This window comes from Reyranella sp. GW821-FHT14A01, assembly GCF_058803965.1.
Window position 1 is genome coordinate 1 of the sequence record NZ_JBXAPM010000002.1, and the last position, 218,539, is coordinate 218,539.

Sequence of the window (218,539 nt, forward strand, 5' to 3'; positions counted from 1 at the left end):
GCCTGCCGATCGCCGGCGCCGAGGGGATCAAGTGGGCCAAGGCGCTGGCGCAGAAGGAAGGCATCTTCACCGGCCTCCAGTGGCGCTCATGATCATAATTGCGCCACTGGAGTGGCGCGCTCCAATGAGCCTAGACGACCTCGACACCGATCTCTGATGCGATCCGGCGCAGCGCGGCGACGGAGCGGGCCGTGGCGTTGCGGCCGTCCTGTGGGCAGTGCGTCTCGATGCTGGCGTGAATTTCCCTGACCGGGTTGGGGGCCTTGGTCGCCTCGGTCAGCAGGCGCGTGAGTTCCTTGGCCCACGGAACGTCGCCGTCGCCCAGCGGGACGGTGCGCTTGGCCGACAGGTCGCGGTCCTTGAGATGGATGAGGTCCACGAGAGGGGCCAGCACGGCGATCTCGGCATTGGTCGGCGGTGCGCCCATCGACCAGGCATTGCCGATATCGACCAGCGGGCGCAGATGGGCCGGCATCGCGTTGGGCGCCATCGCCTCTTCCATCGTGGTGAAGAAATCGGCGAGTTCGGCCAGGGAGCCGATGTTGCAGACCGACTCGTTCTCGATCTCGACGTTGATGGAATAGGTGAGCGCGAGATCGGCCAGCCGCTCGAACCGTCCGAAAAGATCGTCCGGCTTGTAACCGGGATAGCGCAGGTGGCTGAAGACGCGGATCTTCTCGGCGCCGAACACGGTGGCCATGTCGAAGGCATGCACCAGCGGATCGTCGGCAGGGCAGTCGGCCGGATCGAAGGCGAAGTCGACCTTGCGACCCTCGGTGCCCTTGCCGGGTGCCGCCCACTTCAGGAGAGGCGATACGAAGGTCGGGACGGTGAGGCCGGCCTGCTCGATCCGGCGCGCGATGGCGCCACCTTCCTCGAGCGACATGCCCAGCAGGTTCCTTCCCTCCACCGTGCGCATATCGAGGCGGCGCACCTCGTTTTCGCTGCAGAAGGAGATCATTTCATCGAGGGACGGGCCGATTTCATCGCCGATCACGGCGAGGGCGAGACGGGGCAGGGACATGCGGCTAACCTACTATGGACCGGCCGCTTTGGCTAAAGTCTGGCCAGGTGCAAGGGAGACGGCATGAGCGACGACGCGATCTTCGTGGGAGCAAGCGAAGCCGACCAGTATCTCCTGCTGAAGTATGCCAACCGCCACGGCCTGATCGCCGGCGCGACCGGCACGGGCAAGACGGTGACCCTGCAGACCATCGCCGAGGGCTTCTCCGCCTACGGCGTGCCGGTCTTCATGGCAGACGTGAAGGGCGATCTCTCCGGTGTGAGTCAGCCCGGCGGCAACAATCCGCGGGCGCTCGAGCGGGCGAAGCAGCTCGGCATCGACGGCTATGCCGGCCGCGCCTTCCCGACGATCTTCTGGGACCTGTTCGGCGAGAAGGGCCATCCCATCCGCACGACGGTGAGCGAAGTCGGGCCGGTGCTGATGGCCCGCCTGCTGCAGCTCAACGAGACGCAGGAAGGCGTGCTCAACATCGTCTTCAAGCTGGCCGACCAGCAGGGCCTGCTGCTGCTCGATTTCAAGGACCTGCAGGCGCTGCTGCAATGGGTGGCCGAGAATGCCGGCACGCTCACCACGGAATTCGGCAATGTCAGCAAGCAGTCGGTCGGCACCATCCAGCGCCAGCTCCTGACGCTCAGCCAGCAGGGCGGCGAAGGCTTCTTCGGCGAGCCGGCGCTGGCGTTGACCGACATGATGTGCTGCGATCCCGCGGGCCTCGGGGCGATCAACATTCTGGCCGCCGACCGGCTGATGCAGAGCCCGCGCCTCTACGCGACCTTCCTGCTGTGGCTGTTGTCGGAGCTGTTCGAATCGCTGCCCGAGGTGGGAGACCTCGACAAGCCGAAGTTCGTGTTCTTCTTCGACGAGGCGCATCTGCTGTTCGACGATGCGCCCAAGGCGCTGCTGTCGCGCATCGAGCAGGTCGTGCGGCTGATCCGCTCCAAGGGTGTCGGCATCTACTTCATCACGCAGAATCCGCTCGACGTGCCGGAGTCGGTGCTGGGCCAGCTCGGCAACCGGGTGCAGCATGCGTTGCGCGCCTTCACGCCGCGTGACCAGAAGGCGGTGAAGGTGGCGGCCGAGACGTTCCGTCCCAACAAGGCCTTCAATGCCGCGCAGGCCATCACCGAACTCGGTGTGGGCGAAGCGCTGCTGTCGTTCCTCGACGCCAAGGGTGTGCCGTTCCCGGTCGAGCGCTGCTTCATCGCGCCGCCGCAGGGCCGTATCGGGCCGGCGACGGCCGAGGAATGCGCCGCCGTGATGGCCGCGAGTCCGCTGGCCGGCAAGTACGACAAGGTCGTCGATCGCGAATCGGCCTATGAAGTTCTGACCGGCCGCGTCGCCGCAGCGGCCGAGCCCGAACCGGCTCCGTCACCGCGCCGCCGCGGCCAGTATGGATCGGTGCCGCCCACCGTGCCGGCAACGACCGGGCCATGGGGACCGCGCAACGATCCACCGCCGGCCGAAGTCGAACAGCCGATCCCGCCGGCGCCCCGGCCCGAGCCGCGCCTCAAGAAGGCACAGCCGCAGCCCCAACCGCCCACGCCGGAACCGCGGAGGGCGCCGGCCGGCCGTCAGCGCGACTCGGTGGGCATTACCGTCGTCAAGGCCGCGGGCCGCAGCGCCGCCACCATCGCCGCGCGCGAGGCGGCGAAGGCGGTGTTCGGCAAGGGCAAGGCCGGCAGCATCGGCGCCACAATCGGCGGTGCCGTCCTGCGCGGCGTGCTGGGGTCGATCCTGCGATAGAGCGAGCGCAGAAGCAGAAACACCCTCGCCCCTCGAGAACGTCGCCCAGGGCTATCGCACTTAAGCCAAAGGTCCCTCACTGCGTTCGGGATGACAGCTTTTTCGCGCTGACGCACTGCGACAACTCCAACAATATTGTCATCCCGAACGCAGTGAGGGACCTTTCCCTTCTCTTCAAGACGCGACCTGCTCACGCCTCGACGATCAGCGTGCCGTCCATGTCTTCATGGCCGTCGCCGCAGAAGACGTCACAGAAGAAGGTGAAGCTGCCGGCCTTCTGCGGCGTCAGTGCCACGCGCGTTTCTTGGCCCGGCACGATGTCGGTGCGGATGCCGAGTTCGGGAATCTTGAAGCCGTGGATGCGGTCTTCCGAGGTGAGCACGAGGAGCACGGGCTGGCCGAGCTTCACGGTCACCTTGTTGGGATGGAACTCGAACTTCTTCGCACTGATCCGCACCTCGGGCGGCGTCTCGGCCGCCAGGCGTGCCGCCGCGAAGATGAGCGGCACACCCAGCATCACTAGAAACCTGCGCTTCATGCTCAGCTCCGGGTGACCGGCAGTTCGACGAAGCTCACCTTCGTGCCCACGGTGACGTCGCGGGTGCCGAGATCGGGCTGGGCGGGATCGTAGGGCCTGGGTGCACGCCTGGGCTGCGAGCCCGGCGCCACCAGCGGGAAGATCAGCGACTTGGCCGCGTGATGGGCGATGTGGCCCGTCATGTGATGGTGCTCCTGGTGGATGTGCCCGTAGAACACCACGACGTTGCTGTACGGCATCAGCAGCTCGATCGCCTGGGCGCCGTCGGCGGTGGTCCAGTCCCAGTCGGGCTTCAGGTCGAACAGCGGGCGATGGGTCAGCACGACGATGCGATCGTCGGCCTTGCGCTGCTTGAGGTCGGCGGCCAGCCAGGCGAGTTGCTCGTCGCCCAGCTTCGCGGCGGGATCGCTGACATTGTCGAGGGCGATGAAATGCACGCCCTTGTGGTCGAACGTATAGTTCAGCGCGCCGAAGAATTCCTTGTAGGCCTCGCCCTTGTCGAGCGAGGCATCGTGTTCGCCCGGCATGAAGCGGACGTCCTTCACGCGCAGTGCCGAGACGATCTCGCGGAAGCGCTGCATGCGGGTGCGCCGCTCCTTGGCGTCGTCGGTCGTGTGGGTGAGATCGCCGGTGAAGACGATGAAATCCGGCGGGTTGGCGAGGCCGTTCACCGTCGCCACCGCCTTCGCGAGCGTGTTCTCGGCATCGGGATTGGCGGCGCCCTTGAAGCCCCAATGCGTGTCCGAGAATTGCACGAAGTGGAAATCGTTGGCCGCCTGGGCCGAGGCCGGCCCGTGCGGGAACAGTCCGGCCGTGAAGGTGACGCCTGCCATCCCGGCGAGCTTGAGGAAATCGCGACGATCCCGTTGCAGCATGATGTGCTCCTTGGTTCCGGAGTCGGAACTGCGGGGGACTACCGGCGCGGGGCCGCGTCTATTCCGGGAATTTCCGGGTTGGAATAAAATCGACCCTCGACCGGTATTGCTGTCCTATGGGGTGCATGTCCGACGCGCCGAAGCCCGATCGCCAGACGCTCGAACGGTTCCGCGTCACCGTGCTGCCGCATCTCGACTCGGCCTATGGCTTCGCCCGCTGGCTGACGCGCGATCCGGTGGCGGCGCAGGACCTCGCGCAGGAATCGATGCTGCGGGCGCTGCGCTACTTCCATGCGTTCCGCGGCGAGGAGGCGCGGCCGTGGCTGCTGCGCATCGTGCGCAACACATGGACTGATTCGGTAAGCGGCAAGGGCGCCGACGCGCTGCCGCTGGAGGCCGCCGCCGAACGCGCTGGCGACGGTCCCGATCCGGAGGAGAGCGCGCTGGCCGGCGACCGGCGACGCCATGTGGCGGCCGCGCTGGCGGCCCTGCCGGTGGACGTTCGCGAGGTCCTCGTGCTGCGCGAGGTCGAGGACCTCTCCTACAAGCAGATCGCGGCGGTGCTCGATCTGCCGATCGGCACGGTCATGTCCCGCCTGGCGCGGGCGCGCGAGAAACTGGCGGCCGAGTTGCGCGGCCGCCTCGGAAGGAGCGAGCATGGACTGCCGGACCTGTGAGGCATCGGTCGACGCCTATGTCGACGGCGAGCTGTCGGCACGGGAAAGCGCGGCCTTCGAAGAGGCGCTGACGAGCTGCCCGGACTGCCGTCGGCGGCTGGAAGCGGCGCGCGCGGTCAGTGGCCTGCTGCGCGCCCTGCCGATGGAACGGACACCGGATCTTCTGCGCGCGCGGATCGAGCGCGAGCTGCGTGCGACCGTAAGCGAGCCCCAGCCCAAGCAGCGTCCCTGGATGCGATGGTCGGCGATGGCGGCCAGCCTGGCCGTTGCGGTGGGCATCGGCTGGCTGGGCGGCACGCTCACGAGCGAAAGCGGGCGCGAGTCGAATGAGGCGATCGCGAGCTATCTGCGCGTGGCGATGGCCGAGGCGCCGGTCGAGGTCGCCTCTTCGGATCGCCACACGGTGAAGCCGTGGTTCGCTGGTCGCATCGACTATGCCCCGCCGGTGCATGACCTGACGGCAGAAGGTTTTCCGCTGATCGGCGGCCGGCTCGACGTGGTCGACGGCCGCAAGATCGCGGTGCTGGTCTATCGCCGCAACCAGCATCGCGTCGTGCTGAGCCTGTGGCCGGCCAAGGCCGGCGGCAATCTCGCGCCGACGGTCACGCAGCGCGATGGGTTCGGTCTCGCCGAATGGCGCCATGCCGGCTTCGACATGCGCGCCGTGTCCGATCTCTCGCCGGCGGATATGACCGCCTTCGCGACGGCCGTGGATCGCGCCGTCGATGTCGATCGCTAAGGCTGAGCGAAGCTCAGCCCGTTGAGCGACAGGACATTGCTTTGCAATGTCCGAGAGCGCCGAAGGACGAACGACCGCTATGACCCCTCCGTCGTCGTAAGACGACGACACCTCCCCATCTGAATGGGGAGGGTGAAAGACTACGCCAGGCGGTCGAGTTCCTTGACGATGGCGTCGCCCATTTCCTGGGTGCCGACCTTCTTCACGCCGTCGGTCTTGCCCACCAGGAGATCGCCGGTGCGGTAGCCCGCCTTCAGCACGTTCTCGACGGCCAGCTCGACCATGTCGGCGTCCTTGCCGAGGTCGAAGGAGTAGCGGAGCATCATCGCGTAGCTGAGCGTCTGGGCGATCGGATTGGCCAGGCCCTTGCCCGCGATGTCGGGCGCACTGCCGTGGATCGGCTCGTACAGCGCCTTGCGGCGGCCGGTGGCGTCGGGCGCACCGAGCGAGGCCGACGGCAGGAGGCCCAGCGAGCCGGTCAGCATCGAGGCTTCGTCGGACAGGATGTCGCCGAACAGGTTGTCGGTGACGATCACGTCGAATTCCTTCGGCGCGCGCAGCAGCTGCATGGCGAGCGCGTCGGCATACATGTGATCGAGCTTCACGTCGGAGTACTTCTCCTTGTGCAGCTTCGTCGCCTCCTCGCGCCACAGCACGCCGGTGTGCATGACGTTGGCCTTCTCCGAGGAAAGCACCTTGTTCTTGCGCTTGCGCGCCAGTTCGAAGGCGACGGCGCAGACGCGGCGGATCTCGGGGGCCGTGTAGCGTTGCGTGTCGTAGGCCTCGACCTCGCCGTTGGCGTTGGTGTGGCGGCCGCGCGGCTCGCCGAAATAGACGCCGCTGGTCAGCTCGCGGATGATCATGATGTCGAGACCCTTGACGATCTCGGGCTTCAACGAGGAAGCATCGACCAGCGCGTCGAACACCTTGGCCGGGCGCAGGTTGGCGAAGAGGTCCATCTCCTTGCGCAGGCGCAGCAGACCGCGCTCCGGCTTCTTGCTGAAGTCGGCGGTGTCCCACTTCGGGCCGCCGACCGAGCCGAACAGCACGGCATCGGCCTCCAGCGCGGTCTTCATGGCGTCGTCGCTGAGCGGCACGCCGTGCTTGTCGAGGGCGGCGCCGCCGACGAGGTCTTCCTGGATGTCGAAGCCGATCGCGCGCTTCTTGCCCATCCAGGCAATGATCTTGCGGACTTCGTTCATCACCTCGGGGCCGATGCCGTCGCCGGGCAGCACGAGCAGATTGCGATTGGACGCCATGATGGTCAGGTCTTCCGTTGATTGGTGGCTTGCAGTTCAAGAACCCGGTGTCATCCCGAGCGGAGCGAGGGACCCTTACTCAGTCCGTGGAAGGGTCCCTCGCTATGCTCGGGATGACAGCGTGCGGGTGTTACGGTGTGGAGCTCAGGACGCGCCGTGCAGCCAGGGCTGGGCCTCGCTCTGGCGGCGCTCGAAAGCGTCGATGTCCGAGCCCTTCTCCATGGTCAGGCCGATATCGTCGAGGCCTTCCAGCAGGCACTTCTTGCGGAACGGGTCGATCTCGAAATGGACGGTGCCGCCGTCCGGACCCTTGATCTCCTGCTTCTCGAGGTCGACCTCGATGATCGCGTTCGAGCCGCGGCTGGCATCGTCCATCAGCTTGGCGATGATCTCCTTCGGCATCCGGATCGGCAGAATGCCGTTCTTGAAGCAGTTGTTGTAGAAGATGTCCGCGAAGTCCTCGGAGATGATGCAGCGGATGCCGAAGTCGAGCAGCGCCCAGGGCGCGTGCTCGCGGCTCGAGCCGCAGCCGAAGTTGGGACCTGCCACGATGATCTTGGCATTCTGGTAGGCCGGCTGGTCGAGGACGAAGTCCTTCTTCTGGCCGTCCGCCGTCCAGCGCATCTCGTAGAACAGGCCTTCCTTGAGGCCCGTGCGCTTGATGGTCTTCAGGAACTGCTTCGGAATGATCATGTCGGTGTCGACATTGACCATGGGCAGCGGCGCAGCGACGCCGCTCAGCGTCGTGAATTTCTCCATGAGACCTCCCGGAAAGGCCGGAATAAACGGGCTTTCCGGGCCGCGGTCAAGCCGTCCGGACCGCATTCGGCGAGGGAAGGGCAAGCTCCCGTCCGCTCGTCCCGATACGACCGGTGCCTATCCCCGCACGACCAGTGCGCGGGCCATCATGTCGTGGATACCCCGCTTTCGGCTTGAAAAAGCGACGGTGACGCACGCAATCAAGGCAGCGAGGCCGACCAGTGACGCCATCCCGAAGCCCAGCAGCCAGGCGGCATTGGGCAGGAACATGGGCCAGGCCCTGAGCGAGGCCTTGGTGAAATCCAGCCGGGCGCCGTCGGGCGTTGTCACGCGAATGCCGAGCGCGCGCTTGCCCAGCGTTGCCTGTGCGGGCGAACTCTCCTGAAGGGAGAAGTAAGCCCAGACGATCACGGAGTAGAGAATGATCTGCTGCAGCGGCATCGCGGCATTGGCGTAGGCCAACACAGCTTCGAAACTCTTGAATTCCGTAGGAGGAGCGACCGGGGCAACGAGGAAGAAGCTAAGCACCCGATTGGCGACGATGAGAATGATGCTGTCGATCACGGCCGCGAGTGTGCGCAGCCAGAATCCGGCGTAGTGCAACTGCGCTTCAGGTGGTCGAGCGTCCCAGACGGGCGGTGGGGGCGGGACGGCGGAACCCGAATTTGGAACGCTGGCCATGTATCTCTCCCACGAGGATCGCGAAACCGCCCTGTTACATTGGCTATGAGCGTATCTGACTGCAAATGGAAACGGGCGGCCCTTCGGGGTCGCCCGTTTTTCGTCTTTCACAGAGAAGACGGCGTCTACTGGAAGTCGCGAACGTCCGCGAGCGTGCCCCGGATGGCGGCAGCGGCGGCCATGGCCGGGCTCACCAGATGGGTGCGCCCGCCGCGGCCCTGACGGCCCTCGAAGTTGCGGTTCGACGTCGAGGCGCAGCGCTGACCGGGCTCGATGCGGTCGGCGTTCATCGCCAGGCACATCGAGCAACCCTGCAGGCGCCATTCGAAGCCGGCCTCGATGAAGATCTTGTCCAGACCTTCCCGCTCGGCCTCGGCCTTCACCAGGCCGGAGCCCGGAACGACCATCGCCGACACGTTCGCGGCGACCTTGCGGCCCTTGGCGATCTCGGCGGCGGCGCGTAGATCCTCGATGCGACCGTTGGTGCAGGAGCCGATGAACACGCGATCGATCGGCACGTCGACGAGGCGCGTGCCCGGCGTCAGGCCCATATAGGCGAGCGACCGGGTCCAGGCCTCGCGGCGATTCTCGTCCGGCGCATTGGCCGGGTCGGGAATCACGTCGGTGATCGGCAGCGCGTCCTGCGGGCTCGTGCCCCAGGTCACCATCGGCGGAATGTCCGAGGCGTTGAGGTCAAGCTGCACGTCGAAGTGCGCGCCCTTGTCGGACGGCAGGCGACGCCACTGGCTGAGCGCCAGATCCCAGGCTCCGCCCTTCGGCGCGAACGGCCGGCCGGCGAGATACTGGAACGTCGTGTCGTCGGGCGCGATCAGGCCAGCGCGGGCGCCCGCCTCGATCGACATGTTGCAGACCGTCATGCGGCCTTCCATCGTGAGCTCGCGGATGGCGCGGCCGGCATACTCGATCACGTAGCCGGTGCCGCCGGCCGTGCCGAGCTTGCCGATGATGGCCAGGATGACGTCCTTGGCGGTGACGCCGAGCGGCAGGCTGCCCTCGACCGCGACGCGCATGTTCTTGGCCGGCTTCTGGATCAGCGTCTGCGTGGCGAGCACATGCTCGACCTCGGAGGTGCCGATGCCGAAGGCCAGCGCGCCGAACGCGCCGTGCGTCGAGGTGTGGCTGTCGCCGCACACGATCGTCATGCCGGGCAGGGTGAGGCCCTGCTCGGGGCCGATCACGTGCACGATGCCGCGGCGCGGATCGTTCAGGTCGAAGTAGGGCACGTGGAAGTCGGCGACGTTCTTCTCGAGCGTCTCGACCTGGACGCGCGACTCCTCGTCCTCGATGCCCTGGCTGAAGTCCGTCGTCGGCGTGTTGTGGTCGGCGACCGCAATCGTGGCGTCGGGGCGGCGCACCGGCCGTCCCGCCATGCGCAGGCCCTCGAAGGCCTGCGGGCTGGTCACTTCGTGAACGAGGTGACGATCGATGTAGATGACACAGGTGCCGTCGTCCTGGCGATGGACGACGTGGCTGTCCCAGATCTTCTCGAACAGGGTCCGCGGAGGCGGCGGCGGCGCCGGCGGGGTAGCCGACTTCTTGCGGAACGCCATGGGGTGCCTGCTACTTCTTTCCGCCGCCCTTGGCGGCGCGGACGTTCTTCTCTTCCTTGGGCTTTTCCTTCTTGAGCTTCTCGCGGCGCGGACGCTTGAGAGCCTCCTCGGCCTGCGTGGCGAGCAGCTCGCGCTGGGCCTCGGTGTCCTCGGCGATGCGGCTCGCCTTGCCGCGCAGATCGCGCAGGTAGTAGAGCTTGGCGCGGCGCACGACGCCCTTACGGACGACCTCGATTTCCCAGATGCTCGGGCTGTAGAGCGGGAACACACGCTCCACGCCTTCGCCGAAGCTGATCTTGCGCACCGTGAACGAGGAGTTCACGCCGGCATTCTTGCGGCCGATGCAGAGGCCTTCGTAGACCTGAAGGCGCTCGCGGTTACCTTCCTGCACCTTCACGTGCACCTTCAGCGTATCGCCCGATTCGAAATACGGAACGGGCCGCTCTTCCTGCACCTTGTCGATCGTCGTCTGGCCGATCGCGTCGAGAATGTTCATCGCATCCATCCTTTCGTCACTTCTCATCATTTCCAGTTGCGGTCCGACGGACGGCCCAAAGGTCGGGCCGCCGCCTCCGCGTGATCTCTTCCCGCTGCTTCATCCGCCATTCGGCGACCTTGCCGTGGTGACCCGAGAGCAGAACCTCCGGCACGCGCCGTTCGATTCCGTCGGGCCCTGCCCAGGTCGCGGGCCGGGTGTAGTGCGGGTACTCCAACAATCCGTCCTCGAAACTCTCCTCGTTCGCCGAGTCCGCCGCGCCCATCACCCCGGGCAGCAACCGTACACAGCAATCCATCATCGCCATGGCCGCGATCTCGCCGCCCGAAAGCACGAAATCGCCGACCGATATCTCCTCCAGCGCCTGGGCCTCGATGACCCTCTCGTCGACGCCCTCGAACCGACCACACACCAACAACACGCCCGGCCCCGCCGCCAGCTCCCGCCCGCGCGCCTGACTGAACGGCGCGCCCCTTGGCGAAAGCAGCACCTTCGGCACCCCCGGCTGCGCGACCGCCTCGATCGCCGCCGACAGCACGTCGGGCTTCATCACCATCCCGGCGCCGCCCCCGAAGGGTGCGTCGTCGACCGTGCGATGGCGGTCTCCGGCGAACCGCCTGATGTCGACGGCCTCCAGCGACCACACGCCTTCCTTCAGCGCCCGGCCGGCCAGGCTCTCGCCCAGCGGGCCCGGAAACATCTCCGGGAAGAGCGTCAGCGCGGTCGCGCGCCACACGTTAGCCCTCCGCCTCCTTCGCCGGCCCACCCGTCAGCAACCCTGCCGGCGGATCGACCGTGACCTTGCCGCCCTCGACGTCGATCTCGGGCACCGCCGCGTCGGTGAAGGGCAGCATCACCGAATGCCTCGATGCGCTGCCACCCGACACTTCCATCGTCCGCCCGGCGCCGAAATCGTGGAAGGCCATGACCTTCCCCCAATCCCGGCCCTCCCGGTCGAACGCGGCGAGCCCGATCAGGTCCGCCTCGTACCATTCCCGCTCGCCCGTCTCCGGCAAGAGCTCGCGCTCCACATAGAGCCGCAAACCCCTTACTGCCTCGGCCGCCGTGCGATCGGCTACGCCCTCGATCCGGGCCAGGACCGCGCCCTTTACGGAGCTCAGCGCCTCGACCCGGTACTCTTTCGTTCCCTTCTCGTCCGACAGCGCGCCGTAGGAGGCGATCGCCATCGGGTCCTCGGTGAAGCTCCTGATGCGCACTAGGCCGCGGACCCCGTGGGGTGCCGCAACGACGCCCAGCAGGACGAGGCCTTTGCTCATCGAAGCCGCCACTCGATCAGGTGGCCGCAGCTTCCTCGGCGGCCGGCGCGGCGGCAGCGGCCGCAGCAGCCTCGGCCTTCATGCGCTCCTGCGCCTTGGCGCGCGGCACGGGCTTCTTGGTCTGCTCGCGGCGCTCGCGCGGCTTCATCAGCTCGGCCTGCGACAGGAACTTGGCGACGCGGTCGGACGGCTGCGCGCCGACTTTCAGCCAGTGCGCGATGCGCTCCTTGTCGAGCGTCAGGCGCTGGGCATGGTCACGCGGCAGCAGCGGGTTGTACGTGCCGAGCTTCTCGATGAAGCGGCCGTCGCGCGGGCTGCGCGAGTCGGCCACGACGATGTGGAAGAACGGACGCTTCTTGGCGCCGTGCCGGGTCATGCGGATTGCGATCATTCTCTCAAGTCCTCTCTTCTATCTTTCGATTTCGATACGTCTGATGTGTCTGACTTCGTCGAACCTTCAGCGCGGAAAACCGGGCGGGCCGCCCATGCCGCCGAGGCTGCGCATGAATCCCTTGTCGCCGAGCTTGTTCACCCGCTTCATCATCTTGAGCATGTCGGCATGCTGCTTGAGCAGCTTGTTGACGTCCTGCACCTGCACGCCCGAGCCCTTGGCGATGCGCTTCTTGCGCGAGGCGTGGATCAGGTCGGGGTTGCGCCGTTCCTTCGGCGTCATCGACAGGATGACGGCCTCCTGGCGCTTCAGCTGGCCCTCGTCGATCTTGGCCTTGGACATCGCGGCCTTGGCCTGCATCGCGCCCGGCAGCATGCCCATCAGCCCCTGCAAACCGCCCATCTTGCGCAGCTGGCGCAGCTGGCTGAGCAGGTCGTCCATGTCGAACTGGCCCTTGCGGACCTTGGCCGCCAGCTTCTCGGCGTCTTCCTTGTCGATCGTCTCGGCGGCGCGCTCGACCAGCGAGACGATGTCGCCCATGCCGAGGATGCGCGACGCGATACGATCGGGATGGAACGGCTCCAGCGCATCGAACTTCTCGCCGACGCCGATCAGCTTGACCGGGCGGCCGGTGACGGCGCGCATCGAGAGCGCCGCGCCGCCGCGCGCGTCGCCGTCGACGCGGGTCAGCACGATGCCGGTGACGGCCAGCCGGTCGTTGAAGGCCTTGGCCACATTCACGGCGTCCTGGCCGGTCATGGCGTCGGCGACGAGCAGCGTTTCCTTCGGCTTGGCGAGGTCGCTGATGTCGGCGACCTCCTTCATCAGCTCTTCGTCGATCGACAGGCGGCCGGCCGTATCGAGGATGAGGACGTCGAAGCCCTCGCGCTTGGCCGTCTCGAGCGCGCGCCGGGTGATGGCGAGCGGCATTTCGAGCGGGACGATCGGCAAGGTCGGCACGCCGGTCTGCTCGCCCAGCACCTTGAGCTGGTGCTGCGCGGCCGGGCGACGCGTGTCGAGCGAGGCCATCAGGACCTTGCGCCGCGTCGAGAAGGTGCCGGTGAACATCTCGGCCGCCATGCCCTGCGGGCCCTGGCTGAGGCGATAGGCGATCTTGGCCGAGGAGGTGGTCTTGCCCGAGCCCTGCAGACCGACCATCAGGATGACGACCGGCGGGATGGCGCCGAGGTCGAGGTCGGCAACGGTGCCGCCCAGCATCTCGACCAGGTGGTCATTGACGATCTTGATGACCATCTGGCCCGGCGTGACCGAGCGGATGACATCGGCGCCGATCGCCTTGGGACGGACCTCTTCGACGAACTGGCGGACCACGGGCAGGGCGACGTCGGCCTCGAGCAGGGCCGTCCGGACCTCGCGCAGGGCCGCGTCGACATCGGCCTCGGAAAGCGCACCGCGCCCCCGCAGCTTGTCGAATACGTCACCAAGACGCTTGCTAAGACCCTCGAACATAACGCTCCCGTTTGCTCAAAGACGTATCGCGCCGATGCGCGAACCTTCGCGGATCAGCGGAGCTCCCCGAAGGGGGAACCTTGTAAATCGGCACGACCGATTGAGCCGGCGGGGTATAAAGCCTGCCGCGTCAGGAGTCAAAACGCTTGGACGTCCCACCTAACCCATTGATTGATAACGCTTCCCAGCGCCTTCCGGGCTGGTCTGTGCTGGTCTTCCTGGTCGCCGCGCCGCTGATCGGGCTGGTCGCTGTCTGGGCTTTGCCCGAGAAAACCAACCTCTCGGTGCTGGCCGCCTTCTTCACGGCAGGCTTGGCAGGCATCGGGGTCGCCGTCCTGCCGCTGGGCCGCGACGCGCCGGCCGCCCTGGGTTTGCGACCCGTCGGCTGGCGCCCGGTCGTCTTCGCGGTGCTGGGTACCACGATCCTGTCCTTTGTCGTCAGCCAGCTCGGGCCGCAGCCCGAGGGGGTGCGGCAGGTCGTGGAAGGCATCGAGGGCACGCGGGCGCTCCAGACCCTGGCGGTCCTGGGCCTGCTGGCCCCGCTCGCGGAAGAACTGGTCTTCCGCGGCCTGCTCTACGGCTGGCTGGCCGGTCGCTGGAGCAATCTCGTGGCCTTCGTTCTCAGCTCGCTGGCCTTCGCGGCCGCCCATGCAGAACCCCTGCATATTCTGCTGGTCCTGCCGCTGGGCTTCTGGTTCGGCTGGCTGCGCTGGCGCACCGGCTCGCTGGTCCCGACGATCGTGGCGCACATGATCAACAACTCGATCGCCGTGGCGGCCGCGACGTTTCTGAGCCCCTGAGAAACAAGGTCCGAGCTTGCCTAGAGTATGTTACATATCCTGGGTGCAGATCATGTTTGAACCCAGGATATGTAACAAGCCATGCATCCGCCGTCACAACGTGATCGCCTCGCGGTTCTCCTCCAGACTCGCCCGATCGTGCGCGCCTATGAACTGCGGCAGGCAGGCATATCGCCGCCCGCCATTTCGCGGGCTATGGCGGATGGGGAGCTCATCAGGATTGCGCGAGGGCTCTATCAACGGACCGATGGCGAACTGTCTGCCGACCAGTCGCTGGCAGAGGCATCCAAGCTGGTGCCGAAGGGGGTGATCGCCCTGACATCGGCGCTCGCCTTCCATGGACTGACCGACCAGATGCCGAGAAAGGTCTGGGTGGCGATCAGTCCGCGCGACTGGGCGCCTGTCACCTCCTATCCCCCCATCCGCATCACGGAGTTCCCCGAGAAATACATGACGCAGGGCGTCGAGAAGCATCGGATTTCCGGGATCGATGTCCCGATATTTTCGGTGGCGAAGACGCTGGCCGACGTATTTCGCAGCAGGGCGGTCGATCGATCGATTGCCATCGAGGCGCTGCGCGCCGCGCTGCGAGACCGCAAGGCGGCGCCTGCGGAAATCGCCCAGTCAGCTCAAGATGGCGGGGCGTGGAAGATCATGCGGCCCTACCTGGAAGCGCTGGTGTCCGATGGCTGACGGGCGGCGGACCTCCGCAGCGTCGATCAGGCAGCGGCTGCTCGACATCGCTCGCGCCGAAGGTCGGGTCCACGAAGTCGTGCTGGTGCGATACGCGCTCGAGCGGCTGCTCTACCGGCTGTCCATCTCCCCTCATCGGGACCGCTTTGCGCTGAAAGGCGGAATGCTCGTGACCCGGTGGATCTCCGGAGGCCATCGGGAGACGCGGGACGCCGACTTTCTCGGTTTCGGAGAATCCGCACCCGACGAGCTGAGGGCAACCTTTGCGGAGATCATGGCTACGGGCGTCGACGATGCTCTCGCCTTCGACATTGACGCACTGCGCGCAGATCAGATCCGCGAAGGGATGCAGTATGAGGGAGTCCGCCTTCGAACCACGGCGTACCTCGACAGAACGCGGATTCCAGTGACCGTGGACATCGGCTTCGGTGACGCCGTCGCGCCAAAGCTCGAGCAGATGAACTATCCTTCCCTTCTGGGAATGGAGAAGCCTTCCATTCAGGCCTATCCACCGGCAGCCGTCGTCTCCGAGAAGTTTCAGGCGATCGTCGCCCTTGGCCTGATCAACGGGCGCATGAAGGACTACCACGATCTCTGGGCCATTCCGAAGGCGCTCGACATCCGTGCAGCCGATCTTGACGCTGCGATCGGCGCGACGTTCGAGCGCAGGAAGACCGCAATACCATCGGATCGGCCGGCCGGCCTTTCGCAGGCTTTCGTCGATGATGCGGCGAGGCAGCGCCAGTGGCGAAACTATGCGCACTCCATCGGCCTCGACACTGTCTTGCTTGTCGAGGTCGTGGATGCGGCCTGGGCGCTCGTCGGCCCATCATGCGAACGCCTGACTTCCGCAGCCGGCGGTCGGTGACGGATCGCCTGTCTGGAAATGGCGCCCTGATCAGGAGGCGAGCTTGCGTTCGACGAACTCCAGCCGGTCCTGACCCCAGAAGATCTCGCCGTCGATGACGAACGAGGGGGCGCCGAAAACGCCCTGTTCGATGGCGTGCTTGGTGTAGGCGTCGCGCTTCTCGGCAATGCCCGGGGCATCGCTCGCCTTCAGGACGGCGGCGCCGTCGAGGCCGCTTCCGTCGATGATGGCCTTCAAGGTAGCCGGATCGGCGCTGTTCTTCTCTTCGGCCCACAGGCCGGTCAGCACCGCGTGTGCCACCTTGATGGCATCAGCCATGCGGCCCTCTTCGCGCAGCGCGATCACGCATTTCGCGGCCGGGACTTCGTTGGCGGGGAAGAACTTGGGCTCGAGCGTGGTCTTCACGCCGAGCACATCGCGCCAGCGCTTCAGCTCCATCATGCGATAGGCCTGGCGTTGCGGCGAACGCTTGGGCAGCGGCAGGCCGCCGGACACGGCGAAGACCGAACCAAAATCGACCGGCCAGATCGTGACGGTGGCGCCGTGCTTCTTGACCATGGCGTCGAAGCGCGCGGACCCGAGATAGGTCCACGGCGAGTTCAGCGAAACGTAGTAGTCGACGTGCTTGCCCATGCTTTTCCTCCGTTGCGGGCGGACTGTGGCGCAAAGCCTGGCGATACGCCATCTTCGGGGCGTGACTGCCACTGAACGAGCTATCGCCATCACCGGCGGCGACGCCCCTTACTTCGACCTGATGCGCGACTGCATCGCCTCCCTGCTGGCGACCGAGGAAGGGCGGCAACTGACGCTGGGCGTGCTCGATTGCGGCCTGACCGAGGAGCAGCGCGCCTGGTGCCGCGAGCGTGGCGCCGTCCTGGTGGAGCCGGGCTGGGATTTCGACTTCCCAGGCCGCGACGCCCTGCCGGACGGTTACAAGGCGATGACGGCGCGGCCGTTCTTGCGGCGCTATTTCCCGGGCTTCGACCTCTATCTCTGGATCGACGGCGATTGCTGGGTGCAGCAGGGCGACGCGGTCGCGTTGTTCCTGGCCGCCGCGCGCACCGGTGCGCTGGCCGTGGCGCCCGAGATCCATCGCTCGATGCGGCACTACCGGCATGCCTGGAAGGAATTCTCCACGATCAACGGCGCGGCGTTCGAGGCCTGCTTCGGCAAGGAGATCGCGGACCGGCTGATCCGCTACCCGCTGATCAATGCTGGCGTTTTCGCCCTGTCGGCCGACGCCCCCCATTGGGACGGCTGGGCCGAGCTGCATGGCCAGGCGCTGCAGCGCTCCACCGAGTTGACCGACCAGGTGGCGCTGAACGTGCTGGTCTACGATCGCGGCTTCGCCTGCGAGCCGTTGCCCAGCCGCTGCAACTGGCCGGTCCACCACGCCACGCCGGCCTGGGACGCCGGGCGCGGCCTGTTCGTCGAGCCGGCCATGCCCTACGAGGCGCTCGGCATCCTGCATCTCACGATCTACACCAAGCGGATGGCGACCCTGGACGTGCGCGAGATCGGCGGGCCGCAGGCCGGGCAGGTGCGGGCGCGCTCGTTGCGCTGGCCGGGCCGAACCGCCATATAGCGCCGCATGGCCGGAACGCCTTTTCTCAAGATGCACGGGCTGGGCAACGATTTCGTCGTGCTCGATGCGCGAAGCAGCAAGCTCGATCTGACGCCGCCGCGCCGGCGCGCCATCGCCGATCGCCGCCTGGGCGTGGGCTGCGACCAGCTCATCGTGCTGGAACCGCCGACCGAGGGCGAGGCCGACATCTTCATGCGCATCTACAATCCCGACGGCACGGAAGCCGGGGCCTGCGGCAACGCCACGCGCTGCGTCGCCTCGGTGGTGATGGACGAGCTGAAGGCAGAGGAAGCGACCATCCAGACCATCTCGGGCCTGCTCGAATCCCAGAAGGTCGGAAGCGGCGCCAACGGCCTGCCGGTGATCTCCGTCGACATGGGGCTGGTGCGCATGGACTGGCGCGAGATTCCGGTCGCGACGGCCTGCGACACCAAGCACATGCCGGTCGGCATCGGCCCGCTGCAGGATCCGGTCGGCACAAATGTCGGCAATCCGCACGCGACCTTCTTCGTCGACGATCTCGCCGCGATCCCGATCACGGAACTGGGGCCGAAGCTGGAGCACGATCCGTTCTTCCCAGAGAGGGTGAATGTCGGCGTGGCGCAGATCATCGGCAAGAACAAGATGAAGCTCAGCGTCTGGGAACGCGGCGCGGGCCTGACCCTGGCCTGCGGCTCGGGCGCCTGCGCGGCCGGTGTCGCCGCGGCACGGCGCGGCCTGACGGATCGCAAGGTCGATGTCGTCGTCGAGCACGGCACGCTCACGATCGAGTGGCTGCGCGACGATCATGTTTCGATGACCGGCGGCATCGCGCTCGCCTACAGGGGCGAACTCGACCGTTCGCTGCTCGCATGAGCGATACCGGCGAGCCGCAGAAGAAGGGCTGGTTTGCGCGCTTTCGCCGGGGGACCCCCGCCGCCGAGACGCCCAAGCCGGCCGAGCCCGAGGTCGAGAAGCTCGAACCGGTAGAGCCCGTCGTCGCGGCCGAGCCTGAGCCCCGGCCCGAGACAGAAATACAGATCGCTCCGCCCCCGAGTGAGCCGGTGCCGACGGCGCCGGAGCCCGAGATGGCCCCGGTCGAAACGGTGACCGAGGCCGAAGCGGTGGCCGCGAAGGAACCCGAGGTCGAGAAAAAGGGCTGGCTGTCGCGCCTGCGCGAGGGCCTGTCCAAGTCGACCAAGAAGGTCGCCGAGAGCATCACCGGCCTCTTCACCAAGAAGAAGCTCGACCAGCAGACGCTCGACGATCTTGAGGACGTGCTGATCCAGGCCGACCTCGGCGTTACCGTCGCCAGCCGGCTCATCGCCAAGCTCGGCAAGGAGCGTTTCGGCAAGGAAGTCACCGACGAGGAAGTGCGCGCGGCCTTCGCCGACGACATCGCCGAAATCCTGCAGCCGGTCGCCGTGCCGCTGACCATCGATCCCGCACGCAAGCCGCATGTCGTCCTGGTGATCGGCGTGAACGGCAGCGGCAAGACGACGACCATCGCCAAGCTCGCTGGACTTTATAAAGGCGAGGGCCGTTCGGTGATGCTGGCCGCGGGCGACACGTTCCGCGCCGCCGCCGTCGAGCAGCTCAAGGTGTGGGGCGACCGCGCCGGCGTGCCGGTCGTGTCGAAGCAGACCGGCGCCGACGCGGCAGGCCTCGCCTACGAGGCGCTGGAGCGGGCGCGCACCGAGAAGACCGACGTGCTGCTGATCGACACGGCGGGCCGCCTGCACAACAAGACCAACCTGATGGAAGAGCTCGCCAAGATCGTGCGCGTCATACGCAAGCTCGATCCCGAGGCGCCGCATTCCTGCCTGCTGGTGCTCGACGCCACCACCGGCCAGAACGCCCACGCCCAGGTCGAGACCTTCAAGACCATGTCGCCGGTCGACGCGCTGGTGCTCACCAAGCTCGACGGCAGCGCCAAGGGCGGCGTGCTCGTCGCATTGGCGGAGAAGTTCAAGCTGCCTGTCGTCGCCATCGGCGTCGGCGAAGGCATCGACGACCTGCGGCCGTTCGAGGCCCGGGCCTTCGCGCGCGGATTGATGGGATTGCCGGCATGAGCGAGAAGAGCAGCGACGACAAGGGCATGCGCAAGCTCTACGCCACCGGGCTCGAACTCGCGCCGTTGATCCTGTTCTTCGTGGCCAATGGCCGCTGGGGCATCTACTGGGGCACCGGCATCTTCATCGTCGCGACAGCAATCGCGCTGCCCTGCTATCGCTGGCTGGAGAAGCGCTGGCCGGTCATGCCGCTGGTCGGCGGCTTCTTCGTGCTGGTGTTCGGCGGCCTGACCATCTGGCTGCAGGACGACACCTTCATCAAGCTCAAGCCGACCATCGTGAACACCCTGTTCGCGGTCATCCTGGGCGGCGGGCTCGTGCTGTTCAAGAAGCCGCTGCTGAAGCCATTGTTCGGTGCGGCTTTCAAGCTCACCGACGAAGGCTGGTACCAGCTCACGATGCGCTGGACGGTGTTCTTCTTCGTGCTGGCGATCGTCAACGAGGTGATGTGGCGGAACTTCCCCACGGAGACGTGGATCGCCAGCAAGATGTTCCTGAGCTTCCCGCTGACGATGGTCTTCGCCTTCCTGCAGATCCCGCTGCTCAAGAAGTATTGGGACGGCGACGACAATCCCTTCGCGCGCGGTAGCTGACCGCTAGACGCCCTCGGGCTTGCGCGGCGGCCACATGCGGGCGAGGTCGCCGGTGGGATTGGAGTAGGTCGAGAAGTCGGCCTTGTCGCGCGATTCGTGGAAGTGAGCGAGCGCCCAGACGACGGTCGGGAAGGCGAGCTGGTCCCACGGGATGTCGGCCCAGTCGACCAGCGCCACTTCCTCGCTCTCGATTCCACAGGCGATGTCGGCCGTGACCAGGCGAGCGCGATACATGATCTGCACCTGGCCGATGCGCGCCACGCTGTACATGGCGAGCAGCCGGTCGATCTTGATGGTGGCGCAGGCCTCCTCCAGCGCCTCGCGCTGCGCGGCCTGCTCGGTCGTCTCGCCCAGCTCCATATAGCCGGCGGGCAGGGTCCAGAAGCCCTTGCGCGGCTCGATGGCGCGCTTGGCCAACAGGATTTTATCCTCCCAGGTACACACGGCGCCGGCGACGACCTTGGGGTTCTGGTAGTGGATGAACTCGCAGCGCCCGCAGACCAGCCGCTCGCGATTGTCGCCCTCGGGAATCCGCTTCTCGAAATGTTCGGGCGGATCCCACGGCAGGCGCGGGCGGTCGGGTTGTGTCGGCGGGGCGCTCATGGCGCCGACGCTACGCCGCCCGTATCAGGGCTGCAACGCCGGGCAGGGTCTTGCCTTCCATCCATTCGAGAAAGGCACCGCCCGCCGTCGAGACGTAGGAGAACTTCTCCTCGACGCCGGCCGCGGCAAGCGCCGCCACCGTGTCGCCGCCGCCGGCCACCGACAGGAGCTTGCCCATGCTGGTGAGCCGCGCCACGTCCTGCGCCAATGCAACGGTGCCGGTGTCGAACGGCTTGATCTCGAAGGCGCCGAGCGGGCCGTTCCACACGACCGTCGAACAGTCGGCGATTTCCTTCTGGTAGAGCGCGATCGACTTCGGGCCGACATCGAGGATCATCTGGTCGTCGGGGCAGGCATCCGCGTCGACGACGAGATGGGCTGCGTTGGCCTTGAATTCGCCCGCCACCATGACGTCGACCGGCAGCAGCACCGTGCACTTGGCGGCCTTGGCCTTCTCCAGGATCTCGAGCGCGGTGGGTGCCAGGTCCTTCTCGCACAGCGACTTGCCGACCTTGATCCCCTGCGCATGCATGAAGGTGTTGGCCATGCCGCCGCCGATGATCAGCTTGTCGACCTTGCCGACGAGATTGCCCAGCAGGTCGAGCTTGGTCGAGACCTTGGCGCCGCCCACAATGGCGCAGACGGGTCGCTTCGGATTGCCCAGCGCCTTGTCGAGTGCCTCGAGCTCCTCCTGCATCAGGCGACCCGCGACGGCCGGCAGGCGGTTGGCGAGGCCCTCGGTCGAGGCGTGCGCGCGATGCGCGGTCGAGAAGGCGTCGTTCACGTAGACGTCGCCCAGCCGCGAGAGCTTGTCGATGAAGCCCGCGTCATTCTTCTCTTCCTCCTTGTGGAACCGCAGGTTCTCCAGGAGGAGCACGTCGCCCGCCTTCATGTTGCGCACGGCGTCCTCGGCCAACGGGCCGACAGAGTCTTCGGCGAAGGCGACGGGCTTGCCGAGCGCCTTCTCCAGCGGCTCGACCAGCGGACGCAGGGTCATTTCCGGCACGCGCATGCCGTCGGGACGGCCGAAATGGCTGAGTACGATCACCTTCGCACCCTTCGATGCCAGCTCCTTGATCGTGGGCGCCGCGCGCTCGATGCGCATCGCATCGGTCACCTTGCCGTTCTTCATCGGCACGTTGAGGTCGACGCGCACCAGCACGCGCTTGCCCGACATGTCCGTGGAATCGATCGTCTTGAAGGTCGTCTGCGGCATGAACTCTCTCTTGTCTGTCGAACGGCCTCTAGCGTTTCCGGATCACGAACACCAGCACCTCGCCCTCGCGGGTCGAGGAGACCAGCTCGTGTCCGGTCTGCCGGCAGAAGGCGGGGAAGTCGGCCTCGGCGGCGGGGTCGGTCGCGCGCACCGTGAGCAGGCCGCCCACGGAAAGTTCGCGCAGCTTGCGGTTGGCGCGCAGCACGGGGAGGGGGCAGAGCAGCCCGGTGGCGTCGTATTCCAGCGTCTCGGTCATCGCGGCTTGTAATACTGCATGGCTTCGGGGAGCCAGCGTCTTATGTCGGCAATGCGCGTCGTGTCGGCAGGGTGCGTGCTGAGCCATTCCGCCTGCTTCTTGCCGGAACTGGCGGCGCGCATGCGCTCCCACAGGCCGATCGCCTCGCGCGGGTCGTAGCCCGCCATCGCCATCAGCACGAGGCCGATCCGGTCGGCCTCCGACTCCTGCGCACGCGACATCGGCAGGATATAGCCCACCGTCGCGCCGGCGCCGACCGCGGCCATCATCGCCGGCAGATAGGTGCGGCTGCGGCCGCTCACCGTCGCCGACAGGGCCACGGCCGCCGCGGCGGTACCGACCGACGCCACCATCTGGTCGCTCATGCGCTCCGCGCCGTGACGGGCCAGCGCGTGCGCGACCTCGTGGGCGAGCACGACGGCCATGCCGGCCTCGGTCTTGGTGATCGGCAGCAGGCCCGTATAGACGACGACCTTGCCGCCGGGCAGGCAGAAGGCGTTCGGCTCGTTCTTGTCGACGGTCTTGAATTCCCAGCGGAAGCGCGGCGCGCGCCACAGTTCCTGCGGCGGGTGCTCGGCGGCGGTGGCGATGCGGCGGCCGACCTTCTCGACCAGGGCGTTGGTCTGCGCATCGCGCGATAGCGGTTCCTTGTTCAGCACCTCGCGATAGGCCTGCAGGCCCATCTCGCGCTCCTCGTTCTCGCTCACCAGCATCATCTGCGAGCGGCCGGACACCGGCGCCGATTCGCACGCAGCGAGCACGGAGGCGACGCCACACAGGATCAGCAGGGGGTGGAGCATGGTGCGCATCGGCTGAAGTCTAGGGGCCGGTTCGGGTGAGGTCGAGCGCGTCGCGACGGGCGTGCTATAGGGTGTCGTCCATCGAACGAAGACCGAGTTTGACCTCCCATCGTTTCTCCACGATCGGCGACGAGCATTTCGCCGCCGGCCGCTTCGACGAAGCCATGTCGGCCTATCGCCAGGCGCTCGGCGTCTCGCCGCGCGACGTCCAGGCGCGCATGGGCCTCGACGCCATCCTCGAACGCGCCCGCACGGCTCAGCCCAACGCGGATCTTCGGGCTCTGTTGCTCGAAGCCTATGCCGACGACGGTGCGAACTGGGACGCGGTGGGCTGGGGCGCCGCCAACCAGCTGGTCGTGGGCTGGCCTGTCGATGGCGCCCTGAAGACTCTCGCCGACGATCGCCTGCTGCACGAGTTCCTGCGCAAATCGCTGAACCGCGATGCCGCGCTCGAGCGCAAGCTGCTCGCGCTGCGCAAGGCCGTGGCGGCCGCCGAACCGTCGCCGAAGGTGGACGAGCTCGTCGCCTCGCTCGCCGAACAGGCCTGGCTCAACGAGTATGTCTGGCCCGACGATACATCGGTCGGCGACGGTCCCGCCGCCGCGATGTTCCGGCCAGCCGCGACGCCGCGCGCCGAGGTGGTCGAGGAACGGCGGCTGCAGGCGGAGATCCCCGAGATCGCGCCCATCACCGACGCGGTCTCGCTGTCGGTGCAGGCGATGTACGAGGCCAATCCCTATCCGCGCTGGACGCATCTCGCGCGCCGGCCGCAGATCGACGTGCGCGCCGCGCTGAGGCGCGACTTCCCGCATGCGACTGAAGTCGACCTCGGCGACGGCCCGCTCGAGGTGCTGATGCCGGGCGCCGGCACCGGCCAGCATCCGCTGACGGTCGCCTCGTCCTATGCGAACGCGCGCGTAACCGGCGTCGATCTCTCGCGGGCCAGTCTCGCCTACGGCAAGCGCATGGCGGCGCAATACGGCGTCGGCAACATAGAATTCCTGCGCGGCGACATCCTCGACCTGCCGAAGCTCGGCCGCACCTTCGACCATGCCGAATGCGTGGGCGTGCTGCATCACATGGCCGATCCCAAAGCGGGCTTGATGGCGATCTCCTCCGTGCTGCGGCCCGGGGCCTTCTTCCGCGTCGGCCTCTACGGCGAGAGCGCCCGCACCTTGGTGGTGAAGGCACGCCGCGACATCGAGATCGCACGCCTGCCGGCGACGCTCGACGGGTTGCGCGAGTTCCGTCGCAAGGTGATGAGCGGCGAATGGCGCCGGCTGCGGGCGCTCACGGAGTGGGAGGATTTCTGGAGCGCGAGCCTCTTGCGCGACCTCTGCTTCCACGTGCAGGAGCATCGCTTCACCATCTCGCGGCTGCGCACCTTCCTCGAAGGCAGCGGCCTGCGCTTCCTTGGCTTCGAGTTCAGCGTCGGCGCGTCGCAGAGCGCGGCGGTGAATGCCGGTCCGCTCGAACTCTACCGCTTGCGCTATCCGACTGAGCGGACCCTGTCCGATCTCGCGCGCTGGGAGCAGCTGGAGCGCGAGAAGTCGAACCTGTTCCCCGGCTACGCGTTCGTCTGTCAGAAAGAATAGTTGGCCGAGCGAAGCTCGGCCTTCAGTCCGCGAAGAAGTCCGGTCCGCCGCGGCGCTTCAGCTCCTCGCCGGCGTCGCGGCCCATGGACTCGGCGTCGGCGGCCGGGCCGCGGCGCTCGGTCTCGATCATTTCCGATCCGTCGGGACGGGCGATCAGCCCGTGCAAATGCAGCTCGCGGCCTGTCACGATTGCGTGACCTGCAATCGGTGTGCGGCATGATCCATCGAGCACGACCAGCATCGCATGCTCGGCGCGCACGCAGACGGCCGTGGGGTCATGATCGATCGCGGCCAGCCATCCACGTGTCCGCGCATCGTCGGCACGCGCTTCGATGCACACCGCGCCCTGGCCGACGGCGGGCAGCATCTCGGCTTCGGGAATCGGCGTGCCAACATTCGTCTTGCCCAGGCGCTTCAGCCCGGCGAGCGCCAGGATCGTTGCCTGCACGGTGCCGGCAGCGCGCTTGGCCAGTCGCGTGTCGACATTGCCGCGCAATGTGACGATCTGAAGATCCGGCCGGCGATGGAGGAGAAGCGCCTTGCGACGCAGCGCCGAAGTGCCGACGATGGCGCCCTGCGGCAATTCGTCGATGCGCGTGATGTCGCCGGCGATCAGCACATCGCGCGCATCTTCGCGGGGCAGGAATGCTGAAATGACGAGGCCGGGCGGCTGTGCCGTCGGCATGTCCTTCATGCTGTGCACGGCGGCGTCGATGCGACCTTGCAGCAGCGCTTCCTCGATTTCCTTGACGAACAGGCCCTTGCCACCGGCTTCGGAGAGCGGCCGGTCCTGAATCACATCGCCTGTGGTCTTGATCGCCACGATCTCGATGGCGCCGGGAGCGGCGAGCGCCGGCACGGATTTGGCCAGGGCGTCGCGAACCAATCCGGTCTGGGTGAGGGCGAGAGGGCTGCCGCGTGTGCCGAGCCGAAGGAGGGGGGCCGTCATGGCGGTGCCCTAGCTTAGATCGCGCTGCCACGCTAGTACGAGGGGCTACTGGCGGATCGAGTACCGCCGCCCGATATGTCAAATCAGTTACCTCGTTTGGCCGCCCCTTCCATGAGTTTCGAGATCATCCCGCTGTTCGCGACACCCTTGCTGGTTGTCGAAGTTCCGAATGCGGAAACCCTGAATGCCGAGCTGCGCCAGAAGATCGAGGAGCGTGAGAAGTCGCATCCCAGCGAGCAGCACTCCAATCAGGGCGGCTGGCAGTCGAGCTGGGACATGGATCGATGGGGCGGTGCACCCGCGCTGAAGTTGCTGGCAATCGGCCGAAACGCGGCCAACAAGGCGACGACCGATCGCAAGGGCACGGCCGGCACCGGCCCCCACCCCGGTTACTTTGCCGTAACATGGGCGGCGAACATGTGGGCGAACATCAACCGCAGCGGCGCCGGCAACGAGGTCCATTCGCATCCCGGTGCCTACTGGTCCGGCGTCTACTATGTCGACGATGGCGGCATCGCCGAGGATGCTTCGTTGGGCGGCGAGCTGGAGTTCCTCGATCCCCGGGGTCCGGGACCGATCATGTATGCGCCGCATCTCGGGTTTGCGATGCAGGGCGGCCTCTCGGGCGGCGTCAACGAGATGGTCCGGCCCAAAGCCGGCGTGCTCCTGATGTTTCCGTCGTGGCTGCTCCATCAGGTGCGGCCCTATCGTGGCACGGCCGAACGCATCTCCATCGCGTTCAACCTCAGCCTCTAGGCGTCGCGTATGCGCGTGCTGGGTATCGAGACGAGCTGCGACGAGACGGCCGTCGCCGTGATCGAGGCGCCGGCGGGAACGCAGCCGGTCGGCCGCATCCTGTCGAACACCGTCTACAGCCAGCTCACCGAGCATCGCCGCTTCGGCGGCGTGGTCCCCGAGATCGCCGCACGTGCGCATCTCGAGCGCATCGACGGATTGGTGGCGCAGGCGCTTGATGAAGCAAGCCTTGGCCTGGCCGATCTCGACGGCATCGCCGCGACTGGCGGACCCGGCCTGATCGGTGGCGTGATGGTGGGCGTGATGACGGCAAAGGCGCTGGCCTTCGCGCACGACAAGCCCTTCATCGCGGTCAATCATCTCGAAGGTCACGCGCTGTCCGTGCGGCTGACCGAGCCCGTCGCGTTCCCCTACCTGCTGCTGCTCGTGTCGGGCGGCCATTGCCAGCTGCTCACCGTGCGCGGTCCGGGCGACTTCACGCGGTTGGGGACCACCATCGACGACGCCGCGGGCGAATGCTTCGACAAGACCGCCAAGCTGCTGGGCCTCGGCTTTCCCGGCGGGCCCGCGGTCGAGAGGGCGGCCCATGGCGGCGACCCGCGCCGCTTCGCGCTGCCGCGGCCGATGTGGCGCAAGCCCGGCTGCGACTTCTCCTTCTCCGGCCTCAAGACCGCCGTGCGCCAGACGGTCGAGAAGTTGCCGCCCGGCGATGCGCAGGCCATCGCCGATCTCTGCGCCTCCTTCCAGCGCACGGTGGGCGATGTCTTTGCCGACCGTTGCGCCAATGCGTTGGCGCTCGCGCCCTCGTCGACACTCGTCGTCGCGGGCGGCGTCGCGGCCAACGTCTATCTGCGCGGACGGCTGGAAGAAGTCGCGGCGTCGCACGGCGCCAAGCTGGTCGCGCCGCCGGTCAGGCTCTGCACCGACAACGGTGCGATGATCGCCTGGGCCGGCGCCGAGCGGCTGCGCCTCGGCCAGGTCGATGCGCTCGATTTTCGTCCCCGGCCGCGCTGGCCGCTCGATCCCGCCGCCGCCAATCGCGTGTAGAGTGTCGCCATGAGCAACGCCCCGCTCGCCTTCGAGACCGTCGCGGCCTTCCCGACACCGATCCTCGTCGTGGATCTTCCCGACGGGGCGCAGCTCAATGCCGGGCTGATGCCGGCGCTGCTGAAGCGCGAGACCGAACAGCCCAGCAAGTCGCACAGCACCCTGGGCGGCTGGCAGTCGACCTGGGATGTCGACAAATGGGCGGGGGTCCCGGCGATCAAGCTGCTGGCGATCGCCCGCAACATCGCCAACCGCAGCACGACCGACCGCGCCGGCAATCCGGTCTCGATCGCGTGGCAGGCCAATATGTGGGCCAACATCAACCGCAGCGGCCACGGCAACGAATTCCATTCCCATCCCGGCAGCTACTGGTCGGGCGTCTACTATGTCGACGACGGCGGCATCTCGGCCGATCCGTCGCTGGGCGGCGAGCTCGAGTTCATGGATCCACGCGGACCGGCGCCGGCGATGTATGCGCCTCATCTCGCCTTCGCCCTGCCCGGTGGCCTGTCGGTCGGCACCAACCAGACGATCGTGCCGAAGGCGGGACGGCTGGTGATGTTTCCGGCCTGGGTGCTGCACCAGGTGCGGCCCTATCGCGGCACGGCGCAGCGCATCTCCATCGCCTTCAATCTCAGCCTGTGACGGCGATCGCGCATATCGGCGTCGTCGGCGGCGGCGCCTTCGGGACGGCGCTCGCTTGTCTCGGCCGGCGCGCGGGCCGCAGGGTCACCCTGTGGTCGCGCGACCGCAGCGTGTCGGCCGCCATTGCGCGGGATCGTCGCAACGAGATCTATCTGCCGGGGCAATCGCTCGATGCCGGCATCGAGGCCGCGACGGACCTCGCCGAGCTCGCCACCTGCGACGTGATCCTGCTCGTTTGTCCCGCCCAGGCCGTGCGCACCCTGGCACGCGACCTGCCGGGAACCGCCCCCATCGTGATCTGCGCCAAGGGCATCGAGGCGACGACCGGCCTGCTGATGCCCGAGGTGCTGGCCGAAGTGCTGCCGGGCCGGGCCGTCGCCATGCTGTCGGGCCCGAGCTTCGCGGAGGAGGCGGTGCAGGGCCTGCCCACCGCGGTCAGCATCGCCACCGGCGATGCAGCGCTTGGCCGCGATCTCGCCGCCGCGCTCGCCGCCGGCATGTTCCGGCCCTACTGGACCGACGATGTGGTGGGTGTCTCGCTGGGCGGCGCGGTGAAGAACGTGCTGGCCATCGCGGCCGGCATCGTCGAGGGACGCGGACTCGGCCACAACGCCGCCGCCGCGCTCATCACCCGCGGCTTCGCCGAGATGGCGCGGCTCGGCCTCGCCATGGGCGCCAATCTCGAAACGCTGACGGGCCTGAGCGGGCTCGGCGATCTTGTGCTCACCTGCCACGGGCCGTTGTCGCGCAACCGTTCGCTCGGCGCCGCGCTCGGCAAGGGTACGTCGCTCGAGGCCTACATGCGGGGACGGCGGCAGGTGGTCGAGGGCGCGGCGACGGCGCCGGCCGTTCTCGAGCGCGCCGCGAAGCTTGGCATCGAAATGCCGATTTGCACCGCCGTCGATGCTATCCTGCATCACGGCGCGGGCCTCGACGAGGCGATCCGTGCGTTGCTGGCGCGACCGTTGCGGCGCGAAGGCGAATAAAAGGGTGGGGGAGTGAAATGGCTTATTGGCTCATCAAGTCCGAGCCGTCGGCATATTCGTGGGAGCAGTTCGTCAAGGACAAGAAGACGTCCTGGACCGGCGTGCGCAATGCCCAGGCCGCGATCAATCTCAAGGCGATGAAGCCCGGCGACCACTGCTTCTTCTACCATTCCAACGAGGGCAAGGAGATCGTCGGCATCGCCGAGGTCGTGAAGGCGGCCTACCCCGATCCCACCGACAAGGACGGCAAGGCCGTCACCGTCGATGTGAAGGCGCTGGGCCCCGTGAACACGCCGGTGACCCTGGCGGCGATCAAGGCCGATCCGAAACTCAAGGATTTCGGGCTGGTGCGCCAGTCGCGCCTCTCGGTCGTGCCGGTCTCCGCCGAGCAGTGGAAGCTCATCGAAAAGATGGCCAGGTAAGAAACAGCTCCATCATGGTCGACAATACCCGCGGCATCGTGGCGATGCTGGCGTCGGTCGTCGTCTTCATCTTCAACGATGCGCTGATCAAGCTGGCGGCCGAGACCGTGCCGTCGGTCCAGGCGATCGGCGTGCGCGGCCTCTTCGCGACCCTCTGGTGCGGGCTGGCGCTGCTGGCGACGGGCGCCTGGCGCAAGATCTCCTACGCGGTCCATCCCAAGGTGCTGCTGCGCGGCGGGCTGGAAGCAGCGGCGGCCATCATCTACCTGGTCGCGCTGTTCCAGATTCCCTTCGCCATCGCCACCGCCGTCAACCTCTCGACGCCGCTCATCCTGACTGTGCTCGCGGTCCTGATCCTGAAGGAGAATGTGCGCTGGCGGCGCTGGACGGCGGTCGGCGTGGGTTTCGTGGGCGTGCTCCTGGTCATCCAGCCACGACCAGGCGACATCAACGGCTGGACCTGGGTGGCGCTCACCGGAACCTTCCTCGGCGCCTTTCGCGATGTCATTGCCCGCCATCTGCCGCCGGCCGTGCCGACGCTCGTCGTGTCCTTCACCACGGCGATCACCGTCGCCGTCGTCGGTTGCGCCTGGGCCCTCGTCGAGGGCTGGCAGCCGATCGATGCGCGGGGATTGGGCTACATCGTCGCCTCGTCGCTGCTGCTGGCGATCGGCTACCAGTTCCTCGTGATCGCACTGCGCTCGGGCGGCGAGATCTCGGTCATGGGATCGTTCCGCTATTCCTCGATCCTGTGGGCGCTCGCCATCGGCTATGGGGTGTGGGGCGAGGTCCCCAACACCCTGGCGCTCTTCGGCATCGCCGTGATCGTGGGATCAGGCCTCTACATCCTGCATCGCGAGCGGGTGCCGCGTTAGCGAGCCACCCCTATCTTGCTACCCAAGCCTCGTAGTCGCGCGCCACGTCCTCGACCGCCTGGTCGTAGAAGCGCTTGCCGTGCTCGGGTGTCGCCTGGCTCGGGTCGGAGCCGATGCGGCCATCCGGGAAGGCGCGGCGATAGTCCTCGGAGTCGGCGAAGGAGCCGTTCGGCGCGATGCGCGGCTCGAGCACGCGGCGGTCCATCGTCTCGGGATATTTGTACCAGGTCAGTGCCACTTCCGACGCCGTGGCGTGGCTGCCTTCACCGGTCGGATAGAGTTCGGAACTGAGCCGCTTGATGCCCGGGCTGTCCCACCAGTTGCGAAGGGCGCACTTGATCGAGGGCTGGTTGCTCATGCGCTCCATCGAGCGCTCGGCATAGATTTCGGAGAAGGCCGCGGTCACCGTGGCGATGTTGCCGCCGTGGCCGTTCACGAAGAAGAAGCGCGTGAAGCCGTGCTTGGCCAGCGACAGCACGTTGTCGCGCACGACGGCGATCAGGGTCGTGGGCTTGAGCGTGATCGAGCCCGCGAAGTCGAGGTGATGCTGGGCCATGCCGACGGAGATGGTCGGCGCCACCAGCGCCCCCACCTTCTCGCCGACGCCGCGGCCCACCATCTCGGCGGTCAGCGCATCGGTGCCGATCAGGCCGGTCGGGCCGTGCTGCTCGGTCGAGCCGATCGGGATGATGATGCCGGTCTTGGTCTTGAGATAGTCCTCGACGAACTGCCAGGTCTTGAGTTGAAGCTGCACGAACGAACTCCTGCGGGGGGATTACCTTGCTCCCCGCAGGATGCGTCGCTTCGTGCAGCGAGACAAGGACGCCGCGGTCAGCCGCGCGAGTAGTGAATCTGCTCCTCGCGCAGGTGGCGCCACTGCGTGTCCTGGTCGGTCTCTTCCAGGTAGTGCGCGGTCATGCTGACGGTGCGCGGCATGATGATGAACAGGCGGGCCGCCCGCCACGGAATGCCCATGTCGAGGATCAGGGCCGCAGCGACCCCGTCAAGGTTGAGCGGCACCGACGCACCCTTGTTCGTGCGGATCCTGCCTTCGAGCATCGTCGCGAGTTTGCAGTAGGTGCTGAAGACGCCTTCCTTTCGCGCGATATCGAGCAGCATCGGCGAACGCGGATCGCGGGCATGGAGCGGAATGCCGAAGCCGGGGAGGCGGGCGCCGCGCGCCTTCGTCTCCGCGATCATGTCGTCGGCGATTTTTTCCAGCAGCGCGTCGTCGATGGTTTTCGACTTGGCGGCCTCGGTGACGCGCTCGAACATGTGCTGGGCCAGCCACTCGCCGGCACCGCCCATCTTGTCGCCGAAGCTGATGACGCCGCCACCAATGGCAGCCTGCAGGGACGTTCCGTAGGACGCGAAGCAGCGCGCGATCATCGAGGGTGGCGACAGGCCATGCTCCATCGAGGCGACGAGCAGCGCATCGAGCACCTTGCCCTGACCGGGCTCGGGCAGGCGACCCATCAGCAGCAGGTAGGTCATCTCGGCGAAGCTGGCGCGGCCGACCAGTTCGGACAGCGAGCGGCCCCGGACTTCGATCTCCTCCTCGCGCTCGTTGCTGCGGATCTCCGAGATCTGCGTTTCCCATTGCGACATGTCGCGAGCCGCCATTCGCCACCTTCCCTTGTTGCTGAACGCTCGTTCAGGTATACGCATGATCGTTCATATATGTAAACTTCGGGAAGTTCATTGGCCGTCAAGAGCGCACAGCGCGTGCTCGACATCCTGCAGATGTTCGCTGCCGATCCGACGCCCGCTCCGCTGGGCGAGATCGCGCGCATCCTGAAGCTGCCCAAGTCGAGCTGTCTCGCCTTGCTGCAGACGCTGGAAGGCAGCGGCTATCTCTACCAGCTGCGCGGCGGCCACTATTACCCGACGACGCGCTGGCTCGCCGACGCCACGCAGATCAGCAACCGCGACCAGGTGCTGAAGCGCGTCCGGCCGGTCCTGGAGGCGCTGCGCGACGAGACCGGCGAGACATTGCTCTTCGCAAAGCGCGTCGGCGTTCAGGCACTCTATCTCGACATCGTCGAGTCGCGGCAGATCACGCGCTACACCGCCGAGGTCGGCCAGACCAAGCCGTTGCATTGCAGCGCGTCGGGACATGCCCTGCTGGGCGGCATGGAGGTCGCCGAGCGCGAGACGTTGATCCGCCGTCTTCCGATGCAGAAGCTGACCGATCACACCGTCGTCGACCGCAAGGCTCTTAGTGCGCGCATCGCGGCCTCGGCCGAGCGCGGCTGGTTCCATTCTCTGCGCGAATACCATCCGGAGACCGCGGCCGTCGGCGTGCCGGTGCGAATCGACGGCGATGTCTATGCGGTGCTGGTCGCAGCACCCCATCAGCGGCTCGGCAAGTCGATGGCCAAGGCGGGGGCGAAGCTCATTGCCGCGACCCGGCCGCTCGACGATGCCGCGGCCACCAACAATGGAAAACGGAGGAAGTAGAATGAAGACGATCCTGGGGCGCCGCGCCTTCACTGCCGGCATGGCAGCTGCATTGCCCGTCGCGGCCCTGCCGGCCGCGGCGCAGAGCTATCCCAACCAGCTCGTCAAGCTCGTGGTCCCCTTCGGCGCCGGCAGCGCCTCCGACAATATCGCGCGCATCATGGCCGACGAGATGCGGCTGGTGCTGAACCAGACCGTGCTGATCGACAACCGTCCCGGCGCCTCGGGCTTCATCGGCACGACGATCGTCACCAAGGCGCCGGCCGACGGCTACACCCTGCTGGTTGATGCCAGCGCCACGCACTCGGCCAATCCGTGGCTGTTCAAGAACGTGCCCTACGATCCGATCAAGGACTTCACCCACATCTCGCGCTGGGTCGAGCTGCCGCAGGTCGTCATCGCTTCGCCGGGCGTGCCGGCGAAGACGTTGGGCGAGCTGGTCGACCATGGCCGCGCCAATCCCGGCAAGCTCACCTTCGGCTATGGAACGCCGACCGCCTTGGTCGGCGCCTCCACGCTCGTCACCCTGGGCAAGTTCGAGGCGCTGGCGGTGCCCTACAAGACACCGGCGGCGGCGCTGCAGGCCGTGATGAGCGACGAGGTGTTGTTCATGGTCGCCGATCTCTCGACCGCGCTGCCGCAGATCCGCGCTGGCAAGGTCAAGGGCCTGGCGATCTCGACGACGAAGCGCATGGACGCGCTGGCCGAGGTGCCGACCCTGGCGGAGGCGGGCTACAGCGGCTTCGACACGGTGCTGTGGATCGGCCTGTCCGGTCCGGCCGACCTCCCGAAGGAGGTCGTCGACCGCCTGTCCGCCGCCATGACCGCAATCTTTGCCAAGCCCGAGGTGCAGGCCCGCATCGTCGCGATCGGCATGCAGCCTGCCCCGTCGACACCGGCGGACTTCACTGCCTTCGTCACCGCCCAGCTCGACGTCTGGGGCAAGCGGATCAAGGCCGCCGGCATCCAGCCCGAGTGACCTGTCTCAGGACGGCAGCGGCTCGCCGAGATTGCCTTCGCTGTTGATCAGCAGGACGCGCGAGGTCGGGCCGAGGCCCAGCGCCTTGAAGGCGGCGGCGTCGGTGCAGACGCGCATCAGGCCCGCCAGGCCGGCACAGCCCGAGGGGCCGGAGATGATTGCGGGATCGTGGCCGAGCGGATCGGCGTAGAGGCGGCGGGCCGGCAGGACGCCGCCCTCCTCGATGGTCATGAACCAGTCGGCCGCTTCGCCGATGACCGGCCAGGTCACGGGCGAGATCTCGCGGCAGGCAAGGCCGCCCATCACCGTGTCGGCATCGCCGCTCGCGAGCGTCGGCTTGCCGGCGAGGTTGCTCTGGAACCAGCAGTCCGCGCTTTCGGGCTCGACCACGATCGAGATCGGGCGCTCCTCGCACACCGCCCAGAGATAGCCGATCACCGCGGCGGCCAGTCCACCGACGCCCGCCTGCACGAAGACATGGGTGGGCGCCGCGCCCCATTGCTGGACGGCGGCCTCGTGCACCAGCACGCAATAGCCGCGCATGACGCTGCGCGGCACCTGGTCGTAGCCCTCCCAAGAGGTGTCGGAGATGATCGTCCAGCCGTTGGTTTCGGCCTGGCGCCGGCACTCGGCGACGGCGGTGTCGTAGTCGCCGTCGACCCGGATCACTTGGGCGCCGCGGGCGCGGATCGCGGCTTCCTTCTCGGCGCTGGTGAACTTCGGCAGGAAGATCACGCAGCGATTGCCGAACAGTTTTGCGCCAGCGGCGACCGAGCGGCCGTGATTGCCCGAGCTGGCGGCGGTGAAAACGAAACCGCCGGTGATTTCCTTGTGCTCGCCCTTCATCACGCTCTCGAAGGAAGGCGTCGAGTGGTAGGCCTCGCCCACGGCGCTGCTCAGCACATTGGCCACGGCGATCACGCCGCCCAGCGCCTTGAAGGCGCCGAAGCCGAAGCGCTGGCTCTCGTCCTTGACCCGGATTTCGCCGACACCCAGCCGCGCGGCCAGGGCCGGCAGTTCGTAGAGGGGCGTCGGCTTGTGCGCCGGGCAGGCCTTCAGCTCCTCGCACAGCTCGGGAATCCCGTTGGGATTGATCACGAACTGCTGCTCGCGACCGAATTCGAGGGGGCGCGTGGCGCGCGGATTCTTGGCCAGCCAGGGGGTCGTCATGCGGGGGTCATAGCATGCTAAGCTTGCCAAAACGGAGTGACCCATGAAGGTGAACGTCGAAGTGAACTGCACGCCCGAAGAAGCCCGCGCTTTCATGGGCCTGCCGGACATCAAGCCCATGCAGGATCGGATCATGGGCGAAATCGAGGAGCGCCTGCGCTCCAGCCTCGGCGCCATGAACCCCGAGACCATCTTCAAGACCTGGCTGCCGGCCTCCATGCAGGGCATGGACCAGATGCAGCAGATGCAACAGGTCTTCTGGTCCCAGCTTGCCAACATCGCCACCGGCGGTTCGACCAAGAAGGAATAGGCGAAGATCCATGAGCCAGCGTGACAAGCCAGCCGATCCGAAGCCCTACTACGAAGCCCACGTTTTCTGCTGCACCAACCGGCGTCCGGCCGGCCATCCCCGCGGCTGCTGCGCCGAGCGCGGCGGCGAAGCACTACGCGATCACATGAAGAGCCGCGCCAAGGCGCTCGGTCTCAAGAACGTGCGAATCAATAATGCCGGCTGCCTCGACCGCTGCGAGCTGGGGCCGACCATCGTCATCTACCCCGAGGGAATCTGGTACAAAGTGCCGACCAAGGAAGACGTCGACGAGGTGCTGGACACGCACCTGGTCAAGGGCGGCCGGGTCGAGCGGCTGATGCTGAAGCCGGAAGACAAATAGTCGGTAAGACGGCGTCAGACGCCGCGCGTGTTGCGGTGTCCGAGCCAGTGCGATCCGGCGAAGATGATCAGAACGACGATGACACCGAGCATGGCACTGCCTCCTGAAGGGGCTAACGCCATGCCGGGGCGGGCTGTTGCCTCAAGAGTACGTGACTTTTTGGCGACTCCGGCCGGCTAGCGGCCAAGCAGCTCGGTCGCCAGCGCCGTCCACTCGGCGTCGAGGGACTGCTGCGACACCGGCCGGCCCGCTCGCCGATACCAGTAGCCCGCATTGGGCAGGTCGCCCTCCTGCCGGTGGAGATGGGCATGGACGCTGTCGCAGTCGGCCTCGCCTTCATGGGCCTGGACGCATTCGTGGGCGCGGGCCCAGTCGCCGCGCCGGGCCCACCACAGGGCCTGCAGCGCCGGGCTCGACCCGGCGGGCGGCTGGTCGGTCGCGATGCTGGCAGCGAAGGCGTCGAGGGTGGTCATGTCGGCTCCTAGCGGCGCCTCAGGCGGAAACGCAGCAGATGCAGGCGGTGCGAAAAGAAACCCCAGGCCGCGAACTTGAGATAGCGTTCGTAGCGCCTTGTCTGGTCCTTGCCGACCATGTCGAGCGCCTCGGCCCGCTTTGCCTTGAGGTTGGCGGCCCAGATCTCGCAGGTCCTGCCATAGTCGTTGCGGTCGTTGCGGAAGCGTTCGACCTCGAACAGGCCGTTGGCGGCGGCCAGGATCTCCGGCAGGCGCGGCAGCTCGGAATCGGGGAAGATGTCCTCGACCAGCGGACCCATCGGCACTTTGTCGTCGGGATCGCCGTAGGCGATGGTCTGCAGGGTCATGCGCGCGCCGGGCGCCAGCATGTCGTGGCAGCGCGCGAAGAAGTGACGATAGATCGCGGTCTTGGTGCCTGAATCGTCGCGCGGCTTGGTGAAATGCTCGAAGGCGCCGACCGAGATGATGGCGCCATAGGGCTCGGCCGGCTGGTGATCGGCCCAGCTTTCGACCCGGATTTCGACGGGCGGTGAACCGGCCTCGCGCAGCGCCGCGCGGGCGAGTTCGGCCTGCGCATCGCTCAAGGTCAGGCCGACCCCGCGCGACAGCGGCGGCGCGCCGGGGGCGCGGTTCGCGACGGCGGCGCGCAGCATGCCGCCCCAGCCGCAGCCGATATCCAGCAGGCTTGCCGAGCGGTCGGCGCCGGCATTGCGCAGGTGCCAGTCGATCTTGCGCCGCTGCGCATCGGCCAGGGACGTCGTGTCGTCCTCGTCGCGCCACATCGCCGACGAGTAGGTCATCGTCTCGTCGAGCCACAGCCGGTAGAAGTCGTTGCCGACGTCGTAGTGGGCGCGAATGGCCTCCGGCGAGGCGCCGGTGGCTGTCATCTGTTCACTCATCGATGGGTTCCGATCATCATGGGCACACCATAGTCCATTTGTGGTGCGGCGCCGAAGGCGGGATCGCCCGGCCTTTTCGTCGCCTTGCATCGAGATGACGTTTGTCTCAAAAATGACGGGGCCGCGCGCTTCGCCAAGGTGCTATAAAGCCGCGCGCTTCGTGCAAAAAAGGGTTCAGGCAGGATTGTTCCCGACATGACGACGATGGATCAGCCCCAGGGCGTTGGACAAAAGGGTCGTTTCTATCTCACCAAGAACATCTGGGTCCCCCAGGAGCCGCTTGAGAATCTGAACCTCAAGCTCTCGGACTGGATCCTGCGCAACATGCCCAAGCTGCCGCTGGCCGGCGACGATGCGCTGAAGGTGTTCCCGGTCCTCGCCGAGCTCAGGAAGAGCCACGACAAGATCAAGGCCGACCTCGCCTATCTGCTCAGCCACCACGAGGAAATCCCGGCCCTGCACGAGGTCCATCCGCGCGACCTCTATGTGCCCGGCCGCGCTTGGCGCACCTTCCTGCTGAAGATCTACGGCCACGAGATCACGGCGAACACGACGGCCGTTCCGGACACGATGGCGGCCATCAACCGGCTGCCGGGGGTGCACACCGCGCTGTTCAGCATCCTCGCGGGCCGCGCCGAGATCGAGCCGCACCGGGGATCCGCCGCCGGCGTCATCCGCTTCCACTATCCGCTGATCGTGCCCAGCGAGCCGGAGAAGTGCTGGATCGAGATCGGCGGTCATCATTTCTTCTGGGAAGAAGGCGTGCCGCTGGTGTTCGACGACACGCGCGAGCACTGGGTTAAGAACCAGACCGACGAGACGCGCGTCGTGCTGATCATCGACTTCAACGCCAACATGCCGTTTCCGGTGAACGTCTACACGACGCTGCGCTACGAGATCGGCCGTCGCAGCGCCGAGGTGAGGGCAGTCTACGAGCGCGCCGCCATCGGCGTGCCGCCGCGGGCGACCGTAAACGGCGCGGACTGACGTCCGCTCGCGCGTCGGCTATTCGACCAGTTCGGCGAGCCGCTTGATGATGCGGGTCGGCTTCGCGGTGGCGTGGGCCGGCACACCCGCGTCGAACGGATCGTACCAGATGCCGCACATGCCCAGCGCCTGCGGCGCCACGACTTCCCATTCGTAATTGTCGCCGACCATCCAGGCGTCTTCCGGACCGACGCCCAGCCGCTCCAGCGCGTGGCGGTAGACCGCGAGCTCGGGCTTGCCCTGGCCGAACTCGCCCTCGATCTGGATGTGATGGAAGCGATGGGCGAGTTCGAACCGCTCGATCTTGGCGCGCTGCGTCTCGGACGCGCCGTTGGTCACGAGGGCCAGGCGGACGCCGGCATCGCGCAGCGCATCGACCGTGGCATGGGCATCGGGATAGAGCCGGTATTCCTTGCGCCTGAGCTCGGTGAAGGAGTCGGCGATGCGGTCGGCCAGCGCATCGTCGGGCCGGCCGAGCTTCGCGAGCCCGCGGCGCACCGACAGGCGACGGGCACCGGGAATGTCGAGCCGCCACTTCGCGGCCTCGGCTTTGTCGTTCCAGAAGGCGCGCGCCTCTTCCATCACGGCCGTACGCACCCGCGCGATGGCGGCCTCGTCATGGGCGTCGAGATGGGCTGAAAAGACATGGAGCAGGCGGGTCCATGCTTCCTCGGGCTGTGCGTAGGCACGGATCAGCGTGTCATCCATGTCGAACAGGATCGCGCGAGGGAGGCCCGCTCGGAGAAGATCAGGCATGTCAGTTCGTCGGCTGGCCGGCGAAGGTCGTGGGCGCGGGGCTGACGACCACGCCGCGGTCGCCCTGGATCTCGATCACGGCAAGCGCCCGCTCGGAGCGGCCATCGGGCAGGAAGCGGAAGATACCGTCGACGCCGGACCAGCCATTGGGATTGGTGATCGCCTCGGCGGAGAAGTCGCCGCCCGGCTTCAGCCGCGCGAGATGGCCGGCGAGGCCCACGCCGTCATAGGCGAGCGTCGCCAGCCGGTGCGGCGGCCGGCCGTAGGTCGTGGTGAAGCGCCGTTCGAAGTCGGCGCGTCTTGCCGGATCGGGCGCGGCGTACCAGGCGCCGCGCAGCATGGTCTCGGAGCCGACGCCCGGGAAATCCCAAACGCCCGTGCCGATCAGCTGGATCGCGCGGCCGTCGAGGCCGTTGGTGGCCAGCGAGGCCAGCGCGGTCGAGAGCAGGGGCGGTGCCACCGGCACCAGGACGGCGACCTTGCCGCCATCGCCCTTGGTCGAGGTCGCAAGTTCCCGCGCCTGGGCGGCAATGTTCGAGCCGTTGGGATCGAAGAATTCGCGGCCGACGACGGTACCGCCGCGGGTCGTGACATAGGTCTCGAGCGTGCGGCCCATCTGCTCGCCATAGGTCGTCTGCGGCGCGAAGGTCGCGAACCGGCGGATGCCGGACTCGATCGCATGGTCGACGACGCGTCGGACCTGCGGCGGGGCGGCGATGCCCATGATCCAGACGCCGCGCTGCGCGACCTGTTCGTCGTTGGAGAAGGCCACCACGTTCAGGCCGCCCTGGCTCACCAGGGGGCCCAGGGCCGTGGCCGACGTGCCGTAGAGCGGTCCCAGCACGAGGGCTGCACCGTCAAGGCGGGCCTTGCGATAGGCCTCGACGGCGGTGTCGGCACTCTCGCCGCTGTCGTAGGCCGACAGGGCGATGTCCTTGGCGCCGGTGTCGAACAGCGCCATTTCGGCGGCCTGCTGCATGGCCTGCCCGATCGGGGCGGCCCGGCCGCTGAGCGGCAGCAGGAGGGCGATGCGCACCTTGCCCGACGCCGTGAGCGGCGAGCCGGCCTGCGGAGTCACGGTCACCGACTGCCGCGCCGGCGTGCTAGTCTTGGGCGGCTCGCCGCAGGCGCCCAACAGGAGGGCGGCAGTGGCAAGCGCAATGAATGACCTACGCATCGGCGCGAAACTCCGGCGATCGGAAGCAGATGGACTTGGACGAACGACCCCAAGCTACCGAGGGGCAGCCCCCGCGTAAACCGCCGCTCGCCCCGGGGCTGCATATTGTTGCCACACCGATCGGCAACATGCGCGACATCACGCTGCGTGCACTGGACGTGCTGCAGGCAGCCGACCTGATTGCCTGCGAGGACACACGCGTGTTCGCCAAACTCGCGACCCACTATGGCATCGCCGCCCCGACGGTGTCGTACAGCGACGCCACCCAGGAGAAATCCGAGCCGCGCCTCGTGCGGGCGCTGGCCGCCGGCAAGAGTGTCGCCCTCGTCTCGGACGCCGGCATGCCGCTGATCTCCGATCCCGGCTACCGGCTGGTCCGTGCGGCGGTCGAGGCCGGCCATGCGGTCACCTCGGCGCCCGGCGCGTCGGCCGTTCCCATGGCGCTCGCTTTGTCGGGACTGCCGACCGACCGTTTCTTCTTCGCGGGCTTCCTGCCGGCCAAGCCGACGGACCGGCGGCGCGCCATCGGCGAGGTGGCGGCCATTCCCTCGACCCTCGTCTTCTTCGAGGCGCCGCACCGGCTGCCGGAGTCGCTGGCCGATCTCGTGGAGCTGCTGGGCGATCGTCCGGCGGCCGTGGCGCGCGAACTGACCAAGCTCTTCGAGGAGGTCCGCCGCGATTCGCTGGAGAAGCTCGCGGCGCACTACGCCAAACATCCCGACGTGAAGGGCGAGATCGTGATCGTGATCGGTGCGCCCTCGGCCGACACCGAACGCAGCGCCGATACGATCGACGAGGCGTTGCGCGAGGCGATGACAGGTGCGTCGGTGAAGGATGCCGCCGCCGAAGTGGCGGCGCGCTACGGGCTGAAGCGGCGCGACGTCTATGCCCGCGCCCTCGAACTGAAGCGCGGCGCGTCATGACCCTCCAGGCCCGCCAGAAAGCCTACCGCATGGGCCACACGGCCGAATGGCGGGCGGTGTGGCGGTTGCGGCTCGGCGGCTACACGATCCTGATGCGACGCTACAAGACACGGCTGGGCGAGATCGACATCGTGGCGCGCCGCGGCAACGTGCTGGCCTTCGTCGAGGTCAAGGCGCGCGGCGATTTCATCAAGGCGGCCGATGCGCTGGGAGACCGGCAGTTCGGCCGCGTGTCGCGCGCCGCCAGCCTGTTCATCGCCCATCATCCGCGCTATGCCGCCTGCTCGGTGCGCTTCGATGCGGTGCTGGTCGGTGGCGTGTGGCCACGCCACCTGCCCGACGTCTGGCAAGCGCCGGAGTGATGCGTGGCGGACGATAGTGCAGCCGATCTCGGCCGACTGAAGGATCTTTGTGCCGGCGACGGCGAACGGATCGACCTGCTCGAGGCTGGGTTCCTGCTGAGCGTGCTGGGCCGCGGCGAGGCGATCGACCTCGCGCCCTTTCGCCAGCAGGTGACGGTGATGACCGACGATCTGGCGGATCTCGTGCACCGGCGCGGGGCTTCGCCGGAAGCCCTGTCCGAGGTGATTGCGCGGTCATACGCCTATCGCGGCGACAGCGAGACCTACGACGACCTGCAGAATGCCGACCTCGTGCGCGTCATCGAGCGCCGCAAGGGCCTGCCGGTGGCGCTGTCGATCCTCTATCTGCACGTCGCCCGCGCGCAGGGCTGGCAGGCCGAGGGCCTGGCCTTTCCCGGACATTTCCTGATCCGGATCGGCATCGAGGGCGCGCGCCATGTCGTCGATCCCTTCCACGAAGGGGCGGTGCGCGACGCGGCCGAGCTGCGCAAGCTCCTGCGGCAGGTCCTGGGTCCCGACGCCGAGCTGGTGCCGGCGCATTTCGATCCCGTTTCCGACCGCGACGTGCTGCTGCGGCTGGAGAACAATGTGCGGCTGCGCCTGGCCAAGCGCGAGGACTGGTCCGCTACCGCACGCTCCCTCGACCGCATGCTGGCGATCGCGCCGGACCGGATCGAACTGCTGTTCGAGGCCGGCCAGCTCAATGCACGCCTCGACAAGCGGCGCGCGGCCATCACCGCCTATCAACGCATCGTCGAAATCGACGGCGATGCCGAGCTGGGCCGGCGCGCACAGGCCCTGTTGCAGGAACTGCGCCGCGGCCTTAACTGAAATCCATCACCTCAGCCCCGAGCCCGCCAGGATCCCGCCATGAAGCTCAACGTCGCCATCCAGATGGACCATGTCTCGACGATCGACATCGACGGCGATTCGACCTTCGTGCTGGGGCTGGAAGCCGAGAAGCGCGGCTACACGGTCTGGCACTACACGCCGCCCGACCTGATCTTCCGCGACCGCAAGGTGATGGCCCGTGCACAGCCGATGAAGCTGCGCCGCGAGAAGGGCAACCACTTCACCCTGGGGACGCCCGAGATGGTCGACCTCACGGCCTTCGACGTCGTGCTGCTGCGCCAGGATCCGCCGTTCGACATGTCCTACATCACGACGACGCACCTGCTGGAGCACGTCCATCCCAAGACGCTGGTGGTCAACGATCCGGCCAGCGTGCGCAACGCGCCGGAGAAGCTGTTCGTCACGCATTTCGACAATGTGATGCCGCCGACCCTGATCACGGCCGATGCACGCGCGCTGCGCGAGTTCCGTGACGAACACAAGGACATCATCCTGAAGCCATTGTTCGGCAATGGCGGCGCCGGCGTCTTCCGCGTGCGCCCCGACGACGAGAACTTCGCGTCGCTGCTGGAGATGTTCTCGCAGCGCAGCCGCGAGCCGGTGATCGCCCAGCGTTACCTTCCCGAGGTGCGCAAGGGCGACAAGCGCATCATCCTGATCGACGGCAAGGCGGTCGGCGCCATCGACCGCGTGCCGGCGGAGGGCGAGGCGCGCTCCAACATGCATGTCGGCGGCAAGGCGGTGAAGGCGTCCTTGACCAAGCGCGACATCGAACTCTGCGAGACGATCGGGCCGGAGCTGGCCAGGCGCGGCCTGATCTTCGTCGGCATCGACGTGATCGGCGACTATCTCACCGAGATCAACGTCACCTCGCCGACCGGCCTGCAGCAGATCAACCGTTTCGACGGCGTCTCGCTGGAGGCGCAGATCTGGGACCGCATCGAGGTCCGTTACCAGGAAACCCGCGGGAGTAAGTAATGATCCGACGCACGTTTCTGTCGTTGTCGCTGGTCCTGTCGGCCGGCGCCGCTTTCGCCCAGTCGGGAGGGTCGGACATCTTCGGCCAGAAGCCGATCGTCAAGGCCGTGATCGACGGCGACGAGGAGAAGGTGCGGCAGGCCCTGTTGAAGCACGAGAATCCGAACCAGACGGGCAGCAACGGAACGCCGCTGATCATCCTGGCGGTGCAGTCCGGAAACATCGCGATGGTGGAGACCCTCCTCAAGGGCGGGGCGATCGTCGATACGGTCGACCGCGACGGTTACACGGCCTTGCTGCGCGCAACGGAGAAGGGCGACGTCGACATCGTCGACATCCTGCTGAAGCGCAACGCCAAGCCGAACGCGCAGACCCGCCAGGGGCTGACCGCGCTGATGATCGCCGCGCGCTCGGGGCATGGTGAGATCGTCCAGCTGCTGCTCGACAAGAAAGCCAATCCGAACACGCCCGATTTCACCGGCCGCACGGCGCTCGCCTATGCCAAGCAGGGCGGTCGCACGACGATCGAGTCGATGCTGCGCCGGGCCGGCGGCAAGGAATGACCTCCGACCGGGCGGCGCCGATCCGGATTACCGGCTCGCTGGCGATCGACCCGGACGAGATCGAGGAAAGCTTCGTGCGCGCCGCCGGCCCGGGCGGCCAGCACGTCAACACCACCTCGACGGCGGTGCAGCTCCGCTTCGACGTTCGCCGTTCGCCCTCGCTGCCCGACGATGTGCGGCAGCGGCTCGAACGACTCGCGGGACGGCGGCTGACGAGCGAGGGCGTGCTGGTGCTGGTGGCGCAGGGCCATCGCAGCCAGCTGCGCAATCGCGAGGAGGCGCTGGCCCGTCTGGTCGAGCTGATCCGCGAGGCGACGCACAAGCCCAAGCCGCGGGTGAAGACCAAGGTGAGCCGGGCGGCGAAGCGCCGGCGGGTCGACGACAAGAAGCGTCACGGCGCTGTCAAAACCCTGCGGCGGGCCCGGTCATCCGACGACTGACGGCGCATATGTTCTCGGGCTAAGGTCGCCGCCTCGATCAGCAAAGAGGTGCGTCTTGACGGATGTTCGCAAGGAGACCGACAGCCTCGGTGAGGTGAGTGTTCCCGCCGACAAGCTCTGGGGCGCGCAGACGCAGCGGTCGCTGGAGCATTTCAGCATCGGCAAGGACCTGATGCCGCGCGAGATGATCACCGCCTACGCGACCCTGAAGAAGGCCTGCGCCAATGCCAACCACGCCGGCAAGCGGCTCGACGACGAGGCGCACAGGCTGATCCTCGAGACCTGCGACGAAATCCTCGCCGGCCAGCATCACGACATGTTCCCCCTGCACGTCTGGATGACCGGCAGCGGTACGCAGTTCAACATGAACGTGAACGAGGTGGTCTCGAACCGCTGCTGCCAGCTCGCGGGCACGCCGCTCGGTTCGAAGAAGCCGGTGCATCCCAACGACCACGTGAACATGTCGCAATCGTCGAACGATTCGTTCCCGTCGGTCATGTACATCGCGGCCGCGGTCAACACCAAGGAGCGGCTGCTGCCGTCGCTGAAGGCGCTGCACGACGCGATCGACGCCAAGGCGACGGAGTGGAAGGACATCGTCAAGATCGGCCGCACCCACATGCAGGATGCGACGCCGATCACGCTCGGCCAGGAATGGTCGGGCTATGCCGGCATGCTGGCCGACAATATCGACCGCATCGAGGATGCGCTGAAGGACGTCTATCGCCTGGCGCTGGGCGGCACGGCGGTCGGCACCGGCATCAATGCGGCGCCGGGCTTCGCCGAGGCGGCGGCCGCGGAGATCGCCAAGCTCACCGGGCTTCCGTTCATCACGGCGCCCAACAAGTTCACGGTGCAGGGCGCGCACGATGCGCTGGTCCAGCTCTCCGGTTCGTTCCGCACGCTCGCGGTCTCGCTCTACAAGATCGCCAACGACATCCGCCTGATGTCCTGCGGCCCGCGCGCTGGCTTCGCCGAGCTCGACATCCCGGAGAACGAGCCGGGCTCCTCGATCATGCCGGGCAAGGTCAACCCGACCCAGGCCGAGGCGCTGACCATGATCGCGGTCCAGGTGATGGCCAACGACGTCGCGGTCGGCTTCGGCGGCGCCAGCGGCTATCTCGAGATGAACGTCTACAAGCCGTTGATGATCTACAACATCACGCACTCGATCACGCTGATGACGGACGGCTGCGCCAACTTCCGCAAGTTCCTGGTCGAGGGCACCAAGCCCAATCTCAAGAAGATCAAGGAATATGTCGACCGCTCGCTGATGCTGGTGACGGCGCTGGCACCGGTGATCGGCTACGACAAGGCCTCGAAGATCGCCCACTACGCGATCGACCACGATCTCACCCTGAAGCAGGCCGCGCTGAAGCTCGAATACGTGACCGAGGCCGAGTTCGACCGCGTCGTCGACCCGTCGAAGATGGTGCATCCGTACGTCGCGACGGAGTAGGGAAAGCCACCGCCTCATTGGAGCGCGCAACTCCAGTTGCGCTCAGATTTCTTCGATAAGGAAGGCATGAGCGCAACTGGAGTTGCGCGCTCCAATGATCGTCTTCATCGCTCGACGATCCAGCGCCGCTCGCTCATGAAGCGGGCGGTGGCGAGGCCGAGCGCCATGCCGCCGACGATGAAGCAGCAGCCGGCGCCGGCCTCGACGGCGGCCAGCACGTCCCCCTCGTTCAGCAGCACGATGGTGCGGAAGGCGAAGATGCCGGGCGTCATGATGATGATGGCGGGCACGGTGAAGCAGATGCGCGGCTGGTGGAGCCAGTGCCTGCCGAGCGAGGCCAGCAGGCCGACGGCCAGCGCGCCGACGAAGGTCGCGGCCGGCAGGATCAGCCCGATATCATGCAGCGCGAGCCTGAGTTCGTTGCCGGCCAGCGAGAGCAGGCCGACCGTCAGGACCGTGCGCAGCGGGCTGTTGTAGAGCAGGGCAAAGCCGCAGCCGCCGGCGAAGCTCGCGAGCGCACGCCACAACAGGGTGACGGGCTCGTAGCCCAGGCTCACGTCCGGGGCCGACACGTCGGTCAGGCCGGCCATCGCCGTGACCGCCGACAGGCCGAAGGCGGCGGCCAGCAGGATCATGGTCGCATAGAAGAGCCGCGCGACGCCGGCCACGGTCTGGTGCTGCAGCAGGTCGAGCAGCGCGGCGACCAGGGGGAAGCCCGGCACCAGGAACAGGACCGAGGAGATGAACCCGACGGCCAGCTCGGCCGAGAAGTCGCGGCCGGCCAGGCCGAACACGATCAGGCAGTAGAGGCCCGAGGCTGCGACCGCGCAGACCGCGGTAACGGCATATTGATTGAGCTGCCGCCGGAACGAGAGCGCGCGTGCGGCCTGGCCGATAGTGCCGGCCAGCGCCGCAGCGCCGGTCGCCAGCATGTCGCCGCCGTTCAGGTAGGAGAAGGCCGCCGAGGCGAGGCCGATGGCGATCGCCACCGTCGGCAGGGCATGGAGTCCGGGCGCCTTCTCGATCGCATCGAGATCGCTTGCGAGCGCCTGCACCGTGAGGCCGGGCTGGCTGGCTTCCGTCAGGTTCTCGAGCCGTCCGATGCGATCGGCATTGATGCCGGGTGCGCCGACATCGCAGGTCAGCGTCGCGACCTCGCCGCCGCGTCGCACCGTGGCGGACAGGGCGTCGAGCGTGACCTGCACCGACAGGCTCTCGATCCCCATGTTGCCCGCAAGCCGGCCCATCGCCGCGCGCACGCGAAAGGCGGTGTCGCCGGCGCGCAGCATCAGCGCGCCGAAGCGCAGCAGGACGTCGAGGGTCTCGGTGAGGGGGGTGGTGAGAGGGGCCCGGGGGTCGGTCATCAGACCGTTTGCAGGCCCAACACTTCGGCGGTGTCCTTGCGCACGCGCTCGACCAGCGCGGCGTCCGTCTTCAGGTCCTGGCCGTAGGAGGGGATCATCTCCTTGAGCTTGGGCACCCAGTGGCCGGTGAGCTGCTCGTGGAAGCAGTTCTCCAGCATGTGGACCATGATCCACACGGCGGTCGAGGCCCCGGGCGAGGCGCCGAGCAGGGCCACGATCGAGGAATCGGCCGAGGAAACGATCTCGGTGCCGAACTCCAGCTTGCCGGTGCGTGCCACGTCCCGCTTGATGATCTGGACGCGCTGGCCCGCGACGTCGAACTCCCAGTCCTTCTCGTCGAGGTTGGGATAGAATTCGCGCAGCGCATCGAAGCGATGGGCCTTGGTCTGCAGCACCTGGCCGACCAGGTATTCCTCCAGCGGGAGATTGTCCCGCGCCACGGCGAGCAGCTGCAGGAGATTGTCCGGCCGCAGCGACAGCGGCAGGTCGAACATCGAGCCATGCTTCAGGAACTTGGTCGAGAAGCCGGCATAGGGTCCGAACAGGAGCCAGCGCTTGCCGTCGACATAGCGCGTGTCGAGATGGGGCACCGACATCGGCGGCGAGCCGCTGGCCGCCATGCCATAGACCTTGGCCATGTGGCGCGTGGCGATCTCCTGCTTTCCCGAGCGCAGCCAGATGCCGCTCACCGGGAAGCCGGCGAAGCCGTCGGCCTCGGGGATGCCGGATTTCTGCAGCAGGGTCAGCGCCGCGCCGCCGGCGCCGAGGAAGACGTACTTCGCACCCAGCGTCTTCTTGCCATGGCTCTTCTCGTCCTTGACGTCGAGCGTCCAGCCGCCGTCCGGGCGGCGGTGAAGGCCGGTCACGGCTTGCGAGAATTCGATCGAGAAGCCGTCCTGACGACGCAGGTAGGTCAGCAGGTTGGTGGTGAGCATGCCGTAGTTCACGTCGGCGCCCGTCACCATGCGCGTCGCGGCGACGGGCTGCGCGGGATCGCGGCCCTCCATGATCAGCGGCGCCCACTCGGCGATCTGCTTGTGGTCCTCGGAATATTCCATGCCGCGGTAGCAGTGATGGGCGCTCATCGCGGCATGGCGCTTCTTCAGGAAGGCCTGGCGGTCGGCGCCGATCACGAAGCTCATGTGCGGCACGGGATGGATGAACGTATGCGCCGCCTCGATCGCGCCCTTCTTGATCAGGTACGACCAGAACTGGCGCGACATGTCGAACTCGACATTGACCTCGAGCGCCTTGGAGATGTTGACGCTGCCATCGGGCATCTGCGGCGTATAGTTCAGCTCGCAATTGGCGGCATGGCCGGTGCCGGCATTGTTCCAGGGGCCGGAGCTTTCCTGCGCCTCGCCCTCGAGCCGCTCCACGATATGGATCCTGAGATGAGGCTGCAGCTCCTTCAGGAACGTGGCCAGCGTCATGCTCATGATGCCCGCGCCGACCAGGACGACGTCGAAGTCGCCGGCGTGATTGTCTGTCATCGAACTCTCCTAACGGCGATCAACTTGTGTCGCGGGCTTGAACGGCACCGGCGCATCCTTGCCCAGCACCACGTAGAGGCGCCGCCAGGGCTGGTCGTCGACCAGCCGCCAGGTGTGGCCGCCGCCGGTCGTGTCCTCGGCCAGCAGGATGTCGCCGGGCGCCAGCACGAAATGCTGGCCGCCGCGGGTGCTGAATTCCAGGGTACCGGCCAGGGTGACGACGAGCTGGCGGACCGGTGCGGTGTGCCAGGCATAGGTGCCGCCGGGCTCGGTCTCCTGCAGCGACGCGCTGGCGACCTCGATCTTGCTGCTGAGCAGGTCGCCGTGGGGGCCCGGTGCGAGGTCGATCCAGCCATCCTCGATGTGGGAATTCTGGTCTTCGCCCGTCCAAATCCGCACGCACCGAATCATGCCGCCGCCTTGCCTTTGTCGTGTCCGCACAACGGTAGTACGCGCCTCTGCGGCTGGCAACAAAGGGCTCCTCGAGCGCGGTTATGACACGCGCTCGAGGGTCATCAGATTGACATCGATCGCGGCCGCCCGCACGCGCAAGCGGCTTCTGAAGAGGATGTGATCATGCGCGCCGCCAGTCTGGATAGACGAAGCTCCTCCAGCCCGAGCGATCGAACTTCTGCCACTGGCCCTCGGGTTGGGCGAGACGATCAGCCACCGCGAACACGGCAGCGGGATGATGGCCGAGGCCGCAATGGCTGCCGATCACTTCGATGTTCTCTGCTTCGGGCGTTTCCTCGTTCAGGCAGTTTTGCCACGCACAGACCCCGTCGGTGCGACTGAACAGCGAGGTGGTGGGCACCGGCGGCGCATCGGCGAGTGCGCCGCTGCTCAGTTCGAGATTGTCCTCGACCTTGGTGCCCGAGGCCCATTCGTAGACCTGCCAGGCGTTGGTGCTGAGCGGGGATCCGGCGAAGGGACTGCCGAGGCTGATCATGCAGCGGATCTTGTCGGGCCTGATCTTGGCGATGTGACGCGCATAGAGACCGCCCAGGCTCCAGCCGACGAGGCTGAGCTTGCGCCGTCCATGACGCTCGTAGAGTTCGTCGACCCTCGCAATCATTTCGGACTCGACGTTGGCGCGCAGTCCGCAATTGCGGCCCTGCTTCCAGCCATGCGCGCGGTAGCCATGGTCCTTGAGGAAGGCGCGCAGTGGGCGCGTGCTGGCATCGTCGGCAAGCAGCCCGGGGAGCACGAGGACGGGATGTCCGTCGCCGCGTGGTGCCAGCGACAACCAGGGGCGCATCACGCAGAAAGCGGTGAATTCCGGCAGGGCCCGGCTCTCGAGGAAGAACAGCGCCTTGGAAGGAGGCGCCAGTGATTCGCAAACAGACATCCAAAAAACCTCATACGGAGAAAAGCGGCTGTTCGTGAACGGTTTCAGAGCCGCAAAGGTCCGCAACCCGAGTGCGGCCAAGTAACCGTGCGCTGCTGCACGCAGCGGGAGGGCGCCCTCCACCCGCAATGCCCGGCGTGCGTGTTCCAGCGCACGCAGCAACGTCGGGGGAAAGGAGCCGTTGGTAGGGCTCTTCCCACACATTTGATCGGAAGCGCTTCCGCGCCGGACGACTCAAAAAAGGATCTGATATGCCCACGACACAGGATGCCATCGCCCTGCTGAAAGCCGATCACCGCAAGGTCGAGGAGCTGTTCGAAAAATACGAGAAGACACGCGACGATACCAAGAAGGTCGCGCTCGTGCGCGAGATCTGCACCGAACTCACCGTGCATGCCGCTATCGAGGAGAAGATTTTCTACCCGGCCTGCAACAGCAAGGTCGAGGAAGACATGCTGGACGAGGCCTATGTCGAGCATGACGGCGCCAAGGTGCTGATCGCCGAGCTCTCGCAGGGTTCGCCCAAGGACGAATTCTACGACGCCAAGGTCAAGGTCCTGTCCGAGCTGATCAAGCATCACGTCAAGGAAGAGGAGCAGCCGAAGGAAGGCATCTTCGCCCAGGCACGTGAGGCCGGCCTCGATCTCGCGGCCCTCGGCACCAAGCTGAAGATGCTGAAGGACGAGCTGCTGGCCGATCTTACCAAGCGTAGCGCGCTGCCGCCTCCGGAAACGCGCTCCTTCGCCGGGCACAAGATGATTCAGGGCCGCCCGGTCAAAGAAGCGAAGGCAGCCTAGGCATGCCGGACCGCTCCACTGCGCTGGTGCTCTCGGGCGGCGTCGCCCTGGGCTCCTATCAGGCGGGTCTCTACGAGGCTTTGGCTAAGGAGCCAAAGCTTTCGCCCGCATGGATCGCCGGCAGTTCGGCCGGAACGCTCAACGGCGCGCTGATCGCGGGTACGTCCGCCGAGCGGCGGTGCGAGGTTCTGCGCAGCTACTGGCTGCGCGGGCCAGAGAGCCTGAACGCGCTGTCCTTCGGGATCACGCGCCATGCGCTCAACTGGGCCAGTGCCGTGCAGTCGCGGCTGTTCGGTGCCGCCGGCCACATCCAGACGCTGGGGCCGCGCCTTTCCTTCTCCAGCTTCTACGATCTCGCCCCGACGGTCGCTTTCTTCAAGAAGACGGTCGACTTCGGCCGTCTCAACTCCGGCGATATCCGCTTCACCGTCGCGACGACCGACATCGAGACCGGCGATGCGGTGCTCTTCGACACGGGCAAGGGCGACCGGATCGAGATCGACCACATCCTGGCGAGCTGCGGCTTCCTGCCGGAATTCGCACCCGTCGAGATCGCGGGACGCCTGCTGGGCGATGGCGGCCTGTCGATCAATGCGCCGGTCGAACCCGTTCTCGACGAATTCACCGGTACGGACAGTACCGTGATCGTCGCCGATCTCTTTGCGCGTGACGGCGCGCGGCCCGTTGGCCTCCAAGCCGCGCTCGCCCGCAAGAACGCCCTCATGTACGGCAATCAGACCTGGTATCGCCTCGAAGCCTGGCGCCGCCTGTGGCAGCGCGACCTCGCGGAAGACCGAGCCGCTCCGTCGGTCCTTTACCTCAGCTACCATCCGGTCAGTGGCGAGGCCGGTCCGGAGTTGATCTACGACTTCTCCCTCGCTTCGGCACGGGATCGGTGGGCCGAAGGCTTTCTGGATGGCCGCCACGCCGTGGCAAGGGTTGCTCAGGGCGAGGTCCCCCGGGGTGTCACCACCGTCGTGCGCCGGCCGAAGATCGAAGCTGCGGGTGCCGATCGTCTTCTTACGACATTGGCGGCCTGAGATGGCCGGCCAGCCCACTGGAGTCGGATGTGCCATCATATTCGATGTCGACGGCACGCTGATCGATTCCGTGGACTTCCACGCCCGCGCCTGGGTGGATGCCTTCGCGGCGTTCGGTCATTCCGTGGCCTTCAACAAGGTACGGCGACAGATCGGCAAGGGCGGCGACCAGCTCATGCCGGTGTTCCTGAGCCGCGAGGAAATCGAACAGACGGGCAAGGCGCTGGAGACCTATCGCGGCAACCTGTTGAAGGAGCGCTATCTCCCGCGGTTCCGAGCCTTTCCCAAGGTGCGGGAACTCGTCCAGCGCGTGCTGGCCGACGGTACCCAGGTCGCGCTGGGATCGTCGGCGAAGGAAGACGAGTTGGCAGAATACAAGAAAATCGCCGGCATCGACGACCTGGTCGAGACCGAGACCTCGTCCGACGACGCCAGACGCAGCAAGCCCTGTCCGGACATTTTTGAGGCGGCGGTTGCCAAGCTCGGTATTACCGACTTGAGCAAAATCCTCGTCGTGGGAGATACGCCCTATGACGCCGAAGCCGCCCTGAAGGCCGGGCTGCTTACGATCGGCCTGCGCTGCGGCGGCTGGTCGGAGGAAGAGCTGCGCGCCGCGGGCTGCATCGCGGTGTTTCAGGACCCGGCCGATCTTCTCGCTCGCTACGACGCTTCGCCCCTGGCTCATCTGTCGCGCGTTCTCGCGCATGCCTGAAAGGTATCCCGATGACACAAGAATCCAGTTCCTCACCGAAATCCGACCTCCCGCCCGAGCGTGAGTATGAGCGCCTCAATCCTGGCGGGGGTGGTTCACCTTCGCAGCAACAGGAGCGCGTCAAGGCCAATCCGAATGCGACGCGTGACGATGGCGGTGCAGCCATCCCGGGTAGCCAGAACGAGGATGTGAAGGGCCGCAAGCCCCGCGGTCCGCGCGGCGCCAGCACCTGAAGCCCTCTTGGGAAGGACATACCCGATGAAAGCACTGACCTGGCACGGCAAGCACGATATGCGCTGCGAAAGCGTCCCTGACCCAAAGATCCAGCACCCACGCGATGCCATCATCAAGGTGACGGCCTGCGCCATCTGTGGCTCCGACCTTCACATCTTCGACGGCATCATGCCCGGCATGGAGAGTGGCGACGTGCTCGGCCATGAGACGATGGGCGAGGTCGTCGAAGTGGGCGCGGAGAACAAGGCGCTTAAAGTCGGCGACCGGATCGTCGTGCCCTTCACCATCGCCTGCGGCGAATGCTTCTTCTGCAAGAAGGGGCATTTCTCCGGGTGCGAGCGAAGCAATCCCGACAAGGCAAAGGCCGAGAAGATGTGGGGACACTCACCGGCAGGCCTGTTCGGCTACACTCATCTACTGGGCGGCTATGCCGGTGGCCAGGCCGAATATCTGCGCGTGCCCTATGCCGATGTGGGACCGATCAAGGTCCCCAACGGGCTGAGCGACGAGCAGGTGCTGTTTCTGTCGGATATCTTTCCGACGGGCTACATGGCGGCGGATTTCTGCAACATCCAGCCTGAAGACACGATCGCCATCTGGGGCTGCGGTCCGGTGGGTCAGTTCGCGATCAAGAGCGCGTTCCTGCTTGGCGCGGCCCGCGTCATCGCCATCGACACGGTACCGGAACGGCTCGCGCTTGCCGCCGCCTCGGGCGCGATCACCATCGATTTCATGAATGAGGATGTCTACGACCGCATCCAGGAGCTGACCCACGGTCGCGGCGCCGATGCCTGCATCGATGCCGTCGGCACCGAACCGGAGACGCGGGCGAGCTTCGATTCGCTGATCGACCGCGTGAAGGTCGCGACCTTCATGGGCACCGATCGGCCGCACGTGCTGCGCCAGGCCATCCAGAGCTGCCGCAACTTCGGCATCGTCTCGATCGTCGGCGTCTATGGCGGCTTCCTCGACAACATCCCGATGGGCTCGGCGATCAACCGCGGCCTGACGTTCCGCATGGCTCAGACGCCCGTGCAGCACTATCTGCCGAAGCTGCTGGAACGCATCGAACGCGGTGAGATCGATCCGTCCTTCGTGATCACGCACACCGCGACCCTCGAAGAGGGACCGGAACTCTACAAGACGTTCCGCGACAAGAAGGATGGCTGCATCAAGGTGGTTCTGAAGCCATGAACACCACGAACACGAGCGAAAAGACACTCGATACGAGCCTTTCCGCCAAGGACCGGAACCGCGCGGCGCGCCCGCTTGCCATCGTCACCGGCGCGTCCTCCGGTATCGGCTTCGAACTCGCCAAGAGATGTGCCGCCGAGGGTTTCGACCTGATGGTCGCGGCCGACGATCCGCGGATCGAGGAGTCTGCCCTCACTTTGGGCCAGGCCGGCGGCAGTGTTGAGGCGCTGCACGTCGATCTCTCCACGACCGAGGGCGTCGACAAGCTCCTGGCGGCTGTGAAGGATCGGCCTGTCGATGCCCTGCTGGCCAACGCTGGCCATGGGTTGGGCAAGGCCTTCCTCGACCAGGAGTGGGACGAGATCCGGCACGTCATCGACACCAACGTGACAGGCACTGTCTATCTGCTGCACAAGGTTGGCCGCGAGATGGCCAATCGGGGCAACGGCCGCATCCTGATCACCGGCTCGATCGCGGGCTTCATGCCCGGCACCTATCAGGCCGTCTACAATGGCACGAAGGCGTTCATCGACATGTTCGCCTACGCGTTGAGGGCGGAAGTGCAAGCTCGCGGCGTCACGGTGACCTGCCTGATGCCCGGCGCCACCGAGACCGACTTCTTCGAACGCGCCGACATGATGGATACCAAGGTGGGGCAGGCGGAGAAGGACGATCCGGCCGACGTAGCGGAGAACGGCTTCAAGGCGATGATGGCGGGCGACAGCGGCGTGGTCAGCGGCTGGCAGAACAAGCTGCAGGTGGCCTTGGCGAAGGTGTTGCCGGAGACGATGATGGCCGGCCAGCACGCCAAGCAGGCAGAGCCCGGCTCGGCCGCGAAGAAGTAGCTTCTCTCGAATATGAGAGAGCCCCGACCGGCTGCGGTCGGGGCTCTGTTCGTTTTACTTCTTGAGGTCTTCCGCCATCTTCAGATGCATCTGCAGGTGGGGCAGGGTTTTGGCGGCGAAGGCCTTGAGGTCGGCGTTCTCGCCGCTCTTGGAATAGCGCTCGAACAGGGAGACGGCATCCTTGTGCGCCGCGACCTGCATGTCGTCGTATTCCTTGGTGAAGCTGGCCCCGCTCAGGCCTTTCAGCTTGTCGAGCTTGGATTGATGCGCGGTGTCCATCGCTCCGGGCAGGTTCGCCCTCACCTTGCCGCCCCTCACCAGACCCTTGAGTTCGGTCGAGGTCTCGGTGTGATCCTTTATCATCTTCTCGGCGAAGGCCTTGGTCTTGCCGTCGGTCTTGGTCACGGCGAGCTTGCTGGACTCGATCTCGGCCATGTCGCTGATCGCGGCCTGGGTCACGAAATCCTGCGTCGAGGGCGCGACGCCCAGGGTCGAATTGACGCCGGTACGCTCGGGCACCGACGGAATTTGTGCCGCCGCAATCGTCGCCGCGCCGGACACCAGAAGAGCGGCTGCGAGGCCACCCAGAATCATTCTTGCCATCAGGCTCTCCCGAATTGTTGGATTGAGCGAACCGAACGGAACCCCGGGTGAGCGGTTGCGAATCCAACCATTTTCCGCAACCCGCATCCAAAGGTCCAACCACCCGTTGCCGGACATGGCAGGACCTCGCGACTATCTCATCCATCTCCTCACGGAAGCGGCTGAGATCGAACACAATCTTCTCTGTTCTTACCTCTACGCGGCCTTCAGCCTGAAGGCGCATGACTGTGAAAGTCTGCGCGAGGCCGAACGGGAGCTCGTCGGTGCCTGGCGCAAATCGATCGTGGGCGTTGCCATCGAGGAAATGGGGCATCTCGCGCTGGTCAACAATCTGCTGGTCGCGGTGGGCGGCGCGCCGCATTTCAACCGTCCGAACCTGCCAGTGCCCGCCGGCTATCATCCCTCGGGCTTCGTCATCCGTCTCGCGCCGTTTACCCGTGAGACCCTGGAGCACTTCGTCTTCCTGGAACGTCCTGCGCAGGCGAAGGTGCAGGATGCGGACGACGATTATCGCCACGAGGGTACGATACGCATTCAGACGCCCGGCCATTTGACGCCTTCGACGCCCGACTATGAGACGATCGGCGAATTCTACGACGAGATACGCCGGGCGTTACTGGCCTTCGCGACGGCCTGTGGCGAGAAGGCCTTTCTCGCGTCGTCGCAGGGGCGCCAACTCTCCCCCGACGATATTCAAATATCCGGACTTCGCGTCATCCGTGGCTTGGATGATGCGCTGGAAGCCTTGGAAGCTATCGTCGAACAAGGCGAAGGATCGTCGAGCGAGAAGGAGGATTGTCATTTCATGCGCTTCGTCGAAATCCGACGCGAATGGGATGATGCGTTGCTTGCCAATCCCCGATTTCAGCCGTCCCACAACGCCGCGCAGGACCCCGTGATGCGCAAGCCGGCGGAAGGCCTGGAGCGGGTCTGGGTGACCGAGCCGTCCGCCGCAAGGCTGCTCGATCTCGGCAACGCGCTTTATGGCGTGACCCTCACTCTCCTTGAGCATACCTACACGCCGGATATGACGAATCGCCGGCATCTCGTGGCGGGCGCGATGGGCCTCATGCATGTTCTGGCCAAGATCGGCTCCGCCCTGGCACGGATGCCGGCCACGGCCGCAGGCGACGTCAATGCGGGTCTCACATTCGCAGTCCCGCGTAATCTGCATTCCCTGCCGCCTGCACGGGCCGATCAGCTTCTGCAGGAGAGGCTGCTTCATCTCTACGAGGCCTCTACCGGTTTCGATCCCGACGCAGCGGCGGAGATCCGGAAGGTACTCGAAGCTTTTGTCCCAAAGGGCAACGCCGCGCTCGACGGGACCGTTCAACGGCATCAGCCAAGCAGCAGGAGTGCGCCATGAGCGGATTGTTCGATTTCGTGAAGACCATCGGAAAGAAGATCTTCGGCGAAGGCGATCCCGATCCTGGCGCCAAGATCAAGGCGGAGATCGAGAAGGACAATCCGGGCCTGAAGGACCTTGCCGTCAAGTTCGAGAATGGCATCGTCGAATTGACGGGCAGCGGTCCCGTCGAGGCTCTGCAGAAGGCCATCCTGATGGCCGGCAATATGATGGGTGTCGGGGAAGTCAAGGTCGCGGGAGTGGCGCCTACTTCAATCGACGACGGGACGCAGTACTATCTGATCGAGTCCGGCGACACGCTGTCGGCCGTCGCCAAGCAGTTCTACGGCGATGCAAACAAGTATCCGAAGATCTTCGAAGCCAATCGCGAGGTGATCAAGGATCCGAACCTGATCTTCCCCGGCCAGAAGATCCGCATTCCCAAGGCATGATGTGAAGCGCAGGCGGGATTTGCCTGCGCTTCCTCTCATACCTACATCGCCCGGCGGGCGGCGATGCGATTCCAGATGAACAGAACGACGATCGCGCCGACGGTGGCGGCAATGAAGCCTGCGCCCTGGTCGGGGCGGTACCAGCCGACGGCCTGGCCGATGAACGTCGCGACGAACGCGCCTGCAATGCCCAACACCGTCGTCAGGATGAATCCCGACGGCTTGTTCGGGCCGGGCGCCAGCAGGCGCGCAATGATGCCGGCGACGAAGCCGATGACGACGATCCACAAAATACCCATCGCTGCGCTCCCTCAGGACGTCTTGGTCGCGGGACGATCGAACTCGTCGGGACTGGGCAGACGACCCTGCGGCGTCAGCTCGTCGATCGCGCCGGGTAGCTGTGCCGCCAGGCCTGCGAGAAGTTGCTCGCGGGTAAGGCCGGTGCGCTGGCTAAGGAATTCGATCTGCTCGGGCGTGAGGACGCGGCTGAGATCGCCGGCCCCGATCGGCTTGTTCTCGTTCCGGCTCACCCAGGAGTCGGCGATGTCGGATTTGCCGGCGCCCTGGAACTGTTTCAGCAGGTCACCGAGACCGCCACTCAGAATGGAGCCGAGCCCGCCCTGACCCGCATTGCCGAAGCCGTTCTTGAGTATATCGTCCAAGCCGCCCCCGCTTGCCGGGGCCATGCCCGGGCCGGCGGGCTTGGCGGTGCTGAACCCCTTGACCGCCTTGTAGGCCAGCAGACCGAGCAAGGCCATGGTGATGGGCGACATGCCGCCTCCTCCTCCACCACCAAGGCCGCCGCGCGGACCATTGCGCATTCCGGTCAGGACATCGAGCAAACCCATGGACATATTCCTTGTGTGTGCCACGCCAACGCAATCGTCAGGGCGGCGTTGCCGGTCAGATCGCAGCGATCTTTTCGCGGCGCCTTAGCGACCAGTTGTTCCGGATGCGGATCTCGGGATTGGGAACGCGACTGGCGACAAAACGCTCGATGAGCTAAGGAGCCAAGAGCCGGCGAGATGGTCGGGACCAGTCGGGAAGGCGGCATCGGTCGGGAAGATGGCGACACTTTTGGTGAAAAATGCGCTCGTCGTCACGATGGACGAGCAGCGCCGCGAGATCGCCGAGGGCGGGATATTCGCGGTCGATGGCGTCATCACGGCCGTCGGCTCCTCGGCTTCGCTGCCGGCGACCGCCGACACGGTGATGGACCTCAAGGGCCACATCGTCCTGCCGGGCCTGATCAACGGCCATCACCATCTCGACCAGACTCTGACCCGCGCCCTGCCGGTGGCGCAGAACAACAATCTCTTCCGTTGGCTACAGGCTCATTACCTTCTGTGGGCGGCGCGCACGCCGGAGGCCAGCCGCACGGCCACGCTGGTGGGATGCGCCGAGCTCGCTCTGTCGGGCTGCACGACGGTGTTCGATCACGCCTATGTCTTCCGCAACGGCTGCGCGGTCGACGACCAGATCGCGGCGGCGCAGGAGATCGGCATCCGCTTCGCCGTCTCGCGCGGCTCCATGTCGCTCGGCCAGTCGAAGGGTGGCCTGCCGCCGGACTCCTGCGTCGAGGACGAGGACGATATCCTGAAGGATTGCGAGCGGGTCATCGCGCGGTACCACGACGCGAAGCCCGGCTCGATGACGCAGATCGTGCTGGCGCCGTGCTCGCCCTTCTCGGTGACGCCCGAGCTGCTGCGCCAGTCGGCGGCGCTCGGCCGCCGGAGCGGCATCCGCCTGCACACCCATCTCTGCGAGACGCTCGACGAGGAACGCTACACCTTGCAGCGCTGGGGCATGCGGCCCGTCGAGTACATGCGCTCCGTCGAGTGGGCCGGCGACGATGTGTGGTATGCGCACGCCATCCATGTGAACGATGCCGAGATCCGGGAGTTCGCCCGCGCCGGCATCGGCGCCTGCCACTGCCCCTGCTCGAACATGCGGCTGGCCTCGGGCATCGCGCCGGTGATGAAGTACCGCCGCGCCGGCGTGAAGGTCGGCATCGGCGTCGACGGCTCGGCCAGCAACGACGGCAACCACATGCTGGGCGAGGTGAGGCAGGCGATGCTGCTGGCCCGTCTGCAGATCGGCCTGCGCCCGCCGGAGGGCCCCGACACGACCCTCTCGACCTCCGACCCGAGCCGCGACGCCGAATGGATGACCGCGCGCCAGGCCCTCGAACTCGCCACCCTGGGCGGCGCCGCGCTGCTGGGCCGCGACGACATCGGTGCGCTGGCCATCGGCAAGCAATGCGATTTCTTCGCCCTCGATCTCAACAGCCTCGGCTATGCCGGCGCCCTCGCCGACCCCGTGGCCGCCACGCTCTTCTGCGCCCCGCAGGCGGCCCGCCACACCGTCGTCGCCGGCCGCCCGATCGTGCGCGACGGCAAGATCGTGACCATCGACCTCGAACGCACGGTGGCTGAGCACAACCGGCACGCGGCGCGGCTGGCCGCGATGGCGTGAAGATCCAAACGGGATTCCCAAACCGCCTGCGGATGAGCCGGAAAACCCTCACGTCCCCGTAGGAGACGACACTTCAGGGGAGACAATGCGCCGGGTTGCGACGGCAGTTCCCGGCCTGTAGAGCGCAGGCTTTCTTGCAGGAGCCGAAGCGAAAATGGCCGACAACGACGACGACTATGTCTACGACGAGGCCAGCGGCGAGTGGATACCTGCGGCCGAAGCCGCCGCGAAGAAGGCTGCAGCCGAAGCTCCTGCGGGAGCCGTCGAGGTGCGCGATTCGGCCGGCAACCTGCTGGCCGACGGTGACAGCGTCCTCCTGATCAAGGATTTGAAGGTCAAGGGCTCCAACCAGACCCTGCAGCGCGGCACGGTGATCAAGACCATCCGCCTGACCGGCGATGCCCAGGAGATCGACTGCCGCCACGACACCATCAAGGGTCTGGTCCTGCGTGCCGAGTTCGTCCGCAAGCGTTGAGGCGACCGAAGCGTCGGGAACGGGACGCGAGCGAAGTCCCAAACAAGAGTCCCAAACAGCCAACAGATGCGCTAAAAAAACCTTAAGTCCCCGTAGCTCAGCCGGATAGAGCAGCGGTTTCCTAAACCGGAGGTCGGAGGTTCGAATCCTCTCGGGGACGCCACTTCTCCAAGCGCGGCCTTGCAGCCGGGCAGGACCGTCTGGTTATCGTGATGGATGCTTTGACCCCGGCCGATATCGCCGCCGATCCGTTCGTGCAGACTGGCGTCCTGGCCGTGATCGGCGCGATCAGCACGCGGATCCTGCTGCGCAAATATCCCGCCCGGCGCCTGGTCTTCCAGCTCCTGTTCTTCGTCGCGCTGACCGCGCTTCTGCATCACCACTCGATCGTTCCCTACGAAGTCGCACCCGATACGACGCCGATCTTCCAGCGCGTCTTCGTGGCGCTGGCGAAGATCATCTGGTGGGTCAACGGCGCCTGGGTCCTGACCGGTTGTGCCCGCGTGTTCCTGATTTTCGAGCGGCGGCCGCGCGAGGGTCGGCTGATCCAGGATCTGGTCGTCGGCGCCATCTATCTCAGCGCCGCGCTGTCGATCGTGGCCTATGTATTCAGCGCGCCGGTCGGCACGCTGATCGCGACCTCGGGCGTGTTCGCGATCATCCTGGGCCTTGCGCTGCAGAGCACGTTGGCGGACGTCTTCTCGGGCATCGCGCTCAATCTCAGCAAGCCCTACGAAGTCGGCGACTGGGTCGTGCTGGGCAACGGCATCGAAGGCCGCGTCGTCGAGACCAACTGGCGCGCCACCCATCTGCTCAATGGCTCGAACGACCTGGTGGTGCTGCCCAACAGCGGCCTGGCGAAGGCACAGCTCACCAATCTCAGCAGCCCCAACCGCACGCATGGCGTGAAGCTCGCGATTCGCCTGTCGCCGACGATGGCGCCCTCGACGATTTCCGAGATCATGCGAACGGTGCTGCTCAGCAGCACGTCGATCATGGCCGTGCCGGCGCCGACGGTGGAGATCAAGTCGCTGGATGCCCAGGCGATCGAGTTCGAGCTGTCGTTCCGCGTCAGGGATTTCGCCAGCGCCTCGACGGCCAAGCACGAGATCTACGACCTGATCTATCGCCACACCAAGGCGACGGGCCTGGCGCTTGCGCCGCCGAAGGGCTCGTCCGATCTGCCGCCGTCGCTCGCCGCGGCGACGAGCCGGCCGACCAGCCTCAGGATGCTCGATTCCGTGCCGTTGTTCGGTTCGCTGACGGAGGAGGAGAAGGCCCTGCTGGCGCCCACGATGGTGCGCAAGATCTACCGGAAGGGCGATGTTCTGGTCGAGCAGGGGGCCACTCTCAACACGCTCATGGTGATCCGCAGCGGCGTCGTCGCGGTCTCGCGCCGTGTCGGGGAAAGCGAGATCGAGCTCGGCCGCCTGTCGCCCGGCGACTATTTCGGCGAAGGCGGCCTGTTCACCGCGACCGGCGAAATGGGAACGGTGCGGGCCCTGACGGCGACCGTCGTCTATGAAGTCGGGCAAGCGGCGATGGCCACCCTGATGAAGGACCGGCCGAGCATTGCCGACGAGATCAGCGTGACCCTGTCGCGCCGCGCCAACAAGGCGACGGCCGGCAGCACCGTCCCATCGGAGGTAACGGAGGGATCGGTCTCCTGGCTGGTCGGCCGCATCCGGCAGGTCTTCGAACTCCCGCACGGCTAGCGGCGCCTCGCCCTCTTCAGAACTTCACAGAGAACCCGATCAACGGACCGTGCATGATGATGTCCATGCCGCGCGTGCTGAGCCCCCAGCCGGCGCTGTAGTTTGCCGCGAGCGCGCGGTAGCCGATCATGCCGGCGAGGAGGTAGTTGTCGACCTTCCAGCCGTAGCTGTAGACGCCGACGGCCTGCCAGGAGAGCTGGCTGCCGAGGCCGAAGCCACCGATGTCGCCGCGCAGGGAGGCCGACTGGGTGGGCGTGAACTGGTGGCGCAGCCGGAAGCCTATGACTGGGTCGATCCATTCGAGGCTGTTTTCGCGCGCGATGGTGAGGCCCATCGAGCGCTCCAGCCCGAGATTGTAGACGTTGGCGGTGGCAGTCGTGTCGATCTTGGCCTCGACGGCATTGTTCCAGTAGCGGATGCCGAGCAACCCATCGAGCGCGGTGAACGAGGTCGGGCTGTGCGACCAGCGGGCGAACTCGTAGATGCCGCCCACCTCGACGATGGTCGTCTGCAGGTTGAGTTGCGCGTTGGCAACGCCGCTGACCGTGAGGCCGGGCACGGGATTGCGGTAGCGCGCGGCCGACTTGGAGAAGCCGAGGTTGGACCAGACCAGGTCGCCGTAGAGGCCCACCTTGCCCTTGTTGGCCTCGACATAGCCGTCGAAGGCGGCGATCGAGCTGCTGTTGCTCAGGATGTCGAAGAAGCCCGCATTGACGTCGAAGGTCTGGCCCTTGGCGGTCGTGCTGCCGCTGATGCTGGTGAGCCAGCCATAGGCGGTGGCGTTGAACCGCCAGGGCTCGAGTTCCGCTTCCTGGGCACGCGTCGGCGAAAGGGTGGCGCTGAGCATCGTCGCGAAGCCGGCCGCGAAGGCCATGACGGCAGGAAACCTGGTCATCTCGCGCCGCTCCCCTTCAATCGATGTTGCGTCCTTTTTACAGGGAGCAGGGGGGCGCCGTCCTTACGGCTCGCGACAAAATCGGATCCAGCAGGCCGTTGAATGAGGCGGCGTCCCGGCGAACAAACGAAATAAACGAAATAAACGAATCCAACGAATCGGGGGCGGCGGCCCCCGAATCATGTGTCAAAAACCTATTTCAACAGCCTGCTAGTCGGGCTTGGCACCCGACATCCTAACCACCTTGGCCCACTTGTCGGTCTCCTCGACCAGCAGCTTCCCGAAATCGGCGGCCGAGCCGGGGAGCGGCGTGGCGCCGAGATCGGCCAGGCGGGTCCTGATCGCGGGATCGGCGAGGGCCTTGTTGACCTCGTCGTTGAGCTTCGTGATCACGTCGGCCGGCGTCGCCTTCGGGGCGGCGAGCCCGTACCAGGGGCTCGCCTCGTAGCCCGGCAGGAACTCGGCCATGGTCGGGACGTCCGGCAGCAGCTCCGAGCGCGTGGCGGTGGTCACGGCCAGCGGGCGCAGCTTGTCGGCCTTGATGTACTGGATCGCCGAGGCGACGCTCGAGAAATAGACCTGCACCTGTCCGGCCAGCAGGTCGGTGAGCGCCGGCGCCCCGCCGCGATAGGGGATGTGCACCATGTCGACGCCGGCCATCATCTTGAACAGCTCGCCCGCGACGTGCTGCGGGCTTCCGTTGCCGGCCGAGGCCATGCTGACCTTGCCGGGATTGGCCTTCAGGTAGGCGATAAGTTCGGGAACGGTCTTCGCCGGCACCGACGGGTTGACCAGCATGACGTTAGGCACGCGGCAGATGCCGGCCACCGGCGCGATGTCGCGGGCGAAGTCGAAGCCGAGCTTGTCGTAGAGGGTCGCGTTGATGGCATTGGCGGTCGAGGCCAGGAGAAGCGTGTAGCCGTCGGGCGCGGCGCGGACCACGGTTTCGGTCGCGATGTTGCTGCCGGCGCCGGGGCGGTTCTCGACCACGAAGGACTGGCCGAGGCGCTCGCCGAGATACTGGCCCATCAGTCGCGCCAATACATCGTTCACGCCTCCCGCGGCATAGCCGACGATCAGGCGAACGGGACGCGTGGGATAGGATTGCGCCCAAGCCGAGCTGGGCAAGAGAACTGCCGACGCCGCAAGACCGAGATACTGACGACGCCGCATCGATTTCGCTCCGCGCATTTCCTTGTTTCAGGCAGCGCGGAGACTGCCTCCCCGGCGGAGGCTTGGCAAACGCCTAGCGCCAGAACAGCGCCAGCAGAATGATGATCGGAATCGGAATGCCGAGCATCCAGAGCAGAATCGAACGGCCCATTGCCATCTCCTTTATGTCAAGTCGATTGCAAACGAGTTCGTGGCCTTGAAGGTTGCGCAGGCGCGTGCAACTTGGATGATGTCATGGCGTTCACGCGAGGCTGACTGGAGTTGCGTTCCTTGGCTCTTCTCGACGGGCGGACGATCCTCATCGTGGAAAACGATCCAGCCATCGGACTGGATCTCAGGGCGACTCTGTTCGAGGCGGGGGCTCATCCGGTTGGGCCCGCCAACAGTGTCGAGGGCGCTTTTGCGTTGATCGCTGATCACGCGATCGATGCCGCCATCCTCGACATCCGCCTCCACAAGGACGAGCTGGTGTTTCCCGTCGCCGACACGCTGCAGGCGTTGCGCGTGCCCTATGTCTTCGCCAGCGGCCGCTCGACGGCGCTGATGCCGCTGCGCCACGGCGACAGGCCGTTCTTCGACAAGCCCTTCCACACTGCGGAGATCGTCGAGGCGCTCGCGAAGATCCTGAACGGCGAGAGCGTCGCCTAGAATTTCCGGCGGAACGAGAAGAGATCGGCGTCGGGATCGTCGCGGCCGGCAATCGCCGCCGACAGGAGCTGCGCCGACAGCATCGAGAAGGTGATGCCGTTGCCGCCATAGCCCAGCGCCGCGAAGCAGTTCCTCATGCCGGGCACGGCGCCGATCGACGGCGATCCGGTCGGCGAGGCGCCGAAGCTACCGGCCCAGGCATAGTCGGCCTCGGGGCGCACATGCGGCAGCAGGCGTGAGAGCTTTTCCTCGATGGCAGCGATCTTCTCGGGAATCAGCGTATCGCGCGTGGCCTGGTCGATCGAGGCTTCGTCCTCGCCGCCGCAGATGATGCGGCCCTCCGGTCCGACGCGCATGTAGAGATAGGGATCGGAGGCTTCGCTGATCAGCACTTCGTCGGGCCAGGCGGCGCGCGGCTGCGGGCGCGTCGCCAGCGCCCAGGTCGACGTCACCGTGTGGCCTTTGTGCGGGACTCCCTTGGGCATCTCGTAGCCTGTGGCGAACACGACGGCCTTTGCCCGCAGTGACGGACCGCCTGCCGTGCGAACGACGGCGCCAGACAGCAACGGCTGGATCTCCATCGCCTCGACGGGGGCATACAGGCGTGCCTTGCGAGAGAGGGCGGTCCGCAGGAAGCCGGCGGCCAGCCGTCGCGGATCGGCGGCGAGGCTGCCATGGCCGAGGAGTGCCGCGCGACCGAAGATCCCGTAGGTGCGCTTCACGTCGCCGCGGTCGAGAAAAGAGACTTCGAAGCCGGCCCGCCGCCGCGCCTTGCCCTCTTCGCGCAGGCCCTCCGCGTCGAGTTCATCGCCTTGAAGATAGAGCGAGCTGCGGCGGGCGACGTCCTTGCCCAGTCCCAGCCGGTGCAAACGTTCGTCGAGTGCGCTGAGCGCGAGCTTGGAGCGCCGCCATAGCCGCTCGGCTCGGCCCAGGCCGATACGCTTGCTGAGCTGGCTCAGCGGCGTGTCGAGTTCGTATTGCAGCAGGGCCGTGGAGGCCGTGGTCGATCCCGCCAGGGGGCCGCGGCGGTCGATCATGACGACGTCGAGCCCATCGTCCGTCAGGCGCTCCGCGATCAGCGCGCCGCTGATGCCGGCGCCGATCACGACGACGTCGCAGGCGAGATCGCGGCTCAGGGATCGGGTGGGAATGCGGGAGACGGGAAGGCTTTGCCAGACACTGCGGCCCGTCTTCAGCTTTCGATGCTGGGTCGCGCTCACCGGTCTGTCTCGGGCAAATCCACGCAAGCCAACGCCGATGGCGGCTCGACGTTGCAACGGGCCTCCCGGACGCGCGTTGGCCCGCCAGTCCAACCCCCCTCAGACAGGAGCCGGCGATGCCCACCCCGAAGGAAATCGAAGAGAAATTCTGGTCGGCCCTGAAGTCCGACATGACCGTGATGCTGGGCCTCGACGGCGTCGAGGACGGCCATGCGCGTCCGATGACGGCGCAGCTTGATGGCGATCGCGGTCCGATCTGGTTCTTCACCAGCCGAGACAATACCCTCGTCGAGAAGCTCGGCACCGGGCAGGGCAATCGCGCCATCGCGACCTTCACCTCGAAGGGCCATGACCTGTTCGCCACGGTCCATGGCGGGCTCTCGCTCGACAACAATCCGGCCACGATCGACCGGCTGTGGAACCGCTACATCGCGGCCTGGTTCGAGGGCGGCAAGACCGATCCGAAGCTCGCGCTGCTGCGGCTCGATGCCGAGCGGGCGGAGATCTGGCTGGATGCGTCGAGCCTGGTGGCAGGCATGAAGATGCTGCTCGGCGTCGATCCGAAGTCCGACTACAAGGACAAGGTCGCCGAGGTGAACCTGCGGGGCTGAATCATTCCGACGACCACAATCGCCCGCGTCTGACGGCGCGGGCGATTGCGAGTGCCTCAATCGCCGGCGGCGGGGACGCCTTCCGGCGGTGGGGCGGTCGGCGTGTGCTTCGGCTTCTTCTTGGCCTTGCGGCGTTCCTCGAAGCGCTGCAGCACCGTGAAGAAGGACGGCACGAACAGCACGGCGAGGCAGGTCGAGGCGATCATGCCGCTCATCACGCAAAGGCCCAGCGAGATGCGCGAGTTCGCCCCGGCGCCCGTTGCCGTCACCAGCGGCACGACGCCCAGGATGAAGGCGAACGAGGTCATCAGGATCGGCCGGAAGCGTGTGCGGGCCGCCTCAATGGCGGATTCCATGATCTCCATGCCTTCGGCGCGACGCTCGCGCGCCACCTCGACGATCAGGATGGCGTTCTTGGCGCCCAGCGCGATCAGCAGCATCAGGCCGATCTGCGTGTAGATGTTGTTGGCCAATCCGACGGATGTGAGCGCGATGGCGGGGCCGCTGAGCGCCAGCGGCACCGCCAGGATGACGCCGAGCGGCGCGATCCAGCTCTCGTATTGGCCGGCGAGGCAGAGATAGACCAGCAGGATGGCCAGCGCGAAGACGTACATCAGCTGGTTGCCGACGATGTTCTCCTGGTAGGCCATGGCCGTCCATTCGTAGCCGGTGCCGGGCGGCAGGATCGCGTTGGCGATCTGGTCCATCAGCTCGATGCCCTCGCCCGAGCTGAAGCCGGTGGCGGGCGAGCCGACGATCGCGGCCGAGGGGTAGAGGTTGTAGAGGCTGATCAGGGGCGGCCCGAGCGCGGGCTTCAGCTCGGCGATGGCGCCGATCGGCACCATCTGGCCGTCGAGGTTCTTCACCTGCAGCTTCAGGATGTCCTCGGGCCGCGTGCGGTACTTCGATTCGGCCTGGATGTAGACCTGGAGGCTGAGGCCGAACTTGTTGAAGCGGTTGACGAAGGTCGAGCCCATGTAGCTCGACAGGGTCGTGAAGACGTCGCCGACCGGGACGCGCAGCGCCTCCGCCTTGACCCGGTCGACCTCGATGCGGACATGCGGCGCGCCGGCACGGAACGAGGTGACGAGGTTGGTGAGGGCCGACTGCGTGCTGGCATTCTTGACCATCGCGTCGGTCACGGCCTGCAGCTTCGTATAGTCGAAACTGCCGTCCTTCTGCTCGATCTGCATCTGGAAGCCGCCGGCATTGCCGATGCCCTGGATGGCGGGCGGCACGATGACGAAGGCGCGGCCGTCCTCGAGGGACTTCAGCTTCTCCATCAGGCCCAGCACGATCGAGCGCAGGTCCTGGCCGGGCTGCTTCAGGCGCACGTTCCAGTCCTTCAGGATGACGTACGACACGGCGGCATTGGCCAGCGGCGAATTGCTGTCGAGCACCGACATGCCGCCCAGGGCCACGACGTTCTCGACGCCGGGCGCGGCCATGGCGATCTCGGCGGCCTTCTGCAGCGTGGCCCCGGTACGCTCGAGCGAGGCGCCGTCGGGCAGCTGCACGCCGATGATCAGGTAACCCTGGTCCTCATTGGGAATGAACGCGGTCGGCAGGCGGGCGACGCCCCAGCCGCCGATTCCGGCCGCGACGAGCGAGATGACCACCATGATGCCGGCGCGATGGACCATGTGGCCGACGATCCAGGCGTAGCCGTCCTCGAGCTTGTTGTAGACCTTGTTGAAGCTGCGGAAGAAGATATTGCGCTTCTCCGGCGGCGTTGCCGGCCGCAGCCACATGGCGCACTGGGTCGGCTTCAGGGTGGCGGCGTTGATGGCGCTGATCAGCGCCGTGGCGGCGATGACCAGGGCGAACTGGGCGAACATCTGACCGGTGAGGCCCGGCAGGAAGGCGGCCGGCAGGAACACCGACATCAGCACCAGGGTGATGCCGATCACGGGCCCGAACAGCTCGTCCATCGCCTTGATCGACGCGTCGTGCGGGGTCATCCCGCGCTCGATATGGTGGGCGACGCCCTCGACGATCACGATCGCGTCGTCGACCACGATGCCGATGGCCAGCACGATGCCGAACATGGTCGTGGTGTTGATGGTGAATCCCAGCGCGGCCATGGCGGCGAAGGCGCCGATGATTGTCACCGGGATGGTCGTCGCCGGGACCAGCATCGCGCGCCAGTCCTGCAGGAAGATCACGATCACGATCAGGACCAGGATGCCGGCTTCGATCAGGGTCATGAAGACCTCATGGATCGACGCCGTCACGAAGCGCGTGGTGTCGAACGGCACTTCGTAGGTGAGGCCCTCCGGAAAGGTCTTGGACAGCTCGGCCATCTTGGCCTTGACGCGCTTGGCCACGTCGAGCGCGTTGGCATCGGGGAGCTGGTAGATGGCGATGCCGGAATTGGGCTTGCCGTTGATGTGCGAGGTCTGGGAGTAGGTCTGGGCGCCCAGCTCGACCCGGCCGATGTCGCGGACCCGCACGATCCGGCCGCCATTGCCCTGGTCGGCCTTGACGATGATGTTGCTGAACTCCTCGGGCGTGCTGAGACGGCCGACCACGTCGATCGTGTACTGGAAATCGAGCCCCTTGGGCGCCGGCGGCTGGCCGACCTGGCCCGCGGTCACGTCCTGGCTCTGCTGCTGGATCACCTTGCTCACGTCCGAAGGGGTGAGTCCGAAGGTGTAGAGCTTCTCGGGATCGAGCCAGACCCGCATCGAGTACTGGCCGACGCCCAGCACGTTGACGTTGCCGACGCCGGGCAGGCGCGCCAGCTCGTTGACCAGGTTGATGGTCGCGTAGTTGCTGAGATAGAGGCTGTCGTAGCGCTGGTCGGGCGACGTCAGCGAGATGATCTGCAGGATCGACGTCGACTTCTTCTGGACGACGAGGCCCTGCGCCTGAACCGGCGCCGGCAGCGACGCGAGCGCGGCACTGACTTGATTCTGCACCAGCACCTGCGCGAAATCGAGATCGGTGCCGATCTCGAACGTCACCGTGAGCGTGTAGGTGCCGGCGTCCGTGCTGTAGGACTGCATGTAGATCATCTTCTCGACGCCGTTGACCTGCAGCTCGACAGGCAGGGCAACGTCGTTGACGACGACCGCGGCGCTGGCGCCCGGGTAGGTCGTGGTGACCTGGACCGTGGGCGGCACGACATTGGGATACTGCGCGACCGGCAGGGTCGCCAGCGCCACGCCACCGATCAGCACGATGATGATGGCGAGGACGTTGGCCAGGACCGGCCGATTGATAAAGAACGCTGAAATCATGGCTGCGTCTCCCCGCCGATCACTTCGGTGCGGCGGGTGCGCCGTCGGTCGTCACGGGGATCGTCGTGAGCTTGGGAACGACCTTGGCGCCGGGGATCGCGGCGCCGTTCATGTTGAGCACCACCTGGTCCTCGGCCTTCAGGCCGGTCGAAATGACCCGCAGCCCGTTGGGAAGGAGCTGCCCGGTGGTGATCCGGGTCTGGAGGACGACATTGTCCTTGTTGACCGTCAGGACATATTTGCCGGCCTGGTCCTCGGCGATCACGCGGTTGGGCACCAGCAGCGCTTCCGCGGCGCCCAGCCCCTGCGGGACCTTCACCCTCACGAAGAAGCCGGGAATGAGCGCCCGCGTCGGGTTGTTGAAGAGGGCGCGCACCAGGATCGTGCCGGTGTTGGCGTCGAGCTCGGGCGAGACGTAGTTCAGGAAGCCCTTGTGGGGGAAGCCCTGCTCGTTCATCAGGCCGATCTCGACCGGAACCTTGCTCAGCTCCTCGACGTCGATGCGGCGGTTCTTCAGGTTCTGGCGGATCGTCAGCACGTCCTGTTCGCTCATGTTGAACGTGACGTACATCGGGTCGAGCTGGACGATCGTCGCCAGCTTGGTGGCGTTCGTGGCGCCGACCAGTTCGCCGACCGAGACCAGATGCTTGCTGACGATGCCGTCGAACGGCGCGGCGACCGTGGTGTAGCCGAGGTTTGTCTGGGCGATCGTGAGGTTGCCTTCGGCATTCTCGACATTGGCCCGCGCATTGTCGCGCTTGGCCTTGGCGGTGTCGTAGGTAGCCTGGGCGGAGACGTTCTGGCGGAGCAGGGTCTCCTGGCGGACGAACTCGGCCTCGGCCTGGGCCAGCGAGGCCTTGGCGCCGTCGAGCTGGGCTTCGCCTTCCTTGACCTTGGCCTGGTACATCGTCTGCTCGATGCCGAAGAGCTGGTCGCCCTTCTTCATCTCCGAGCCGTCGACGTAATTCTGCGAGGTCAGGAAGCCCTCGACGCGGGCGACGAGGTCGACGGTCGCGAAGGCCACCGTATTGCCGGTCAGCACCTCGAACGGCGCCACCTCCTGCTTCACCGGCACGCCGACCGGCACCTCGCCGGGAGGCGGCGGCTGGAACTTGTTCTCGGGCTTGCAGCCCGCGAGCAGCGCGGCCAGCGCGACGGCTCCCAGGAAGGGAGCCAGTGCCCGAAACGGTCTCGTGACTGCAAATACTACGGCTTCATCGCTACGATTCGACATGTTCCGGACGATGCTCCCCGCGAGGCCGGCCCAAGCGTTAGCGCATCCCCTGCACGATTGCCACCGCCCAGCGGCTTCACAGCCGCTTGAAGAGCAGCGACAGATTGTTCGCCGGCATCTCGACGATTTCCGGCTCCGAAAAGCCCTGGCCTTGGGCAAGTTCTGTGACGGTCTCCAGGTCGCGCACGCCCCATGCGGGATTGCGCCGCTTGAGGTCGGCGTCGAAGGCTTCGTTGCTGGGCGCCGTATGCCGGCCGCCGCGCCGATAGGGGCCGTAGGTGAAGAGCAGGCCGCCGGGCGGCAGCAGCCGGGCTGCGCCCGTCACCAGCCCGATCGCCGCCTCCCAGGGGGCGATGTGGATCATGTTGCAGCAGAGGACCGCGTCCGCCTGCTCGACCGGCCAAGACTCCTTGGTGACATCGATTTCCAGTGCCGGCCGCACATTGCCGAGGCCCAGGGCCCGCGCCCAGTCGTCGACGCTGGCGCGGGCGCCGGCATCGGGGTCGCTGGGCTGGAAGGTAAGGTCGGGCCGGTTGGCGGCGTAGTGCACGACGTGCTCGCCGGTGCCGCTGGCGATCTCCAGCACCAGCCCTTTTGCCGGCAGGCGCGGCTGCAGCACCTCGAGGATCGGTTGCCGGTTACGGGCCGCCGCCGGTGCTTCGCGTCTCATCGTGCCTCCTGGATGGCTTGCCAGATCCGCGAGGGGCTCGCCGGACCGTGGAAGCCTTTCACGCCGAGCGGCGCCAGCGCGTCAAGGATGGCGTTGGCGATTGCCGGAAACGCCGCGATTGCACCGGCCTCGCCGCAGCCCTTCACGCCCAGCGGATTGGTCGTGCAGCGCGTGGGATTGAAGCCGAGGTCGAACGACGGCAGGTCGTCGGCGCGCGGCAGGGCATAGTCCATGAAGGAGCCGGCCACCATCTGGCCCGAGGCGGGATCGTAGGTCGCGTGCTCCAGCAGCGCCTGGCCCGAACCCTGCGCCATGGCGCCATGCGCCTGGCCGGTCGCGATCATCGGATTGACCAGCACGCCGTAATCGTCGACCGCTGTGTAACGGGCCAGGTCGACGCGGCCGGTGTCGCGGTCGATCTCGACCTCGACGACATGCGCGCCGTTGGGAAAGGTCATGTGCTCGCGCTTCCAGGCATGGAACGTGTCGAGCGGCGTGCCCTTGTCGCGGCCGATTGCGGCGACCTCGATCAGGCCGATGGCACGGTCGGTGCCGGAGACCACGAAGCGCCCGTCCTCGAAGCGGATATCGGCTTCGGATGCTTCGAGCGCATCGGCCGCCAGCGCGGTGCCCTTGGCGACGATCTCGTCGGAGGCCCTCCAGATCGCCGTGCCGCCCATGTAGGTGGCGCGCGAGCTGCCATGGCCACCGCCGAACGGGATCGCGTCGGTGTCGCCCTGCACGAGGCGGATGCGGGCGTTTGGCACGCCCAGCCGGTGGGCGAGGATCTGCGGGAAGGTCGTCTCGTGGCCCTGGCCGATATGCTGCGTGCCGGTGATCAGCGAGACCGTGCCGTCGGCCTCGAAGCGCACATCGACATTCTCGTCGGGCGGCCCGCCGGTCGCCTTGATGTGATAGGCGAAGCCCAGGCCGCGCAGCCGGCCGCGTCCCTCGCTCTCGCGCCGCCGCGCCTCGAAGCCCGCGCAATCGGCGCGTGTCAGCGCATGGTCGAGCGATTCGGCGAAGTGGCCGCTGTCGACCTCGAAGCCGAAGGCATTGGTCATGGGCATCGCAGCGGCTGGCACCATGTTCCGGCGTCTGAGGTCGGCGCGGTCGAAGCCGGTCTGCTGGGCCGCCGCATCGATCAGCCGTTCGACGATATTGATCGCCTCGGCGAAGCCCGGCCCCCGGGTCACGCCGATCGGCGCGGTGTTTGTGACAACCGCCACGACATGCAGCGCGATCGATTGGATGCGGTACACCGAGCCCTGCAGGTGGATGTACTGGTAGGTCTGCACGCCGCCGCCGGCACCCGCCATGTAAGCGCCGAGATTGGCGAGGCTCGCGATCTTGAGGGCGAGGAACTTGCCTTCGGCGTCGAGCGCCAGCGACGCCTCGGCCTGCATGTCGCGCGCCGCATGGTCCGACAGGAAGACCTCGCTGCGACTCGCGATCCATTTCACCGGCCGGGCGACCCTGAGGGCAGCCCACAGGATCAACGCGTGCTCGACATAGGCGAAGTTCTTGGCGCCGAAGCCGCCGCCGACATCGTGCGCCACGAAGCGAACGTCCTTCGCCTCGGCGCCCAGCGAGCGCGCCACGAAGTTGCGATTGATGTGGATGTTCTGGCTGGAGACGTGGAGCGTGTAGCGGCCGGTCGCCGGATCGAAGGTGCCGACGCCGCCGCGCGGCTCCATCGGGTTCATCACGATGCGATGATTGTCGAGATTGAGCGACACGACATGGGCCGCCGTCGCGAACGCCGCTTCGGCGCCCGCCGTATCTCCGGTGTGCCAGTCGATGCAGGTGTTGTTCGGGATCTCGTCGGCGAGCTGAGGCGCGCCTTGTCCGCGTGCGGCCTCGGGTGACGTCACGGCCGGCAGCGGCTCGTAATCGACCATGACCAGCTCTGCAGCATCGAGCGCCTGCGCGTGCGTCTCCGCCACGATCAAGGCGACGGGCTCGCCGGCGAAGCGGACCTTGTCCGAGGCCAGCAGCGGCTGCGGCGTGAAGGCGAAGGGCTCGCCCGTCTGTACGTTCGCCTCGGCGTAGGGACGCAGCGGCTTCAGCCCGTCGGCAGCCGCGTCGGCTGCGATGAGGACGGCAAGGACGCCAGGCGCAGAGCGTGCGGCCGTCGTGTCGATCGACCTGATGAGCGCATGCGCATGCGGCGAGCGCAGCACGACGGCCTGTGCCACGCCGTCGAACTTCAGGTCGTCGAGATAGGCGCCGTGGCCGGTGACGAAGCGTGCATCCTCGCGCCGTAGGGCTGAGTCGCCCATCCGTTCGATCGTCATGTCCGCACCGTCTCCGCGTTCTGCGCCTGGCGCTTCTCGTCCCACCAGTCACGCATCTGGAGGCCCCAGTAGGCAAGCTGCGTCGCAGTCCGCCCGACGGAACCGCCCGCCCAGCCGGTGCCGAACGGCGCGAACAGGCGCGCGCGAAACGGATCGCCCAGGATGCCCGAGACGACCGCATCGGCGCCCGCCGCCGTCTGCGCGACGCCATGGCCGCCGAAGGCCGAGCAGACCCAGAGGCCGGGCTCGATCTCGCCGACCTGGGGCATCTTGTGCGGCGCATAGCCCATGATGCCGGGCCAGGCATAAGCGATGCCGATCTCGCCGAGCTGCGGATAGACCGAGATTATGTCGCCCCGCATCATCTCGCGCAGCCGCGGCGGCTCGCTCGTGTCGGTGGTGATGCGGCCGCCCCACAGCAGCCGGTCGCCGTCGACGACGCGGTAATAGTCGCCGGCACGGCGTGTGTCGGAGATCGCGCAGGTCCATCGGATGGCCTCGCCGAGACGGGGTCCGAGCTTGTCGGTGACGGCGACATAGGTTGCAACCGGTAGCACCGCCCGCGCGATGCGTGGCTGCACGACGCCGAGATCGGCGTTGCCGGCCAGCACGACATGCCGTGTCCTGACGGCGCCGCGCGCGGTGCGCAGCCGCCAGAAGTTGCCCTCGCGCATCAGCTCGATGGCCTCGGTGTTCTCGTGGATCGCACCGTCGTGGCGTTCGATGTCCTCCGCCAGCGCCAGCACGAAGTTCAGCGGATGGATATGAAACGAGGTCGGGTCGTGGATCGCCTGATGGTAACGCGCCGTGTCCAGCACGCTGCGTGTGCGCTCGGTCGGCCAGGGTTCGAACGCAGCGCCGAGTTGCTCCGCCAGTCTGTGTGTGCGGTCGGCGAAGCCCGCACCCTGGTCGGTGCGCGCGACGCTGAGCTTGCCGGTGCCCATCAGGATGTCACGCCGGCCGAACTCCGCGATTGCCTCGCGCACGATCGCGACGCCGCGTTGCGACTGCGCATAGAGCCGGCGCGTGTGATAGAGCCCCAGCCGGTCGATCAGTGCGCCGGACCGCTGGGCAAAGCCCGGCCCGACGAAACCGCCGTTGCGGCCGGAGGCACCCCAGCCGATCCGCCGCCGCTCCAGCAGCACCACGCGCTTGTCGTGCCGGGCCAGCAGCCGCGCCGTGTGCAGGCCGGCAAAGCCGCCGCCCACGACCGCGACGTCGGCCTCTTCCTGCGTGGCGAGCGGCGCACGCACCCTGTCCGCGTCTCGCGTGGCGGCATACCAGCTCGCCGGATAGTCGTTCTCGGCCATTCCATTCTTCTCCGCGAGAAGAGGTGCCATGGGAAGGCTTGCGCGGTCACCTCCTCTCCCGCACTAATTTTATCAGGGACTTTCTACCGACTTCCGCAATTCTGGAGGACGCATGTCGATCGATTTCGATGCGGTGATCATCGGTGCCGGCTTCGGCGGCATGTATATGCTGCACCGGCTGCGCCAGAAAGGCTTTACGGCGCGCGTGTTCGAGGCCGGCAAGGGTGTCGGCGGCACCTGGTACTGGAACCGCTATCCCGGCGCGCGCTGCGACGTGGAAAGCGTCCAGTATTCCTACCAGTTCTCGCCCGAACTCGAGCAGGAATGGGAGTGGTCCGAGCGCTACGCCACCCAGCCCGAGTTGCTGCGCTATGCCAACCACGTCGCCGACCGCTACGACCTGCGCCGCGATATGCGCTTCGAAACACGCGTCACCAAGGCCGTCTTCGACGAGACCGCCAATCTCTGGACGGTCGAGACCGAGAAGGGCGACATCGTCACGGCGCGCTTCGTGATCACCGCGATGGGCTGTCTGTCCTCTCCCAACACGCCGAAGATTCCCGGCCTCGAGGATTTCAAGGGCCCGACCTATCACACCGGCAACTGGCCACATGAAGGCGTCGACTTCACCGGCAAGACGGTGGGCGTGATCGGCACCGGCTCCTCGGCCATCCAATCGATCCCGGTGATGGCCGAGCAGGCGAAACACCTCACCGTCTTCCAGCGCACCGCCAACTACACGGTGCCGGCGCACAACAAGCCGCTCGACCCGGACTATGTGCGCCAGGTGAAGGCGAGCTATCCGGAGATGCGCAAGCGGGCCAAGACCAAGCCGGCCGGCATCGACTTCACGATCAATCCGGCCTCGGCCGCCGAGACGCCGGAGGAGGAGCGCACCCGTGCATTCCAGGCCCGCTGGGATTACGGCGGGCTGGGCTTCATGGCCTCCTTCTCGGACCTGCTGCTGAGCGACGACAGCAACAAGCACGCGGCCGACTTCGTGCGCGCCAAGATCGGCGAGGTCGTGAAGGATCCGAAGACGGCGGCGGCGCTGGTGCCGAAGAACATCATCGGCTGCAAGCGGCTCTGCGTCGACACCGGCTACTGGGCGACCTTCAACCGGCCGAACGTGACCCTGGTCGACATCAGCGACGAGCCGATCGAGCGCATCACCGCCAGCGGGCTACGGGCCAAGGGCGAGGACTACACGTTCGACTGTCTCGTACTGGCGACCGGCTTCGACGCGATGACCGGCGCATTGCTCAAGGTCGATTTCCGCGGCCGCGGCGGCGTCAGCTTGAAGGAGCGCTGGAACGAGGGTCCCAAGACCTATCTCGGCCTGACCGTCGTGGACTTCCCCAACCTGTTCATGATCACCGGCCCGGGCAGCCCCTCGGTGCTGACCAACATGCTTCCCTCGATCGAGCAGCATGTCGACTTCATCGCTGACTGCCTCGAAGCGTTGCGCGCCAAGGGCAAGACGGTGATCGAGGCCGAGCCGCAAGCGCAGGAATCCTGGGTCGGCCATGTCGGCGACGTGTCCAACATCACCCTGCGCTCGACCTGCAGCTCCTGGTATGTCGGCGCCAACATCCCTGGCAAGCCGCGGGTGTTCATGCCCTATATCGGCGGCCTGCCGGCCTACATCCAGGCCTGCGAGCGGGTCGTCGCCAACGGCTACGAGGGCTTTGCCCTGGCCTGACTCAAAGGCCCCTCCTCGCGTTCAGGATGATAATTTTGCTGGGGGCGCGCCACTCCAGTGGCGCGATCTTCTCCTGCTGCAAACGAAGACGCGCCACTGGAGTGGCGCGCCCCCAGCGCGGCGCAGTTCGAGTTTCGCCCGCCCGACCCCGCAAGGAACCATGGCCATAGTTCATTGACGACAGCCATCGTATCGTCCTAAGTGTTAACTTGTCGGTTAACTAAAGGCGACGCGAGGCCTCGCATGTGGAAGATCCTGGGCATCGTCGGCGCAATCGTCGTCGTGGCGATTGCGGCGATCCTGATCTACGCCTCGACCAAGCCCGATTCGTTTCGCGTCGAGCGTTCGACGGCGATGAATGCGCCGCCCGAGAAGATCTTCCCCTATATCGACGGCCTGAAGCGCTGGACCGAATGGTCGCCCTACGAAGGGCGTGATCCGGAGATGAAGCGCACCTACAGCGGCGCCGAGAGCGGCAGGGGCGCCGCCTACGAATGGGACGGCAACAACAATGTCGGCAAGGGCCGCATGGAGATCCTCGACTCCAAGCCGCCGCACAAGGTCGTGATCAAGCTCGATTTCCTGAAACCCTTCGAAGGTCACAATACGGCGGAGCTGACGGTGGAACCGAAGGGCGGTCAGACGATTGTCACCTGGTCGATGTACGGTCCCAGCACTTTCATGACCAAGCTGATCGGCACGTTCATGGACATGGACGATATGATCGGCCGGGATTTCGCGGCCGGATTGGCGAAGCTGAAGACCGTCGTCGAGAAGTGAACACACACTGATCGAGGAGGATCATATGACCCGCGGATTGCGCACGCTTGCCGTCGTTCTGGCAATGGGCCCGATGGCCGCGCTGGCACAGGCGCCGGCACCGATGGCCCTGCCGCCCGGCGTCTTCGCGGCTGAGCGCGACATCGCGCTGGCGACGGCCGGTGCCTACACGCTCGACGAAATGCATACGGCGGTGATCGTCCGTGTCTCCCATATCGGCTATTCGCAGAGCGTGTTCCGCTTCGATCGGGTGAAGGGCTCGCTCACCTGGGACCCGGCGGCGATCGAGAAGTCGCAGCTTTCCGCCTCGGTCGATACAGCGTCGATCACGACCAACGTTAAAGGCTTCGCCGAGGAACTCACGAGCGACAATTTCCTGAAGGCGAAGGCCTTTCCCGAGGCCACCTTCGTCTCGACTTCTTTTAAGCCGGTCGACAAGACGCGCGGCAAGGTCGAGGGCCAGTTCACGCTGATGGGCAAGACGCGGCCCGTGACTTTCGACGTCGAGCTGGGCGGCGCCGGCAAGGGCTTCGAGGGCAAGCCGCGCATCGGCGTTCACGCCTTCGCCACCATCAATCCGCAGGATTACGGACTGCCGTCGCTCTTCGCCGACCCCATCCAGATCCAGATCGACACCGAGTTCGAGAAGAACCCGTGAAGTCGGGACTTTCCAAGACGCGCCTCGCACGGCTGGGTGGCGCGCTCGCCCACAGCGTCGAGAAGGGCGAGGTGCCGGGCGTGGTCGCGCTGATCCATCGCCACGGCGAGACCCATGTCGAGGTGCACGGCACCCTGGCGCGCGGCGGGAAGGATAAGATGCGGCGCGACACGATCTTCCGCATCGCCTCGATCACCAAGCCGATCGTTGCGGCGGCGGCGATGATGATGGTCGAGGAAGGGCTTCTAAGACTCGACGATCCGGTGGACGAGCTTCTGCCCGAGCTGGCGAACCGCCGGGTTTTGAGAAAGCTCGACAGCGAGCTCGACGACACGGTGCCGGCGAACCGCTCGATCACCCTGCGCGACCTGCTGACGTTCCGTCTCGGCATCGGCGCGGTGATGGTGTTCCCGTCGAAGCATCCGATCCAGAAGGCGATGGACGAGGCCGGCGTCGCACCCAATCCGTATCTCGCCACCGTCTCGGCCGACGAATTCATGAAGCGCCTGGGGGCCTTGCCGCTGGTCCATCAGCCGGGCGAGCGCTGGATGTACCATACCGGCGCCGAGGTGCTGGGCGTGCTGCTGGCGCGCGCCGCCGGGGCGTCGCTGGAGAAGGTCCTGAGCGAGCGGCTGTTCGAGCCGCTGGGCATGAAGGACACGGGCTTCCATGTGCCGCGGGGGAAGCTGAAGCGGCTGGCCAGCGCCTATATGCGCGATCACGGCTCGGGCGAGCCGGTCTTCTTCGACGATGCGAAGGAAAGCCGCTGGGCCGAGCCGCCCGCCTTCGAATCGGGCGGCGGCGGCCTCGTCTCCACGGTCGACGATTATCTCGCCTTCAGCCGCATGATGCTGGCGAAGGGACGGCACGGCCGCAAGCGTCTCCTGTCGCGCCCAGCCGTCGAGCTGATGACGACGGACCAGCTCCTGCCGTCGCAGAAGGAAGGCGCCGACCTCTTTTTCGGCGAGGCCAAGAGCTGGGGCCTCGGCCTCTCCGTCACCGTGCGGCGCACCGATCTCTGGGAGACGCCGGGCCGCTTCGGCTGGGACGGCGGCTACGGCACTTCGGCCTACACCGATCCGCAGGAGGACATGGTGGGCCTCCTGTTCTCGCAGCAGATGATGGATTCACCCCAGGCGCCGCGCTTCTACACCGGCTTCTGGAACGGCGCGTACCAGGCCATCGACGATTGATCAGAGGAGGAAGGCAAATGGCAATCCAACCGTATCTGTTCTTCAACGGCCGCTGCGAGGAAGCGCTCGACTTCTACAAGGAGAAGCTGGGCGCCAAGGTCGACATGCTGATGCGCTTCAAGGAGAACCCCGACAAGGGCGCGGCCGATCATATGAAGGTCAATCCCGAAGCCGTCATGCATGCCAGTATGCATATCGGCGACGCGATGATCATGTGCTCGGACGGCATGGGAAGCGACGGCAAGACCAACTTCCAGGGCTTCTCGCTGGCGCTCAACGTCGCCAACGAGGCCGAGGCGGACAAGGCCTTCGAGGCGCTGGCCAAGGAAGGCGAGATCCAGATGCCGATCGGCAAGACGTTCTTCTCGCCGCGCTTCGGCTGCGTCGCCGACAAGTTCGGCGTCTCGTGGATGGTGATCGTTCCGCAGGAGATGTGAGACTGGTCGAGGTCTCTTGATGGAGCGCGCAACTCCAGTTGCGCTCAAAGCTTCGTCGATTAGCAAGGGATGAGCGCAACTGGAGTTGCGCGCTCCATTGATCGGCTTCGACAAAATAGAAAGGCCCGGCGGAGTGATCCGCCGGGCCTTTCCTTTCAAAGGAGGAATCTAATTCTTCTCCACGTTGGCCGAGCGGAGCGGCACGCCGAACTCGCGGCGGCAGACGTCGGCCAGCACCTCGACGCCCTTGCGGATGGTCTCGGGCTCGGGGTTGGCGAAGCAGAGCCGCAGGCGCGAGCGGGCATAGTCCTTGTTGGTCGACCATTCCGGACCGGGATTGAGCGACACGCCGGCGGCCAGCGCTGCCTGCGCGAGCTTGGTCGTGTCCACCTGGTCAGGCAGCTTGATCCAGAGATAGATGCCGCCCTCGGGATCGCCGAATTCGGCATCGGTGCCGAACTGCTCGGCCAGCGCCTCGCGCAAGGTCTGCAGCTTGGCTGACAGGGTCTTGTTGAGCTTCGGCACGTGGCTCGTGAAGTGCTGCGTGCAGAACTCCGCCAGCACCATCTGCTCCAGCGCACCGGAGCCCGCATCCTGCTTCAGGCCGAGGATGCGGGCCAGGATGTCCCACTTGGCCACGATGTAGCCGACCCGGAGCGCCGGCGCGATCGACTTGGAGAAGGAGCCGACGAAGATGACGCCTTCGCCCTTGGCCATGGCGTAGAGCGACGTCGGGCGTTTGCCGCTCCAGACCAGGTCGGAATAGCACTCGTCCTCGAAGATCATGACGCCGTATTCGGCCGCGATCTTCAGCAGCTCGGCGCGGCGCGCCTCGCCCATGATGGCGCCGGTCGGGTTCTGCACCGTCGGGATGGTGTAGATATACTTGGGCTTGATGCCCTTCTGCTTCAGCTCCTCGAGCTTCTGCTTCAGCAGGTCGAGGCGCAGCCCCTCATGGTCGAGCGGGATGCCGACGATGTTGACGCCGAGCTTGTTCAGCCGGGTCAGCGCGCCGCCATAGGTTTCCTGCTCGATGATGACGGTGTCGCCCTTGGCCAGCAGCAGGCTGTTGACCAGGTCGAGGCCCTGCAGCGAGCCCGAGGTGATCAGGATCTCGTCCGACGCGCAGTCGATGCCGGCATGGTCCTTGAGCTTGGCCGAGAGGAAATCGCGCAGCGGCTTGTAGCCCAGCGGGCCGCTGTTCAGGCTGTAGGTCGCCAAGGTCGTGCCCTCGCGCTTCAGCACCGCCGTGGCGGCGTCGATCAGGGCCTGGACGGGCACGCTGCCGGCGTCGTTGTGACCGCCGACGAAATTGTACTTCGGGAATCCGGTCCACTTGACGGCGGGCGCGGGCGTGCCGGGCGCCAGCAAAGGCGCGAAATCGAACGGTGCGGTCATGGTCGTTTCCTCTTTGGTTGCCCAATTGCTGGGCCAACCAAAGGGGATTCGCAACAGATTTGCGGCGATCAGGCCGTCGCGCGGAACGAATCGGTGTGAGCCATGTCCCAGGCCCGCCGCCAACGCTTGTCGCTGGTGCCCGACACCAGTTCACCTTCTGCCAGCGCCGGATAGAGGTCTGCATAAGTCGCCACGATGCTTGGCGAGACGCGGCGGGTAATATGGATGGGCTTGAAATCGGTCGGATGGTCGAGGCCCGCGGCGGCGGTCAGCTCGGCCAGCTCGCTCAGGGTGGCGCGATGGAAGTTCGCCACCCGCTCCATCTTGTCCGGCACGACCAGGGCCCGTTGGCGCGTCGGATCCTGGGTGGCGACACCGGTGGGGCAGCGGTCGGTGTGGCAGGACTGCGACTGGATGCAACCCACGGCGAACATGAAGCCGCGCGCCGAGTTGCACCAGTCGGCGCCCAGCGCCATCGCCCGGATGATGTCGAAGGCGGTGACGATCTTGCCGGCGGCGCCGATCTTGATCCGGTGGCGGGCGCCGATGCCCACCAGGGCGTTGTGAACGATGTGCAGGCCCTGCCGCATCGGCTTGCCGACATGGTCGAGGAACTCCAGTGGCGCCGCGCCGGTGCCGCCCTCCTTGCCGTCGACGACGATGAAGTCGGGATAGATGCCGGTTTCCAGCATCGCCTTGCAGATCGCCAGGAACTCCCATTCATGGCCGACGCAGAGCTTGAAGCCGGCCGGCTTGCCGCCCGAGAGGCGACGCATCTCGCCGATGAACTGCATCATCTCGATCGGCGTCGAGAAGGCGGTGTGATGCGAGGGCGAGATGCAGTCCACGCCGACCGGCACGCCGCGGGTCAGCGCGATCTCCTCGCTGACCTTGGGACCCGGCAGCACGCCGCCATGGCCTGGCTTGGCGCCCTGGCTGAGCTTCAGCTCGACCATCTTGACCTGCGGATTGGCGGCGCCTGCGGCGAACTTCTCGGCCGAGAAGGTGCCGTCGGCATTGCGGGCGCCGAAATAGCCCGACCCGATCTCCCAGATGATGTCGCCGCCGCCCTCGCGATGATAGGGGCTGTAGCCGCCCTCGCCGGTATCGTGGGCGAAGCCGCCCAGCTTGGCGCCGCGGTTCAGGGCGCGGATGGCGTTGGCGCTGAGCGCGCCGAAGCTCATGGCCGAGATGTTGAAGATCGAGGCTGAGTAGGGCTGCGTGCAGTCGGGCCCGCCGATATTGATGCGGAACGGCTCCTTGCTGACCGGCGTCGGCGAGATCGAGTGCGTCATCCACTCATAGCCTTCGGCATAGACGTCGTGGGTGGTGCCGAACGGTCGGACGTCGAGGGACGACTTGGCGCGCTGGTAGACGATGGCGCGCCGGTCGCGCGGGAAGGGCATGCCGTCCTTCTCGCCCTCGAAGAAGTACTGGCGCATCTCGGGCCGGATCGCCTCGAAGATGAAGCGCATGTGCGCCGCGATCGGATAGTTGCGCAGCACGGCGTGCTTGGTCTGCGTGTAGTCGTGGAGGCCGACGCAGGCCAGGAAGAGGGCGACGAGGAACCCGGCGCCGACCCACCAGGAGGGGTCGACGGCCCAGGCCGCTCCCAGCAGGACGGCCATGAGCGTCGCCAGCGTCCAGGTTATGAATCGCGGCGAGAGCGGCAGCGGCATCGATTTCATGGCTTCCTCGGGTTCATTGGCGGGCCGGACGGCCCACCCTCAGTCTAGCGCAGTTAACTGCGTTCGAATGACACGCTCTTGACGACGGCATAGACCGGCCGCCCGGGCGCCAGAGCGAGGCGCTCGACCGATTTGGCGGTCAGACGGGCCATCAGGACGGCGCCGTTGCAGTCCAGCCGCACATCGGCCTGGGCATTGGCGGTCGGGATGATGGACGCGATCTTCCCGGCCAGCACGTTGAGCGCGCTGATCTCGTGGGGCGGCTGCAGGCTCAGCATCACGTCGCGCGAGCGGATATAGGCGCGGACATGGGCCCCGACCGGCGCATTGAGCCGCGGCACCTGCAGTTCGCCGGCGGCGCTGTGCAGCACCGAGAGCTGGAAGGCCTCGTCGTGGCGGTCGACCGTGGCCTCGATGACGGAACCGCCGTCGGTGGCCTCGGCCAGCGGCAGGATGTCGAGGACCGGTCCCACGGCCGTCACCCTGCCCTCGGTCATGATCACGACCGTCGTGGCGAGCCGCGCGACCTCGGCCACCGAATGGCTGACATAGAGGATCGGAACGCCGGCTTCGTCGCGCAGCCGCTCGATGTAGGGCAGAATTTCCGAGCGCCGCGATTCGTCGAGCGAGGCCAGCGGCTCGTCCATCAGAACGAGGCGCGGCCGTGCGAGCAGGGCGCGGCCGATGGCGACGCGCTGCTTCTCGCCGCCCGACAGGGATTCGGGATTGCGCTCCAGCAGATGGCCGATGCCCAAAAGGTCGACGACGGCGCCGAGATCGGCCGTCGCGCCGCCATTGCCGCGCGCGAACCAGCGGCCGTAGAGCAGGTTGCGGCGCACGCTGAGATGCGGGAACAGGCGGCTGTCCTGGAAGACGTAGCCGATGCGCCGTCGGTGCGCCGGCACGAAGAGGCCGCGTTCGGTATCGACGAGGGTCTGCCCGTCGATGGTGATGCGTCCGCGATCCGGGCGGATCAGGCCGCCCACGATGCTGACCAGGCTGGTCTTGCCGGAACCCGACCGGCCGAACAGCGCCGTCAGTCCCGGCGCGGCCGTGAAGCGGGCCTGGAGATGGAAGCTGCCGCGCTTGTGGTCGACGTCGACGTCGAGGCTCATGCCGGCTGCCGCCGTGCGCCGATGCGCTTGGCTAAAAGCTCGGAGCCGAGCAGGGCCAGCATGGAAATGGCGATCGACACCAGGGTGAGGCGCATTGCGGCGGCGTCGCCACCCGGCACCTGGGTCAGCGTGTAGATCAGGGCCGGCAGGGTCTGCGTCTCGCCGGGAATGTTGGAGACGAAGGTGATGGTGGCGCCGAACTCGCCCATCGACTTGGCGAAGGCCAGGATCGCGCCGGCAATGATGCCGGGCAGGCAGAGCGGCAGGGTGACGGTGGCGAAGACCCAGAGCGGATTGGCGCCCAGCGTGCCCGCCGCGGCCTCGAGGCGCTGGTCGACCGCCTCGATGGACAGGCGGATGGCGCGCACCAGCAGGGGAAAGCCCATGACGGCGCAGGCGAGGGCGGCGCCGGTCCAGCGGAAGGAGAAGACGATGCCGAACTCCTCGGCCAGGAACGCGCCGACCGGTCCGCGCCGGCCGAACGACAGCAGCAGCAGGTAGCCGGTGACGACCGGCGGCATGATCAGCGGCAGGTGGACCAGCGTGTCGAGCAGGCTCTTGCCCCAGAAGCGCCCGCGCGCCAGCAGCCAGGCGATGGCGATGCCGAACGGCAGGCTGGCGACCGTCGCCGTCGTGGCGATCAAAAGGCTCAGCCGGACGGCCGTCCATTCTTCCGGAGTCATGTCCTCTTCCGATTCAGGAAGTCGGTATAGTCCGCCGGATATAGCGCTGCGTCCAGAGCCGGCTCGCCGCGGCGAGCCCGCGCCGCAAGGCGACCAGCACGATCGCCAGCAGCGAAACCGCCAGCACCTTCTGCGCCGGCCGCGGCACCAGCTCGGGATCGAGATTGGCGGCCAGCACGCGCATCGGGTCGATCTTGTTCACCAGCCCGTACCACGAAGCCTCCAGGACCACAGTGAGTAGCGTGGCGCCGAGGCTGAGCAGAAACAGGCCGGCGAAGCTGGTGCGCAGCCGCACCGGCAGGACGCGCCACAGCATCAGCCACGCGAAAAGCCCGGCGGCGAAGGCAGCTTCGCCGATCTTGACCTTGGACTGGATGAAGAAATGCACCAGCGCCACCGCGACCGCGGGGTAGACCAGCCAGTGCAGTCGCTTCCAGTTGCGCTTCAGCCGTTTCTGCCAGCCGTTGGTCGAGGTGATGGCGAGCGCCACGAAGGCCAGGAGGGCCACGAAGCCGATGGTGAGATAGAAACGCTTCACGATCTCGGAGGCGACGACGGCGAGGTCCCACTTCTGGTCGAGCACGTAGATCAGCAGGTGGGCGACGGCATAGAGCGCGGCCGCAACGCCGACGCGACGCCTGATGTGGATGAGCGGCGACCAGTCGAAGACCGCGCGGGCCGGCGTCAGCGCCAGCGAGACCAGCAGGAACACGACCGCCCAGTCGCCGGTGACGTGCGTCGCGAGCGTGACGGCGCGCGGCTCGAGATCGCCGCTGTACCAGCGCCAGGCAAGATCGACGGCGGGCAGGCAGAGGGCGACCAGGGTGGCGAGCCTCAGCCAGAAGATGATGCGTTGGTTGGACACGTCCCGACCCTAGTCGATTGAGCGATCAACGATGGGTCAAAGAAACGTCATCGCTGGTTGCCGAACAGGAAGCGGTAGGTGCCGATCGTGGGCGCCGCCTCGACGCCGAAGGTCCTGAGGCGCGCCGGCGTGAAGAGGGAACGCGCCGCGGCGCTGACGGCGGCGAACTCCGAACCCTCGATCAGCGCGACCCATTCGGACTCGTCGGCCCGGGGATGATCCATGCTCTTGTCCTGCAGCGGCGCATGGACCACTTCGAGGTCGTTCTCGCCGACCGCGGCGCCCATCACGCCGGGACGCGCGATCAGCTTCGGCAGGGCCTGCGTCGAGAGCCATTCGACCAGCGCCTTGCGCCGGTGCGGGTCCGGCACGAAACGCACCGTCGCCAGCGCCGCGCCGACGCCATGCGTCTGGTCGATATGGATGCGCAAGGTCAGCCGGTGGAAGTGCGTGAAGCGCGCCATCACCCGCTGGCTCCACGGCGTCTGGTGGTCCAGCGTGCGCAGATAGTTCTGCGTGCCGAGGATGGCGACCGTGTCGCACTCGTAGACCGCGAGATACTTGGGCTTGCCCTGCACGGCGGCATAGCGGCGGCCGCGATGGAACCCCGGCAGGTTTACGCGATCGTCGATATGCTCGCGATTGTACCATTCATTGTAGTCGCGTTCGTCCCGCGCCGACACGTCGGTCAGCGTAAGCAGCATTCCCTTGCCGAGGAGGGGCATCATAACTCCTGTGATGGATGCTCCGAATGGCCGGGCAATTTAGCATTTTGCGGGGACGCAGTTACATCTTTCATGGGCATCCCAAACGGACGACGTTTCATCGACAGTGATCGAGGCTGAGTGTAAACAGGGTTACCGTCGCCCACGTACCCTTTGGCTTGCGATGGCTGAGAGATGCATGTGCTCCCGCCCTCACCGGAGGAGCGCATATGAATCACTGGTACGATCCGCCTTTCCTGTTGCCGGTCATGCTCGCAGTCCTGATCGTCTCGTACGCTCTGTTGCGGACACCGGCGGTCGCTCCATGACAGTGGGGCGGGGCGTCGCTGGCGGCTTTTTCTCGCCGCCGCCGCAGCCGGCATGAGCGGCTTCCGTTGGAAGCCATGTAACAGCTCTCGTGTGATCGCCTGACTATCCCACGAGATGAACCAACATGAGGTTCGCCATGATGATTTCCGGCACGCAGCCCTCTTCCGTCCTTCCGCCTGGGCTCGACACCCTCCCGGCTCAGGTACGCGAAATCGTGGGAGCCATCCTCGGTATCTCGCCCGATAGGGCGTGCGGCGACGCCGCCTTCGTGGCCGACCTCGGCGCGACCAGCCTCGATTTCGTCGAACTGGTGATGGCGGTCGAGGATGTGTTCGGTGTCGAGATCTCGGACACCGAAGCCGACAGGCTGGTCACCGTCGACGATCTCGTCGCTCTCGTCGCTCGTCAGGTGCCCGTTCCGATGTAGTTCAGTGCGACGAGGGCAAGCACGAGACCCACGGCTGCCCAGAACCGCCACGTCAGGAAAATCCAGGAACCCACGGTGGCCGGTGCGCGGCGGCTCAGCTGTGGCAGCGTGTCGACGATGCGTTGCGCGGTGCCTGCGGCGTCGCCGAGGGTCCAGCGCGTGTCCGGCAGGTTGAGGAAGGTCGCGGCCAGGGACTCTGCCGCCTCGACGCGCGGCAGGATCGCCAGGCGCGCCGCCTCCTGCCAGGGATCGACACCGATGCGCGACAGCGCCGTGAGGACGGTGATGTCCTCCCCGCTGTTTAGGGCGTCACGCCTTTCGGTGCCGACGACAGTGAAGAGGAAGGGCGTGTAGCGGGCACGGCTCAGGGAATAGTCGGGACGTACGGTCATGTGGCTCCTGATGGGTTTGGAGCGCAACCGCAGTCGTGCGCTTGCCTCCACATGGGGACGACCAGCCATCCGGGCCAGCCCTTTATACCCCTTGTCAGGCGCATCGGGGACATCCATATACCATCCGTATGGATGGTGTACGGATGGTAAAATGAGCGATGCAAAGGCCAGGCCTCCCGAAACCGAGAAGATCACCCTGAACCTCGGTCTGGTGGACCTGGGTCACATCGATCTGCTGGTACGGGAAGGCTTCTACTCCAACCGGACGGATTTCATCCGGACCGCCATTCGGGGCCAGCTCGACCGTCATGGCGATGCGGTGAAGCAACTCGTCAGCCGGCGAAAGCTGGAACTGGGATTGCGCACCTACAGCCGGCAGGAGCTGGAGACCGTGCGCGATGCCGGCGAACGACTCGACATCCAGGTGCTGGGACTGGCCGTCATCGCTCCCGACGTATCGGGCGAGCTGGCGAGGGCAACCATTGCCTCGCTCCAGATCCTGGGTGCCCTCCATGCAAGCGACGAGGTGAAGGAAGCCTTGAGAGACCGGATGAGCTAGCGACACGACGTTCTTCAAAGAGTCCCTTTTACAAGCGTACAGAGAGTACCCCCTATGTTGTTACATCGTGCCGATATGTTCGAGGCGCTGCGACTGACTCGTGAAGGCAAGCTCACCGAAGCGATGACCGTCCTGAGGGGAGGTTCTTCCGAGGCGCCACCCCGCGGAGACGTCAAGGGTGAAGGAGAACGCCAATCCGGGAGCGCGGCACGCGCTTCCTTCATCGACCTCGTCCCGCCGTCCGATCCTGCGGGCGCCTGGAGCGAAGGCGTTGCCGCCAGGAGCGACGCGCGCAAAGCAAAGATCACCGGCACGTCGTCCTTCGAGTATCACACCGTGCAGAACGCGGCCGGCAGCCGCCGCTTCAAGCTCTACGTCCCCGCCGGTCATCACGGGCAGCCCGTGCCGTTGATCGTCATGCTGCACGGCTGCACGCAGTCCCCGGACGACTTCGCGGCGGGCACCCGCATGAACGAGCTTGCCGAGGCGCAGACGTTCCTCGTGGCGTACCCGGAGCAGCCCAACTCCGCGAATCCCAACAAGTGCTGGAACTGGTTCAATGAGGGCGACCAGGGCCGGGACTATGGCGAGCCGCTTCTGATCGCGGAGCTTACCCGGCAGATCGTGCGCGACTACGCCGTCGATCGGGAGCGCATCTACGTGGCGGGCATGTCCGCCGGCGGCGCCGCGGCGGCGATCATGGGCGCCACCTATCCCGACCTCTATGCCGCCGTCGGCATCCATTCGGGCCTGGCATGCGGCGCGGCGCGCGACATTCCCAGCGCTTTCTCGGCCATGCGCCAGGGCGCTCCCGCAGCGCATCGTCTCGTCCGCAATGAACGGGTCGTTCCGACCATCGTGTTCCATGGCGATCGCGACACGACGGTCAGTCCGGTCAATGGTGATCAGGTCAGCGAGCAGGCCTCGGGTGGACCGGGCGGACGGACGCAGGTCTCACGCGGAACAACGCCAACCGGCATCGCCTTCACCCGCACCACCCGATACGACGGGAAGGATCGCTCCATCGGCGAGCAATGGGTCCTGCAGGGGATCGGCCACGCCTGGTCCGGGGGAAGCGCAAAGGGATCCTTCACCGACTCGAGGGGTCCCGACGCCAGCGCCGAGTTCGTGCGCTTCTTCCTTGAGCATCGCCTGTCGGCCTGAGACGTCCTTCACGAACGCTGCAGCACCGTCTCTCGCTCGGAGGATTCGAGGTCGCGGTCGGGTGTGAGCTGCACGATCAGGAAATAGAACGCCAGGGCGAGCGCTCCCCACATCAACCAGGTTGTGAGACCCGCTTTCGGTTTCCGGATGGCAGTTGGCGTTGCGGTCACGGTCGCGTCCTTCTTCGCCTTCCGGCCCGCCCGCCCGGACTTGATTGCGGCTTCCAGCGAGGCGACGCGGGCCTCTTCGGTCTGCGGGATCGCGGCGACGGCGCCCTTTGGCAGGAGCGAGACAAGGCGCGCGGCCGTCGTCACCGCTTCGACGGCCGACCCTGTCCGGTCGGGCAGCCGCAGGATGGCGGCGGCCAGCGCCTCGGCAGCCGCCTCGCGCGGCAGCGAAGCGAGACGGGCCGCCTCCTGCCAGGGGTCGATGCCGAGCCGTGACAGGGCGGAGAGCACGGTGACCTCCGTGCCCGCCGCGTCCTGGCCCAGCGAGCCGAACAGGAAGTCGTTGTAGGCCGAGTGGCCGAGGGAATATTCCGGACGCAGGGTCATCGGACCTCCGGGGCGAGAGTTGCTTGCCATCGCGACCGCCGGGCCGGGCTAGAAGCCCATGCCTCCCATGCCGCCACCGCCCATGCCCCCCATTCCGCCGGGCATGCCGCCGCCAGCATCGTCGGGAATCTCGGCCACCATGGCTTCGGTGGTCACGAGAAGGCCCGCCACGGAGGCCGCACCCAGCAACGCGGTGCGCACGATCTTCACCGGATCGATGATGCCGGCCTTGATCATGTCGCCGTATTCGCCCTTCTGGGCGTCGAAGCCGAAATTGGCGTCCTTCTGCTCGAGCATGTGGCCGGCCACCACCGCGCCGTCATGGCCGGCATTCTGGGCGATCTGGCGCACCGGCGCCTGCAGCGCGCGACGCACGATGTCGACGCCGACCTGCTGGTCGGGATTGGCGCCGCGGCACTCCTTCAGCACGCGAGTCGCATAGAGCAACGCGGCACCGCCGCCGGCGACCACGCCCTCCTCGACCGCCGCCTTGGTGGCGTGCATGGCATCCTCGACGCGATCCTTCTTCTCCTTGACCGCGAATTCCGAGCCGCCGCCCACCTTGATGATGGCGACGCCGCCCGCGAGCTTGGCCAGCCGCTCCTGCAGCTTCTCGCGGTCGTAGTCGGATTCGACCTTGTCGACCTGGGCACGGATCTGCTTCACGCGCGCCTCGATGTCCTTCTTCTTGCCCGCACCGTCGATGATGGTGGTGTTGTCCTTGTCGATGTGGACGCGCTTGGCGGTGCCCAGCATCTCGAGAGTCACGGCCTCCAGCTTGGTGCCGAGGTCTTCGCTGATCTCCTGCGCCGCCGTGAGGATCGCGATGTCGCCCAGCATGTCCTTGCGGCGATCGCCGAAGCCCGGCGCCTTGACGGCCGCGACCTTGAGCCCGCCGCGCAGCTTGTTGACCACCAGTGTGGCCAGCACCTCGGCGTCGAGATCCTCGGCGATGATGAGCAGCGGCTTGCCCGACTGGGCGACCAGCTCGAGCAGCGGCAGCACGGTCGAGAGGCCGGAGAGCTTCTTGTCGTGGATCAGGATGTAGGGGTTCTCGAGTTCGCAGCTCATCTTCGCGGCGTTGGTCACGAAATAGGGCGAGAGGAAGCCGCGGTCGAACTGCATGCCCTCGACGACTTCCAGCTCGGAGTCGAGCGTGGTCGCCTCCTCGATGGTGATGACGCCCTCGTTGCCGACCTTCTTCATGGCCTCGGCGATCATCTTGCCGATGCTCTTGTCGCCGTTGGCCGAGACGGTGCCGACCTGGGCGATCTCCTCGCTGGTCGAGACCTTGCGGGCGCGGCGCTTCAGCTCCTCGATCACCCATTCGGTCGCGAGGTCGATGCCGCGCTTGAGGTCCATCGGGTTCATGCCGGCGGCGACCGACTTCAGGCCTTCGCGGGCGATCGCCTGGGCGAGCACGGTGGCGGTGGTGGTGCCGTCGCCGGCGGTGTCGGAGGTACGGGTCGCGACCTCGCGGACGAGCTGCGCTCCCATGTTCTCGAAGCGGTCGGAGAGGTCGATCTCCTTGGCGACGGTGACGCCGTCCTTGGTGATGCGCGGCGCGCCGTAGGATTTGGCCAGCACGACGTTGCGGCCCTTGGGTCCCAGCGTCACCTTCACGGAATCGGCCAGCATGTCGACCCCGCGCATCATGCGCGCACGCGCGTCGCCGCCGAAGCGGACTTCCTTAGCGGCCATGGCGTTTCGTCCCCGATCGATGTTCTGAATTGGTCGGTCTGAAAGTCCAGACCTGGTCGGGCCGCGAAGCGGCGCGTCTCTCCAAGATGGGGATGCTGCCCTGCAATAACCAGCGATATATCGGACAGGATTTGTCCGGAAGCGTACATTCCTCCCTCGGGGGTCACCGCCGAAGGAGACTCCATGGCCAAGAAAGTCCCAGCCCGCTTCGATCCAAGGGCCTTCCTGGCCACGGTGAGCCGCGGCCGCACGGTAACGGAGCATGGCAAGAACGCCGTGATCTTCCGTCAATCGATGCCGGCGGACGCCGTGTTCTACGTGATGCGGGGCCGGGTGAAGATGGTCGTCACCTCCAAGCAGGGCAAGGAGGCGGTGGTCGGGATCATGGGCTCCGGCGAGTTCTTCGGCGAGGGCTGCCTGATCGGCCAGCCGCTGAGACTCGCGACGGCCAAGGCGCTGGTCGAGTGCGAGGTCATGCGGGTCGACAAAACCGAGATGATCCGCGTGCTCCACGATGAACCCGCTTTCGGCGAGCTGTTCATGAAGCATTTGCTGACGCGCAACAGCCGGGTCGAGGAAGACCTGGTCGACCAGCTCTTCAATTCGAGCGAGAAGCGGCTGGCGCGGACGCTGCTGCTGCTGGCGAATTTCGGCAAGGAAGGCGGGCCGCAGCCGATCACCACGAAGATCAGCCAGGAGACGCTGGCCGAGATCATCGGCACGACGCGCCCGCGGGTCAGCCATTTCATGAACAAGTTCAGGAAGCTGGGCTTCATCGAGTATAATGGCCATCTGCAGGTGCACAGCTCGCTGCTCAGCGTGCTGTTGCAGGAGTAGCGGCCAGGATGCGCGGGTGCGGTTTTTGGCCCACTGTCCCGTATTGGACAGACTCCCGCCGCAGCGCAGCATAGGGTGCCGGTGTATCGCGGCAGGGGGCTTTTCCCGCGATGCTCGCCGGGGGGCGCATTTCATGCTGCATCTCGTCCCACCCACACCAGGCTCAACGTCGCACGATCAGTCTACGATCCCTGTGCTCCGCCCGGAGATCGAAGCCGCCCGCCTCGCCGCGGTCGAGGCCTATGGTATCCTCGACACGGTGGCGGAACCCGCCTTCGACCGGATCACCGCGATGGCGGCCGATCTTTTCGATGCGCCGATCGCCCTTCTGGGCTTCACCGGCCATTCCAACGTCTTCTTTAAATCACACCATGGGCTGGCGGTAACGCATGCCCCGCGCGATCCGGACCCGTCCCAGCCAGCGCTCGGACACTGGATCCGCAGCGACTTCAAGTACGGCTTCCATACCGTCGTGCCCCTGCACAGTGCCGAGGGATACGAGATCGGCATGCTGTGCGTGCTCGATCGCCGGCCGCGCCGCATCGAGGAGCAGCAGATCCGCCGGCTGCGGGCGTTGGCCGGCATCGCCACCGATCTGCTGGCGATGCGGCTTATGGCGCGCCGCGTGCTCGCCCAGGCCGAGATCACCACCAGCGAGGTCGACCACCGCGCGATGAACAGCCTGCAGTTCGTGGCCAGCCTGCTGCAGCTGCAGAGCCGCGCCTCGGACTCGCCCGAGGTCACGCAGCAGCTTCGCGCCGCGTCCAACCGCGTGCTGGCGGTGGCGCGCGTGCACCGGACCTTCTCGACCCAGGAAACCGCCGGCCGCGTGCCGATTGTGGCCCATCTCCGCCGGCTCTGCGAGGAGCTGTCGCGCAGTGTCGGCAGCGAGATCCGCCTCGAGGGCGCCGACGAGGTCGACGTGCCGAAGGCGCAGGTGCTGCCGATCGGCCTGATCGTCAACGAGCTCGCCACCAATGCGCGCAAGCATGCCGGCGATCCGATCACGATCACCTTCCACCGGCTGGGAGACGGCGAGTACGAGCTCTGCGTCCTCGACGAGGGCCCGGGCCTGCCCAAGGGCTTCGACGCCACCGCGCCGTCCGGTCTGGGGCTCGGTATGAAGGTGGTGAACGCGCTGGTGGCGCAGCTGCAGGGCCAGCTCTGGGCGCATGCCAATCCGGTTGGACGCGGCTCGTGTTTCAAGGTCACTTTCCCCGTCGGCTGACGAAGGCCACGTATCGGGCATCGCCATGGTGTGCGTGCGTCGAAAAGGCAACACGAAGAATGATGTTTCAATTCACAGGCAACGTCGACCCTCGGCGCGCCTTGATGAGCCATGACCGGTGTCGATCGCGAACTCGAGCGTCTCCAAAAAGCCGAGCGCGAGGCCCATGGCCGGTATCTGCGCCTCGAGAGCTTTCACGACACAAAGGTCGTGGAGGCTGCGCACGCGCTTTGGAAATCTGCACTTGCCGCTCTTGCCAACTATCGCGCGGGTACACAGTCGAAGGACCACTTTCCGCGTCGTTCCTGAATTCTCCTGCGGGCGAGACTGGACGGTGGTGCCGGTCAGGTCGAACGTGCCACAGTGATCGCAGCCCACTGGCGTCTGGCCGGGAACAGCGAAGGGACTTGTCATGGCACGTATCCCCAGGCCACCAAACGAGGCGCCGCGCGAACCGCCGCCCGGCTCGAGGCCAAAGCCCCCGCCCCCAATGCCGCCCCTTCGTGAGCCGCCGCCTGGTCCTCCACCCGGATGACCTGCAAGACTCCGATGGGCAGCGCGGATGCGTATTGCACGGGCTGAGCGACTCTTCGAGTGTAGGACTACGAACGATTGCGGCGCCGGTCGCGTAACGAAGGTCGCCTTGCTCACGCTCAGGATCCGCCACCGCACGACCTACCTCTACCATGCGCCCGTCCGCCTGGGGCCGCACCGGCTGATGCTACGTCCGCGCGAGAGCCGCGAGCTGCGACTGGTGTCGCACGAGGTCACGGTGACGCCGGCGGCCAGCGTCACCTGGGCGCACGACGTGTTCGGCAATGCCGTGGCAACGGCGGGATTCACGGGGCTCACCGACCGGCTGGTGGTCGACAGCGAGGCGGTGCTCACGCTGGGCGTCGATCCCTGGCCGGTGTTCGATATCGCCGCCGTCGCGACGCGCTATCCCTTCGCCTATACCGATGCCGATTGGCTCGACCTCGGGGCGCTGGTGGTGCCGCAATATCTCGATCCCGATCGCAAACTGCTGGCCTGGGCGAAGGGGTTCGTCCGCAGCGACCCGACCGACACGCTGTCTCTGTTGAAGGATCTCAGTTCCGGCGTCGCCCAGCAGGTCCGTTACCAGAGTCGCGAGAGCGAAGGGACGCAGGCGCCGCTCGAGACCCTGGCGCGCGGGCTGGGCTCGTGCCGCGACCTCGCGGTGCTGTTCGTCGAGGCGGCGCGCTGCCTGCGCTTCGGCGCGCGGCTCTGCTCCGGGTATCTCTTCAGGCCCGATCGCGCGACCGGAAACCACGAAGCCGACTCAACGCATGCCTGGGCGGAGGTCTATGTGCCGGGCGCCGGCTGGATCACCTTCGATCCGACCAATCGCAGCGTCGGCGGGCGCGACCTCATCCCGGTCGCGGTGGCGCGCGAGATCTGGCAGGTGACGCCGGTGTCGGGCGACTTCATCGGCGCCAGCGACGCCTATCGCGGCCTCTGGGTCGACCTCAGCGTGACGCCCCTCTGAAAGCGGCGTCGGGCGCGTTCGGGATCAGGGCGCCTTGCGCGCCTTTTCTCCAACGACGATGCGGATGGCCGCGTCGGTCGGGCTGGGCGTCTGCGGGCCGTTGAGCGTGCCGCGGAAGCGGCCCCAGTTGGCCGGCCAGTCGCCCTTGCTCGCGTTGAAGCCGGCGGTGCCCAGGGCCGCGACCAGGGCGGCCGCGGCCTCGTGCACGGAGGGCTCGCTGCCATCCCGGACGAGCACGACGACGCCGAAAATGCCGGCCACGCCGCCCCAGGTCCATGTTTGCGGCAGCCAGCCGGCCTGGCCGAGGTCGGCGGAGAGCGTCGCGCCGATGGCGGGCGCGTCCGTGATCTGGCCCAGCACGAAGATCGCGGCCTGGGTCCCGGAAAATCTTTGCAGGCTCGTCGCGAACGGCGACAGCGGTACGGCCGGCTGCGCGGCAATCGGCGGGGTCGCTTCCGGCGACTTTTCCGCCACCGGCTCCTTTACCGGCGGCTCCTTTACCGGCGGCTCCTTTACCGGCTCCGGCGCGCGCGTGGTTGCATCCTTGACCAGCTTGCCCAAGTCGGCGAGGCGCCGGCGGATTTCAGCCGCATCGAACAGTGGCGCCCGCGCCGTCTCGGCAGGGGCCGCGCTCGCACGTGGCGCCTGGGTCGCGCGCTCGGTCGCTTCGCGGGCGGCCTGCTCCAGCGCCATGGCCCGCTCGCGTGCTTTCTCCGCTTCCTGCGCCAGCGCCGTCGCCTGGTCCCGCGCGAGGGACACCTCCCGCTCGAGCTTTGCCGTGCGATCCCGCTCGGTGGCGATGGCCCGCTCGAGCGCAGCGGCTTGCTCGCGCGCCGCCGAGGCTTCTTGCTCGCGCTGCGCAGCCTGGCTTTCCAGCCCCTTGTACTGATCGAGCGCCGCCTGCTCATGAGCGCGAATGGCGCCGCTGTAGCGGAACGACAGGAACGTCGTCGTGCCCAGCGCCGCCACGGCCAGGATGGTGGCGACCAGGCTCGCGATCATGGCCTTGTCCATGATCGAGGCCCATCCCCGAAGCTGATCGATGTCCATGTTCACCGGCTTGTTGGAGCGCATGCCAAGGCCGTGCACTCCTCGCACTCGATTCTCAATCGGCAAATCGCCGCCGGCCGGTGAATCGTCGTGACAAATGGGAGGCGTGGCCCGCCCCTGTGCAGTCCGCGCTCCCGGTCCTTCAGGAGAAAAAGCATGCGGTAGTTCTTTGTAGGGACAACGAGTTTCCAAATCCGCTCTAACCGCCTGTGTAAGAATTTCAGGCTACGCTCCGTTCGTCACAAGCGGAGGTCGTGATCGCGGAGGAGGGAGATATGACCAGCGAGGCGAAAGGCGCAGTTCTAACAGCGCTTGTCGAAGACCTGAGCAACGAACTACGTTTTCGAGGCGAAGCTCAGTTTGTTTATTCAGCAGCGACTGTCGCCGGATTTGGCGGGACCACCTGGGGCGCGGCCGCACTCAACCCAAATCACCCCACGCCGATATGGGCGTCCGTCGTCGGCATAGCACTGCTAGCTGCGGTTGTTATCTGGAAGATTTTCCGCGACCACGATTTGTACAAGACCGCCAAGCTGGCACGAGCCGAGGTTGCGGAAAAGTTACGCGACATCTATCCGAACGTCATTCCCACTTTTCTACTTAACGAGAAGGCAGGGTACGGCTACCTCTGGTCGATTGGCATCGTTGTAGCTGCCGCAGCTGGGTCAATGAGCTTCTGCTTGGCAAAAATAGCCGCGGGGACGTGCTGAAACCGTTGTGCGACAACCAAAGAGTCAGCGCTCGGGCGTTATACGGTTACTGACGGAAGAATTCCGAAACGTTTGCGACAACTACGGATAGTCTCGCGGATATGCATGGCGCGATGCCATGCTGCTACAGAACTGTCTCGACAAGAAGCAGATCGCTGCTGTTGCTGCAGACTTTGATTTCGACGGCGGCATCACCCTCAAGCGCGATACTGTCGCGCCGAGCAAGCATTACGTCCGAGATTTCTGCTTCGCCGTTGAGTAAAAACGCGTAGACGCCATTGCCCTTTGACACTTGATAGCTGTGCGTGCGGCCTGCATCGCTCAGTAGGCGAGATACTTTGAAGGTCTGGTCGATCGGCAAAGCGCCTGGCGCGTCACCGACAAGACAGGTGATGCGGTCAGCCGCGGCCGCCCGGTCGAATCTACCCCGCTCATATGATGGTGGTCCGAGAAGTTGCCTTGGCAAAATCCAAACATAAATCACATTGAGATCTCGCTCTCCGATATTGAGTTCGCTGTGTTTGCCACCCGACCCTGCCGAGAAGGCGTAGTAGTCGTCAGCCCTTAGTTCGTCCACCTTGCCGATCGTGTTGATGTGGGTCAGCGACCCATCGAGCACGAAGGCCATGATGATGAAATTGTGGTGAGGATGCATGTTGTAGCCAGTACCACCGGGCGTGAATGTCTCATCGCCGAATACTTTCATGACGCCGAAGCCCGGAATACCCGCTTGATACTCGTGGAAGTTGAAGCTGGAATGACGCGTGATTACGCCGTCGGGATGCCCAGCCACGTAAGTGGCATTGGGGCCAGTTGAAGGAAGGTACGAATAGCCCCGTTCGCCCGCCCTCAAGACGAATCGCACGCTCATGAAGGCCTCGTTTCAGACCAATAGGGAATCTCGACCATCTCGAACCCCGATTTGGGTGTGCCACAGTCAGGGCAAACCCAGTCGTCAGGGATGTCGCCCCAGCGCGTACCAGGAGCGATACCATGTTCGGGGAGTCCGCGCGCCTCATCGTATGAGAAGCCGCATCCAAGACAGAGATATTTTTTCATTGCTTCGCTCCGACCCCGCCGTCGTTCTCCCGAAGCCAATCCCAGAAGGTACGCGATCTTACCCTGAGATCCGCCATTCTCTCGCGTCCATTTAGATAGCGCGCACTTGCTGGAAGCGAAATTCCAGTGCCGCTGCGCGTGTCGCACAGGGCGGGAAACTGCGCCGACAACAAGCATTGTTTCCCGCTGTAGGCGCCGCCTGGTCTATGCTCCCGGCTCTTCGGGAGGAAAAAGCATGAAAATTGCCAAGATCGAGGATCTCCACTGCGACGCCGGCTGGCGCGACTTTTCGTTTCTCAAGGTCACGACCGATGACGGGCTGGTCGGCTGGTCCGAATACAACGAAGGCTATGGCAGCGCCGGCCTCACCGCCGTCATCCGGCGCATGGCGCAGAACCTGATCGGCCAGGATCCGCGCCCCATCGAGCGCATCATGTCGACGATCTATGCGATCACGCGCCAGGCGCCGGGCGGCATGAACCAGCAGGCGATGGCCGCCATCGAGAACGCCCTGATCGATGTGAAGGCCAAGGCGCTGGGCATCCCCGTCTGCGAGATGTTCGGCGGGCCGGTGCGCGATCGCCTGCCGCTCTACTGGTCGCATTGCGGCAGCTACCGGTTCCGCAACGCCGAGGTGATGGGCGTCGAGCCGGTGCGCTCGCTCGACGACCTGGTGAAGCTTGCTGCGCACGTGAAGGAGCGCGGCTTCAAGGCGCTGAAGACCAACATCTTCCGCTTCGATCTCGATCCGCCCAACATGTACCAGCCGGGCTTCGGCCGCAGCCCCGGCGGGCCCGAGCTGAACGCCGACGGCGCCGTGCTGGGCGCGATCTCCGACGGGCTGGCGGCCTTCCGCCAGGGCGCCGGCCACGACATGGGCATCCTTCTCGACACCAACTTCAACTTCAAGACCGAGGGCTACATCAAGGTCGCGCGGGCCTGCGAGCCCTACAATCTCTTCTGGATGGAGATCGATTCCTACGATCCCGAGGGGCTGCGCCTGATCCGCGACCGCGCCTCGATGCCCATCGCCTCCTGCGAATCGCTGTTCGGCCGCCGACAGTTCCGGCCCTTCTTCGAGAACCGCTCGATCGACGTGTCGATCATCGACGTGCCGTGGAACGGGCTCGCGGAGTCGCTGAAGATCGCGTCCATGGCCGAGGCCTACGAGATCAACTGCGCGCCGCACAATTTTTACGGTCATATGTCGACGCTGATGAGCGCCCATCTCTGTGCCGCCATGCCCAACTTCCGCATCATGGAAATCGATATCGACGACGTGCCGTGGAAGGACGATCTGGTGACTCACCCGCCGGTGATCCAGAATGGCGAACTGATCGTGCCCACCCGGCCCGGCTGGGGTGCCGACATCAACGAGGAGGCGGTGAAGGCGCATCCGCCGAAGAATCCGCATCCCTGAGAGGAAGAGAGATCCCATGGTCTACGAGTTTCGCACCTACACGCTCGCGCCCGGCAAGATGCCGGAATACCTCAAGGCCGCCGAGACGATCGGCCGTCCGGCGCGCGGCAACAATTACGGCGTCAACCACGGCTACTGGACGTCGGAGTTCGGCGCCCTGAACCAGATCTGGCACCTGTGGAAGTACGACAGCTACGAGGAGCGCACGCGCCTGCGCACCGAGCTGCAGAAGAACAAGGACTGGACCGAGAAGTACATCCCGATCGTGCGGACCTGCGTCGTCCGCCAGGACCTGCGCCTGATGAACACCGTGGTCGACATCAAGCCGGACGACGGCACCACCGGCAACATCTACGAACTGCGTATCTACCGCTGCGGCCTGGGCGGAGCCACGCAGTACGGCAAGGACTTCAAGGAAGTCCAGGAAGCGCGCGAGAAGTACTCGCCGATCTGGGGCGCCTGGACCGGCGAATTCCCGCAGCCCAACGAGTGGATCCATCTCTGGCGCTATAAGAACCTGCAGGAGCGCTTCGAGGCCCGCGCCGCGGCCATGAAGGATCCGGCGTGGCAGGCCTATCTCGCCAAGGGTCCGGCCAAGCTGCAGGAGATGCACTCCACCCTGCTGCTGCCGACCAACTACTCGCCGCTGAAGTAGCAACCTCTTTGTTGTCATCCTGAGCCGCAGGCGAAGGATCCTTCGCTTCGCTCAGGATGACACTTGTTCTGCATTTGAGAGCCCGCGCATGGACACGTTCGACGACAGTCTTGCCTTCGTGAAGTTCGGCGTGGGCCAGCCCGTGACGCGCAAGGAAGATCCGACGCTGCTGCGCGGCCAGGGTCGCTACACCGACGACATCAACCTGCCGGGCCAGGCCTATGCGGTGATGGTGCGCAGCCGCAACGCGCATGGAGTGCTGAAGGGCGTCGACGCGTCCGAGGCGAAGGACATGCCGGGTGTGCTGATGATCCTGACGGCCGCCGATCTCGACGAGGCGGGCTTCGGTCCGCTGATGTGCCCGCTCAACATCCCGCAGCGGGACGGCACGCCGATGAAAACGCCGCCGCGCTGGTCGCTGGCCAAGGACAAGGTGCGCTTCGTCGGCGAAGTCGTCGCCGTGGTGGTAGCCGAGACGTCACTGCAGGCCAAGGATGCCGCGGAAGCCGTGGTGCTCGACATCGAGGAACTGCCGGCCGTAACCGATCCCGAGGCGGCGCTGGCCGAAGGCGCGCCGCAGCTCCACGAAGGAGCACCCGGCAACCTCGTGCTCGATTTCCATTTCGGCAATGCCGAGGCGGTGACCAAGGCGTTCGCCGAAGCCGCGCACGTCACCAAGCTGAACATCGATTCGCAGCGCATCGTGGTCAATGCCATGGAGCCGCGCTCGGCCATCGGCTCCTACGACACCGAGAAGGACCGCTGGGTGCTGAACGTCGGCTGCCAAGGCGTGTTCGGCCTGCGCGGCGGCCTGGCCAAGGATGTGCTCAAGGTCACGCCCGACAAGCTGCATGTGCTGACCGGCAATGTCGGCGGCTCGTTCGGCATGAAGGCGCCGCCCTATCCGGAATATGCGCCGCTGATGCTGGCGGCGAAGAAGCTCGGCCGGCCGGTGAAGTGGACCGACGAACGGTCAGAGAGCTTCCTGTCGGATCATCACGGCCGCGACCACAAGCGCGTCGCCGAGCTGGCGCTCGACAAGGACGGCAGGTTCCTCGCGGTGCGGCTCACCGGCTACGGCAATGCCGGCGCCTACATCTATCCGCCGATGCCGGCCACGACCAACGCGGTGAAGAACCTGATCGATGTCTACAGGACGCCGGCCATGGAAGTGAATTCCAAGATCGTCTTCACCAATTGCACGCCGATCGCGGCCTATCGCGGCGCGGGGCGGCCCGAAGGCAATTACTTCATGGAGCGCCTGATCGACACGGCGGCGCGCGAGATGGGCATCGACGGCATCGAGCTGCGGCGGCGCAATCACATCGCGCCGGAGGCGATGCCGTACAAGTCGCCGGCCAACAACCTCTACGACTCGGGTGAATTCCGCGCCATCCTCGACGAGACGCTGGAGATCTCCGACTGGGACGGCTTCGCGGCGCGCAAGGCCGAGAGTGCCAAGCGCGGCAAGCTGCGCGGCCGCGGCGTCGGCAGCTACCTCGAAGTGACGGCGCCGGCCGGCAAGGAGCATGGTGGCATTCGCTTCGAGCCCGACGGCGACGTCACGATGCTGAGCGGCACGCTCGACTACGGCCAGGGCCACGCCTCGACCTTCGCGCAGGTGCTGACGGGACTGCTGGGCATTCCGTTCGAGCGCTTCAAGCTGATGCAGGGCGACAGCGACCAGCTCAAGGCCGGCGGCGGCACCGGCGGGTCGCGCTCGGCGCTGGTCGGTGCCGAGGCGTTCCTCGAAGCCAGCCGCAAGGTGATCGACCAGGGCAAGCAGATCGCCGCGCATGTGCTCGAAGCGTCGGTCGCCGACATGGAATTCGACAAGGGGCGCTTCAAGATCGCCGGCACCGACCGCAGCATCGGCATCCTCGAGCTGGCGCAGAGACTGCGCGACGGCCTCGCGCTGCCGGAGGACGTGCCGCAGACACTCGACGTCGCGCATGTCTCGGACACGCCGCCCTCGTCGTTCCCCAATGGCTGCCATGTCTGCGAGGTCGAGATCGATCCCGATACCGGCACGATCGAGCTGGTGCGCTACTTCATGGTCAACGACTTCGGCACGGTCATCAATCCGATGCTGGTCGAGGGGCAGGCCCATGGCGGCGTCGTGCAGGGTCTCGGCCAGGCGATCATGGAGCGCACCGTCTACGACGAGCAGGGCCAGCTCCTGACCGGCACCTTCACCGACTACGCCATGCCGCGCGCGCAGGATGCGCCGAGCTTCACCATCCAGAGCCACCCCGTGCCGGCCAAGACCAACACCTTGGGCGTCAAGGGCTGCGGCGAAGCGGGCTGCGCCGGCGCGCTGCCCTCGATCATGAACGCCATCGTCGACGCGCTGGGCGGCAAGCACATCGACATGCCGGCCACGCCGGAGAAGGTCTGGCGGGCGATCAACGGTTAACGACGAAGCCGATCAATGGAGCGCGCAACTCCAGTTGCGCTCAAGCTTCGTCGGTAACGGAGGATGAGCGCCACTGGAGTGGCGCGCTCCAATGAGGGCTCAACCCTTCGCTTCGATCTCGAGCGTCTTCTTTACGGCCGGCCGTTCCATCATGCCGGCGTAGTGCGCCTCGAGCGCGGGGAAGTCGCCCGGCTGGCGCTCGAGCTGGTCGCGGAAGCGCCAGTAGACGCGGAACAGGTGGATGTCGGCGATCGAGTAACGGTCGCCCAGGATCCACTTGCGATCGCCCAGGCGCTTGTCGGCCACGGCGTAGAGTTCGCGTGCCTCCGGAAGACCCTGCCGGAGTGCCGGGTGGATCGTCGAGGCGACATAGGACATCCACGAAATGGCCTGCGCCTCGGCTTCGATGTCGCCGGCCGGCAGCAGGTTCGCCTCGGGATAGGTGCGGGCGAGATAGAACAGGATGCCGGCCACTTCGGTGAGCGGCCTCCCGTCCACCAGCAGGACCGGCACCTTGCCCACCGGATTGACGGCGAGGAATTCCGGCAGGCGTGTTTCCTTGCGCGGTACTGAAACCGCGCGCGTTTCGAAGATGGCGCCGACCTCGTGGAGGGCGATATGGGCGGCCAGGGAGCTGGTGCCGGGCGAGAAATAGAGGGTCAACATGGCAAGAGCCTACCACATATGGGAATTCTGCGACTTTCTGTAGAGCCGATTGCATGGCTCGAAAGTGGCGCAACTCCCGCGCGACGCGGCGCGTTTGATAGGTGACCGAAGCTCATTCTGGCTGGAGTCCTTTCGCAGGAGTTCGCCCGCCATGACGTCGCTGCGCGTTTTTACGGTCTTGCTCCTTCTGTCGGCCGTGTGGCCGGCCACCGCCCGTGATTTACGGTCTTCGGATGCCTTTCCCTCCGATCATCCGACGGTCCGGGCCGTGGAATTCATGGGCGAGGCGGTGAGTGAACGCACGGAGGGCCGGCTGACCATCGTGCGGCGCGGCGAGAACGAGCAGGATTCCGACAGTTTCATCATCGGGCAGGTTCGCAACGGTTCGCTCGACATGGCCCGGGTCAACTTGAATGCGCTGAACGTGTCCGTGCCTGGATCGGTGCTGCCGACCCTGCCGTTCCTCTTCAAGTCGACGGAGCACATGCAACGCACGCTCGACGGATCGGTCGGCGAAGAAATCCTCGCGGCGCTGGAGCGCCAGGGCCTGATTGGCCTCTGCTTCTATGACGGGGGCGTGCGGTCGTTCTACAGCCGCTCCAAACCCATCCGCAGTGCGGCCGACCTCAAGGGGTTGAAGGTCCGTGTTCAGAGAGGCGACAGCTCGGCCACCATCCTGCGGGCGCTCGGCGCGGTGCCGGTCACGATGCCCATGGCGCAGGTGAAGATGGCGCTGCAGACGGGGCTGATCGACGCCGCCGATGGCGACTGGGCGGGCTACATGGCTGGAGGCCACCATACCGTCGCGCCCTTCTACAGTTTGACTCGGCATTCCCAGCCGCCGTCGATCCTCGTCTTCTCGCAGCGCACGTGGCGGACCTTGTCGGCAGCGGATCAGAAGATTTTACGCGAGGCAGCCCGTGAATCGGTGGGCCATATGAGAAGCCTGATCGATGACTACGAGGCCGCCGCCCGCCAGCGCGCCGAGAGGGCCGGCGTCCACATCGAAGAAGATGTCGATCGCAAATCCTTCATCGATGCGCTGGTGCCGCTTTATCCCACGGTGGTGGAGGAAGCGCGTCTGCAGGATACGCTCATGCGCATCCAGGCCGGCCAGTAGCAATCTTCCTCGCGATCGGGCAAGCGGTCCGTTAATCTGGATCGATGATCACTCTTCTGCTGTCGTCCCACGCGCAGCGTATCTGGGGCGAGCGCATCGCGGCCGCCGTACCTCCGGGCACGCTTTCCCTCCTGACCGCCGAGGCGGCGCTGGCCGCCGAGGGTCCCAGCCCCGCCGACATCGCCTTCATGACCCGCGAGGTCACGGGCAAATCCAGTCCGAGCAATCCGACGCCCGAACTGCAGGGCTTCGACGCGGTGGTGCGAAAATCACCGAACCTCAAATGGCTGCAGATCCATCCGGCCGGTGCGGAGCGTCCGATCTATCGCGAGCTGCGGGCGCGCGGCGTCAAGGTGACGACCGCGTCGGGTGCCACGGCGATCACCGTGGCGCACAGCACCTTGGGCGCCGTGATCGCAATCAACCGGCGTTTCCCGCTGCTGGCCGATGCGCAGCGCCGTCATGCCTGGGAGCCCCGCCTGGCCGAACGCTCGCCGCGCGATCTCGGCGGCCAGTGCGCCGTGATCGTGGGCATGGGGCCGATCGGTCAGAACATCGCCTCCTTGCTCAAGATGCTGGGCATGCGTCCGATCGGCGTGCGCCGCACGGCCGAACCCGTGGAACCCTGCGAGAAGGTCGTCGCCTACGAGCAGTTGCACGAGGTGCTGCCCCAGGCCGACTGGCTGATCCTGTGCTGCCCGGCCTCGCCGGTGACGCGCGGCATCGCCAACGCCGCGGCTTTCGCGGCGATGCCCGACGGCGCGCACTTCGTGAACGTCGCGCGCGGCGAGGTGGCGGTGGAGAAGGATGTCATCGCGGCGCTGCAGAGCGGCAAGCTGGCCGGCGCCTATCTCGACGTGTTCGAGCGCGAGCCGCTCGATCCGGCCTCGCCGCTCTGGGACCTGCCCAACGTGCTGGTCTCGCCGCACACCGCCAGCCATACGCTGGGCCAGAACGAGGCGATCTTCGGCATCTTCCTCGAAAACCTGGCGCGCTTCCGCGCCGGTCAGGCGCTGCGCAACGACGTCGACAAGCTCGGCTGAAGCGCCTGCTCCACGGCGCGGCGGTCGAGACGTGCCCGCAGGCCGATGACGACCAGCTTGCCCGGCTTTGCACCGGCCGGCGCAGCATCGATCTCGAAGCGCTGGCCGACGACGTGCAGTGCGACCCCATTCAGGATGCCCTTTGCGCGCAGGACGCCCATGCCAGGTGCGCTCAGGCGTCGGCCGAGTTCGGCGGCGTCGATGTCTTCAGGGACGTCCAGCTCCAGCGAATCGTAAAGCGAAGCCGCGTCGGGTGCGCCGAGCGTGGTGAGTGTTGCCGACAGACGAGGCAGCGCGCCGTCGCGCAAACCCAGCAGCAGGTCGGGCGCGATCTCGGCCCGTGTCGCCGGCAGGATCCGCGCCGCAGGACTTTGCGTGGCCAGCCACGTGAGGGTCTGCTGAAGCGAGGCGTCGTCGACGAGATCGCAGCGATTGGCGACGACGAGGTCCGCGGCCGCGAGCTGGCGTGTGATCGTGTCGCCGAGATAGGCATCGTCGGCCATCGTCCGTACCATCTCGACATCAACCATCACCACGATGCCGTCGATGCGGTAGGCCGGGAGCAGGGTGACGGCGCTGGCCACCATGCCGGGCAGGGCGACGCCGCTGGTTTCAATGACGACGCGTTCGATGTCCGGCTGCTGCTCGGGCAGGGCCATCAGCGTATCCATGAGATCCGAGCCGTAGCTGCAGCAGATGCAGCCGCCGGAAATCTCCAGCGTGTCGCCGTTCGACGATACGATGAGGTCACGGTCGATCGGCGTGGTGCCGAAATCGTTGACCAGCAGGGCGAGCCGCTCTCCGTCGGCGGCGCGCAGCAGGCGATTGACCAGGGTCGTCTTGCCGGTGCCGAGATAGCCGCCGATCACGGTGACCGGCAGCCGTCCGCCAGGTCGTGCCTCGGTCACGCTCCGTTGGCGGGGAAGAGCCGGCCGCCCTGCACCGTGCCCCAGATGCGCACGTCCTTGAGCTTGTCCGGCGCGATCTCCAGTGGATCGTCCTCCAGCACCGCGAAGTCGGCGCGCTTGCCGCATTCGATCGAGCCGACCTCGCCGTCGAGCTTCAGCGTCCAAGCTGCGCCCAGGGTGATCGTGCGCAGCGCGTCGGCCACCGAGATGGCCTCGCTGGTGCCGAGCGTGCGACCGCTGGCAGTGCGGCGGTTGACGGCACCCCACGCCGTGAAGAGCGGGCCGAGCGGCGTCACCGGGGCATCGGAGTGGATGGCGAGCGGCACGCCGCTGGCCAGCGCCGTCGCACAGGCGTTCATGCGCATGGCGCGCTCCGGGCCGACCGTCGTCTCGTAGTGCTGGTCGCCCCAGTAGAAGTGATGGTTGGGGAACAGGTTGGCACACATGCCGAGCCGCGCCATGCGCCGGAACTGCGCCGCGTCGGCCAGCTGGCAATGCTGCAGCGTGAAGCGATGGTCGCGCGCCGGCTGGTCGAGCAGGGCGCCTTCCAGGCAATCCAGCGCCATCTCGGTCGCCTGGTCGCCGTTGGTGTGGCTATGCACCAGCACGCCCTTCTGCAGGGCCAGTTTGTAGAGACCGGCAATCGCTTCGGGCGGCGTGTACCACAGGCCGTTCGGCGCGCCGTTGTAGTAGCCGGGAAAGCGCAGGCGGGCGGAAAAGCCCTGGATCGAGCCGTCGACGAAGAGCTTGATGGCGCCCAGCCGCAGCCGGTCGGTCGACTTGGCCTTGAGCTTCACGGCGATGTCGACGACCTGCTCGGGCGTCAGCGCCTGGAAGCGGCGGAACGACACGATGCGCACGGGAAAGCTGGCTTCACCCGTGACCCTCGCCATCATCGACACGGCTTCGTCGGGCAGCAGGTTGGCGAGATCGGTCGCGGTCGTGACGCCCTGGCGGACGCAGAGCTTGGCGAAGCGCTTCAGGCCGTCCTCGTCATTGGCCAGCGCCTCACGGTCGAAGCCGACGTGGTTGCCGACGATCGTCATCGCGTCGGGGCCCTTCAACTCGCCGGTGGGCAGACCGTCGGCGCCGAGCGGAATGCCGGGATGGTTGACGCCCTGCCGCAGCAGGCCGGCCAGTTCCAGCGCGCGCGTGTTCACGTTCAGGATGTGGCCGCTGGCATGCATCACGCCGATCGCCCGCGTCGTGGACACGCGGTCGAAGTCGGCGCGCGCGACGCGGCGGTCGCCGTAATAGATCGGATCGAGGCCCCAGCCGGCCAGCGCTTCCGTCGGCGAGGCGAGCTTGCGCTCGGCTTCCTGCAGGCGGCTCACGACATCTTCGATGGAGGCGGCGCCGGACCAGACCTTGCCTTCGGGATCCATGCGGTCGAAGCGGCCGAGATAGGTGTAGCGCCAGAACGTGCCCTCGGCGGCGTGGCTGTGGCCTTCGACGAAACCCGGCATCAGCACCTTGTCGGCGAATGTGTCGTCGAGCGTGTAGGTGCCCCAGCCCGCCAGTTCCTCCAGCGGCCCGGCGCCCAGGATGCGACCATCACGCACGGCCACATGCGTGGCCTCGGGACGGGCGGGGTTCATGGTGAGGATGCGGCGGGCGCGGAAGATCGTGATCGGGCTGGATGTCATGAGCCCGACACTAGCGGGTGGGCTATCGCGCCGCCAAGCGCGTTCAGAGACGCGGCTACTCGCCTCACGTTCGGCTGGCACTCCAAGGCTGGATGTCGAAAGTCACTTGGGAGAAGTCGATGTCAGCGGTGGATTTGTCGCCGTAGGTATAGCCCTCGATCATGGAGATGCGACCGTCCTCCAGGAACACGAGGAAGCCCATGTCATAATCGATCCCGAGCACATTTCCGTGGGCCCCGTCTAGCGGCGACTTTTCGGTCAGCAGAGGGGTATTGATTGCCACTTGCAGGTGGGAGAAGAAGCCGGAGCCCGTGTTCTCAAAAGAGATGACCTGTGCAGTCTCGATCTGTTGGCGAAGTGCCTCGGCACAGGCCGGATAGTCCGTCGCCGTAGTCACGAGAACTTTTCGCTCAATAGGCCAAAGCGCACGCATTTGAGACGTGTAGCTCATTGAGCAAGCAGCCGGAACCGGCATCGGCATGGCGAAGCCGAGACCCCGCACGGATGAGGCCGACAGCCTCAAAAGGCTGTGGTGGTTGGGGTTCTGAAGAGAGAGAGAGAGAGAGAGAGAGAGAGAAAGGTCCCTCACTCCGTTCGGGATGACATCGTTTGTTGGATCGGCGCACTGCGCAAATCCCAACAAAATTGTCATCCCGAACGGAGTGAGGGACCTTTGATCTACGGGCGACAGCCTCCCCAGGTGACTGGGGAGGTGCGCGATCTACTCCCTTTCGGGAGACCTATCGAACCGTGTTGCGCGGCACGTCGCGGAAGGGCTTGGTCGTGTCGATGCTCGGCTCCTTGGGCATCTTGAGGACGCGCTCGGAGATGATGTTGCGCTGGATCTCGTCGGTGCCGCCGGCGATCGAGGTCGCCGGCACCGAGACCAGGATTTCCGCGATCGTGCCGTTCATCGGGCTGTCGGCACCGGTCAGCAGGGCGTCGGCGCCGGAGAGCTGGGTGTGGATGCGGGCGGCGGCGCGGGCGACGTGGCTCGACACCAGCTTGCCCAGCGAGCCTTCGGGACCCTGCGGCTTGCCCTGCTGGGCAGCGGCCCGCGCACGGCGCGCCGTCCATTCGGCGGCCTTGGACATGGTCAGCAGCTTGGCGATCTCCTGCCGCACCACGGGATCGTCGAGATGGCCCGTCTCCTTGGCGCGCGACAGGATCAGGTCGACCCGGCCGGCGCGCTGCGGATACCACTTGTAGGGCTCCATCGTGGTCGCGATCTCGGCCCGCTCCTCGTCGTAGGCGCGGCCCTTGCGGTCCGATCCCATCGCCCAGGTGCGCAGCCCGTCGGCGCCGCGGCGCTCGTGCATCAGCGTCGTCGTCGTCACGGCCCAGCCGTCACCCACGTTGGCGACCAGGAACTCCGGCTCGACCACGGCGTCGGTCATGAACACCTGGTTGAACGAGGCGTGTCCGTTCATCTGCTTCAGCGGCTGCACGTTCACGCCGGGCTGGTGCATGTCGAGGATGAAGTAGGAGAGACCCTTGTGCTTGGTCTGGTCCCAATCCGTGCGGGCCAGCAGCAAGCCCCAATGGGCGTGATGGGCCGAGGTCGTCCAGACCTTCTGGCCGTTCACGACCCACTTGTTGCCGCTCATCTCGGCGCGCGTGACGGCGCCGGCCACGTCGGAGCCGGAGCCCGGCTCGCTGAACAGCTGGCACCACGTATCCTCGCCGGTGAGGATGCGGCGCAGGAACTTCTCCTTATGCAGGTCGGTGCCGTGCGCCAGGATGGTCGCCGCCGCGAGCGTGCGGATGCCGGCCTTGGCGACGCCGATCGCGCCGACCTTCTGGAATTCCTCGTCGACCACGGCCTGGAAGGCCTGCGGCAGGTCGCGGCCGTACCATTCCTTGGGCCAGGTCGGCACGCCCCAGCCCGAATCGGCCAGCTTGTTGCGCCATTCGACGAGGCCGAGCTCGGGGTTCCAGTTGGCTTCGAGCCAGGCGCGCACGTCGGCGCGGACGGAGTCTTCGGTGAGTTCGCTCATCTTCCTGCTCCTCAGGCGGCCCAGTGCTGCATCATCTGCTCGCGGTGGTGATGGGCATCGCCCAGCAGCACCTCCGAGCTCTTGGCGCGCTTGAACCAGAGATGGGTGTCGTTGTCCCAGGTGAAGCCGATGCCGCCATGGATCTGGATGGCGTGGACGGCTGTCTGAAGTGCGGCCTCGCTGGCCGCGGCCTTGGCAAGCGACGCCACCGCGACGATGTCGTCATCGCCTTCGTCAAGCGCGGCGGCGGCGTAGTAGGCGGCGGACTTGGCCAGCTCGACGTCGACCAGCATGTCGGCATGCTTGTGCTTCATCGACTGGAAGGATGCGATGGCGCGGCCGAACTGCATGCGCATCTTGGCGTATTCCAGCGCATCCTCGCGCAGCCGGTCGGAGACGCCGGCCATTTCGTTGGCGAGGCAGATCGCGGCTTCGACCATGGTGCGGGCGAAGGGAGCGGCGGCAGCGCCGGCCGTGCCGAGCAGGGTCGCTTCGACGCCCTTGAAGTCGAGGCGGGCGAGCTTGCGCGTCTCGTCCATCGTCTTGAGCAACTTGCGGGACAGGCCCCCGACATTGCCTTGGGCATCGCCCTTCACGGTGAAGAGGGAGAGACCCTCCTCGCCCTTGCTGCCGGGCGCCCGCGCGAGCACGACGATGAGATCGGCCGTATGGCCGTCGAGGACATAGCTCTTGAAGCCGTCGAGGAGGTAGCCCGCGCCCGACGGCTTGGCCGTCAAGGTCGTGGCAGCGGCATCCCAGTGCGCCGGATCCTCGACCCAGGCGAGGGTGGCGACCGTGTCGCCGGCGGCAATGCCGGGCAGCAGCGCCTGCTTCTCGGCCTCGGTGCCGGCATTCAGGATGGCACCCGTGGCAAGAACGGCGGTCGAGAAGAAAGGCGCGCAGAGCAGCGCCCGGCCCATCTCTTCCAGCACGATGCCGAGCTCGCCGAAGCCGAAGCCCTGGCCGCCATAGGCCTCGGGAATGCGCACGGCGGTCAGGCCCAGCTCGGCATTGAGCTTGCGCCAGCCATCGGGCTCGAACCCGGTCTCGGTCGCCATCAGGCGGCGCACTTCCTTGGTGGGCGAGCGCTCGGCCAGGAAGCGACGCAGGCTGGTCCTGAACTCTTCCTGCTCGCTGGAGAAGCTGAACTTCATAAACAATCCTCCCAGCGCCGATTTTAGGCACTGGGAGCGGTGACCGGAAGCGTCCCCGAAGTGTCGTGGACTGCAGGGCGAGACGCGCCCTCAGACGTGCAGCAAATCGATATGCACGGTCGCCGGATTCTGTGCGCCCGAGGCCACGAAACCGAAGCTGGTGTCGCCGTCATGGGCGATCGTTCCGTTGTACGAGGCGTTGCCGACGACATAGCCGCTCGCATCGTGCGACACGATGACGGCGTTCCAGATGTCGGTGATCTGGTTGGTCGTCTCGATCCTGACCTGCCAGCCGTTGACCGCGCTCGCACCGTCGTTCTCGAGCGTCACGCTGCCGTTGAAGCCGCCCGACCAGGAATTGACGATCGCGAACATGGCTTCGAGGTCGCCGGAGCTCGACGGCGGCGGATCGGTGGGCTCCGTCGGCGTCGTCGGTGCCGTGTCGTCGTCGACGATGGTGCCGGTGCCGGTGGCGCGCGAGATCGTGGCGCCCACCGCGTTGCTTAGCACGACGCCGAAATGCTCGTTGCCCTCGACAAGCTTGTCCGGCGAGATCTCGATCGTGATCGTCTTGCTCTGCTCGCCGGCCGCGAAGGTGACGTGGCCGTTGCTGGCGATGAAGTCCGCCGCACCGGCCTCGCCGTAGACGGTCTGGTAATCGACCGTGACTTCGTGCGTCGCCGCCTCCGAAAGGGTGAGCACGAAGCTGGCCGTCGGGCCGCTCGGCGTGCCGCCATCGCCCGGAGCGTCCTCGTGGAACTCATATTGGATGGGCGTCAGGTAGCCCATCTTGTCCTGGTTCACCGTCCGCCAGTCGTTGGCCAGGATGCCGCCGGTATCGCTGGAGTTGGGGTTCCACGACCAGAAGGTCCAGCTCACGCCCTTCTGCCCGGCCGGCAGGTCGTGCGTGCCGTTATTGTCGAGATCGCCCGACAGGTAGGACGTGATCGCCTCCAGCCACGGCGCGTCCTTGGGATCCTGGAGCCTGGTGCCGAACTCGCCGATGTAAACCGGGGCGATGTTTTCCTTGTAGATATAGCCCCACATCTGATCGAACTTCTCGGGCAGGTTCTCCGCGAAGTTGGCGCCCTGGAACCACGGTTGGGCATAGACCGAGTTGGGATAGTCGTGCGCCGAGTAGACGAGCTTGTTGTCGATATCGAGCTCGATCGGCCGGTCGCGCACGCCCATCAGGTTGCCGCCCCACCAGTAGCTCTGGCCCTGGTAGTTGGCGACACCCTCGACGAAGATCAGCATGTTGGGATTGACCTCGCCGATCGCATTGCCCGCGCGCTCGGCTGCAGCCGCCCAGTCGTTCGGTCCGCCGCCGCCCCAGGTGCCGTTGTACGGCTCGTTGTGCAGGTCCGCGCCGATCACCGCCGGATTGTCGGCGTAGCGCTCCGCCAGCATCTTCCAGTCGTTGATCCAGTCGGTTTCGCTGTGCTGGCTGTCGTACCAGAGGCCGTTCTCGGATGCGCCGGCGCCCGAGTTGTTGCGATGGTGGTCGAGGATGATCTTCAGCCCGATCTCTTCGGCATAGGCCACAATCTTGTCCATGACCTGCATCGCCGAGAGATCGCGCAGGTCCGGGTTCGCCGCGTAGTTGATGTTGGGCGTGCCCGTGCTGTGGAGCGTGTCGTTCGAGAAGGGCAGGCGGATGGTGTTGAAGCCCAGATCCGCCATCTGGTCCATCATCTCCTTGTAGTTGCGCGTCCACAGGCCGTGCGGCGCCAGGTCGTTGTTCTCGAAGCCGAACCAGTTGACGCCGGCGATCTGCACCGAGTGGCCCGCCGAGTCGACGATCTGGTTGCCCGAGGTGCTGAGCCAGCCGGGCACCGCGCCGCCGCCGGGGTTGCCCTCGGTCACCGAAGCATCGGAAATGGCGAGCGACGGCAGGGCCGTCGCTCCGTCGTCATTGACGATCGTGCCGATGCCGGTCGCGTCGGCGATGGTGGCGCCGGTCGCGCTCGACAGCACGAGGCTGAAGCCTTCGTTGGCCTCGGCAGCCGCGTCGCCGATCGTGGCGATCTGGATCGTCTTCTGCGTCTCGCCGGCGGCGAAGGTGAGCGTGCCGGACTGGGCGACATAGTCGCTGCCGGCGATGGCCGTGCCGTCGGCTGTCGCGAAATGCACGGTCACCGGGCCGGTGGCCGCGGACGACAGGCTCACCGTGAACGTGGTGTGCCCGGGCGCCGCGGCGCTCCCCTCGGCCGACGAAGCGTCATTGACCGACAGCGCGGGCAGCGGGGTGCTGTCGTCGTTGACGATGGTGCCGAGGGCCGCGCCGTCGTTGATCGTCGCACCGGCCGGCGACGACAGAATGAACTTCACCGTCTCGTTGGCTTCGACCGTCATGTCGCCGTTCACCTGGACATGGACGACCTTGGACGTCTCGCCGGCGGCAAAGGTCAGCACGCCGCTCTGGGCGATGTAGTCCTGCCCCGCCTTGGCGCTGCCGTTGGCCGTGTTGTAGGCGACCGTGACGGGGCCCGACGTCGCCGCCGACAGCGTAACGGTGAAGGCGAGAGCGCTGGTGCCGCTGTCGCCCTCGACCACCGAGGCATCCGAGACCGAAATGCGGGCATCGTCGTTCACGATCGTGCCGATGGCCTGCTTGTCGGCGATCTTGCCGCCCGTCGCCGCCGACAGGTTGACCTTGAAGGTCTGGTCGGCCTCGACCGCGGTGTCGCCGTTCACCTTGATGTTGATGACCTTCGAGGTCTCGCCGGCAGCGAAGGTGATGGTGCCGGTCTGGGCAACATAGTCCTCGCCAGCCTTGGCCGAGCCGTTCGCCGTGGCATAGGTCACCGTGACCGGGCCGCTGGTGGCTTCCGAGAGCGTGACGGTGAAGGCGAGATCGCGCGTGCCGCTGTCGCCCTCCTTCACCGAAGCATCGGCGATCGTGATGGTCGGGACGATGATGTCGTCGGTGGTGATCGTGCCGGTCGCCGCGCCGTCGGCAATGGTGGCGCCGGTCGGCGCCGAGAGGTTCAGCGACAGCGTCTCGTTCAGCTCGGCGACCTTGTCGCCGTTGACCGTGACGCTGATCGTCTTCTGCGTCTCGCCGGCGGCAAAGGTGATCGTGCCGGACTTGGCAATGTAATCCTGGCCGGCCGTCGCGGTGCCGTTGGCGGTCGCATAGTTGACGGTGACCGGTCCGGTCGCGGCCTGCGAGAGGCTGACGGTGAAGACCATCTGCTTGGTGCCGCTGTTGCCCTCGACGACCGACGCGTCGGCGACCGAGATCGTCGGCAGGACCGGCGCCGGCTCCCCGCCTTCGCCGTTCAGCGCCAGGCCTGTCGCCGTCGTGCCGCCCGTCGCGCCGGTCGCGGCCTGGAAGCCGAAGGTGATATTGCCGCCGGCCGCGATGTCGCCGTTGTAGGAGGCGTTGCGGAGGACATAGTGGGTGCCGACACGGCTCACGATCTCGGCGCCCCAGATGTTGGTGATGGCGAACCCGGCATCGAACTCGATCGTCCAGCCGTGGACAGCGGCCGCACCGGCGTCGACCACCATGTTGCCGATGAAGCCCGCGCCCCAGTTGTCCCCGACCGTGTACTTGACCGTTGCCATCGCTTCTCTCCGCTCAGTTGCGTGCGTGACCAGATGCCATCGGCATTGGGGCGCTACATCGGCAGTTCCCGGCCTACTCGATGAACGCGGCAGGAAACTCGACGAACAGGGCAGGGTTGGCCGGACAAGCGACGCTTGCCTGACCTCGCCAAATGCCCAATCTTCCGTGGGAATTCAGACGTCCCGCCCGGAGCTTCCCGACCTTGTCCGCACTGCTGCTTGCCCGGTGGAAGAGTCTGTCTTTGTTCTGGCGGATCCAGATCGCGGGCTGGGGGCTCTTCGCGATCGCCGACGTGGTGGCCCAACTCGTCGCCTTTCACAGCTTCACCGTCGCCTTTGCGCGCACGGGGCTCTTCCTGGTCTGCCTGGTGGCGATCTCGACTTCCATGCGCGGCATCTATCTCTCGCGGCCCTTCGCCAATTGGGTATCGGTCGGCGGCGTGGCCTTGATCGGCCTGCTCTCTCTGCTGGGCGCCTTGGTCATCGCAAGCACGATCGTCCTGGTCCATGAGGCTCTGCCCTGGATCGTGCCGCCCGGCCGCCGCGGCGTCGAAGAGTTTTTCCTCCCATTCGTGCATTACTTCTTTGCCCTCGTGGGATGGAGCCTCGCCTATTTCTGGCTGCGCGCGGAGATGGCGAAGCAGACGCAGCGTCGCCGGACCATGCGCGCCCAGGCCGATGCCTTGCGGGCGGAACTCGAGCAGCTGCGCCTGCAGCTCGATCCGCATTTCCTGTTCAACGCCCTGAACGGGGTTGCCGAGGAAATCCCCGAACATCCCGCGGCGGCGCTGGATATGCTGCGCAATCTCACGGCCTATCTTCGGCATTCACTCGACGGCATCAATCACACCGTGGTTACAGTCGAGGGTGAGGTGGCGGGACTCGCGGCCTATCTCGCGGTCCAGAAGGCGCGGTTCGGCGATCGCTTGCAGACCCAACTCGACGTGGCGGCCGAAGCGAAACGGCATCGCATCGCGAGCTTCCTCCTCCAGCCGCTGGTGGAGAATGCCGTCAAGCATGGAAGACGCGAGCATGGCCTCGATCTGCGCATCGACATCCAGGCGGCGGGCGATGCACTCCATATCGACGTCTCGAACGCCGGCACGCTCGCCCCGTCCGGCGCCGCCACACGTCACCAACGCCCCGGCATCGGGGTGGAGAATGTGCGGCGACGGCTCGCGCTGCATTATCCCGGGCGTCACGTTTTCGAGCTATGCGAGGTGGGCGAGCGCTCCGAGGACAGACGGGTGATCGCGACCCTCGAACTGCGGGGCGAGCCGTGCGGGTCCTGATCGTCGACGACGAGCCGCTGGCCCGCAGCGCGCTGCGGCGGTTGCTCGCCGCCCATGACGTCGAGATCGTCGGCGAGGCCGACAGCGCCGAGACCGCCCGCGCCGAGGTGGCGCGCCTGCAGCCCGACCTTCTCCTCCTCGACATTGAGCTGGGCGGCGGCGGTGACGGGTTCGACCTGATCGACCGGCTGGAACGGCAGCCCATCGTGGTCTTTGTCACGGCCTTTGCCGAACATGCGGTCGAGGCCTTCGCGGTGAATGCCGTGGATTACCTCCTGAAGCCGGTCGAGCCGGCGCGGCTCGAGGCGGCGCTGAAGCGGGCCGCTCGACAGCTCGCGCTTTCGGCACTGCCGCCCGGTCCGGGTGTGATCGAACTCAGGACGCCGCGGCGGACCCTGTTCGTCGCGCCGGCGGAGATCGTGGCGATCTCCGCCGATGGCGACTTCACGCGTGTCTTCGTGGCGGGGCAGCCGGCGGTGATGATCCTGCGCACCCTGGCGCATTTCGAAGCGCTGCTGCCGGCACCGCCTTTCATGCGGCTGGGCCGATCGGTGATGATCAATCGCGACCGGCTGCGCAGCCTCGAGGCGCCGACGCGCTCGACCGGCCGTCTCGTGCTCGACGGCATGGAGCATCCGCTGGCGATCGGCCGTGCGGCGATGGCGCGCCTGCGCGAGATATTGGGGTCCGACAAAGGCTGAGCGGTCTGGCACCGAAGCTGCAAGGCTCCCGCTGCAAACGTCACGGGAGGATTCGATGAAGGCCGTCGTCATTCACGCCACCGGTGGGCCTGAGCAGCTCGTCCTCGCCGACCTGCCCGATCCGGTGCCGGGCGCGGGCGAGGTGCTGATCGACGTCGCCTATGCCGGCTGCAACTGGGCCGACACGCAGGTCCGCATGGGCATCTATCCGCATCCCATGACCTATCCGATGGTACTGGGCTTCGAGGTCTCCGGAACGGTCGTCGCGCTGGGAGAGGGTGTGACGGGCGTCGCGGTAGGCGATCGTGTCGCGACCTTTCCGGAGAAGGGCGGCGCCTATGCCGAGAAATGCGTCGCCTCGGCCAAGGGCCTCATCAAGCTGCCCGATGCGGTCGGTCTCGATGTCGGTGCGGCCTTTCCCATCCAGGCGCTGACCGCCTGGCACATGATGTGGACGATCTACGGCGGCGTCGGGCCCGGCGATACCGTGCTGGTGAACGCGATCGGCGGCGGCGTCGGCCTCATGTGCACCCAGCTCGCCGTCCATGCCGGCGCCCGCGTCATCGGAACGACCGGCACGCCGGGCAAGGAGGCGAAGGCGCTGGCCTACGGTGCATCACGGGTCGTGGTGACCTCGCAGGAGGATTTCGAGCGGGCGGTGCTCGACTTCACCGACGGCAAAGGCGTCGATCTCGCCATCGATTCCTACGGTGCCACGATGCTCGACCGTACCTTCGGCGTCGTGAGGATGCTGGGCCACATCGTCAGCATCGGCGAAGCCGAGGGGCAGCCCTTCAAGAACATCCGCGAGCGCATCCTGCCGCGCTCGCAGACTTTCACGCGCCTGCATCTCGGCCATATCGACCAGACGTCGGCCGAATGGCAGCAGGGCGTCGCCGAAGTAATGGCGGGCCTCGCCGAGGGCTGGCTCAAGGTGCCGATCGAGGGCGTGTTCCCGCTTGCGGAAGCGGCGGACATGCACCGCCGCCTCGAAGGCCGCGGAGTCGCCGGCAAGTTGTTGTTGAAAGCTGGAGGTTGACGAAAGACAAAGGTCCTTCGCTGCGCTCAGGATGACAATTTTGTTTGGATTGGCGCAGTGCGTCGATGCAGAAAAAGATGTCATCCTGAGCGCAGCGAAGGACCTTTAAATCATGGGCCGATGGATGAAGGTCGAGCGCCGGGCAGCGCTCGACCTGAACTCATCCCGCTCTACCGATCGATCCACGCGTCCTCGAAACGCCAGCCATTGTAGATGCTGTTGAGCTGCATGATGACGCCCCTGACGTGCGGCTGCCAGCAGCCTGCCGCGCGGTTGTGGCGTATGATCGGGCGGGCGATGTCCTCCTGCAGCCGCCGGTCGATCTCCCAGACGAGTTCCTGCCGCTTCTTGCGGTCGGTCTCGCGCGACTGCTCCTCGAACAGCCTGGTCATCTCCGGATTGCAGTAGTTGTCGTAGTTCCGGAGGCTGCCGCAGGCATAGCCCTCGAAGAAGGTGACGTCGGGATCGTCGACGGCGCTGCCGCTGAGGTTCAGCGCCACCACGTAGTCCTTCTTGAAGACCCTGTTGTAGTAGATCGTCGTGTCGATGATCTCGAGTTCGCTGTCGATCCAGATGTGCTTGAGCTGGTCGATCAGGATCACCGCCGGATCCTTGAAGGTGGCGATGTTGCGCGTGCTGACCTTGATCTTCAGCCGTTTGTCCGGCCCGTAGCCCGCCTGCTTCATCAGCTCACGGCCCTCCGCGCGGGCCTTCTCGACATCGCCGTAGCCGATGATCCCCTCGAGCTTGTCGGCCGGCAGGCCCCAGACTCCGTCGGTCGGCGGCAGCATGGCGCCGCCCATCTGGCCTTCGCCTTCGTCGAGGATCTTGACGAACGACTTGCGATCCAGGGTCAGCGCCATGGCGCGGCGTATCCGTGCATCGTCGAAGGGCTGGACCTCGCGATTGACCATCAGGTTGGTGCTGACGCCGGTCTCGCGCATCGTGCACTTCGCGTGAGGGGCCTCGCGCCTGATGTTCTTGAGCAGCGGCACCGACACGTCGCTCGGGAAGGTCATGTCGAACCTGCCGGCGATGAAGGACAGCATGCGGGTCGAGCGATCGGCGATGATCGTGTACTCGATGCCGTCGAGATAGGGACGTCCCTTCTTCCAGTAGTCGGGGTTCTTCACCAGCTTGATGCCCTCGTTCATCTTGAACTCGGCCAGCTTGAAGGGCCCCGTTCCCACGGGCTTGCGTCGCATGTCGGCGGCGGACACGTGACAGGGATAGATCGGCGAGTAGCCCGAGGCGAGCAGGGCCAGAAGCGACGGTTGCGGCTGCTTCAGGTGGAGCGTGACCTCGAGCGGGCCGTCGACGGTGACCTTCTCGACGTTGCCGTACCAGGCCTGGCGCGGGTTGCGCCGGAGCTTGTCGGGGCTGAGCAGCAGATCGAAGGTGCAGCTCACGTCCTCGGCGGTGAACGGCTTGCCGTCGTGCCATTTGACGCCGTCGCGGAGCTTGAAGGTGAGGGCGCGGCCGTCGTTCTTCAGCGTCCAGCCGGTCGCGAGTTCCGGCACGACGGAATCGAGGCTGTTCTTCGCCACGTGCTGGTCGAAGATCACCAGGTTGTTGTAGAGCGCCATGAAAGGCACGGCGACCGAGACGGTCGCTTCCTCGTGGATCGAGGCACTGGGCGGCGTATCCATGTGCTGGATCTTCAGCACGCCGCCGTATTTTTGCGCCCATCCGGCGCCTGTCGGTGCAATCACTCCGGCCACTACGCAAATCAACGCGAGACACCCGTTCGGGATCTTCATGTTGTCCTCCCAGTGACGTCGTGTGTTCGTTCTTGGTCTCTCCAGTTCGATTGCAGTGCGAGAGAACCTAGACCCGATGCCGTCGCCGTGTCGACTGCGCCGGCATCTCTGCTATCGTCCGGCCCGCCAAATCACCCGGAGGAGACCTGAAGTGACCACTGCCCCCCAACGTCTGCGCGCCCTGCTGGCCGAACCCGGCCTCGTCGTCATGCCGGCGGTGTGGGACGGGCTCACTGCGAAGCTCACCTACGGCGAGGGCTTCAAGACGGCCTTCCTCTCGGGCTCGTGCGTCGCGGCGAGCCGCCTGGGCGGGCCCGATCTGGATCTCGTTTCGTTCGGCGAGATGTTCGACTCCTTCAACATGGTGCACAGCGCCGCGCCCGACCTGCTGGTGCTGGCCGATGGCGATCACGGTTACGGCAATGCGATGAACGTGCAGCGTACCGTGCGCGCCTATGGCCGCGCCGGCGCCGCCGCGGTGCTGATCGAGGACAAGATCACGCCGCGCGCGCTCACCGCGGCCGGCAAGCCCTGCCTGCCGCGCGAGGAAGCGCGCATGAAGGTCCGCGCCGCCGTCCAGGCGGCCAAGGAGTCGGGCATCCTGGTGCTGGCGCGCACCGACTGCCGCCCGACCCAGGGCATCGACGAGGCCGTCGCGCGCATCGAGATGTATGTCGAGGAAGGTGCCGACATCCTGTTCCTCGACTCGCCCGCCGACGACGAGGAGATCAAGCGCGGCGTAGCCGCCGCCAAGGGCCGGCCGTCCTTCGCGGTGCTGTCGCCGGGCGCGCCGCGCGCCACGCCCTCGCAGACGGAAGCCCTCAAGCTCGGCTTCAAGATCGGCACCTATCCGACCGGCATGCTGTCGCCGGCCGCCGCCGGCATGAAGGCGGGACTGGCCGCGCTCAAGGCCGGCGAGGCGGAGAGCAAGAGTGCCCTGTCGCCCGCCGACCTGCGCACGACCCTGGGCTATGCCGACTACGATACCACGGCCAAGCCCTTCATCGTGAAAGCCTGACGGCTTTCGCGACGTAATAGATCAAGGGGTGGTGTCGGCTTTCTCCCACCCCTTGTCGGGATTGAAGACAGTCATCAGCCCGGCGCGGGTTGCCGTGTCGGGGCCGAGGTCCTGCTCCCAGACGATGTTGTCGTGGCCCATGATGAAGGTCATGACGCCCGTCTCGCCGTAGCGCGCGGGCCAGGCAATGGCGGCGAAGCCGCCCATCATGCGGCCCTGCAGTAAATAATCGCGGGCGCCGCCGGGAGCCGCCGGTCCCTGCGCATAGAGCAGGCGATAGTTGTAGCCGTAGTGGAGTCCGGGCGAGGCGCCGTCGGGCTGGGAAACCGCGACCTGCTGGCCGAGCGGACTTGGCGGTTCGCCGGCCCTGGTCGGCCAGTAGAGGCCATCCTTGCGGCCGGCCGAGCTCATCAGCCGGCGCGAATAGGTCGGCGCCTTGTCCTTCATGGGATCGAGATCGATGTACTCGCGTTCGGCATCGCCGATCGCCAGCAGGGTCTGGATGGCGCCCAGCTCGTTGGTGCCGATGGTGCGCGCGGTCATCTCCTCCCAACCGGCCTCGACGTCGAAGCGCCATTCCGTCCCGTCCTTCACGAGCGGGATGGGCAGGGTCCAGCCCTCCGTGCCGACCTCGATGGTGGCCTTGTCGCCGTCGACGAGCGCCTTGTTGCCGGCCTTCCAGGCGTCGAGATAGTTCGTGCGATCGATGTCGAAATCACGATCGTTGGTGGGCGCGAAGAAGGTCCATCCTTCGCCCAGCATTGCAGCCATCGCCTTGCCGTCGCGCGTACGGACCGCTTCGGTAAGAGAGGCCGCCGCCGCCTCGGGGGTCGGAAAGCCCTGCAGCTTGCCGGCCTGCTGGGCTGCAGCCCGCTGCCCGGCGGCGACCGCCGCCGTGGCGATCAGGAAGGCGGGCGCCAGAAGCCTGCGCCGCTGAAGCGTGTCGCTCATCTCCGGCCTCCATGCCCGCCACCACCATGATGTCCGCCACCATGATGTCCCCCGCCACCATGATGGGCGCCACCGTGATTGGCGGCCTTGCGCGCGGCATGACGTGCGGCGTGCTGCCCGGAGGCGTGGCCGCGCGCCGCCGCTCGCCTCGCCTGTCTGGCATGATTGACGTTGTGCATGGCGTTGTGGTGCCCCGCGCCCGCGCGCGCTCCCGCCTCGGCGCCTCGGCCTTCACCGGCGCGGGCGGCAGCGCCCCGCCCTTCACCGTCGCGGCCGCCCCGGAACGCGGCGCGTTCGGCGGCCCCCGGGTGATTCTGACCGAACCGGTCGCGGTCCACCGCGTTGCGATAGGGTACGCCGCGGCGATGCGCCGGATCGTGGGCCCAGCGGCCGCCGCGAAAGGTCGTCCAGCTATGGCGGCCGCCCCACGCGTCCCAACCTCGCCAACCCCAGCCGCCGCCCCAACCGCCGCCCCAGCCCCAGCCGCCGAAGAAGGCGCCGCCGACGGCCATGCCAACGCCGAACGCCAGCCCGCCGATCAGGGCCGGGCCGGCGCCGTAGCCCCAGCCGGACGGTGGCGGGAAGTAGGTCGGCGGATAGTCCGGATAGGGCCAGGGCCCGTAGGCCGTCGCAGAGTCGTAGCTTGGCACATAGATCGTCTCGGGATTGGCCGGCTGGATCACGATGGCCGGCGGCGTATCGGGCGGTGCGCCGGCGCTTGCCGGCTGCAGCACGACCGTCTGTTGAGGCGTGGTCTTCAGCGTGCCGGCCGTCTTGGCCTGGGCGCGCAGGCGCTGGACCGACGCGGCCACGTCGGACTGCTGCGACAGCATCGCGTCGCCGACATTCTGAACCCAGTCGAGCTTGCTTGCCATCATCTGCAGGACCTGCGGAAAGGCGACCAGCGAGGCGACGCTGACGTCCCAGCCCTTGTCCTTTACGGCTGCAAGGGCCGTCTCGCCCTTGAGTGCCGGATTGTCCTTCGACCAGCGCGCCGCCTCGACCACTTCGACCGGATAGGTCGCGGCCATCAGGATCTGCGCCAGCAGATCGTCCGGATAGAGCGCGATCGGCGCCAGCATCTGGTCGAGCTGCGCCGGTGAGAAAGACCTGGCGGTTGCCGGTGTGGCGTTTGTCGAGGTCGTGGTCGCAGATGTTGGCGGGGTCTGGGTGGGCCCCGTGGACGATGGCGGCATCTGCGCCGATACCCGTGCGGCCATCCCGCTTGTCGCGATCACCGCGCCCATCACGACAACTTCACGTCGCTTCATCAAGGTCTCCGAGCCGTCCCATGTCGCGTCGCATTCTGTGGCGACGCGGTGATATAGTATCTGCAGCGTCGCTGCTTAGTCCATGCTTTGCCAGTGCATTGCGTCAGGCGCATTGCAATGTCGTGCGGGCAGGGAGTATTCACGCGAGCCCCTCCGAACCGAGAATAGTTTGAGCCCATGAAGCGCAAAGCCAGCAAGGCGTTCGTCCATCTCGGCGCCTCTTCCATCCACGGCCTGGGCTGCTTCGCCGACATCGACATCAAGAAGGATGAACTGGTCCGGGTGTGGGACGGCAAGGACAGCCGCTTCATCCCCCTCGCCAGGGCGCATGCCTCGCCGCAGATCCAGCTCATCAAGCGCTTCGGCATTCGCACAAAGGGCGGCTACTGGGCGCCGCTCGACTTCCTGCGGATTTCCACCGGCTGGTACATGAACCACGATGCCGATCCCAATATCGGGTCCGACGATGGCGACGTGACCTATTACGCCTTGCGCGACATCAAGGCGGGCGAGGAGCTCGTCATGGACTACCGTCTCATGGACGAGCAGCACAGTAATCTGAGCCGCGACGAGGAGGTCCCGGCAACGTCGCGGGCGAAGAAGTCGCGCCGCCGCCGCTGAGCAACCCGCCGCGTCTCCTGCCGTTCGCTCCTCAATCAGAGAACGAGGAGCGCGCCATGACCAACGATCCAGATCCGAAGCCCCGCGAGCGCAACAACGTCGATATCGAGCGCGATTCCGCCATCGACGAACGCGCGCCGCGGCGGGACAACGACACCGCCCGCACCGTCGAACCCGAGGATGAGGATCGTCGCGTGCGCCCGGGAGAGAAGCGGCCGCACGGCACGATGCCGTGAGTTACGACGCACTGAGGCGCAGCGGAGCGCGCAACTCCAGTTGCGCTCATGTCTTGCTGGTTGATGATGCTTGAGCGCAACTGGAGTTGCGCGCTCCAATGAGCAGCTCAGCCCTAGAGATGGTCCTTCTCGAAGTCCTCGCAGGACAGGCCGAAGGCCGAGAGCCCGTCGGCCAGGTGGTCGGCGAGCAGGGGCTGGCCGAGCAGGTAGGCTGACGTGCGCTCGTTGCGGGCGTCCCGCGCCTGGGTCTGCAGATCTTCCCAGTCTTCGATGTCGCCGTCGCCGCGGCCCAGCCACAGCAGCGCCACCAGATCGACCTGCTCATCCTCGTCGAGGGCTTCGATGAAGGCCACGAGTTCGGCCTGGGTGGGATCGTCGCCATGGGCTTCCAGGATCGAGACCCCGCCATCATCGGCGGCATTCGAGCCCGAATCCGGATCGGTCTCGACGTCCTGCCCGTCGAATTCGCGCGCCTTGACGATGATGTGGCAGACCATGTCGGTGGCGATGGCAAGGGTGGGCGGATTTGTCGTGGTGTCGGACATCGCGGATCTCCACAAAGGCGGGTCAGGCCGTCCAACGGCGCGGCCCCCCACTTCGTTGCCCCGGCTGCGTTCCTAGAGGGGCTGCTTCAGGATCCAATCCCGCGCCGGGCCGGGTTCGTGGAAGATGCGCATCGGCCGGCTGGCCGCGGCCAGCATGCCGAGGACGCGCGAAACCATGGCGACCTTGTCCTGAGCCACGACCACGGCCAGCGGCCCGACCGCGTGCATCCGGTGCGACGCGCGCATGCGCACGCCCATTTCCAGTATGGTCTCGGGATCCATGCTGGTCTCGGCGTGGAGGCCGTCGAACAGCTTGCGATAGGCATGCAGGCCCGCCCGGTCGAGCATATCGAGATAGGCCTCGAATTCGGCCCGCGTGACATCGTCCGACGCCACGGCGGCCAGCAGCTTCGCCTTGGAGTCGATGGTCCAGTGTAGCGGCATAGCGGGCCGGACTGTGGCACCCACCGGAATCTTGCGCCAGACCTGCGAAAGGAGGGGGTGACGCGCAAGCCTTGCAGCGCTAGTGCTATTACTTCCTTGTGGGAGGCTTGAACCGTGTCGTCGCATGAGACCGACCTGGCCGAGACCGCAAATGTCCGTCCCGACGGAAGGCGCCTGCGCAGCGAACGGACACGCAACCTCATCATCGAGGCCTATCTCGCGCTGTTGCAGGAGCATCGGCGCATGCCGAGTTCGGCGGAGATCGCCGCCCGGGCCGGCTATTCCGTCCGTTCGATCTTCGAGCGCTTCGCCGACCTCGATGCGCTGAGCCTCGCCACCGCGGACCATGCGATCGCGCTGGGCCAGGCGGAAGCCACGGCACGGGACACGGAGGGCGATCGCGCGACCCGCATCCGCTCGCACGTGACCACGCGCGCACAGGCCTGCGAGAAATGGCTGCCGCTGTGGCGGATCCTGACGGCCAAGCCGGTGCAGGAGCAGCTCGCGGAGCTGCGGGCCCGCGTGCGGGCCGTCCGCCGCGCCAACGTCGAGCGGCTGGAGCTGATGTACCGGCCGGAGCTCGCGACCCTCGATCCGCCGGCCCGCGAGGCGATGGTCCTGGCGCTGGCGACGCTCACCAGCTTCGAGAGCTGGGAGGCATTGCGCGAGGATTTCGGCTTGGGCTGGGAGGCGGCCCTCGACGTCTGGGCCTCCGCCATCGACCGGATGCTGCCGTAATTCCTCTTCTTGTTGCGGCCTTCAGTTGGCCAGCGCCGCCAGATAGGCCTCGGCGAGCGCGGCGTCCTTGGGCGCGCCGGCAAAGCCTACATAGCCATCGGGCCGGATCAGCCGCAGCGCCGTCGCGTGCGCGGGATCCGGTGCGGGTGCGGCGACCGCCAATTTCGGAAACTTCGCGGCGAGGTCGGCCACGAGGTCGGCCGGCCCCATGGCTGTGAACCTGTTTCCGCCCGCGCCGTCGGGCAGCCGGTGCGGCCAGCGTTCGCCCGACTTCGGTCCCTGGGCGAGGTGGCCGTTCCGTGCGGTGAGAGGGCTGTCGGGATAGCCGATGTCCATCTCGGCAAGCTGGTCGGCCACCTTGTGCTGGACCTGCGGGAAGCTCGCCGCAAAGCGCAGGATCGTGTTGCGGATGTCCTGCAGCAAGGGATTGGTGAGCGTCGCGGCTTCGGTGAGGCGGCCGGCATTCTTCAGCACCCGGTCGCCGACGGCCGTGCGCTCCACCGAGTAGCTGTCGAGCAAGGCGGGCTTCGCGGCGCCTTCGATGACGAGCGCCAGTTTCCAGGCAAGATTGAAGGCGTCCTGCATGCCGGTGTTCATGCCCTGGCCGCCCGCCGGGCTGTGGATGTGCGCGGCATCGCCGGCCAGGAACACGCGGCCCTTGGAATAGTCCCTGACCTTGCGCTCGTTGATGCGGAAGGCCGCCAGCCACACCGGGTTGGACATCACGATGCCCGGCGAGCCGCGATGCGCCATCAGGGCGTTGATCTCCTCGAGGGTCGGATCGGGATGAACCTCACCGTCCTTGGCCGGGCCGAGATTGGCGATCACCCGCCAGCGGTCGCCGACGATCGGGAAGAAGGCCAGGATGCCGTCGCGGTGCCAGAAGATGTGCAGATGATCTTTGGGGTCGAGGCCCGCGATGTGGCCGTCGGCGAGGGCCCAGTGGGACTGGAGCGTCGAGCCCTCGAAGGCGAAGCCCAGCCCGTGCCGCACCGCCGAGTGGGCGCCGTCGCATCCGACCAGCCAGTCGGCCTCGAGTGTCTCCCGCTCGCCGTCGGCCCTGGTGAGCACGGCTTCGACGGAAGAGCCCTTGTCGGTAAAGCTTGTCAGCTCGACCCTGCGCTCGACCGTCACGCCCGCGGCCGCCAGTCTTTCCTCGAGCACCCTCTCGGTCTCGCTTTGCGCGATCATCAGCGCATAGGCGAAGCGGCTGTCGATATGGTCGAGCGAGACCCGGGCGACCACCTGCTTGCCGGTCGAGATCTGCGCGCCGTGCGCCTGCATGCCGGACGACATGAAGTCATTCGCATAGCCGGCATCGTCGAGCAGTTCGAGCGTGCGGCTCCACAGGACGAGCGCCTTGGACTTGTCGGTGCGCTCCGCTGACTTGTCGACGATGCGCACGGAAATACCGTGCCGCACCAGCTCGTTGGCGAGGGTGAGTCCCACCGGGCCCGCACCTGAGATGAGCACTTTCGGATTGCCGGCCATGTGAACTCCCCCGCTGCTCGCCGCGGCGGAGCTTAGCCGCCCCCGGAGTTGCGGCCAATCGGTCCTTGCCAAACCTCCGGCAAAAGCCCATATGCAGCCGGTCGATAGACGGACAGACGATTTGGTCCGCGTTTCCGGCCTCGCCGGTAAGCCCGATCCCGAACTTTGATCCCGAAAACCAGTGCGAATTCGACGGCCGGCTGCGCGTTTCCTTTGTTTTCATCGGGGCGCCGCGCGGTTCAGCATATCTAAAGTAGTGAAAGGGTTACCCATGGCGACGGGAACCGTGAAGTGGTTCAATATTCAGAAGGGCTTCGGCTTCATCCAGCCGGACAACGGCGGTGCCGATGCCTTCGTGCACATCAGCGCCGTCGAGCGCGCTGGCATGGGCACGCTCAACGAAGGTCAGAAGGTCGAGTATGAACTCGTCTCCGACCGTCGCAGCGGCAAGATGTCGGCCGACAACCTGAAGTCGGTCGGCTGATTACGGCGGCTGCCGGTAACGGCAGCCTCGTAGCAGCGAGATTAGCCCCGCACCCTCTGGGTGCGGGGCTTTTCGTTGGACTTATTACTGACGCGGCTGCGCCGGGGCAGCGGGCGTAGCAGGTGCGGCCGGCGCGGGTTGCTCGATCGTCACGTCGATCTTGCGGTCGGGCGCGCGGGCTTCATTCGGCGCCTTCAGGCCAGGCATGCCCATCGCGAAATAGCCGACGGCCAGGACGGCCACCAGCAGGGCTCCGACGATGAAGGACAGGCTGCCATTGCCGCCGGCTGTGGCGGGCGGCACGACGGGCGTGACGTTCACGTTGGTCGGTCGGCGATCGTAGTCGGACATGACGTTGCCTCCCTGGCGTGTGTGGGTACTCCAGACAACGCACGCTCCCTGCAGGCGTTCCCGACGGGGAATACGCACGAACTTTCCAGGTCGACGGGCCTGAACCGATATGGAGGCCCCGATGGGCAAAAAATCCAGCAAGCGCGCCGAATACGTGCTGTTCAACGTCACCTACGAAGACGGCAGCCAGCGCTCTAACCGCCGCGTGCCCCTCGATGCCCTCGAAGGGCTCGAAAAAGACCTGCCGGCCCGCGCGATCATCGAGGAGCAGGATCGCGAGGTCGCCGAGAAGTCGGGCAAGCCGGCTCTCGCCATCAAGACACTCGTGCGCGCCTGATCCTTCAGGCGAGGATCAATCGCGAGGCTTCGGCGACATCCTTCACCTCGGTGAAGGGCAGCCATTGCGGATCCGCCGTTTCGGCCCGCCGGTTCACCCAATAGGCGCGGATGCCGAGCGCCTTGCACACCGCCATGTCGAGCGGCTGGCTCGCCGCGACGTGCACCGTCTGATCCGGCGTCACGCCCAACACCTTGTGGGCGTGATGGAACAGCCGCAGGTCGGGCTTGTAGGCACGGGCCTGCTGCGCGGTGACCACCGCGTCGAGCGCGAGGCCGAGGCTCGGCAGGCTGCCGGCGATCAGGTGGTCGTCGGTGTTGGAGATGGCCGCAAGGCGCCAGCCGCCGGCCCGCATCGCGGCGAGGGCGGCCGGCACGTCGGCATGCGCCGGCAGCCGTGACAATCCTGCGATCAATCCATCGACATCGGCTTCCGCCATCGCAAGCCTGACGCCCGTCAGCGCGAACCGCAGGCTCTCGCGCAGCACATCGCGATAGGGCCGCCAGGGCGGCGTGTCGCGCAGCCTTCGTCCCTCGGCATGGAAGGCGTGAATGAGCGGCACGAGATCCATCGCCGGCTGGCCGTGGCGCGTGACGATGGCGCGGAAAGCCGCTTCGACGCCTTCGTGCCATTGCACCAGCGTGCCGTAGAAATCGAAGGTGATGGTGCGTGTGCCGCTCATCCCGCGCCCCCTATCCTGTAAAGGAGCCGATCTTGGCAGTGGTGAAGGCCGGGCGCGACTGGATCGCGGTCCACCAGGCGGCGACCCTCGGATGCTTCGCCGGCGTGATCTCTTCCGGCGCGATCTCCTCGTCGATCCGCTTGATGAAGGGCATCGCGCCGATGTCGGCCAGCGAATAGCTGTCGCCGGCCAGCCACCGGCTCTGGCGCAGCGTCTCCTCCATGCGGTCGACCAGCCCGACCTTCAGCTTGTTCCGTGCTTCCTGGCGCTCTTCCTCGGTATAGGGTTTGCGCGCCGTGCGCAGCCACGCCTCGCGCCGCTCCTTGCTCGGCACGTTGGCGAGCTTCTCGGCCAGCTCCGCATCGGACCATTGCGAGGCGACCTTGGCCATCGAGTGCGCCCAGTTGAAGATGATCAGGTTGCCGATCAGCCCGTCGACATGGCGGATCCAGTTGCGCATCACGGCGCGGCCGTAGGCATCGGCCGGCCGCAGCGACGGCTCGGGCCAGGTCTCGTCGATATATTCGCAGATCGTGCCGCTCTCGTAGAGCGAGCGCCCGTCCTCGAGGATCAGCAGCGGGATGACGCCGTTGGGGTTGAGTTTCAGGAAGGAAGGCGCGTGATGCTCCATCTTCGTGAGGTCGATCACCTTGCTCTCGAAAGTGAGACCCTTTTCGGCGAGGCACAGCCGCACCCGCCGCGACGCCGACGACTTCCAACCATGATAGAGCGTTAGCACTGTGCTTAATCCCCCGATGACGACAACGGGCCTCGTGGCCCTCATCGTTCTTAACCGAACAAAGCCGGGGGTGCCCTTGCCCCTGTGGATGGGCGGGGCGCTTCCGTACGTTGTCGCAGAATGGTCGCGGATCGGTGCATCGGAGGTGAAGGACCGGCGATCCGTCCTGCGGATCGCCGGCCGTCTTGCAGAGCTAGTGACGCCTGCCGCCGCCATTGCCGCCATTGAACGCGGCCCGCGGTTGCGCCGGTGCGGAGACCGGCATCGGACGCGCCATCTGCGGCTGGGTCTGCGGCTGGCCGTGTGATCCACCCTGCCAGCCTGTGTTGCCGTTCCAGCCATTCCCTTGAGTGCCGTTATGCGACCACCCGCCGGGCTGGCCGCCGCTGGTCGGTGTCGTCGGCGTCGAGGGTGTGCCCGGCGCGTGGCCGTTCCATCCGCCCTGATTCCAACCGCCCTGGTTCGAACCACTGTTCCAGCCACCCGGAGCATGTGCGCCGTTCTGCCAGCCGCCGCGCCCGTCGGCCGAGTTCCAGCCATGCGACGGGCCGCCACGGTCCCAGCCATTATGCTCACCACGATCCCAGCCATAGTGGTTGCCGCGATCCCAGCCGCCTCGATTCCATCCGTTGCCGTTCCACCCGCCGCCGTTCCATCCGCCGGCGCGCTGGCCGTCGGCGCGCTGCTGGTGAATCTCCCGGCTCTCGCGATCGAGCATGCCGTCGAGGCGCTGGCGCTCGTAGCCCGACACATGCCCGTCGGCGCGGGCACGCGCTTCGTAGTTGTCGATGCGTCTCTCGCCTTGCTCCAGCCGATAGGTCTCGCCGCGTGTCAGCGAGCCGTCCTGAATCCCGTTGACGATGCGTTGCTGTTGCTGGGCTTCGCGCCCATCGATGCTCCCCATCGATTGAGCGGACGCGCTGCCGGCGGCGAGCACGCTTAACGTAAGCACGGCGTAAGGAAGACTGCGGAGTTTGGTCATGGTTTCCTCGGTGCGTGAGACGGTGAAGGATTCACCGCCTTCTCGCGGCTACGGCCACGATCCGCTCGCCATCCCTCGATTCCGAAGAAAAAAGCTGTTCGACCGATGGTCGAGTTCATATCAAATGCACAACCACAGGAAAATCACACCGTTGCGCGATGGTTGTGACCAAGCGGTGGCCGAGATCGCATTCGGCGATGTCGTCGCGCCTCGTCGCGTAACGCCGATGTTGGGATGCCTCAACATTGGAGACGACGATGACTGGCCTCAAGCTACGCATGTTTCTGTCAGCCGCGATTGCAGGTTCCATGATTCTCGCCGGCGCCTCGGCCGCGTCGGCGCATGACGATCGTCACGACGAGAGATGGGAGCACGAGCACCATGGCGATTGGGATCATCACCTGCATCGCGGACCGGATCACTGGCGCCCGGTCGTACAGCATGTGCGCGAGATCTATGTCGAGCCGCCGCCGCGCATCGTCTACCAGCGCCCGCCGGTGATGATGATGCCGGCGCCCGTCTACCAGGCGCCCGCCTATCAGCCGCCCCCTTATCAGTCACCCGGCCCGTCGAGCATGAACTTGAACTTCACGATCCCGCTGCGTTGACCGCCCTGGCGGCAGGCCGCCGTCGTCCGCTCAGGGCGTCGGCGGCAACAGCCGGTCGATGGCGCGGATCCACACGTCGCGCGCCTCCTCGGCGCTGAGGCCATGGCGCTCGCGCATGCGGCCCCAGCTCTCGAAATCGGTCAGCGCCTCGAGCGTGATCAGCAGCGGCGTGCGCTCGGCCTGCGGCAGGGTCGACAATTCGGGCCCGTACATCAGCATCAGCCTTGCCCATACCGCGTCGCGCATGCGGTCGATCCGCACCGTCAGCAGCGCCGATTCGCGTTGGTTGTGCAGCAGCGCCCGCCACAGCGGCAGCCATTGCTCGCAGATGCCGGCGCGCGTCTCGACCTGGGAGCGGATGCGCGCCGCGCGATCGCCGTCGACGTCGCGGACGGTGGCCTGGGCCAGCCCGGCGGAAAATGCATAGTCCGCGGCAATGAGGCTGAGCGCCAGCAGGTCGTCGAAGCGCTCGAAGATCGAGCGCACGGAATAGCCGGCGCGCTTGGCGATTTCGGCAGCCGTCGGCACCTCGGGGCTCTCGCGCAGCAACGCGAGATAGGCCTCGATGATCAACTGCTTGGTGCGTTCACTGCGCAGCCGCCTTCCGTCCATGCGGCCATCCTTTGCCGTCGCCCTTTTGCCGAGCAGCACAGTTTCCTGACCGTCTTCCAATTTTCTTCGTGTCCCGTTCTGCTGCCAGTCATTTATTTTGCCGCCTTTCCGGGATCTGGGCCAGCACGCTTCGTGCAAACTGATGCAACGGCAAGTCCCGCCCGGCGTTGAGCCGGCATGACCCAATCCCCCACCTCTCCCACGCAGAAGTCCAACATCTCGACCAAGCAGATCGCCAAGGACGCGGTTCGCGGCGGCCCGAAGTCCGTGAAGAAGGACAAGCGTCCGACCGGCCAAGGCCAGAAGGGCTAGGAGAGGCGGGACCGGCACCTCCGGCCGCGCGCCATGCGTGTCGCGGTCTTCAGCACCAAGCCCTACGACCGGCACTTCCTGGACGCCGCCAACGTGTCGGCGCGCCACGAGCTGGCCTATCTCGAACCCCGCCTCACCTGCGACACGGCCCCACTGGCCCAGGGCGCGACCGCCGTTTGTGCCTTCGACTTCGCGCTGGAGGGATTGCTGGGTTTAGACATGAAGGGGCGCACCGTCGGTGTCGTCGGTACCGGGCGCATCGGCGCTACCTTTGCTCGCATCCTGGCGGGCTTCGGCTGCACCATCCTTGCCGTCGATCCTGCACCCGATGCCGCCTGCATCGCGGCAGGTGTGCGCTATGTCGACTTGCCCGAGCTGCTGGCCGCGGCCGACATCGTCTCGCTCCATTGCCCGTTGACGCCCAGGACGCGTCACCTGATCGACGCCGCGGCGCTGGCCCGGATGCGCCGGGGCGCGATGCTGATCAACACCAGTCGCGGCGCGGTGATCGACACGCCGGCGGTGATCGCGGCGCTGAAGAGCGGTCGCCTCGGCTATCTCGGCCTCGACGTCTACGAGGAGGAGGCCGACCTCTTCTTCGAGGATCTGTCCGACAAGGTCATCCAGGACGACGTCTTCGCCCGGCTCCTGTCCTTCCCTAACGTTCTCGTCACCGGGCACCAGGCCTTCTTCACCGCCGACGCCCTGCACGGCATCGCCGGCACCACGATCGCCAACATCACGGCCTTCGAACGCGATGGCCGGGCCGTCCACGAGATTTCGGTCGAGAAGCTCGCCTGACGCCCCGCAGGGCGCAGGGGAGCGGGCTCTAAGCCCGCCGCCCGCGCACCAGTCCGACGATCAGCAGCAGGATGATCGCACCCAGCGCCGCGAACAGGATCTGGGAGAGGAGCCCGCCCCCCAGGTTGAGCCCCAGACGGGGAAACAGCAGCCCCGCGAACAGGGCGCCGGCGATGCCGACCAGAAGGTCGCCGACCAGCCCGAACCCGGTGCCGCGGACGACCTTGCCGGCCAGCCAGCCGGCAGCGATTCCCACGACGAGAATGACGAGAATGCTTTCGGCCGACATGTTCATGGTGAATTCCCCTGGCCGTCCCGCGGACGTGCAGCACATCGGCTCAAGGTGAACGCGCCGGCCCTCCTCGTGTTGCACGCGGTCGGTCTGTTGCTGCAGCGGTCAAGCGGCAGGCGGCACGGGCGGCTTCCTCCGCAACGCCCACACCATCGCCCCCGTCAGTACCAGCCCCACCGCCGCCATCGCGATCACCGCACCGCGCGGGCCGAGAGGGCCGGAGAGCGCGCCCGCCGCGAGCTGGCCGAGCGGGCCGGTGCCGATGCAGACGGTGACGACGCCCATCAGCCTCGAGCGCATCTCGGGCGGGGCCTCGGTGAGCATCAGGGTCGACTGCATGTTGCCGAAGCCCGCCGTGCCGAAGCCGCCCAGCAGGAGCAGCGCGAAGGCCAGCCAATAGGACGGCGACAGCGCCATCAGGATGAGCGCGACCATGAACAGCGAGGCGCCGCCGGCGAAGGCGAGGCGGCGGTCCATGCGCACGATGCCGGCCGCGATCAGCGAACCGCCCATCAGCGCGCCCAGCGGCTCGCCGGCCGCGAGCAGGCCGACCAGCGCCGGCGAGACGTGGAACTCGCCCTGGCCGAGCGGGGCCACGAGGCCCGAATAGGCAAAGGCGAAGGCGTTGGTGACGACGGTGACGCCGAACACCAGCAGGATGGTGGGCCGCGTCCAGGCGAAGCGCAGCCCGTCGGCGATCTCGTGCGGGATGCGCAGCAGGTCGAGCCGCCGAGTCAGTTGGGCGTGCGTGAGGCCCGCGATGGCGAAGGCGCCGAACAACTGCACGAGGGCGGTGACGGTATAGGCGCCCTTCATGCCGAGCCATTCGAAGGCCATGCCGCCCAGCAGCGGGCCGACCGCGCGCGTCGCCGCCGAGGTGACGCTGTCGAGGGCGATGGCGTTCACGATGCGGTGCGGCCCCGCGACCTCGCCGACCATGCGCCGGCGGGTCGACATTTCGGTCGACCACATGATGCCGGAGACGAGATTGCCCAGCGCCACGTGCCAGACTTCGAGATGGCCGGTGACGGCGAGCGTCGCGAGCAGGGTCGAGATCAGCGCCGGGATGACCAGCGCCAGCATGAAGATCAGCTTGCGGTCCACCGCCTCGGAGATGGCGCCCGCGAAGGCGCCGAACAGGAGCTGCGGGATCTGCCGCAGCGCCACCACGACGGTGACGGCGAAGGCGGAGTGGGTGACCTCCCAGGCGAACAGGCCCGACGCCAGCAGTTCCAGCCAGCGCATGGCGTTGGCGAAGGCCCCCACCAGCCACAGCCTGAGAAAATCAGGCGAGCGCAACAACTCCCGAATCGGCGATTCCATTGCGCACAGGGTACTCGCCGTCTCGCGCCAAGCGAAGCCCGGCGTGGGGTTTTTACTTCCCGATCTCCTCGAGATTGACGCCAGCCGTCTCGATGCGGAACCACCAGGTGATGATGGCGCCGAGGAGGGACGTGAAGACGAGGACGGTCAGCAGGAAGTCGGTGCCGGCCTCGGCCAGCACCACCGGGAAGGTGAAGGCCGTCAGCACCGCGCCGATCTTGGCGAAGGCGGCGGCAAAGCCCGCGCCCTTGCCGCGGATGTTGGTCGGGAAGACCTCGCCGGCCAGCAGGTAGGTCTGCGCGTTGGGCCCAAGGTTGGTCATGAAGTTGAAGACCATGAAGCCGCCGAACAGCAGCAGCGTGCGCAGCGGCTCGTCGACATGCGACTGCAGCGCCGCCATGGCGAGCCCGACCGCGCAGCCGAGGAAGCCCAGGACCTGCAGCCGGATGCGGCCGACCCTGTCGGCCAGGAAAACGGCGGCGATGATGCCGACGATCAGCAGCGTGTCCACCAGGGCCGCGCCCTTCGCGCCCTCGAGATCGCGGGCGATGATGGCCGTCACGTTGTGGGCGTTGCTGATTTCCTTGCCGATCGTGTGCGAGAGGATCGTCGGCGTGAAGATGCCGATGCCGTAGGTTCCGAGATCCTGCAGGAACCACGGCACCGAGGCGAGGATGGTGGCGCGGCGGTTCTTCCTGTTGAAGAGGTCGATCCAGCGGCCGTGCCGGTGATGGCTGCGATGGAGGCCGTCGGCAAGTTCGGCCAGCCGCACCTGCTTGGGATATTGCGGCTTGCGCTTCAGCAGGCGCCGCAGCTCGCGCTCGGCATCGGCACGGCGGCCGCGGCTCATCAGCCATTGGCCGCTGTCGCTCACGAACAGGCGGGCGAACACGACGAACGCGGCCGGTATGATTACCACGGCGTACATCCAGCGCCAGGCGCCGAGCGAGGGATCGATGGTCAGGATCGCGAAGCCCAGCGCCGTGCCGACGAGCGCGCCGATCGCCTGGAAGGCGAAGGCGGCCAGCACCAGCTTGCCACGGTCGCGGCTGGGAATGCTCTCGGAGATCACGAGGTGCGCGGTCGGATAGTCGCAGCCCAGCGCCACGCCGACGCCGAACAGGCAGAGGACCAGCAAGGTGAAATTCGGCGCCACGGTCAGGCCGGCCAGGAAGAAGACGAAGACCAGCATTTCGATGACGAACATGCGGCGGCGTCCGTAGGTGTCGGCCAGTCCGCCCAGCGCCACGGCGCCGATCATGATGCCGGCCAGGGTGGCGGCGCTCACGATGCCCTTGCCGGTGGCCGAGAGGCCGAATTCCTCGACGATCAGCGGCAGGGCAACGCCGGTCATGAACACGACCAGGCCTTCGAAGAACTTGCCGGCGGTGGCCAGGGTCCAGATGCGCCATTGCATCTGGGTCATCGGCACGTTGGGGGTGGGGGTCCCGTCGGGCCATGACGGGGTCTGGTCGATATAGCCCTGGACGCTCTGAGGCTCAGTCATCTGGACAGATTACCCAGCGACGTTACGCTGGGGTGTCTGAAAAGCAAAAAAACGAAAATCGAGGAAACGCCATGAAGAGACGTAGCCTGCTCGTCGCGGCTCTCGCCGCGCCGTCGATCGTTCCCGCCGTCGCACTGGGCCAGGCGGCCTGGCCGAACAAGACGGTGAAGTTCATCTGTCCCTTCGCACCGGGCGGCGGCACCGACACGGTGAGCCGCCTGATGTGCGACGCGCTTTCCAGGAGCTTCGGCCAGACCTTCGTGGTCGACAACAAGGGCGGGGCGGGCGGCAATATCGGCACGGTCGAACTCGCGCGCGCGGCGCCCGACGGCTACACGCTGGGACTCATCTCGGTGGCCAGCCACACGCTGAACCCGATGCTCTACACAAGGCTGCCCTACAATCCGGACAAGGACATCGTGGCGATCTCGAGGGTCGCGATCCTCGCCAACCTGCTGGGCGTGACGCCGTCGCTGCCGGCCAACACCGTCGCGGAGCTGATCGCGCTCTGCAAGAAGGAGCCGGGCAAGTATTCCTTCGCCTCGTCGGGCCCCGGCACGTCGCTGCACCTGAGCGGCGAGCTGTTCAAGAAGCTGGCCGGCGTCGACATCATCCATGTCCCCTACAAGGGCGCCGGCCCGGTCTATTCCGACCTGATGGCGGGTGTCGTGAACATGATGTTCGCCAACATGCCCTCGATGCTGCCGCAGGTCCGTGGCGGCAAGCTGAAGGGGCTGGGCGTGACCTCGGCGCAGCGCTCCAAGGCGGCGCCCGATATTCCGGCCATCGCCGAGACCGTGCCGGGCTATGTCGCTACCTCGTGGTACGGCATCGGCGCGCCGGCCGGCACGCCCGAGCCGATCCTCGCCCGGATCGAGACCGCGATCGCCGAAGCGCTGAAGTCGGCCGACATCCAGAAGCGCTGGAACGACGATCTCGGCCTCGACCTGCCGCCGCCCGGCCGCGCCGGCTTCGACCAGTTCCTGGCCGAGGACCGCAAGCTCTGGGAGCCCGCGGTCAAGGCCTCGGGCGTGAAGCTCGACTGACCCTCATCCGGAGTAGCGTCGATGTCTGTTCAATTTGCCGAAGCCCCGGACGAAGTGGGCGAGATCGCGGCGCGCTGGCTCGATGAGTTCGGGGCAGCGCTTCAGGCCCAGGATGCGGCTTCTGTCGCGACGACCTTCATGCCCGACGGGCACTGGCGCGACGTGCTGGCCTTCACCTGGGACGTCGTCACCCATTCCGGGAGGACGGCGATCGAGGCGGCGCTGGGGCCGGTGCTGGCGCGCACCGCCGCGAAGGATGTGGCTGTCCCCGATACGCGCACGCCCCCGCGTCGCGTGAAGCGGGCCGGGATCGACTGTATCGAAACGATCTTCGAGTTCGAGACGGCCTTCGGCCATGCCAATGCCGTCGTGCGCCTCGTCGAGGCCGACGGCAGGTGGCGGGCCTGGTCGCTGCTCACCACGCTCGAGGAGCTGCACGGCTGGCCCGATGGACGGCCGCGCGAGCTGAGCGATGCCGAGCGCTACAGCCGCGACTTCGGCGGCGACAACTGGCTCGACCAGCGGCGGAAGGCGCAAGCTTATGTGGATCGCGATCCCGCCGTGCTCGTCGTCGGTGGCGGCCAGGCGGGCCTCGCCACCGCCGCGCGCCTGCGGTCGCTCGGTGTCGACACGCTGATCGTCGATCGCCACCAGCGCATCGGCGACAACTGGCGGCGGCGCTATCACTCGCTCACGCTGCACAACGAGGTGCACGTCAATCACCTGCCGCTGATGCCGTTCCCGCCGACCTTCCCGGTGTTCATCCCCAAGGACAAGCTGGCGAACTGGTTCGAGGCCTATGTCGAGAATCTCGACCTCAACTACTGGACCGACACGCAGCTCACCTCCGGCAGCTACGACGAGGCGACGCACCGCTGGACGGTGACCTTGAAGCGCGGCGACGGCACCGAGAGGATGCTGCATCCGCGCCACATCGTCTTCGCCACGGGCGTGAGCGCCATTCCGATCAAGCCGTCGCTGCCCGGGCTCGATTCCTTCACCGGCACGGTGATGCATTCCGGCGCCTACACCAACGGCGCGGAGTGGAAGGGGCGCAAGGCGATCGTGGTCGGCACCGGCAACAGCGGTCACGACGTGGCGCAGGATCTCTGCGCCAGCGGCGCCGACGTGACCCTGGTGCAGCGCAGCCCGACCTATGTCGTGTCGATCCGCGAGGCGCAGAAGGTCTATGCGATCTATACCGAGGGCCTGCCCTTCGAGGATTGCGACCTGCTGGCTGCGGCCTCTCCCTACGCGGTGATGCAGCGCGCCTACCAGCTCTCGACCGCCGAGATGCGCCGGGTCGACCGCGATCTCCTGTCGGGACTCGAGAAGCGCGGTTTCCGCCTGACCTTCGGCGAGGACGATACCGGCTTCCAGATGATGTATCTGCGCCGCGGTGGCGGTTACTACTTCAACGTCGGCTGCTCCGACATGATCGTCGACGGGCGCATCAAGCTGCTGCAGTTCGGCGACATCGACCGGTTCGAGGCGAATGGCGTGCGCCTGAAGGACGGCGCGGTGCGCGAGGCCGAACTGGTGGTGGTCGCCACCGGCTACAAGAACCAGCAGGAAACGGCGCGCGCCTTCCTGGGCGACGCGGTGGCCGACCGGATCGGTCCGGTCTGGGGCTTCGATGCCGGCGGCGAACTCGCCAACATGTTCAAGCCGACGCCGCAGCCCGGCCTGTGGTTCATCGCCGGCAGCCTGGCCCAGTGCCGCATCTACTCGCGCTACCTCGGCCTGCAGATCAAGGCGCGCGAGGAGGGGCTGATCGCTTAAGTTCGAAGCGTCTCATTGGAGCGCGCCACTCCAGTGGCGCTCAAGCCTTAAGGAAAAAGACATGAGCGCAACTGGAGTTGCGCGCTCCACTGAACCTAAATGAACTGCCGGATCGTCGCGATCACCACGAGCGCGCCGATCGCCATGACGGCGCTGCCGAGCGAGATGACGTAAAGCGCACGGCCGGGCGACAGGCGGCCCATGTGGGCGGCGATCCAGAAGAAGGGGTCGTTGACGTGGCAGATCGCCATCGAGCCGGCGCCGACGGCGGCGGCGGCGATGGCGCGGCCCGAGGCGCTGTCGAGGCCGAGGGCCGGCAGCATCGGTTCGACCATGCCCGAGGCGGTGAGCACGGCGGTGAGCGAGTTGCCCTGCATCGTCTTCACGATGGCGGCCGCCAGGAACGGCGTCAGCACGCCGTAGCGCGGATGCAGCGCGTATTCGGCCAGCAGCTCCGACATGCCGGTCTCGTCGAAGACGCGGGCCAGGCCACCCGAGGCGCCGACCGCCAGCAGCAAGGGCGCCCACGACCGGCCGGCCAGCACCGACGGCTCCCAGCGGCGGGCGAACACGACCGCCAGGGTGATGGCGATGGCGGTCAGCATCAGCGGCTTGGAGATGCCGATGTAGAACTCGCGCGAGCCGCCCTTGCCGAGCGGTTCGCTCGGCATCTGCGCCACCGCCTGCAGGACCAGCAGCACGAGGGGGATGCCGACGCAGAGCCACGCCCAGGAGAGCTGGCCCTCCGTCGGCTGCGACGGGACCTGCCGCGCGACATGCCACCAGCCCAGCGCCACGGCGACGGCCGCGACCGGCAAGGCGATCATGAACGCGGTGCTGATGTTCGCCTTCATGACCGAGGCGGCTGCAACGGCCAGCGGCGAGGGTGTCATGAGGGCGGCGACGGCGAGCAGGGTGAGGGCGAGACCCAGCGCGCGCCGCGGCGCGTCCTGTCCGGCCGGCTGCAGCAGCGCCAGCCCGCCCGAGGCCGAGGCGCCCAGTCCCGCCAGCAGTCCCGCGGCAGCGGAGGTGCCGGTGCCCAGCGGGGTGCGCAGCACCAGGCCGGAGACCAGCGCGCCGGCGATGACCAGCAGGCCGGTCTGCTCCAGCGCGGCGGTGAAGCCCAGCCCGAAGGCCTTGCCGACCGACTGGAAGGTCATGTCGGCGGCGATGCCGTAGACGACGACGGTCGCCATGATCGCGAGGAAGGCCGGCAGGCGGACGCGCTGGACCAGGAAGACGATGGCGACGACAGCGATCGGCAGAAGGAGCGAGGCAAGAAACATGACGGGACGAACCTTAGTGGCCTGCTACAGTCCCGTCATGCGCCTCCTCGTCGCTCTCCTGATGTTGCTCGGTCTCGCCGCCCCCGTTCACGCTGAGGCGCTGGTGCGCATCGAGGGCAAGAACTTCGTCGAACCCGATGGCCGCATCCTGCGCCTCAAGGGGATCAGCCTCGGCAACTGGCTGATGCCCGAAGGCTACATGTTCAAGTTCGAGGTCGCGAAGTCGCCGCGCCAGATCTACGGCGCCTTCGACCGCCTGCTGGGACCGGAACGCGCCGCGCAATTCTGGCGCCAGTATCGCGACAGCTACGTCACCGAGGACGACATCCGCTTCATCAAGTCGGTCGGCTTCAACATGGTCCGGGTGCCGCTGCACTGGCGGCTGTTCATGGGCGCCGACGGCGAGATCGGCGGCGAGGGCTGGTCGTTGCTCGACCGGGTCGTCGGCTGGGCCGCGGCGGCCGGACTCTACGTGATTCCCGACCTCCATGCAGCGCCGGGCGGCCAGACCGGCATCAACCACGATGACGGGCCGGGCTATCCGCTGATGTTCTATGTGCCGCGCGACCGCGACCTCACCGTGAAGCTGTGGCGGGCCGTGGCGCAGCGCTATCGCGGCAATCCCGCGATCCTGGGCTACGACATCCTGAACGAGCCGATCGCGCCCTATCACGACGTGGCGACGCTGAACGCGCGGCTGGAGCCCTTCTACAAGCGCGCGACGGCGGCGATCCGCGAGGTCGATCCCGAGCGCATCGTGATCCTGGCGGGCGGCCAGTGGAGCTCGAGCTTCGCGATGTTCGGCCCGCCCTTCGCCAGGAACCTCGCCTACACCTATCATTCGTTCTGGGCCTCGACGAAGCGCGACTCGATCCAGCGGCACCTGAACTTCGCCAACCTCCACGACGTGCCGCTGTTCCTCGGCGAGACCGGCGAGCTGACCGACGAGTGGAACGAAGGGTTCCGCCGCCTGCACGAGATGCACGGGATCGGCTGGTCGTTCTGGACCTACAAGAACCTCGACACGCCTTCGACCATCGTGTCGATCCCGCGCCCCGAGGGCTGGAAGGAGATCGTGGCCTATGCCGATGGCGCCACGAAGGAGAAGCCCTCATCGGCGCTGATCGACCGCGCCGTCGCGCAGTATCTCGAAGGCATCCGCTTCAGGAACGGCACGGTGCGCTGGACCTACCTGGCGTCGCTCGGGCTAAAGCGCGAGCCCTAACAGGCGCTGCAGGGCATCGGCCGTGCCTTGGCGGGGCCGCGCGCGAGCAGCCTCGGCCGTGGCCTCGAGAATGCCGGCCAGCGGGTCCTTCGTCGTGGCGGAGATCGCCGATGCCTGTGCCTTCAGCGTATCCAGCCGGCCGAGTGCGTCGACTGTCGCATCGGCGAGCCCATCGGAACTGTAGGTCGACATGGCAACGCCGTAGCCATCGTCGAAGGCCGGCCAGGCGAAGGCGCAGTCGGCAGGCGCCACGATGGGAATGCCGAGCTGTCGCGCCTGGCGGGAGATTGCCGAGCCTCGGACACGATAGGCTTCGGGATCGTAGGGCAGCAGCAGCAGGTCGGTGCGCGCCAGCAGGTCGAGATAGTCTGCGTCGGACAGCACGCCGCGGCGTATGGAAACGCGTGGCCCCAGCCGTTCGAGACTGTCGAAGATCCAGGCATCGTCCTCCGCATCCGATCCGGCGACGATGCCATGAACGGTAAAGCGCGATGTGGCGTGACGCTGCAGCAACTGGGGGATCGCCCCCGGCAACAGACGATACCCTTTCGAGCGATTTGCGAAGCCGGCGATCGTCAGCTGGGGATGGTCGTTCGCGTCGGAGGGAGACCCGTCGACGGCGGGCAGTGCGATACCGGCACCCGGAGCGACGCCTACGTCGAAGGGCAGCAGCTTGCGATAGAAGGCGGCTGTCGCTTCGGTCTCGCAGTAGGCTGCAAGGTTCTGACGGCCGCCAACGGCTTTGAGGAGCGCGGTAAAAGCGCGACGGGATTCGCCGTGGAAAGGAATGGAGGCGGGATTGTCGGGCGCGAGCTGGTGATGGGGACCATAGAGCAGCCAGGCCAGCACCTGCGGCGGGGGCTTCAGCGGATGGCGCCGCAATACACGCGCCACCGAGGCCGCCAGGACCTGGTCGCAGCAGGGGAGGATCAGGATATCGGGCCACGTCCCCAGGCGCTGCAGCGCCCGCGACAGCTCGCGGCTCGTGCGGGCGACACGGTACTCGAACTCCTTCGGACTGGAATAGTCCCGGCCATAGACCGGGCTGGCGAAAGTTGGCGTACAGGCGAGGTCACGCGCGATGTCGGGCGTCGCGGCGGCCGAACCGAGGCAGGCTGCTTCGATGCCCAGCTGTGAGAGTTCGACCTGGAGCCGATCGATCGCGGTGTAGTGATGGCCGCCGCGTGAATGTATGGCCGGGTCGACGATGAGCGTCTTCATGTTCGGGTGAGCAACGTGCGCCAGGCTGGACGGTAACGCTCGACAGTTTCGCGCAGCCGCATGGTCGTGCGCCACCGGAAACCGAACTCGGCGGAATTGTAGAGGTGCTGCTGCGGCGCCTGTACCCGCAGCTCGGGAAAAACGTGGAGGCGGCCACCGGCGCGTCCGATCGCTTCGTTGAACGCGACATGTTCGGATACTTCGCGGCCCTGCGCATCGAGACCGGCGTAGGCCGCACCGAGCGCATGGGACATGCGGTAGAGGCCGAGGCCGCCGAAGGCCGAGCGGACCTCGATCGGCGGCATCTGTCGCGGCAGCGCGATCTGGCGGGCGAAGACCTCGCGGAACTTGGCCGCTTCGAACGATTGGGAGGCGGGACGTTCCCAAATCCGGTGCCAGCAATCGTGCGGGCACCATGTCTCGTGCCGTAGCGCCCAGATATCGTAATAACGCGGTGCGGCACTGGCGAATACGGCGGCATGGTCTGGCGCAGCGTCAAGCCAGCCGGCCGCCCTTGTGTAGGCGTCGATGTCGAGGGGCACGGCGAGAACATCGTCCATGTCTGCGACGATCAGATGACAATGGTCCGTCCAGGCCGAGCCGCGAATTTCGTCGAGACAGGCATTGCGCGCATGGGCAATCCGCTCCGTCCGCTGCTTCAGCCGTCCGGCGAGGTCGCCAAGGTCGATGACCTTTCCCGCGCGACCCCGGTCCATCCAGTTCCGCAGCAGGGAAGCGGTCGAGTCGGTTGTATCGCTGACGGCGAAGACGAAGGCGGCTCGGTCGTAGAGTCGCGCCAGCCGCTCGATATTGCCCAGGAACGCCGGCAGCCAGGGGGCGCAGTTGCGCGCCGTGCCGACGAAGACGGCGCTGGTACGGATCGTCGATGTCACGCTGCTTTCAGCGCCCGCGATGCAATAGTCCCGCCAGACCCGAACGGCCGCTGCCGAGCAAGGTATGGGCTCTCGTCGACAGGGTGTCGACGAACCGGATCCACGCGCCCCTGGTGCTGTTCGAGCGGGCATCCAGGGCACGCTTCACCAACGCCTTCGAATTGGCGTGACGCCATTCCCCGAACGCGGCGCGAATGGCGGGCGCCTCCTCTTCGAGGACGCGCTGGACGAGCTGCAGGATGTGATTGCTGATCGGCTCCCAGTCCTTGGTCGAGGAATTGTAGGTGCCGCCCATGACCGAGGCGTTCGAATGCTTGTTGGCGCCATGCATGCGGTAGGCGTAGAGCGCGTCGTGAATGGCGACGGACCCTGTCAGCAGGCCCGCGAAGGTCGACAGGTAATAGTCGAGATAGAGCCTGAGGTCGTTGTCCGGAAGGACGAGCACGAGGTCCACGAAGCTGCGACGGAACATCATGCTCGCCATGCTGTTCGTGGCGCTGAGCGCCGTCCAGTGCGGGTGGAAGGTCAGCCGGCCATTCGAGGGAAAGGAGAATTCGCCGGTAGCAGCATCGATCTTCGGCACGACGGCGTTTTCGAAAACCTTGTTCGCGGGATGTCCGTGTTCGAACCACCAGGCGGTGCCGGCCAGCAGATGATCGTCGGCGTCGATGATATGCGAATCGCAATAGGTGAGCGCGACGGGAAAGTCGGCGTTCATGTGAACGCACAGATGCCGCTCGATGAAATTCTCGTACCACGCGTCGTCGGAATCGAGGAAGCCGACGAACGGCGTGTCCAGCTGCGCGAGGCCGCGCTTGATGGCGCCGGTTTGCCCGACATTGGTGTCGAGCCGGATATAGTCGAACCGCGAATCGTTCAGGCGCGACAGGCAGTTGCGGATTTCTTCATCCGAATTGTCGGTCGAGGCGTCGTCGACCACGATGGTGCGCAGGTTCTCGGCGGACTGCCGGCTGACCGATTCGATAGCCCGTCCCACGAAGGAGCCATTGTTATAGTTGGCAATCACCACACCGACCGGGGGTGCTGAAGGCATATTGACCGTTTCCGTCTACTGAATTGGTAACTCTTGAGGGCGATCGCACGGAATATGCGGCGGCCCGAAGATGGGTGAGGTTGGGGTGCACCGCAACCTCAACCCGGCGACTCTTAAGTAGAGGCTGCCATTCGCAATGTGTAGAGACTGTGAAATCTCTGTCAAAGCGGCTTTTTGCAGTCGGAAAAGAAGAGACAGCCGCAGTTTGCCGATGCTAGGTGGGCCTGCCGGCCCGCCGTCGGGGGACGACAGGGCGGCCGACGAAGGAAGTCACAATCAGCATGACCCGGGCCCCAACTCCTGCCGCAGGATCGCCGCGTACCGAACTGGCGGAAGCGCTTCGCTCCTGCCGCTCGTCCTATCTGGGCGTGGCGGTATTCACTGCCATCCTGAATGTTCTCTACCTCACCGGCTCTTTCTTCATGCTCCAGGTCTACGACCGGGTGCTGCCGAGCCGCAGCGTCCCGACCCTCGTCGCCCTCTGCATCCTGGCGCTCGGCCTCTACGGCTTCCAGGCGATCCTGGACATCGTCCGCAACCGGGTCCTGATCCGGATCGCCGGCGGCTTTGCCGAGACGCTGGACCGGCGAATCTACCAGCTGCTGGTCAAGTTGCCGCTGCGGGCCCCCCAGATGAACGGCTTCGAGCCGGTCCGCGACCTCGACCAGATCCGGAGCTTCATGGCCGGTAGTGCGCCGGCGGCCCTGTTCGACCTCCCCTGGATGCCGCTCTATCTCGGCATCTGCTACCTGTTCCATCCGCTGCTCGGCCTGACGGCCACCGTCGGCGCCCTCATCCTGGTCGTCATCACCTTCATCACCGAGCTCAAGGTCCGCAAGCCGTCGCTCGAAGTGTCGTCCCTCTCGAGCCGGCGTAACGGCCTCGCCGAGGCCAGCCGGCGCAATTCCGAGGTCCTGCATGCCATGGGCATGGTCGGGCGGTTCGCCCATCAGTGGGCGGACTACGGCCGCCGTTATGTCGCCGCCCACCAGCGGGCGGGCGACATCACCGGCGGCATGGGCAGCTTCTCGAAGTCGCTGCGCATGGCCCTGCAGTCCGCGGTGCTGGCGGTCGGCGCCTATCTCGTGATCAAGCAGCAGGCGACCGCCGGCATCATCATCGCCGGCTCCATCCTGTCGGCCCGGGCGCTGGCGCCGATCGAGCAGGTGATCGCCCAGTGGCGGGTCTTCGTGTCGGCCCGCCAGAGCTGGCACCGGCTCAACAATCTGCTCACCCGGATCCCCGAGGACCGGGAGGTCATGGCGCTGCCCAAGCCGAAGGCGACGCTGGCGGTCGAAACCGTGAGTGTGGCGCCCCCGGGGGTCAACATGATGGTGGCCCGCGACATTGCCTTCAACCTGAAGGCGGGCCAGGCGCTGGGCATCATCGGCCCCAGCGCCTCGGGCAAGTCGTCGCTCGCGCGTACCCTCGTCGGCGTCTGGAAACCGGTCACCGGCAAGGTGCGGATCGACGGTGCCACGCTCGACCAATGGTCCTCGGAAGCGCTGGGCGAGCATCTCGGCTACCTGCCCCAGGACATGGAGCTGTTCGCCGGTACGGTCGCCCAGAACATTGCCCGCCTGGACCCGCAGCCCGATCCCGCAAAGGTGATCGCGGCGGCGCAGGCGGCCGGCGTGCATGAGCTGATCCTCGGCCTGCCCAACGGCTACGAGACCGAGATGGGCGAGGGCGGCACGGCGCTGTCGGCCGGTCAGCGCCAGCGGGTCGGACTCGCGCGGGCGCTCTATGGCGATCCCTTCCTCGTGGTGCTCGACGAGCCCAATTCGAGCCTCGACCACGATGGCGAAGAGGCCCTGACCAAGGCCATCGTATCGGTGCGCCAACGCGGTGGTATCGCCATCGTGATCGCCCATCGGCCGAGCGCCCTGGCCGCCGTCGACCAGCTCCTGGTGATGCGTGGCGGCCGGCAGCAGGCGTTCGGTCCCAAGGATGCCGTCTTGCGCGAGACGCTGAAGGCCGCGTCGCCGCCGGCCGCGGGACCGCAACAAGGACCGCCGGGACCGCAGCCGGGAGCCCCGCCGGTTGCCGTCGCCCAGCCCATGTCCCTTCGTGCACCGGCGGTGCGCGCGAGAGAGCCGTCATGACCCAGGACAAGCCCGTATCCATTCCAGCCATGACCCGGAAGCCACTCATGATCGGCCTGGTGTCGTGCTTCGTCCTCGTCTTCGGGGTCGGCGGATGGGCCGCCACCACGCAGCTCTCCGGTGCGGTGATCGCACCCGGCAAGCTGGTCGTCGACACCAACGTGAAGAAGATCCAGCACCCGACCGGCGGTGTCGTCGGCGAGCTGCTCGTCAAGGAAGGCGACCGGGTGAAGCAGGGTGACGTCGTCGTCCGGCTGGACGGCACGCAGGCCAGGGCGAATCTCGGCATCGTGACCAAGTCGCTCGACGAAATGGCGGCCCGCCAGGCCCGCTTCGAAGCGGAGCGCGACAATTCGAAGACCGTCGATTTCCCGACCGACCTGACGTCGCGGTCGAGCGACCCCGAGATCGCGCGCCTGATGAACGGCGAGCAGAGGCTGTTCGAGATGCGCCGCACGGCGCGCGACGGCCAGAAGGCCCAGCTCAAGGAGCAGATCCAGCAGCTCAACCTCCAGATCGAAGGCACCCAGGCGCAGGAAGTCGCCAAGGGCAAGGAGATCAAGCTGGTGGGGCAGGAGCTGGAGGGCGTGCGCACGCTGTGGAAGCAGAACCTCGTGCCGATCAGCCGTGTTACCACGCTCGAGCGCGACTGGGCCCGCATGGAGGGCGAGCGCTCCGCTCTTGTTGCGTCGCTGGCGCAGAGCCGCGGCCGTATCGCCGAACTGGAGCTCAAGATCCACCAGATCGACCAGGATCTTGCGTCAGAGGTCGGCAAGGAACTGGCCGAGATCCGGGCCAAGAAATCGGAGATGACCGAGCGGCGCGTCTCTGCCGAGGACCAGCTGAAGCGCATCGATCTCGTGTCGCCGCAGGACGGCAGGGTGTTCCAGCGGAACGTCCATACGGTCGGTGGCGTCGTCCAGGCGGGCGAGCCTCTCATGCTGATCGTGCCGGATTCGGACTCGCTGATCGTCGATTCCAAGGTGCCGCCGCAGGACATCGACCAGATCCATATCGGCCAGCATGCCGTCCTGCGTTTCGCGGCGTTCAACCAGCGCACGACGCCCGAGGTCGATGGCGAGGTGATCCATATCGGCGCCGACGTCACGCAGGACGACAAGGCGACCGAGCCCTACTACTCGGTGCGCATCCGCGTTTCCGAAGGCGAGCTCGCCCGCCTCGAGGGCCTGCAACTGCTGGCCGGCATGCCGGTCGAGGCGTTCATCCAGACCACGCCGCGCACCGTGGCGTCGTTCCTGGTAAAGCCCCTGAGCGATCAGCTCGCACGAGCCTTCCGCGGGCGCTGAGCTGAGCTACGCTCAGCCCTCCAATACCATGTCCGCCGCCTTCTCGCCGATCATGATCGAGGGCGCGTTGGTGTTGCCCGAGGTGAGCGTCGGCATGATCGAGGCGTCGGCGATGCGCAGCCCCTCGATGCCGTGGACGCGTAACCGTGCGTCGACCACGGCCATGGCGTCTGGCCCCATCTTGCACGTGCCGACCGGGTGATAGGTCGTCTCGGCGGCCCTGCGCACCCAGTCGAGGATCTCGTCGTCGGTATTGCTGCCCGTTCCAGGTGCGACTTCCGCCACCTGCAGCGGCGCCATGGCCGGCGCCGTCATGATGGCGCGGGCGATGCGCACGGCGCGCACCGTGAGTTCGCCGTCGACCGGCGCGGAGAGGAAGTTGAAGCGGATCTCCGGCGCCTGGCGCGGGTCGGCGGAGACGATATGGATATGGCCCTTGCTCTCCGGCCGCATCGGATGGGCGTAGCAGGAGACGCCCGACTGCCGGGCGATCCGGGGGCCGCGCGGTCCGGCTTCGGTGAACATCGGCACCCAGCCCAGCAGCAGGTCGGGTGCGGCGAGCCCGTCGCGCGAGCGGACGAAGGCGCGCAGCGGGGCGCCCACCATGGAGAGAAGGCTGTCGCGATTGACCGCCCAGCGCAGCGCCTGGTGCACGAGGCCGAGGCCACGGCCGCGATCGTTGAAGGTGACGCCGCGTCTGCCGATGGTCCACCTCGTGCGCGGCGCATAGTGATCGCGCAGGTTCTCGCCGACGCCCGGCAGGGCATGGCGGACCTCGATGCCGAGCCCGCGCAGCCGGTCCGGCTGGCCGATACCCGACAGTTCGAGGAGCTGCGGCGAGTTGATGGAACCGCCGCTCACCACGACCGCGCGCGCGGCGCGAGCCTCGTGCGATGCCTCGCCGACCCGATAGCGCACGCCGGTGCAGCGCTTGCCGTCGAGCATCAGTGACGAGGCCAGTGCGCCGGTCACGATGTTGAGGTTCGGTCGCCGCCTTGCCGGATCGAGGTAGCAGCGGGCCGTGCTCATGCGCCAGCCCGAGGCGATCGTGGCCTGGCTCATGGCGATGCCGTCCTGCTGCGCCCCGTTGTAATCGGGGTTGTGCGCGATGCCGACTTCGCCGGCCGCCTTGATCACGGTCGCGTAGAGCGGATTGAGCGGTTCGGGATTGGTGACGCGCAGCGGGCCTGCTCGGCCGCGAAAGCGCTCGTCGCCTTCCGGATAACTTTCCATGCGCTTGAAGAAGGGCAGGACGTCTTCGTACGCCCAGCCCTGGTTGCCCATCTGCGCCCAGGTGTCGAAGTCCTGCGCCTGGCCGCGCACGAAGGCGAGGCCGTTGATGGCGCTGGAGCCGCCGAGCAGTTTTCCGCGCGGCACCGGGATGCGGCGGCCGTTGGTGCTGGCCTCGGGCTCGGAACTGTAGAGCCAGTTGACGCTGGGATTGGTGATCAGCCGGGAATAGCCGACCGGGATGCGGGTCCAGGGATGGTCGGCGGGCCCGGCTTCCAGCAGCAGCACCTTGTGACGCGGATCGGCCGACAGCCTGTTTGCGACGACGGCGCCCGCCGAACCGGCGCCGACGACAATAAAGTCGTATTCCATTCCTGCCAGTATTGCGCGCGTCGACTCCGCCTGTCGACTGCCGCGACGATAGCCCGGCTTTACGCGGGCCGATGTTTGGGCATGATGGCGCCCCCGGCAACCCCCAAGGAAAACAACCATGCGCGGTGTCTCCCTGCTGCTCCCCCTCGGCCTTTCGCTCGCCTGTGCCGCGGGCCTCGCGCACGCGCAGCCGGCCGGCCCGGATCTGACGGGCACCTGGACGGGGACCAACAAGAGCATCGTGAGCGGCCTGCCGGCCCACTTTCCGGTGACCGCGCCGGCGACGATCGTCGACGGCAATCGCCTGGTCGAATTGAAGATCACGGTGAAGATCGACGGCCAGGACGAGGGCCGCTTCTGGGGAACGCTCTCCTCGGAAGCGAAGGCCGAGCCGATCATCGGCGTCATCGGGTCGGACGGAAAGCGCGTGCGCATGATCGGGCAGGGCGGATCCGCCATCGAAGGCACGCTGCTCGACGACGGTACGCTCGAACTCTTCTATACCGAGAACCGCGCCGGCGTTTCCGTCGCCGCCACGAACGTGCTGACGAAGGCCAAATAGGAACTCCCCTCGATGATCTCACGTAGAAGCATGCTGGCAGGCGGCCTTGCCCTGCCGGCACTGGCCGGCTGCGGTGGCCAGCCGACGTCCCAGTCCTCGGCCTATGCCCCGGGCTCGGGCCGGCCCGGCATCGATGCCGTGATCGACATCAGCCACAACGTGACGGTCACCAGCTTCGCCGCGGTCCGCCGCAGCAATATCCTCGCCGTCATCCACAAGGTGACCGAAGGCGGCGACTGGTTCGATCCATCCTACACGTCGCGGCGGCGCCAGGCCGAGGCGGCCGGTCTTCTCTGGGGCGGCTATCATTTCGGCACGCGCCAGTATTCGGGCGAGCAGCAGGCGGCTTCCTTCCTGTCGGCCTGTCAGCCGGGCCCGCAGACCGTGATGGCGCTCGATCTTGAGCCCAACGACGCCAACCCGCGCAACACGATGCGCCTCGACCAGGCCGAGGCCTTCGTGCTGGCCGTGCAGAAGGCCACCGGTCGGTTGCCGATGCTCTACGCCCATCCCGCCTGGGCCAACGGCGAAGTGTACGGCCGCCGGCGTCTCACGCTCGGCGCGAGCGTCAGGCCGGGCTCCCTCCTGTCGCGCTGTGCTCTGTGGCTCGCCGACTATCGCGAGGAGCCCCGGCTGCCCAACGCCTGGTCGAGCTGGACGATCTGGCAGTACGTCGCCGACGAGACCGCCCAGAACTTCGCCTATGGCAGCGAGCCGCGCCACGTCGAGGGCGTCGGCCATTGCGACCGCAACATGTTCAACGGCGACGCGGCCGAGCTGAACCGCTTCTGGAAGAACGGCGGGCGCAGCTAGGATCTCTTCCAAGGGTAGAACGTCGGCGCGCTCAAGCCTCCGAATTTGGCAATCTCCACATCGGTGGTGTCGCGCCAGGGTGTGGCTAGAGATTGCAACAGAATCTGACTGACCCGTCATGAGAGTTGCAACTCGGAAGAGAGTGATAAAAATCTCTTCCCCTGTCGAGATTCTTGCATTACAAACGAAACATACAAGGTGGTCAGTGCCGATTGTTGGGAAGGTCGGCACTGGTTTTGGGAACGCTAGCGAACGTGGGGTTCGTTATGACTGCGTTGCGGAAGCCTTCGGCGTGGGGGAGCTTTGCTCCTTTGCGGCAGAAACTGCTGTCTCTGGGTGTGAAAAGCGAAGTTCAACTGGACGAGCTTTTGAGCAGGATCCGGGTGGGTACTCGCATCAACCGGGGTGAGGACATCCTGGCTGCGGGATCGACGTCGCGATATTCGACGGTATTGATCGAAGGAGTCGCATGCTTGTACGAGCGGCTCATCGACGGCAGCCGGCAGATCTACTCGTTCCAGTATCCAGGCGACTTCTGCGATCTCAGCCGGCATGTGCTGCGGGCAACGACGACGGAAGTCGCTGTAGCCGCAATTACAGAGTGCTCGATCGGCTTCGTCGAGAACAGTGCCCTTGAGCAGATGTTGGCCCAATATCCGGAACTGGGCCTGGTCCTGTGGCGCTCGACGATCCTTGAGGCGGGCACGCTCCGGGCAAGGGTACGGGGCGCCCGACAGACCGCATTGCAGCGCGTTGCCCATATCCTGTGCGAACAGTCGGCGCGGCTGGCCGCCATCGGGATCGACAGCCGCACCATTCCCGTGAGCCAGATCGATCTGGCCGATGCCGTGGGGCTGTCCGTCGTCCACATCAATCGCACCTTCAAGGAGCTGCAGTGCATGGGCCTCCTGTCGAAGGTGGGACGTTCGATGAAGGTGGTGGATCGCGAGAAGCTCGCCCGTCTCGCGGACTTCGACGGCAGCTATCTGAACATGCCGAAGCTGCTTGCGAGCTGGGAGGTCAGCTTCGCGGGAACTGACCCGATGCGTCCTGGAGGACCAATGTAGTGAACGACAGAGCAGGGTTGTATGAGGAGGCCGATCTGGCGGCTGAACTTACTCAACTCGGCTTCAGGAAAACGACAGTTGGCACCGATACGAGCAATTGGGTGTGCACCTCCAATGAACGGGTCCTGGCGGTGCCGTTGTCGCCTACCGGCTACTACCCGGACTGGTTATGGGATGAAATCATCAGGACGGCAGAGCGCGTGCGCCTGCTCCCTCCCATTGCCAAGCCCAATTAGCTGTGCAGCCTGACTTACGGCGGCCACATACGGCCCAGCACGCCATCCCGGAGCACAAGCCGGTGAACCAGCGCAGCTCCGGCGTGCAATACGATCAGAATGCCAAGCCCTAGTCCCAGGATGTTGTGCGTAGCCCACAGGACGTCGGACAGATCCTTGTTCTTGTCGGTCACGGCCGGCAGCGTCACCGACCAGAAAACATGCATGGGCTCGCCATAGGCGTTCGTGCCAACCCACCCGATGAGCGGCATCGCGACGAGGATGGCATAGAGGCAGATATGAACGGCTTCAGCTGCCAGCCGCTGATGGCGGGGAATCGATGACGGCAAGGCTGGCGGCGTGTGGGACAATCGATAGATCACTCTGATCACGATCAGCACCAGCAACACGATGCCAAGCGATTTGTGAAGGTTGAACAGGAAGTCCTGAAGAGCGTCCCAGGGCAGATAGTTCACCGCGATGCCCAGAGGCACCATGCAGATGACGATTGCCGCCATCAGCCAGTGAAGAATGCGAGCAGGACGTCGATAGCGCGTCACGTATTGCGCCGAGTGTCGCTCATTATCGTCATGGCCTCACCGTGCCGCCAGCGCCTTGAACGCTTCGCGCGTCGCCTCGAGCGCGAAGTCGATGTCGGCTTCGGTGTGGGCGGTCGACAGGAACATGTTGTGGCGCGGGTGCAGGTAGGCGCCGTGCTTCAGCGCTTCGAGCGTGAAGAAGTTGCCCTTCTCGCAGTCGGGATCGTTGTCGAACAGCACGGTCGGCATCTGCGGCGGGCCGCTCTGGCGCACGCCGATGCCGAACTCGGCCGATTGCGCCGCGATGCCGTCGCGCAGCCGCTGACCCATGGCGCGCATGTGCGTCGGCCCGTCGACGCTCTCCAGCACGTCGAGCGTCGCCAGCGCGGCCGCCATCGGCACGGCGCCGCACCAGAAGGAGCCGGTGACGTAGAGCTTGGAGGCGGCGTCGCGGTAGCGGTCGTTGCCGGTGACGGCGGCCAGCGCGTGGCCGTTGGCGATGGCTTTGCTCCAGGCGCTGAGGTCGGGCTGCACGCCCACCAGGTCCCAGCTGCCGCGCAGGGTGAGGCGGAAGCCGGCGCGCACGTCGTCGACGATCAGCGCCGCGTCGTTGGCGTCGCACAGCTCGCGGACCCGCCGGGCGAAGGCGGCGTCCGGCATCTCCTGGTCCTTGCCGAAATCGTGCTTGAAGGCGGAGACGACGATGCCCGCCAGGTCGTCGCCGGCGCGCTGGACGGCGGTCTCGAGGCTGCCGGTGTCGTTGAACTTGTAGGTCAGCATGTGGGCGCGGTCCTCGGGGGTCACGCCATACTGGTTCGGGGTGCACCAGGGGATGGCGCCGTGATAGGCGCCCTCGGCCACCAGGATCTTGCGCTTGCCCGAGGCGGCGCGCGCCAGGGTCACGCAGGTCGTGGTCGCGTCGGTGCCGTTCTTGCCGAACAGCGCCCAGTCGGCGTGGGGGATCAGCCCGACCAGCCGTTCGGCCAGCTCGACCAGCCGCTCCGACGGGCCGTTGAGGCAGTCGCCGGCCGCCGTCTGGCGCGCGACCGCCTCGGCCACCACCGGATTGCCGTGGCCGACCACGATCGGGCCCCAGCTGCACATGAAATCGACGTAGCGCTTGCCGTTCACGTCCCACAGGTGACAGCCCTCGCCGCGCGCGAAGAATTGCGGGTAGCCCTCGGGCAGCCGGTCGCTGCGCAGATGGCCGTACATGCCGCCGGGAATCACAAGCTGTGCGCGCTGCCGGAGTTTCTGGTCGGCTGTGGCAAGGGTGGTCATTTGGCAGGCTCCGCTACGCTGTGAACTGGCTTATATATACCGGACACACGGGCTTGTGGGGGAACAATGGATCTCAAGGGGAAAGTGGCCGTCGTCACCGGCGGCAATGGCGGGCTGGGCCAGCGCATCTGTCACGCGCTGGCGGCGCAGGGCTGCCAGATCGCCGTCGTCTACGCGCAAAGCAAGGACCAGGCCGAGGGCGTCGTCCGCGACCTCGAGAAGCACCAGGTCGCCGCCGCTTCCTTCGCCTGCGACGTCACCCAGCGCGACCAGGTGCAGAAGCTGGTCGACGACGTGGTGAAGCGCTTCGGCCGGCTCGACATCCTCGTGAACGATGCGGCCTACAACAAGTCGATCCCCTTCACCGATCTCGACGGCCTCACCTACGAGGAATGGACGAAGATCATCGACATCAACCTGACGGGCCCGATGCTGCTCACCAAGGCCGTCGGTCCGGTGATGAAGAAGCAGGGCGCCGGCCGCATCGTCAACATCGCCTCGGTCGCGGGCCTCGGACCCACCGGCTCCTCGATCGCCTACGCCGTCTCGAAGGCGGGCCTCATCCATCTCACCAAGTGCATGGCCGTGGCGCTGGCGCCCGAGGTGCTGGTGAACTGCGTGGCGCCGGGCCTGCTCGAAGGCACGCGCGCCACCGCGAACCTGCGGCCCGAGGTGGTTGCCAAGAACGCCAGCGCCTCGCTGCTGGGCATGCCCGCCGACAAGGACGATTGCGCCGACCAGGTCGTCACCATGTGCCGGACCAACAGCACGACCGGCCAGACGCTGGTGATCGATTCGGGCCGCGTCTTCCATTGAGCGTTCCGGCTCCGCCTCCGGCCCGGAAGAGTGCCTGGCGACGGCTGCTGCTGTTCGTCGTGGTCGGCGCGCTCGTCCTGCTGGTCGGGGTCGAGGGGATGAGGATCCTGCAGGATCATTCGGCGCCCTCGGGCGGCAGCGCCGTCGCGGGCGGCCCGCCCTTGGTCAAGGTATCGCTGGCGACGCGCGGCCCGGCGGAACGGACGCTGGCGCTTCCCGCCAGCATCTCGCCTTACGAGGATTCGCCCGTCTATGCGCGCGTGAACGGCTACGTCAAAAAGTGGACGGTCGATATCGGGGCCAAGGTGAAGGCCGGTGAGCTGCTGGCCGAGATCGAGACGCCCGAGCTGCACCAGCAGCTGAAGCAGGCCGAGGCGCTGGTGCTGCAGGCCAAGGCCAATGCCGAGATCGCCCAGATCACGTACCGGCGCTATGCCGGCCTGGTAAGGACCAATGCGGTCTCGCAGCAGGATGTCGACAACAGCCAGGCCGCCCTGGATGCCCGCAAGGCCGATGTCGTCGCTGCGGAAGCCGAGGTCGGGCGTCTCACGGCGATGGTCGCCTTCCAGAAGATCTATGCGCCGTTCGACGGCGTGATCGGCGCCCGCAACCGCGCGAAGGCTGTGACCGGTGCACTGATCGATCTCGGCAGCCACGACAGTTCGGGCTGGCTCTACCGGGTCTACCGGATGGATCCGGTGCGCATTTACGTCGCCATGCCGCAGATCTACCTGCCGATGATCCGCGACGGTCTCGCGGCCGAGGTGACGGTGCGGGAATATCCCGACCGGTCCTTCAGCGGGAAGGTCGTACGCAACGCCGCTTTGCTCGACACGACCTCGCGCACGATGGAGGTCGAGATCGAGGCGCCCAATCCCGACGGCATCCTGCTGCCCGGCCTGTATGCGACGGCGCATTTCAAGCTGGTCGATCCGACGCCGCCCATCGTGGTCGCCGACTCCTCGGTCATCGTGCTGGCCGACGGGCCGCAGATCGCGGTGGTCGATAAGGACGACATCGTCCGCATCCGCAGGATCCGGCTGGGCCGCGACTCGGGCAAGACGATCGACATCGTGTCGGGCGTCACCGAGGGCGAGCGCATCGTCCACAATCCCAGCGACCTGCTGAAGGAGGGCATGAAGGTCCGCGTCCTGACCGAGAGCGCCGCGCGACCGTGATCGTGGCTGCCCGTCCCTTCGTGGCCGTTGTCGCGGCTGTCTCCCTCTTGGCCGGCTGCATGGTCGGTCCCGACTATGTCCGGCCGGAGACCTCGGTGCCGGTGCAGTTCACCGAGACCGGGCCGTGGAAAGAGGCCGTGCCGCAGGAGACCATCGGGCGCGGCGACTGGTGGACGATCTTCAACGATCCGGTGCTGAACGGCCTGCAGGCCGATGCGATCCGGCAGAATCCCGACCTCAAGGCCGTGGCCGCGCGCGTGCTGCAGGCGCAGGCCATCGCGGGGATCTCGAAGAGCTACCTTTATCCCGAGGTCAATGCCGGCGGCGTCGGCCAGTATTTCGCCAACAATCCCAACTTCGCCACCCTGATCGATCCGGCACTGATCTCGGCCAACACGCCGATCATGACCGGCGCCTACAAGGCCGTGCCGCTCTATGCCACCTACGAGATCGACCTGTGGGGACGCCTGCGGCGGCAGACCGAGTCCGCCTCGGCGGAGCTGGGCGCCAGCATCGCCAACTTCCAGACGGCGCTGCTCACGCTCAACGGCGATGTCGCCCAGACCTATTTCGAGGTGCGCGCGACCGACGAGCTCTACCGGATCATCACCGAGAACATAGGCCTGCACCGCAACAGCGTCGGACTGCTCCGGGCGTTGCGTGGCGGCGGGCTGGCCAACGAGATTGCGCTCTCCGAAGTGGAGACGTCGCTGCGGATCACCGAAGCGCAGGCCCAGGCGATCGAGGCGCAACGCATCAAGCTGGTGAACAAGCTCGCCATCCTGACCGGCGCCAACCCGGAAGGATTCTCGCTGCCGAAGCAGCCCTTCGACCGGACCGTGCCGACCGTTCCGGTGGGCCTGCCGTCGGACCTGCTGGAGCGGCGGCCCGATTTCGCCGAGGCGGAGCGCGAGATGGCGGCGGCCAATGCGCGGATCGGCGTCGCGGTCGCGGCCTATTACCCGTCGATCAAGCTCACCTCGTCGGTCGGCTTCGAGAGCTTCGACCTGTCGACGATCACCAATCCGACGAGCAATATCTGGGGCATCGGCTTTTCGCTGTTCCAGCAGATCTTCAACGCCGGCCGCATCACCCTGAACGTCGAGCGCACGCGTGCCGCCTACCAGGAGCGGGTGGCGCTCTACCAGGCGGTGCTGCTGCGCGGCTTCCAGGAAGTGGAGACGTCGCTCGGGCAGTTGCGGACGCTCAGCGAACAGGCGCGCTACCAGCAACTGGCCGTCGCCAGTGCCAATCGCACGGCGTCGCTGGTGACCCAGCGCTTCAGCCAGGGGCTGATCTCCCAGGTCGAGGTCCTGGTCGCTCGGCGCGCCGTCCTCACGGCGCAGAGCGTGTCGGTGCAGATCACCAACACCCAGTTCGTGACGACGATCGCGCTCGTGAAGGCGCTGGGCGGCGGCTGGCAGGACCGGCAGGTCCCGGAAGGCTCGCGCAGCATGTGGGCGCCGCCGCTGAAGAAGTGATGGCGGTAGCGCGCGTTATCTTGTCATCCTGAGCGCAGCGAAGGATCTAACGTTAGCCAAGGAGTACTTCGGTCGTTCCGTCAGGTCCTTCGCGTCGCTCAGGACGACAATTTAACGCTCCGCCAAAAGCTCCGCGCCTTCCTGCGGGGGCGCCGGCTTCCAGTTGCGGCGGAGCAGGCTGAAGATCACCGGGACCAGAAACAGCGTGGCGAGGCAGGCGACCAGCATGCCGCCGATTACGGCGCGGCCGAGCGGCGCATTCTGGCTGCCGCCTTCGCTGAGGCCCAGCGACATCGGGATCATGCCGAAGACCATGGCGATGACGGTCATGATCACCGGCCGCAGCCGCGCGCGGCCGGCACTCAGCGCCGCCTCCATCGCGGTCTGGCCCTCGGCCAGCGCCTGCTTGGCGAAGGACACGACCAGGATGCTGTTCGCCGTGGCGACGCCCACCGTCATGATCGCACCCATCAGCGAGGGCACGCTGAAGGTCGTGTCGGTGAGCAGCAGCATCAGCACGACGCCGCAGAAGGCACCGGGCAGGGCCATGATGATGATGAACGGGTCGGTCCAGGACTGGAAGTTGATCACCAGCACGAAGTAGACGAGCAGGATCGCCGCCACGAGGCCGAGGCCAAGCTGGCCGAACGCCTTGTCCATGGTCTCGCCCTGGCCGCCCCGCTCGATGACGATGCCCTTCGGGACGCCGACCGAGACCTCGGCGATGATCCGGTTCACGGCCGACATCACGGTGCCGGTATCGACGCCCTGGACATTGGCCATGACGTCGAAGGTGATGAGCACGTTGGTATGCGCGACCTCGGCCGGGATCTGCGTGCGCTTTATGTCGGCGACGTTGCCGAGATACTGGGTCTGCGCGCCGCCGCTGCCGCGGATCGGCATGTTGACCAGGTCGTCCAGCGACTGGAGCTTGTCGAGCGGCGACTGGACCACCAGCGAATAGGTGTGGCCCGAGGCCGGATCGGTCCAGAAGTTCGGCGCGACGTTCAGGGTCGAGGCCGCACCGATCAGGATGGCGCGCGCCATGTCGGCCTGCGTGAAGCCCGACAGGTCCGGCGTGCCGTCCGCCATGGTCGCGAGCTTCTCGCGGTCGACATTGACCATCAGCGCGGGCTGGTCGATGCGCTGCTGGATATGGACGTCGACGGCGCCGGGCACGGTCCTGAGGCGCGCCTCGATCTTGCGTGCCACCTCGTGCAGCGCGGCCATGCCGGCCAGACCATAGACCTTGATGTCGATGGGCGCCGGCAGGCCGAGATTGAGGATCTGGGTCTGCATGTCGCTCGGCTGGAAGTAGAAGACCAGCTCGGGGAACTTCTCCGGCAGGACCTGCCGCAGGCGCCGCGTATACTCCTGCGAGCCGTGCCGGCGCACGGGCTTGAGGCCGACCAGGATCTCGCCGTCGGCCGAGCTGGCGGTGATGTTGTCGCTCAGCACGATGTTGTTGGGTTGGGGGATGCCGATATTGTCGAGCACGACCTCGATGTCGTCGCCGATGACGGCGCGGATCTCCTGCTCGACCCGGCTGAAATAGACGCCCGTCTCCTCGATGCGCGTGCCGGTGGGGGCGGACACGTGCAGGCGCAGCGAGTTGCCGTCGGTCGGCGGGAAGAAGTCGCGGCCGATCACCGGAATGGCGATCGTCGCCAGCACCACGGCGATGCCGAACAGCACCAGCACGAAGAGCGGATGGTGCAGCGACCAGTCGAGGCCGCCGAGGTAGCGCGTTCTAAAGGCATCGAAGCGGGCATCGAAGCCCTGGTGGAAGCGCCGGAACGCGCCCGGGCGCGCCGCCATCGCCTGCTCGCGCGCGTGATGCTCGTGCTCGGCGCGCGTCAGGTAGTTGGTCAGCACCGGCACCAGGGTGCGCGACAGCAGGTACGAGGTCGCGATGGCGAACAGCACGGCCAGCGCCAGCGGCACGAACAGGAAGCGCGGCGGCCCCGTCAGCAGCCCCACCGGCAGGAAGACGATGCAGATGCACAGGGTCGAGACGAAGGCCGGGATGGCGATCTCCTGTGCGCCGTCGAGGATCGACTGGATGAGGTTCTTCCCCATCGCGGTGTGGCGATGGATGTTCTCCAGCGTCACCGTCGCATCGTCGACCAGGATGCCGACCGACAGGGCCAGCCCGCCCAGGGTCATGAGGTTGACCGTGTTGCCGGTCACGCCGAGCAGGAACAGCGACGTGAAGATGCAGACCGGGATCGAGATCACCACCACGATGGTGCCGCGCCAGCTCCCGAGGAACAGCAGGATCAGCAGGCCGGTCAGGGCAGCGGCCGTCAGCCCCTCGATTACGACGCCCTGGATGGCACCCATCACGAACACCGACTGGTCGAACAGGATGGTGAACTTGAGGTCGCCCGGCGTCGGGATCTGCTTCAGCACATCCTTGGTCTGGCTGATGATGTCGAGGGTCGAGACCTCGCCGCTCTTGCCGACCGACAGGAACACCGACTTGCGGCCGTCGACCCTGACCAGGTTGGTCTGCGGCTGGTAGCCGTCGCGGACGTTGGCGACGTCGCGCATGTAGACGAGCTTGCCGCCGCTGTTGCGGACCGGCACCGCGTTCAAGAGCTCCATCGAGGCCGGGCTGTTGTTGGCCTGCAGGAGATACTCGGTCTTGCCCACTCTCATGGAGCCGGTCGGCAGGATGACGTTCTGGTTGACCATCGCGCGGCTGATATCGTCGGCCGTCACGCCATGCGCCTGCATGCGCGCCGGATCGAGATCGACCATGATCACGCGGGCATTGCCGCCCCAGGGCAGGGGAAGCTGGGCGCCTTCCACCGGGGCGAGGGCCTGGCGGACGGTGAACTGGCCGTAGTCGAAGAGCTGGCTCTCGGTCAGCGTTTCGCTCGCCAGCGCCACCAGCATGATCGGCACGCTCGACGGATCGTAGATCAGCACGAAGGGCGGGTTTATGCCCACCGGCAGCTTCTTCAGGATGGTCTGCGAGACCGAGGTGACCTGCGCCAGCGCCCGGTCGATGTCGACCCGCGGATGGAAGGACAGGCGCATGATGCCGAAGCCGAAGATGCTGCGGGACTCCATGCGCTTGATGTCGCCGACGAACTGCGAGGTGAGGAACTCGCTCCACTCCGTGACCGCGTTGGCCATGTCGGCCGCCGGGAAGCCGGAATACTGCCAGAGGATCGTGACCGTCGGTTCCTTGATCGCCGGAAAGATGTCCTTCGGCATGCGCGTCGTCGCGCCGATGCCGGCGATGATCAGCATCAGCGACAGGACGACGAAGGTATAGGGTTTGCGCAGCGCGAGCTTGACGATCCACATGGCGGCGCGGACCTACGAGAACGCGACGCGCAGCAGGCGTGAAGTCCCTGGACCGCACCCGGCCGGGGACGAACGGCAAACTAATGAAGACAGGCGAAAACTCTCCCCAACGCCTTCATGTGGCCATGCGGTCGGGAGGGCGTCAAGGCGACGACCCCGCGCTCTGCGTCAGCTCGGCAGCACGAACCTCACGCCCGCGCGCGCCAATCCGCCGCCCAGTCCCGCCGCCGTGCCGTCGGCGCGCCAGCAGGCGGCGCCGGTCATGGTGCCGTCGTCGTGGAACTGGATGGCGTTCATGCCACCGGCCACGGTCGGCATGATCTTGAGCGTGTGGCCGCGCTCTTCGAGACCCTTGCGCACCGGCGCAGGGATTCCGTGCTCGACCTCGAGCAGTGGGCCCTCGGTCCAGATGCGCGGCGCCTCGACGGCTTCCTGCAGTTCCATGCCGTGGTCGATCAGGTTGAGCAGGGCCTGAAGTGCGGAGGGGAAGATCTTGCGGCCGCCGGGCAGGCCCAGCGCATAGCGCACCTTGCCGTCGCGCAGCGCCATCATCGGCGACATCGAGGTCGTCACGCGTTTGCCCGGTGCGATCGACAGCGCGTTGCCGCGGCGCGGGTCGTAGTTGTTCATGTAGTTGTTGGGGATCATGCCGGTGCCCGGCACGATGAAGCGCGCGCCGAACAGGCTGTTGATGGTCTGCGTCGTGCTGACGACGTTGCCCATGCCGTCGGCCACGGTGAGATGCGTCGTGTCCTGGCCTTCCGCCGCTTGCAATCCGCCCGTCCATTGCGTGGCGCGGGCGATGTCTAAAAGCTTGCGGCGCTGGTCGGCATAGTCGCGGCTCACGATGCGCTCGACCGGCACCTTCACGAAGTCCGGATCGCCGCTCGCCTCGGCGCGGTCGGCGAAGGCGATCTTCAGCACTTCCGCCAGCAGGTGCAGCGTGTCGACCGTGCCGAAGCCCATCTTCGCGATGTCGTAGGCTTCGAGGATGTTCAGCATCTGGGCGATGTGCACGCCCGAGGCGGCGGGCGGCGGCGGTCCCAGGATCTCCCAGCCGCGATAGTGGCCGCGGATCGGCGCGCGCTCCTCGACCTTGTAGCCGGTGAGGTCGTCGGGTGCCACGAAGCCGCCGGTCTTCTCCATGCACTCGACCAGCAGGTCGCCGAGCGGTCCGCCGTGCAGCGCCTTCTCGCCCTGCTGCGACACGAGCGTGAGCGACTCGGCATACTGGCCCTGCACGAGCTTCTCGCCGGGCTTCAGCGGCGTGCCGTTGGGCAGGAGGAGCGCGGACGCGAGCTTGTCCTTCGAAAGGTCGGCGCCGGCATCCTTGATGCAGTCCGAGAGATAGGGCGTCACCGCGAAGCCGCGCGCGGCGTGGCGGATCGCGGGCGCCATCACGTCGGTGAGGCTCATCGTGCCGAAGCGTTCCAGCGCCATACACCAGGCGCGCAGCGAGCCCGGCGTCGCGACCGACTTCGGCCCGACCAGGTTCTCCTGGCCCTCGACGTCATAGACCTCGGGCGCAGCGCCGGCGACCGGCTTGTACATGTCGGGATGGCCCGACTTCGGGACGGCGCTCATGCCGTCGAGGATGCGATGGCTGCCGTCGGCCAGGCGGATGTGGCAGGTCGTGCCGCCGATCAGGCCGACCATCATCGGCTCGACCACGGTCAGCGCGAACTGCATGGCGACCGCGGCGTCGACCGCATTGCCGCCGGCCGCCAGCATTTCCAGGCCCGCGGCCGAGGCCAGCGGATGGTTGGACACGGCCATGCCGCGCGGCCCGTGCGCCGGCTGCTTCTCGCAGGTGAAAGACGTGCCCGCGCGCTCGCGCCATGTCGACTTGGTCATCGGTGTCCTCGCTGAATTCTCTGGGCAGAAGCCCGCCTGTAAATCTCGCATGTCGCTCAAGTAGCCGCTACCCATTCACCTCATCCTGAGGAGCGCCGCGAAGCGGCGCGTCTCGAAGGATGGGCAACGAGTCCCTTCATTTGCCACCTCTTTTCGCGAGCACCCGGAGTGCCCCGAAATCACCCCTGATCAGGGCTTCCTTCTTGGCGCGTGACCAGCCCTTGATTTGCTTTTCGACCGCGATTGCATCGGTGATGTTCAGGAAGTGCTCCGACCAGACAATGGCAACGGGCAAGCGTTTGGACGTATAGCCGCCGAAGGCGCCGCTATTGTGCTCGGAAAGACGCCGCTCCAGGCCATGACGCGCCGAACCCACATAGTAGCTGCCATCCGAACAGCGAAGCATGTAGACGTGCGCTCCGCTTTCATTGTCCATGGTTCCTGCCAACTCGACCCTGGCCCATCCTTCGAGACGCGCCGCTTCGCGGCGCTCCTCAGGATGAGGTAAGTGTTTGGATCGATTCAATTCATTTCCGGTCGACCTCTTGGGGTGAGCTCCTACTGCCCCACACGCTGCTCTGCTTCCACGCAACGCTGCAGCCGCCCGCACGCAGCCTCGTCGCGCTCGCCCTTGGGGTTGAAGCAGGCGGCGGCGTCGGCCGAGCCGTCGGCCACGATCTGGGTCAGGCGGGCGCGGGCGGCCAGCGGTTGTTCGACGTCCAGAAGGCCCTTGCGGGTCAGCTCGTTGGCGAAGCGGATCACCAGCCGCTCGCGCGCCCGCATTGCTTCCGGCGCAGATGCCTTGGCGTCGCGGCACCATTGCATCGACGGCCCCTTGCCGCAGCCCCAGAGCTGCATCTGGCGGAAGCGCTCGGCGAGCTGGCGGTTCACGCCCAGGCAATAGGCGGTGACGTCGTCTTCGCCGGCGAGGGGCTCGGCCTCCTGTGCGCTCGCCGGCAGGGCGGCGAGCGCGAGCAGCAGGACGAGACCGAAGCGCATCCGGTCAGATGAACATGTCGAGCTGATTGTAGTTCTTCATCGTCTCGCGCATCGCCTCGCTCCAGCGGTTCTCGTCGTGGCGGTCGGCCAGCGGGCGATAGACGTAGCTCTTCTCCTGCGGGAAGCGCTGGCGCCGCGCATCGATGCCGAGCAGCAGGATGCGCAGCCGCGCGTTGATGCGGTCGAGATCGTAGGTCACGACCTCGCCGTTCAGCCGCCTGGTCGTGACGTTCAGCACGCGCTTGCGTGGAAAGAAGCCGGCATTGAGCGTGACCCGGCGGTCGGGCGAGGAGTTGGCGAAGGAGCCGTGCAGGAGCTGGCGGTTGGTGACGATCGTGTCGCCGGCATTGGCCAGCATCGGGACGGCGCCCTCGATGCGGTCCGAGCCGCTCTCCGCGACCAGCTTGCGGATGTCGGCCTTGCCCAGGCGATGGCTGCCCGGCAGCACCCACACGCAGTTGCCCGCGGTGCTGGGATAGAGCTGGGTCATGAAGTTGAAGCCGTGGGCGCCCATGTCCCAGTCGTCGGCCGTCCAGTGCGTCGTGCCGTCCTGATGCCAGGCGACCGAGGGGCCGAGGCCCGCCTCCTTGATGAAGGTCACCTCGTTGTAGGGCACGAAGTCGTCGCCCAGGATCGCCTCGGCCACCGCCAGCAGGCCGGGATGGCCGTAGAGCCGAAGTGCCGCGTTCATCAGGTAGAGGTTGCCGTCGAGCAGCTCGACGGTCCAGGCGGGCGCGTCCTCCCCCAGGGTCGGCTGGCTCATCGCCACGGGGTGGCGGCCGTTGTTCTTGTCGGTGCCGCCGAGCGGATCGCTCAAGGGCTTGGCCCAGCGATAGGGCGGCTTGATCACGCCCTCACCGAAGGCGGGACGGCCGTGGCGGTCGAGCGCCGCGCCGGGCTCGACCGGCGCACGCTCGAGGATGGCGTCGACGTCGGCGCGCAGCTCGGCCAGTTCCTCCGGCCCGGCGACGCCTTCGAAGACGTAGAAGCCGTTTGTCCAATAGGCGTCGAGAATGTCCTGCGCCAGCTTGCCGTCGGCGCCAAAGCGGATCGGCCCGCGATTGCCCAGCGCCCGGGCACGCGCCTCGCCGGCGCGACTGTACTCGGCCATCACCTGCGCGTGGTCTTGAGCGGAAAGAGGGGCAGAAGTTTCGGCCATCGCCATGGGACGCCTCCAGCGTTGGAAGCGCCGACGATAGCGCGGCCTGTCACCCTCGGCCAAACCCCGCCGCGCGGTTCACCCGCTCTGCGGACAGCGAAAGGTCCCTCACTGCGTTCGGGATGACAATTTTGTCGGCATTTGCGCAGTGCGCCGATGCAGAAAACGCTGTCATCCCGAACGCAGTGAGGGACCTTTGAGCCGTTCAGCTCTTCGCCGCCAGCGCTGCCTCGATAGCGCGTTCGAGCTTGTGGCCGGTGCCGCTCACGGCGGAGAACCAGTCGATGATCCGTCCGTCGCGGCCGATCAGGATCTTGTGGAAGTTCCAGTTGGGCGTGCCGATCGCGCCGGTCTGCGCCGCCGCCCAGCGGTAGAGCGGATGGGCGTCGGGGCCAGACACGGTCTGCTTGTCGGCCAGCGGGAAGGTGACGTCGAAGCTCGCCTCGCAGAAGCGCTTGATCTCATCCTTGCTGCCGGGCTCCTGGCCGCCGAAATCGTTCGACGGCACGCCCAGCACGACGAGGCCCTTGTCCTTGTAGCGCCGCCACAGCTCCTCGAGGCCCTTGTACTGGCCGGTGAAGCCACAGAGGGACGCCGTGTTGACCAGCAGCACGACCTTGCCGGCATAGTCTGCGGTCGGCATCGGGCCGCCGCCGATCGATTCGAGCGACACGCCTGCCCAGTCGACCGGCTGCCGTCCGACCTGCGACCAGGCCGCGCCCGCCGCCGAGAGCAGCGCGCCCAGCACGGCGAAGGCCAGCATACGGATGACTCTCATGATGCTGACCTTCTTTGCCCGGCTCTACTTCTTGGTCGCGGCGTAGCGCGCCTTGGCCTCGTCATTCGGCGGATAGAGGCCCGGCAGCGCGACGCCGCGCTCGACCTCCGACATGATCCAGCCTTCCAGCCGCTCCTGCTCGGTGCCTTCCTTGGCGACCGCCTCGACCAGCGCCTGGGGAATCAGCACCGCGCCGTCGTCGTCGACCACGACCACGTCGTTGGGGAACACGGCCACGCCGCCGCAGCCGATCGGCTCCTGCCAGCTCACGAAGGTGAGGCCGGCGACCGAGGGCGGCGCCGCGCAGCCCTGGCACCAGACCGGCAGGCCGGTTCCGAGCACGCCCGCCATGTCGCGCACCACGCCGTCGGTGATGAGGCCCGCGACCTTCTTCTTGACCATGCGCGCGCACAGGATGTCGCCGAAGATGCCGGCGTCGGTGATGCCCATCGCATCGGCGACGACCAGCGCGTCTTCCGGCATCGCCTCGATGGCGGCGCGGGTCGAGATCGGCGACGACCAGCTTTCCGGGGTCGCCAGATCCTCGCGCGCCGGCACGAAGCGCAGGGTGAAGACGCGCCCCACGAGACGGCCCTGGCCCGGCTTGATCGGCCGCGTGCCGCGCATCCAGACGTTGCGCAGGCCCTTCTTCAGCAGGATCGTCGTGATGCTGGCCGTGGTGATCTTGGACAGCGTGTCCTTGAGGTCTTTCGAAAGGGGCGTCGTCTGCACGGTGTCTCCGTTTCTCGGCGGTTTTGGTGGATCAGGCGGAGAATAGGCGAGGGGCCGACCTGACACCACACGGGAGGGCACCATGCCGCGTCCGGGGCGGGTTTCCCGGGCGGCCGGATGGGGTAAAAGCGGCCCGTCGGCGCCCCGCGCCGTCCCGGTCGTAGTCCCACCCGGTCAAAACAGGAGCCCCCGATGATCGACTTCGTGCTGCGAGCACGCGGCTGATGTTCAGCCTCGTCTTCACCCGGCGTTACAGCATGGCGCACCGGCTGATCGCCGATCCCGCCAGCAAATGCGCCATCCCCCACGGTCACAACGAACAGGTGATCGCCCGTATCCAGCCCGTCGCGCCGCAGCGTCTCGACGGCGACGCCAACATGGTGGCGCCGTTCGACAGGGCCAAGGCGCGCTGGCACCGCTGGATCGACGACCAGGTCGACCACGCCTTCCAGCTCGGCGAGCGCGACCCGATGATCGACTGGTTCCGCGTGCACGAGCAGCAGCGGCTGGCGCGCCTGCTGGTGACGCCCGGCGATCCCACGACGGAGATGCTGGCCGCCTGCTTCATGGCCAAGCTCAACGCCTTCCTCGCCGCCGACGGCAACGCGTTGCACTGCGTCGAGATCACGGTCGAGGAAACGCCGACCAACGCCGTGACCTTCACCGGCGATCCGGCCGACGCGTTGCCCGAGCGCGGTGGTGCGAACTGGTGGCAGCGCGCCGACGACAGCATCAACGATTTCGATCTCGCCGCATGAGTGCGATCCGCATCTCCGAGATCTTCGGCCCGACGGTGCAGGGCGAGGGCGCGCTGATCGGCAAGCCCACCGTCTTCGTGCGCACCGGCGGCTGCGACTATCGCTGCTCCTGGTGCGACACGCTCTACGCCGTGCTGCCGGAATACCGTCACGACTGGTCGCCGATGGCGCCGGAAGCGATCCTCGCGGAGGTCGCGGACCTCACCGGCGGCACGCCCGTGCTGGTGACGATCTCCGGCGGCAATCCCGCAATCCAGCCGCTGGGTCCGCTGATCGAACAAGGCCACGCGCGCGGCCACCGCTTCGCGATGGAGACCCAGGGCAGCGTCGCCGCCGACTGGTTCGCCACGCTCGACCATCTCGTCCTCTCACCGAAGCCGCCCTCGTCCGGCATGGACACCGACTGGGCCGACTTCGACGATTGCCTCGCCGCCGCGAACGGCGGGCCGCAGACCGTGCTCAAGATCGCCGTGTTCGACGAGCCCGACTATGCCTTCGCCCGCGCCGCCTCAGCGCGGCATCCGTCCCTGCCGGTCTATCTCTCCATCGGCAACCACACGCCCGGCGAACCCAACGAGGCCGGCCGCGACGGCGTCGACCAGAAGGGCCTCATGGCCCGCTTCCGCTGGCTGGTCGACCGCGTCGGACAGGACCGCTGGTTCGACGCGACCGTGCTGCCGCAGCTCCATGTGCTCGCCTGGGGCAACGAACGCGGGGTGTAGGCGCGGATTGCGAATTCTATGTCAGGATTCACTGCTCGGATTGAAGCGTAGCGGCCGAAGGCACTCAAAAAAGCGCAGTCGTTTACGTCTGCGACCGGGAGTTGCTGAGTGGCCAATCTGGTGTACGCTCGCATGCAGTGGGGGAGACTGGATGGACAACTTTAGCCCTTGGCATGTCCGGCGAAGTGCAAAGAAGTTGGAGGATCTGCAAGCATCCGAGCGACTGTACGCCCTGCTTAAAGATTCGTCAGAAAAGAATAGGAATTACTTCATTGCATGGATGTTATTCGTTGCGTTTGTGATTGCAACGACAGCAGGAACATCTGATCTGCAGCTTCTGACGCAATCCGAAGGGGTAGCGCTTCCGATCTTGGGAGTTCAGGTTCCAATCGGTGGCTTCTACTTTTTTGCCCCGCTGATTGTTTTAACTGTACATTTTAATCTTTTGCAGAATTTGGACTCACACGCTTATCGACTTGATAGGTGGGCTGGTTCAGTTCAGCAACCAATTCGAAGAGAGCAAATACCTGCATTCATTTTTGACCATGCTGCCCTGGAGCGAGACTCAGCGTTCGCATGGCTGGTCCGCTTCGCAACCGATTTAACGTGTTATTGGCTGGGCCCATTTGTTAGCGCGTACATCATGGTGCGTTATAGCGACGTCCAGGATCCGTACATGACGAGTTGGCAATTGCTTGTCATATTGGTGAACTGGATTATCGCTTCCCGTGCGCGTGAAAATCTGCCTCGGCGATTTGAAATTTTCCGCCAAGATCCAAAGAACCACCATGTCGGCTTATTGGTACAGCCGGCGACTGTCCTATTCCTGATCTCGGTTTGGGTCCTGGTGCTGAATTGGGGGCTGTACTGGAACGTAAGCGCAGCACACGCGGTAATGCACTACGTTGCATCCAAATCGCATAGTGACGACTTCGATCTTTTTGTCCCGAGAATTAAAATTCCAGAAAACAGCGCTGTAGGTACATTGGATATCAGTATTGAAACTCGCGCAAAGTTAAATGGGATAACTACTTCTGAGCATTGGGAGCGATACGGTAGAGGTATCGATCTGGCCGGGCGCAGTCTTAAGTACGCTTATCTAAAAGGCGCCAATCTTCAGAAAGCTGATCTTCAGAAGGCACAACTTGATGGTGCGCTTATGGAAGGCGCTTTGATGAATGGGGCAAAACTTAAAGAGGCAGCTCTTGATTTCTCTTATCTTCGAGAAGCTCAACTGACGGGAGCAGATTTAACATGGGTAAAGGCGCGAGGGGTAGACCTTCGTGGGGCCGACCTGCGAGGCTCGGATCTAAGCTTTTCTGATTTGCGCCTTTCTTCACTTAACGGTGCAAACCTTCGAGGAATCGATATCAACTTAAGTACTAAACTTCAGGGTGTTACAATTCGAGGTGTTGCTGCGGAAGGTGCGTCTCTGGCTGGAGTAAAACTAGTCGGCGCTGACGCCGCTGGCGCCCAACTGCAAGGTGCTATCTTAGACAGCGCAGAACTATCAGGCGTTGAATTCAAAGGTGCAAACTTGCTTGCTGCGAGTATGGGGCTTGTTCACCTGTCAAAAAGACCCGATTGGGAGGGCGAGCCAATCTACCTAACTTACTCAGCGCCAGGTCGTGAGGATCCATGGAAGGAATTGAACGCTGATCGGTTTAATAAGAGAGCTAGTGAGAATATTGAAGCTGCACGTAAGCGCCTGGAAGGCACCAGCAACAATGTCAACACAGAGATTGAACCCTTTCAACGGCGTAGGGTCGAGATTCGCGGTATTGTAACGAATCTTGCTGGCTACTTGTGCAGTCACATACCTCAAGGTCTACCGGGAATACTTGCTGGATCTAGATGGCCCGGCGGCAAGCTTATTCCTGCCAGCGACATCAGTGACGGCATCATCGCTCGGCAAATGCTGTTTTCTGCACTTTTGAATGACGGTTGGTGCAAATCTAGTAGGGAGCAAATCTGCTTAGTAGCTCGACGTGAGATGACAACTACAGAGCCATTTGAAGATCCTGATAAGCTGGGTGCTCGCCTTGGCCAGCGCGGAGTTAGAATTCGCGTATTGCCGAGTGAGTGCAGATGATTGTCAACTGATGCTTCCGATACTAGAGCCACAAAATAACAGCCATTACCCCCTCAAAACCTTCCCCGCCTTCGCGTCCGTCAGCCGGCCCTGCTCCCAGGTGAGCGCGCCGTTCACCATCGTGTATTCGACGCCGCGCGAGGGCATGACGATGCGTTTGGCGCCGCCGGGGAGGTCGTGGCGGCGTTCGCCGTGGTTGCTGGAGCCGATGGAAGCCGGATCGAAGATCGCGACGTCGGCGGGCGCGCCTTTCCGGAGGCGGCCGCGATCCTTCAGTCCGAAGAGATCGGCGGGATCGGAGGTGAGCTTGCGCACGCCTTCCTCCAGCGTGATGGCCTGCTTCTCGCGCACCCAGGTGCCCAGCAGGTAGGTCGGGTAGCCCGCGTCGCAGAGCATGTCGACATGCGCGCCGCCGTCGCCCAGCGCCATCAGGATGGCGGGGTTGTTCAGGAGCTCGCGCATGCGGTCCTCGCGCGTGTTCCACGAGGAGATGGTGAGCTCGGTGTCGAGATTGTCGGCCAGCACCGTGTCGAGGAAGGCATCGACGCTGTCCTTGCCCTGCTCCTGGGCGATCTCGGCGATCGACTTGCGCTCGAGATGCTTCAGCGCCGGATTGCGCACGTCATGGACGACGACCCGGCGCCAGTCGCTGAAGCCGGTCGGGTTCTTGAGGTCGGCCTTGAACTGCGCGCGGAACGTGGGGTCGGCGTAGACCTTCTTCTGCGCTTCCTTCGAGGTGTCGGCGAACACCCGCTTCCAGGCCGGGAAGGCGGCGAAGGCAAAAGGATTGTCCATATTGCATTCGCGCGTGAGCGGCAGCGGCGAGGTCTGCGGCCGCGCGCCCTTGGCGATCATCGGCGCGGCGCGACGCAGCGTGTCGCGCACCGCCTCGGGAATGTCGTCGCGATCGAACAGGGCGATGAAGGTCACCGGCCGGCCGCTCTCCTCCAGCAGGAAGTCGAGCAGCTCGCACTGGTCCTGCTCCAGCACGCCGACCTGGCGGGTCAGCGCGATCTCGATGGCGCCCTTGCCGCGCTTCTTCAGCTGGTTGGCATAGGCCTTCATCTCCTCGCGGCTGGCATTGCGGCAGGCCAGCGGCTTGCCCTCGAAGCCCATATGCTGGTTGAGCGTCGTCGAGGAAAAACCGAGCGCGCCCGCGTCCACCGCCTCGCCGATCAGCCGGGCGATCTCGTGCGTTTCCTCCGGCGTGGCGGCTCGGTCCATCGAGGCCTCGCCCATCACGTAGTGGCGGAACGGCGTCAGCGGCGCGATGAAGGCGAGGTTGAGCGACGGCTTGCGCGCCGCCGCCGCGTCCATGAATTCGGGGAAGGTCTCCCAATCCCAGGTGATGCCCTTGTTCAGCACGTCGAAGGGGATGCCCTCGACGTTCACCAGGTCCTTCATCGCGATCTCGCGCGTCTCGGGCTTGCAGGGCGCGATGCCGACGCCGCAATTGCCCATCACCACCGAAGTGACGCCGTGCCAGGAGGAGGGCGTGACCGCGCCGTCCCAGCAGATCTGCGCATCGTAATGCGTATGTGGATCGACGAAGCCCGGCGCCACGACGAGTCCGTGCGCGTCGATGGTGCGCTTGGCACCCTCCGTCACCTTGCCGATCTCCGCGACTTTGCCATCCACGATCGCGACATCGGCCTGGTAGCGCGCGGCGCCGGTGCCATCGACCACGGTGCCGTTCTTGATCACGAGGTCGTAGCTCATTGTGCGTTTCCTCCCAGAAACTTTATGCACAAACGCTACCACCGGTGGCCGCCCGCGCCACTCCCCCGAGCCGCAGAGCGCGGGTTCGCTGCAGCTGCTCAGTCACGGTAAGCGAAAGGTCCCTCGCTACGCTCGGGATGACAATATTGCTGGAGTTCGTGCGGTGCGCCGATGGAGGGACCTTTCAATCAGCCCGGGATTTCCGGCTGGACGAGCCGCGCCAGCAAGGGTCGTGGCGGATGCGCTCGTTGGGCACGAGTTCGAGGTAGGTACCCCCGAAGGAATGGCTATTGCCCGACGAGAAGTTGGTAAAAGACATGCAGTAGGTCCCGCCGACGCGGGCGTCGATCGAGTGGGCGGTCAGGACGCGATGGAAGCGGACGGTCCCGGTCTTGTCGGGCATGATCGATCCTCCTTGGTTCAGATTTCGCGGCTTCTTCAAAATAGGTTCACGGTTCCGGGGGACAACCCTGTCGTGCCGACCAAGCAAATCGACGTCTTCATCCGGGACGAATATGTCCGGTCCTATTCGATCGTCCTGGGATTCGTGAACACGCCGCTCTTCGACCAGGATTATGTCGATCGCGCCCGCGCTCAGATGCAGGCCGACGGCTGGTCGCTGGACGAAGTCGCGCTCGCCCGTTTCGTGGTCCGAGAGGGCGATTAGGGAACTTCGAGGCCGATGGGCCTTTGACACGGCTTCGCCAACCGGAGGAGCCCATGCGCGGTGTCGTCCATCACATCGATCTCACCGTGCGCGATCTCACGGCCTCGGCGCCTTTCTATGAGGCACTCCTTGGCTTCCTGGGCTATCGCCGCGTGAAGCAGGAGTCCGAGCTGCACGTCTGGGATCTGGCCCGGGACGGCCGGCTCCTCGCCGGCGTCGCGTTGCGGGCGGCGCGATCGGAGCGTGCGCACGATCGCTACAGCGCCGGCCTGCATCATCTGGCCTTCCGCGCCGCCGACCGTGCCGATGTCGATGCCGCGTACGCGCTGATGAAGGGGAGGGGCGCCGTCATCCTCGATCCTCCCGCCGAGTATCCGCAGTACGGCGCCGGCTACTATGCGGTGTTCGTGGCCGATCCCGACGGGCTGAAGCTGGAGGTCGTGCACTTCCTCGGATAAGCCACCGGCATGCCGTCAGGGAAGACGACTGGCGGCGGCGACGGCGCGGCCGTCGTCGAGCGACGCGGTCCAGGGATCGTAGGTGAAGAACCAGTCGAGGTTGGCGGGTTCGCGCATCCATATGTTGGCGAGCGAGCCGGCCTGGACCTCGGCGACGCGCGGGATGCGGATGGCGGCGTAGCGCGCGAAGGCTTCGGAGGGATCGGCGAACCAGGCGAGGCAGCGGGCGAGAATGGCCGCGTCCTCCAGCGCCATCGAGCCGCCGGCCGCCATGAAGGGCCGCACCGGATGGCAGGCGTCGCCCAGCAGGACGATGCGCCCGTCGCTCCAGCGATCGTCGCGCGGCCGGTCGAGGATCGGCCAGACCGTAACGTCGGTCGCGGCACTGACGGCGCGCTGCAGGTCGGGATGGAAGCCTTCGATGGCCGCCAGGAACTCCGCGCGGCTGCCGGGCCTCGGATTGTCGTCGTCGCCGTCCCAGCGCTCGGCCGGAAAGGCGCCCATCACATAGACCTCGTCGCGGCGCGCGGTCATGTAATAGGCCAGCACGTGCCGGTCGGGTCCCCACCATTTGGTGCAGTCGCGGATCGGCACACCGCCGAGGCGGCTCGCGGGAAAGATCGCGCGCGGGGCGATGCGGCCGATGAAGCGCGGTTCCTCGACGCCCAGGATGATCTCGCGCACCTTCGAGCGGATGCCGTCGGCGCCGATGGCGATGTCGGCCTGCGCCGTGGCGCCGTTCGCGAAGGTGAGCGTGAGGCCGTCCGGTCCCTCATCGATGCCGGCGATGCGATGGTCGAAATGGATCGTGCCGGACGCCAGCGGGCTCTGCAGCAGGCGGTGCAGGTCGGCGCGGTGGATGTTGACGAAAGGACCGCCGAAGCGCGCGTCCTGTTCCTCGTCGAAGACCAGCTCGTTGGTCGTCTCGCCTGTGTCCCAGGTGCGGCTCACGAAAGCGTCGGGGCGGATGCCGGTCTCGACCAGCCCGCGTTCGAGGTCGAGCCGGCGCAGCACCTTGGCGGCATTGGCGCCCAGGATGATGCCGGCGCCGATGCGCGAGAAGTTGGGCGTCTGCTCGTAGACCGCGACCGGGAAGCCCGCGCGCTGTAACAGAGCCGCAACGGTGAGACCGCCCAGCCCGGCGCCGAGGACGGCGATGCGCGTGCGGCGATCCACTAGGCCGAAGTCATCACGCCGGCGAGCGCGGTGTAGGTCACGGTCCAGGCTTCCTTGACCTCGGGCGTGAAGTCGGGACCGAGGCCCTTCTCCAGGGTCCACAGCAGCGCCGCGCCGACCGGCGCATAGTGCGCCGTCGTCACGCCGTAGCCCTTGTGGCGCTCGCCCAGTGCCTTCACGGCCGGCAGGATCTCGTCGAGCTTGTGCAGGTTGGAGACGGCGGTGCCCAGCATGCCCATGAGCTTGGCCTTCTGCTCCTTCATGTCCTGCGGGAACATCGGCCGGACCTCGGGCGCGATCTCGAACAGGCGGTCGTAGAACAGGTCGGCGGCGGTGCCGGCGATCGGCACGACCTTCTTGAAGCTCGTCTGGACCAGTTCGATCTGTTGCGGTGTCATCGGCGGAGTCCCCCGTTCAGGTGAATCCCTCGGTTGCAAACGGCGCGCCATACCAGCGCTGCGCCAGGGACTCGGCCAGAACGACGGTGCCGTAGACGGAGAGGCCGACGAGGCAGAGCAGGGCGAGGGCTGCAAAGGTGAGCGCACTGTCGGCGTTCGAGGCGGCGAACATGATGATGTAGCCCAGCCCCTGCTGGCCGGTGACGAACTCGCCCACGATCGTGCCGATCAGCGCCATGGTCATGCCCATCTTCAGCCCGGCGAACAGGGACGGGATGGCGAAGGGCACGCGCACCGAGACGAAGGTCTGCCAGCGGCTGGCGGTCAGCGCGCTGCAGAGGCGCAGCGCCTCGGGCCGGGTGCGCGCGAGGCCGCCCGCCGTCGCGGCGGCGATCGGGAAGAAGGCGAGGAACAGCGCGAAGACCAGGCGCGATTCGCTGCCGACGCCGAACCAGATCACGAACAGCGGCGCCAGCGCGATCTTCGGCACGATCTGGAACAGCACGAGATGCGGGACCAGCGCCTGCTCCAGCCGCCGCGACAGGGTGATCGCCGCCCCCAGGGCGATGCCGACCACCACGGCCAGCGCGAAGCCCATCACCGCCTCGCGCGCCGTCGACAGGAGCTGCGGCAGCAGGAGCGGCATGCTGCTGCCCAGGATCGCGCCGATATCGGAGGGCGAGGAGAGCAGGGAGCGCATGTGCGGGAAGCGCTCGACGCCCCCTTGCCAGGCCCCGAGCAGGACCGCGAGCAGCAGCAGCGGCAGCACGACCGGCCGCAGCTTCGACCAGCGCAGCCACTGCCGCCAGGCGCGGGATGGCGCGTCGAGCGTCACATCGGAGAAGGGAACGGCCGTCATCCGCGATACCAGCGGATCGCCAGCCTCTCGAGGCCGGCGACGATGCCGTAGAGCGCGAGGCCCAGGAGGCAGAGCACGCCGATGGCGGCGAAGGCGCTGGCGGTCTGCGAGCGGGCGCCGGCGGCCATGATGGCGAAGCCCAGACCGTCCTGGGCGCTGATGAACTCGGCGATGACGACGCCGGTCACCGCCATGGTCGAGCTGATGCGCAGGCCGCTGAAGAAATGCGGCAGGGCGAAGGGCACGCGCACCGACCAGAAGGTCCGCCACGACGAGGCGCCGAGCGAGCGGCAGAGCCGGAGCGCGCTCGCATCGGTGTTGTAGAGGCCGACCGAGGTCGAGATCAGCACCGGGAAGAAGCTCAGCAGGGCGGCAAAGACGATGCGCGCCTCGTGGTCGATGCCGAGGAAGATCACGAACAGCGGCGCCAGCGCGACCTTGGGGATGAGCTGCAGCGTCACGATGAAGGGATAGAGGATCTCGCGCAGGATCTTCGAGCTGCTGATCGCAGCGGCGCCCGCGAAGCCCGCGACGACGGCCAGCAGGAAAGCCGCCAGCGCCTCGCGGCCGGTCACCACGGCCTGGTGGAGGAGCGACGGCAGCGCGCGCAGCAGGTTCTGCAGGATGTCGGTCGGTGCCGGCAGGATCAGCGCAGGAATGCCGCCCACTTGCGCCGTGACCTGCCACACCACCGCGATCGCGACCGCGCTGGCGAGCGGCAGGACGATCGAGAGGGTGCGGTCGTTCATTCCTCGCCGCCATGACGGCCGGGCTGCAGCACGGGACCATCCCCTGGCCGGCGGTCGCGCCGCGTGCCGCCATGCTCGATCATGCCGCGCAGCTCGCCGCAGAGGCGGGCGAACTCCGGCGTCTCGGTGACGGAGATGTCGCGCGGCCGGCCGAACGGGACGCGGATGTCGGCGACCACGGTGGCGGGCCGTCGCGTCATCACCAGTACCCGGTCGGCCAACAGCACGGCCTCGCGGATCGAATGGGTGACGAACAAAGCGGTCTTGCCGTAGTGGCGCCAGATGTCGAGCAGCGCCTCGTTCATCTCGTCGCGCGTGATGGCGTCGAGGGCGCTGAACGGCTCGTCCATCAGCAGGATGTCGGGATCGTTCAGCAGCGCGCGGCAGATCGCGACCCGCTGGCGCATGCCGCCGCTCAACTCGTGCGGCCGCTTGTTCTCGAACCCGTGCAGCCCGACCATGTCGATCAGCTGCTGCGCGCGGTCGCGATACTCGGCGTCGGGCTTGCGCAGGATGTGGGCGGGGAACATCACGTTCTGCAGCACCGTTTTCCACGGCAGCAGGGTCGGGTCCTGGAACATGATGCCGATGCTGGTGCGCGGCCCGGTCATCGGCTTGCCCGCGACCTCGATGGTGCCGGCGGTCACCGATTCCAGTCCGCCGCACATCATCAGCAACGTGCTCTTGCCGCAGCCGCTCGGGCCCAGGATGGCGATGAACTCGCCCTTGGCCGCGTCGAAGCTCACGTCGCTCAGCGCCTCGACCGGCTTGCTGCCCGAGGCGTAGACCTTGCGGGCCCCGCGGACCTTTATAAACCCGTCCCCTTTGGTGGAGGCCTTGGTAGCTGGCTGGGCGAACGGCATGGCGAGCGTGTCCATCGGCGCCCGTCAGCTCAGGACGGCCTTGAACTCCGTCACCGCCGACTCGGCCTTCGCCCACTCCGCATCGGTGAGCTTCAGCTTGCCCGAGAAGCGGTTGGTCAGGATCGCGTCGAGCTCGGGCTTCTTGTCCTTGGGGTCGGTCGCGATGTTCTGCATCACGAGGTCGATCATCGTGGCGTAGTCCTTGGGATCGCCGAAGCCCAGCCCGTTGGTGCGGGCCGGCGCGTACATCGCCTGGTACATCCAGATTCCGAGGCCGACCCACAGCCGCTCCTTGGCCTGCGCGACGATGGCCATCTCGGGCACTTCCTTGAAGAAGATCTCCTGCGCGGCCTGCGGATCGAGCAGGGTGAACTTCATCGCCTCGACGAGGCCGTTCACCATCGCCTCGCACTGGCCGGGATCCTTCGCGAGGCGCCCCGGCTGGGTCATCAGGACGTTGTGGTAGAGCGGCAGATCGTACTTGCTGTAGAGCATGAAGCGCGGCTTCTGGCCGGCGGCGTAGAGGATCGGCGCCATGCTGATGGCGAAGCCCGACAGCGCATCGACCTTCTTGTCGAGCAGCAGCCGCTCGCGGACCTTGGGATCGACAAGGATCGGCTTGATCTTGGATTCGTCGACGCCGGCGCGCTTCAGGAAGATCGGCCGGAACGGATAGTCGCCCGAGGTGACGACCGAGGCGATCGACTTGCCCTCGAGGTCCTTGGGCGTGCGGATCGGCGAATCGTCCAGCACCGCGATGCACATGGTGGCGTCGTAGCCGGTGGTGGCGAGCTGAACGAGCGGCATGCCCTTGGCGGTGATCTCGATGCCCGCGGTCGCGACCGACATGCCGAAGTCGAACTTGCCCGCCGCGATCGCCTCGGCGGCGGCGTTGGAGCCGAAGCCACGCGACACGGTGACGTTCAGCCCCTGCTTGGCCCAGAAGCCCTTCGACTTGGCGACGTAGGCGATCAGGTTGCTGCCCTCGGCGAGCCACGGCAGCGTGAAGGTGAGGTCGGTCGCCGCTTTGGCCACGAAGGGCGTGGCGAGGCCCGAGGCGAGGGCGGCGGCACCGGCGGTGACCTTGAGCGCGCTGCGGCGGGTGAGGGTCGATCCTTTGGACATGACGCGGTCTCCTCTTGCTGGCTATTCGGCGGCGGTGCGGTGGGCGGCGTCCTGTGCGGACGGCGGACGCCGCGCATGCTCGGCGACGAAGCGGCGCCAGGCGGTGACGCCGGCATCTGTGCGCGACAGCGTCTCGCGCTGGGTCTTCACCCGCTCCAGCACGCGCTTGTCCTGGTCGGAGAACAGCCAGTCGTGCGTCCACGACAGCCAGAAGATCCATTGCAGCTTCTGCAGCATCGTCGCGAGCGCGCCCTGCCGGCGGTAGCGGCTGAACGTGTAGAAGAGCGTCGTCTTCTCGTCGATCGGCACGACCCAGCGGCACATGAAATAGTTGCCGCTCGGCCGGCCGATCAGGGTGATGCCGGGCAGCAGCGAGCTCTGGCGGTGCAGGTAGCCGTATTTCACGACGGCCGGCGACTTGGTCGGATCGATGTCCTTGCCGCGCCCCGTGGGCTTCAGGCGGCGGTACCAGCTCTCGCGGGCCGGCGGGAACTGGCCGAGGCCGGGATACTGCGCCTTGTTGATGCCGCCGCGCGCCTTGTAGCCGATGCCGCGCCCGTCGGCGGTCGGCTCGGCGGCGAGCTGGACGGCGTGCGGGAAGACCGGCTGCAGGATCAGCTCGGGCGCGTTCCTGTGCAGGAACGGCGCGTGCAGGTCGTGGCAGAGATTGTCCTTCAGGACGCGCCAGTTGCAGTGATAGGTGCGCCAGGTCGAGAAGCCGTGCCACTCACTGTCCTCGGCCAGGCACTCCGGCTGGTCGTCCGACAGCGGCACGGCCTCCATGTCGCCGACGAACAGCCAGATGACGCCGAGATGCTCCTGCACCGGATAGGTCTTCACGCCGGTGCCGGGCGCGATGACGGTCTCCGGCCCCTCCATCAGCTTGGCGACGCACTTCCCGGTTTCGCCGGAGAAGGTCCAGCCGTGATACGGGCAGGTCAGCGTCCCGCTGCCGGGGTACATGCAGCTTCCCTGGCTGAGCTGGGCGCCGCGATGCGGACAGCGATCCTGCAGCGCGTGGATCTTGCCGGCATCGCGGAACAGCACGATGTCCTCGTTCAGGATTTTTATGGCTTTCGGCTTCTTGCCGAGACGCCATCCCGCCAGCACCGGATACCAGTAGTTGCGCAGGCCGGTCTCCGGCACGCCGGTCCTGGCATAGACGTCCGGCGTCGCAATGGGAGTGGACATCGGCGCGTTCATGGCGGCCTCCGCGATCAGGCTGAAGGGACGGCGGCGCGATAGGCGCGCAGCAGCCAGGCGTTGAACTGGATCAGCGTCGTCTCGAGCGGCACGTAATGCGCATCGGGCGGCGTGAAGCGCGACTTCTTGCCGGCCTGGATGCCGAGATTGACCGGGATGTCCTGCAGCCAGATCTTCTTGGCGCCCTCGCGCACCGTGTTGGCGCGGTCGGCGAAGTCGTTGCGCTCGCGGGTCGAGCGCGGCAGCAGCCAGCCGCCCGCCGTCACGCGGTCGTTGGAGGCGAGCGTCGCCTCGGCGCCGACCGGCGTGATGAGCTGATAGGCGACGGCGCCGGGCGCGAAGATGATCGTCATGCTGGGAGGGATCAGCACGAAGGTGAGCCGCTTGCGCTGCTCGGGCGAGAGCGTCTCGATGGCGGGGAAGGCGGCCTCGGGGCCCCAGCCGGTATCGGTCATGCCGCCGTCGGACTGCAGCAGCGGCACCGTGCGCACGATCGCATTGTCGGTGCCGCTCATGGGCGTGAACACGACGCCGCCCGCGTCGTGGACGCTCGGCGCAAAGTCGTGCGTGCCGCGATGGACGAACTCGGGGTGATAGGCGTCGGTGAAGTTCTCGGCGTGGACCTTCCAGTTCCACGGCAGCGGCGTCTCGCCGGGCGTCGGCGGCACGGCCACCAGGTCGGCGTCCTCGTAGTTGGCCCAGAAGGGCTCGACCTTGGCGAGGCTCGGCGCCAGCGGCGCGGCGTCGGGATCGAGATTGACGAACAGGAACCCGTGCCAGTTCTCCAGCCGCACCTCGGGCAGCTTCGAGTTCTGGCGCAGGCAGTCATGGTCCTCGCGGCTCTCGAGATAGGGCGCGCCCATGAAGTTGCCGTGCAGGTCGAAGGTCCAGTAGTGCAACGGACAGCGGAAGGCGCGGCCGGTCGAGCCGGCCTCGCTCGCGATGACCAGGCCGCGATGGCGGCAGATCGCGCTCATGGCGCCGATCGTGCCGTCGCCGCGGCGCACGACCAGCAGCGGCTCGATGCCGATCTTCGGCGCGAGGAAGTCGCCCGGCTTGGGGATCTGCTCTTCGCGGCCGACGCACACCCAGGAGCGCGGGAAGACGACCTGCCGCTCGAACTCGAAGAACTCCGGCGAGGTGTAGCACTCGCGCGGCAGCATCGGCGCGGCGGCCTCGTGTGTGCCGGGATCGGGCAGGGTTTCCAGGATCTTGCGGATCGTGGGGGAGAGTTCCGAATACTGCATCTGCATCCTCGATGGGGCTTCGCAACGGCGTCTCCCGACCGGAACTGCAGGAGGCATGCCAGCGCGGATAAGCGCTGATTCCACGGGATTACAGGCGATTCGCCCCCTCAGAGCGGCGGCAGAATCTATAGATTCTTCGAGGGGCGGGCAGGGTGGCGCGCGATCGGGACAGTCTATGAATCCAAAGGTCCCTCACTGCGTTCGGGATGACATCTCTTTCTTCATCGGCGCACCGCGGCAACGCCGAAACCATTGTCATCCCGAGCGTAGCGAGGGACCTTTCCCGAAGCTGATGTTCTCCTCAATCAGCCGGTTCGACTCGACGAGATGCCGCTCCAGCAGCGCCTTGCAGCCGACCCGGTCGCGCCGGTACGCCGCCTTGCTGATCTCGAAGTGATCGTCGCTGATGCCGCCCATGTAGGACTTGGTCGGCAGCGCCATGCGGCGATAGCGGTGGATGCGGTCGTGGATCTGGCTGCAGAGGCGCATCAGGGTCGGCGAGGCGCAGGCCCCCAGCAGCGTCATGTGCAGCTCGCGATGCGCCTCCTCCCACTCGGCGGTGATCGGCGTGTCCTCGCCGACCCGCGCCTTGATGTGGATGAACGCCGCATGCGCCACCTTCATGCGCCGGTCCCACTCTGCGTCGGCGCGGTCGAAGGCGAGATCGAGCGCCATCAGCTCGACCCGCAGGCGTATGTCGCAGACGTCGCGAAGGTCCTCCCGCGAGACCGGCGCCACGCGAAAGCCCTTCTGGCTCTCCATGACGACCAGCCCGTCGCCCGCGAGCTGGCCCAGCGCGTCGCGCAGCGGCGTGATGCCGATACCGTATTGTTTGGCGAGGTGATGCAGCGCGAGCTTGGCGCCGGGGGCGAGATCGGTGCTCAATATGTCGGCGCGCAGGCGCACGAGCATCGCCTCGCCGAGGGAATGCGCGTCCCCGACGCCACGGTCCGATCCGGCTGGCACGTCGCGATGCCCGATCATCCAACCCATGCCCACACTCCGCAGAGGATGAAGCAAGAGTCACGCCACGCGGAACCCGTCGGCGGTCAGGGCTATCGCGTATGACCTAAAGGTCCTTCGCTGCGCTCAGGATGACAATTTTGCTGGGACTGACGCAGTGCGCTGATGCAGAAAACGGTGTCATCCTGAGCGCAGCGAAGGACCTTTCTCTGCTTTCAAACGCGCGATCGGTCACGCCTACGCCTTCACAGGCCCCGGCAGGTCGAGCCCGACGCCGGTCAGGTGCCCGAACGTCCGGTGCAGCCGCTCGACCACCGGGGCGGGCAGAGGCGGCCGCAGGATCGAATCGACATTGGCCTTCACGTGATCCTTGTTGCCGGTGCCGAACAGGATGACGTCGGCGCCGTCCTCGTGGCGCGCGTAGCGATAGGCCGCGTCGGTGATGCTCTCCGCGCCGCCCTCGGAGACGAGGAAGGCGAGGGGATCGCCGTCACCGGACAGCACCGATGCGTCGAGCTGGCCCTGCTCGACCAGCTTGGCGAACACGGCGCGGCGGTAGGCTTCGTTGCTGAAGATGTTGCGGACGACGAACATCAGAAGCGTGCCGATGCCCCGGCGCTTGGTCACCGGAAAGACCTTCCGCCGCGCGCCCTGGTTCACGAGGCTGTAGGCCAGCATCATGACCTCCCACGGCGCCTCCTCGATCGCGCGGGAGAGCATCGCCTGCTCAGGGTCGCGCGGCCCCGTCTCGGTGAGGCCGACATGGCGCACCTTGCCCTGCTCCCTGAGCCGCAGCAGCGCCGGCGCCAGCACGTCGCGATGATGCTCGTAGGCTCCGGGATTGACCGCGTGGAAATGGAAGACGTCGACATGGTCGAGCCCGAGCCGCTTCAGCGACGCCTCGACCTTCCGCGTCACCGTCTCCGCCGAATCGCCCTCCTTGAACAGCGCCTTGGTCGAGATCACCAGCTTGTCGCGGTCATAGGCCCGCACCGCCGCGCCCACGATCTCCTCGGTCCCGTAGACCTCCGCCGTGTCGAGGAAGTTCACCCCGAGATCGATCGCCGCCCGCGCGACCCCCACGCACTCGTCGAAGCTCGCCCCGCGCCCAAGCCCCAGCCGGCTATTGCCGCCGCAGCCGAGGCCGGCGACGGAGACGGTGAGGCCGGTGTTTCCGAGGGGGTGGTAGTGCATGGGTGCTCCTGCTCGTCCTTGGTGGGAATAGACAGCTTCAGCTAGCGTTTCTGAATGCTTCGTGAGTAAAGCCGCCAAAGCCAACTAATAGGCATTAGTCCATCGGCGTTGAAGGAGCCTTCTGACCAAGCCGTTTGGAAACGAATCTCTGCTGAGAAGTATCGTTTCCGTAAACGTATCGATGGGACTGCCTCGCTACCTTTTCGTTAACCAATTTCGCTAGAGCGGTGTTTGGCATCTTCGAGATTTGCTCGTGAAGCCATCGTCCTCGAGCGCCAATAAAAAGAACTTTCGGTGAGAGTGGCATGACAATGTGTGCCTCCGGTTTGCCGAGGCCGTTGCTCATAACGATAGGTCGATCAGAGGTAAGAAATGTCAGGTTTGCTCGCCTGCCAAGTGTTGCGGTCCAGAAATGGAATGACTGAATTTCTCCAACTACACGACGACTTCCTAGCAAGAATGGAATGGAAGGAAGAACGCTGACATTGGGCGCCCGGCTCAGATACAAGTCTTTGAATGCATCAAATGTTGGAGGATCACTGGGTGCTCGGATGGCTGAGTAGATTTCCCGATACTCCTCAATGATGGATGGAGCCGCGGCTTTGAACCTCGCATCCATTCCGGCGATATGCTCGGGATTGCGAAACATCATCGCGTACAGAAAGCGAGACCACGCTACGCGCTGACCTGCAATAAGATCATCTTTTCCATCCGCGAGGAATTTCTGATGGACTTGTGCGGCAGTGCTGTCCACCAAGCCCATGTATTCTTTTTCAATCCTCTCGGCCTCTTCAGGAGAGGCGCCGGGGATTGAATACAGATTCTTTTGATACCCGGTCGCGGAGGGATGTCACCATTTGTAAATTACTGATCTGTAGGGGCGACTGAATTCGCAAAGATTGCCTTGTCTGTTGGTCCACGCTCTGAGGTAAAAAATCGGGATGTAGTGGTGCTTTTTTGGCTCACTCACGCCTAGCTTCCTCACCGTTGAGTTGATGCAGCTGCTGGCTTGGAATTCAGATGCTTTGGGTAAATTGGACGCGGGAAGTATATCAGCCGGATCAATCTGTAATATTCAGCTGATTTGGGTATCGTAGTTTTGCTCGTCACCGTAACCCGACCAAGTCTGACCGGTGAAAGACGGGGACCCGTCGACCCAACCGGCTGTCTGCCACAATATGTCGAACTGCTCACGGAGAGTGACCGCAATATTCCCGTTCATGTTGGCCAGTTTGGCTATTGGCAAACTAACTTCCGACCGCCGAATTCGTTTGCCGCTAGGTTGCGCCCCGGACAGCTCGACGTCTTCGACTCCGTCGAGATAAATCGAAACTAGCGCCGGGCCAACTAAATCGAGCCTCTCCGCGATTTTAGTCATGCGCTCCAAGTTGCGGACGATGGCGGTTTCGAGTCGCCTGCCATCTACCATGATCTGAGGATCGTTATCGATCCGGCGGCCGATTGTGCTCTGATATTCCAGATTACCTGGCCGAACTAGTCGCATCCGCCAGGCCGTCTCAGGATTAAGCACGTCGCTGCGTCGCTGAGGCATGGCGCAGATCCACCATTGTCGGCCATCGCTGTCTACCTTCGTTTGCTCTCGTGACGATGGTGCGCATTGCAGCAACAGTTCGCGGACTGCTCGCGGCTCTAAACGTCGACCTTCTGTCGCTTCAAGTGGTGCTAGACGAAGCGTCAATCGTGGTGGCGCTACGATCTCCGGAAGTGTTCCGCGATTCATATCGAGAGAGAGCTCTTGCAACGCGACGAAGGCGTCGTCAGTCCGCTTCTTAGATTCAGATCTCTGTTCCGGATTGGCGTGAATGCCCAGCGCTACGGGAATACGGTCTCTTGCAATTCGGTCGAACGCGTCAATGGCGGTGCAAAGTTCCGCCGCCTTAGTGTTCATCGCCGTGATCGCCCGTTGCGTTACCGGCTGAACGCCTTGCGCTACGTCCTGGTTTGTCTTTGGCCAGCCCATTTTTGGATTGATGTCCATGGCGTGGATGCGCTCAAGAATTAAGCTGCCAAATTCGTTGGCGATGCGCTTCAGATCACTGAAGTGCGTCTGCACAACGCGATCGTGAAATTCGTAGGCGGCTCCTACCCAGGTTTCGTTCAACTCATGAATCGGCTCAAGTCGTGCCAGGAGAAAAGGCGACCCAAAATTATGCAGTCGAAGAAACTGCCTCAACTCAAGGGGTATTTGATGATGCACGCGCTCAAGAAATTCTACGTCTCTCGGATGGGGCTTCTCTAATGCCGGAGGGCGTAATCCTTGCTGAACAGTTTCATCGCTGAAGATTGCCTTGAGTGCTGCTGCAAGTTGCTTTGTGAGTTCTTCTCTCGATTTCGTTCTGTTCTCAGGTTTGGCGTCGGGCGCACATGCGTAGAGAATTGGGCGGCGTACGTGCCGCAGATCGAATGGAAGCTTGTGTTGATCGGGATCGCCCAACGCGACGTTCATCACTGAGATGACGCGACGAGAGCCGAGAGATTTGAGTGCCCAGCCATGCTCAATGAGCACATTAGGATTTGGTATCCCATCTCCGTTCGATCTTAAGGAGACGTAAGTAAGGTCTGAAAGAAACACCGCTGCGCGGTCGATTTTATCGTATATCGTCTCGGCGATTGCTGGCGAGCCGGGAACGTGAAGGGTGTCCTTGTCTATCGCCAACTCGCGATCGGCAAGCTCTACTTCCGCGTCAGCTTTCAGCAGTCCGATCGCCCGCTCTAAGCACGTCTCTATCATCGAGCGACCCACTGCATTGGAGGTGTCACTCTGCCACGAGAAGAAAATGTGTTGAACCATCGGTGCGATATCCTGGCCGAGACGAGATCTTAACGACATCGAGGCCGGCACTTGTTACCTAGTAGAAAGCCAAGTGTTCAATTTGGCATAGATCGGAATAGCTACTGCTTCACCGCGCTGCGTGTGAAGCCTTTTGACGCCCCCTGCGATCGTTTCGATGCCAGTTTCAAACAGAAGTGGCATGATGTCGACGAGCTTGGGTAATTCAAAAATGCGATGCTTTGAAAGATGATCAATCGCAAGTTCGCGAGCCCGGCCGCTCGACCAAACCACCGTCCCAGCGGACTTGGCAAAATGGCACTCGGCGGTAATGCCATTGATCCAGAGCCACGGATCTAACCGTTCGACGGTGCCTTCCGCGATTCGCCACATCGGGAAATAATCGCGAGAAAATATGACTTCAGAGCCATCTTGCAACGGCCAGTAGCCATAGGGCAGCCAAAGCCTCGATGGGATGAAATCTGCGATCGGCTTCCGAGGTGTCACTACCTCGAAGTCGGCGCGAGTCGCCAATGCCGTGTCGGACAGCAGGTAAGTTGGTTGGCCGGCCTGAAGCAGATAGGCATGATTGTTTGAACCATAGGCCTTATCTCTGACTATCGTTCCGGGCTTGCCCCGAGCAGGTGGGCCAAACACGCATTGACGCCAGATTGACGCGCGAAGGGCTAGCTGTTCGTCGATCGACCACGGCTGTTCTCGCAGCAGTCTGGTTTTGGATATCACGTACTGTACGTCGGGGTCTGGCAAGGCTAACGCATTGGCGAGATTCAGCACAATCCGTAGCGCGTCAGTCGCGCCTATTTCGGGCGGTAAAGAGGAGCCATTCGAATTAACGTTAATTGAAAGCTCATGCCAATCGCGGTAGCCGAAAACGCGTGCGAACTTTTCATGCACAGTTGAAAGCTTTAGGTTCGATGATAAGCGTGCAAGGTTTCTTGCAGTCCGCTTTGGCCGAGCAATATCGGAAAAATGCTTTCTCATAGAACCACTCCGGCGGCGCTATAGAGGCGTGTCCACTAGGCCCGCGCACTTGGAGAAGGTTCAAGCGGGGTGCAAAAGACTTCCTGCTAGCGCTTTGCCATTGTGGACGGCGTGGCCGGATCAGCCAAACATCAGGCTACGCAATTTCTTTGGGAATGCAAGATAGATGCAGGCGGTAGCTAACAAGAATCAGCGGTAAGGAAACGACTGAGGGCGGTTGTTACCGACAAATGGATGGATTCCGAGACTTGTTTGTCGATGGTCGTCCAACAAATCTCAAACGCTCATGTCGGAAATCTCGCTCTATTGCTTCCTGTAATGTTCCGCCAACCCCTCCAACGCCGCCGCCCCATCGCCCTTGAACGTCGGCCCGTGCATCAGCGCGATCGTCGTCGGCTTCAGCGCGGCCAGCCGGCGTAGCGTCGGCGTGGCCATCGGTGTCGGCGGCATGAACGGCAGGCGCTCGGCGACCGCGATCGCGGGGGCGACGATGTCGCTTTCGGTGATGGGGTCGGCGGGGCCCACCTGGGTGAAGAGGTCGCTGCTGAACAGCGTGCCGGTCGTCTCCTCGTAGATCAGGCCGGCGTCCCAGTTGTGCGGCACGTGCGGCGTGTCGAGCCAGCGCACGCGCTTGCCGCCGAGGTCGAGCACCTCGTTGTCCTTGAGCGCGCGCGGCGGGCGGTCGGCCATGTCGGAGAGCCAGATGTTGCAGCCGAGCTGGCCGTGCGCGGGCACGGCGTTGGGCGCGGCGGCGAGCCACTGGTTCAGCGCGCCGCTTTCGTCGCCCTCGACATGGGAGCAGGTCGTCCAGCGCAATTTGTCGAGCGGGATCACCCGCTTCACCGCCTCGACGACCAGCGGGAAGAGGCTGCGCTGGCCGTAGTGGAAGAGCAGCGGCTCGTCGGCGTCGATCAGGAACTGGTTGAAGGTGAAGCCGGTCGGGCCGACCGCGTCCACGAAGGTCGAGAGCCGGTAGATGCTGGGGGCGATTTCGGCTATGCTGGTTCTCATCGGGGCCTCCTTCGGCAGGCCAATGAAGCAGTCGACGCTTCGTCGGATAAACGAAACAAACGAATTAAACGAAACAAATGAAACGGAGAGGGTGGCCTCCGGTTCAGGTATTATAATACCGCGCACGCAATATTATTGCCCGCCGTCTTTTTGGATGGTCAAGCCAGCGGCTGCCAGATCGTGCTGCGCACCTCGCCGAACTCGCGCGGCAGCTTGGTCCAGCTGTCGCCGCCGTCGGTCGAGCGGAAGAGCTGGCCGAGGTTGGAGCAGACGAAGATCAGCTTCGGGTCGGCGGGATGCGTCGCCACCGTCCACGGCGTCGAGTTGAGCTCGCCCGGCAGCTTGGCGTCCGTCCAGTGGGCGCCATGGTCGGTGCTGCGCAGCAGCCGGCCGGTCGAGCCCGGCGGGCCGTTGCCGTTGGTCAGGAACACCGTCGCGTCGCCATCGGCACGCGGCACGATGGTGCGCGTGTACTGCCAGGGCGAGTCGAGTTCCTGGAAGGCGAAGGTCTCGCCATTGTCGCGGCTGACGTTCAGGCCGCGGTTGGTCGTGGCGTAGACCAGCTTCGATCCGTTCTGGATGATCGCGACGCCATGGATGTCCTCGGAGTTGATGCCCTGGCCCACCTTCTTCCAGGTGCGGCCGCGATCGGTCGAGCGGTGCACGCCGTCGATCTCGACGCCGGCCCACAGCGTGTCCTTGTCGACGGGATCGAAGAGGATCTGCGTTATGCGGGGCTTGCCGACGAAGATGCAGGCGTCGGCGAAGGAGCCCTTCGCGGCGGTGAAGCTTTTGCCGCCGTCGGTCGAGACGAAGATGTTGGCGGGCTGGGTGCCGACGACGATCGTGTCGGGATCGTCCGGCGCCTGCGCCATCGCCCAGATGTCGTAGTCGTCGAGCAGCGAGGGCAGGTGCGTCCATTTCTGGTCGCCCTCGTTCCAGCGGTAGAGGCCGGAGTCGGTGCCGGCCAGCACTTCGCCGGGGCGCTTGGGATGCGCCGAGAGCGCCCAGACGCGGGCCTCGAGATAGAGGCCGGATTCGATGTACGGCCGGATCCAGGTCTCGCCGTCGTCGCGGCTGAACCACACCGACATGCCGGCGGTGCCGACACAGAGCAGGTTGGCCATTCCATCCCTCCTTTTTTGATTAAAGGTCCCTCGCTACGCTCGGGATGACAATGGTGTTGGGATTGGCTCGGTGCGTCCACGCAAAACTGTTGTCATCCCGAGCGTAGCGAGGGACCTTTCCTTTACGGCTTCAACACCTCAACCACCTTCGCATTGAAGGCCTCCGCCGCCTCATACGCAACCCAGTGGCCGGCGCCGGGAATGACGTTCATCTCGAAATCCGGCTGCAGCGCGCGGAACAGATCGATGCGCTCCTGGATGTGCGGGTAGGTCGTCGAATCGAACTCGCCCCAGATGCCGGTGAGCGGCGTCTTCACCCGCGGCAGGACTTCGCTGAGCTTGAAGGCCTGGCCCATGATGCGGCTGCGCGTCTTGGCGCGCGTGGTATTCAGGATCTGCATGTAAATCGCGATGCCGTCGACGTTCTTCGGGTCGTGCAGCATCAGGATCTCGAGATTGCGCCGCGCCTCGTCGGCGAGGACCTTGGGCGGCATCTCGGGCAGCAGCTTGTGCAGCTTCGGGCCGGGCTTGCGCGTGGCCTTCAGGCCGCCGGCGCCGACCAGCACGATGCGCCTGATGCGGTCCTCGAACAGCGTCGCGATATGGCCGGAGACCATGCCGCCGAAGGAGAACCCCGCGATGGCGAAGGGCTGGTGCCGGGGCAGCAGCTCGTCCATCGCGTATTGCACGCAATGCGTGACCGACCAGATGTCGTTCACGTCGTCGGGCGGGTCGCTGTCGCCGAGGCCCGGCAGGTCGGCGGCGTAGACGGTGAAGTGCTGGCTCAGTTCCCGGACGTTGCGGATCCAGTGGATCCACGAGCCCGAGCCGCCATGGAACAGCAGCAGGATCGGCTTGCGGGAGTCGGCACCGAACACGTGCCACATCATCGTGCCGGTCCCGCCGGCGCTGCGCGGACCCATGGGGACGCGGACCGCCTGCGAGAAGGAAGCGACGTGGTCGATATGTTCGGCGGCGGTGCGGCCGTCCGGCAATGTCGGGACGGCGGAGAAATCCAGGCTCATTTCTTGATCGCACCCAGCAGGCGTTCGACGAACTCCGGCGCCTTCTTGCGGTCGATCCAGCGCAGCACCGTGACGAGGTCGTTGTCGGGATCGATCCAGACGATGTGGCTGCCCCAGCCCAGCGCGAAGTAGCTGCTCTCCGACGCGGCGGCGAACTGCTTGCGGCCGGTGTTGAGCCACCACATCAGCCCGTAGAAGGGCGCGACCGGGCAGGGCTTCACCAGCTCCTCGGTCCAGCCCTTGGGCAGGATCTGCTTGCCGTCCCAGACGCCGCCCTGCGCGACGAGCCGTCCCATCAGCGAGAGGTCGCGCGCGGAGATCACGATGCCGCCGCCCCAATGGCCGCCGCCGGGCACCGACAGCATCTGCTTGCCGTCGATCGTGTCGAAGGAGTTGCTATAGCCGTCCCACTTCCAGGTCTGCGAACCGCCGATCGGATCCATGATGCGCCGCTTCAGCACCTGCGGCAGCGGCTCCTTGAAAACCTGCAGCAGCGAGCGCGAGAGCCGGTTCACGCGGACGTCGTTGTATTCGTAGAAGCTGCCCGGCTTCTTCATCGCGCGCCGCGTGCCCTTGGGCGCGTCGGCCACGGCGACGCCGACCACGCGATTATGGTCGATGCGGTCTTCCTTGCCGAAGACGGTGCCCGACCATTCGCTGGTCTGGGTGAGCAGGTGGCGCCAGGTGATGTCCTTGTTCTGCTCGCTGGTGAACCCGTCATCGAGCGCGTAGGCCGCGACCTTGTCGTCGAGGCTCCTGATCAGCCCGTCGCCCAGCGCGAGGCCGGCGAGCAAGGCGAGGTAGCTCTTGGCCACGCTGAAGGTCATGTCGGCGCGGTCGACGTCGCCCCATTCGGCGAGCTTCTTTCCGCCCTGGTAGACGATGCCCGAGGCGCTGCCGCGCGGCGTCACCGGGCCCAGCACCTCGTTGTCGGGGGCTTTCTCGCCGGAATCGTAGGTCATCACGAACTGCCCGTCGGGCATGTACATGCTGTGGGGCCAATGGGATTCGGCGGACTGGGCGAAGGCGACGGCGTCTTTCAGAGCGTTCATGCCCGCAATCAACATTGGAGCCCGCCCCGGAGCAAGCGTAGAAAGCGCATCATGGCCGCCGCAAATACGCTCCCCTCCTCGATCACCCTCCGCCGTCCCGACGACTGGCACATCCACCTGCGCGACGGCGCAATGCTCGCGGCCTGCGCCGTGCACACCGCGCGCCAGTTCGGCCGCGCCATCATCATGCCGAACCTTGTGCCGCCGGTGACCAAGGTCGCCGAGGCCAGCGCCTATCGCGACCGCATCCGCGCCGCGGTGCCGGCGGCGCTGAACTTCGAGCCGTTGATGACCTGCTACCTGACCGACGGCGCCGATCCGGCTGAGCTGACGCGCGGCAAGCAGGAAGGCGTGTGGGTGGCGGCCAAGCTCTATCCGGCGCATGCCACGACCAACTCCGCGCACGGCGTGACCTCGATGGACCGCGTCGCGAAAGGGCTGGAGGCCATGGAGAAGGCCGGCATGCCCTTGCTGGTCCATGGCGAGGTGACCGATCCCGAGGTCGACATCTTCGACCGCGAGGCGGTGTTTTTAGACAAGGTGCTGGCGCCGCTGTTGAAGCGCCATGAGGGCCTCAAGATCGTGCTGGAGCACATCACGACGCGTGAGGGCGTCGCTTTCGTCGAAGCCAATCCGGGACGGATGGGCGGCACGATCACGCCGCATCACTTGAGCTACAACCGCAATGCGATCTTCAAGGGCGGCATCCGTCCGCACTTCTATTGCCTGCCGATCGCCAAGCGCGAGGAGCATCGTCTCGCTCTGCGAAGGGCGGCGACTTCAGGCGGCACGCAATTCTTCCTCGGCACCGACACCGCGCCGCACACGACCGACACCAAGGAATGCGCCTGCGGCTGCGCCGGCGTGTTCAACGCCCCGGTGGCCATGCAGGTCTACACGCAGGTCTTCGCCGAGGAGGGCGCACTCGCCCATCTCGAAGCCTTCGCCTCCCTGAACGGCCCGCGCTTCTACGGCCTCGCGCCAAACGAGGAGCGCGTGACGCTGCATGCCAAGCCCTTGGACATCCCCGACCGCGTAGCGGTTCCGGGTGGCGGGAAAGATATCACGGTGTTTCGCCCCGACACGCCGGTTGATTGGAGCTTCTGATTCAAAGGTCCCTCACTACGTTCGGGATGACATTGTTTGTTTGATCGGCGCACTGCGCAAATCCCAACAAAAATTGTCATCCCGAGCGCAGCGAGGGACCTTTCGCTTCCAGCCGAGAAGACGCCAAAGATCGCTCGCGTTGGGCTGAATGACCCTTTAACTTCTGCGACATGAGCAAACGAGGCATTCCCGAAGGCGCGGTCGTCCGCGGCACCGACAAAGGCTACGACGAGGCCCCCAAAGTTCCCCTGACGCCCGGCAGCGAACGGCCGGTCGAGAAGATCGACAAGGTCTATCCGTACATGCGGCCGCGCGATGCGGCGACCCTGATCCTGGTGCGCATGCAGGGCGACACGCCGGAGGTCCTGATGGGCTGCCGCGCCGCCGCCCACGCCTTCATGCCCAACCGCTACGTGTTCCCCGGCGGTCGCGTCGATCCCGACGATGCGCGCGTTCCCGTCGCGACCTCGCTCGATCCCTTCGTCAACGAGCGCCTGATGCGTGCCGCTTCGGCGCAACGCGCGCGGGCACTGGCCGTCGCCGCGGTGCGCGAGACCTTCGAGGAGAGCGGCCTGATGCTGGGCAAGCCGCTCGAAGGCGGCGCGCCCAGGAAGGACTATGGCGAGCACTGGAAGGGCTTCCTCGACCAGGGCATGGCGCCGGCGCTCGACTGTCTCGACCTGATCGCGCGCGCGGTGACGCCGCCCGGCCGGCCGCGCCGCTTCAATGCGCGCTTCTTCATGGCGCGCGCCGAGGATGCATCGGGCGAGATCCGTCATTCGAGCGAGATGGGCGACATCCGCTGGGTGAAGCTCGACGAGGCGCGCGAGCTGCCGCTGCCGACCATCACCGGGTTGATCCTGGGCGAGATCGGACGGCTGGTGAAGGAACCGCCCGACCGCAAGGTCCAGCGCAAGATCCCGCTCTTCACGACGGTGCATCGCAAGCACCTCATGATCGAGGAATAGCGCCGTGGCGGAGCGTGCCGACGACGCGCGCCCGTCTGCAGAGCCTCCTCCTGCCACTTCCCGGCGCGCCGCCGCCGTGCCCGTGCTGCGCGGCGGCGTGCGCCTGCGCACCCTGGTCCTCATCCGCTGGGGTGCCGTGGCGGGTCAGGCCTTCACCGCCGCCGTCGTGCATTGGGGGTTGGGCTTCGGCATGCCGGTCCTCGCGGTCGGCGGCACGATCGCGCTGTCGGCACTGCTCAACCTCACGGTCAGCATCGGCCGGCCCGGCTCGGCGCGCATCGACGACCGCGAGGCCGCGATCTTCCTGGCGTTCGACATCCTGCAGCTCGCGGTGCTTCTGTACCTGACGGGCGGACTCATCAATCCGTTCTCGCTGCTGCTGCTGGCGCCGGTCGCCATCGGCGCCACCATCCTGTCGCTGGCGAGCAACGTCGCGCTCACCCTGCTCACCATCGTGAGCATCGCGCTGCTGGGGGTCTTCTATCAGCCGCTGCCGTGGAAGGGACCGCCGCCGCATCTGCCCGATATCTACCAGGTCGGTGTCTGGGCCGGCCTGACGCTGACGACGATGCTGATCACCCTCTACGGATGGCGCCTCGCCGAGGAGCAGCGCCAGATGGCCGACGCGCTGGCCGCGGCGCAGGCGGCGCTCGCGCGCGAACAACAGCTTTCGGCGCTCGGCGCGCTCGCGGCGGCGGCGGCGCACGAGCTGGGCTCGCCGCTCTCGACCATCGCCGTCGTCACCAAGGAGATGCTGCGCGAGATCGAGCTCGACGATCCGCTGAGAGAAGACGTCGAGTTGCTGTCGGCCGAGTCGGATCGCTGCCGCTCGATCCTGGCGCGTCTCTCGACCGATCCCGCGGGCGATGTCTCCGATTCCTATACGCTGGTCCCGCTGCCGGCGCTGATCGAGGCCGCGGCGCAGAACTATGCGCGCGAGGAGATCGGCATCACCTTCGAGGCAGGGCCGGTCGGCGAGGGCGTGCCGACGACCGCGCCGATCCAGCTGCGCAGCCCGGAGATCATGCAGGGTATCGGAAACATCGTGCAGAACGCCGTTTCCTTCGCCCGGCGCGAGGTCAAGGTCGTCACCCGCTGGACGCGGGAATGGTCGGAGGTCGAGGTCGTCGACGACGGGCCGGGCTTCTCCGAAGCGCTGCTCGACGAGCTCGGCACGCCGTTCATTTCGACCCGCCAGGGCCAGGAAGGGCACATGGGCCTGGGCGTCTTCATCGCCAAGACGCTCTTGGAACGGACCGGCGCCAACGTGACCTTCGGCAATCGCAGCGCAACGGGCGGCGGCGCCGCCGTTTCGGTGCGCTGGTCAAATCCGGTCTTCAAGGCTACATAGCGGCTGATGTCGAAGGAGTCTCCATGACCCAGGACAGCGGCGCCCCGCGCCCCTTGTCGCCTGTCATCGCCAACACGACGAACAACAAGGACCGTACCTTGCTGATCGCCGATGACGATGCAGCTTTCAGAAACCGGATCGCGCGTGCGCTCGAGCAGCGCGGTTTCATCGTCACCGCCGTGGGCTCGGTCGCCGAAGCGCTGGCCCAGACCGCCCGGCCGCCCGCTTTCGCCGTGCTCGATCTCCGGCTGGCCGACGGCAACGGCCTCGAGCTGGTCGGCCCGCTGCGCCAGGCGCGGCCCGACATACGGATCGTGGTCCTGACGGGCTACGGCAACATCGCGACTGCGGTGGCCGCCGTGAAGGAAGGCGCCGTCGACTATCTCGCGAAGCCGGCCGACGCCGACGCGATCGAGCAGGCGCTGACGGCCCACGGCCGCAAGCTGCCGCCGCCGCCGTCCAACCCGATGTCGGCCGATCGCGTCCGCTGGGAGCATATCCAGCGCGTCTTCGAGCAATGCGACCGCAACGTCTCGGAAACCGCGCGCCGCCTCAACATGCACCGCCGCACCCTACAGCGGATACTCGGCAAGCACGCCCCGCGCGAGCACTGAGGCTTCCGTCTAGCATCAATCATCAACCTCATCCTGAGGAGGCCGCGCAGCGGCCGTCTCGAAGGATGGGCCACAGGCGTGGTGCGCGTGCCCACCCTTCGAGACGCGGTCCTGCGGACCGCTCCTCAGGGTGAGGTTGTTGTTGTTGGAATAACCGCTGGATCAAGCCCGTCGGCTTGCGGCGTTCCAGTACTGCTCCAGATTAGAGATCAGCGCCGGGCTGAAGTGGCAGTAGGCCTGCTCGCGCGCGTAGAGCGCGGCGTAGCGGCGGAACGTGTCGAGAGGCTCGACGCCCAAACGTAGCGCGCGGCGATTGCCGATGGCGCCGACCGCGCCCGATCCGGTCAGCCGGTCGATCACGCGAACGATGGTGGCGTCGATCTCCTCAGGCGCCACGACCTCGTCGCAGATCATGCGGCCGATCTCCGAATCGCACTCGATGCGGCGCTCGTACATGATCGCCTGGCGCGCGAGGCGGTCGCCGACGAAGCGCTGGAGCCGCAGGTTCGCCATCGCCGGGATGATGCCTTCCTTGCGCGCCGGCAGGGTCATGTAGGCGTCGCGGCCGGCGATGTTGAAGTCGGTCGCCAGCAGGATCTGGCAGCCGCCGCCGATGGCGAAGGTCTCGACCGCCGAGATCCAGAGCTTCTCGATCGAATCGCCCGCGACCTCGTCGGGCGCGACGTCCGGACGGGCGAGGCCGCGGAACATCTTGTTCACGAAGCCCATGTCGCGGATCAGGAACCACAGGAACGGGATCTTGCCGTAGTAGAGGTGCGTGAGGTTGATGCCGGCATTGTAGACGCGGCGGCCGGCATACTTGCCCTCCGGTACGACGTCGCCGCGCAGCACCGCGACCTCGCTCTGCCGGTCGAGGATGCAGACATCGGCGCCGATCTCCGTCGCGGCCTGGGTCGCATTGTCTTCCGAGTTGAGGAAGCGGCGATTGGAGAGAAGCAGCACCGCCGCCTTGCCCTGGCGCTCGACCTTGGCGTAGCCGAGGTCGAGCGTTCCGTCGCGCTGGAACTTCGCCAACGCGTCCGCCGACTCTTCACGCGGCAGCAGCATGGTGTGGCAGAGGTGCAGGCCGCACTCGGGCTCGGCGAGGAACTGGTTGAACAGGATGCCCTGGTCGATCTCGACGCCGTCCTTCTCGGACTGGCGCAACTCGGCTTCAGCGGCGACCTCGACTTGCGTCGGGGCAAGACCGGGCACGAGCGCGGCCGCGTCGTAGACCAGCCGCTCGATCCGCACGAATTTGCGCCGGTTGTCGGTCAGCTTGTCGTAGAGCGGGCGGGCGTGTTGGCGCAGGAAAGCGAAGCGGGCTTCGCGCGCCGCTTGCTTCAATGCTTCGGCTTGGTCGTAGGCAGCGGCATCGCGGTTCGGCTTGGCCGGCAATCGCGAGAGTCGTTCGGCAGCGTCGCGCCAGTAGCTTGAGAAGGCGGCCACGTCGGCCGCAAAGTCGCCGCTGGCCGCGACGGGCGCCGGTGCCATCCCATCCATCTCGACGTTCCTGCCCGAAGAATTATGGAGCGGGCGACGGGATTCGAACCCGCGACCTACGGCTTGGGAAGCCGACGCTCTACCCCTGAGCTACACCCGCATTGACGTCATTCTAGCCCGCGGTTGCGCCCGAGGTCCAATCGTGTATCTCAAGAAGATGCTCGATGAAGTCCTCACGCTCGAAGAGCGCGCCGTCGTCGCGCGCGCCAAGGCTTTCGCCGAAGAACATGTGGCACCCAACGCCGCGCGCTGGGAATGGGAGCGCCGCTATCCGCTGGAGGCGATCAAGGCGGCCTGCGCCATCGGCCTCAACACGATCGAGCTGGCGAAGAAGCATGGCGGGCAGGGCCTGTCCTTCTCCTGCAAGCTGCGCGCCTTCGAGGAGATCGCGCGGCACGACTTCGCTTTCGCCTTTGCCCTGATCAACCATCACAATGCCTGCGCGCGCTTCGCGCGCGACGGCCAGCCGGCCCATGTCGCGCGCCTGCTGCCGCGCATGCTGACCGGCGAGCTGATTGGCTGTGCCGGCTTGAGCGAGCCTGGCGTCGGCAGCGACTTCGGCGGACTGGAGATGGAAGCCGTGCGCGTCGACGGCGGCTGGAAGGTGAACGGCGCCAAGGCGTGGATCACCAACGCCGCGGTCGCGGGTCTTTCCGTTGCCTATGCGCAGACCGACAGGTCGCAGGGCTATCGCGGCATCATCTGCCTCGCAATCGAGGCGGAGCGGCCGGGCTTCCATCGCGAGAAGCCGTTCGAGCTGCATGGCGGCCACGCGATCGGCGTCGGCGGCTTCCGGCTGGTCGACTATTTCGCGCCCGACGAGGCGGTGCTGCATCCGCCGGGCAAGGCCTTCAAGGCCGCACTCGCCGGCATCAACGGCGCCCGCGCCTATGTCGCGGCCTTGTGCTGCGGCATGCTGCAGGCCTCGCTGGAGACGGCGGTGCGCTACACGCAGCAGCGCAAGACCTTCGGCCAGCCGGTGATCGAGCATCAGGGCGTGCGCTGGAAGCTCGTGGATGCCGCGACCGATCTCGAGGCGGCACGCCTCCTTACCTATCGCGCCGCGCGCCTGATCGACGAAGGCGCCGATGCCGTCATGCCGGCGGCCTATGCCAAGAAGTTCGCGACCGACATGGCCGTGCAGCGCATCGCCGACTGCATCCAGGCGATGGGCGCCAACGGCCTGCGCGCCGACTATCCGCTGGCCCGCCACCTCGCGGGTGCCAAGATCGCGGCCTACACCGACGGCTCGATCGAGATGATGAACGAGCGCATCGGCGCGGGGCTTGGTTCGGTGTTTGGAGCGTCGGCGTAGTCGTCCGAGGGACGATCAAGGGAGCGCGCAACTCCAGTTGCGCTCAAGCTGGTCGGCGAGCAAGGCATGAGCGCAACTGGAGTTGCGCGCTCCAATGAGGCGGATCAGGCGTTGTGCGCGCGCTTCAGCGCCTGGTCGAGATCGTCGAACAGGTCGCTGCTTTCCTCGACGCCCACGGAGAGCCGCAGCAGGTCGGGCGGGCAGGGCGTGCCCGGGCCCTCGATGCTGGCGCGGTGCTCGATCAGGCTCTCGACGCCGCCCAGCGACGTGGCGCGCTTCCACAGGCCGACGCGCGCGGCCGTGGCGATGGCGGCACGCTCGCCGCCCTTCACGCGGACTGACAGCATGCCGCCGAAGCCGCCGCTCATCTGCTTCGCCGCCGCCGCATGGCCGGCGAAGGAGGGCAGGCCGGGATAGAGGACCTGTTCGATCATCGGATGCTCGGCGAACTTCTCGGCGAGACCCTGCGCCGACTTGCAGGCCCAGGCGACGCGCGGGAACAGGGTGCGCATGCCGCGCATCAGCAGCCACGCCTCGGTCTGGCCGAGGATGGTGCCGAGCTGCGAGCGGATGGCGCGCAGCTTCGCCCAGTAGGCATCGTCGCGCGCGCCCGTCAGCGCGCCGGCGATGATGTCGGAGTGTCCGTTGAGGTACTTGGTCGCCGAATGCATCACGATGTCGGCGCCGTGCTCGATGGGCCGCGTCAGCACCGGTGTCGCCACCGTCGAGTCGACGCCCAGCAAGGCGCCGGCCTTGTGCGCGATCTCGGCGATGGCTGCGATGTCGGACACGCTCCAGGTCGGATTGGCCGGCGTCTCGATCCAGACCAGCTTGGTGACGCCAGGCTTCACGGCTGCCGCCACCTGGTCGGTCTTGTCGGTGTCGACGAACTCGACCTTGAGGCCCCAGTGCGTGGCGAAGGTCATCAGCCAGTTGCGCAGCGCCCAGTACATGACCTTGGAGGTCACGACATGGTCACCCGGCGCGAGGGCCAGGAAGCAGGCGGTCGCGGCACTCATGCCCGAGGAAAAGATCAGCGACTTGGCGCCGCCTTCCAGCGCCGTCAGCGTTGCCTCGGCATGGTCGAACGTGGGATTGTCCGAACGCGCATAGATGCGCCCCGAACTGTAGGCATTATCCTCGTCGCGCAGATAGGTGCTGGCCATGTGGATGGGCGGCACCACGGCCCGGGTGATCGGGTCGACCCACCCCATCGCCTGGGCGGCGAGAGAGGCGGGAGCAAAGTTTTTCTCGGACATCGGGGCACCGTCGGCTTACGCGAAACTTACGTCGATAGCGCCCTTATAGCGCATCGCAGCACTTGAAATGACGATGCACTAGTAGCTTCATATATAGTGATTTGCATCCCAGATCGCTAATATCGCCACGGTTGCCGACCGGGCGGCAACACACTCGCCGGGAGTCAGTTAATGGACATTCAGACCCTGCACAACAAACAGCTCCAGACGGCCGGCCGCGGTGACCGCGTCGCCCGCACGCGCGAATCGATCGTCGCGTCGGCGCTCGCCCTCGCCACGGCGGGCCAGGTTGCGCCGATCGTCCGCGACATCGCCCAGATGGCGGGCGTCTCCGCGCGCACGGTATTCCAGCACTTCGCCGACACCGCCGAGCTGTACGTCGCCGTCCTCGGCCGCGTCCTGGCCGCTTTGGTCGGCGAGGCGCCGGAGATCGCGGCCGTCGGGCCGACCGAGCAGCGTATCGCCAACATGATCAACCAGTGCGCCGACCGCTACGAGCAGCTCCGTCCGATGTGGACCTTCGTCGAGACGCTGCAGCGCCGCTCGCCGGAAGCCGCCGACATGATCTCGCAGATCTACAGCGCCAACACCGCGCAGCTCTCGCAGGCCTTCGCTCCCGAGTTGGGCGCGCTGCCGGCGGAGTCGCGCCAGCGGACGCTGACGGCGCTGGCCCTGGCCATCGCGCCGGAAAGCTGGGTCGTCCTGCGCCAGCGTCTCGGCCTGTCGGTCGAGCAGTCGCGCGAGGAACTCAGCTTCGTCGTGAAGTCGGTGTTCGCGACCGAGGCCGCGCGCCGCTAGCGGCACGAGGCGCTGCACCGCCTGCGGCGGTGTGGGCCAGCATCTCGAGCGAGCGGTCTCTGAGACCGAGCTCGCCGAGATGGGTGACCGTGTTCTGCACATACTCGAGGCTGCTGCCGGTGGCGCCATGGCCCTGGCGGATCAGTCTTAACGCTTCGTCCGCCGGCAGCTTGCCGGCGAACTGCCGGTGCGAGCGGTCGGCGAGATAGACCAGCGCCGGCACGGTGCGCCCATCATCAAGATGGATCGGCCGCACCGTCTCCTCGTAGACCCCGTCATTGTCGATCTCGCGATGGATCAGGTAGCGGCGCACCTCGTCATAGGTGGCGGCCGGCAGCCGGTGTGCCAGGCCGCGGCACGATCCGCCCGGCAACAGTCCCAGGATCAGGCCCGGCTTCTGCGGTGTGCCGCGATAATGCTCCGAATAGATGCAGAAGGCGCGGTGCCAGCCCTGCAGCCGCGCGGCCTGCGTCTCCGGCGTCGCGAAGCCCGGATTCCACATCAAGGAGCCGTAGCCGAAAACCCACCTTGGCTTGGCGCTCAAGCCGTTAGGCCTGGTGGAGATGGATCAGGGCGCGGCGGATTTCGCGGGTGCGCGTGAACAGGTCGAACAGCTTGTCGCCCTCGCCCCAGCGGATCGCGCGCTGCAGGTAGAAGAGATCCTCCTGGAAGCGCTGCAGCACTTCGAGCACGGCCTCGCGATTGTTCATGAACACGTCGCGCCACATCGTCGGATCGGACGCCGCGATGCGCGTGAAGTCGCGGAAGCCGCCGGCGGCGAACTTCAGGATCTCGCTGTTGAGATGACCGCCGAGATCGTCGGCCGTACCGACGATCGTGTAGGCGATCAGGTGCGGCAGGTGCGAGGTGATCGCCAGGATGCGGTCGTGATCCTTGGCATCGATGCGCTCGACCTGGCTGCCCAGCCCCTTCCAGAAGGCTTCGAGCTTGGCGACGGCCGCGGCGTCGCTGTCGGGCAGCGGCGTCAGGATGCACCAGCGGCCCTCGAACAGGTCGAGCAGCGCGGCCTCGGGGCCTGAATTCTCGGTGCCGGCCACCGGATGGGCCGGCACGAAATGCACGCCCTCGGGGATGTGCGGCAGCATGTCGGCGATCACGGTCTGCTTCACCGAGCCGACGTCCGACACGATGCAGCCGGGCTTCAGGCTCGACGCGATGGTCTTCGTCGCCGGTCCGCAGGCACCGACCGGCGTGCAGACGATCACCAGGTCGGCGTCCTTGCAGGCGTCCGCGAGATCCGTGCCGCAATGGTCGGTGAGCTTGAGCTTGTTGGCGAGGGCGGCGGTCTCGGCACTGCGCGTCGCCGCGACGATGTGCTTGGCGAGGCCGCGCTTGCGCGCCTCCAGCGCGATCGAGCCGCCGATCAGGCCGATGCCGATCAGTGCGATCTTGTTGAACAGGGGCTCGCTCATTTGCCTGCCGCCACGAAGCGGGCCAGCGAGGCCTGCACCGCCTTCACCTCGGCCTCGGTGCCGACGGTGATGCGCAGATGCTCGGGCAGGCCGTAGCCCGCGACCAGGCGCGGAATCAGGCCGTCGTTCATCAGCCAGTCGTTGGCGGCCATCGCTCGGTCCTTCGAGCCGAAGCCCACCAGCACGAAGTTGCCGACGCTCGGCACCGGCGCGAGGCCGAGCTTGGTCAGTTCAGCGCTGAGCCACGGCACCCAGATATCGTTGTTGGTGCGGCTGGCGTCGGTATGGGCGATGTCCTCGAGCGCCGCGATGCCCGCGATCTGCGCCGGCAGATTGACGTTGAACGGCTGGCGCAGCCGGCTCATCACGTCGACGATCCCGGCCGGCCCGTACATCCAGCCGAGCCGCAGGCCGCCCAGCCCGTAGATCTTCGAGAAGGTGCGGGTCATCACCACGTTCTCGGCCTGGTCGACCAACTCGACGCCCGACTCGTAGTCGTTCTTGCTGACATACTCGGCATAGGCCGAGTCGATGATCAGCAGCACGTTCTTCGGCAGGCCGGCATGCAGGCGGCGCACGTCGTCCTTGGAGACGTAGGTGCCGGTCGGGTTGTTCGGGTTGGCGAGGCAGACGATGCGCGTCTTGTCCGTCACCGCGGCCAGCAGCGCATCGATGTCGCTGCCGTAATCCTTGGCCGGCGCCGCGACCGGCGTCGCGCCGACGCCCAGCGCGTTGATCGCGTACATCAGGAAGCCGTACTGGCTGTAGACCAGCTCGTCGCCCGGGCCGCAGTAGGCGCGGACCAGCAGGTTCAGGATCTCGTCGGAGCCCGCGCCGCAGACGATGCGCGCCGGATCGAGGCCGTAGTGGCGGCCGATCGCCTTGCGCAGCGCCCCGGTGTCGCCGTCGGGATAGCGGTGCAGCTCGGCCGCCGCCTTGGCATAGGCCGCCATCGCCTTGGGCGACGGGCCCAGCGCGCCCTCATTGGACGAGAGCTTGGCGATCGTCTCCTTGCCGTCGATCGAGTCCTTGCCCGGCACATAGGGCGCGATCTTCATGATGCCCGGACGCGGGGTGAGCGCGCTCATGCCAGTCTCCTGTGAAAGTTCAGATCACGGCTTGGCGTCGATCGGCACGGCATAGGCGCCGATGGCCGCCGCGCAGCCTTTTTCCAGTCCCAAGGCTGCTTCGAGTTCGCGCAGGCGCGGATCTTCATCGGCGATCACGCCCGGCACCTCGACGAGATAGTGATGCACCCCGGCCACGACCTGGTCCAGCGCCGAGGTGAAGGCGGGCAGGCCGGCCTTGGCCAGCGCGGCGGCGATGCGGTCGCGGCTGAGACCGTTCTTCGCCTCGATGGCGACCATGGCGCGATCCGCGCCACTCGGCTCGGCATCGATACGGGCCAGCACGAAGGCCGAGATGCCGCGCGCACGGGCATTCGGCATGGCCAGGAACGGAAGACGGGCCACGACGGTCGGCAGGGTCGTATCCTTGCCGGCGAGCAGCGGCCACCAGGGTGCCGAATCGGCTTCGAGCGGGGCGGGCACGACACCAATTGTCGTCGTGCTGGCCCGCACCGCCGCCAGCACGCCGGCCGGCGTGTCATGGGCGACGAAGGGGATCTGGCAGCCGAAGTGATCGCGCGCGAGGTCCCAGTAGCCGGGCTGGTCATCGGGACGGCAGATCGCGATCTTGAGGCCCGGTGTCTGGATCAGCGTGAAGGCGCTCATCATTTCACGCCACATGCGATAGACGGCGCCCGACGGGAACCGGCCGTCATGCGTCGCCAGCCGCTTGCGCAGGACCTGCGCTTCACGACCCGGACGCAAGGCAAGACCGCCCGCAGGCTTGGCTGCGGAGATATGCCCGACGACCTCCGCGCGGCGGCGGATCAGGCCGTGCAGGTCCGTGTCGATGGCGTCGATTTCCTGCCGCAAGCTGTCGAGACTGGGAGCGTCCATTAGGCCGTTTTTTCCTGTGCGCAGCGGCGATACTACGTTCGTACTGCCCGCGTAAAGGCAAACAAGCCGCAAGAGGCTTGCCTCCCGGCGCCCACAACCGTATAGACACCTCTCCGTGGAATTTGGGCCGACCGGCTTGCGACCACGTTAAACATCGCTAAAAGGTCGGAGTGCTCGAAAAAGCCCCCGCCCTTCCGGTCGGGGGCTTTTTCGTTGGCGATTTGTCTGGAGAGGACTGTGCTGGACGACCTCACCGATGCCGAACGCAAGGCGCTCGCCCAGTGCCGCCACGCGATCCTGGGCGTGGACCGGCCGCTGCGCCTCGATTGCGGCGTCGAACTCGGCCCCTACCGGGTGGCCTACCAGACCTACGGCACGCTGAACGCCGACAAGTCGAACGCCATCCTGGTCTGCCATCCCCTGACCTGCGACCAGTTCGTCGCCGACCGCCATCCCGTCACCGGCAAGGACGGCTGGTGGGAGAGCCTGATCGGCACGGGCAAGGTGCTCGACCCCGAGCGCTATTTCATCATCTGCATCAACGTGCTCGGCCATTGCATGGGCACGACCGGTCCGCAGGCCCACGATCCCGCGACCGGCCAGCCCTGGAACCTGCGCTTCCCGGTCGTGACCATCGGCGACATGGTGCGGGTGCAGGCGGCGCTGCTCGACCATCTCGGCATTCCCGACCTGTTCTGCGTCATCGGCGGCTCGATGGGCGGCATGCAGGTGCTGCAGTGGGCGGCGGCGTACCCGAAGCGCGTTTTCTCGGCCGTGCCGATCGCCTGCGCCGCGCACCATTCGGCGCAGAACATCGCGTTCCACGAGGTCGGGCGCCAGGCCATCATGGCCGATCCGGAATGGAAGGGCGGCGACTATCGGCTGTCCCAGACCAACCCGGCACGCGGCCTCGCGGTGGCCCGCATGACCGCGCACATCACCTATCTCTCGGAGCAGGCGCTGCAGCGCAAGTTCGGCCGCGCCCTGCAGAACCGCGATGCGCTGGGCTTCGGCTTCGACGCCGATTTCCAGGTCGAGAGCTATCTGCGCCACCAGGGTTCGACCTTCGTCGACCGCTTCGACGCCAACTCCTATCTCTACATCACGCGCGCGATGGACTATTTCGACCTCGCGGGAGCGCATGGCGACGTGCTGGCCAATGCCTTCAAGGGCACGGCGACGCGCTTCTGCCTGATGTCCTTCACCAGCGACTGGCTGTTCCCGACGCGCGAGAGCCGCGCGGTCGTGCAGGCGCTGAACGCCGTCGCGGCCAACGTGTCGTTCGTCGAGGTCGACAGCGACAAGGGCCACGACGCCTTCCTGCTCGACGAGCCGGAGATGTTCCGCACCCTCTCCGGCTTCCTGCAGGGGGCCGCCACGGTGCGCGGCCTCGGGAGTGCGACGCGATGAACGCCCCGATCCGCGTCGACCTGCAGCTCATCGCCGACATGGTGGAGCCCAACACGCGCGCGCTCGACGTCGGCTGCGGCGACGGTGCGCTGCTGGCCCACCTGATGAACGGCAAGAGGGTCGATGCGCGTGGCATGGAGCTCAGCCAGGCCGGCGTGAATGCCTGCGTCGCCAACGGCCTGTCGGTGGTGCAGGGCGACGCCGACACCGACCTGCGCGACTATCCCGACGCCGCCTTCGACTATGTGATCCTGAGCCAGACCCTGCAGGCCACGCGCGAGCCGCGCCGGGTGCTGGAGCAGATGCTGCGCGTCGGCAAGCGCGCCATCGTCTCCTTCCCCAACTTCGCCCACTGGCAGGTGAGGCTGCGGCTGGTGTTCGGTGGCCGCATGCCCGAGACCGCGTCGCTGCCCTACAAGTGGTACGACACGCCCAACATCCATCTCTGCAGCATCGACGATTTCCGCGCGCTGTGCCGCACCATGGGCGTGCGTATCGAGCGCGCCATCGTGCTCAACAGCAAGAGCCGCCGCATCAACTTGCCGCCGCTGCTCGCCAACGTGATCGGCGAGCAGGCGGTGTTCATGTTGAGACGGGATTGATCAATGGAGCGCGCCACTCCAGTGGCGCTCATGATCATGATTGCGCCACTGGAGTGGCGCGCTCCTATGATGATGCCGGCCGCTCGTAGAAGCCTTCGATCTCGTCTTCCCTGAGCTTCACGAAGCCATGCCGGAGATAGAGCCGGTCGGCCTTGCTGCCGGTCAGCACTTCGAGTCTCACGGGCAGGCCGGTCTCGTCGGCTTCGGACAGCAGCGCCTTCAGGATCGTCGTGCCGAGGCCGGAGCCGTGCAGGCGGCGGTCGAGATAGAACGAGTCGATCTTGATCTCGTGGTCGTGCTTGCGAAAGCCGACGCAGCCCACGCGCTTGTCGGCCAGCAGGATCAGGCGCATCCCGGGTTCGTCGAAGTGGCCTCGGAACATCTTACGCGATCGCTCGGGCGTGTAGCGGCCGACTCGTTCGAGATGCTCGCGCATCACGTCGGTGCGAACGGCCAGCAAGGGTTCGAAGTCGGCCTCGGTGACAGGGCCGAAGGTCCACACCTCAGTCACGCGTCGCGATCCGGGCGAGGCGCGGCCTGGCGATGGCCAGCCAGTCCTTGGTGTCGAGTTCCATCGAACGGTCGAGGCGGCCGGCATTGAAGAACAGCGTCTCGTTTGCCAGCAGGTCCTCTTCCACCACGATCGAGATTGCAGGATCGAGCGCAAACGGCGGCACTGCGCCCATGACGCAGCCGGTCAGTTGCTGCGCCGTGTCGGGCGAGGCGAAGCCGCATTTGCGCGCCTCGAAGAGCGTGGCGACGGCGGCGAAGTCGAGCTTGCGGCTGCCCGGCAGGATGGCGAGCACATGACGCTTGCCGCCGCCACCGCCGCGAACGTCCAGCACCATGGCCTTGGCGGCCTGGTCGGGACGATTGCCGCGAATGGCGCTGATCGCTTCCGACTTGCCTTCGTGGGCGTGTTCGATGACGCGGAAGTTGGCCTTGGCGTCGGTGAGAAGCGTCACCAGCCGGTCGAAAACTTCACCCGCCACGGATCACCTTCTCCGAGAGGATCTTCAGCGCATCCTCGAGACTCGGCACCTGGCCGTCGGCCGGTGCGATGTGCGCATCGACGGTGCGGCGATGGCTCTTCTCGATCGCTTCGGTCATCAGCGGATCGACGCCGGTCTCGCGCAAGGTCTGGGCGACCAGGCCCATCTCTTCCCAGCGGCGATGCGCATGCACGACATGCGTCTGCACCAGCATGGTGATGAAGCCGCTGAGACCCATCGAATCGGCGTCGCCGAGGCAGCCCAGGACTTCGTCGAGAATGCCCTGGCGTTGCGCGGTGACCAGCGCCTCGACGCCCAGCGCCTCGATGCCCTTGACCAGCGTGCTGCGCAGCATCTTCACCGAAGAGGCGCTGCCGGGCTTCGGCCCCAGCAACGTCGCGACGAAGCCGTTGGCGTTCATCCAGGTGACCGCGTCGGCGGCGTCTTCGCCCGCCACCAGCATCGGCGCCTTGATGCCCTGCTTGAAGAAGCCGCCCATGACGGCGATGTCGACATAGCGGCCGGCGCCCTTCTCGATCTCGGCGCGGTCCTCGTCCGACATCCTGCCGGTGACGGTGCAGAGGTCGAGATAGTGCGCGCCCTTCTTCAGGAGCGGCGCGGCGGACTTTGCGGCCGAGAGCGCATGCTCGCCCTGCACGGCGCAGATCACGAGATCGGCTTCGCTAAGCGCCTCGGTGTAGCTGTCGGCGATCGCGATATCGAGGCCGCGCGCGGCCTTGCCCAGCGCCGTGCCGCGCGGGTCCTTGTCGAGGGCGGTGTCGATGGCGATGACGCGGCGCGGGGCGTTGTCACCGGGCTTCGAGGGGCCGCGCCAGCCGCTTTCGCTCGCAAGACCACGCGCGATGGCCGATCCCGCCTCGCCAAAACCCAGCAGCGCGATGACGCGCGGAGAAAATGCCATGTCGTTCTTTCTTCTTGGAAATTCAGGAGGTGGGCTTTTCGCCATCCTCGGCGTTGCGCGCGGCCCCGGCGACTTGCGGGGTGTCACGCGAACTGGCGACCCGCAGCTTGGGCCGTGCGGCGGCGACCGCCTGCGGCTGGCTGCGTTCGGCAATGCCGGCGTAGAGCTGCTTGCCGGATTCGATGACGTTGACGCCGCCGAAGCGGCCGAGCCAGCGCTGACCGAAACGCTCGATGGTCGGCGCCATCCGCATCATCAGCCGCGAGCGCGTCGGCGGCATGTAGAGCGCGCGCGTCTGGCGCAGCGGCGCGAACATGTTGGCGCGCAGCAGCGCGTTGAGCTGGCCGGTCGAATAGGGATGGCCCTGATAGAAGGGTGAGCGGTCGACCTGCGACCAGAAGCCGGTACGGGTCGGCGCCACGACGACCATGCGGCCGCCGTCGGCCATCACGCGCCAGATCTCGCGCAGCATCGGGCGCAGCTGCTCGGTGCATTCGACGGCATGGACCAGCACGACGCGGTCGACCGAGCGGTCGGGCAGGGGCAGGTCGAGTTCGTCGACCAGGGTCGCGAGGTTGCGGCCCTCGCGTGGCCAGCGCGTAACGCCCTGCTGGGCGGGCATGAAGGCGAGCGTCCGTCCGGCCTCCTCCATGAAGGGGCGCAGCAGCGGTTGCGCGTAGCCCAGCCCCAGGACCGTCTCGCCGCGCACGTTCGGCCAGATCTCGCGCAGGCGGGCGCGCAGGAGCCGCCGGGTCATCTGGCCCAGCGTGCTGCCATAGAATTCCTCAAGGTCGAGGACGTCGCTCCACATGCTCGTGAGTGTAGCAGAAAGCCCGCCGGACGGGCCATGGCCGGCGCAAGTCAGCTCTGCTAGCCTTGCATCATGAGCACAACACTAGACATCGTCCGTATCCCGGTCCTCAACGACAATTACGTGTGGTTGATGCGCGAGCCGCAGAGCGGCGCCGTCGGTGTCGTCGACCCCGCCGTGGCCGGCCCGGTCCTCGCGGAGGCCGAAAAGCGCCGCTGGAAGATCACCCATATCCTCAACACCCATCACCATGGCGACCATGTGGGGGGCAACCTGGAGATCAAGAAGGCGACCGGCTGCATCATCGTCGGCCTGCGCCAGGACCGCGCCCGCATCCCCGGCATCGACGTCGAGGTCGACGATGGCGACCGCTACCGGTTCGGCGAGGCCGAGGCCGAGATCTTCTTCGTGCCGGGCCACACCAGCGGCCACATCGCCTATGCGTTCCGCGACCAGAAGGCGCTGTTCTGCGGCGACACGCTGTTCGCGCTGGGCTGCGGCCGCATGTTCGAGGGCACGCCGCAGCAGTTCTGGACGTCGCTCAGCCGCCTGCGCGCGCTGCCCGACGACATGCGCGTCTACTGCGCCCACGAGTACACGCAGTCGAACGCCCGCTTCGCCTTGACCGTCGAGACCGGCAACCAGCAGCTCAAGGCGCGCTCGGCCGCGATCGACGCGGCGCGCGCCAAGGGCGAGGCGACGGTCCCCTCGCTGCTCGGCGAGGAGAAGGCCACCAACCCCTTCCTGCGCGTCGACGTCCCGGCTGTGCAGGCCGCAGTCGGCCTCGTCGGTGGCGATCCGGTCTCGGTCTTCGCCGAGGTGCGTCACCGCAAGGATGTGTTCCGCTAAGGCCAAGCGAAGGATCCCTCGCTACGCTCGGGATGACACTGTTGTTGTGATTGGCGCTCTGCGTCGATGCGGAAGCCGGTGTCATCCCGAGCGTAGCGAGGGATCCTTGTTTGCTATGGGTCTCAAGCTGCGATCCGCACACCATCGAGGATCGACATTTCATCGTCGGTCGGCGGCTGCCAGATCGTTTCGATGAAATCGAACATCGGGCGCGTGACTTTCACGCGGAAGGTTTCGCCCTGCTGTTCGTTGCGTTGCTCGACTCTGCGCCAGCGTTCCGTGGCGTCTATGTCGAGGAAGTGTAGGCGCACGGCGATGCCGGCGTTTGCCGCCTGCTCGGTGACACGCCGGCGTTGCTCGACACGCTGAAGGCCGAGGTCGAGGATCGAGGGCATGCCGGTGCGGGCGAGATCGAGCGCGATCGCGAGGATCTGCCGCTCGCAGCGCAGCACGCGCTCCTCGATCCACGGCCAGCTCGGCTGTGCTGGTTTGTCGGGCGCGAACAGCGTCACCATCCAGTCGTCGATCGACAGGTGCAGCGCGCCAAGCTGCTGACGCAGCTTGGTCGCATAGGTCGTCTTGCCGGCGCCGGTCGAGCCGCAGATGAGATGGATCACGCCAAGTCTCCCGGCTGGCCGGCGGTGAGGCGGCCTAAAAGGTCGGCCAGCGTCGAGATCTCGGACTTGGCCCAGCGGTCGCGGAACAGGTCGGCGGCCATGCGCTCCAGCGTCGCCCTTGCCTCGCCGACCAGGCGCTGGCCGGCTTCGGTCAGCACGACATAGGCGAGGCGGGCGTCGCGTGGATCGGCCTCGCGGCCGAGGCAGCCCAGCTTCTCCAGCGGGCTGGTCATGCGCGTCACCGTCGAGGGGCTGACATGCAGGCGCTTGGCGAGGTCCACGCGGCTCAGCCGCTTCAGGGGCGCCCGCTCGAGGTGCATCAGCAGCAACACCTCCTTGAGGGCGAGCCCGTGCACGGAGCCAAGTTCATTGGCAAAGCGCTCCTCAAGGCGCGCGTTGGCGCGGAGCAGGTTCAGGGTGGCGGCGAAAGAGGGAGTGCTCATCCGCCTTATATGGGCTGATATATTTCCATATGCAAGTATATTGGAAGCAGTTTGGGGCTTCAGCGTCTCACGAGGCAGAAATAGCCGCTGAGGCCGAGGGCCAGGGCCAGCGCAGCGTAGAGCGGCGTTTGCGCGACATTGAGGAAGAGCCAGGGGGCGGTCAGGGGGCCGACGGCGGCGCCGAAGTCGCGCCAGGTCGAGTAGCTCGCCTGGCTGGAGAGGACGGTGCCGTGGCCGCGCTCGATCACCAGCACCGGGATCAGCGTGTTGAACATGCCGCGGGTCATCACGATCATCAGCGCGCCCACGAGCTCGTGGTCGGCCGCGATCAGGACGAAGCCGGCGACCAGCAGCGCCGCATTCGCGATGGCAATGCGCCGCGCGCCGAAGCGGTCGCCGATCCAGCCGCCGATCGGGCCGGTCGTGACCTCGACCAGCCAGCGCAGCGCCAGCAGCATCGCCGTCGCCATCACCGCGGCCACGGAGGTAATCGAGTCCTTCATCAGGAAGGCGAGCGTCAGCAGGAAGACGCCGTCGCCCGAGAAGCCCATGACGAAGCCCCAGACTTCGAGACGATGGGGCACAGGCAGCCTGAAGCCTTTCTTCGCCGCCGGTTCGGCCGGCAGCCGCGGCAGGACGATGGCGGCAGCGAAAGCGATCAGCGTCAGGGCGCCATAGATCAGGAACACCAGCCGGGCACCCAGCTCGAGCACGATCCACGCGCCGCCGACCAGCGACATCGCCTGCACGAGGCCGATGGCGGCACGGCTGGCGCCGACCCGCTTGCCGGCATTGGCGCGATCGCTCACGGCATAGGCCAGGGTCGAGAGATTGAGCGAGGCGTAGGAGATGCCCCACAGGATGCGCGCCAGGATCTGCGCCGTCGGATTCTCGACCAGGCCATAGATGGCCGTCGAGAGGGCCGCGCCCAACGCGGCGGCGATCATCAGTGCGTGCGGACCGAGGCGCTCGCCGAGATGGGCGACGCCGGAATTGGCCAGCAGCCGGATCCAGCGGTTGAGCGACAGCAGTACGCCGACCATCGCCAGCGAGAGGCCGAACTCCTCATGATAGAGCGGCAGCACGGCATAGAGCAGCGTATCGCCGATCATGCAGACGGCGATCACCAGTCCCGGCAGCGCCATGCCGACCGGCGCGGTGCCGCGAGTAGTGGCAGTCGTCACTGGGCGCGCAGCACCAGCGCTTCACGCAGCGCCGCGGCACAGAGGGTCGTCCCGCGCCGCGCGCCGTGCAGCAGCATCGGCGAACTCAGGAACCCGTGCAGCATGCCGCCGAACTCGACGAGGTCGGCCTGCGTGCCCTCCTTCTGCAGGCGCCAGGCATAGGCGCGGCCCTCGTCGCGCAGCGGATCGTAGCCGGCGGTGACCACGAGGGCCGGTGGCAGGCCGGCAAGCGACGCCGCGCGCAGCGGCGAGACGCGCCAGTCGCCACGGTTCGCCCTGTCGGGCGTGTAATGGTCGAAGAACCATTCCATGGTCGCCGCGTTCAGCCCGTAGCCGTCCTCGAAATGCCGGTACGAGTCAGTGCGGGCCACGGCATCGGTCACCGGATAGGCGAGAAGCTGCATCCGCAGCCTCGGGCCGCCCTGGTCGCGCGCCCAGATCGAGACCGCGGCCGCGAGATTGCCGCCGGCGCTGTCGCCGCCGATGGCGAGGCGCGTCGGATCGATGCCGACCGAGGCACCATTGGCGGCGACCCATTTCAGGGCGGCCACGACATCGTCGAAGGCGCCGGGGAAGCGGGCCTCCGGTGCGAGGCGATAGTCGACATGGAACACCGCGATGCCGGCCTCGATCGCGAGCTGGGCGCAGAGCACGTCGTGGCTGTCGAGATTGCCGAACACCCAGCCGCCGCCATGCGCATAGACCAGCGCCGGGAGCTTTGCGTCGGCAGGCGCCGATGCCGGGCGATAGATCCGGACAGCCAGATCGCCGGCCGGGCCGGGAATCGTGCGGTCGACGACCGTCACATCGGTGGGCCGCGGTCCCTGTCCAGCGGGCCGCAGCGAGAGATACAGGTCGCGGGCGGCTTGCGGGCTCAGCGTGTTCCAGGCCGGTCGGTTCGCCGCCGCCATCAGGTCGATCAGCCGCTGGGATTCCGGATCGAGAGCCATTCCACCCACTCCATTGAAAACATTCGTTGCACTCTAGCAGCCCGCGCCCCTATTTCGTCACGAGGCGAATGGTAAGGTGTGCCATGACATTCGAACCGGACTACAGCGCACCCTCGTCGGCCAGGCCTTCCTGGTGGCGGCGCAGCTGGGACCGCGTGAAGGGATGGCGCCCGGGCCGTTCGACGTCCGCCGCATCGACATCGGCCCCATCGTCCGGCGCTCGCACGGCCTGGCGATGGACGTGGCGGATCGCCCTCCTGCTGATCGTTCTCTACTATCCGGTCGGCGCGCTGGTGACCGAGGACATCGACGACGATCCGCAGTTCACGGCGCGCGGCGTTGCACCAGGCGAAAGCAAGTCTGTCGCCACCATGGCCGATCTCGTCACCCGCGAGGTCGACGTCCATACCTGGACGCCGATGATGCCGTTCTTCACGCCGTCCGGCCTGCTCGACAACATGCCGAATTACCAGCGCGGCCTCATGTCGGCGCTGGGCCGCTTCAGCACCGAGCTGATGGACCAGCTCGGCCGCACGCGCGGCTCGAGCCAGACCGATCGCGACCTCGAGCAGGCGCGCGGTTTCCTGAACGAACAGCCCAATATCTGGCTGTGGCAGCCCAGCGTCTCGCTGCTGCCGTCGACGACCTCGGCGCAGAAGTACCGCGCCGGCCGCGACAGGCTGCTGGCCTACAACAAGCGGCTGGGCACCGGGCAGGCGGTGTTCGAGCGGCGGGCCGACAATCTCCAGGCGCTGCTCGACCGCATCGCCAACGATCTCGGCTCCGACTCGGCGGCGATCGACCAGCATGTCATCGAGAAGGCCGGCGACCTGTTCGACGCCAGGTGCGACGACATCTTCTATTTCAACAAGGGCCGCCTCTACGTCTACTACCTGCTGCTGCGCGACCTCGGTTCCGATTTTCAGAACGTGATCCGCGACCGTGAGCTCACAAGCGCCTGGAACGGCACGGTCGATACCTTCCGCATCGCCGCCCAGCTCGATCCGTGGATCGTCTGGAACGGCTATCCCGATGCGCTGCTGATTCCCAACCACCTGCTCGCGCAGGGTTTCTACCTGCTGCGCGCCCGCACGCAGCTGCGCGAGATCACCAACATCCTGCTGAAGTAGGCGACGGCGTGGAGATCTATCTCCCCATTGCCGAGCTATCGATGAACGTGTTCCTGCTGCTGGGCCTCGGCGCCGCGGCGGGACTCCTGTCGGGCATGTTCGGCGTGGGCGGCGGCTTCCTCGCCACGCCGCTGCTGATCTTCGTCGGCATCCCGCCGGCCGTCGCCGTCGCCAGCCAGGCCAACCAGGTGGTGGCCAACTCGATCTCCTCGCTGCAGGTGCAGTGGCGCCGCGGCAACGTCGACCTGCGCATGGGACTGGTCCTGCTGGCGGGCGGCATGCTGGGTTCGTCGGCCGGCGTCTGGCTGTTCACCTACCTGAAGCGGATCGGCCAGATCGACTTCGTGATCGCCGTGCTCTACGTCGTGATGCTGTCGACGATCGGCCTGCTGATGCTGTTCGAGAGCCTCAGCACCTACTTCAGGCGCCGGCGCAATCCCGACGCGCCGCGCGGCAAGCTGCACACCCACTATCTCGTGCACCGGCTGCCCTGGAAGCTGCGTTTCTACAAGTCGAAGCTCTACATCAGCGCCCTGCTGCCGATCGGGCTGGGCTTCATCATCGGCGTGCTGTCGGCGATCCTGGGCGTCGGCGGCGGCTTCGTCCTGGTGCCGGCGATGATCTACCTGCTCGGCATGCCGACGGCGGTGGTGATCGGCACGTCGAATTTCCAGATCCTGTTCGTGGCCGCCAACGTCACTTTCCTGCAGGCCGCCACCAACGGCACCGTCGACGTCGTCCTGGCGCTGCTGCTGATCCTGGGCGGAGTCGTGGGCGCACCCATCGGGGCAAGGCTGGCGGCCAAGCTGCCGGGCCTGGCGCTGCGCGCCCTGATGTCGCTCCTGATCCTGGCGGTGGCGGCCGAGCTCCTGACGGAGCTGTTGCGCACCCCCGGTTCGCTCTACTCGCTGGGCGCGCGCCAGGTGCTGCCGTGAGGATCCCTGGTTTCCTCGCCTGCCTTGCGCTCCTCGTCGGCGCGACCGGCGCGATGGCGCAGACGCCCCGCCTGGAGCCGGCGCCCGGAGGCCTGCCGGGGCCGAGCATCGGCGGGCCGCCCGACGCCACCGTGCCGCCGTCGGTCCCGACCGAGCCCACCACGCCCGACCTGATCGTCGACCTCTCGCTCGCCCGCGTGTCGATCACCTCGGCCTTCCAGGGCGAGAGCATCCTGCTGTTCGGCATGTTCGACCCGCCCGGGGAGATCGTGGTCGTGGTGGCCGGCCCGCCCGCGCGCGAGACGGTGATGCGCAAGCAGCGATTCCTGGGAATCTGGCTCAATACCGGACGGCAGGCGTTCGACGACGTGCCGGCCTATTACGCCATCGCCGCCAGCCAGCCGCTGCAGCGCCTGCTGGCCCGCGGCGCCGGCGGCGAGATCCTGTCCCTCGAGGACCGGCTGTCGAGCCTCAAGCCGGCGACACCCCGTGACGCGGCGGAGCTTGCGAAGTTCCGGGCCGGTCTGGTCGAGGTGAAACGGCGCGAGGGTCTCTACCCCGCCGCCATCGGCCAGGTGACGGTGCAGGCCAGCCGGCTGTTTCGCGTCGACCTGCCCTTCCCGTCACGGCTGCCGGAAGGGGTGTACGACATCCGGGTCTATCTGCTGCGCGACGGCAAGATCGTCGCCGCCGTCTCGCGGCCGCTGCCGGTGGGCAAGGTCGGATTCAGCGCCCAGCTCGCAGGCTGGTCGGCGCACGAGGGGGCCCTGTACGGGCTGGGCGCCGTCCTGATGGCGCTGCTGGTCGGCTGGCTGGGCGGTGCCGTCATGCGGCGTCTCTAGAAGAAGGGGAGAGAGGGCGATGAACGAGCAACCCAGGCCCGTCGAACGTGTCTTCCTGGTCGTGGTCGACGAGAGCCCGGAGATGCGCAATGCGCTGCATTATGCCTGCCGGCGCGCCAAGCGTACCGGCGGACGGGTCGCGATGCTGTACGTCATGGATCCGCCGGAAGGGCAGCAATGGGGCTCGGTGGTCGAGCTGATGCGCGAGGAAGCCCGTCAGCAGGCCGAGGCGGTCGTCGCCCGGCACGCCGAGGTGGCGATCTCGATGACCGGCCAGCCACCGTCCATCCATATCCGCGAGGGCAAGAGCCGCGACGAGCTCGCCAAGCTCCTGACCGAGGACCGCTCGATCTCGGTTCTGGTGCTGGGCAGCGCCTCGGGCGGCGAGGGGCCGGGGCCGTTGGTGACGGCTTTCACCGGCAAGTCCGGAGGGCAGCTTCGCATCCCGCTGACGATCGTTCCGGGCGCCCTCACGGAAGCGGAGATCGATGCGATCTCGTGATGCGTGCGGAAAGTCCGGTGGTCTTTCTGCGGCAATCCGCGCCGACAGCCTCTTTGCGTACAATTGAACCATAAAGGTTGCGTTGGGAATTTCGCAAAATAAATCACTGATAAATATTAATAATCTGTAAATATTCCATAATATTTATACACCGTCACTCAAGAATCATCTTGATCGACTTGCTCCCGGTTCCTACGTCCAAAGCCATCGAGTGGGGATGCAGACGTCCTGATCCCCAGCCTGAGCGACGCCAAGCGGCTCGCCGCGAAGCGTTCGAACCGGAGGTAGGTTTGTTTATCCAGACCGAGCAGACGCCCAATCCGTCGACCCTGAAGTTTCTTCCTGGCCGGGTGGTCATGGAGAAGGGGACAGCGGATTTCGCCAACGTCGAGGCCGCCACGCCGTCACCGCTTGCCAAGAGGCTGTTTGCGGTGGAGGGCGTCGAGCGCGTGTTCTTCGGCTCCGACTTCGTGACCGTCACCAAGACGGCCGATCGGGACTGGCAGATCATGAAGCCGTCGATCCTCGGCGGCATCATGGAGCATTACACATCCGGCGATCCGGTGATCGCCGACGAGGGCGCGGCGGCTTCCGCCGCTGCCGACGACGACGAGGTCGTTGCCCAGATCAAGGAACTCCTCGACACCCGCGTCCGGCCGGCTGTGGCCCAGGACGGCGGCGACATCGTCTTCCACGATTTCCGCGACGGCATCGTCTACCTGCACATGCAGGGGTCCTGCTCGGGCTGCCCGAGTTCGACGGCCACGCTGAAGATGGGAATTGAGAACCTTCTTAAGCACTACGTGCCGGAAGTCGTTGAAGTCCAGGCGGCCCAGTAGGGCCGCTCTAGCTCAAGCGTAAGCGTTGGGATGGCGTGCGCGGCCCTATAGGGCCGCGGCGACAGGTCGTTTGCGCGCGCAAATTAAATGAAGAGTGTGGCATGCAGTTGACGTTACGGCCCGCGATCGAGCGTGGGCGACAATATGCTTTTCCGGCCGCTTGGGCGGCCGTGCTGGCGACAGGGGTCGTCCTCTACAAGCCGCTGCCGTCGACCGATGCAGCTCCCTATCTTTCGTTCGGCGTGGGCAGCGCCAATGCCCAGGAAGTCGATCAGGCCAGCCTCTTCGTGCTGGATGCCGAGCCCGCCGCACTCACTTTCGTACGCCATGAACTCAGCGAACCCGACGATGTCGTGAACCGTTCGACGCGCGATTCGTCCGGCGGCCATGGCCGTTTCGCCGCGCCCGGCAATGCCGTCCGCCGGCAGGTCCAGGTGCGCGCCATCAGCCCGCGCACGGCCGACGAACTCGCGGGTTTCTTCCGTGACGTTTCCTACACGCTTACCGATATCCGCCAAGGCGAGGCGGTGCCGCCGTACAAGGTCGACCGCGTTCCGGCCGATCTCGGCAACAAGGACGGCAACGAGCGCAAGATGCTGTTCATCACGGCGCTGCTGCCGGTGATCCTCGAGGTCAACCAGCGTGTCATCGCCGATCGCGAACAGCTTCTCTATCTGCGCGACAAGCTTTCCATGACGCCGCAGATGCTGACCGCCATCGAGCGCATCTGGCTCGACGATCTCGCCGACCGCTACGACACGACGCCCGACAAGATCGACGAGCTCATCCGGCGCGTCGACATCGTCCCGCCCTCGATGGCGATCGCCCAGGGCGGCGTCGAATCGGGCTGGGGCACCTCGTTCGCGGCGCGCACCGGCAATGCCCTGTACGGCCAGATCCAGGCGGTCGGCCGCCACAACGTCTCGGTGCCTTGGAAGCCGGGCGCCGGCATGCCGCAGCCCTTCACCGACGTGGGCGAGGCGACCGACGCCTATGTCGCCAACCTCAACACCCATCCCGCCTATGCCGGCTTCCGCAACGAGCGGGCGGCGATGCGCGACCGCGGCGAGGATCCCGACGGCTTTCGCCTGATCGGCTCGCTGCTGCGCTATTCGGAGCGCGGCCAGGGCTACGTGCAGTTCGTCCGTCAGATCATGCGCGAGAACGATCTGCGCGACTTCGACAAGGCGAAGCTGTCGGGTTTCTAAGGAAGCCCGCGACTACATCATCGGTCACATCATGGGACGGGGCAGGTCGACATCGGCGACCAGCGGATAGCGCCGCGCGTCGAACAGCTGATAGTGCCACCATTCATTGCGGTAGAAGTCCCAGCCGGCGGCCGTCATCAGGCCCATCAGCAGCAGGCGGTTGCGCTGGGCCTCGGCAGAGATGTCGGTACGCCCATGGTGGGACAATGGCGTGAAGGCGTCGAACCCGGTGCCCATGTCGAGTTCGTTCCCGTCGGCATCGAGCAGGCTGAGATCGACCGCGACGCCGCGCGAATGCGGCGAGCCGCGACGGGGATCGGCGATGAATTCCGGATCGGGATTGACGTTCCACAGGGCCCACTGCGCTTCGACCGGCCGCAGCGCGTCGAAGATGCGCAGCCGATACCCGAGCGGCCGGGCGAGATCGATCGCGGCGGCAAGCTTGTCTGCGGCCTCGCGATGCAGCCAGCATTCGGCGTTCCGATACACCGGCTGCCCCGTTAGATTTGCGTCCGTCGCATAAGCCAGCGTCACGTCGACGTCGAAATCGGGCGGAGCGATAGGAACAATGTCGAGCTTCATGACATCACAATGCCCAGCCCTTTCGATCGACGCCAGTGTCCGGCGCGGCGGTCGCCTGTGAGCACGGTCCTGGCCTTCGATTGCGCCGTGAGCGGGCAGGGCGTCGCGATCGTGCGCGATGATGTCTCCTTGGCGACCCTGTTCGAAGAGGGGCGCGAACAGGCGGCGCGGCTCCTGCCGGCGATCGCGTCCGCGCTGGAACGGGCCGGTGTGGCGCGGACTCAGCTCGACCTGATCGCGGTCACGACGGGTCCCGGCAGTTTCACCGGCGTGCGCGTGGGATTGTCCGCCGCGCGCGGTCTGGCGGTCGGTCTGGGGATTCCCCTGGCCGGCATCCCCACGACCACGGTGTTGCGCGCTCAAGCGCCAGTGGATGGCCGGCTGGTCGTGGCTGCGGTCGACACCAGGCTCGGCGACTGGTTCTGCGCGGTTGGCGACGATCCTGCGCCCTTCGCGGCGACGGCCGAAGATCTCGCGACGCGCCTCGCCGGCCATCGCTGCCTGATCGTCGGCAAGGATGTGGCGCCGCTCGCCCAGTCGCTGCGCGCCGCCGGCGTCGATGCAACAGCGCAGGAGGGGCCGCCGGATCCGGTCGTGTTGGGCCGCCTCGGCCTCGCGGACGGCGTCGAGACATGGTCCGCCCGGAACCGGGCCGAAGGCCTGCCGCGACCGCTCTATTTGCGCGGGGTCAACATCACCCTCCCCGACGGCGCGCGTCGCACTGTTGAATGACGGGGGCGAACAGATGAGCGAAGGGTTCGTCCTCAATCCATTGCGCGCGGTCGACCTCGACCGGGCGGCACGTCTCCATCGCGAGGCGTTCGAGCCCATGGGCGAGCCTGGTTGGACACGGCAGGACATTGCCGGCCTGTTGGCATCGCCCGGTGTCACCGGCTTCCTCGTGACCGAAACCACATCCGACATCGGCATGGCCATCTGCCGTATCGTGGCCGACGAGGCCGAGCTGCTCACCGTTGCCGTCGATCCCGGTCATCGCCGCCGGGGCGCCGCCCGCCTGCTTCTCGGCGCGGTTGTGGACAAGGCGCGGAGCGGCGGCGCGCGATCACTATTCCTTGAAGTCGGTGCGGATAATCCTCGCGCCCGGGCGCTCTATGACTCGCTGGGCTTCGAGGTCGTGGGACGTCGCGCCGGCTACTATGTGCGCCGGGGCCGGCCGGCCGCCGATGCCTTCATCCTGCGTCTCACTCTCAGCTGATCAGCGGCGGCGGATGGTGACGATGTGGATATCGCCGTCCGCCTCGATACTCAGAATAGTATGGCCTTCGTCCCGGGCGGCCCGCGGGACGTTGCGCAACGGCTCATCGCCGCGCAGGCGCACGGCAAGGATTTCCCCGGGCTGCATGCGCTCGAGTCGGAGCTTGGTCCGGACGAAGGTCATGGGGCAGACCTCGCCGGTAATGTCGATGTCATGGTCGGCCTGTAAGAACATGTCCAACTATACCGAAGTCGCCGGCCAGTGTAGGGTAGGACGGCATGCCCGACAGGAAATCCAAACTCGAAGTCCTATGCGCAGAGCGCGGCCTCAAGATGACCGACCAGCGACGCGTGATCGCGCGTGTCCTGTCGGACGCGTCGGATCATCCCGACGTCGAGGCCGTGCATCGGCGCTCGACGGCG

General features: G+C 66.4%; 227 protein-coding genes, 2 tRNA genes, 2 pseudogenes and 1 riboswitch (1 of these 232 cut by a window edge). Of the genes and pseudogenes, 108 read left to right on the forward strand and 123 right to left on the reverse strand.

Annotated elements, in window-relative coordinates:
- Positions 1–130 precede the first annotated feature (130 nt).
- Positions 131–1,024: a sugar phosphate isomerase/epimerase family protein gene (locus AC1ROX_RS03720; RefSeq protein WP_493122534.1), complete on the reverse strand. Its 894-nt coding sequence runs from the start codon at positions 1,022–1,024 to the stop codon at positions 131–133.
- Between the two features lie 63 nt (positions 1,025–1,087).
- Between AC1ROX_RS03720 and AC1ROX_RS03725 the strand changes: the two genes are divergently transcribed.
- Positions 1,088–2,767, forward strand: coding sequence for a helicase HerA-like domain-containing protein (locus tag AC1ROX_RS03725; protein ID WP_493122535.1), 1,680 nt, complete (start codon positions 1,088–1,090; stop codon positions 2,765–2,767).
- Positions 2,768–2,957: 190 nt separating this feature from the next.
- Here AC1ROX_RS03725 and AC1ROX_RS03730 read toward each other — a convergent pair whose 3' ends face one another.
- Both AC1ROX_RS03730 and AC1ROX_RS03735 read right to left on the reverse strand, forming a co-directional pair.
- Positions 2,958–3,305: a cupredoxin domain-containing protein gene (locus AC1ROX_RS03730; RefSeq protein WP_493122537.1), complete on the reverse strand. Its 348-nt coding sequence runs from the start codon at positions 3,303–3,305 to the stop codon at positions 2,958–2,960.
- Between the two features lie 2 nt (positions 3,306–3,307).
- On the reverse strand, positions 3,308–4,180 hold the full coding sequence (locus AC1ROX_RS03735; protein WP_493122539.1) for a metallophosphoesterase family protein: 873 nt from the start codon (positions 4,178–4,180) through the stop codon (positions 3,308–3,310).
- 125 nt (positions 4,181–4,305) lie between these two features.
- On the opposite strand from AC1ROX_RS03735, the gene AC1ROX_RS03740 reads away from it, so the two are divergent.
- Both AC1ROX_RS03740 and AC1ROX_RS03745 read left to right on the forward strand, forming a co-directional pair.
- Positions 4,306–4,857, forward strand: coding sequence for a sigma-70 family RNA polymerase sigma factor (locus AC1ROX_RS03740; RefSeq protein ID WP_493122541.1), 552 nt, complete (start codon positions 4,306–4,308; stop codon positions 4,855–4,857).
- Entirely contained in the window at positions 4,838–5,596 is a 759-nt protein-coding gene (locus AC1ROX_RS03745) for an anti-sigma factor family protein (protein WP_493122543.1), read from the forward strand. Before AC1ROX_RS03740 ends, AC1ROX_RS03745 begins: the two co-directional genes overlap by 20 nt.
- Positions 5,597–5,736: 140 nt before the next feature.
- Here AC1ROX_RS03745 and leuB read toward each other — a convergent pair whose 3' ends face one another.
- The 9 genes from leuB to ffh all read right to left on the reverse strand — a co-directional run bounded on the left by leuB (position 5,737) and on the right by ffh (position 13,500).
- A complete protein-coding gene (gene leuB / locus AC1ROX_RS03750) occupies positions 5,737–6,855 on the reverse strand; it encodes a 3-isopropylmalate dehydrogenase (protein ID WP_493122545.1) in 1,119 nt (372 codons plus the stop codon).
- Between the two features lie 144 nt (positions 6,856–6,999).
- Positions 7,000–7,614, reverse strand: a complete 615-nt coding sequence (gene leuD, locus AC1ROX_RS03755) for a 3-isopropylmalate dehydratase small subunit (protein ID WP_493122547.1) — start codon at positions 7,612–7,614, stop codon at positions 7,000–7,002.
- A gap of 117 nt (positions 7,615–7,731) precedes the next feature.
- Positions 7,732–8,295, reverse strand: a complete 564-nt coding sequence (locus AC1ROX_RS03760; protein WP_493122549.1) for an RDD family protein — start codon at positions 8,293–8,295, stop codon at positions 7,732–7,734.
- A gap of 125 nt (positions 8,296–8,420) precedes the next feature.
- Positions 8,421–9,866, reverse strand: coding sequence for a 3-isopropylmalate dehydratase large subunit (leuC, locus tag AC1ROX_RS03765; protein ID WP_493122551.1), 1,446 nt, complete (start codon positions 9,864–9,866; stop codon positions 8,421–8,423).
- A gap of 10 nt (positions 9,867–9,876) precedes the next feature.
- Complete coding sequence (gene rplS, locus AC1ROX_RS03770; RefSeq protein WP_493122552.1) at positions 9,877–10,362, reverse strand: 50S ribosomal protein L19; 486 nt, start codon at positions 10,360–10,362, stop codon at positions 9,877–9,879.
- Positions 10,363–10,378: 16 nt separating this feature from the next.
- Positions 10,379–11,098, reverse strand: a complete 720-nt coding sequence (gene trmD / locus AC1ROX_RS03775; RefSeq protein ID WP_493122554.1) for a tRNA (guanosine(37)-N1)-methyltransferase TrmD — start codon at positions 11,096–11,098, stop codon at positions 10,379–10,381.
- Position 11,099: 1 nt separating this feature from the next.
- The gene (gene rimM / locus AC1ROX_RS03780) at positions 11,100–11,639 is read right to left on the reverse strand and encodes a ribosome maturation factor RimM (RefSeq protein WP_493122556.1); all 540 of its coding nucleotides are present in this window, start codon (positions 11,637–11,639) and stop codon (positions 11,100–11,102) included.
- Positions 11,640–11,655: 16 nt separating this feature from the next.
- A complete protein-coding gene (gene rpsP / locus AC1ROX_RS03785) occupies positions 11,656–12,030 on the reverse strand; it encodes a 30S ribosomal protein S16 (protein WP_493122558.1) in 375 nt (124 codons plus the stop codon).
- 66 nt (positions 12,031–12,096) lie between these two features.
- On the reverse strand, positions 12,097–13,500 hold the full coding sequence (gene ffh, locus AC1ROX_RS03790) for a signal recognition particle protein (RefSeq protein ID WP_493122560.1): 1,404 nt from the start codon (positions 13,498–13,500) through the stop codon (positions 12,097–12,099).
- A 146-nt stretch (positions 13,501–13,646) separates the two neighbouring features.
- Between ffh and AC1ROX_RS03795 the strand changes: the two genes are divergently transcribed.
- From AC1ROX_RS03795 to AC1ROX_RS03805, 3 genes are all read left to right on the forward strand, one after another.
- Positions 13,647–14,300, forward strand: coding sequence for a CPBP family intramembrane glutamic endopeptidase (locus tag AC1ROX_RS03795; protein ID WP_493122562.1), 654 nt, complete (start codon positions 13,647–13,649; stop codon positions 14,298–14,300).
- Between the two features lie 81 nt (positions 14,301–14,381).
- Positions 14,382–14,993 carry a type IV toxin-antitoxin system AbiEi family antitoxin domain-containing protein gene (locus AC1ROX_RS03800; protein ID WP_493122564.1) on the forward strand — a complete coding sequence of 204 codons (612 nt, stop codon included), beginning with the start codon at positions 14,382–14,384 and terminating at the stop codon, positions 14,991–14,993.
- Positions 14,986–15,861 (forward strand): nucleotidyl transferase AbiEii/AbiGii toxin family protein, encoded by an 876-nt coding sequence (locus AC1ROX_RS03805; RefSeq protein ID WP_493122566.1) that lies wholly within the window; start codon positions 14,986–14,988, stop codon positions 15,859–15,861. The genes AC1ROX_RS03800 and AC1ROX_RS03805 overlap by 8 nt, the downstream gene beginning before the upstream one ends.
- Before the next feature lie 30 nt (positions 15,862–15,891).
- Here AC1ROX_RS03805 and AC1ROX_RS03810 read toward each other — a convergent pair whose 3' ends face one another.
- Positions 15,892–16,494, reverse strand: a complete 603-nt coding sequence (locus tag AC1ROX_RS03810; protein ID WP_493122568.1) for a 2-hydroxychromene-2-carboxylate isomerase — start codon at positions 16,492–16,494, stop codon at positions 15,892–15,894.
- Positions 16,495–16,555: 61 nt separating this feature from the next.
- Here AC1ROX_RS03810 and AC1ROX_RS03815 point away from each other — a divergent pair, with 61 nt between their 5' ends.
- The 4 genes from AC1ROX_RS03815 to AC1ROX_RS03830 are packed head-to-tail and all read left to right on the forward strand — an operon-like array spanning position 16,556 to position 20,090.
- Positions 16,556–17,446: a hypothetical protein gene (locus AC1ROX_RS03815; protein ID WP_493122570.1), complete on the forward strand. Its 891-nt coding sequence runs from the start codon at positions 16,556–16,558 to the stop codon at positions 17,444–17,446.
- A 6-nt stretch (positions 17,447–17,452) separates the two neighbouring features.
- Complete coding sequence (gene dapF / locus AC1ROX_RS03820; protein WP_493122572.1) at positions 17,453–18,301, forward strand: diaminopimelate epimerase; 849 nt, start codon at positions 17,453–17,455, stop codon at positions 18,299–18,301.
- Complete coding sequence (gene ftsY / locus AC1ROX_RS03825; RefSeq protein WP_493122574.1) at positions 18,298–19,497, forward strand: signal recognition particle-docking protein FtsY; 1,200 nt, start codon at positions 18,298–18,300, stop codon at positions 19,495–19,497. The genes dapF and ftsY overlap by 4 nt, the downstream gene beginning before the upstream one ends.
- On the forward strand, positions 19,494–20,090 hold the full coding sequence (locus AC1ROX_RS03830; protein ID WP_493122576.1) for a septation protein A: 597 nt from the start codon (positions 19,494–19,496) through the stop codon (positions 20,088–20,090). The genes ftsY and AC1ROX_RS03830 overlap by 4 nt, the downstream gene beginning before the upstream one ends.
- 3 nt (positions 20,091–20,093) lie before the next feature.
- Here the strand turns inward: AC1ROX_RS03830 and AC1ROX_RS03835 are convergent, their stop codons facing one another.
- Genes AC1ROX_RS03835 through AC1ROX_RS03850 form a run of 4 tightly spaced genes read right to left on the reverse strand, consistent with a single transcriptional unit; the run spans position 20,094 to position 22,965 of the window.
- The gene (locus AC1ROX_RS03835) at positions 20,094–20,693 is read right to left on the reverse strand and encodes an NUDIX hydrolase (RefSeq protein ID WP_493122578.1); all 600 of its coding nucleotides are present in this window, start codon (positions 20,691–20,693) and stop codon (positions 20,094–20,096) included.
- 10 nt (positions 20,694–20,703) lie between these two features.
- Positions 20,704–21,909: a phosphoglycerate kinase gene (locus AC1ROX_RS03840; RefSeq protein WP_493122580.1), complete on the reverse strand. Its 1,206-nt coding sequence runs from the start codon at positions 21,907–21,909 to the stop codon at positions 20,704–20,706.
- Positions 21,910–21,937: 28 nt separating this feature from the next.
- Entirely contained in the window at positions 21,938–22,165 is a 228-nt protein-coding gene (locus AC1ROX_RS03845; RefSeq protein ID WP_493122582.1) for a sulfurtransferase TusA family protein, read from the reverse strand.
- Entirely contained in the window at positions 22,162–22,965 is an 804-nt protein-coding gene (locus tag AC1ROX_RS03850; protein WP_493122584.1) for a M48 family metallopeptidase, read from the reverse strand. The genes AC1ROX_RS03845 and AC1ROX_RS03850 overlap by 4 nt, the downstream gene beginning before the upstream one ends.
- Positions 22,966–23,063: 98 nt before the next feature.
- Here AC1ROX_RS03850 and AC1ROX_RS03855 point away from each other — a divergent pair, with 98 nt between their 5' ends.
- The gene (locus AC1ROX_RS03855; protein WP_493122586.1) at positions 23,064–24,560 is read left to right on the forward strand and encodes a methyltransferase domain-containing protein; all 1,497 of its coding nucleotides are present in this window, start codon (positions 23,064–23,066) and stop codon (positions 24,558–24,560) included.
- A gap of 22 nt (positions 24,561–24,582) precedes the next feature.
- Here the strand turns inward: AC1ROX_RS03855 and hemC are convergent, their stop codons facing one another.
- Positions 24,583–25,509, reverse strand: coding sequence for a hydroxymethylbilane synthase (gene hemC / locus AC1ROX_RS03860; RefSeq protein WP_493122588.1), 927 nt, complete (start codon positions 25,507–25,509; stop codon positions 24,583–24,585).
- 111 nt (positions 25,510–25,620) lie between these two features.
- On the opposite strand from hemC, the gene AC1ROX_RS03865 reads away from it, so the two are divergent.
- Genes AC1ROX_RS03865 through AC1ROX_RS03890 form a run of 6 tightly spaced genes read left to right on the forward strand, consistent with a single transcriptional unit; the run spans position 25,621 to position 30,240 of the window.
- Complete coding sequence (locus AC1ROX_RS03865; RefSeq protein WP_493122590.1) at positions 25,621–26,265, forward strand: 2OG-Fe(II) oxygenase family protein; 645 nt, start codon at positions 25,621–25,623, stop codon at positions 26,263–26,265.
- 9 nt (positions 26,266–26,274) lie between these two features.
- Complete coding sequence (gene tsaD / locus AC1ROX_RS03870) at positions 26,275–27,312, forward strand: tRNA (adenosine(37)-N6)-threonylcarbamoyltransferase complex transferase subunit TsaD (RefSeq protein ID WP_493122592.1); 1,038 nt, start codon at positions 26,275–26,277, stop codon at positions 27,310–27,312.
- Between the two features lie 9 nt (positions 27,313–27,321).
- Positions 27,322–27,957, forward strand: coding sequence for a TIGR02466 family protein (locus AC1ROX_RS03875; RefSeq protein ID WP_493122594.1), 636 nt, complete (start codon positions 27,322–27,324; stop codon positions 27,955–27,957).
- A complete protein-coding gene (locus tag AC1ROX_RS03880; RefSeq protein ID WP_493122596.1) occupies positions 27,954–28,943 on the forward strand; it encodes an NAD(P)H-dependent glycerol-3-phosphate dehydrogenase in 990 nt (329 codons plus the stop codon). The genes AC1ROX_RS03875 and AC1ROX_RS03880 overlap by 4 nt, the downstream gene beginning before the upstream one ends.
- 17 nt (positions 28,944–28,960) lie before the next feature.
- A complete protein-coding gene (locus AC1ROX_RS03885; RefSeq protein ID WP_493122598.1) occupies positions 28,961–29,365 on the forward strand; it encodes an EVE domain-containing protein in 405 nt (134 codons plus the stop codon).
- A gap of 14 nt (positions 29,366–29,379) precedes the next feature.
- Positions 29,380–30,240 carry a DMT family transporter gene (locus AC1ROX_RS03890; RefSeq protein WP_493122601.1) on the forward strand — a complete coding sequence of 287 codons (861 nt, stop codon included), beginning with the start codon at positions 29,380–29,382 and terminating at the stop codon, positions 30,238–30,240.
- Between the two features lie 10 nt (positions 30,241–30,250).
- Here the strand turns inward: AC1ROX_RS03890 and AC1ROX_RS03895 are convergent, their stop codons facing one another.
- The gene (locus AC1ROX_RS03895; protein ID WP_425069143.1) at positions 30,251–30,994 is read right to left on the reverse strand and encodes a creatininase family protein; all 744 of its coding nucleotides are present in this window, start codon (positions 30,992–30,994) and stop codon (positions 30,251–30,253) included.
- Positions 30,995–31,071: 77 nt separating this feature from the next.
- Positions 31,072–31,863, reverse strand: a complete 792-nt coding sequence (locus AC1ROX_RS03900; RefSeq protein WP_493122603.1) for a citrate/2-methylcitrate synthase — start codon at positions 31,861–31,863, stop codon at positions 31,072–31,074.
- Positions 31,864–31,941: 78 nt separating this feature from the next.
- Between AC1ROX_RS03900 and AC1ROX_RS03905 the strand changes: the two genes are divergently transcribed.
- On the forward strand, positions 31,942–32,700 hold the full coding sequence (locus AC1ROX_RS03905) for an IclR family transcriptional regulator (protein ID WP_493122605.1): 759 nt from the start codon (positions 31,942–31,944) through the stop codon (positions 32,698–32,700).
- Between the two features lies 1 nt (position 32,701).
- Positions 32,702–33,679: a Bug family tripartite tricarboxylate transporter substrate binding protein gene (locus AC1ROX_RS03910; protein WP_493122607.1), complete on the forward strand. Its 978-nt coding sequence runs from the start codon at positions 32,702–32,704 to the stop codon at positions 33,677–33,679.
- A gap of 6 nt (positions 33,680–33,685) precedes the next feature.
- Here AC1ROX_RS03910 and AC1ROX_RS03915 read toward each other — a convergent pair whose 3' ends face one another.
- A complete protein-coding gene (locus tag AC1ROX_RS03915; protein WP_493122609.1) occupies positions 33,686–34,849 on the reverse strand; it encodes a diaminopropionate ammonia-lyase in 1,164 nt (387 codons plus the stop codon).
- 43 nt (positions 34,850–34,892) lie between these two features.
- Between AC1ROX_RS03915 and AC1ROX_RS03920 the strand changes: the two genes are divergently transcribed.
- Positions 34,893–35,159 carry a DUF6489 family protein gene (locus AC1ROX_RS03920; RefSeq protein ID WP_493122611.1) on the forward strand — a complete coding sequence of 89 codons (267 nt, stop codon included), beginning with the start codon at positions 34,893–34,895 and terminating at the stop codon, positions 35,157–35,159.
- A gap of 10 nt (positions 35,160–35,169) precedes the next feature.
- Positions 35,170–35,520, forward strand: coding sequence for a (2Fe-2S) ferredoxin domain-containing protein (locus tag AC1ROX_RS03925; protein WP_493122613.1), 351 nt, complete (start codon positions 35,170–35,172; stop codon positions 35,518–35,520).
- Positions 35,521–35,696: 176 nt separating this feature from the next.
- Here the strand turns inward: AC1ROX_RS03925 and AC1ROX_RS03930 are convergent, their stop codons facing one another.
- Positions 35,697–35,993: a hypothetical protein gene (locus AC1ROX_RS03930; protein WP_493122615.1), complete on the reverse strand. Its 297-nt coding sequence runs from the start codon at positions 35,991–35,993 to the stop codon at positions 35,697–35,699.
- Positions 35,994–36,001: 8 nt separating this feature from the next.
- Positions 36,002–36,880: a class I SAM-dependent methyltransferase gene (locus AC1ROX_RS03935; protein WP_493122617.1), complete on the reverse strand. Its 879-nt coding sequence runs from the start codon at positions 36,878–36,880 to the stop codon at positions 36,002–36,004.
- Positions 36,881–37,087: 207 nt separating this feature from the next.
- Between AC1ROX_RS03935 and AC1ROX_RS03940 the strand changes: the two genes are divergently transcribed.
- Positions 37,088–37,879 (forward strand): aspartyl/asparaginyl beta-hydroxylase domain-containing protein, encoded by a 792-nt coding sequence (locus AC1ROX_RS03940; protein ID WP_493122619.1) that lies wholly within the window; start codon positions 37,088–37,090, stop codon positions 37,877–37,879.
- Between the two features lie 18 nt (positions 37,880–37,897).
- Here AC1ROX_RS03940 and AC1ROX_RS03945 read toward each other — a convergent pair whose 3' ends face one another.
- Both AC1ROX_RS03945 and AC1ROX_RS03950 read right to left on the reverse strand, forming a co-directional pair.
- Positions 37,898–38,635 carry an HAD family hydrolase gene (locus tag AC1ROX_RS03945; RefSeq protein ID WP_493122621.1) on the reverse strand — a complete coding sequence of 246 codons (738 nt, stop codon included), beginning with the start codon at positions 38,633–38,635 and terminating at the stop codon, positions 37,898–37,900.
- Between the two features lies 1 nt (position 38,636).
- The gene (locus AC1ROX_RS03950) at positions 38,637–39,812 is read right to left on the reverse strand and encodes a penicillin-binding protein activator (protein ID WP_493122623.1); all 1,176 of its coding nucleotides are present in this window, start codon (positions 39,810–39,812) and stop codon (positions 38,637–38,639) included.
- A gap of 29 nt (positions 39,813–39,841) precedes the next feature.
- Here AC1ROX_RS03950 and rsmI point away from each other — a divergent pair, with 29 nt between their 5' ends.
- From rsmI to fumC, 7 genes are read left to right on the forward strand one after another with little or no spacing between them, the layout of a single operon-like run.
- Positions 39,842–40,735, forward strand: a complete 894-nt coding sequence (gene rsmI / locus AC1ROX_RS03955) for a 16S rRNA (cytidine(1402)-2'-O)-methyltransferase (RefSeq protein WP_493122625.1) — start codon at positions 39,842–39,844, stop codon at positions 40,733–40,735.
- Complete coding sequence (locus AC1ROX_RS03960) at positions 40,732–41,097, forward strand: YraN family protein (protein ID WP_493122627.1); 366 nt, start codon at positions 40,732–40,734, stop codon at positions 41,095–41,097. Before rsmI ends, AC1ROX_RS03960 begins: the two co-directional genes overlap by 4 nt.
- Positions 41,098–41,100: 3 nt before the next feature.
- Positions 41,101–41,928, forward strand: coding sequence for a SirB1 family protein (locus AC1ROX_RS03965; protein WP_493122629.1), 828 nt, complete (start codon positions 41,101–41,103; stop codon positions 41,926–41,928).
- Between the two features lie 39 nt (positions 41,929–41,967).
- A complete protein-coding gene (gshB, locus tag AC1ROX_RS03970; protein WP_493122631.1) occupies positions 41,968–42,927 on the forward strand; it encodes a glutathione synthase in 960 nt (319 codons plus the stop codon).
- On the forward strand, positions 42,927–43,490 hold the full coding sequence (locus AC1ROX_RS03975; protein WP_493122633.1) for an ankyrin repeat domain-containing protein: 564 nt from the start codon (positions 42,927–42,929) through the stop codon (positions 43,488–43,490). Before gshB ends, AC1ROX_RS03975 begins: the two co-directional genes overlap by 1 nt.
- On the forward strand, positions 43,487–43,930 hold the full coding sequence (gene arfB, locus AC1ROX_RS03980) for an alternative ribosome rescue aminoacyl-tRNA hydrolase ArfB (protein WP_493122635.1): 444 nt from the start codon (positions 43,487–43,489) through the stop codon (positions 43,928–43,930). The genes AC1ROX_RS03975 and arfB overlap by 4 nt, the downstream gene beginning before the upstream one ends.
- Before the next feature lie 55 nt (positions 43,931–43,985).
- Entirely contained in the window at positions 43,986–45,389 is a 1,404-nt protein-coding gene (fumC, locus tag AC1ROX_RS03985; RefSeq protein WP_493122637.1) for a class II fumarate hydratase, read from the forward strand.
- Positions 45,390–45,493: 104 nt separating this feature from the next.
- Here fumC and AC1ROX_RS03990 read toward each other — a convergent pair whose 3' ends face one another.
- From AC1ROX_RS03990 to AC1ROX_RS04005, 4 genes are all read right to left on the reverse strand, one after another.
- Positions 45,494–46,753 (reverse strand): threonine/serine exporter family protein, encoded by a 1,260-nt coding sequence (locus AC1ROX_RS03990; protein ID WP_493122639.1) that lies wholly within the window; start codon positions 46,751–46,753, stop codon positions 45,494–45,496.
- Entirely contained in the window at positions 46,753–48,246 is a 1,494-nt protein-coding gene (mqo, locus tag AC1ROX_RS03995) for a malate dehydrogenase (quinone) (RefSeq protein ID WP_493122641.1), read from the reverse strand. Before mqo ends, AC1ROX_RS03990 begins: the two co-directional genes overlap by 1 nt.
- A 9-nt stretch (positions 48,247–48,255) precedes the next feature.
- Complete coding sequence (locus AC1ROX_RS04000) at positions 48,256–48,645, reverse strand: cupin domain-containing protein (RefSeq protein ID WP_493122643.1); 390 nt, start codon at positions 48,643–48,645, stop codon at positions 48,256–48,258.
- A gap of 175 nt (positions 48,646–48,820) precedes the next feature.
- Positions 48,821–49,594, reverse strand: coding sequence for an esterase/lipase family protein (locus AC1ROX_RS04005; RefSeq protein WP_493122645.1), 774 nt, complete (start codon positions 49,592–49,594; stop codon positions 48,821–48,823).
- A gap of 251 nt (positions 49,595–49,845) precedes the next feature.
- Here AC1ROX_RS04005 and AC1ROX_RS04010 point away from each other — a divergent pair, with 251 nt between their 5' ends.
- Genes AC1ROX_RS04010 through AC1ROX_RS04035 form a run of 6 tightly spaced genes read left to right on the forward strand, consistent with a single transcriptional unit; the run spans position 49,846 to position 54,416 of the window.
- Positions 49,846–50,391: a hemerythrin domain-containing protein gene (locus AC1ROX_RS04010; RefSeq protein ID WP_493122647.1), complete on the forward strand. Its 546-nt coding sequence runs from the start codon at positions 49,846–49,848 to the stop codon at positions 50,389–50,391.
- Positions 50,392–50,393: 2 nt separating this feature from the next.
- Positions 50,394–51,431: a patatin-like phospholipase family protein gene (locus AC1ROX_RS04015; protein WP_493122649.1), complete on the forward strand. Its 1,038-nt coding sequence runs from the start codon at positions 50,394–50,396 to the stop codon at positions 51,429–51,431.
- Position 51,432: 1 nt separating this feature from the next.
- Complete coding sequence (locus AC1ROX_RS04020; RefSeq protein ID WP_493122651.1) at positions 51,433–52,143, forward strand: HAD family hydrolase; 711 nt, start codon at positions 51,433–51,435, stop codon at positions 52,141–52,143.
- An 11-nt stretch (positions 52,144–52,154) separates the two neighbouring features.
- Entirely contained in the window at positions 52,155–52,376 is a 222-nt protein-coding gene (locus AC1ROX_RS04025; RefSeq protein WP_493122653.1) for a hypothetical protein, read from the forward strand.
- 25 nt (positions 52,377–52,401) lie between these two features.
- Entirely contained in the window at positions 52,402–53,571 is a 1,170-nt protein-coding gene (locus AC1ROX_RS04030) for a zinc-dependent alcohol dehydrogenase (protein WP_493122655.1), read from the forward strand.
- Positions 53,568–54,416, forward strand: a complete 849-nt coding sequence (locus AC1ROX_RS04035; RefSeq protein ID WP_493122657.1) for an SDR family NAD(P)-dependent oxidoreductase — start codon at positions 53,568–53,570, stop codon at positions 54,414–54,416. The genes AC1ROX_RS04030 and AC1ROX_RS04035 overlap by 4 nt, the downstream gene beginning before the upstream one ends.
- Positions 54,417–54,470: 54 nt before the next feature.
- On the opposite strand, the gene AC1ROX_RS04040 is transcribed toward AC1ROX_RS04035, so the two are convergent.
- Complete coding sequence (locus tag AC1ROX_RS04040; RefSeq protein WP_493122659.1) at positions 54,471–55,019, reverse strand: DUF4142 domain-containing protein; 549 nt, start codon at positions 55,017–55,019, stop codon at positions 54,471–54,473.
- A 22-nt stretch (positions 55,020–55,041) separates the two neighbouring features.
- Here AC1ROX_RS04040 and AC1ROX_RS04045 point away from each other — a divergent pair, with 22 nt between their 5' ends.
- The gene (locus tag AC1ROX_RS04045) at positions 55,042–56,385 is read left to right on the forward strand and encodes a ferritin-like domain-containing protein (protein WP_493122661.1); all 1,344 of its coding nucleotides are present in this window, start codon (positions 55,042–55,044) and stop codon (positions 56,383–56,385) included.
- On the forward strand, positions 56,382–56,816 hold the full coding sequence (gene lysM / locus AC1ROX_RS04050; protein ID WP_493122663.1) for a peptidoglycan-binding protein LysM: 435 nt from the start codon (positions 56,382–56,384) through the stop codon (positions 56,814–56,816). Before AC1ROX_RS04045 ends, lysM begins: the two co-directional genes overlap by 4 nt.
- 41 nt (positions 56,817–56,857) lie before the next feature.
- Here the strand turns inward: lysM and AC1ROX_RS04055 are convergent, their stop codons facing one another.
- Together AC1ROX_RS04055 and AC1ROX_RS04060 are read right to left on the reverse strand one after the other, a co-directional pair.
- Positions 56,858–57,115, reverse strand: a complete 258-nt coding sequence (locus AC1ROX_RS04055) for a GlsB/YeaQ/YmgE family stress response membrane protein (RefSeq protein WP_493122665.1) — start codon at positions 57,113–57,115, stop codon at positions 56,858–56,860.
- 12 nt (positions 57,116–57,127) lie between these two features.
- A complete protein-coding gene (locus AC1ROX_RS04060; RefSeq protein WP_493122667.1) occupies positions 57,128–57,589 on the reverse strand; it encodes a YidB family protein in 462 nt (153 codons plus the stop codon).
- 292 nt (positions 57,590–57,881) lie between these two features.
- Here AC1ROX_RS04060 and AC1ROX_RS04065 point away from each other — a divergent pair, with 292 nt between their 5' ends.
- From AC1ROX_RS04065 to AC1ROX_RS04080, 4 genes are all read left to right on the forward strand, one after another.
- Positions 57,882–59,291 carry an 8-oxoguanine deaminase gene (locus tag AC1ROX_RS04065; RefSeq protein ID WP_493122669.1) on the forward strand — a complete coding sequence of 470 codons (1,410 nt, stop codon included), beginning with the start codon at positions 57,882–57,884 and terminating at the stop codon, positions 59,289–59,291.
- A gap of 154 nt (positions 59,292–59,445) precedes the next feature.
- Positions 59,446–59,766 carry an alkylphosphonate utilization protein gene (locus AC1ROX_RS04070; RefSeq protein WP_493122671.1) on the forward strand — a complete coding sequence of 107 codons (321 nt, stop codon included), beginning with the start codon at positions 59,446–59,448 and terminating at the stop codon, positions 59,764–59,766.
- A gap of 86 nt (positions 59,767–59,852) precedes the next feature.
- Positions 59,853–59,929 (forward strand) — tRNA-Arg (locus AC1ROX_RS04075).
- Positions 59,930–59,975: 46 nt separating this feature from the next.
- Entirely contained in the window at positions 59,976–61,481 is a 1,506-nt protein-coding gene (locus AC1ROX_RS04080; RefSeq protein WP_493122673.1) for a cyclic nucleotide-binding domain-containing protein, read from the forward strand.
- Between the two features lie 16 nt (positions 61,482–61,497).
- Here AC1ROX_RS04080 and AC1ROX_RS04085 read toward each other — a convergent pair whose 3' ends face one another.
- Positions 61,498–62,376 (reverse strand): hypothetical protein, encoded by an 879-nt coding sequence (locus AC1ROX_RS04085; protein ID WP_493122675.1) that lies wholly within the window; start codon positions 62,374–62,376, stop codon positions 61,498–61,500.
- 210 nt (positions 62,377–62,586) lie between these two features.
- A complete protein-coding gene (locus AC1ROX_RS04090; RefSeq protein ID WP_493122677.1) occupies positions 62,587–63,549 on the reverse strand; it encodes a Bug family tripartite tricarboxylate transporter substrate binding protein in 963 nt (320 codons plus the stop codon).
- A gap of 270 nt (positions 63,550–63,819) precedes the next feature.
- On the opposite strand from AC1ROX_RS04090, the gene AC1ROX_RS04095 reads away from it, so the two are divergent.
- A complete protein-coding gene (locus AC1ROX_RS04095) occupies positions 63,820–64,197 on the forward strand; it encodes a response regulator (protein WP_493122680.1) in 378 nt (125 codons plus the stop codon).
- On the opposite strand, the gene AC1ROX_RS04100 is transcribed toward AC1ROX_RS04095, so the two are convergent.
- Complete coding sequence (locus AC1ROX_RS04100; RefSeq protein ID WP_493122682.1) at positions 64,194–65,417, reverse strand: NAD(P)/FAD-dependent oxidoreductase; 1,224 nt, start codon at positions 65,415–65,417, stop codon at positions 64,194–64,196. The two genes, AC1ROX_RS04095 and AC1ROX_RS04100, sit on opposite strands and share 4 nt — an antisense overlap.
- 116 nt (positions 65,418–65,533) lie before the next feature.
- Here AC1ROX_RS04100 and AC1ROX_RS04105 point away from each other — a divergent pair, with 116 nt between their 5' ends.
- Positions 65,534–66,028, forward strand: a complete 495-nt coding sequence (locus AC1ROX_RS04105; protein ID WP_493122684.1) for a pyridoxamine 5'-phosphate oxidase family protein — start codon at positions 65,534–65,536, stop codon at positions 66,026–66,028.
- A 56-nt stretch (positions 66,029–66,084) separates the two neighbouring features.
- Here AC1ROX_RS04105 and AC1ROX_RS04110 read toward each other — a convergent pair whose 3' ends face one another.
- From AC1ROX_RS04110 to AC1ROX_RS04130, 5 genes are all read right to left on the reverse strand, one after another.
- On the reverse strand, positions 66,085–69,270 hold the full coding sequence (locus AC1ROX_RS04110; protein WP_493122686.1) for an efflux RND transporter permease subunit: 3,186 nt from the start codon (positions 69,268–69,270) through the stop codon (positions 66,085–66,087).
- 19 nt (positions 69,271–69,289) lie between these two features.
- Complete coding sequence (locus AC1ROX_RS04115; protein ID WP_493122688.1) at positions 69,290–70,504, reverse strand: efflux RND transporter periplasmic adaptor subunit; 1,215 nt, start codon at positions 70,502–70,504, stop codon at positions 69,290–69,292.
- A gap of 76 nt (positions 70,505–70,580) precedes the next feature.
- Positions 70,581–71,174: a DUF938 domain-containing protein gene (locus AC1ROX_RS04120; protein WP_493122690.1), complete on the reverse strand. Its 594-nt coding sequence runs from the start codon at positions 71,172–71,174 to the stop codon at positions 70,581–70,583.
- On the reverse strand, positions 71,171–73,471 hold the full coding sequence (locus AC1ROX_RS04125) for a xanthine dehydrogenase family protein molybdopterin-binding subunit (RefSeq protein WP_493122692.1): 2,301 nt from the start codon (positions 73,469–73,471) through the stop codon (positions 71,171–71,173). Before AC1ROX_RS04125 ends, AC1ROX_RS04120 begins: the two co-directional genes overlap by 4 nt.
- Entirely contained in the window at positions 73,468–74,781 is a 1,314-nt protein-coding gene (locus AC1ROX_RS04130; RefSeq protein ID WP_493122694.1) for an NAD(P)/FAD-dependent oxidoreductase, read from the reverse strand. The genes AC1ROX_RS04125 and AC1ROX_RS04130 overlap by 4 nt, the downstream gene beginning before the upstream one ends.
- Positions 74,782–74,893: 112 nt before the next feature.
- On the opposite strand from AC1ROX_RS04130, the gene AC1ROX_RS04135 reads away from it, so the two are divergent.
- From AC1ROX_RS04135 to AC1ROX_RS04155, 5 genes are all read left to right on the forward strand, one after another.
- Positions 74,894–76,483 (forward strand): flavin-containing monooxygenase, encoded by a 1,590-nt coding sequence (locus AC1ROX_RS04135; protein ID WP_493122696.1) that lies wholly within the window; start codon positions 74,894–74,896, stop codon positions 76,481–76,483.
- A 243-nt stretch (positions 76,484–76,726) separates the two neighbouring features.
- Positions 76,727–77,263: an SRPBCC family protein gene (locus tag AC1ROX_RS04140; protein ID WP_493122698.1), complete on the forward strand. Its 537-nt coding sequence runs from the start codon at positions 76,727–76,729 to the stop codon at positions 77,261–77,263.
- Positions 77,264–77,288: 25 nt separating this feature from the next.
- Entirely contained in the window at positions 77,289–77,921 is a 633-nt protein-coding gene (locus tag AC1ROX_RS04145; protein ID WP_493122700.1) for a YceI family protein, read from the forward strand.
- Positions 77,918–79,114, forward strand: a complete 1,197-nt coding sequence (locus AC1ROX_RS04150; protein WP_493122702.1) for a serine hydrolase domain-containing protein — start codon at positions 77,918–77,920, stop codon at positions 79,112–79,114. The genes AC1ROX_RS04145 and AC1ROX_RS04150 overlap by 4 nt, the downstream gene beginning before the upstream one ends.
- A gap of 17 nt (positions 79,115–79,131) precedes the next feature.
- Complete coding sequence (locus AC1ROX_RS04155; protein ID WP_493122704.1) at positions 79,132–79,551, forward strand: VOC family protein; 420 nt, start codon at positions 79,132–79,134, stop codon at positions 79,549–79,551.
- A gap of 168 nt (positions 79,552–79,719) precedes the next feature.
- Here the strand turns inward: AC1ROX_RS04155 and AC1ROX_RS04160 are convergent, their stop codons facing one another.
- The 6 genes from AC1ROX_RS04160 to AC1ROX_RS04185 form a co-directional block, all read right to left on the reverse strand.
- A complete protein-coding gene (locus AC1ROX_RS04160) occupies positions 79,720–80,949 on the reverse strand; it encodes an aminotransferase-like domain-containing protein (protein ID WP_493122706.1) in 1,230 nt (409 codons plus the stop codon).
- Between the two features lie 68 nt (positions 80,950–81,017).
- Positions 81,018–82,637, reverse strand: coding sequence for an FMN-binding glutamate synthase family protein (locus AC1ROX_RS04165; protein ID WP_493122708.1), 1,620 nt, complete (start codon positions 82,635–82,637; stop codon positions 81,018–81,020).
- A 53-nt stretch (positions 82,638–82,690) separates the two neighbouring features.
- Positions 82,691–83,752, reverse strand: coding sequence for a molybdenum ABC transporter ATP-binding protein (gene modC / locus AC1ROX_RS04170; protein ID WP_493122710.1), 1,062 nt, complete (start codon positions 83,750–83,752; stop codon positions 82,691–82,693).
- Positions 83,749–84,435, reverse strand: coding sequence for a molybdate ABC transporter permease subunit (gene modB / locus AC1ROX_RS04175; protein WP_493122712.1), 687 nt, complete (start codon positions 84,433–84,435; stop codon positions 83,749–83,751). Before modB ends, modC begins: the two co-directional genes overlap by 4 nt.
- 13 nt (positions 84,436–84,448) lie before the next feature.
- Complete coding sequence (locus AC1ROX_RS04180) at positions 84,449–85,300, reverse strand: protein-methionine-sulfoxide reductase heme-binding subunit MsrQ (RefSeq protein ID WP_493122714.1); 852 nt, start codon at positions 85,298–85,300, stop codon at positions 84,449–84,451.
- 47 nt (positions 85,301–85,347) lie between these two features.
- Positions 85,348–86,028: a hypothetical protein gene (locus tag AC1ROX_RS04185; RefSeq protein WP_493122716.1), complete on the reverse strand. Its 681-nt coding sequence runs from the start codon at positions 86,026–86,028 to the stop codon at positions 85,348–85,350.
- 442 nt (positions 86,029–86,470) lie between these two features.
- Between AC1ROX_RS04185 and acpP the strand changes: the two genes are divergently transcribed.
- Entirely contained in the window at positions 86,471–86,761 is a 291-nt protein-coding gene (gene acpP, locus AC1ROX_RS04190) for an acyl carrier protein (RefSeq protein WP_493122718.1), read from the forward strand.
- Here the strand turns inward: acpP and AC1ROX_RS04195 are convergent.
- Positions 86,740–87,153, reverse strand: coding sequence for a hypothetical protein (locus AC1ROX_RS04195; protein WP_493122720.1), 414 nt, complete (start codon positions 87,151–87,153; stop codon positions 86,740–86,742). The two genes, acpP and AC1ROX_RS04195, sit on opposite strands and share 22 nt — an antisense overlap.
- 151 nt (positions 87,154–87,304) lie before the next feature.
- Here AC1ROX_RS04195 and AC1ROX_RS04200 point away from each other — a divergent pair, with 151 nt between their 5' ends.
- Both AC1ROX_RS04200 and AC1ROX_RS04205 read left to right on the forward strand, forming a co-directional pair.
- A complete protein-coding gene (locus tag AC1ROX_RS04200; RefSeq protein WP_493122722.1) occupies positions 87,305–87,712 on the forward strand; it encodes a CopG family transcriptional regulator in 408 nt (135 codons plus the stop codon).
- Positions 87,713–87,787: 75 nt separating this feature from the next.
- Positions 87,788–88,876 carry an extracellular catalytic domain type 1 short-chain-length polyhydroxyalkanoate depolymerase gene (locus AC1ROX_RS04205; RefSeq protein WP_493122724.1) on the forward strand — a complete coding sequence of 363 codons (1,089 nt, stop codon included), beginning with the start codon at positions 87,788–87,790 and terminating at the stop codon, positions 88,874–88,876.
- An 8-nt stretch (positions 88,877–88,884) separates the two neighbouring features.
- Here the strand turns inward: AC1ROX_RS04205 and AC1ROX_RS04210 are convergent, their stop codons facing one another.
- Positions 88,885–89,430, reverse strand: coding sequence for a hypothetical protein (locus AC1ROX_RS04210; RefSeq protein WP_493122726.1), 546 nt, complete (start codon positions 89,428–89,430; stop codon positions 88,885–88,887).
- A gap of 48 nt (positions 89,431–89,478) precedes the next feature.
- Positions 89,479–91,131 carry a chaperonin GroEL gene (gene groL, locus AC1ROX_RS04215; RefSeq protein ID WP_493122728.1) on the reverse strand — a complete coding sequence of 551 codons (1,653 nt, stop codon included), beginning with the start codon at positions 91,129–91,131 and terminating at the stop codon, positions 89,479–89,481.
- A gap of 183 nt (positions 91,132–91,314) precedes the next feature.
- On the opposite strand from groL, the gene AC1ROX_RS04220 reads away from it, so the two are divergent.
- The 4 genes from AC1ROX_RS04220 (at position 91,315) to AC1ROX_RS04235 (ending at position 94,703) form a co-directional block, all read left to right on the forward strand.
- Positions 91,315–91,968 carry a Crp/Fnr family transcriptional regulator gene (locus tag AC1ROX_RS04220; protein ID WP_493122730.1) on the forward strand — a complete coding sequence of 218 codons (654 nt, stop codon included), beginning with the start codon at positions 91,315–91,317 and terminating at the stop codon, positions 91,966–91,968.
- 193 nt (positions 91,969–92,161) lie between these two features.
- A complete protein-coding gene (locus AC1ROX_RS04225) occupies positions 92,162–93,196 on the forward strand; it encodes a sensor histidine kinase (protein ID WP_493122732.1) in 1,035 nt (344 codons plus the stop codon).
- 111 nt (positions 93,197–93,307) lie between these two features.
- Complete coding sequence (locus AC1ROX_RS04230) at positions 93,308–93,505, forward strand: hypothetical protein (protein WP_493122734.1); 198 nt, start codon at positions 93,308–93,310, stop codon at positions 93,503–93,505.
- Positions 93,506–93,839: 334 nt separating this feature from the next.
- Positions 93,840–94,703, forward strand: a complete 864-nt coding sequence (locus tag AC1ROX_RS04235; protein WP_493122736.1) for a transglutaminase family protein — start codon at positions 93,840–93,842, stop codon at positions 94,701–94,703.
- Positions 94,704–94,727: 24 nt separating this feature from the next.
- Here AC1ROX_RS04235 and AC1ROX_RS04240 read toward each other — a convergent pair whose 3' ends face one another.
- Positions 94,728–95,777, reverse strand: coding sequence for a hypothetical protein (locus tag AC1ROX_RS04240; RefSeq protein WP_493122738.1), 1,050 nt, complete (start codon positions 95,775–95,777; stop codon positions 94,728–94,730).
- Positions 95,778–96,028: 251 nt separating this feature from the next.
- On the opposite strand from AC1ROX_RS04240, the gene AC1ROX_RS04245 reads away from it, so the two are divergent.
- Positions 96,029–96,463 (forward strand): hypothetical protein, encoded by a 435-nt coding sequence (locus tag AC1ROX_RS04245; protein WP_493122740.1) that lies wholly within the window; start codon positions 96,029–96,031, stop codon positions 96,461–96,463.
- Between the two features lie 124 nt (positions 96,464–96,587).
- Here the strand turns inward: AC1ROX_RS04245 and AC1ROX_RS04250 are convergent, their stop codons facing one another.
- Together AC1ROX_RS04250 and AC1ROX_RS04255 are read right to left on the reverse strand one after the other, a co-directional pair.
- The gene (locus AC1ROX_RS04250) at positions 96,588–97,334 is read right to left on the reverse strand and encodes a pirin family protein (protein WP_493122742.1); all 747 of its coding nucleotides are present in this window, start codon (positions 97,332–97,334) and stop codon (positions 96,588–96,590) included.
- The gene (locus AC1ROX_RS04255; protein WP_493122744.1) at positions 97,331–97,699 is read right to left on the reverse strand and encodes a rubredoxin; all 369 of its coding nucleotides are present in this window, start codon (positions 97,697–97,699) and stop codon (positions 97,331–97,333) included. Before AC1ROX_RS04255 ends, AC1ROX_RS04250 begins: the two co-directional genes overlap by 4 nt.
- 58 nt (positions 97,700–97,757) lie before the next feature.
- Here AC1ROX_RS04255 and AC1ROX_RS04260 point away from each other — a divergent pair, with 58 nt between their 5' ends.
- The 3 genes from AC1ROX_RS04260 to AC1ROX_RS04270 all read left to right on the forward strand — a co-directional run bounded on the left by AC1ROX_RS04260 (position 97,758) and on the right by AC1ROX_RS04270 (position 102,013).
- Positions 97,758–98,942 carry a mandelate racemase/muconate lactonizing enzyme family protein gene (locus AC1ROX_RS04260; RefSeq protein ID WP_493122746.1) on the forward strand — a complete coding sequence of 395 codons (1,185 nt, stop codon included), beginning with the start codon at positions 97,758–97,760 and terminating at the stop codon, positions 98,940–98,942.
- A gap of 16 nt (positions 98,943–98,958) precedes the next feature.
- On the forward strand, positions 98,959–99,597 hold the full coding sequence (locus AC1ROX_RS04265; RefSeq protein WP_493122747.1) for an NIPSNAP family protein: 639 nt from the start codon (positions 98,959–98,961) through the stop codon (positions 99,595–99,597).
- Between the two features lie 88 nt (positions 99,598–99,685).
- Positions 99,686–102,013 (forward strand): xanthine dehydrogenase family protein molybdopterin-binding subunit, encoded by a 2,328-nt coding sequence (locus AC1ROX_RS04270; RefSeq protein WP_493122749.1) that lies wholly within the window; start codon positions 99,686–99,688, stop codon positions 102,011–102,013.
- Between the two features lie 99 nt (positions 102,014–102,112).
- Here the strand turns inward: AC1ROX_RS04270 and AC1ROX_RS04275 are convergent, their stop codons facing one another.
- On the reverse strand, positions 102,113–102,679 hold the full coding sequence (locus AC1ROX_RS04275; protein ID WP_493122751.1) for a glutathione S-transferase family protein: 567 nt from the start codon (positions 102,677–102,679) through the stop codon (positions 102,113–102,115).
- 151 nt (positions 102,680–102,830) lie between these two features.
- Between AC1ROX_RS04275 and dctP the strand changes: the two genes are divergently transcribed.
- Entirely contained in the window at positions 102,831–103,799 is a 969-nt protein-coding gene (dctP, locus tag AC1ROX_RS04280; protein ID WP_493122753.1) for a TRAP transporter substrate-binding protein DctP, read from the forward strand.
- A gap of 44 nt (positions 103,800–103,843) precedes the next feature.
- A complete protein-coding gene (locus tag AC1ROX_RS04285) occupies positions 103,844–104,842 on the forward strand; it encodes a D-2-hydroxyacid dehydrogenase (RefSeq protein ID WP_493122755.1) in 999 nt (332 codons plus the stop codon).
- Here AC1ROX_RS04285 and AC1ROX_RS04290 read toward each other — a convergent pair.
- The 6 genes from AC1ROX_RS04290 to AC1ROX_RS04315 form a co-directional block, all read right to left on the reverse strand.
- Positions 104,806–105,750, reverse strand: coding sequence for a CobW family GTP-binding protein (locus AC1ROX_RS04290; RefSeq protein WP_493122757.1), 945 nt, complete (start codon positions 105,748–105,750; stop codon positions 104,806–104,808). The genes AC1ROX_RS04285 and AC1ROX_RS04290 overlap by 37 nt on opposite strands.
- Positions 105,747–107,396: an amidohydrolase gene (locus AC1ROX_RS04295; RefSeq protein ID WP_493122759.1), complete on the reverse strand. Its 1,650-nt coding sequence runs from the start codon at positions 107,394–107,396 to the stop codon at positions 105,747–105,749. Before AC1ROX_RS04295 ends, AC1ROX_RS04290 begins: the two co-directional genes overlap by 4 nt.
- Before the next feature lie 64 nt (positions 107,397–107,460).
- A complete protein-coding gene (locus AC1ROX_RS04300; RefSeq protein ID WP_493122761.1) occupies positions 107,461–107,847 on the reverse strand; it encodes a hypothetical protein in 387 nt (128 codons plus the stop codon).
- A gap of 289 nt (positions 107,848–108,136) precedes the next feature.
- Complete coding sequence (locus tag AC1ROX_RS04305) at positions 108,137–109,393, reverse strand: acyl-CoA dehydrogenase family protein (RefSeq protein ID WP_493122764.1); 1,257 nt, start codon at positions 109,391–109,393, stop codon at positions 108,137–108,139.
- An 11-nt stretch (positions 109,394–109,404) separates the two neighbouring features.
- On the reverse strand, positions 109,405–110,547 hold the full coding sequence (locus AC1ROX_RS04310) for an acyl-CoA dehydrogenase family protein (RefSeq protein WP_493122766.1): 1,143 nt from the start codon (positions 110,545–110,547) through the stop codon (positions 109,405–109,407).
- A gap of 90 nt (positions 110,548–110,637) precedes the next feature.
- Positions 110,638–114,120, reverse strand: coding sequence for a Calx-beta domain-containing protein (locus tag AC1ROX_RS04315; protein WP_493122768.1), 3,483 nt, complete (start codon positions 114,118–114,120; stop codon positions 110,638–110,640).
- A 203-nt stretch (positions 114,121–114,323) separates the two neighbouring features.
- Between AC1ROX_RS04315 and AC1ROX_RS04320 the strand changes: the two genes are divergently transcribed.
- Genes AC1ROX_RS04320 through AC1ROX_RS04330 form a run of 3 tightly spaced genes read left to right on the forward strand, consistent with a single transcriptional unit; the run spans position 114,324 to position 117,152 of the window.
- Positions 114,324–115,412, forward strand: coding sequence for a sensor histidine kinase (locus tag AC1ROX_RS04320; protein ID WP_493122770.1), 1,089 nt, complete (start codon positions 114,324–114,326; stop codon positions 115,410–115,412).
- On the forward strand, positions 115,400–116,113 hold the full coding sequence (locus tag AC1ROX_RS04325) for a LytR/AlgR family response regulator transcription factor (protein ID WP_493122772.1): 714 nt from the start codon (positions 115,400–115,402) through the stop codon (positions 116,111–116,113). Before AC1ROX_RS04320 ends, AC1ROX_RS04325 begins: the two co-directional genes overlap by 13 nt.
- 55 nt (positions 116,114–116,168) lie before the next feature.
- Positions 116,169–117,152, forward strand: coding sequence for a quinone oxidoreductase family protein (locus tag AC1ROX_RS04330; RefSeq protein ID WP_493122774.1), 984 nt, complete (start codon positions 116,169–116,171; stop codon positions 117,150–117,152).
- A gap of 170 nt (positions 117,153–117,322) precedes the next feature.
- Here the strand turns inward: AC1ROX_RS04330 and AC1ROX_RS04335 are convergent, their stop codons facing one another.
- Positions 117,323–118,864 (reverse strand): ABC transporter substrate-binding protein, encoded by a 1,542-nt coding sequence (locus AC1ROX_RS04335; protein ID WP_493122776.1) that lies wholly within the window; start codon positions 118,862–118,864, stop codon positions 117,323–117,325.
- A 199-nt stretch (positions 118,865–119,063) separates the two neighbouring features.
- Here AC1ROX_RS04335 and AC1ROX_RS04340 point away from each other — a divergent pair, with 199 nt between their 5' ends.
- Positions 119,064–119,930, forward strand: a complete 867-nt coding sequence (locus AC1ROX_RS04340) for an isocitrate lyase/PEP mutase family protein (RefSeq protein WP_493122778.1) — start codon at positions 119,064–119,066, stop codon at positions 119,928–119,930.
- Positions 119,931–119,951: 21 nt separating this feature from the next.
- Here the strand turns inward: AC1ROX_RS04340 and AC1ROX_RS04345 are convergent, their stop codons facing one another.
- Together AC1ROX_RS04345 and AC1ROX_RS04350 are read right to left on the reverse strand one after the other, a co-directional pair.
- Positions 119,952–120,881: a DUF2950 family protein gene (locus AC1ROX_RS04345; RefSeq protein WP_493122779.1), complete on the reverse strand. Its 930-nt coding sequence runs from the start codon at positions 120,879–120,881 to the stop codon at positions 119,952–119,954.
- Positions 120,878–122,152, reverse strand: coding sequence for a DUF3300 domain-containing protein (locus tag AC1ROX_RS04350; RefSeq protein ID WP_493122781.1), 1,275 nt, complete (start codon positions 122,150–122,152; stop codon positions 120,878–120,880). Before AC1ROX_RS04350 ends, AC1ROX_RS04345 begins: the two co-directional genes overlap by 4 nt.
- 177 nt (positions 122,153–122,329) lie before the next feature.
- On the opposite strand from AC1ROX_RS04350, the gene AC1ROX_RS04355 reads away from it, so the two are divergent.
- Together AC1ROX_RS04355 and AC1ROX_RS04360 are read left to right on the forward strand one after the other, a co-directional pair.
- Positions 122,330–122,773 (forward strand): SET domain-containing protein-lysine N-methyltransferase, encoded by a 444-nt coding sequence (locus AC1ROX_RS04355; protein WP_493122783.1) that lies wholly within the window; start codon positions 122,330–122,332, stop codon positions 122,771–122,773.
- A 56-nt stretch (positions 122,774–122,829) separates the two neighbouring features.
- Complete coding sequence (locus AC1ROX_RS04360; RefSeq protein WP_493122785.1) at positions 122,830–123,009, forward strand: hypothetical protein; 180 nt, start codon at positions 122,830–122,832, stop codon at positions 123,007–123,009.
- A gap of 113 nt (positions 123,010–123,122) precedes the next feature.
- Here AC1ROX_RS04360 and AC1ROX_RS04365 read toward each other — a convergent pair whose 3' ends face one another.
- On the reverse strand, positions 123,123–123,554 hold the full coding sequence (locus AC1ROX_RS04365) for a DUF3775 domain-containing protein (RefSeq protein WP_493122787.1): 432 nt from the start codon (positions 123,552–123,554) through the stop codon (positions 123,123–123,125).
- Between the two features lie 72 nt (positions 123,555–123,626).
- Positions 123,627–124,022: a hypothetical protein gene (locus AC1ROX_RS04370; protein ID WP_493122789.1), complete on the reverse strand. Its 396-nt coding sequence runs from the start codon at positions 124,020–124,022 to the stop codon at positions 123,627–123,629.
- Positions 124,023–124,112: 90 nt separating this feature from the next.
- Between AC1ROX_RS04370 and AC1ROX_RS04375 the strand changes: the two genes are divergently transcribed.
- Entirely contained in the window at positions 124,113–124,736 is a 624-nt protein-coding gene (locus AC1ROX_RS04375) for a TetR/AcrR family transcriptional regulator (protein WP_493122791.1), read from the forward strand.
- A 21-nt stretch (positions 124,737–124,757) separates the two neighbouring features.
- On the opposite strand, the gene AC1ROX_RS04380 is transcribed toward AC1ROX_RS04375, so the two are convergent.
- Positions 124,758–126,227, reverse strand: coding sequence for an FAD-dependent monooxygenase (locus AC1ROX_RS04380; RefSeq protein WP_493122793.1), 1,470 nt, complete (start codon positions 126,225–126,227; stop codon positions 124,758–124,760).
- Between the two features lie 271 nt (positions 126,228–126,498).
- Here AC1ROX_RS04380 and AC1ROX_RS04385 point away from each other — a divergent pair, with 271 nt between their 5' ends.
- Positions 126,499–126,711 (forward strand): cold-shock protein, encoded by a 213-nt coding sequence (locus AC1ROX_RS04385; RefSeq protein WP_298311601.1) that lies wholly within the window; start codon positions 126,499–126,501, stop codon positions 126,709–126,711.
- Between the two features lie 84 nt (positions 126,712–126,795).
- Here AC1ROX_RS04385 and AC1ROX_RS04390 read toward each other — a convergent pair whose 3' ends face one another.
- Complete coding sequence (locus tag AC1ROX_RS04390) at positions 126,796–127,062, reverse strand: hypothetical protein (RefSeq protein WP_493122796.1); 267 nt, start codon at positions 127,060–127,062, stop codon at positions 126,796–126,798.
- Positions 127,063–127,183: 121 nt separating this feature from the next.
- Between AC1ROX_RS04390 and AC1ROX_RS04395 the strand changes: the two genes are divergently transcribed.
- Positions 127,184–127,399 (forward strand): hypothetical protein, encoded by a 216-nt coding sequence (locus AC1ROX_RS04395; RefSeq protein ID WP_493122798.1) that lies wholly within the window; start codon positions 127,184–127,186, stop codon positions 127,397–127,399.
- 4 nt (positions 127,400–127,403) lie between these two features.
- Here the strand turns inward: AC1ROX_RS04395 and AC1ROX_RS04400 are convergent, their stop codons facing one another.
- The 3 genes from AC1ROX_RS04400 to AC1ROX_RS04410 all read right to left on the reverse strand — a co-directional run bounded on the left by AC1ROX_RS04400 (position 127,404) and on the right by AC1ROX_RS04410 (position 129,724).
- Positions 127,404–128,081: a haloacid dehalogenase type II gene (locus AC1ROX_RS04400; RefSeq protein WP_493122800.1), complete on the reverse strand. Its 678-nt coding sequence runs from the start codon at positions 128,079–128,081 to the stop codon at positions 127,404–127,406.
- 10 nt (positions 128,082–128,091) lie between these two features.
- On the reverse strand, positions 128,092–128,820 hold the full coding sequence (locus AC1ROX_RS04405; protein ID WP_493122802.1) for a glutathione S-transferase family protein: 729 nt from the start codon (positions 128,818–128,820) through the stop codon (positions 128,092–128,094).
- A 193-nt stretch (positions 128,821–129,013) separates the two neighbouring features.
- Positions 129,014–129,724 carry a hypothetical protein gene (locus AC1ROX_RS04410; protein ID WP_493122804.1) on the reverse strand — a complete coding sequence of 237 codons (711 nt, stop codon included), beginning with the start codon at positions 129,722–129,724 and terminating at the stop codon, positions 129,014–129,016.
- A gap of 386 nt (positions 129,725–130,110) precedes the next feature.
- Between AC1ROX_RS04410 and AC1ROX_RS04415 the strand changes: the two genes are divergently transcribed.
- Positions 130,111–130,410: a hypothetical protein gene (locus AC1ROX_RS04415; protein ID WP_493122806.1), complete on the forward strand. Its 300-nt coding sequence runs from the start codon at positions 130,111–130,113 to the stop codon at positions 130,408–130,410.
- Positions 130,411–130,440: 30 nt separating this feature from the next.
- Here AC1ROX_RS04415 and AC1ROX_RS04420 read toward each other — a convergent pair whose 3' ends face one another.
- The gene (locus AC1ROX_RS04420; protein WP_493122808.1) at positions 130,441–131,022 is read right to left on the reverse strand and encodes a TetR/AcrR family transcriptional regulator; all 582 of its coding nucleotides are present in this window, start codon (positions 131,020–131,022) and stop codon (positions 130,441–130,443) included.
- A gap of 177 nt (positions 131,023–131,199) precedes the next feature.
- Here AC1ROX_RS04420 and AC1ROX_RS04425 point away from each other — a divergent pair, with 177 nt between their 5' ends.
- Positions 131,200–131,334, forward strand: a complete 135-nt coding sequence (locus AC1ROX_RS04425; RefSeq protein ID WP_493122810.1) for a hypothetical protein — start codon at positions 131,200–131,202, stop codon at positions 131,332–131,334.
- 33 nt (positions 131,335–131,367) lie between these two features.
- The gene (locus AC1ROX_RS04430; protein WP_493122812.1) at positions 131,368–132,135 is read left to right on the forward strand and encodes an NAD(P)-dependent oxidoreductase; all 768 of its coding nucleotides are present in this window, start codon (positions 131,368–131,370) and stop codon (positions 132,133–132,135) included.
- Positions 132,136–132,163: 28 nt separating this feature from the next.
- On the opposite strand, the gene AC1ROX_RS04435 is transcribed toward AC1ROX_RS04430, so the two are convergent.
- The 3 genes from AC1ROX_RS04435 to AC1ROX_RS04445 form a co-directional block, all read right to left on the reverse strand.
- A complete protein-coding gene (locus AC1ROX_RS04435; protein ID WP_493122814.1) occupies positions 132,164–132,430 on the reverse strand; it encodes a GlsB/YeaQ/YmgE family stress response membrane protein in 267 nt (88 codons plus the stop codon).
- Between the two features lie 102 nt (positions 132,431–132,532).
- Positions 132,533–133,750, reverse strand: a complete 1,218-nt coding sequence (locus tag AC1ROX_RS04440) for an MFS transporter (RefSeq protein ID WP_493122816.1) — start codon at positions 133,748–133,750, stop codon at positions 132,533–132,535.
- A gap of 52 nt (positions 133,751–133,802) precedes the next feature.
- Positions 133,803–135,257 (reverse strand): MFS transporter, encoded by a 1,455-nt coding sequence (locus AC1ROX_RS04445; RefSeq protein WP_493122818.1) that lies wholly within the window; start codon positions 135,255–135,257, stop codon positions 133,803–133,805.
- 71 nt (positions 135,258–135,328) lie between these two features.
- On the opposite strand from AC1ROX_RS04445, the gene AC1ROX_RS04450 reads away from it, so the two are divergent.
- Both AC1ROX_RS04450 and AC1ROX_RS04455 read left to right on the forward strand, forming a co-directional pair.
- Positions 135,329–136,303, forward strand: a complete 975-nt coding sequence (locus AC1ROX_RS04450; protein ID WP_493122820.1) for a Bug family tripartite tricarboxylate transporter substrate binding protein — start codon at positions 135,329–135,331, stop codon at positions 136,301–136,303.
- Between the two features lie 21 nt (positions 136,304–136,324).
- Positions 136,325–138,085: an NAD(P)-binding domain-containing protein gene (locus AC1ROX_RS04455; protein ID WP_493122822.1), complete on the forward strand. Its 1,761-nt coding sequence runs from the start codon at positions 136,325–136,327 to the stop codon at positions 138,083–138,085.
- Between the two features lie 95 nt (positions 138,086–138,180).
- On the opposite strand, the gene AC1ROX_RS04460 is transcribed toward AC1ROX_RS04455, so the two are convergent.
- Entirely contained in the window at positions 138,181–139,371 is a 1,191-nt protein-coding gene (locus AC1ROX_RS04460) for a GntT/GntP/DsdX family permease (RefSeq protein ID WP_493122824.1), read from the reverse strand.
- On the opposite strand from AC1ROX_RS04460, the gene AC1ROX_RS04465 reads away from it, so the two are divergent.
- Complete coding sequence (locus tag AC1ROX_RS04465; protein ID WP_493122826.1) at positions 139,370–140,596, forward strand: glycoside hydrolase family 5 protein; 1,227 nt, start codon at positions 139,370–139,372, stop codon at positions 140,594–140,596. The genes AC1ROX_RS04460 and AC1ROX_RS04465 overlap by 2 nt on opposite strands.
- Here AC1ROX_RS04465 and AC1ROX_RS04470 read toward each other — a convergent pair.
- From AC1ROX_RS04470 to AC1ROX_RS04480, 3 genes are read right to left on the reverse strand one after another with little or no spacing between them, the layout of a single operon-like run.
- Positions 140,579–141,817, reverse strand: a complete 1,239-nt coding sequence (locus AC1ROX_RS04470; protein ID WP_493122828.1) for a hypothetical protein — start codon at positions 141,815–141,817, stop codon at positions 140,579–140,581. The two genes, AC1ROX_RS04465 and AC1ROX_RS04470, sit on opposite strands and share 18 nt — an antisense overlap.
- Positions 141,814–142,710 carry a hypothetical protein gene (locus AC1ROX_RS04475; protein WP_493122830.1) on the reverse strand — a complete coding sequence of 299 codons (897 nt, stop codon included), beginning with the start codon at positions 142,708–142,710 and terminating at the stop codon, positions 141,814–141,816. The genes AC1ROX_RS04470 and AC1ROX_RS04475 overlap by 4 nt, the downstream gene beginning before the upstream one ends.
- Before the next feature lie 7 nt (positions 142,711–142,717).
- The gene (locus tag AC1ROX_RS04480) at positions 142,718–143,764 is read right to left on the reverse strand and encodes a glycosyltransferase family 2 protein (RefSeq protein ID WP_493122832.1); all 1,047 of its coding nucleotides are present in this window, start codon (positions 143,762–143,764) and stop codon (positions 142,718–142,720) included.
- Positions 143,765–144,045: 281 nt separating this feature from the next.
- Between AC1ROX_RS04480 and AC1ROX_RS04485 the strand changes: the two genes are divergently transcribed.
- Positions 144,046–145,869, forward strand: coding sequence for a type I secretion system permease/ATPase (locus tag AC1ROX_RS04485; RefSeq protein ID WP_493122834.1), 1,824 nt, complete (start codon positions 144,046–144,048; stop codon positions 145,867–145,869).
- On the forward strand, positions 145,866–147,176 hold the full coding sequence (locus AC1ROX_RS04490) for an HlyD family type I secretion periplasmic adaptor subunit (protein ID WP_493122836.1): 1,311 nt from the start codon (positions 145,866–145,868) through the stop codon (positions 147,174–147,176). Before AC1ROX_RS04485 ends, AC1ROX_RS04490 begins: the two co-directional genes overlap by 4 nt.
- Before the next feature lie 12 nt (positions 147,177–147,188).
- Here the strand turns inward: AC1ROX_RS04490 and AC1ROX_RS04495 are convergent, their stop codons facing one another.
- Positions 147,189–148,778 (reverse strand): GMC family oxidoreductase, encoded by a 1,590-nt coding sequence (locus AC1ROX_RS04495; RefSeq protein WP_493122838.1) that lies wholly within the window; start codon positions 148,776–148,778, stop codon positions 147,189–147,191.
- Between the two features lie 118 nt (positions 148,779–148,896).
- Here AC1ROX_RS04495 and AC1ROX_RS04500 point away from each other — a divergent pair, with 118 nt between their 5' ends.
- From AC1ROX_RS04500 to AC1ROX_RS04515, 4 genes are all read left to right on the forward strand, one after another.
- A complete protein-coding gene (locus tag AC1ROX_RS04500; RefSeq protein ID WP_493122840.1) occupies positions 148,897–149,340 on the forward strand; it encodes a hypothetical protein in 444 nt (147 codons plus the stop codon).
- Between the two features lie 12 nt (positions 149,341–149,352).
- The gene (locus AC1ROX_RS04505; protein ID WP_493122842.1) at positions 149,353–150,153 is read left to right on the forward strand and encodes a glycoside hydrolase family 25 protein; all 801 of its coding nucleotides are present in this window, start codon (positions 149,353–149,355) and stop codon (positions 150,151–150,153) included.
- 311 nt (positions 150,154–150,464) lie between these two features.
- The gene (locus AC1ROX_RS04510; protein WP_493122844.1) at positions 150,465–151,220 is read left to right on the forward strand and encodes a Crp/Fnr family transcriptional regulator; all 756 of its coding nucleotides are present in this window, start codon (positions 150,465–150,467) and stop codon (positions 151,218–151,220) included.
- Positions 151,220–151,456 (forward strand): hypothetical protein, encoded by a 237-nt coding sequence (locus tag AC1ROX_RS04515; RefSeq protein ID WP_493122846.1) that lies wholly within the window; start codon positions 151,220–151,222, stop codon positions 151,454–151,456. The genes AC1ROX_RS04510 and AC1ROX_RS04515 overlap by 1 nt, the downstream gene beginning before the upstream one ends.
- Positions 151,457–151,470: 14 nt before the next feature.
- Here the strand turns inward: AC1ROX_RS04515 and AC1ROX_RS04520 are convergent, their stop codons facing one another.
- Together AC1ROX_RS04520 and AC1ROX_RS04525 are read right to left on the reverse strand one after the other, a co-directional pair.
- Positions 151,471–151,995 carry a cytochrome b gene (locus AC1ROX_RS04520; RefSeq protein ID WP_493122847.1) on the reverse strand — a complete coding sequence of 175 codons (525 nt, stop codon included), beginning with the start codon at positions 151,993–151,995 and terminating at the stop codon, positions 151,471–151,473.
- A 36-nt stretch (positions 151,996–152,031) separates the two neighbouring features.
- Positions 152,032–153,255 carry an aminotransferase class III-fold pyridoxal phosphate-dependent enzyme gene (locus tag AC1ROX_RS04525; RefSeq protein WP_493122849.1) on the reverse strand — a complete coding sequence of 408 codons (1,224 nt, stop codon included), beginning with the start codon at positions 153,253–153,255 and terminating at the stop codon, positions 152,032–152,034.
- Between the two features lie 66 nt (positions 153,256–153,321).
- Here AC1ROX_RS04525 and AC1ROX_RS04530 point away from each other — a divergent pair, with 66 nt between their 5' ends.
- The 3 genes from AC1ROX_RS04530 to AC1ROX_RS04540 are packed head-to-tail and all read left to right on the forward strand — an operon-like array spanning position 153,322 to position 156,730.
- The gene (locus AC1ROX_RS04530; RefSeq protein ID WP_493122851.1) at positions 153,322–154,071 is read left to right on the forward strand and encodes an SDR family NAD(P)-dependent oxidoreductase; all 750 of its coding nucleotides are present in this window, start codon (positions 153,322–153,324) and stop codon (positions 154,069–154,071) included.
- Positions 154,068–155,249 carry an efflux RND transporter periplasmic adaptor subunit gene (locus tag AC1ROX_RS04535; protein WP_493122853.1) on the forward strand — a complete coding sequence of 394 codons (1,182 nt, stop codon included), beginning with the start codon at positions 154,068–154,070 and terminating at the stop codon, positions 155,247–155,249. Before AC1ROX_RS04530 ends, AC1ROX_RS04535 begins: the two co-directional genes overlap by 4 nt.
- A gap of 2 nt (positions 155,250–155,251) precedes the next feature.
- Positions 155,252–156,730: an efflux transporter outer membrane subunit gene (locus AC1ROX_RS04540; RefSeq protein ID WP_493122855.1), complete on the forward strand. Its 1,479-nt coding sequence runs from the start codon at positions 155,252–155,254 to the stop codon at positions 156,728–156,730.
- Positions 156,731–156,841: 111 nt separating this feature from the next.
- Here AC1ROX_RS04540 and AC1ROX_RS04545 read toward each other — a convergent pair whose 3' ends face one another.
- From AC1ROX_RS04545 to AC1ROX_RS04575, 7 genes are all read right to left on the reverse strand, one after another.
- A complete protein-coding gene (locus AC1ROX_RS04545) occupies positions 156,842–160,048 on the reverse strand; it encodes an efflux RND transporter permease subunit (RefSeq protein WP_493122857.1) in 3,207 nt (1,068 codons plus the stop codon).
- A gap of 168 nt (positions 160,049–160,216) precedes the next feature.
- On the reverse strand, positions 160,217–161,902 hold the full coding sequence (gene ggt, locus AC1ROX_RS04550; protein WP_493122859.1) for a gamma-glutamyltransferase: 1,686 nt from the start codon (positions 161,900–161,902) through the stop codon (positions 160,217–160,219).
- Positions 161,903–162,038: 136 nt separating this feature from the next.
- Positions 162,039–162,338 (reverse strand): GIY-YIG nuclease family protein, encoded by a 300-nt coding sequence (locus AC1ROX_RS04555; RefSeq protein WP_493123650.1) that lies wholly within the window; start codon positions 162,336–162,338, stop codon positions 162,039–162,041.
- 122 nt (positions 162,339–162,460) lie between these two features.
- A complete protein-coding gene (locus AC1ROX_RS04560) occupies positions 162,461–162,901 on the reverse strand; it encodes a hypothetical protein (RefSeq protein WP_493122860.1) in 441 nt (146 codons plus the stop codon).
- Positions 162,902–162,905: 4 nt separating this feature from the next.
- The gene (locus AC1ROX_RS04565) at positions 162,906–164,066 is read right to left on the reverse strand and encodes a phytanoyl-CoA dioxygenase family protein (protein ID WP_493122862.1); all 1,161 of its coding nucleotides are present in this window, start codon (positions 164,064–164,066) and stop codon (positions 162,906–162,908) included.
- A 199-nt stretch (positions 164,067–164,265) separates the two neighbouring features.
- On the reverse strand, positions 164,266–164,838 hold the full coding sequence (locus AC1ROX_RS04570; RefSeq protein ID WP_493122864.1) for a glutathione peroxidase: 573 nt from the start codon (positions 164,836–164,838) through the stop codon (positions 164,266–164,268).
- 24 nt (positions 164,839–164,862) lie between these two features.
- A complete protein-coding gene (locus AC1ROX_RS04575) occupies positions 164,863–165,570 on the reverse strand; it encodes a ribonuclease activity regulator RraA (RefSeq protein ID WP_493122866.1) in 708 nt (235 codons plus the stop codon).
- Between the two features lie 224 nt (positions 165,571–165,794).
- Between AC1ROX_RS04575 and AC1ROX_RS04580 the strand changes: the two genes are divergently transcribed.
- From AC1ROX_RS04580 to AC1ROX_RS04590, 3 genes are all read left to right on the forward strand, one after another.
- Positions 165,795–166,328, forward strand: a complete 534-nt coding sequence (locus tag AC1ROX_RS04580; protein ID WP_493122868.1) for a 6-pyruvoyl trahydropterin synthase family protein — start codon at positions 165,795–165,797, stop codon at positions 166,326–166,328.
- Positions 166,325–167,050, forward strand: coding sequence for a 7-carboxy-7-deazaguanine synthase QueE (gene queE / locus AC1ROX_RS04585; protein WP_493122870.1), 726 nt, complete (start codon positions 166,325–166,327; stop codon positions 167,048–167,050). The genes AC1ROX_RS04580 and queE overlap by 4 nt, the downstream gene beginning before the upstream one ends.
- 151 nt (positions 167,051–167,201) lie before the next feature.
- Complete coding sequence (locus AC1ROX_RS04590; protein ID WP_493122872.1) at positions 167,202–169,142, forward strand: pentapeptide repeat-containing protein; 1,941 nt, start codon at positions 167,202–167,204, stop codon at positions 169,140–169,142.
- A 45-nt stretch (positions 169,143–169,187) separates the two neighbouring features.
- Here AC1ROX_RS04590 and AC1ROX_RS04595 read toward each other — a convergent pair whose 3' ends face one another.
- Together AC1ROX_RS04595 and AC1ROX_RS04600 are read right to left on the reverse strand one after the other, a co-directional pair.
- The gene (locus tag AC1ROX_RS04595) at positions 169,188–170,861 is read right to left on the reverse strand and encodes an N-acyl-D-amino-acid deacylase family protein (RefSeq protein ID WP_493122874.1); all 1,674 of its coding nucleotides are present in this window, start codon (positions 170,859–170,861) and stop codon (positions 169,188–169,190) included.
- Between the two features lie 232 nt (positions 170,862–171,093).
- Positions 171,094–171,264: pseudogene (locus tag AC1ROX_RS04600) on the reverse strand (SRPBCC domain-containing protein); the annotation flags it as partial.
- A gap of 72 nt (positions 171,265–171,336) precedes the next feature.
- Between AC1ROX_RS04600 and AC1ROX_RS04605 the strand changes: the two are divergent.
- Both AC1ROX_RS04605 and AC1ROX_RS04610 read left to right on the forward strand, forming a co-directional pair.
- On the forward strand, positions 171,337–171,528 hold the full coding sequence (locus AC1ROX_RS04605; RefSeq protein WP_493122875.1) for a hypothetical protein: 192 nt from the start codon (positions 171,337–171,339) through the stop codon (positions 171,526–171,528).
- A gap of 53 nt (positions 171,529–171,581) precedes the next feature.
- A complete protein-coding gene (locus AC1ROX_RS04610) occupies positions 171,582–171,986 on the forward strand; it encodes a VOC family protein (RefSeq protein WP_493122877.1) in 405 nt (134 codons plus the stop codon).
- A gap of 15 nt (positions 171,987–172,001) precedes the next feature.
- Here the strand turns inward: AC1ROX_RS04610 and AC1ROX_RS04615 are convergent, their stop codons facing one another.
- The 17 genes and pseudogenes from AC1ROX_RS04615 to AC1ROX_RS04695 all read right to left on the reverse strand — a co-directional run bounded on the left by AC1ROX_RS04615 (position 172,002) and on the right by AC1ROX_RS04695 (position 189,771).
- Positions 172,002–173,162, reverse strand: a complete 1,161-nt coding sequence (locus AC1ROX_RS04615; protein WP_493122879.1) for an FAD-dependent monooxygenase — start codon at positions 173,160–173,162, stop codon at positions 172,002–172,004.
- Positions 173,162–173,560, reverse strand: coding sequence for a globin family protein (locus AC1ROX_RS04620; protein WP_493122881.1), 399 nt, complete (start codon positions 173,558–173,560; stop codon positions 173,162–173,164). Before AC1ROX_RS04620 ends, AC1ROX_RS04615 begins: the two co-directional genes overlap by 1 nt.
- A gap of 16 nt (positions 173,561–173,576) precedes the next feature.
- Positions 173,577–174,419, reverse strand: coding sequence for an ABC transporter permease (locus AC1ROX_RS04625; protein WP_493122883.1), 843 nt, complete (start codon positions 174,417–174,419; stop codon positions 173,577–173,579).
- A complete protein-coding gene (locus AC1ROX_RS04630) occupies positions 174,416–175,168 on the reverse strand; it encodes an ABC transporter permease (RefSeq protein WP_493122885.1) in 753 nt (250 codons plus the stop codon). Before AC1ROX_RS04630 ends, AC1ROX_RS04625 begins: the two co-directional genes overlap by 4 nt.
- Positions 175,165–176,046, reverse strand: coding sequence for an ABC transporter ATP-binding protein (locus AC1ROX_RS04635; protein ID WP_493122887.1), 882 nt, complete (start codon positions 176,044–176,046; stop codon positions 175,165–175,167). Before AC1ROX_RS04635 ends, AC1ROX_RS04630 begins: the two co-directional genes overlap by 4 nt.
- Before the next feature lie 9 nt (positions 176,047–176,055).
- The gene (locus AC1ROX_RS04640; RefSeq protein ID WP_493122889.1) at positions 176,056–177,156 is read right to left on the reverse strand and encodes an ABC transporter substrate-binding protein; all 1,101 of its coding nucleotides are present in this window, start codon (positions 177,154–177,156) and stop codon (positions 176,056–176,058) included.
- Positions 177,157–177,177: 21 nt separating this feature from the next.
- Positions 177,178–178,359, reverse strand: a complete 1,182-nt coding sequence (locus AC1ROX_RS04645) for a Rieske 2Fe-2S domain-containing protein (protein WP_493122891.1) — start codon at positions 178,357–178,359, stop codon at positions 177,178–177,180.
- 14 nt (positions 178,360–178,373) lie between these two features.
- Positions 178,374–179,606, reverse strand: a complete 1,233-nt coding sequence (locus tag AC1ROX_RS04650; RefSeq protein WP_493122893.1) for an aromatic ring-hydroxylating oxygenase subunit alpha — start codon at positions 179,604–179,606, stop codon at positions 178,374–178,376.
- A gap of 255 nt (positions 179,607–179,861) precedes the next feature.
- On the reverse strand, positions 179,862–180,599 hold the full coding sequence (locus AC1ROX_RS04655) for a GntR family transcriptional regulator (RefSeq protein ID WP_493122895.1): 738 nt from the start codon (positions 180,597–180,599) through the stop codon (positions 179,862–179,864).
- 207 nt (positions 180,600–180,806) lie between these two features.
- Positions 180,807–181,763: an aldo/keto reductase gene (locus tag AC1ROX_RS04660; RefSeq protein WP_493122897.1), complete on the reverse strand. Its 957-nt coding sequence runs from the start codon at positions 181,761–181,763 to the stop codon at positions 180,807–180,809.
- Between the two features lie 94 nt (positions 181,764–181,857).
- Positions 181,858–182,598, reverse strand: a pseudogene (locus tag AC1ROX_RS04665) (DUF4238 domain-containing protein); the annotation flags it as partial.
- Positions 182,599–182,838: 240 nt separating this feature from the next.
- Positions 182,839–184,575 (reverse strand): hypothetical protein, encoded by a 1,737-nt coding sequence (locus tag AC1ROX_RS04670; protein ID WP_493122899.1) that lies wholly within the window; start codon positions 184,573–184,575, stop codon positions 182,839–182,841.
- Positions 184,576–184,629: 54 nt separating this feature from the next.
- On the reverse strand, positions 184,630–185,556 hold the full coding sequence (locus AC1ROX_RS04675; protein ID WP_493122901.1) for a hypothetical protein: 927 nt from the start codon (positions 185,554–185,556) through the stop codon (positions 184,630–184,632).
- A gap of 303 nt (positions 185,557–185,859) precedes the next feature.
- Positions 185,860–186,567 (reverse strand): oxygen-binding di-iron domain-containing protein, encoded by a 708-nt coding sequence (locus tag AC1ROX_RS04680; RefSeq protein ID WP_493122903.1) that lies wholly within the window; start codon positions 186,565–186,567, stop codon positions 185,860–185,862.
- A 158-nt stretch (positions 186,568–186,725) separates the two neighbouring features.
- Positions 186,726–187,694, reverse strand: a complete 969-nt coding sequence (locus AC1ROX_RS04685) for a WD40/YVTN/BNR-like repeat-containing protein (RefSeq protein ID WP_493122905.1) — start codon at positions 187,692–187,694, stop codon at positions 186,726–186,728.
- Between the two features lie 122 nt (positions 187,695–187,816).
- Positions 187,817–188,719, reverse strand: coding sequence for an alpha/beta fold hydrolase (locus tag AC1ROX_RS04690; protein ID WP_493122907.1), 903 nt, complete (start codon positions 188,717–188,719; stop codon positions 187,817–187,819).
- Positions 188,716–189,771 carry a serine hydrolase domain-containing protein gene (locus AC1ROX_RS04695; RefSeq protein ID WP_493122909.1) on the reverse strand — a complete coding sequence of 352 codons (1,056 nt, stop codon included), beginning with the start codon at positions 189,769–189,771 and terminating at the stop codon, positions 188,716–188,718. Before AC1ROX_RS04695 ends, AC1ROX_RS04690 begins: the two co-directional genes overlap by 4 nt.
- Before the next feature lie 51 nt (positions 189,772–189,822).
- Here AC1ROX_RS04695 and pyrC point away from each other — a divergent pair, with 51 nt between their 5' ends.
- The 4 genes from pyrC (at position 189,823) to AC1ROX_RS04715 (ending at position 193,811) form a co-directional block, all read left to right on the forward strand.
- A complete protein-coding gene (gene pyrC / locus AC1ROX_RS04700) occupies positions 189,823–190,878 on the forward strand; it encodes a dihydroorotase (RefSeq protein ID WP_493122911.1) in 1,056 nt (351 codons plus the stop codon).
- A gap of 170 nt (positions 190,879–191,048) precedes the next feature.
- Positions 191,049–191,846, forward strand: a complete 798-nt coding sequence (locus AC1ROX_RS04705; protein WP_493122913.1) for an NUDIX hydrolase — start codon at positions 191,049–191,051, stop codon at positions 191,844–191,846.
- Between the two features lie 4 nt (positions 191,847–191,850).
- Positions 191,851–193,197 carry an ActS/PrrB/RegB family redox-sensitive histidine kinase gene (locus AC1ROX_RS04710; protein WP_493122915.1) on the forward strand — a complete coding sequence of 449 codons (1,347 nt, stop codon included), beginning with the start codon at positions 191,851–191,853 and terminating at the stop codon, positions 193,195–193,197.
- A 23-nt stretch (positions 193,198–193,220) separates the two neighbouring features.
- Positions 193,221–193,811, forward strand: coding sequence for an ActR/PrrA/RegA family redox response regulator transcription factor (locus AC1ROX_RS04715; protein ID WP_493122917.1), 591 nt, complete (start codon positions 193,221–193,223; stop codon positions 193,809–193,811).
- Positions 193,812–193,973: 162 nt separating this feature from the next.
- On the opposite strand, the gene AC1ROX_RS04720 is transcribed toward AC1ROX_RS04715, so the two are convergent.
- Together AC1ROX_RS04720 and AC1ROX_RS04725 are read right to left on the reverse strand one after the other, a co-directional pair.
- On the reverse strand, positions 193,974–195,305 hold the full coding sequence (locus AC1ROX_RS04720) for an enoyl-CoA hydratase/isomerase family protein (RefSeq protein WP_493122919.1): 1,332 nt from the start codon (positions 195,303–195,305) through the stop codon (positions 193,974–193,976).
- Between the two features lie 34 nt (positions 195,306–195,339).
- Positions 195,340–195,414, reverse strand: a tRNA-Gly gene (locus AC1ROX_RS04725).
- 42 nt (positions 195,415–195,456) lie between these two features.
- Here AC1ROX_RS04725 and AC1ROX_RS04730 point away from each other — a divergent pair.
- On the forward strand, positions 195,457–196,629 hold the full coding sequence (locus tag AC1ROX_RS04730) for an acyl-CoA dehydrogenase family protein (RefSeq protein ID WP_493122921.1): 1,173 nt from the start codon (positions 195,457–195,459) through the stop codon (positions 196,627–196,629).
- 104 nt (positions 196,630–196,733) lie between these two features.
- Here AC1ROX_RS04730 and AC1ROX_RS04735 read toward each other — a convergent pair whose 3' ends face one another.
- Positions 196,734–197,888, reverse strand: a complete 1,155-nt coding sequence (locus tag AC1ROX_RS04735; protein ID WP_493122923.1) for a trans-sulfuration enzyme family protein — start codon at positions 197,886–197,888, stop codon at positions 196,734–196,736.
- A gap of 171 nt (positions 197,889–198,059) precedes the next feature.
- On the opposite strand from AC1ROX_RS04735, the gene AC1ROX_RS04740 reads away from it, so the two are divergent.
- Positions 198,060–198,686, forward strand: a complete 627-nt coding sequence (locus tag AC1ROX_RS04740; protein WP_493122925.1) for a TetR/AcrR family transcriptional regulator — start codon at positions 198,060–198,062, stop codon at positions 198,684–198,686.
- Here the strand turns inward: AC1ROX_RS04740 and AC1ROX_RS04745 are convergent.
- The 4 genes from AC1ROX_RS04745 to AC1ROX_RS04760 are packed head-to-tail and all read right to left on the reverse strand — an operon-like array spanning position 198,637 to position 202,083.
- Complete coding sequence (locus AC1ROX_RS04745; RefSeq protein WP_493122927.1) at positions 198,637–199,230, reverse strand: gamma-glutamylcyclotransferase; 594 nt, start codon at positions 199,228–199,230, stop codon at positions 198,637–198,639. The genes AC1ROX_RS04740 and AC1ROX_RS04745 overlap by 50 nt on opposite strands.
- A 4-nt stretch (positions 199,231–199,234) precedes the next feature.
- Positions 199,235–200,119 carry a prephenate/arogenate dehydrogenase family protein gene (locus AC1ROX_RS04750; RefSeq protein ID WP_493122929.1) on the reverse strand — a complete coding sequence of 295 codons (885 nt, stop codon included), beginning with the start codon at positions 200,117–200,119 and terminating at the stop codon, positions 199,235–199,237.
- A complete protein-coding gene (gene hisC / locus AC1ROX_RS04755) occupies positions 200,116–201,207 on the reverse strand; it encodes a histidinol-phosphate transaminase (protein ID WP_493122931.1) in 1,092 nt (363 codons plus the stop codon). The genes AC1ROX_RS04750 and hisC overlap by 4 nt, the downstream gene beginning before the upstream one ends.
- A gap of 24 nt (positions 201,208–201,231) precedes the next feature.
- Positions 201,232–202,083: a chorismate mutase gene (locus AC1ROX_RS04760; protein WP_493122933.1), complete on the reverse strand. Its 852-nt coding sequence runs from the start codon at positions 202,081–202,083 to the stop codon at positions 201,232–201,234.
- A gap of 105 nt (positions 202,084–202,188) precedes the next feature.
- A riboswitch (SAM riboswitch) is annotated at positions 202,189–202,264 on the forward strand.
- A gap of 59 nt (positions 202,265–202,323) precedes the next feature.
- Between AC1ROX_RS04760 and metX the strand changes: the two genes are divergently transcribed.
- A complete protein-coding gene (gene metX / locus AC1ROX_RS04765) occupies positions 202,324–203,493 on the forward strand; it encodes a homoserine O-acetyltransferase MetX (RefSeq protein WP_493123652.1) in 1,170 nt (389 codons plus the stop codon).
- A complete protein-coding gene (gene metW / locus AC1ROX_RS04770; protein ID WP_493122935.1) occupies positions 203,490–204,095 on the forward strand; it encodes a methionine biosynthesis protein MetW in 606 nt (201 codons plus the stop codon). The genes metX and metW overlap by 4 nt, the downstream gene beginning before the upstream one ends.
- Positions 204,096–204,159: 64 nt before the next feature.
- On the opposite strand, the gene AC1ROX_RS04775 is transcribed toward metW, so the two are convergent.
- Genes AC1ROX_RS04775 through AC1ROX_RS04790 form a run of 4 tightly spaced genes read right to left on the reverse strand, consistent with a single transcriptional unit; the run spans position 204,160 to position 206,820 of the window.
- Positions 204,160–204,606 carry a GNAT family N-acetyltransferase gene (locus AC1ROX_RS04775; protein WP_493122937.1) on the reverse strand — a complete coding sequence of 149 codons (447 nt, stop codon included), beginning with the start codon at positions 204,604–204,606 and terminating at the stop codon, positions 204,160–204,162.
- Positions 204,599–205,087 (reverse strand): YbaK/EbsC family protein, encoded by a 489-nt coding sequence (locus tag AC1ROX_RS04780; RefSeq protein ID WP_493122939.1) that lies wholly within the window; start codon positions 205,085–205,087, stop codon positions 204,599–204,601. The genes AC1ROX_RS04775 and AC1ROX_RS04780 overlap by 8 nt, the downstream gene beginning before the upstream one ends.
- The gene (locus AC1ROX_RS04785) at positions 205,077–206,009 is read right to left on the reverse strand and encodes an NAD(P)-dependent oxidoreductase (RefSeq protein WP_493122941.1); all 933 of its coding nucleotides are present in this window, start codon (positions 206,007–206,009) and stop codon (positions 205,077–205,079) included. Before AC1ROX_RS04785 ends, AC1ROX_RS04780 begins: the two co-directional genes overlap by 11 nt.
- Positions 206,010–206,031: 22 nt before the next feature.
- Entirely contained in the window at positions 206,032–206,820 is a 789-nt protein-coding gene (locus AC1ROX_RS04790; protein ID WP_493122943.1) for a class I SAM-dependent methyltransferase, read from the reverse strand.
- Between the two features lie 72 nt (positions 206,821–206,892).
- On the opposite strand from AC1ROX_RS04790, the gene gloB reads away from it, so the two are divergent.
- Positions 206,893–207,669, forward strand: a complete 777-nt coding sequence (gene gloB, locus AC1ROX_RS04795) for a hydroxyacylglutathione hydrolase (protein ID WP_493122945.1) — start codon at positions 206,893–206,895, stop codon at positions 207,667–207,669.
- Between the two features lie 122 nt (positions 207,670–207,791).
- On the opposite strand, the gene AC1ROX_RS04800 is transcribed toward gloB, so the two are convergent.
- Genes AC1ROX_RS04800 through lipP1 form a run of 4 tightly spaced genes read right to left on the reverse strand, consistent with a single transcriptional unit; the run spans position 207,792 to position 210,863 of the window.
- Positions 207,792–208,286, reverse strand: coding sequence for a P-loop nucleotide/nucleoside kinase family protein (locus tag AC1ROX_RS04800; protein ID WP_493122947.1), 495 nt, complete (start codon positions 208,284–208,286; stop codon positions 207,792–207,794).
- A complete protein-coding gene (locus tag AC1ROX_RS04805) occupies positions 208,283–208,729 on the reverse strand; it encodes a MarR family winged helix-turn-helix transcriptional regulator (RefSeq protein WP_493122949.1) in 447 nt (148 codons plus the stop codon). Before AC1ROX_RS04805 ends, AC1ROX_RS04800 begins: the two co-directional genes overlap by 4 nt.
- A gap of 59 nt (positions 208,730–208,788) precedes the next feature.
- Positions 208,789–209,913 carry an MFS transporter gene (locus AC1ROX_RS04810; protein ID WP_493122951.1) on the reverse strand — a complete coding sequence of 375 codons (1,125 nt, stop codon included), beginning with the start codon at positions 209,911–209,913 and terminating at the stop codon, positions 208,789–208,791.
- The gene (gene lipP1 / locus AC1ROX_RS04815) at positions 209,910–210,863 is read right to left on the reverse strand and encodes a LipP1 family hormone-sensitive lipase (RefSeq protein ID WP_493122953.1); all 954 of its coding nucleotides are present in this window, start codon (positions 210,861–210,863) and stop codon (positions 209,910–209,912) included. The genes AC1ROX_RS04810 and lipP1 overlap by 4 nt, the downstream gene beginning before the upstream one ends.
- An 83-nt stretch (positions 210,864–210,946) precedes the next feature.
- Here lipP1 and AC1ROX_RS04820 point away from each other — a divergent pair, with 83 nt between their 5' ends.
- The 6 genes from AC1ROX_RS04820 (at position 210,947) to AC1ROX_RS04845 (ending at position 216,319) form a co-directional block, all read left to right on the forward strand.
- Positions 210,947–211,993: a DUF2333 family protein gene (locus AC1ROX_RS04820; RefSeq protein ID WP_493122955.1), complete on the forward strand. Its 1,047-nt coding sequence runs from the start codon at positions 210,947–210,949 to the stop codon at positions 211,991–211,993.
- Between the two features lie 8 nt (positions 211,994–212,001).
- A complete protein-coding gene (locus tag AC1ROX_RS04825) occupies positions 212,002–212,928 on the forward strand; it encodes a sulfite exporter TauE/SafE family protein (protein ID WP_493122957.1) in 927 nt (308 codons plus the stop codon).
- Positions 212,925–213,770 carry a TIGR02186 family protein gene (locus AC1ROX_RS04830; protein ID WP_493122959.1) on the forward strand — a complete coding sequence of 282 codons (846 nt, stop codon included), beginning with the start codon at positions 212,925–212,927 and terminating at the stop codon, positions 213,768–213,770. The genes AC1ROX_RS04825 and AC1ROX_RS04830 overlap by 4 nt, the downstream gene beginning before the upstream one ends.
- A gap of 19 nt (positions 213,771–213,789) precedes the next feature.
- The gene (locus AC1ROX_RS04835) at positions 213,790–214,272 is read left to right on the forward strand and encodes a universal stress protein (protein WP_493122961.1); all 483 of its coding nucleotides are present in this window, start codon (positions 213,790–213,792) and stop codon (positions 214,270–214,272) included.
- Between the two features lie 290 nt (positions 214,273–214,562).
- The gene (locus AC1ROX_RS04840; RefSeq protein ID WP_493122963.1) at positions 214,563–215,111 is read left to right on the forward strand and encodes a NifU family protein; all 549 of its coding nucleotides are present in this window, start codon (positions 214,563–214,565) and stop codon (positions 215,109–215,111) included.
- A gap of 101 nt (positions 215,112–215,212) precedes the next feature.
- The gene (locus AC1ROX_RS04845) at positions 215,213–216,319 is read left to right on the forward strand and encodes a glucosaminidase domain-containing protein (RefSeq protein ID WP_493122965.1); all 1,107 of its coding nucleotides are present in this window, start codon (positions 215,213–215,215) and stop codon (positions 216,317–216,319) included.
- A gap of 24 nt (positions 216,320–216,343) precedes the next feature.
- On the opposite strand, the gene ddpX is transcribed toward AC1ROX_RS04845, so the two are convergent.
- Complete coding sequence (gene ddpX / locus AC1ROX_RS04850; RefSeq protein ID WP_493122967.1) at positions 216,344–216,901, reverse strand: D-alanyl-D-alanine dipeptidase; 558 nt, start codon at positions 216,899–216,901, stop codon at positions 216,344–216,346.
- Between the two features lie 57 nt (positions 216,902–216,958).
- On the opposite strand from ddpX, the gene tsaB reads away from it, so the two are divergent.
- Together tsaB and AC1ROX_RS04860 are read left to right on the forward strand one after the other, a co-directional pair.
- Positions 216,959–217,633 carry a tRNA (adenosine(37)-N6)-threonylcarbamoyltransferase complex dimerization subunit type 1 TsaB gene (tsaB, locus tag AC1ROX_RS04855; RefSeq protein WP_493122969.1) on the forward strand — a complete coding sequence of 225 codons (675 nt, stop codon included), beginning with the start codon at positions 216,959–216,961 and terminating at the stop codon, positions 217,631–217,633.
- 13 nt (positions 217,634–217,646) lie between these two features.
- Complete coding sequence (locus AC1ROX_RS04860) at positions 217,647–218,117, forward strand: GNAT family N-acetyltransferase (protein ID WP_493122971.1); 471 nt, start codon at positions 217,647–217,649, stop codon at positions 218,115–218,117.
- Here the strand turns inward: AC1ROX_RS04860 and AC1ROX_RS04865 are convergent, their stop codons facing one another.
- A complete protein-coding gene (locus AC1ROX_RS04865; RefSeq protein ID WP_493122973.1) occupies positions 218,118–218,351 on the reverse strand; it encodes a sulfurtransferase TusA family protein in 234 nt (77 codons plus the stop codon).
- Between the two features lie 44 nt (positions 218,352–218,395).
- Between AC1ROX_RS04865 and AC1ROX_RS04870 the strand changes: the two genes are divergently transcribed.
- On the forward strand, positions 218,396–218,539 hold the start of the coding sequence (locus AC1ROX_RS04870; RefSeq protein ID WP_493122975.1) for a Fur family transcriptional regulator. Its footprint extends 294 nt past the window's final position; the window shows 144 of its 438 coding nt (coding positions 1–144); it begins with the start codon at positions 218,396–218,398; the stop codon falls past the right edge of the window.

What these genes read in the sequence shown, in the direction of transcription:
- AC1ROX_RS03720 (WP_493122534.1), bottom strand. Translation starts at nt 1,024, where the DNA reads ATGTCCCTGCCCCGTCTCGCCCTCGCCGTGATCGGCGATGAAATCGGC.
- AC1ROX_RS03725 (WP_493122535.1), top strand. Translation starts at nt 1,088, where the DNA reads ATGAGCGACGACGCGATCTTCGTGGGAGCAAGCGAAGCCGACCAGTAT.
- AC1ROX_RS03730 (WP_493122537.1), bottom strand. Translation starts at nt 3,305, where the DNA reads ATGAAGCGCAGGTTTCTAGTGATGCTGGGTGTGCCGCTCATCTTCGCG.
- AC1ROX_RS03735 (WP_493122539.1), bottom strand. Translation starts at nt 4,180, where the DNA reads ATGCTGCAACGGGATCGTCGCGATTTCCTCAAGCTCGCCGGGATGGCA.
- AC1ROX_RS03740 (WP_493122541.1), top strand. Translation starts at nt 4,306, where the DNA reads ATGTCCGACGCGCCGAAGCCCGATCGCCAGACGCTCGAACGGTTCCGC.
- AC1ROX_RS03745 (WP_493122543.1), top strand. Translation starts at nt 4,838, where the DNA reads ATGGACTGCCGGACCTGTGAGGCATCGGTCGACGCCTATGTCGACGGC.
- leuB (WP_493122545.1), bottom strand. Translation starts at nt 6,855, where the DNA reads ATGGCGTCCAATCGCAATCTGCTCGTGCTGCCCGGCGACGGCATCGGC.
- leuD (WP_493122547.1), bottom strand. Translation starts at nt 7,614, where the DNA reads ATGGAGAAATTCACGACGCTGAGCGGCGTCGCTGCGCCGCTGCCCATG.
- AC1ROX_RS03760 (WP_493122549.1), bottom strand. Translation starts at nt 8,295, where the DNA reads ATGGCCAGCGTTCCAAATTCGGGTTCCGCCGTCCCGCCCCCACCGCCC.
- leuC (WP_493122551.1), bottom strand. Translation starts at nt 9,866, where the DNA reads ATGGCGTTCCGCAAGAAGTCGGCTACCCCGCCGGCGCCGCCGCCGCCT.
- rplS (WP_493122552.1), bottom strand. Translation starts at nt 10,362, where the DNA reads ATGAACATTCTCGACGCGATCGGCCAGACGACGATCGACAAGGTGCAG.
- rimM (WP_493122556.1), bottom strand. Translation starts at nt 11,639, where the DNA reads ATGAGCAAAGGCCTCGTCCTGCTGGGCGTCGTTGCGGCACCCCACGGG.
- rpsP (WP_493122558.1), bottom strand. Translation starts at nt 12,030, where the DNA reads ATGATCGCAATCCGCATGACCCGGCACGGCGCCAAGAAGCGTCCGTTC.
- ffh (WP_493122560.1), bottom strand. Translation starts at nt 13,500, where the DNA reads ATGTTCGAGGGTCTTAGCAAGCGTCTTGGTGACGTATTCGACAAGCTG.
- AC1ROX_RS03800 (WP_493122564.1), top strand. Translation starts at nt 14,382, where the DNA reads ATGCATCCGCCGTCACAACGTGATCGCCTCGCGGTTCTCCTCCAGACT.
- AC1ROX_RS03805 (WP_493122566.1), top strand. Translation starts at nt 14,986, where the DNA reads ATGGCTGACGGGCGGCGGACCTCCGCAGCGTCGATCAGGCAGCGGCTG.
- AC1ROX_RS03810 (WP_493122568.1), bottom strand. Translation starts at nt 16,494, where the DNA reads ATGGGCAAGCACGTCGACTACTACGTTTCGCTGAACTCGCCGTGGACC.
- dapF (WP_493122572.1), top strand. Translation starts at nt 17,453, where the DNA reads ATGGCCGGAACGCCTTTTCTCAAGATGCACGGGCTGGGCAACGATTTC.
- ftsY (WP_493122574.1), top strand. Translation starts at nt 18,298, where the DNA reads ATGAGCGATACCGGCGAGCCGCAGAAGAAGGGCTGGTTTGCGCGCTTT.
- AC1ROX_RS03830 (WP_493122576.1), top strand. Translation starts at nt 19,494, where the DNA reads ATGAGCGAGAAGAGCAGCGACGACAAGGGCATGCGCAAGCTCTACGCC.
- AC1ROX_RS03835 (WP_493122578.1), bottom strand. Translation starts at nt 20,693, where the DNA reads ATGAGCGCCCCGCCGACACAACCCGACCGCCCGCGCCTGCCGTGGGAT.
- AC1ROX_RS03840 (WP_493122580.1), bottom strand. Translation starts at nt 21,909, where the DNA reads ATGCCGCAGACGACCTTCAAGACGATCGATTCCACGGACATGTCGGGC.
- AC1ROX_RS03845 (WP_493122582.1), bottom strand. Translation starts at nt 22,165, where the DNA reads ATGACCGAGACGCTGGAATACGACGCCACCGGGCTGCTCTGCCCCCTC.
- AC1ROX_RS03850 (WP_493122584.1), bottom strand. Translation starts at nt 22,965, where the DNA reads ATGCTCCACCCCCTGCTGATCCTGTGTGGCGTCGCCTCCGTGCTCGCT.
- hemC (WP_493122588.1), bottom strand. Translation starts at nt 25,509, where the DNA reads ATGACGGCCCCCCTCCTTCGGCTCGGCACACGCGGCAGCCCTCTCGCC.
- AC1ROX_RS03865 (WP_493122590.1), top strand. Translation starts at nt 25,621, where the DNA reads ATGAGTTTCGAGATCATCCCGCTGTTCGCGACACCCTTGCTGGTTGTC.
- tsaD (WP_493122592.1), top strand. Translation starts at nt 26,275, where the DNA reads ATGCGCGTGCTGGGTATCGAGACGAGCTGCGACGAGACGGCCGTCGCC.
- AC1ROX_RS03875 (WP_493122594.1), top strand. Translation starts at nt 27,322, where the DNA reads ATGAGCAACGCCCCGCTCGCCTTCGAGACCGTCGCGGCCTTCCCGACA.
- AC1ROX_RS03885 (WP_493122598.1), top strand. Translation starts at nt 28,961, where the DNA reads ATGGCTTATTGGCTCATCAAGTCCGAGCCGTCGGCATATTCGTGGGAG.
- AC1ROX_RS03890 (WP_493122601.1), top strand. Translation starts at nt 29,380, where the DNA reads ATGGTCGACAATACCCGCGGCATCGTGGCGATGCTGGCGTCGGTCGTC.
- AC1ROX_RS03900 (WP_493122603.1), bottom strand. Translation starts at nt 31,863, where the DNA reads ATGGCGGCTCGCGACATGTCGCAATGGGAAACGCAGATCTCGGAGATC.
- AC1ROX_RS03910 (WP_493122607.1), top strand. Translation starts at nt 32,702, where the DNA reads ATGAAGACGATCCTGGGGCGCCGCGCCTTCACTGCCGGCATGGCAGCT.
- AC1ROX_RS03915 (WP_493122609.1), bottom strand. Translation starts at nt 34,849, where the DNA reads ATGACGACCCCCTGGCTGGCCAAGAATCCGCGCGCCACGCGCCCCCTC.
- AC1ROX_RS03920 (WP_493122611.1), top strand. Translation starts at nt 34,893, where the DNA reads ATGAAGGTGAACGTCGAAGTGAACTGCACGCCCGAAGAAGCCCGCGCT.
- AC1ROX_RS03925 (WP_493122613.1), top strand. Translation starts at nt 35,170, where the DNA reads ATGAGCCAGCGTGACAAGCCAGCCGATCCGAAGCCCTACTACGAAGCC.
- AC1ROX_RS03930 (WP_493122615.1), bottom strand. Translation starts at nt 35,993, where the DNA reads ATGACCACCCTCGACGCCTTCGCTGCCAGCATCGCGACCGACCAGCCG.
- AC1ROX_RS03935 (WP_493122617.1), bottom strand. Translation starts at nt 36,880, where the DNA reads ATGACAGCCACCGGCGCCTCGCCGGAGGCCATTCGCGCCCACTACGAC.
- AC1ROX_RS03940 (WP_493122619.1), top strand. Translation starts at nt 37,088, where the DNA reads ATGACGACGATGGATCAGCCCCAGGGCGTTGGACAAAAGGGTCGTTTC.
- AC1ROX_RS03945 (WP_493122621.1), bottom strand. Translation starts at nt 38,635, where the DNA reads ATGCCTGATCTTCTCCGAGCGGGCCTCCCTCGCGCGATCCTGTTCGAC.
- AC1ROX_RS03950 (WP_493122623.1), bottom strand. Translation starts at nt 39,812, where the DNA reads ATGCGTAGGTCATTCATTGCGCTTGCCACTGCCGCCCTCCTGTTGGGC.
- rsmI (WP_493122625.1), top strand. Translation starts at nt 39,842, where the DNA reads ATGGACTTGGACGAACGACCCCAAGCTACCGAGGGGCAGCCCCCGCGT.
- AC1ROX_RS03960 (WP_493122627.1), top strand. Translation starts at nt 40,732, where the DNA reads ATGACCCTCCAGGCCCGCCAGAAAGCCTACCGCATGGGCCACACGGCC.
- gshB (WP_493122631.1), top strand. Translation starts at nt 41,968, where the DNA reads ATGAAGCTCAACGTCGCCATCCAGATGGACCATGTCTCGACGATCGAC.
- AC1ROX_RS03975 (WP_493122633.1), top strand. Translation starts at nt 42,927, where the DNA reads ATGATCCGACGCACGTTTCTGTCGTTGTCGCTGGTCCTGTCGGCCGGC.
- arfB (WP_493122635.1), top strand. Translation starts at nt 43,487, where the DNA reads ATGACCTCCGACCGGGCGGCGCCGATCCGGATTACCGGCTCGCTGGCG.
- AC1ROX_RS03990 (WP_493122639.1), bottom strand. Translation starts at nt 46,753, where the DNA reads ATGACCGACCCCCGGGCCCCTCTCACCACCCCCCTCACCGAGACCCTC.
- mqo (WP_493122641.1), bottom strand. Translation starts at nt 48,246, where the DNA reads ATGACAGACAATCACGCCGGCGACTTCGACGTCGTCCTGGTCGGCGCG.
- AC1ROX_RS04005 (WP_493122645.1), bottom strand. Translation starts at nt 49,594, where the DNA reads ATGTCTGTTTGCGAATCACTGGCGCCTCCTTCCAAGGCGCTGTTCTTC.
- AC1ROX_RS04010 (WP_493122647.1), top strand. Translation starts at nt 49,846, where the DNA reads ATGCCCACGACACAGGATGCCATCGCCCTGCTGAAAGCCGATCACCGC.
- AC1ROX_RS04015 (WP_493122649.1), top strand. Translation starts at nt 50,394, where the DNA reads ATGCCGGACCGCTCCACTGCGCTGGTGCTCTCGGGCGGCGTCGCCCTG.
- AC1ROX_RS04020 (WP_493122651.1), top strand. Translation starts at nt 51,433, where the DNA reads ATGGCCGGCCAGCCCACTGGAGTCGGATGTGCCATCATATTCGATGTC.
- AC1ROX_RS04025 (WP_493122653.1), top strand. Translation starts at nt 52,155, where the DNA reads ATGACACAAGAATCCAGTTCCTCACCGAAATCCGACCTCCCGCCCGAG.
- AC1ROX_RS04030 (WP_493122655.1), top strand. Translation starts at nt 52,402, where the DNA reads ATGAAAGCACTGACCTGGCACGGCAAGCACGATATGCGCTGCGAAAGC.
- AC1ROX_RS04035 (WP_493122657.1), top strand. Translation starts at nt 53,568, where the DNA reads ATGAACACCACGAACACGAGCGAAAAGACACTCGATACGAGCCTTTCC.
- AC1ROX_RS04040 (WP_493122659.1), bottom strand. Translation starts at nt 55,019, where the DNA reads ATGGCAAGAATGATTCTGGGTGGCCTCGCAGCCGCTCTTCTGGTGTCC.
- lysM (WP_493122663.1), top strand. Translation starts at nt 56,382, where the DNA reads ATGAGCGGATTGTTCGATTTCGTGAAGACCATCGGAAAGAAGATCTTC.
- AC1ROX_RS04055 (WP_493122665.1), bottom strand. Translation starts at nt 57,115, where the DNA reads ATGGGTATTTTGTGGATCGTCGTCATCGGCTTCGTCGCCGGCATCATT.
- AC1ROX_RS04060 (WP_493122667.1), bottom strand. Translation starts at nt 57,589, where the DNA reads ATGTCGCCCATCACCATGGCCTTGCTCGGTCTGCTGGCCTACAAGGCG.
- AC1ROX_RS04065 (WP_493122669.1), top strand. Translation starts at nt 57,882, where the DNA reads ATGGCGACACTTTTGGTGAAAAATGCGCTCGTCGTCACGATGGACGAG.
- AC1ROX_RS04070 (WP_493122671.1), top strand. Translation starts at nt 59,446, where the DNA reads ATGGCCGACAACGACGACGACTATGTCTACGACGAGGCCAGCGGCGAG.
- AC1ROX_RS04085 (WP_493122675.1), bottom strand. Translation starts at nt 62,376, where the DNA reads ATGACCAGGTTTCCTGCCGTCATGGCCTTCGCGGCCGGCTTCGCGACG.
- AC1ROX_RS04090 (WP_493122677.1), bottom strand. Translation starts at nt 63,549, where the DNA reads ATGCGGCGTCGTCAGTATCTCGGTCTTGCGGCGTCGGCAGTTCTCTTG.
- AC1ROX_RS04105 (WP_493122684.1), top strand. Translation starts at nt 65,534, where the DNA reads ATGCCCACCCCGAAGGAAATCGAAGAGAAATTCTGGTCGGCCCTGAAG.
- AC1ROX_RS04110 (WP_493122686.1), bottom strand. Translation starts at nt 69,270, where the DNA reads ATGATTTCAGCGTTCTTTATCAATCGGCCGGTCCTGGCCAACGTCCTC.
- AC1ROX_RS04115 (WP_493122688.1), bottom strand. Translation starts at nt 70,504, where the DNA reads ATGTCGAATCGTAGCGATGAAGCCGTAGTATTTGCAGTCACGAGACCG.
- AC1ROX_RS04120 (WP_493122690.1), bottom strand. Translation starts at nt 71,174, where the DNA reads ATGAGACGCGAAGCACCGGCGGCGGCCCGTAACCGGCAACCGATCCTC.
- AC1ROX_RS04125 (WP_493122692.1), bottom strand. Translation starts at nt 73,471, where the DNA reads ATGACGATCGAACGGATGGGCGACTCAGCCCTACGGCGCGAGGATGCA.
- AC1ROX_RS04130 (WP_493122694.1), bottom strand. Translation starts at nt 74,781, where the DNA reads ATGGCCGAGAACGACTATCCGGCGAGCTGGTATGCCGCCACGCGAGAC.
- AC1ROX_RS04135 (WP_493122696.1), top strand. Translation starts at nt 74,894, where the DNA reads ATGTCGATCGATTTCGATGCGGTGATCATCGGTGCCGGCTTCGGCGGC.
- AC1ROX_RS04140 (WP_493122698.1), top strand. Translation starts at nt 76,727, where the DNA reads ATGTGGAAGATCCTGGGCATCGTCGGCGCAATCGTCGTCGTGGCGATT.
- AC1ROX_RS04145 (WP_493122700.1), top strand. Translation starts at nt 77,289, where the DNA reads ATGACCCGCGGATTGCGCACGCTTGCCGTCGTTCTGGCAATGGGCCCG.
- AC1ROX_RS04155 (WP_493122704.1), top strand. Translation starts at nt 79,132, where the DNA reads ATGGCAATCCAACCGTATCTGTTCTTCAACGGCCGCTGCGAGGAAGCG.
- AC1ROX_RS04160 (WP_493122706.1), bottom strand. Translation starts at nt 80,949, where the DNA reads ATGACCGCACCGTTCGATTTCGCGCCTTTGCTGGCGCCCGGCACGCCC.
- AC1ROX_RS04165 (WP_493122708.1), bottom strand. Translation starts at nt 82,637, where the DNA reads ATGAAATCGATGCCGCTGCCGCTCTCGCCGCGATTCATAACCTGGACG.
- modC (WP_493122710.1), bottom strand. Translation starts at nt 83,752, where the DNA reads ATGAGCCTCGACGTCGACGTCGACCACAAGCGCGGCAGCTTCCATCTC.
- modB (WP_493122712.1), bottom strand. Translation starts at nt 84,435, where the DNA reads ATGACTCCGGAAGAATGGACGGCCGTCCGGCTGAGCCTTTTGATCGCC.
- AC1ROX_RS04185 (WP_493122716.1), bottom strand. Translation starts at nt 86,028, where the DNA reads ATGATGCCCCTCCTCGGCAAGGGAATGCTGCTTACGCTGACCGACGTG.
- acpP (WP_493122718.1), top strand. Translation starts at nt 86,471, where the DNA reads ATGATGATTTCCGGCACGCAGCCCTCTTCCGTCCTTCCGCCTGGGCTC.
- AC1ROX_RS04195 (WP_493122720.1), bottom strand. Translation starts at nt 87,153, where the DNA reads ATGACCGTACGTCCCGACTATTCCCTGAGCCGTGCCCGCTACACGCCC.
- AC1ROX_RS04200 (WP_493122722.1), top strand. Translation starts at nt 87,305, where the DNA reads ATGAGCGATGCAAAGGCCAGGCCTCCCGAAACCGAGAAGATCACCCTG.
- AC1ROX_RS04205 (WP_493122724.1), top strand. Translation starts at nt 87,788, where the DNA reads ATGTTCGAGGCGCTGCGACTGACTCGTGAAGGCAAGCTCACCGAAGCG.
- AC1ROX_RS04210 (WP_493122726.1), bottom strand. Translation starts at nt 89,430, where the DNA reads ATGACCCTGCGTCCGGAATATTCCCTCGGCCACTCGGCCTACAACGAC.
- groL (WP_493122728.1), bottom strand. Translation starts at nt 91,131, where the DNA reads ATGGCCGCTAAGGAAGTCCGCTTCGGCGGCGACGCGCGTGCGCGCATG.
- AC1ROX_RS04220 (WP_493122730.1), top strand. Translation starts at nt 91,315, where the DNA reads ATGGCCAAGAAAGTCCCAGCCCGCTTCGATCCAAGGGCCTTCCTGGCC.
- AC1ROX_RS04230 (WP_493122734.1), top strand. Translation starts at nt 93,308, where the DNA reads ATGACCGGTGTCGATCGCGAACTCGAGCGTCTCCAAAAAGCCGAGCGC.
- AC1ROX_RS04240 (WP_493122738.1), bottom strand. Translation starts at nt 95,777, where the DNA reads ATGCGCTCCAACAAGCCGGTGAACATGGACATCGATCAGCTTCGGGGA.
- AC1ROX_RS04245 (WP_493122740.1), top strand. Translation starts at nt 96,029, where the DNA reads ATGACCAGCGAGGCGAAAGGCGCAGTTCTAACAGCGCTTGTCGAAGAC.
- AC1ROX_RS04250 (WP_493122742.1), bottom strand. Translation starts at nt 97,334, where the DNA reads ATGAGCGTGCGATTCGTCTTGAGGGCGGGCGAACGGGGCTATTCGTAC.
- AC1ROX_RS04255 (WP_493122744.1), bottom strand. Translation starts at nt 97,699, where the DNA reads ATGCTTGTTGTCGGCGCAGTTTCCCGCCCTGTGCGACACGCGCAGCGG.
- AC1ROX_RS04260 (WP_493122746.1), top strand. Translation starts at nt 97,758, where the DNA reads ATGAAAATTGCCAAGATCGAGGATCTCCACTGCGACGCCGGCTGGCGC.
- AC1ROX_RS04265 (WP_493122747.1), top strand. Translation starts at nt 98,959, where the DNA reads ATGGTCTACGAGTTTCGCACCTACACGCTCGCGCCCGGCAAGATGCCG.
- AC1ROX_RS04270 (WP_493122749.1), top strand. Translation starts at nt 99,686, where the DNA reads ATGGACACGTTCGACGACAGTCTTGCCTTCGTGAAGTTCGGCGTGGGC.
- AC1ROX_RS04275 (WP_493122751.1), bottom strand. Translation starts at nt 102,679, where the DNA reads ATGTTGACCCTCTATTTCTCGCCCGGCACCAGCTCCCTGGCCGCCCAT.
- dctP (WP_493122753.1), top strand. Translation starts at nt 102,831, where the DNA reads ATGACGTCGCTGCGCGTTTTTACGGTCTTGCTCCTTCTGTCGGCCGTG.
- AC1ROX_RS04285 (WP_493122755.1), top strand. Translation starts at nt 103,844, where the DNA reads ATGATCACTCTTCTGCTGTCGTCCCACGCGCAGCGTATCTGGGGCGAG.
- AC1ROX_RS04295 (WP_493122759.1), bottom strand. Translation starts at nt 107,396, where the DNA reads ATGACATCCAGCCCGATCACGATCTTCCGCGCCCGCCGCATCCTCACC.
- AC1ROX_RS04300 (WP_493122761.1), bottom strand. Translation starts at nt 107,847, where the DNA reads ATGAGCTACACGTCTCAAATGCGTGCGCTTTGGCCTATTGAGCGAAAA.
- AC1ROX_RS04305 (WP_493122764.1), bottom strand. Translation starts at nt 109,393, where the DNA reads ATGAGCGAACTCACCGAAGACTCCGTCCGCGCCGACGTGCGCGCCTGG.
- AC1ROX_RS04310 (WP_493122766.1), bottom strand. Translation starts at nt 110,547, where the DNA reads ATGAAGTTCAGCTTCTCCAGCGAGCAGGAAGAGTTCAGGACCAGCCTG.
- AC1ROX_RS04315 (WP_493122768.1), bottom strand. Translation starts at nt 114,120, where the DNA reads ATGGCAACGGTCAAGTACACGGTCGGGGACAACTGGGGCGCGGGCTTC.
- AC1ROX_RS04330 (WP_493122774.1), top strand. Translation starts at nt 116,169, where the DNA reads ATGAAGGCCGTCGTCATTCACGCCACCGGTGGGCCTGAGCAGCTCGTC.
- AC1ROX_RS04345 (WP_493122779.1), bottom strand. Translation starts at nt 120,881, where the DNA reads ATGAGCGACACGCTTCAGCGGCGCAGGCTTCTGGCGCCCGCCTTCCTG.
- AC1ROX_RS04350 (WP_493122781.1), bottom strand. Translation starts at nt 122,152, where the DNA reads ATGAAGCGACGTGAAGTTGTCGTGATGGGCGCGGTGATCGCGACAAGC.
- AC1ROX_RS04355 (WP_493122783.1), top strand. Translation starts at nt 122,330, where the DNA reads ATGAAGCGCAAAGCCAGCAAGGCGTTCGTCCATCTCGGCGCCTCTTCC.
- AC1ROX_RS04360 (WP_493122785.1), top strand. Translation starts at nt 122,830, where the DNA reads ATGACCAACGATCCAGATCCGAAGCCCCGCGAGCGCAACAACGTCGAT.
- AC1ROX_RS04365 (WP_493122787.1), bottom strand. Translation starts at nt 123,554, where the DNA reads ATGTCCGACACCACGACAAATCCGCCCACCCTTGCCATCGCCACCGAC.
- AC1ROX_RS04380 (WP_493122793.1), bottom strand. Translation starts at nt 126,227, where the DNA reads ATGGCCGGCAATCCGAAAGTGCTCATCTCAGGTGCGGGCCCGGTGGGA.
- AC1ROX_RS04385 (WP_298311601.1), top strand. Translation starts at nt 126,499, where the DNA reads ATGGCGACGGGAACCGTGAAGTGGTTCAATATTCAGAAGGGCTTCGGC.
- AC1ROX_RS04390 (WP_493122796.1), bottom strand. Translation starts at nt 127,062, where the DNA reads ATGTCCGACTACGATCGCCGACCGACCAACGTGAACGTCACGCCCGTC.
- AC1ROX_RS04395 (WP_493122798.1), top strand. Translation starts at nt 127,184, where the DNA reads ATGGGCAAAAAATCCAGCAAGCGCGCCGAATACGTGCTGTTCAACGTC.
- AC1ROX_RS04400 (WP_493122800.1), bottom strand. Translation starts at nt 128,081, where the DNA reads ATGAGCGGCACACGCACCATCACCTTCGATTTCTACGGCACGCTGGTG.
- AC1ROX_RS04410 (WP_493122804.1), bottom strand. Translation starts at nt 129,724, where the DNA reads ATGGGGAGCATCGATGGGCGCGAAGCCCAGCAACAGCAACGCATCGTC.
- AC1ROX_RS04415 (WP_493122806.1), top strand. Translation starts at nt 130,111, where the DNA reads ATGATTCTCGCCGGCGCCTCGGCCGCGTCGGCGCATGACGATCGTCAC.
- AC1ROX_RS04420 (WP_493122808.1), bottom strand. Translation starts at nt 131,022, where the DNA reads ATGGACGGAAGGCGGCTGCGCAGTGAACGCACCAAGCAGTTGATCATC.
- AC1ROX_RS04425 (WP_493122810.1), top strand. Translation starts at nt 131,200, where the DNA reads ATGACCCAATCCCCCACCTCTCCCACGCAGAAGTCCAACATCTCGACC.
- AC1ROX_RS04430 (WP_493122812.1), top strand. Translation starts at nt 131,368, where the DNA reads ATGCGTGTCGCGGTCTTCAGCACCAAGCCCTACGACCGGCACTTCCTG.
- AC1ROX_RS04435 (WP_493122814.1), bottom strand. Translation starts at nt 132,430, where the DNA reads ATGAACATGTCGGCCGAAAGCATTCTCGTCATTCTCGTCGTGGGAATC.
- AC1ROX_RS04440 (WP_493122816.1), bottom strand. Translation starts at nt 133,750, where the DNA reads ATGGAATCGCCGATTCGGGAGTTGTTGCGCTCGCCTGATTTTCTCAGG.
- AC1ROX_RS04445 (WP_493122818.1), bottom strand. Translation starts at nt 135,257, where the DNA reads ATGACTGAGCCTCAGAGCGTCCAGGGCTATATCGACCAGACCCCGTCA.
- AC1ROX_RS04450 (WP_493122820.1), top strand. Translation starts at nt 135,329, where the DNA reads ATGAAGAGACGTAGCCTGCTCGTCGCGGCTCTCGCCGCGCCGTCGATC.
- AC1ROX_RS04455 (WP_493122822.1), top strand. Translation starts at nt 136,325, where the DNA reads ATGTCTGTTCAATTTGCCGAAGCCCCGGACGAAGTGGGCGAGATCGCG.
- AC1ROX_RS04465 (WP_493122826.1), top strand. Translation starts at nt 139,370, where the DNA reads ATGACGGGACGAACCTTAGTGGCCTGCTACAGTCCCGTCATGCGCCTC.
- AC1ROX_RS04460 (WP_493122824.1), bottom strand. Translation starts at nt 139,371, where the DNA reads ATGTTTCTTGCCTCGCTCCTTCTGCCGATCGCTGTCGTCGCCATCGTC.
- AC1ROX_RS04470 (WP_493122828.1), bottom strand. Translation starts at nt 141,817, where the DNA reads ATGAAGACGCTCATCGTCGACCCGGCCATACATTCACGCGGCGGCCAT.
- AC1ROX_RS04480 (WP_493122832.1), bottom strand. Translation starts at nt 143,764, where the DNA reads ATGCCTTCAGCACCCCCGGTCGGTGTGGTGATTGCCAACTATAACAAT.
- AC1ROX_RS04485 (WP_493122834.1), top strand. Translation starts at nt 144,046, where the DNA reads ATGACCCGGGCCCCAACTCCTGCCGCAGGATCGCCGCGTACCGAACTG.
- AC1ROX_RS04490 (WP_493122836.1), top strand. Translation starts at nt 145,866, where the DNA reads ATGACCCAGGACAAGCCCGTATCCATTCCAGCCATGACCCGGAAGCCA.
- AC1ROX_RS04495 (WP_493122838.1), bottom strand. Translation starts at nt 148,778, where the DNA reads ATGGAATACGACTTTATTGTCGTCGGCGCCGGTTCGGCGGGCGCCGTC.
- AC1ROX_RS04500 (WP_493122840.1), top strand. Translation starts at nt 148,897, where the DNA reads ATGCGCGGTGTCTCCCTGCTGCTCCCCCTCGGCCTTTCGCTCGCCTGT.
- AC1ROX_RS04505 (WP_493122842.1), top strand. Translation starts at nt 149,353, where the DNA reads ATGATCTCACGTAGAAGCATGCTGGCAGGCGGCCTTGCCCTGCCGGCA.
- AC1ROX_RS04525 (WP_493122849.1), bottom strand. Translation starts at nt 153,255, where the DNA reads ATGACCACCCTTGCCACAGCCGACCAGAAACTCCGGCAGCGCGCACAG.
- AC1ROX_RS04530 (WP_493122851.1), top strand. Translation starts at nt 153,322, where the DNA reads ATGGATCTCAAGGGGAAAGTGGCCGTCGTCACCGGCGGCAATGGCGGG.
- AC1ROX_RS04545 (WP_493122857.1), bottom strand. Translation starts at nt 160,048, where the DNA reads ATGTGGATCGTCAAGCTCGCGCTGCGCAAACCCTATACCTTCGTCGTC.
- ggt (WP_493122859.1), bottom strand. Translation starts at nt 161,902, where the DNA reads ATGACCAAGTCGACATGGCGCGAGCGCGCGGGCACGTCTTTCACCTGC.
- AC1ROX_RS04555 (WP_493123650.1), bottom strand. Translation starts at nt 162,338, where the DNA reads ATGGACAATGAAAGCGGAGCGCACGTCTACATGCTTCGCTGTTCGGAT.
- AC1ROX_RS04560 (WP_493122860.1), bottom strand. Translation starts at nt 162,901, where the DNA reads ATGCGCTTCGGTCTCGTCCTGCTGCTCGCGCTCGCCGCCCTGCCGGCG.
- AC1ROX_RS04565 (WP_493122862.1), bottom strand. Translation starts at nt 164,066, where the DNA reads ATGGCGATGGCCGAAACTTCTGCCCCTCTTTCCGCTCAAGACCACGCG.
- AC1ROX_RS04570 (WP_493122864.1), bottom strand. Translation starts at nt 164,838, where the DNA reads ATGAGAGTCATCCGTATGCTGGCCTTCGCCGTGCTGGGCGCGCTGCTC.
- AC1ROX_RS04580 (WP_493122868.1), top strand. Translation starts at nt 165,795, where the DNA reads ATGTTCAGCCTCGTCTTCACCCGGCGTTACAGCATGGCGCACCGGCTG.
- queE (WP_493122870.1), top strand. Translation starts at nt 166,325, where the DNA reads ATGAGTGCGATCCGCATCTCCGAGATCTTCGGCCCGACGGTGCAGGGC.
- AC1ROX_RS04590 (WP_493122872.1), top strand. Translation starts at nt 167,202, where the DNA reads ATGGACAACTTTAGCCCTTGGCATGTCCGGCGAAGTGCAAAGAAGTTG.
- AC1ROX_RS04595 (WP_493122874.1), bottom strand. Translation starts at nt 170,861, where the DNA reads ATGAGCTACGACCTCGTGATCAAGAACGGCACCGTGGTCGATGGCACC.
- AC1ROX_RS04610 (WP_493122877.1), top strand. Translation starts at nt 171,582, where the DNA reads ATGCGCGGTGTCGTCCATCACATCGATCTCACCGTGCGCGATCTCACG.
- AC1ROX_RS04620 (WP_493122881.1), bottom strand. Translation starts at nt 173,560, where the DNA reads ATGACACCGCAACAGATCGAACTGGTCCAGACGAGCTTCAAGAAGGTC.
- AC1ROX_RS04625 (WP_493122883.1), bottom strand. Translation starts at nt 174,419, where the DNA reads ATGACGGCCGTTCCCTTCTCCGATGTGACGCTCGACGCGCCATCCCGC.
- AC1ROX_RS04630 (WP_493122885.1), bottom strand. Translation starts at nt 175,168, where the DNA reads ATGAACGACCGCACCCTCTCGATCGTCCTGCCGCTCGCCAGCGCGGTC.
- AC1ROX_RS04635 (WP_493122887.1), bottom strand. Translation starts at nt 176,046, where the DNA reads ATGGACACGCTCGCCATGCCGTTCGCCCAGCCAGCTACCAAGGCCTCC.
- AC1ROX_RS04640 (WP_493122889.1), bottom strand. Translation starts at nt 177,156, where the DNA reads ATGTCCAAAGGATCGACCCTCACCCGCCGCAGCGCGCTCAAGGTCACC.
- AC1ROX_RS04645 (WP_493122891.1), bottom strand. Translation starts at nt 178,359, where the DNA reads ATGAACGCGCCGATGTCCACTCCCATTGCGACGCCGGACGTCTATGCC.
- AC1ROX_RS04650 (WP_493122893.1), bottom strand. Translation starts at nt 179,606, where the DNA reads ATGCAGTATTCGGAACTCTCCCCCACGATCCGCAAGATCCTGGAAACC.
- AC1ROX_RS04655 (WP_493122895.1), bottom strand. Translation starts at nt 180,599, where the DNA reads ATGGGTTGGATGATCGGGCATCGCGACGTGCCAGCCGGATCGGACCGT.
- AC1ROX_RS04660 (WP_493122897.1), bottom strand. Translation starts at nt 181,763, where the DNA reads ATGCACTACCACCCCCTCGGAAACACCGGCCTCACCGTCTCCGTCGCC.
- AC1ROX_RS04670 (WP_493122899.1), bottom strand. Translation starts at nt 184,575, where the DNA reads ATGGTTCAACACATTTTCTTCTCGTGGCAGAGTGACACCTCCAATGCA.
- AC1ROX_RS04675 (WP_493122901.1), bottom strand. Translation starts at nt 185,556, where the DNA reads ATGAGAAAGCATTTTTCCGATATTGCTCGGCCAAAGCGGACTGCAAGA.
- AC1ROX_RS04680 (WP_493122903.1), bottom strand. Translation starts at nt 186,567, where the DNA reads ATGAGAACCAGCATAGCCGAAATCGCCCCCAGCATCTACCGGCTCTCG.
- AC1ROX_RS04685 (WP_493122905.1), bottom strand. Translation starts at nt 187,694, where the DNA reads ATGGCCAACCTGCTCTGTGTCGGCACCGCCGGCATGTCGGTGTGGTTC.
- AC1ROX_RS04690 (WP_493122907.1), bottom strand. Translation starts at nt 188,719, where the DNA reads ATGAGCCTGGATTTCTCCGCCGTCCCGACATTGCCGGACGGCCGCACC.
- AC1ROX_RS04695 (WP_493122909.1), bottom strand. Translation starts at nt 189,771, where the DNA reads ATGAACGCTCTGAAAGACGCCGTCGCCTTCGCCCAGTCCGCCGAATCC.
- pyrC (WP_493122911.1), top strand. Translation starts at nt 189,823, where the DNA reads ATGGCCGCCGCAAATACGCTCCCCTCCTCGATCACCCTCCGCCGTCCC.
- AC1ROX_RS04705 (WP_493122913.1), top strand. Translation starts at nt 191,049, where the DNA reads ATGAGCAAACGAGGCATTCCCGAAGGCGCGGTCGTCCGCGGCACCGAC.
- AC1ROX_RS04715 (WP_493122917.1), top strand. Translation starts at nt 193,221, where the DNA reads ATGACCCAGGACAGCGGCGCCCCGCGCCCCTTGTCGCCTGTCATCGCC.
- AC1ROX_RS04720 (WP_493122919.1), bottom strand. Translation starts at nt 195,305, where the DNA reads ATGGCACCGGCGCCCGTCGCGGCCAGCGGCGACTTTGCGGCCGACGTG.
- AC1ROX_RS04735 (WP_493122923.1), bottom strand. Translation starts at nt 197,888, where the DNA reads ATGTCCGAGAAAAACTTTGCTCCCGCCTCTCTCGCCGCCCAGGCGATG.
- AC1ROX_RS04740 (WP_493122925.1), top strand. Translation starts at nt 198,060, where the DNA reads ATGGACATTCAGACCCTGCACAACAAACAGCTCCAGACGGCCGGCCGC.
- AC1ROX_RS04750 (WP_493122929.1), bottom strand. Translation starts at nt 200,119, where the DNA reads ATGAGCGAGCCCCTGTTCAACAAGATCGCACTGATCGGCATCGGCCTG.
- hisC (WP_493122931.1), bottom strand. Translation starts at nt 201,207, where the DNA reads ATGAGCGCGCTCACCCCGCGTCCGGGCATCATGAAGATCGCGCCCTAT.
- AC1ROX_RS04760 (WP_493122933.1), bottom strand. Translation starts at nt 202,083, where the DNA reads ATGGACGCTCCCAGTCTCGACAGCTTGCGGCAGGAAATCGACGCCATC.
- metW (WP_493122935.1), top strand. Translation starts at nt 203,490, where the DNA reads ATGAACGCCCCGATCCGCGTCGACCTGCAGCTCATCGCCGACATGGTG.
- AC1ROX_RS04785 (WP_493122941.1), bottom strand. Translation starts at nt 206,009, where the DNA reads ATGGCATTTTCTCCGCGCGTCATCGCGCTGCTGGGTTTTGGCGAGGCG.
- AC1ROX_RS04790 (WP_493122943.1), bottom strand. Translation starts at nt 206,820, where the DNA reads ATGTGGAGCGACGTCCTCGACCTTGAGGAATTCTATGGCAGCACGCTG.
- gloB (WP_493122945.1), top strand. Translation starts at nt 206,893, where the DNA reads ATGAGCACAACACTAGACATCGTCCGTATCCCGGTCCTCAACGACAAT.
- AC1ROX_RS04805 (WP_493122949.1), bottom strand. Translation starts at nt 208,729, where the DNA reads ATGAGCACTCCCTCTTTCGCCGCCACCCTGAACCTGCTCCGCGCCAAC.
- lipP1 (WP_493122953.1), bottom strand. Translation starts at nt 210,863, where the DNA reads ATGGCTCTCGATCCGGAATCCCAGCGGCTGATCGACCTGATGGCGGCG.
- AC1ROX_RS04820 (WP_493122955.1), top strand. Translation starts at nt 210,947, where the DNA reads ATGACATTCGAACCGGACTACAGCGCACCCTCGTCGGCCAGGCCTTCC.
- AC1ROX_RS04835 (WP_493122961.1), top strand. Translation starts at nt 213,790, where the DNA reads ATGAACGAGCAACCCAGGCCCGTCGAACGTGTCTTCCTGGTCGTGGTC.
- AC1ROX_RS04845 (WP_493122965.1), top strand. Translation starts at nt 215,213, where the DNA reads ATGCAGTTGACGTTACGGCCCGCGATCGAGCGTGGGCGACAATATGCT.
- ddpX (WP_493122967.1), bottom strand. Translation starts at nt 216,901, where the DNA reads ATGAAGCTCGACATTGTTCCTATCGCTCCGCCCGATTTCGACGTCGAC.
- AC1ROX_RS04860 (WP_493122971.1), top strand. Translation starts at nt 217,647, where the DNA reads ATGAGCGAAGGGTTCGTCCTCAATCCATTGCGCGCGGTCGACCTCGAC.
- AC1ROX_RS04865 (WP_493122973.1), bottom strand. Translation starts at nt 218,351, where the DNA reads ATGTTCTTACAGGCCGACCATGACATCGACATTACCGGCGAGGTCTGC.